Consider the following 229,591-nt stretch of genomic DNA (forward strand, 5'->3'; position numbering starts at 1 on the left):
CTGGACGCATCACTGGGTGTGGGTGGCGCCGCTGGTCGTCCTGCTGGTCTCGCGGCTGCCGAAGACCACGCCCGCCACCGCGTGGAAACGCTGGCTCGGCACCTTCGCGGTGTTCTTCGTCTTCATCAGCTGTGTCCTGCTGATCCTGCCGAACGGCCGGAATGTGGAGCTGCACTGGAAGGTGTGGCAGAACATCCTGGGCAGCGCGTACATCTTCATGCCGCTCGTGCTGGCGCTCGCGCTCGCCGGGCGCTGGTGGTATCTGCGGCGGAAGCGAAGCGACGACGAAAAGCATGCCGAAGTCACGGCCCGCGTCTGACCCCCGCGTCCTCGGGGCCACGCTGGCGGGTGCGCTCGCACTGGCGATGCTCGCGCTGGGCGTCGTCGCCTGGCTGGGGGAATGGCACCTCGGCGCGGACAGCGCCGTCTACCGCGCCGGTGCCCTCACCCTGCTGAAGGGTGAACCGCTCTACACCCGCGAGGCGCTGACGACGCTGCCGCCGTGGGTGCTGCTGCCGTTCACCTACACCCCGGCCGCCGCACCGCTGTTCCTGCCACTCGCGATCGTGCCCGCCGGCCTGACCTGGGGCGTCGTCGGCGCGCTCTCCCTGGTCTGCCTGAGCGTCGTGCTCTCCGTGGTCGCCCGCGCCTGCTGTGCCCCTTTCACCCGGTGGTGGGTACTGCCGCTGGCCACGGCGGGCGCGCTGGCCTTGGAGCCGGTCTGGAAGACGCTGTTCCTCGGGCAGATCAACCTCATCCTGATGGCGTTGATCGTCTTCGACGTCCTGGTGCTCTCGGCCCGCGGTTCGCGCTGGGCCGGGGTGCTGATCGGCGTCTCGGCCGCGATCAAGCTGACGCCGCTGATCTTCGTGCCGCATCTGCTGTTCACCGGCCGCTGGAAGGACGCGCTGCGGGCGCTCGGCACGTTCGTCGGGCTCGAAGCCGTGATGTTCGCGGTGATCCCCGGGGACGCCGTCCGGTTCTGGACGGAGTCGGCGACCGACCCCAGCCGGGTCGGCTCCGTGCACTGGATCTTCAACCAATCACTCAACGGACTGGTGAACCGCGCCTCGGAACTCGCGCCCTGGTCGCTGACGGCGGCCATCGCGATCGCCGCCGTCCTCGCCGTACCCGCCGTCTGGCTGGTCGTGCGCCTGCACCGCCGTGGCGATCCCGTCGGCGCGGTGCTGGTGACCGCGTTCTACGGGCTGTTGCTCTCGCCGGTGTCCTGGTCACATCACTGGGTGTGGACGGTGCCGCTGCTGGTCCTGCTCGTCGTCCGCCGATCGTGGATCCCGGCGGCGGGGATCGCGGTGCTGTTCGCCAGTGGCGTGATCATGTTCGTGCCCAACGGCGGGGACACCGAGTTCGGCTGGGGGATGGGCTGGTCGCTGCTCGGCAACGCCTACGTCCTCACGGCTGCGATCGTCATCACAGGCCTGGCCGTACGGGAGCTGCGACGCGGGTCCGCCCAGGTCGTGGCCGTGGCCGCCCAGTAATCTGCACACTGTTATGGACAAACGAACCGGTCTTCCGATCGTGGGCATGGTGGGCGGCGGACAGCTGGCCAGGATGACCCACCAGGCGGCGATCTCCCTCGGCCAGTCCCTGCGCGTGCTGGCCGCCGGGGAGAACGAATCCGCCGGCCTCGTCGCGGGCGAGGTCGTGCACGGGCACCACACCGACCTCGAAGCGTTGCGCTCGTTCGCCGCCGAGGTCGACGTGCTGACCTTCGACCACGAGCACGTTCCCGGCGAGCACCTGCTCACCCTCGCGATGGAAGGCGTCACCATCCGGCCCGATCCGGCCGCGTTGTCGATGGCGCAGAACAAGCTCGTCATGCGCGAGATGATGGCCGGACTCGGGATCCCCGGCCCCGCCTTCGCCGAAGTGTCCGGTGTGGACGACGTGCTCACCTTCGGCGACAAGCACTCCTGGCCGGTGGTCCTCAAGGCGGCGCAGGGCGGGTACGACGGCCGCGGTGTCTGGATGCTCGACACCGCGCAGCACGCCCGCGAGACCGTCCCCGAACTGCTCGACGCCGGAACCCCGCTGCTGGTCGAGGAAAGGGTCGTCATGCGGCGCGAACTCTCCGCGCTCGTGGCCCGGTCCCCGTTCGGGCAGGGCGCGGCGTGGCCGGTGGTGGAAACCGTGCAGTCCGGCGGGATCAACACCGAAGTGCTCGCGCCGGCGCCGGGGCTGAGCCTCCAGCGCACGCAGGAGGCGCAGGACCTGGCGTTGCGGATCGCCGCGACGCTGAACGTGACCGGTCTGCTCGCCGTCGAGCTGTTCGAGACCGACGAAGGCCTGCTGGTCAACGAACTCGCCATGCGCCCGCACAACTCCGGGCACTGGACCCAGGACGGCTCGAAGACGTCGCAGTTCGAGCAGCACCTGCGTGCCGTGCTCGACTACCCGCTCGGCGTGACCGACCTGATCGCCCCGGCCTGCGTGATGGCGAACGTCCTGGGCGCTCCCGAGTCGCCCGAGATGGGCCCGGACGAACGGCTGCACCACCTGTTCGCGCGGTACCCGGACATCCGTGTCCACCTGTACGGCAAGGGTGAGCGTCCCGGCCGCAAACTCGGCCACGTCAACCTCGTCGGCGAACGCATGGAGGAGCTGCGCGACCGCGCGCTGCTCGCCGCGCACTGGCTTTCCCACGCCGTCTGGCTCGACGGCCACGAAATTCACTAGCCGCCTGTCGGCGGAGCCGAGTTGTGTCCGGAGAACTGACCGAAACGTGAACCGCCCCCGCCCGCACGGTGGCAGGAGATCCTTGTCGCCGCCCGTGACGCGGAGGACGAGGTCGCGGGTTCACTGGTGAAGACAAGGAGTATGAAGATGGCGCCGCAGGTGGGCCTGATCATGGGCAGCGACTCGGACTGGCCGACGATGGAAGCGGCCGGGCAGGCGCTGGCCGAGTTCGGCGTCGAATACGAGGTCGGCGTCTACTCGGCGCACCGCACCCCGCAGCGGATGCTCGACTACGCGACGTCGGCCGCTTCGCGCGGTGTGCGCGTGATCATCGCGGGCGCCGGCGGGGCCGCGCACCTGCCGGGCATGGTCGCGTCGGCCACGGTGCTGCCGGTGATCGGCGTGCCGGTGCCGCTGAAGTACCTCGACGGCATGGATTCGCTGCTCTCGATCGTCCAGATGCCCGCCGGTGTCCCGGTCGCGACGGTCTCCGTCGGCGGCGCACGCAACGCGGGGCTGCTCGCGGTGCGCATCCTCGCCGCGTCCGACGAGGGCTTGCAGGCGAAGATGGCCCGCTTCCAGGCGGATCTGGAACAGCTGGTGCTCGACAAGGACGCCGCACTGCGCTCGAAGATCGGGCAACCCGGCACCTGATCGCGGTGGTTCGACGCCGAACCACCGCAAGTAGGTGACTAATTGCGGTGGGTCAGTCGGCGAGTTGCTTCCGCAGCTCGCGTTTGAGCACCTTCCCGGCCGCCGAAACCGGGATCCGATCGACGAAGTGGATCGCGCGCAGCCGCTGGTACGGCAGCACGCGGGCGCCGACAGCGTCCAGGAGCTGCTCGGCGGTGACGTTCTCGTCGCTGCGCACCACGAAAGCGACCGGCAGCTCGCCGACCTCGGTGTCCGGTTTGCCGACGACGGCGGCCGCGGAGACGCCGGGCAGGGTGACCAGCAGCTCTTCGAGTTCACGCGGGAAGACGTTGTATCCTTTGTACAGCAGCATGTCCTTCTTGCGATCCACAATGGACAGATAGCCGTCCTCGTCGAGGACGCCGATGTCGCCGGTGTGCAGCCAGCCGTCGACGAGCGCGGCCGCGGTCTCCTCGGCGCGGTGGTGATAGCCGGTCATCACCTGCGGACCGCGCAGGCACACCTCGCCGTTTTCCCCGGCGGGCAAGGGATCTTCGCCGCCCTCGGCCGGGACGATCTTGAGCTCGGTGTCGGGGAGCGGAAGGCCGACCGAGCCGGCCTTCCGGGTGGCGGAGCGATACGACGGCGCGATGACGGCACCCATGCTGACTTCGGTGAGGCCGTAGCCCTCGGTGATGATCACGCCGGGGAAGCGCTTCCGCAGCGCCCGGATCATCTCGTGGTGCATCGGCGCCGCACCGGAACCGATGGTCAGTACCGAAGACAGGTCGGCCGTGTGAAAATCGGGGCAGGCGAGCAAGGCGGCGAACAGCGCGGGCGCCCCGCCGATGGTGGTGACCCGCAGCAGTTCGGCGTCGGCCACGTACGCGGCCGGGTCGAAGCGGTCGTGCAGGACGACGGTGCCACCGTCGAGCAACGGGACGTTGAGTGCGGCGATGGTGCCCATGGCGTGGAACCACGGCGTCAGGTTGAGGGCGATCCCGGTGCCGATCCGGGACGGCCATTCCTCCGGGCCGCCGAGCTGGTCGATGATCACTTCCCCCGAGTCGTCGAGGGTGGGAATCGCGCCCAGCCGCCAGCAGGAGCTCTGGAGGCTGTTGACCACGACGTTCCGATGCGGCAGACGGACTCCCTTCGACCGGCCGGTGGTGCCGCCGGTGTACGCCAGATGGGCGAGGTCGCAATAGAGGTCGATCTCGACGTCCGGCCGCTCGTCGGAGTGACCGGCGTAGAACCGCGTGAACTCGACTTCGTTCTCGCTCACTTCCTCGGGCGGGTGAACGACGACGCTCAGCCGGACCGCTGTCCGGGCACGGACCGCGGCGAGCACGCGCGCGACCGGGCCGACGGTCACGGCGGCGACCGCTCCGGCGTCGGCCAGCTGGAAGGCGAGGTCCTCGGGTGGCAGCAGGGGGTTCGCCGGGCTGAAAGCGGCACCCGCGAGCAGCGTGCCGTAGTACGCGATCGGGTACGCCAGGCAGTTCGGCAGGTGGAGGGCCACGACGTCACCCCGTCCGATGCCCTCCGCGCGCAGGGCGTTCGCAAACCGGCAGGCCGCGCTGTACGTCTCGGTGAAGGTGAGGCTCTGGTCGCCATGCGCGAAGGCGGTTCGCGAGCCCCAGCGAGCAGCCGCGCCGGCCAGCACCGACCCGACCGGGACCTCGGGATAATCGAGCGACCGGGGGAACGGCGTGAGCTGCATCACTCGAACGTACGGACTGTGCGGTCAAAGACACAAGCGCTCGCGATGTCGCAGAATGTGAACGAGCGCTAACATCGGTCGAACCCCCATACTCGTTAGAAGAGGTGACGAAGGTGTCTGACGGCCCGGGTCTTTACCAGCTTGCCGAGGAGCACGAAGAGCTGCGGGCCGCGGTCCGTGCCTTGGCGGAGAAGGAAATCGAGCCGTTCGCGGCCGAGGTCGACGAGGACGAGCGTTACCCGATCGAGGCGTACAAAGCCCTGGTCAAGGCGGGTTTCAACGCCGTCCACATCGACGAGGCCTACGACGGGCAGGGTGCGGACGCCATCGCCGCCTGCATCGTGATCGAAGAGGTCGCGCGTGTCGACGCGTCGGCGTCGCTGATCCCGGCGGTGAACAAGCTGGGCACCGTGCCGATCATCCTTTCGGCGTCGGAGGATCTCAAGAAGCTCGTGCTGCCCTCGATCGCCTCCGGTGAGGCGTCGGCGTCGTACGCGCTCTCGGAGCGCGAAGCCGGCTCGGACACCGCGTCGATGCGCACCCGCGCGAAGCTCGACGGCGACCACTGGGTGCTCAACGGAACCAAGTGCTGGATCACCAACGCGGGTGAATCGTCCTGGTACACCGTGATGGCGGTGACCGACCCCAACGCCGAAAAGAAGGCCAACGGCATCTCCGCGTTCGTCGTGCACAAGGACGACCCCGGCTTCATCGTCGGCTCGAAGGAGCGGAAACTCGGCATCAAGGGCTCGCCGACCCGCGAGATCCATTTCGAGAACTGCACCATCCCGGCCGACCGCATCATCGGCGAGCCCGGCACCGGCCTGAAGACCGCGCTGCGCACCCTCGACCACACCCGCCCCACCATCGGCGCGCAGGCGCTGGGCATCGCGCAGGGCGCGCTCGACGCGGCCATCGCGTACGTCAAGGAGCGCAAGCAGTTCGGCAAGTCGATCTCGGAGTTCCAGGGCGTCCAGTTCATGCTGGCCGACATGGGCATCAAGATCGAAGCCGCCCGGAACCTCGTCTACGCCTCCGCCGCGGCGACCGAACGCGGCGACAAGCGCGGCGGTTACCTGGCCGCGGCCGCGAAGGCGTACGCGTCGGACATCGCGATGTCGGTGACGACGGACGCCGTGCAGCTCTTCGGCGGCGCGGGTTACACGCGCGACTTCCCGGTGGAACGCATGATGCGCGACGCGAAGATCACCCAGATCTACGAAGGCACCAACCAGATCCAGCGCATGGTCATGGCACGCGCCCTGCTCAAGGGCTGATTTGATCTTGATCCGGTAGTTCGGGCGGCCCTGACTGCTCATGATCAGGCCGCCTCCAGGCCGTCATGGGAGCCAGGCCGCCCGAACACCGCGTCGATGGCCTGCCGAGCCCGCTCGTGGCTCGACGGGACGAGGTGCGTGTACGTCCGCAGGGTGAATCCCGCATCGGAGTGGCCGAGGTACTCGGCGAGTTCCTTGATCGACACGGCGCGAGACAGCAGCGTCGAGGCGAAGAAGTGCCGCAGCGCGTGCATGCCGTCCGCTCGGCCACGGTAGGCGATCTCAGCCGCCCTGAACGCGCCCTGCCACACAACCTTGGTGAACAGGTCTCCGGTGTAGAGCCGCCCCTCTTCTCCCGTCATCAGGAGCCGGACCGTCACAGGTTCGCCGTCTGGCTTCCGCCACGGAAGCGTGACCGCGACGGGCGGGAACCGGTCCTCGTGGTCGTCGATCTCGGCGAGCATGGCGGGGGAGAGCGGCACAGTCCGCGACTTCCCGCCCTTGGGTGGCGCGAACATCATCACACCCTTGACGGTCTTGATCTGCCGTTGAATGTGGACGACCATCGCGTCTCGGTCGATATCGTCCGGGGAGTACCCGAGGATTTCCCCTTGCCGCAGGCCCAGCCCAGAGCCCAACGGGACGGCGATTCGGAACCGTTCGGCGAGCCCCTTCCGCACCTTGTGCACCCGTTCTTCCGGCCACACGACCACCGGCGGGCTTTCACCGACAGGTCGTCGAACCGTCTTGGCATGACAGGGGTTCTCCCGAATCAGCCTGTCGTCCACCGCTGAGTCCAGTACACCGGCCACGATGGTGAACAAGACAACCTGATAGTCCGTGGACAGTCCCCGTTCGTCCATGTCGCCCACCCAGTCACGGATGGTGGACGGCTTGATCTGGCCGAACTTCAGATGCCCGAAGGTCGGGTAGATCTGGCTTTCCAAGCGGCTACGCAGGATCTCGCGGGTGGCCGGGTCGGGTGAGGTGGCCTTGAGCCAGTTCTCGCCCTGCTTACGGAAGACCTTCGATGACGCCCGCGGATCGATGTACTTGTCTTCGCGCTTGTCTGCCTCCACGCCGATGAGAAAGTTCTCGGCGCGCTTCTTTTGCTTGTCCGGGAACGACTTCGAGCGTTCTTCGTTGTCGGGGTCGAGGTATCGGACCTTGTACCGCATGCCGATGCCGTACAGCTCGGTCTTTTCGAGCACGGGCTTGCCCCGCCCGTTGAGGATGACCTTTCCGGTCTCCTCGTCACGGGCGGGGCGGTACCAGCGATCTTGAATGTGTCCCATCAGGCTGCCGCCTCGTCTGTGCTCCAGGCACGGACCTTGGTCGGGTCATATCGGAGGTGACGGCCGATCTTGCGGACTGGCGGGCCTTCACCGAGCCACTTCCACTGGTAAAGCGTCTTGACCGGTACGCCGAGGTAGGCCGAGACGTCTTCGACCGACCAGAGCCGGTCCACCTTGCTCACGTTGTCCATGTCGTCCCCCTCAGGCTGCTAGTGGAGTTGCCGAAAGATCCTGTGCGGCTAGTAGCGCTCTGTCGTACTCGGCCTTCCATGTGATGCGTTCGGAGATCGCGTGCATCACCAGGTGGTCCCGAGGTGGCACGGACGGATCGCCGGAGTCGACCTTGCGCCAGACCAGCCGTGCCGGATCGGGTGCTGGCTTCTCGATCCCGACCGCCGCCAGAGCCTCCAGGACGAAGGCTTTGCGGTCCGCCTTGTGGTCGACGAGCGTCTTCCCGGACCATTTGCGTGACACCAGCACCCGCCGCCCCGGCAAGCCGAGCGTGGTCCGCCGATGAGCCCTTCCCTTGCAGTGCCCTGGGGTGACCTTTCCGTTGGCGCCCTTGGGGTTGATGCCGTAGATCAGCCACACGGCGCACCGAGGCGAGCAGGGTGTCACGGACAGTTCCGCGTGCAAGCGGTCGTGGTGATCCTTCTGCCGCGCGGTGTCGGCTTCGACGACCTCGCCCGTGGATTTGGTGAGGTACTTGGTCAGGTAGCCGATGTGCCGCCCGGCCTCTTCGGAGCCGCCGAGAACGCCCTTGGAATGCACCTGACGGCCGAAGGTGACCACGTGCGCCGGGTCTTCCACGGCTTCTATCGCGTCGTCCCAGTCGGTCAGAGGTGCGCGGGTGTCCGGGTCGACGAACACCCGGCGGTCGCCGTCCCACAGCGGCATCCGGTCGACGTAGACGACCTGGTCATGCTTGGGCCACCAGACCTGGTGATAGGTCGCTTCGGTGACTTGGCGGATGACGTCATGCGGCACCGATCCCCGAATCGCCGCGTGCAGGTGCGGTGCCGCCCGCCGTTGAGGTTCCACGGTCGCGAAGTACTGCGCGTCCCAGCCGACCACCCGCCGCAGGTTCTGCCACCACCTGTCCACCAGAGCGGAGAAGTGCACCGCGTCCCGAGCCGCCCGCCGATAGTCATAGGACGCCGGATCAACCGGAGCGCCATCCGACCGAACCGGCCCGTAGGTGTCGCAGGTGAGCGTGACGAACATCGACGGCCGGAACCGCCCCGCGTACTCCCGGCCCACGGTGGTCTTGGCGACCTTCCGTCGAGGGAGGTTCGGCGCGTCCTGCCGCCTCTTGGTCGAGCGCTTCACCGCCTTCTTCGTGGGCAGGTCGATCGAGGGGAGGCGGCCGCGCATCCCGAGTTGCCGAAGTTCGTCGTCGACGCTCTGGATCTCCTCCCGCAGCTCCTCGGCCTCCGCCTGATCTGGCTCTTGCCGGTAGGCGGCGACGAGGTCAGCCCGAAACGCCAGCAGCTCCGTTTGGGTCTCGGAGGGTGGCTCCGGAGTGAAGTCCGGTTCGATCTCCATGTGCCAGCCCTCGCGGCACTGGACCTGTCGTAGCGCCTTCGCTTTCCGGGCACAGGGCAGGCAGACCGATTCGACCGTTGAGCCACACGGGACGGGGACGTACCGAAGTTCTCCCGTGGCGGTATCCCCGACCTCCATCGTGAACGGCCGAACACAAACACCGTGCTTCTCAGCGGTCGCCTTCACCACGTCCGACGCCAGGGGTTCCCGCATCCGAGCGGCCCGAGTTTCGGCCGGCATAGTCACCGCGGATTCCTGGGTGCTCATCAGGCGGCCACCTCCCCAGGCGTGTTCCACTGCCGCAGCACGAACACCGGCATGTCCTGCCGCATCCCCGCAGGCAGATCGGGGAACGTTGCTTCGTCGAACCAGACGCCGCCGTAGACGACCACTGGGATGCCGCAGGGAGTCCGGCCGCTCAGTTCCAGGTGCACCGACCCGCCGCCCGCAGGACGCCACAGGGACGCCGTCACGTCGTCGAGCGAGGCAGCCCAGGTGAGGAGGCCACGGGCGACGTCCTCCAGGCGGTCGGAGTCGAGTTGCACCGTGATCGGATCAGGACCCACCCCGACCCGAACCGACGCGGTCGGAGGCAACGCGAATGAGTCGAGGTGATCGCGGATCGCGTCGAGGAAGACCATCAGCCGGTTCATGCCGCCCTCCCCTCGGAGAGTCCAACCACGTGAGAGCCACAGTTGGTCACGTAGTTCTCCAGCGCCTTGATCTCCTCGTCGGCGACCCAACCGGCCCGGACGCGCAGGGGTTCACGGACGCCTTCGCCCCAGACGTAGCCGACACCGGCTTCGGAATCGCCGATCCGGTTCGCCCAGGCGCCACGTTCGTAAGCGCCGTCACCGAGGACCATCCCGACGTGGGTCTTCGAGGTCACCCGCAGACAGACACGGCGCGGGAACAACTCCCGAACAGGAACGGTGTCCTTCGTGGGTTCCTGCACATAGCCGCGCACCGTGATCCCCAAGGCCCGGCCCTGCGTGGTGAGGAGCGCGACCTTTTCCACGATCGCGTCACGGGTCTTGCGGTCGGTGTACTTGGTCAGCGCGCCGATCTCGTCGAACTCCAGAACCTCTAGCGGATGATCGACGCTGATCGGGATCATCCGCACGCGTCCGGCGAACTCGTGCTTGCGGGCTTCCATCTCCTCAAGCAGGCCGTCGAGAAGTTCGAGCGCCTGCTTACCGGTCACCGCGTACCGGGCGAAGATCCTGCGTCCGTAGGCGAGTTCCATCCCCTTGGGATCGATGCCGGACACCCGGACCACACCGGACCGGATCGCGGGTGCGGCCGACACCAGCGGGCACCACATGACCGAGTTCTTGCCCGATCCGGTCGCGCCAGCGGTCAGGCAGTGCGCACCCGAGCCGACCAGCGGGACCCGCCAGTCCGAGCCGTACTCCGTGGTCCCGGACCACACATGCCGCAGATCCACGCCGAGCCCATCGGGTGACACCAGGTCAGGAATCGGCAGGGAGGTCACCGCGGATTTGAGTAGGTCACGGCGCTGGAAGTCGATGGAGACCACGTTGGGCTCCAGTTCCCGCACCTGGCACCGCTTGACCTTGCGCGCCACCGCCAGCGCCCGCGCGGCCTCGTCGAAGTCCTCGGGCTTCTGCCCCGGAACGAGCTGCACTCGCACCTCATCCCACGACGGCCCGGACCGGACCTTGAGCACCTTCGGCACCTGTACGGCCCGTGATGCCGAGGCGGCCTTGCGGGACAGCAAACGTCGACGGCCGACCAGGTTTACCGTTACTTCTACCGGTAGCGTCTCGTCCCGGATGCTCAGCCCGCAGGCGTGCAGCCAGGCCGGGAGCTTGCGCGCGTAGACCGCCCAGCGCATCCACCACGAGCGCAGGAGCCGGCCGCAGTGCTGGTCATAGGACACCACGTCGATCAGCCGCCATGACGCCAGCACGGTGACGACCGAGGCTGTCACGATCGCCAGGGACAGCCACCCGAGGTACTGCCACCACGCCATGAACGCCACCACGGTAAGACTGGTTCGCCAGCGCGTGATGACCTGCTTTGCCAGCCACAGCAACGATTTGAACAGCCACGAGGGTGATGAACACCAGTGCGGCCGCCGCCAGGACTTCCAGGATCGTGGCGAGCGCGCGACCGAGCTTGTGCAGCAGCCACACCACCACACCCAGCACCCCGCCGCAGACGAGAAGAACACCGATCCCGTTCATCGGCGACCACCGCCGGTCAGATCCAGCGGCAGCATTCCCCGGCAGGGAGCACACTCGGTCTCGCCGGGCAGGAGCTTCGCGAACCGCTTGCAGACCGTGCAGCGCGTTCGGGTGACCCCGTCTAGCGGACGGTTGTTGCCATCGTTTAGCGTTGTCATTGTTCACTTCTAGAGGTTGTGGACAGCGCAGGAGCGGCAAGGTTGGTAGCCGGATTCCGCTTCTGCGCCTTACGGGACAAGAAAAGCGTTTGAGGACGTGTTTGTACGCCGCACGTCCTCACGTGCGTTTTTCGCTCTGTCATTCAGTTTTCAGCTGGCTTGCGACTTCTCCTTCTGGATCTGCGCGGCCACCTCCCTGGCCTTCCGCTCCTCGTAGCCCACCCAGTACTTGAGTTCGTGGTGGTGCCAGCGGTCCACATCGGACGCCGCCTGATACGCGCGGGCGTTGGCCTGATGGAACTTCAGCCAGGTCTCCAGATTCGCCTCCCGCTTCGGCCTGCGAGCCGAGACGAGCGCGTGCGCCTCCTGGAGGGTCTGCGGCTCATTCCGGCCGGGCGTCGTCATTGCGCACCGCCTTGTGTTTGTCGAGGAATACGGCCAGTTCGTCCGCGCTGTCGCGGATTTGGCGAAGGAGCCGGATGAATTCCGGCCACGCGGCCGGGTCGGACGGCGGCAGGATCGCCAGGCTGTCCGGGTCGAGGTAGATCACCAGAGCCGGGTTCGCCGAACCATTGCCCTGCATTCCCGCGACCGCCTGCGGCCCCGGCTTCCACATCGCGTTGAACGCCACGGCCTTGCCCTTCCTCGCTGTAAGCGCGCATCTCCCACGACCGCGCGTTCTCCTCGAAACCTTCCGCCGCAGCCGTCACGGCCGCAAGAACCCACCACGGCAACTGGACGTGAGCGGCCAGGTCCCGCCAGGACGACGCCACCGCGACCGAGGCGACGGCCAGGTCATGAGCCGCCAAAGCATCAGCGCCGGATGCCGCTCTGGCCGTCAGCGCGCTGTAGTGGCGATAGGCCATCTCCCACGCCTGGACCAGGTACGGAGGAACCACGGCCACACGGTGACTCCCCGGCACCCCGCCCGGCATCACGCAGCCTTGGGCGTTGACTCGGCAGCGCCCGAGGTCCGCGACGACTTCGACGCCCCGCCCGAAGCCGCAGCCTTGAAGCCGGTCGCGCGGAACATGTAGGACTGGTACTTGAACTCGCCTTGACCAGCCACCTTGGGCTCAGCCGTCAGGCCTTCCAGTTCGATCGGCCGCATGCCCGGCAGCACTTCCGACGTGGTCGGCACCGGCTGAACATCGGCCAGCAACGTGATCTCGAACGACGCCCGCTTCGCCTTGACCTCGTCCGGGTCGGTCACCGTCACCTTCCACTGGCGCTTGCCCGTCACCTCGTCGACCCGCTGCCGAGCCGGACGACCCGACGACCGGTCCTCACGCGACTGGTACTCATTGTCCGGCGACACCTCACCGACCATCACCAAGCCCTGACCGAAAGCCTCGTCGAAATCGATGGGGAACCGGAAACCCTTGTAGATAGCCATTTGCTGCTCCTAGATACGTGTGATCAGTCGTTCTTGCGCGTGACGGCGTCGTCGGCAGCGTCGGACCACTGGTCATGGAAGGAAGAGGAATGCGAGCGCGTGCGGTGCTGGGTTTCGCACCACTCGCTGAACTCGCTGGCAGCGGCCGCGAGACTCTGCGCGAACCGTGCGGTGTCCATCAGGCCGCCGATACGGGCGGGCACCTGGACGATGAAGGAGGTCTCTTCACTTCCGGCGACGAGCTGACGAACGCCAGGAGAGGGTGAAACCACCGCCGCGCCGTAGCCGACGAGGGGCTGAATCACCACGTGAATGCCCATGTGTGCTCTCCCGATGTCTCGGTCTCGGCGAGCCCGGTCGGGCGCGCTGGACACAGGAGACACCCAGTGAGCAGCCTCACCCCGGACAAACTGTCCGGGTAGGGACTAGCGAGGGAGAGGAACGGCCTCGTTCACCACGGAAAGCACCGCCGACCAGGGCAACTCTCGGCCCGGAGCGCTCCGCGGTTCATGCAGCGGCCACACGTCGTCCCCGTACACGAGACGCACACCAGCACGCCGCAACGCGTCGATATGGGTTCCCCAGGACGGGTGACGAGCGTGCGCGGCGTTCACGCGCGGGAAAACGACGACCGGCAGGTTGAGCGTGCCGATGGCCTCGTTGACCTGCGTGAGGGCTTGGTTGTCGGCGATGCCCATCGCGAGCTTAGCGACCATGTTCGCCGAGGCGGGCGCGACCAGGTAGCAGTCCGGGGCCGGATGGGGGCTGGTTTCGGCCGGCGTGCGGGGCTCGACCCGGACCGGGAATCCGGTGGCCTCCTCGATCTCGGCGCGGCCGCCGTTCTCGTCCAGCCAGCGTCCCGCCGTCGGGGTCAAGGTCACCGCGACCGTCCAGCCGTCCTCTTGGAGAGGACGGATCACGCGCGGAAGAAGGTCCTCAACACCACCAGCACCCGAGCCCACCAGGCCCAGAACACGCGACGCCACCCGACCTACCTCACCGCGCCGCAGCGCTCAGCCAACGCCAACAAAGGCGAGAACTTCTTACCAGCCGTCGCCGGGGCACGGCGATACATCGACCGCACGACCTCCCGCACCGCCGTACTGTGCCAGACGATCCCCGGCGCCTTCTGCTCAGCCGTCAGCAGCGCAGACAATGCCTCGTCATCCTTCGCGACCAGGCTCAAGGCCCGTGCGAAGTCGATCAGATGGGTGACCTGCCGCTCTACCGGCAGGTGGTCGACGCTGATTCGCGGAGCCGACTCGATCACCTGCGAAATGTCGCCCAGATCCAGCGCCGCCGACAGGCGGTGCAGCTCGACGTTGGCCGGGCCGAAGCCCGTTTGCCAGTGATTCGCATCCACGCCGAGCTGATCAGCCGCGCGCCCCGCGTGAGACAGCAGCTCGTTCGCCGTCGACCGGTCCTGTTGCCGAGCAGCGGCGACAGCCGTCCGCAGGTAGAGCATCCCGTAGAGGCTCAGCGCTGACGGGTCACCAGCGCGCATCCTCGGGACCAGCCACTTCGCGGCGACGTCGCCCAGCTCAAGCGCGTCGTCGAACCGGCCGACGGCCAGGAGCGCGTGTGTACCGGAGCGGGCAGCGGAGGCCAGGACCAGGGGATCATCGGCTTCGTCGGCTGCCTGCATGGCGCGTTCCGCCGCGATCCACGCGAGGTCGGCTTCACCGATCTTGCTCAGCGTCGTTGCGGCCAGGTGGTGGACGCGCGCGGACACCGCTGCACAGGCCCGTCGGTAGGCAGCGTCATCGGCTGAGGCGGACTCCATGCCCTGGCTGGTCTTGATCAGGCCCGGCAGCGCGGCGACGACGCGGCCGAGGTCGCCCTTCTGATAGCTGGACCAGGCACCTTCCACCAGTTGAGCTACCGGGGCCGGGTCGATGTATTCGGGCGACATGGCAGAGGAGAACAGGGTGCGGGACAGCCGCCGGGGAGCCATGAGCGCATCTCGGATGGCCGGGACGTCGTCGTTCTTGTCCTCGTCCTCCATCAGCACCGGTTCGCCGAGGAGGTCTCCCAGCGTCACCCGCAGGCCCCGCGCGACGTCGGCCAGCACGTCCAAGCGCCGGATCTCGCGTTCACCGCGCTCGATCTTGCTCAGCCAGTCCTCGGTACGGCCCACCAGGTCAGCAAGAACCGCCTGCGACAGACCACGCCGCCGCCGGTAGAAGGCAATACGCTCCCCGATGCTGAGCTGATCACCCGCACCACGCATACCCCCAGGTTAACAGGGATATCTGCTGCCACACTTTGGTTAGCTGGGTCTGGGCTCGACCTACGGGTGCGTGGCGCTTGGCCACAGCGAACTCGTGTGGGGCCCATCCTGACATGGACACGACCGGCTGTTTTCGCATGACGGACCACAAGATGCGCCCCGGCTCCGATTCACCCAACAGCTTTACGGACAGTCTTGAGGCAACTAGGGGATTTTGGTCTAAACTCTTACTGGTCCACTCTGTCCAGCTGTCGGAGAGTTACTGGTGACCACTCAACCTACAATAGTTCGCGGTACGAATGATAAACCAGCGGCTAGTGACAGCTTGGCGGGCATCTTCGAGAGCTCGCAGAGTCTCGACGGCCAACTCTTTATAGGTTATCCAATTATCGGTACCGCTGACGGTAAGTTGCCCATCGATGCCGTTTATGTGTCACCTACGCGCGGTGTGGTGGTTTTTGACCTTGTTGAGGGGAACAATCTATCCGGCTTTGAGAGTCGGCAAGATGATGCTGCGACAAAGTTGGAGTCGCGCTTGATGCAGCATCGTGATCTCGTGAATCGGAGAAAACTCAAGGTTATCGTCACGCCGGTGACCTTTGCGCCTGCGGTCTCTTCAAGAGGTATCGAGGAAAGCAATTCCGAAGAGTATCGGATAGCTAATGTGGACAGCTTGGAAGCCCTTCTCGCTGAAATTCCAGGCGGGCATCTTGACTCAATCACTTACGCTCAAACTCTCTCCGCGTTGCAAAGTATTTCCACTATCCGGAAGTCGCGCGCAAGTCGAGTTGTGTCTGACGAGAAGTCGCGAGGTGCGCGACTGAAGCGACTTGAGGAATCAATTGCAACGCTTGACAATCAGCAGAGTAAAGCTGTAATTGAAACAGTTAAAGGCGTTCAGCGGATCCGCGGTCTCGCGGGCTCAGGAAAAACAATCGTACTTGCGCTCAAGGCCGCCTATCTGCATGCACAGCATCCTGATTGGAAAATCGCGGTCACGTTCCAAACTCGCTCGTTAAGGTCTCAATTTAGTAGATTGATTAACAATTTTTCAATTGAGCAGGCTGGCGAAGAGCCTGATTGGGACAGACTAAAAATTATCCACGCGTGGGGGGCGCCGGGAGGCGGTCGTCGCGAGGGTATCTACCATGAGTTCTGCGTCAGTAATGAGACGACATACTATGACTTTATGAGCGCTAACTCAAAGTATGGACGCGATCAAGCTTTCCAGGGCGCTTGCCGAGAGGCGCTCGCGGAGGCTACTGAACCAAATGTAACCTACGATGCAATTCTTGTAGATGAAGCGCAAGACTTCCCTCCTGAATTCCTGAATCTGTGCTACAAAATCCTCACTGCTCAAAAGCGGCTTGTCTATGCGTATGATGAGTTGCAGAACCTTTCTAGTGCGGGGCTCCCGTCGGCCGCTGACATATTTGGCGTGGATTCCACTGGGACGCCTCGAGTGTCGTTCGATAACTCTTCTCAGGATGTCATACTTGAGAAGTGCTACAGGAACTCGCGCCCTGTGCTGACTAGCGCGCATTCTCTTGGATTTGGGATTTATCGGCAACCGCCCAACTCTGATTCGACGGGACTCGTCCAGATCTTTGATCAACCTGAGTTGTGGAATGACATCGGGTATCGGGTTAAGTCAGGGCAGACGGAGCCGGGAGAGCATGTCGTGTTGACGCGGCCAGCGGATACCAGTCCCGGCTTCCTCGAAGATCACTCGCCGGTAGACGACCTAATTCACTTCCAATCGTTCACCAATCAGGGAGAGCAGGCGCAGTGGGTCGCTGGCGAGATCGAGAAAAACCTCGAATCTGATGAGCTGCGGGCGGACGACATTGTCATTATCAATCCAAACCCCCGCACGGCACGTTCTAACCTCGGTCATGTGCGAAAGGCGCTGTTTCAGCGGGGAATCGCAACTCATCTCGCTGGGGTGGACGTAGGTGCAGATACCTTCTTTCGATCAGATGCTGAGAGCATTACCTGCACTGGAATCTTCCGTGCGAAGGGTAATGAAGCTGGAATGGTTTATATTATTGACGCCGATGAGTGTTATGAAAGCCCTGGCACTATGGCTCGCACGAGAAATATGCTTTTCACCGCGATAACGCGTAGCAAAGCGTGGGTCCGCGTTTTGGGTATTGGATCGCCTATGGATGCATTGAGGGCCGAGTACGACGAGGTAAAAGCCGCGAATTTTGAGCTTCGATTTAGGTACCCGACTGATCGGGAGCGGGCGCAGCTACAGGTTGTCCACAGGGATATGTCTGAGGAAGAACTTAATGCCGTTCGTCGACAGCGTACCGCATTGCCTCAGCTGGTAGAGGATCTCGAAACTGGACGCGTTTACCTCGAAGACCTTGACGACCGTGTTGTCAACAGGCTTCAGAGCATTTTGGATAGACATGGCAAGCAGTAGTCCATCGGCCAAATCTCTCATTAAAGATATTAAAGCAATTTCGGCATTCTTGATCGAAAAGAGCCTTGCGGATGATGCTAATTTTCCGACGGTTTTAGATGGGCCGGAAAAGAGGGAATATGTCGAGTATGTGCGAGGGGCCGACTATGCTGGCATGCTAAGGGACGTGCCATATCGCAAGGTCTACGAGGCTCAGGCGCTCGGTCGTCAGTATAATCTTCGGATGCTTGATGGGGCTTTGCTGCAGATGTCTTATGAGCTTAAGGGGGGCGAACTTGAGAAATCTCGGCACGCGTACCTTCCATCTCCTAGTCTGCTTCATTTTCATGAAGCAGCTGATTTGTACTACGAAGATGACCTATACTTGGACGTTGTTGCACATAGAGAGGTTCTAGTTCCTATTCGCTTTGACTACGACTCGCGGGAAGGTGTTTCAAGCAGCCTTCGGCACCCTGTTTCTCATCTTACGTTGGGCCAGTTTAAGGAATGCAGAATTGCGGCAACGGGTCCGATGACGCCATACTTCTTTACCGAGTTTATTCTTCGTTCTTTCTATGATCGCCCTGGTCAAGTTGTCTCAGACTTGCTCCCGGTTAGTGATGCTAAATGGTCGGGCTGTTCAACGCGAGAAGAAGTTGACCGAGTTCATATCGGTATACCGGTAACGTAGAAAGCGTTGACGAACTTGGCTCTAGGGGATCAAGGCGCCGCCGTCGGCGGCGCGCACGTCACCACTCGTACGGCGGGCTCCGCCCAAGCGACACGGACGGCCTGCCGCTCCGCTCCGGCCGCCGGTCGCGGCGAGCCCGCCGACGAGCAGCACCGCGCAGCGCGCCGCCGACGACGGAGATCCAAGGAGTCACTTCGCCTCAAACTCCCGGCTCACCCAGCCGACGCGCAGTGGTCACCAGGGGGTCCCTCGCTTCTCAGCGTCTAACACCGGCCCGATCGCGTCAAGGCGGGAAAGCGTGCCTTGACGCGATCGACCCGGCGCTAGAGATGGCGGGGGCGAGGGAAGCGGGGAGAATAGGCACGGGCAGGTCGGGTACCGGTTAACCAGTCGAAGGCTAGCCAGCGGTGCGCCATACTTCGGGCGGTCCCCTTCAACAGGCGCACGGGGCGCCCGGGGCGAAAGCCGAACCGGCGAGGGTAAAGCAGCGACATGGGGGATCTCGCATGCGTGGTGCGCGATCGGCACCTGTGAGTCCCTGCCGGACCTGTGATCGGCGGCAGTCATGCCGAAGCCCCGACGTGAGCCAGGCCGTCTACAGGCCGTCAGACGTCAGGTAGGGCCAAGATCCACCGAGAACTGTCGAGAGACGTTTGAGCAGCTCAGAGGCCATTTTCAGGCAAGATCGCCAGGAAGCCAGAAACAGGCCGAGAGATCACCCAGATCTACGAAGGCACCAACCAGATCCAGCGCATGGTCATGGCGCGCGCCCTGCTCAAGGGCTGACGTCTCAAGTACATGAAGGCCCCCTTCCTTGCGCCTAACGCAAGGAAGGGGGCCTTCACACGTTTTCATAAGTGGGGGACGAGACGTGGATCAGTTGGCCAGACTGTCGTCGGCGCCGTGGTTGCTTTAATTTGGCGGTAAGTGTCCAGGAGCTTCAGGAAGGGGCAAGTGCTTGGCGCGGCGCCAATAGTAGTACCGCTCTCTTACGAGATCCTCGGCTTCGTCCCAAGAATCGGCTCGGAGAAGTGGTGCCGGAGCCATTCTTCTGTTTGTCGAATTCGTGTAAGCGATGACGGGTTTGCCGGTCTCTTGAAGGTTTCGAATATTGGTCTCGTTGTCTTCGATGTAAATATCCGCATCGACCAGAGCCTTATCTCGCATGAAGCAGAGGTCCCAGTAAGGGATCGCATGTGCGTCTAGCCACTTGACCGTTTGAACCACGGCGTTCTTGTGAAAACTCCGGATGAACAACCTGTGCGTGATGATACGAATACGTACGCCTTCGGTTCCCAGTCGGCGTATTGCCTGAGCTGCGCCACTGATCGGCTGCATGGTAAGAAACAGATCGCGTTGAGTAACGGCGAATCGATGAATTCGTTCGTATTCGCCCGGCAGGAGGTGCCATTCTGGCAGGCCGTAGCTCACGTCCTCGGTCAGGTCGTGCTTGCAAGTCCCGCGCCAGTCCGCGACGATCTCGCGAAACTTCCCATAAAAATCAGCACAGACGCCGTCGAGGTCGACACCGAAGACGAACTCGTCAGTTATATCCGTCATTCTGCTTCCCTTTTTTCTGTAGTAGAGATCCTGGTTGCCTCCCGGTTTCGGATCTCCGTTGAATGCTTCGTAGTCGACCGATGGGTGTCGATGGTTACTGGAATGACCAATCTGATACCGAGGTGTCACCGTCCTTTCGTTTCAAACTGGCGTGTGGACTCGGTTACGCGGGAGTCTTACTTGTGCTCCCGGTCAGGTTTGGGTGTCGAATCGTGGAGCCGGATAGTGGTGCGTCCCTCGGTGAGATGCTTCACGGAAGTACGGCGATCATGGCCGCACGGTGTCACTCTCGGAGGATGTTCTGGTTCGCTCCGGTGTCGTGGACACCGCACGACGAGGCCGAGCTGATCGCCGGCTGGCGGTTGTGGCTCGAACTCGGGGACCGCAGGTGGCCGTCGGCCGCGTGGGACGGGACGGCGGCCGACGTCGTCAGGCCGCTGAGAGAGCTGGTCGCGGCGTGCGACGACATCGAGACGGGATACCGCGAGGCCGTCGACGAGCCGTCGGAGGAATTCATCCGGATCATTCAGTTCCTCGTATGGACCGTGAGCACGGTGATCGAGCTGTGGGCCGACGACGAGGTCCCGCTCGATGCCGAGCGCATAGCGTTGCTGCACGCCGATCTGGCCGGATTCGCCGAGCAGGCCGATCGGGTGCTCGAGGTGCTGGCCGTCAGCGGGGGCTGGCCGGGCCTGGCCGCGGAGCACCGGCAAACGGATCGCTGAGCGCTTCCGGTTCCTCGATCCGCGAGCCCGTCAGGTGTTCGGTCAGCCGGTGGGAGCCGGATCGGCGGGCTCGATCTCGATCACCTTTCGTCGTACTCGACGTCGTGCCGCGGGACACCGCGAACTCGGTGCTCCAGCTCGCCCGGTAGAGCCATCGAAACCAGGTCGACGGGCTCGACGCTGCCCGGATGCAGGAGCTCGTCCCACCAGCCGTTCGTCCGTCACGGAGGAGACCTGCCGTACGGGGGGATACCGTCCGCGACTTCCACAGAGGACATGCCGCCGACCGGGTCTGCTTCCTGTCGGGTACCTGTCGATCACGCTCCGGAGGTGCCATCGGAGCCGCCCGGTGCCCTACCGTGACCTGGGTAAGTTGAATATTCACCGACCAGAAAGCTGATGCCCGATGTTCGCTCGTTTCAAGGATGTCGCCCTCCTGCTCGGCCGGATCGGTGTCGGTGTGGTCTTCCTCGCACACGGCCTGCAGAAATGGGAAAAGGGGATCGACGGCACCGCGAAGTTCTTCGAGCAGACCGGAATTCCGCTGCCGACGCTCGCGGCGATCTTCGCGATCGCGGTGGAGATCGTGGGTGGGATCTTGTTCATCGTCGGTTTCCTGACGCCGCTGGTGGGCCTCGGCTTCGTCGTGGTTTCCGTCGGTGCCCTGCTCTCGGTGCACCTCGACAACGGTCTCACTGGTCAGGGTGGTTATGAATTCGTCCTCGTCCTGGCGGTCACCGGGCTCGCGCTCGGCTTCAACGCCGGCAAGCTGTCGCTCGACCATGTGCTCTTCGGGCGCAAGCGTGAGGTGAAGCAGCTCCAGGACGCCTGACCCCGGTCGCTATGAAGGGACCTTTCCTTGCAAATTTTGCAAGGAAAGGTCCCTTCATGGCACTTCAGGAGAGAAGATCCGCGGTAGTCCGCTCTGCTTCGCGCCGGGAAGCGAGTTTGGCCGGATCCGCGTCGGTGACCTGGACCAGATGCGCGCCGGCGGCCAGCGGCGTCAGAAAGCCCGCGAGGATGCCGTCGGAGCCGCTCCATTCCACAGTGGACAGAACGCGGTCATCCGCGGACAGGCCCGCCGAAGAAGCGCGGGAGCGGGCTTCGGCGATAACTTCGTCCACAGTGGACGAACCCAGCGCGGGAGTGCCGCCCGGCACGGGGAACAGCGGGCTGAACTGGTCACCCGAAAGCCTGGCTTCGGTCAGGTAGTCCATCGCCCCGTCGGGTACGGAACCGGCGGGCAGTCCGAGACCCATCGGGTGCAGCGAGACGACGGCCGTCCCGGCCGCGTCGGAAACGCCGCCGGGCGCGACGAACGCCACCCGCGCGCCCGCGGTCTCCGTCACCACCCTGGCGCCGCACCACCAAGCGCCCAGCAGGACACCGGCGGTCTGCCAATGCGACGGCAGCACGACGGCGACCTCGTCTCCCGGTTCGACGTCGAACTCGTCGACCAGCCAGTTCGCCGTCTTGGCGGCCCAGTTCACCGTGGTCGCCACGGACAGCTCGACCCGGCTGCCCTGCTTGTCGTCGTAGTGCGTGATCAGCGGTTTCGCGGGCGACCCGAGCAGGGGTCGCAGCAGCAGTTCGGTGAGGCTCACACCCTCAACGCTAGTTCACGCAGGGAACACTCGACGCGGCGAGCAGCGGAGCAGCACCGGGGGCGCCGCCGCCACCGCCCCGGCCCACCAGCCCGGACACGAAGGTCCGCACGGCGGCGGGGTCGATCTCGACGATGCTCTGGCCGTCCGCGCTGCGGCCGTTGATGTTCACCACCGGGATGGTCGTGAACGTCAGGTCACCGGAGGCGATCCCCTTCGCCTGCTGCGCGAACTCCAGCAGGTCCAGTCCCTCGTCCAGGACGATCGACCGGCGCACCACGTCCATCAGGCCCGCCATCGTCGACGGGCTGGTCAGCGTGCCCGCCGAGAGCACCTGGTTGAGCGCCGAGGACAGGAACGTCTGCTGCCGCACGATGCGATCGAGGTCGCCGCGGGGCAGGTTCTTCCGCTGCCGCACGAACGAAAGCGCCTCGCCGCCCGACACGGTCTGCTCGCCGCGCCGGAAGTTCGCGCCGGAGTCCTTGTCCTCGGTGGAGTGGTTCAGGCAGACCTTGACCCCGCCCAGCGCCTCGGTCAGCAGGTAGAACCCGAGCAGGTTGACCTCGGCGTAGTGGTCGATGCGGATCTGCGTCAGGTCCTGAACCGTCTGGACCAGCGCCTTGCGGCCTTCCTGATCGGAATCGCGTTCGAGTTTGGCCTGATCGCCTTCACCGCGGTGCGCGTTCGCGTAGTCGGCCTTCGCGATGCCGTACGCCGAGTTGATCTTGCCGGGACCGCGGCCGGGGATGCCGGTCCAGGTGTCGCGCGGGATCGAGACCCCGGACGGCTTCCCGCCGTTCTTCGGGATGCGCAGGATGATGACGGTGTCGGTGTTGACGCCCGGCTTCTCCTCGGTGCGCAGTTCCCTGAGCACCTTGCGCGGCAGCGGATTGCCCTGCGCGTCGGTCCGCGCGTCGCTGCCGACGAGGAGGATGTCGTTCGCGCCGTCGTCGGCGGGTGGTGCGGCGGGATCGTCGGCCCTGCTCAGGGCATTGGTCGTGGGGACGTTTTCCTGTAACTGGTCCTTGGTGACGTACGCGTAGCCCGTCGTGCCCAGAGCGAGCAGCGACACGAGGCCGAGCGCGATCCGGCGGGTGATCCGGCCGGCGCGGCGCAGCGGGCGTTCGGGTACGGCGAGCACACCCGAGACCGATTCGTCTTCGTCCTCGGCCGGGGCGGGCGACTGGGGAAGCAGCGGATCTCGCGGGTACGGCGTCGGGACGAACTGGGGCTCTTCGTCACTCTCGGTGTCCGATTTGCTGCCCTCTTCGGATCTGGGCTCTTCGTCGTCCAACTGCTCAGAACGTTCATTGACGCCCTTGTCTTCGTCGCCCATCCCTGTTCACCTCCCCTGGCGCTGCCGGTTGTCCGATCGTAGGAGAAGGCTAGGCCACCGTGAGGGTGGCCACGCTCAGTACCCGGCCATTAATTGACGCAGGGCACATTGCCCGCGACGATCGGCCTCGTGCTGGGTGCCGGCGGAGCGCTGGAGGGCGGCTGGGCCGGCTTCGCGGGGGTCGACGTCTTCGCCGGGGCAGAAGGCGGGGTCGCTCCCTTGAAGTCCTTGCCGAGCAGCACCCGCACCTTGCCGGGGGCGACGGCGCGGTCCGCCTCGGCCTGCACCGCGGTGCCGAAGGCCTGCTTGATCAGGGCCAGCGCGGCTTCGTCGCCCGGCGCGTGCCGGACGACCGTCGAGTTGCGGGTGCTGAGCTTGGTGTCGGGCGCGAGTTTGAAACCTTTGCTCTGCAGGAAATTCCGGGTCTCGGTAGCCAGCGTGGGGGAGCCGGATCCGTCGAAGATCTCGACGGTCACCGCTTCCGCGCCCGGCACGGTGGGCGAAGTCGAGGTGGGTGCCGCCTCGCCGTCGGCGGTGAGACGGCTGACTTCGGCCTGCACCTGCGCCGGGTCCACCCGGAGCACGGCGGCGCCGCCGATGATCGCGTCGCCCTGGGTCGGAATCGTGTGGAACTGGACGTTTCCACTGGTCAGCCCGCGCATCTGCGCGGCGAACTCCGGCAGATCCCAGCCCGCCGACAGTACGACGGACTTCTTCACCGCCTCGATCAGGTCCGCGATCTTCGCCGGGTTGACCAGGACGTCGGACGAGAGCACCTTGTTCGCCAGCCCCGACAGGAAGGCCTGCTGCCGCGCGATCCGGTCGAGGTCGCCGTTCTGCAGTTCGTAGCGCTGGCGGACGAAAGCGAGCGCCTGGACGCCCTCGACGGTCGACTTCCCGGCGGGCAGGTCCACGCCGGACTTCTTCTCCTTGACCGCGTTGTTGAGGCAGACCTCGACGCCGCCGATCGCCTTGGTGATCTCGTAGAAGCTCGACAGGTTGACCTCGGCGTACCGGTCGATCATCTTCGGCTTGCCGATGAACTTCTCCAGCGTCGCGATCAGGTTCTTGCGGCCCGCGTCCTTGGCCTTGGCGTCGACGTCCTTGAGATCGGAGTTGCCCTGCTGCTGCAGCGTCTTCGACGTGTCGTTGTAGGCGTACACGTACGCGCTGTTGAGCTTGTGCTTGCCGAAGCCGCCGGTGATCTCGACCCACGAGTCGCGGGGGAAGGAGATCGCGACCGCCTTCTTGCCGTCCTGGGGGATGTGCACCAGGATCATCGTGTCGGTCTGGCGCTCGCCGTCGGAGACACCGGCGTGCAGCATGTCGAGGACCTCGCGCGGCAGCGGATTTCCCTGCGCGTCGGTGCGGCTGTCCTGGCCGACGAGCAGGATGTCGATCGCGCCGTCCAGCGGTTTCGCGGGCGGGTGACCGTTGTCCTCGAAGATGTTCGTGGTCGCGAACCCCTTCGAGGGGTCACCGATGAACTGCCAGCCCCACCAGGTCAGCGCCAGGATCGTGATCGAGACCAGGCTGAACACGACCTTCACCCCACGGCGGGCGAAGACCACGACGCCACCGCCACGGCGCGCCGAAATGGGTGGCCCGGGACACTCGGTCACGTGCGGTCCTCCACGAATCTCCCCAGGGCACCCGCGTGCCTCGCCGACAACTCTACTGACCCCCGTGTTAGACGTCCGTAGGCTGGTGAAAGGTTGCCCCGGTCGTGACACACTCGGGCGGTCAGGGAAGTCGTAAAGGGAGGGTCGCGGCATGCGAGTGCTGGTCACCGGGGGTGCCGGGTTCATCGGTTCGCATTACGTCCGGCAGGCGCTGACCGGGGCGTACCCGAGCCTGGCCGACGCCGAGCTGATCGTGCTCGACAAGCTGACCTACGCGGGCAACGAAGCGAACCTGGAGCCGGTGCGCGAGAGCCCGCGGTACCGGTTCGAAAAGGGTGACATCTGCGACGCCGCCCTGGTCAACGAGCTGATGCGGGGCATCGACCTGGTCGTCCACTTCGCCGCCGAGTCCCATGTGGACCGTTCGATCGCCGGCGCGGCCGACTTCGTGCTGACCAACGTGCTCGGCACGCAGACCCTGTTGCAGGCCGCCCTCGAGGCCGAGGTCGGGAAGTTCGTCCACGTCTCCACCGACGAGGTGTACGGCTCGATCGACGAGGGTTCCTGGACCGAAGACCACGCGCTGGAGCCGAATTCGCCGTACTCGGCGTCGAAGGCGTCGTCCGATCTGCTGGCGCGTTCCTTCTTCCGCACGCACGGCTTGCCTGTCTGTGTCACGAGGTGCTCGAACAACTACGGTCCGTACCAATTCCCGGAGAAGGTCATCCCGCTCTTCGTGACGAACCTGCTCGACGGCAAGAGGGTCCCGCTCTACGGCGATGGGCTCAACGTGCGTGACTGGCTGCACGTGGACGATCACTGCCGCGGTATCCAGTTCGTCGCCGACGGCGGCAGGCCGGGCGAGGTCTACAACATCGGCGGGGGCACGGAACTGACGAACCGCGAGCTGACCGAGCGGCTGCTGACCGCGGTCGGCGCCGGTTGGGAGAGCGTCGAGCCGGTCGAGGACCGCAAGGGACACGACCGGCGGTACTCGGTCGACATCACCAAGATCTCGCGGGAGCTCGGTTACGCCCCGCGAAAGTCCTTTGAGGACGGTCTGGCTGACACGGTCGCGTGGTACAGCGGAAACCGGACGTGGTGGGAGCCGCTGAAGAACCGTGGGGGAGAGTGACCCGGTGCTGAGCATTCTCGTACCGGGTGGATCCGGCCAGCTGGGGCAGGACCTCAAGGCGCTGGCGGAGGACGCCACGACGCCGTCGTCGTCGGAGCTGAACGTGCGCGACACCGGCCAGGTCGTCGCCGCGGTGACCGAACTGGCGGACCGGGCGCGGGCGGCGGGAAGGTCGCCGGTGGTGATCAACGCGGCGGCCTATACCGCGGTGGACGCGGCGGAAACCGATGAGGCGTCGGCGTTCGCGGTGAACGCCGACGGCCCCCGGGTGCTCGCCGCGGCGTGTTCGTCGCGCGGGGTGCCGCTCATCCACGTGTCCACGGACTACGTGTTCGCCGGTGACGCGACTTCGCCGTACGAGCCCGATGAGCTGCTGGGACCGCTCAACGCCTACGGCCGGACGAAGGCGGCGGGCGAGGACGCGCTTCTCGGGTCGGGAGCCCGATCCTGGATCGTGCGGACGTCCTGGGTCTATGGCAAGACCGGATCGAATTTCGTCAAGACCATGGCACGCCTGGAAAAGGAACGCGACGAACTGTCCGTAGTGGACGATCAGACCGGTTCGCCGACCTGGTCCCGCGATCTCGCCGCCGGACTGCTGGAACTGGCCGGTCGCGTGGCCAGCGGCGACGGGCCTGCGCAGCGGGTGCTGCACTGCACGGGTGGCGGGTCGACGACGTGGTGCGGATTCGCGCGCGCGATCTTCGCGGAAGTCGGCGCGGACCCGGCGCGGGTGAAGCCCTGTACGACGGCGGAATTTCCGCGTCCCGCGGCGCGTCCGGCGTACGGAGTGCTGTCGAACGCTTCGTGGCGCGAAGCGGGCCTCACGCCACTTCGGGACTGGCCGGACGCGCTCAAGGCTTACTTCGCCTCCTGACGCTGCTTGGGTTCTGCTCCCGCGCTTCGCCTCTGGCCCGCGAGTTCGCCGTCTGAGCACGCGAGTTACGTCTCCAAGCACGCGAGTTACGTCTTCGAGCACGCGAGTCGCGCGGCCAATCACGTGAGTTCGCTCTGTTTGCACGAGCGTTCGCCTTTCGGCATGGAGGGCGCGGAGGTGGAGATGGGGGACACGCGTGCTTGGACGACGGTCTCGCGTGATTGGGGGGCCGTCTCGCGTGATCGAGGGAGAACTCGCGTAATCGAAAGGCAATCTCACGTGACTGAGGGGCCGTCTCGCGTGCGTGGGGAGGGGCGCTCGACCAGGGAGCGAACTCGCGTGATTGCGGAGCGTTTTCACGTGCTTGGAAAGCGTTCGCGCGTGTCTGAGGACGCAACTCACGTGCTTGGAGGGCGATCTCGCGTGATTGAAGGCGTAATTCACGTGATTGGGAGGCGAACTCGCGTGACAGGGGGCGGCAACGTGGGCTAGCAGCGCTAGGAAAGCTAGCGATACTAAAGGTCCCTTGCTTCGCTCTGGAGTGACGTGTGGGGCTGCTGTGCTCAGTGTTGCGTGCTCGCCTGGCGGTACGCGGCGACGGTGAGTTCGGCGCAGGCGCGCCAGGTGAAGTTCGCGACGTGGGCGCGGCGCGCGGCGGAAGTGGCGACGGCGTGCGGGTCGCTGACGGCCATCCGCAGCGCTTCCACCAGGCCGTCGACGTCCTCGTAGGGGACCAGGCTCGCGCAGTTCCCCGCGACCTCGCGCAGTGCCGGGATGTCCGTGCACACCACGGGGACGTCCGATGCCAGCGCTTCCAGCACGGGGAGCCCGAAGCCCTCGTCGCGTGACGGCAGCACGAGCGCGCTGGCCCCGGCGACGACCCGGCGGAGGTTCACGTCCGACAGGTAGCCCACGTGTCGCGAACGGGGGCCCACCGCGAACGAACCGGGGCCGACGAACACCAGTTCCGGCAGATCCGGCGCCGCCTCGTGCGCCTGCCGGAGCCAGTGCAGGCCCTTGCGGGGCCCGGGCGCGCCGGCGAAGAGCAGGTATCGGTCCGGAAGGCCGAGTTCCTTGCGGCGGTCCTTGTCGGGCGGGCGCGCGGTGAACCAGGCCGGGTTCACGCCGAGCGGGGTGACGACGATCTTGCCGCGGTCCACGTCGAGCCGTTCGGCGACCTGGTCGGCGACGGCGTTGGTGGGCGTGCAGATCGCGTCGGCGAGCCGGGCACCGCGCCGGACCAGGCGCGGCAGTTCGTGATCGCTCGGCGCGAGTTCCTCGGGAGCGTCCAGGAAGGCCAGATCGTGGATGGTCACCACGCCCGCCGCACGGAACCGGCCGGGCAGGACGAAGTTGGTGCCGTGCACGACATCCGTCGGCCCGGCGAAGAGTTCCACCGGCGGCAGTTGCGAACGCAGCCACGCCTTCCGCAGCAAGCGTGCCGCCACCGGCATGCCACGGGCCCGGACGCCGTGCGGGAGCACGTGCCGCAGCCGCCGCCAGCCGCGCAACGTGAACGCGACCGCGCGAGTGTCCACTTCGGACATCGACGCGAGCTCTTCGGACAGCGCGACCGTGTACCGGCCGATACCCGTCCTGGCACCGAGCAGCGGGGTCCCGTCGAGCAGGACGCGCAAGGGGCGGTCAGCCACGGCCGAGCCTCTGCTTGGCGACCTTGACCACGCGACCGCCGACGCGCCGCACGAGTTCCTTCGGGCCGCCGTCGGCGAGGTATTCGCGGATCAGGTCGACGTCGCGGCGCAGCATTTCCTTGCCCCGCACCGGTGCCGTGACCACGAGGTCCGCCGAACCGGGCAGCCGGTCCGCGGCGGGCCGCGGGTTCCGGCAGAACTCCACCAGCGGCTTCAGCGCCTCCGGCCAGGCGTACCGCTGGGCGACCGCGGCCATCCGCTCCACGCAGCCCGCGGCGAACTCCTCGTCGTACAACGCCTTTTCCAGCGCGTCGGCCAGCGCGTCCACGTCCTCGGCGGGGACGACGACACCGAGCCGTTCCTCGCGGACCAGATCGGCGAACGAATCGCCGTCGGTGGTGACGATCGGCAACCCGGCCCACAGATAGTCGAGCACCCGGGTGCGGAAGGCGAACGTCGTCTCGACGTGCTCGTAATGCGTGGTGACACCGCAGTTCGCGTCGAGCAGCCAGTTCTGGCGCTCCTCGTACGGCACCCACTGCTGGTTGAAGAACACGTGCTTGCCGGTGAGCCCGAGCGTGTCGGAGAGCAGCATCGTGCGCGCGCCGATGTCCATCTCGGTGACCTCGGGGTTGGGATGCTTCATCCCGAGGAACACCAGGCGGACGTCGCCGCGGCGCTGCCGCAGCCGTTCGATCGCCTGGACCAGCGTGAGCGGGTCGAACCAGCTGTAGACCCCGCCCGCCCACAACACGACGTGATCGGTTTCGCCGATTCCGTCCAAAGTGGACCGGAGGCCGGGGCCGGTGCGGACCGGCGCCTGCGGGGGCAGGCCGAACGGGACGATGGAGAGCAGCGACTGGGTGGTCGGGTCCGCGTCGTACAGCCGCGGGGAGAGCCTGCCCATCGCCGCGAGATGGCCCAGCCAGAAGTGCCGCTGACGCTCCGACGCGCACAGGAAGAAGTCCCCGCGTTCCAGTTGCGCGTCGAGCACCTTGGTGACCCCGATGAGGTCGAGCGCACGCTTGTCGTCGGGAACGCCTTTGCCCTGTTCGAGCAGTTCCAGGTGCATCGGGTCGTACAGATCCGCGACGACGATCTTGTGCGCGTACTGCATCTTGAGCGACGGCGCGAGTTCCAGCACGTGCCCCTGCAGGACGACGATGTCCGCCCAGGCGATCGGCGCCTCCAGCTCGCGCCGGTTCGCCGCGCTGACCCGGAACGGCGCGGGCGGCGGATCGGCGAGGGGATTGACCGTCACCAGGTGGACGTCGTGTTCGGCGGCCAGGGTCGCGGAGATGTTCCACGCGCGGATCGCCGGGCCCGCCATCCGTTCGGTGATCGCGTCGCCGGTGATCACCACGATCTTGCGGCGCTGCCCGAAAAGCGCGTCGATGCCGAACGTCTCGACCAGGACGTCGTGCGCGGCGAGATAACGCGGCAGCGGATACGCGGGCTCCAAAGCCTTGCGCAGCAGGGGAAGCAGGTCAGCGTCGGTGCGGACGCGGGCGGCCTGTTCGGTGGCACGTGACTCGGCCAGCGACGGCAGCAGGTCGACGAACTGGTCAATCGCCAGGACACCGGCCAACGTCGTCCTCGGTACTTCGACCGGACCGGTTTCGGCCGGGCCGACGCCCTGGGCGAGGTCGAGCTGGGTGGCGTCGAGGTCGCCACGAGCGGTCGCCCGGCGGACGGCCAGCGCCAGCGCGGCGGGCAGCGCCCGCGAGAGTGTTTCGTCGGAGAGGTTCTTGTACAGCGCGGCCAAGGCGTTGCGTTCCAGCAGGAAAGTCTCACGCCCGGAGTCCGGGGCGTCCACTGTGGACATCGTGGCGTGGTGCTTGTGGTAGGTCAGCGACTCCGGAACGTAGCGCACGCGCCAGCCGCGCAGGTTCAGCCGCCAGCCGAGGTCGACGTCCTCGTAGAACATGAAGAACCGCTCGTCGAACCCGCCGAGTTCGGCGAACACCCCGGCGCGGACGAACATCGCCGAACCGGTCGCGAACAGGACGTCCTTGGCGATCTCGTGCTCGGCCGCGGGGACGTCGGACAGGGGGCTGCCCGCGTGACGTTTGTAGCCCATGCCGAACCAGGTCAGGCCCGCGTCGACGAAGTCGGCGCCCGTGCCGTCCCAGTCGAGGACCTTGCTGGCCACCGCGGCGACCGTCGGCCGCGCGCGCAGTTCGGCGACGGCCGCCCCCACCCAGCCGGGCGCAGGACGGGCGTCGTTGTTGAGGAAGGCGAGCACGGTACCTGCCGCATGCTTCGCGCCTAGGTTGCAGCCACCCGCGAAGCCGGAGTTCACCGGCGATTCGACGAGCTTGACGCCCGGGGCGGCGGCTTTGATCTCGGCGACGTCAGAGCCGCCGGAAGCGTTGTCGACGCAGATGACCTCGAGATCCGGGTAATCGTGTTCGGCGAGTGCGCGCAGGCAGGTGACGGTGTCGGCGGCTCCCCGGTAGTTCACCACGATGACCGAGACGACCGGTTGCGTTTCCCCCTGCGCCAAAGCCGTACTCCCTGCTCTCGATTGGGGCAAGCTTAATTGCCCGCCCACGCGTCCCAGACCGCGCCTCGACCGAGTGTCGCGCGCCGGCCGATGGCTCGCCGCTCGAGGAGCGTGCGCGGCAGGCGGGCGGCGACGGCGCCCAGCACCCGGTACCGCAGGCTCGGACGGAAGTTCGGCGCCTCCGGTTTCCCCCGAAGGGGGAGGACGAGCGTGAGCGCGGCGAACTTCAGCAACTGGCGGAGCGCGACCTCGCGCGGGGCGCACCGCAGGAGGGTCAGCAGGCGGTTGCGTTCGTTCCACCGGTGGAACTGGACCGAACCCGGCCGGGTGCTCGCGCCATGCCGATGAGTGACCTCGGCTTCGGCGCCGACGACGTCCCAGCCCGCCAGCCGGAGCCGCCACGCGGTGTCGGTGTCCTCGTAGTAGCAGAAGTAGGACGCCGGGACGCCGCCGACGGAACGGAGTGCCTCGACGTTCAGCACGGCCGCGCCCCCGCAGAAGCCGAAGACCTCCTTGGCGGGTTCCGCCACGTCGGCGCCGTGGCCGTCGGCGGTCAGGCGGACGCCGGTGGACTGGACGGTCCCGTCGGCGAGCGTCAGCCGGGCGCTCACGGCGGCGGCGAGCGGAGCTCGGGCGAGGGTGTCTTCGCAGGTGGCGAGCCAATCCGGAGCCGGCGCGGCGTCGTCGTTCAGCCACGCCATCAGCGGGGTGCCCACTCTGTCCAGTGCGGCGGCCATGGCGCCCGCGTAACCGGTGTTGCGCCGCAGCCGGAGCACCTCGGGCTTCGACGGATGGGCGGCGAGCAGGGCGGCCGTTCCGTCGTCGGAGGCGTTGTCGACGACCAAGGCGCGATGCGGGCGGGACTGCGCGGCGAGTGCGTCGAGGCAGGCGGTGACGTGCGCGGCGCCGCGCCAGGTGACCACGACGACGGTGGTGCCGGGTTCGGCGTCGGACATGCCAGAGAGAATAGAGACCATGCCCGAACTGGTCGTGCTCGCCGAGCAACTGCTGGCGCCGGTCCCCGGCGGGACGGGCCGCTACACCGGCGAGTTACTGCGGGCGCTCGCCGAGACCGCGCCGCCGGGCTGGACGGTGTCGAGCGTGGTCGCACGGCATGCCGACATCGAGGCCGCGGTCGTCGAGGGTGTCGAAGGGCCGCGCGTGCTGCCGATCCCGCCCCGTGCGCTGATCGCCGCCTGGCAGTGGGGCCTGCCGTGGTGGCCGGGTGGCGACGCGGTGCACGCGCCGACGCCGCTCGCGCCCGCCCGCGTGCCGAAGGGGCGGACGCTGTCGGTCGCGGTGCACGACACCGTGCCGTGGACGCATCCCGAGACACTGACCCCGCGTGGCGTCGCGTGGCACAAGGCGATGATCGCGCGGGCCGCGGCGCGGGCGACCGCGCTGACCGTACCCACGCAAGCGATTGCGAACGAGCTGGCCGGGCTGGTGCCGGTTTCGGCTCCACCGCACGTGATCCCGCACGGGGTGCGGCCGCCCGCGGCGTTCACCGAGGTCGCGCTGCCCGAGCGGTACGTGCTGGCGGTCGGGACGATCGAGCCGCGCAAGGGCGTCGACGTGCTGATCGACGCCATCGGCCGGATCGGGGTACCGCTGGTGCTGGCCGGTCAGCCCGGCTGGGGCGGGGTCGACCCGGCGGCGCTGGCGCGCGAGCACGGCGCAGACGTCCGGCTGCTGGGGAAGGTGAGCGACGCGGAACTGGCCTTCGCGTTGCGGGGCGCGTCGGTGCTGGCGATGCCGAGCCGGGCGGAGGGCTTCGGGCTTCCGGTGATCGAGGCGATGGCGGCCGGGGTGCCGGTGGTGCACTCGGACGTCCCCGCCCTGGTCGAGGTGGCCGGGGGAGCGGGCGTCACCGTCCCCGTCGGCGAGGTGCAAGCGCTTGCGGACGCCCTGCGGGACGTACTCGAGCAGCCGGAGCGCGCGGCAGCGCTGCGTGACAGTGGTCTCAGCCGTTCGAGTGAGTTCACCTGGCAGCGCGCCGCTTCGGTCGTTTGGGGCCTTCACCAGCGGGATCAGTTTTTCGGTTCGCCACCGCGGAGCCGGTGAGCCGCCGTACCCTCCTAGGGGTGACCGAAGAGCCTCGCGTGCTGATCGACGCGACCGCCGTCCCCGCGGACCGGGGTGGCGTCGGACGTTACGTGGATTCGCTGGTCGCGGCGCTGGACGAGGACGGCGCGCGGATCACCGTCGTCTGCCAGCCGCGGGACGCCGTGCTGTACGACCGGCTGGCGCCCGGCGCGCGGATCGTGCCCACCTCGCCGTCGACTTCGACCAGGACGGCCCGGCTGACCTGGGAGCAGGCGACCCTGCCCCGGCTGGTCCGGCGGCTCGCCGCCGACGTCGTCCACTCGCCGCACTACACGATGCCGCTGGCCAGTCCGGCCGCTTCGGTGGTGACGCTGCACGACGCGACTTTCTTCACCGACGCCCTCCTGCACTCTTCGGTGAAGGCGCGCTTCTTCCGCGCCTGGACCGCGACGGCGCTTCGCCGCGCGACGCTGTGCGTCGTGCCGAGCGTCGCGACGGCGGCCGAGCTGGAGCGCGTCGGCCAAGTGCGCAACGCGGAGCTGGAGATCATCCACCACGGCGTCGAACCGGATCGGTTCCATCCGCCCTCGCCCGCCGAGATCGAGGCCGCGCGTCAGGCCATCGGGCTCGGGAAGACGCCGTACGTCGCCTTCCTCGGCGCGCTGGAACCGCGCAAGAACGTGCCCGCGCTGATCCGCGGCTTCGCGCACGCCGTGACCGGCAGGCCGCATCCGCCCGCGCTGGTGCTGGCCGGACAGCCGGGCTGGGACTCGCAGGTCGAACGCGCTCTCGACGCCGTACCCCACCGCCTGCGGGTGATCCGCGCCGGATATCTGCCGTTCGACACGCTCGCCGGCTTCCTCGGCGGTTCCGAACTCGTCGCCTACCCGAGCCTCGGCGAGGGCTTCGGGCTGCCGGTGCTGGAAGCAATGGCGTGCGGCGCGGCCGTGCTCACGACCCGGCGGCTTTCGCTGCCGGAGGTCGGCGGGGACGCGGTCGCCTACTGCGGGGTCGGCGCCGGAGACGTCGCGGCGGCCATCTCGGAGCTGCTCGACGCGCCCGCGAGGCGTGCCGAGCTGGCCGAAGCCGCACTGAGGCGGGCGAAGGAGTTCTCGTGGGCCACGACCGCGGAGCGACACCGGGAGGCTTACGGGAAGGCTTGGCACCGGCATGCGCGGCGGCGGGCAGGCTGAGCCTCACGAGGTGGGTGCGGCGTGGTCGCGTTCGGTGACGGGTGGACAATGGCCCCGTGACTGAGCACCCCAGCTACGGCGACGGGCTCGCCGTCGTGACCGTGACGTACTTCCCCGGCGAAACCCTCGAAAAGTTCCTCGACACCCTGGAGAAGGCGACCGAGCGGGACGTCCAGGTCGTCGTCGCCGACAACGCCTCCACGGACGGCGCCCCGGAGCAGGCCGCCCGCCGGGAGAACGTCAAGCTGCTCAGCATCGGCGAGAACGTCGGCTACGGTACGGCCGCCAACCGGGGGGTCGCGGAACTCGACGACAGCTACGGCTGGGTCGTCGTGGTGAACCCGGACCTCGAATGGGAACCCGGTTCGCTCGACGCGCTGCTCGAGGTGGCCGAGCGCTGGCCGCGCGGGGGCGCGTTCGGACCGCTCATCCACGACCTCGACGGCACGGTCTACCCGTCGGCCCGGCTGCTGCCGTCGTTCGGCCGCGGGATCGGGCACGCGGCGTTCGGCAAGCTCTGGCCGGGGAACCCGTGGACGCGGCAGTACCGGCAGGAGACCGGCACCCCGGTCGAGCGCACGGCGGGCTGGCTTTCCGGCTCCTGCCAGCTGTTCCGCCGCGAGGCCTTCGACTCGGTCGACGGATTCGACACCCGCTACTTCATGTACTTCGAGGACGTCGACCTCGGCGAACGGCTGACCCGCGCGGGCTGGCTGAACGTGTACGCCCCTTCGTCGAGCGTCATGCACATCGGCGGGCATTCGACTTCGCAGGCTTCGGAGAAGATGCTGCGTGTGCACCACGAGAGTGCGTATCGCTATCTCGCGGACCGTCACCGCGGTCTCCTGTGGAAGCCGGTCCTGCTCGCGGTGAAGGCCGGTCTCGCGGCGCGGCTCAAGCTCGAAACACGGCGGAAGTAGCCGTTCCGGCTGCCGGAATTCACGCGACTCCGTTCCCCGCCGTCGTTACCGTCGGTGCATGGACTTCGCCGGGCTGGACACCTGGCTGACGGAACGCGCCCAGGGGGAACGCTTCTCCGGGGTCGTGCTGATCCGGCGCGGCACTACTGCAAAGACGGGGGGTATCCGCGCGCTATGAAAGGTCCTTTACTTGCAAAATTTGCAAGTAAAGGACCTTTCATAGCGCGTTTCGGGAGCTAAATGCCGTCCAGACGGCGCGAGAGGTTCGACCGTCCCGAAGGGTTCTGCTTCACCGTCGGCACCAGGCCGCCGACCTCGTTCTCGACGGTCTCCGGCTCCGGCTGCTCGATCAGCGGGCTCCGCACCGGCGCGGCGGGCGGCCGCCGGGTGAGCGGCGTCGTCGCCTGCGGCAGCGGCCTGGTCGGCTGGTGAGCACCGGGACGGCGGGGATAGGGCTGCGGCTGAGTCGAACCTTCGCCCCTGGCCGGCGACAGGTCCAGCCGCGTCGTCGGCTCGTGTCCCGCGAGCGGGTGATCGTTCTCGGCGATCAACGAAGCCGGGAGCTGAGTGGTCGTGTCCGGGTCCGAGGAACGATCGATCTCGGCGACCACCGAGCGGGGGATCTGCTGAGTGTTCGCGGAGTCCATCGGAGACGTCGCGTTGTCCGGTGTCACGACGAAGGCTCCACGCGCGCTTGCGCGTGCGAGCAAGGCGTCCGCCCGAGCACGGGGGTCCATTCCCCTAGGCCTCCCGACTGACCTGGGGCCCTCTGGGTTCAGGGCCGACTGTGTGTTGTCTAGGGTAGGCCCTAGGTGCGGCTGCCGTCAGCAGACCCGCAAACGTCTTCCGACAAATTCGGCGGGCCGCGGGGGACTTCAGGCTTCCATGTCCGAAACGATCCGGGTGCTGGAGTCGGCCTTGTCCGTACCGCCGATGCCGTAGATCATCGAGATGTTGTTGCGGGCCCCCGCCTCGACCTCGTCGGCTGGGAGCTCGTCGACGTTGCGCCGATCCCCGCCGTTGCAGAACTCGAGTTCCGTGTCGGGGTACTGCGCGCGGATCAGGTCGAACGATTCGTTGATGCCCGGCCCCTGCTCGACGGCGACGTACACGTCGTCGACGATGCGCAGCGCGCGGACGATCCGGGCCCGGATGTCCTCGGTCTGGATCACCCTGCCCTTCTTGAGGACTTGCTGGTGATCGTTGTTGACGACGACGATCAGGTAACCGGACCGTGCCTGTGCGGCCTCGAACAGGTCGAGATGGCCCTGGTGGAGCGGGTTGAAGTACCCGCTGACGATCGAGGCCTTCGCCGGTCGCTCGGTCATCGTCGATGTCCTCCATAGGCTTACGGTTTCAGGTGGCGCGCTAACCCTAGCCGAGTGCCAGGTAGCTTCATCGTGTGCTGTTCCGACCTGGATTCCCGCTGGAGCTGGGCACGGTGCTGGGTCCGTTGAGCCGTGGGTCACGGTCGCCCAACGTCGTCCGCACCGAGGCCGGGGTGACCTGGCTGGCCGCCAACACCGCGGACGGCGCGGGCACGCTCGCGCTGCTGCGGCGCCCCGACGGCGAGATCGAGGCGGAGGCATGGGGACCCGGAGCGGACAGGCTGCTCGACGGCGTCCCGGCGATGCTGGGCGCGCATGACGACGACTCCGAATTCGTCGCGCATCACGATGTCATCGCCTCGGCGCGGCGCCGGAACCCGGGTCTGCGCCTCGGCTCGACCGGCCGGGTGTGGGACGCGCTGGTGCTCGCCGTGCTGGAGCAGAAGGTGACCAGCATCGAAGCGCTGCGGTCCTGGGGTGAACTGTGCCGCTGGTTCGGCGAGCGGGCGCCGGGGCCGGGGCCGGCGCGGCTGCGTGTGCCGCCGACGCCCGTCGCCATCCGATCCATTGTGGACTGGGACTGGCATCGCGCCGGGGTGGACCTGAAACGGCGGACGACGCTGATCGCCGCGGCGCGCGTCGCTCCCCGGCTGGAAAAGGCTGTCGAACTGAAGGGTGTCGAAGGCCGGGCCTGGCTGCGGAAGGTACCCGGCATCGGCGTCTGGACCGCCGCGGAGATCGCGCAGCGTGCCTGGGGAGACCCGGACGCGGTGAGCTTCGGCGACTACAACATCCCGTCGATGGTCGGGCACGCGCTCGTCGGCACGAAACTCGACGACGTCGGGATGTCCGAGGTGCTGGCGCCGTATGCGCCGCAGCGGCAGCGCGCGGTGCGTTACCTGTCGACGGCCGGGTTCCGCCGCCCGAGGTTCGGGGCGAAGATCGAACTTCGCGACTACCGCACCATGTGAGCGCCTGCCGGGGGCGCCGCTCTCAGTTGCCCCAGCCCTGCGGCGGATGGGGCTGCTGCCGGCTCGGGTACTGCGGCGGCTGCTGCGGGTACTGCTGGTGCGGGAGGTGGGGCGGGTACTGCTGCGGCGGGTACACCGGGGGTTTCGGCTTGGTGAGGGTTCTCACCAGGAAGAAGATCCCGACGCCGACACCGGCGAGGACCAGGAAGATGATCAGTAGCATCAACACGGAGACTCCCATGCGGTGAGGTCAGCCGGTGGACGATCCGCGTGAGCGGTCACGAGGGAGGGATCAGCCGAGCGCCGCGTCGACGATCGCCTTGGCCTCGTCCCGGCCGAGACCCAGCTTCCTGGTCAGCGCGGCGTAGTCGGCGGCCGCCTGCCTCGCGCGCTCGCGGGTTTCGTCACCGACGGCGCTGACGAACGTCCCCGCCCGGCCGCGGGTCTCGATCAGACCCGCTTCTTCCAGTTCGCGATAGGCCTTGGCGACCGTGTTCGGGGCGATGCCGAGGTCTTCGGCGAGTTTCCGCACGGTCGGGAGTTTCGTCCCGACGGCCAAGGTGCCGTCGTTGATCCGCTCGGCGTAGGCGGTGCGGACCTGCTCGAAGGGCGGGACCGAGGAGTTCGGGTCGACCCTGACCATGCGGTTCTCCGTGTGGGGAATGCCGTGAAGGCCTCCTTACAGGGCAGGGAAGGAGGCCTTCACGGACAGCCGGACTACTGGCGAGGCGGGACGACCTGGGTGGCGTCACCGGCGCCGCCGGGCACGACCTGCGTGCGGTCGCCGCCGCCCGCCGGGGACACGACCTGGGTGCGGTCCGCACCGGCCGGGGACACGACCTGCGTCCGGTCCGCACCCGCTGGCGACACCACCTGGGTGCGGTCGGCACCGGCGTCCGCGCGCTGCTGCGGGGACACGACCTGCGTCCGGTCCGCACCCGCTGGCGACACCACCTGGGTGCGGTCGGCACCGGCGTCCGCCCGCTGCTGCGGGGACACGACCTGCGTGCGGTCCGCGCTGCCGTCGACCGGCGGTCCGGCCTGCGGAGGCGGCGGGAACCCGGGAACGGGTAGCGGGGGCTGCGACAGGGCGAACGGGTTGGGCGCCGGGGCCCCGGGTGGCGGCGCGAAACCCGCGGGTGGCGGCGCGAACCCGGCCGGAGCGGGGGCCGGGGACGGCGGGAAACCGGGCGCCTGGCCGTAACCGGGCTGAGGCGGCGGGAAACCGGGCTGCTGCTGCCAGGTGCCCTGCGGGGCGTGGCCACCGGGGGGCGGGGGCGGGGGGAAGCCCGGAGCCGGGCCGCCACCGCCGAAGTTCGGGTTCTGCGGGAAGGTCATCGGCGGCTTCTTCGCCTGGTTGACCTTCACGATGATCACCACGATCACGATGATGATGACGATGATCGCCAGGACCAGCAGAAACCAGCCGAAGCCGTCACCGTCACCGCTGCTGTGGACCCGGACCCGGTCGAGGTATGGCGTCAGCGCCGTCAGCATCATTCCCCCTTTTCAGAACGTCAGCCGACACCCTAACGGCCGGACGCCACGGGCACGGCGGCTTCCATCAGTTCGGCGAGATCTTCCGACCCTTTCGGCAGGGAATCCACCGGCCACCACCGAAGATCGTCCGATTCGTCGCTTTGGACCGGGTGCGCTCCCCGAGGCGCGCGCACCACGAAACGCACGTCGAAATGCCGGGTCGGCACGCCGAGCGAGCAGGTGATCGGGTGGACGTCGAGGTGCACCGGAGCCGGGTCGATCACCAGGTCGTCGATGCCGGATTCCTCGCGCGCCTCCCGAAGGGCGGCGTCCGCGAGGGTCGCGTCGCCGGGTTCGCAATGCCCGCCGAGCTGCAGCCAGCGCCCGACTCGCGGATGCAGGGTGAGCAGCACGTTTTCCGCGTCGGCGTCGAGAAGGACGGCCGACGCGGTGATGTGCCCGGCCGCGCATTCGCGGCGGCAGACGTCCTCGCGGGCGGCGAGAAAGCCGAGATAGGCCTGGCGCAAGGATTCCTGAGCGGTGTCCACCGGTCGCCAGCCGGACAAAGTGGACACGACGTCTTCATGCAGGGTCACCGTTCGAGGAGTCCTTCACCGGGTTCGGGCGCACCACGTGCGGGCGGGAGAGCGGCGGGATGCCCGATCGCGACCGCGCCGAGCGGTTCCCAGCGCTCGTCCAAGCCGAGGACGTCGCGCACGATGGCGGGCGCGAAGATGGTCGAACCGATCCAGCACGAGCCGAGGTCTTCGGCGGCCAGCGCGACCAGCAGGCCTTGCACGGCGGCGCCCCCGGCGACGGTGAACATCGTGTGCTCGCAAGCGTTCCGCCGGTCGTCGCGGTAAGTGTGCGCGCCCTCGGCGACCAGAAACGGCACCACGACCTCGGGTGCGTCGTAGAGGATGTCGCCTCGGCTGAGGCGCTTCGTGACCTGCTCGGCGGTGAAGCCGTCCCCTTCGAGGTCGGCCTGCCACGACGCCTTCATCGCGTCGAGAAGCTTGCGGCGCAAGCCTTCCTCGCGCAGCCAGACGAACCGGACCGGTTTCGTGTGATGCGGCGCGGGCGCCGTCAGCGCCGTTCCGACCGCGCGGCGCAGCACCTCGGGATCGACCGGTTCACCGGTGAACGACCGGATCGAACGCCGCGCGAGCACGGCTTCCCGGCGGCCCCGCGCGATGGCTTCGTTGGTGCCGAGGCGGAACAGGTCCTCTTCGATCGGCCGGAGCAGCTTGCGGGCGGTGGATCCGTCGTCGGTCGGCCGCAGGCCGCGGACGACGGCGACCGGGGTGCCGCCGAGTTTGCCCTTGACCAGATCCGCCGCGGCGGCCAGTTCGTCGGCGATCGCCACCTCGGTGACGGCGAGTTCGTTGCCCTGGCCGTCGATCTCGCCCGCGTACGAATGCAGCACGCGCAGGCCGGACGCGCCGATCGCGGCGTCGATCTGCCCGACCCGCCACGCGCGCCCCATGGTGTCGGTGACCACCACCGCGACCTCGACGCCCAGCCGTTCACGCAGCCCGTTCCGCAACGCGAGCGCGGAAGCGTCCGGATCGGACGGCAGCAGCGCGACCTCGCCGGAGGCCACGTTCGAGGCGTCCACCCCGGAGGCGGCCTGCACGATGCCGAGTTTGTTCTCGGTGATCACCGTCCGGTTGATCCGCGCGATCACGCGGACGGACTCCTCCTCGACCAGCTTGCGCCGGGCGGCGTCGCGCTCCTCCGGATCTTCCGGGACGCGGATCAGCATGCCCTCGGCCTTGGAGACGATCTTGCTCGTCACGACCAGGACGTCACCCGACCGCAGCCAGGGGGCCGCCTGGACGATCGCGCCGGTCAGGTCGTCGCCGGGGCGGAACTCCGGCAGGCCTTCGACCGGCAGGATCTCGATCTTCGCGGAAGCGTGGTCAGGCGGTCCCTTGTCAGTCAACGTACACTCCCGCCAGCTCGAAAGCGGCCCGCACCATCGCCGCGGTGGCGTCCACATCGGACATCAGCAGGGGCACGTCGCGGACCGCGACGCCCGGTATGTCGACGGTCTCGCCCTCGGCGACCAGCCAGCCGTCGAGCACGCCGTCGGAGTCCGTGCGGGAACCGTAATGCCGTCCGACGGCCTCGGCGGAAGTCTCCACGCCGATCGCGCTCAGGCACGCGTCGGCCATTCCGCGCAACGCCTTCCCGCCGATGATCGGCGAGACACCGACGACCTTGGCGCGTGTCTTCCGCAGCGCGTCGCGGATTCCCGGGACGCCGAGCGTCGTGCCCACCGAGACCACCGGATTGGACGGCGCGAACAGCACGAGGTCGGCGCCCGCGAGCGCGTCGAGCACGCCCGGCGCCGGCTTGGCCTCCTCGGCGCCGACGGCGATGATCGAATGCGCCTTCGGCTCGGCGCGGTAGCGCACCCACCACTCCTGGAAGTGGATGGCCTTGCGCTGATCCGGATTTTCGGGATCGTCGATCACGACATGCGTTTCGACGCGGTCGTCCGACATCGGCAGCAGGCGCACGCCCGGCTGCCAGCGGTCGCACAGCGCCTCGGTGACCTGCGAGAGCGGATAACCCGCCCGCAGCATCCGTGAACGGATCAGATGCGTCGCGATGTCCTTGTCGCCCAGGCCGAACCAGGTCGGCTCGGCGCCATAGGCGGCGAGCTCCTCCTTGACCGTCCAGGTCTCCCCGGAGTGGCCCCAGCCGCGCTCTTCGTCGATCCCCCCGCCGAGGGTGTACATGCAGGTGTCCAGATCCGGGCAGATGCGCAGACCGTGCATCCACACGTCGTCCCCGGTGTTCACCAGCGCGGTCACTTCATGCGGCGATTCCGGCGCGGAGCCGGTCGCGGGCAGACCGAGTGCTTGTTTGACCCCCAGCAGGAAGCGGGCCCCGCCCACTCCGCCGACCAAAATGACGACCTTCACGACGGGCGATCCTCGCACGCCCCCGGAGCCGGGGCCCAGTAGCGGTACCTGTGGTGCTCCGTACAGCCCAGGCTTTCGTACAGTTTCAGCGCGCCGTGGTTCGCCATCGCGACCTGCAGCACGACGCCGGTGGCGCCCTGCGCGGCCGCCCAGTCGCCCACCGCGTTCATCAGCCCGCGTGCCAGCCCTCGCCGCCGGAACTCCGGCCGTACCGCCAACCGGGCGACGTGCAGCCATTCGCCGACGATGGCCCCGCGCACCGCGCCGGCGGTGACGCCGTCCGTTTCCACCAGCCCGAAGCCGACCTTGCCGGTGCCGAGGACATGCCGCGGCGCCTCCGCCGGATCCGCGCTGCCCGCCGTCAGCTCCCACCATCCGGACGTCGGCTCGTCGAGAACTACCACTCCGACCGAGGTCCCGCGCGAAAGCGGCCCGGTCAGCACGCGCACCTCGTACGCGGGCCGGTGTTCCACATAGTGGACCCAACCGCAGGCGGCGAGGGCGTCTTCGAGTGACGTGTTCTGGATCACCTGAACAACCGGCGGGATGGCCTGCTCGTGGGCGAAGTCACAGACCGTCCGTAGGGCTTCTGGCAGCGGTTTTCCCGGGTCACCGATCGCCAGGGCGCTGTTGGCGCGGGCGGTGAATCCGTCCGCCCAGCGGAGCCTCCAATCGCCCATCCGGGTCTCCAGCAGGGGAGTCCAAGCCTGACTACAGGTGAGCTCGAGCATTTCCGCACTGTTCACGGTTAGATTGTGCCAAGGAAGGCAGTGGAGGGACCCCGATGAGCATCGCGCGCAAGGACGACAGGCACAACGAAGACCTGGTTCGCGAGATCTCCGACGGCTTCAACCGGGCATTGGGCGCGGAAAAGGCCGTCGAGAAGGACGAGACGGACACAGAAGCGGCGAAGCCCGCCGCGCCGAAGTTCGTCATCACCGGGGACAGCAGGGCCACTCCGCCGCCGCGCCGGAAAGACCGCTGAAGGCCCATACCTTGGGTACGGATAAGGGTGGCCTAAGCGGGCCGGTCGCGCCCGTGGGCGCGTAATGTCCGTTGCAGACTGGTGAAGCAGAGACAAAGCAGGAGTGCGCAGTGACCTACGTGATCGCCGAGCCCTGCGTCGACGTGCTCGACAAGGCGTGTATCGACGAGTGCCCCGTGGATTGCATCTACGAGGGTGACCGCATGCTGTACATCCACCCGGACGAATGCGTCGACTGCGGTGCCTGCGAGCCGGTCTGCCCCGTCGAGGCGATCTACTACGAGGACGACGTCCCCGACGAGTGGAACGACTACACCAAGGCCAACGTCGACTTCTTCGACGAACTCGGCTCGCCCGGTGGCGCCTCCAAGGTCGGCAAGACCAGCCACGACCCCGCCTTCATCAAGGCTCTTCCCCCGCAGGGCGAATGAGCCGGATCGCTCTTCCTGATTTCCCCTGGGATTCCCTCGCCGCAGCCAAGGTGAAGGCCCAGGCGCATCCCGGCGGCATCGTCGACCTGTCGATCGGCACGCCGGTGGACCCGGTCCCCGAGCACATCCGCGCGGCGCTCGCGTCCGTGTCGGAGATCCCGGGGTATCCGACCACGCACGGGATCCCCGAGCTCAGGGCCGCCGCGATCGACGCGCTTTCGCGGCGGCACGGCATCGAAGGCGTGCCCGAGCCGGCCGTGCTGCCGACGATCGGTTCGAAGGAACTGGTCGCGTCACTGCCGCGGCAATTGGGATTCGGCCCCGGTGACCTCGTCGTCATCCCCGAGGTGGCGTACCCGACCTACGAGGTCGGGGTGCTGCTGGCGGGTGCTTCGCTGCTGCGCGCGGACAGCACGTTCGCGCTCGGCCCGCAGCGGCCTTCGATGCTGTGGATCAACTCGCCGTCCAACCCGACCGGGCGCGTGCTCGGTGCCGACCACCTGCGCAAGGTCGTCGAATGGGCGCGGGAGCGCGATGTCGTCGTGGTCTCCGACGAGTGTTATCTGGCGCTGGGCTGGGAAAGCGAGCCCGTGTCGATCCTGCACCCGTCCGTGCACGGCGGCACCCTGGACGGCCTGCTGGCCGTCCACTCGCTGTCGAAGTCCGCGAACCTCGCCGGTTACCGCGCCGGGTTCGTCACCGGTGACCCGAAGCTCGTCGCCGGGCTGCTGGAGATCCGCAAGCACTCCGGGCTGATCGTGCCGCGGCCGGTGCAGGAGGCCATGGTCGCCGCTCTGAAGGACGACGAAGCGCTTGCCGTGCAACGGGAACGCTACGCACGCCGCCGGCTGGTGCTGCGGAAGGCGCTGCTGGACAGCGGTTTCGACATCTCGCACTCCGAGGCAGGACTGTATCTCTGGTCCACGCGCGGGGAATCCGCGCTCGACACGGTCGACTGGCTCGCCGATCGCGGCATCCTCGCCGCGCCGGGCACGTTCTACGGGCCCACCGGTGGACGGCACGTCCGGATCGCCCTGACGGCGACGGACGAGCGGATCGACGCGGCCGCGGAGCGGCTCGCCGCCGCCTGATCGGCTTCAGGACACGTCGCGGCCCGTGAAGCCCCGGTAGACGAATCGCGTCAGCGCCTCGACGGCTTCTTCTTCGGAGATCGCCGACGGGTCGAGCAGCCACGTGTGCGCGAAACCGTTGACCAGTTCGGCCATCATCGCGAGCGTGACCCGCTCCGACGCCGGGAGTTCCAGGCCCGCCGCGGTGATGTACCCGAGGTGGTCGAGGAGGTCCGCCGCCTGAGCGGCGCCGAAGCGCGCATAGGTGCGTGCGAACTCGTCGCTGACCATCGCGGCCTGGCGCAGCGCGAGCATCGTCGCGGCGTTGTCGCGGTGGAAGTTCCAGTACTCGCGGACGTGCCAGCGCACGGCTTGCGGGTCGGTGAAGTCGGGGATGTGCTCGGGTGAGGCCGCGTTGACGTCGCTGGCCGCCGCGAGGTCGTCGAGGAGCGCTTCGAGCAGTTCTTCCTTGCTCGCGAAGTGGTTGTAGAACGAACCCGCCGCGCGTCCGGCCTCTGCCGTGATGTCGGTGATCTTGGTGTTCAGGTACCCCTTCGCCGCGAAAACGCGCTTCGCCGCCTCCTTGAGCGCGGCCTCGGTCTCCGCCGCCTTCTCCTTGCGGCTCATCGCCGTCATCGGCACCTCCTTGACACGGAAGGCTAGCAACGGGCAAACTGAATCAAGATTCACTGAATTCGAATTCACCGGAGGCGAGGATGGCTGAAGTGAAAAGGGCCGAAGTGCTGATCGCGGGAGCCGGACCGACCGGGCTCACGCTGGCCGTCGACCTCGCACGCCGAGGCGTCGGCGTGCGGATCGTGGAGCAGGCCGAGACGTTCTTCGAAGGCTCGCGCGGCGATGGCCTGCAACCGCGCACGCTGGAGGTCTTCGAGGATCTCGGCGTACTGGACGCGGTGCTGGCCGCCGGGCAGCCTCCGGTGCCGATGAAGATCCATCTGGGCGGCGAGGTCGTCGGTGAGCGGAGGATGGCCGAGCTCGCCGAGCCGACCCCGGCCGTGCCGTATCCGAACGGCCACTTCCTCGGCCAGTCGCGGACCGAGGGAATCCTCCGTGAGCGGCTCGCCGAGTTCGGCGTCCGGGTCGAGCTCGGCACGCCACTGCTCGGTTTCGAGCAGGACGCCGACGGAGTGACCGCCGACCTGCCGGGCGAACGCGTTCGCGTCGACTACCTCGTCGGCGCGGACGGCGGGAAGAGTTCCGTGCGCAAGGCGCTCGGGATCGCGTTCGAGGGCACCACCGACGAATCGATCCGCATGCTGCTGGGTGACGTCCAGGCGGAGGGGCTCGATCGCGCGTACGGGCACTGGTTCGCGAAGCCCGAGAACCCGATGTCGGGGATCGTGCTCACGCCGCTGCCCGGCGTGCCGCACTTCCAGTTCGGCGCGCCCCTGGGTGAGGAGGAGGCCGAGGCGTCGCTGGAGACGTTGCAGTCCCACCTCGACGAGCTGTCCGGCGGCGGGGTCCGATTGCACGATCTCACCTGGTCCACGGTGTGGCGGCCCAACATCCGGCTCGCCGCGCGGTTCCGGGACGGTCGCGTGTTCCTCGCCGGCGACGCGGCGCACGTCCATCCGCCGACCGGTGGCCAGGGCCTCAACACCGGCGTGCAGGACGCGTACAACCTGGGTTGGAAGCTCGCCGACGGTTCACCGGAACTGCTCGACAGTTACGAGCCCGAGCGGCGCGGGGTCGCCGCGCGGGTGCTCAAGATCAGCACCGAAATCCTCGAAAAGTACAAGGAAGGCTCGGAAGACGCGCACGAGCGCGGCGAGAACACGCGTCAGCTCGACATCGGGTATCGCGGCGGTCCGCTCGCGCCCGCGGCGACCGGCCGGATCCGGCCCGGCGACCGCGCGCCGGACGCGCCGCTGAAGGACGCGAACGGCAAGTCCGTCCGGCTGTTCGAGCTGCTTCGTGGGCCGCAGGCGACCGTGCTGGTGTTCGGTGACGGTCCGGCTCCCGAAGGCGCACGACGGATCCTGCCTACGGGCAGCACACTGTCCACTTTGGACTTCGAGGATGTCGGCGGGCATGCTTTCGCGGCGTACGAAGCCGAAAGGGGGCGGCAAGTGCTGATCCGGCCGGACGGCTACGTCCGCGAAATCACCGCCTGAGCGGCTTTGTCGACCTCCGCCCAGACGGCGCGCCACCCGGCACGGACCTCGGCGCGGCGCAGCAGTTCCTTCTCCGCGACCCGGCCCGCGACGAACGCGAGCTCCATGTCGCCGGAGTCCAAAGCTCCCCGCATGCGATCGGCGGCGACGCAGGCGTCCTGATGGTCCCCGAGGACGGCCTGAAAAACCTTCGTGGCTTTGAGCAGCCGCTGGATCCGCTCCGCTTGCTTCTTCTTCGCGGCAGGCTTGGCCATCTCGGCGGCGTAGCGGAGTTTCTTGCCGTAGATGCGAAGCGCGTGAAGGGCGTCGTCCGAGGGATCGGCGGGAAGCGCCTTGACGGCCTTTGCGAGCTTTCGATGTGGCTTCGCGAGGCCGGCGACGAGATCCGCGGCGGTGGGCTCGGCCCCGGAGGTGAGTTCTTCGGCGTCGGGCTGCCGGGCGAGACGGCCGATGTCCCGCAGCATCGAGGCGTAGCGAGGGCTGGCGAGCGCGCGGGTGAGCCGCCGCTTCGCGCCACCGCGTTCGGTGACGAACTTCGAGACCAGACGACGCGCGGCGGGCTGGTCACGCACTTCGAATTCAGCGACGACCTCGCGGAGATGGCCGATCAGGACGTCGTAGTCGCGGACTTCGCCGAGGGACTGGCCGAGCCGGCCGAGTTCGGCGCGCACGGACTCGGCGTCCGGCCCGAGAAGGCGGCCCGAGAGTTTGAGGACACTCCGCATGCGGCGCAGCGCCACCCGCATCTGGTGCAGGTCTTCAGGGTCGGCGCCGGATTTGGTGCCCGGTTCGTGCGCGAGGAGCGCGCGGATCTCGACGTCGAGTTTGACCCGGACGTGGGTGACCGCCGGATCGGCCGGCCCGGCTTGCGCGGGGCGGTCACCGAGCCCGAGCGCCGCCGGAGTGGTCGAAGGGGCGTTCTTGCGCGGCAGGGCCTCGGCTGTCACAAGATGAATTCTAGGTGAACCGGCAAGGTGGTCCAGGCCGGAGAGAAGCAAGGGACCTTTGCTGTCACTCGCCGGGGGTGAGTGACAGCAAAGGTCCCTTGCTCTCTTTCCGCAGGTCAGTTGGCGTGCAGGGCCGCGTTCAGCTCGATGCCGACGCCGGTGCGCGCGACGACCTCGACGGCGCCGGTCCCGGAGTTCCGCCGGAACACCGCGCCCGAGATGCCGGACAGCTCCAGCGCCTTCACGACCTTGCCCTCGAAGGTGACCTTCGTACCGGCCGTGACGTAGAGGCCCGCTTCGACCACCGAGTCGTCGCCGAGCGAGATGCCGACGCCACCGTTCGCGCCGATCAGGCAACGCTCGCCGATCGAGATGGTCTCCTTGCCACCGCCGGACAACGTGCCCATGATCGACGCGCCGCCGCCGACGTCGGAGCCGTCACCGACCACGACGCCCGCCGAGATCCGGCCCTCCACCATGGAGGCGCCGAGCGTGCCGGCGTTGAAGTTGACGAAGCCCTCGTGCATGACGGTGGTGCCGTTGGCCAGGTGCGCGCCGAGGCGGGCGCGGTCGGCGTCGGCGATGCGGACACCAGTCGGCACGACGTAGTCCACCATCCGCGGGAACTTGTCCACGCTGTAGACGGTGACGTTGCCGCGCGCCCGCAGCCGCAGCCGGGTGGCCTCGAAGCCCTCGACGGGGCACGGCCCGTGGTTCGTCCACACGACGTTCGCCAGCAGGCCGAAGATGCCGTCGAGGCTCGCGCCGTGCGGCCGGACCAGACGGTGCGACAGCAGGTGAAGGCGCAGGTAGACGTCGTGCGTGTCGCCGGGTGCGTCGGCGAGGCGGGCGATGGTCGCGCGGACCGCGACGACCTCGACACCGCGGTCGGTGTCCGGGCCGAGCTGGGCGGCGGCGGCCTCGCCGAGCGCCTCGGTGGCCTCTTCGGCGGTCAGCCGCACCGTGCCGGCCTTGCTGTCGGTGCCGTCGATCAGCTTCGGCAGCGGGAACCAGGTGTCCAGCACCGTGCCGTCGGTCGTGACGGTGGCCAGGCCGACGCCGGTGGCGCCGGTCGTTTCGGGGTCAGGGGTCTGCTCGCTCACGTCCTGAACGGTACCCAGTGACCCGCGTCAGCCGCCGACGAGGCTCTTCACACTGGTCAGCGCCGTCGCCATGTCGGCGAGTGCCTGGCCACAGGGCCCGCCGGGGGCGGCCTGGTCCTGGCAGTTCGCGGTGCGGAAGGTGGCGATCGGGCGATCGAGGACGTCGGCGTGCGACGACAGATCGGGCCTGCGTTTGCGGACCGTGCCCGCGGCGCTGGAAAGCTCGGTCACGTACTTCTGGCAGCCCTTGGGCGATTCGGTTCCCGGCGCCAGGTAGCACTGATCGGTGGTCAGCGCCTTGAGTTTGATCGGCAGCACGTCCGGCCCGGTGCTCTGGGCCGGCTGGACCTTCACCGGGACTTCTTCCGATCCGCAGCCGCCGAGGACCAGGAGGAGGGCGACCAAGACCGTTCGCGTGCGCACTCCTTCACGGTAGCCCCCGGGCATCCGGCGGTACGGTGCTGGCATGCCTTCGCTCGATCTGCACGCCGATCCCGTCGACCTCACCGCCGCGCTGGTGGACATCTTCAGCGTCTCGGAACAGGAGAAGGTCATCGCGGACACCGTGCAGGCCGCGCTCCAGGCGCAGGCCCCGCATCTCGAGGTGATCCGCAACGGTGACGCGGTCCTCGCCCGCACGAACCTCGGGCGTCCTTCGCGGGTGCTGCTGGCCGGGCATCTCGACACCGTTCCGGTCAACGAGAACATGCCCGTGCGTCGCGAGGGGACCGGTGACGAGGAGATCCTGCACGGGTTGGGCACTGTCGACATGAAGAGCGGCGACGCCGTCTTCCTCCACCTCGCCGCCGCCCTCCGCGAGCCGAGGTATGACATCACCTTCGTGTTCTACGACCGCGAAGAGATCGAAGCGACGAAGAACGGCCTCGGCCGCATCGAGCGCGAGCTGCCCGAGTGGTTGCGGGCCGACCTCGCCGTCCTCGGCGAGCCGTCGAACGGCGGAATCGAGGGCGGCTGCCAGGGCACGATGCGGATCGAGATCCGCGTCGACGGCGTCCGCGCGCACACCGCGCGCGGCTGGATGGGCGTCAACGCCATCCACGGCCTCGCCGAACCGCTGCGCAGGCTCGCCGAGTACCCGTCGCGGGTGGTCGACATCGACGGCCTGACCTATCGCGAAGGCTTGCAGGCCACGAAGATCGGCGGCGGTGTCGCGGGCAACGTCGTACCGGACGAGGCCGTGCTCACGATCAACCACCGGTTCGCGCCCGACCGCTCGGCCGAGGAGGCCGAGGCGCACCTTCGCGAGGTCTTCGAGGGCTACGACGTCGAAGTTGTCGACTTGTCGCCAGGGGCGTTGCCCGGGCTGAGCGCCCCGGCGGCGGCCGAACTGGTCGCCGCGGCCGGGGGCAAGGCGGTCGCGAAGCTGGGCTGGACCGACGTCGCGCGCTTCGCGGCTCTCGGGATTCCGGCGGTGAACTTCGGTCCCGGCGACCCGACGCTGGCACACACCCGGCAGGAGCACGTCCGCGCGGGCGAGATCCGGCAGGTCACTTCGGTGCTGCGCGAATTCCTCAGCTAGTCAGGGCGAGCAACTCGTCGAGTGCCTGCTCCGGGCCGCCCTGGGTCAGGTACGCGATGGCGAACATGGGGGCGACCACCCGGCTCCAGGCGGACAACCGGTCGCCGTCGAGCCCGCAGGCGTTCGCCACCGTGTGGCAGCGGGCCTCGACGCCCTCGTGCTCGGCGCCGCTCACCACGTAGTCGACGGCGTCGAAGCACGGATCACCCACGCAAGCCTTCGGATCGATCGCGATCAGGCCGCGCTCCCCGCCGTCCAAGGCGTTGCCGAGGTGCAGATCGCCGTGGAGCAACACGACGTCGGCCTGGGTGTCCAGCAACCTCTCGCAGCGCTCGATCGCCCGCTGCCAGGTGTCCGGGCCGATCCGGGCGGCGATGGCCGGTTCGGTGATCCGCTTGCCGATCCGGGCGAAGGACTCCGCGAACCGGCCGCGCAGGCTCCACGGCCAGTCCGCGGGCGGAGCGACGGAGTGCAGCGCGGTCAGCAGGTCTCCCCAACGTCCCGGCAGGGTCGGCAGCGGCAGGTCCTCGGCCATGGTGCCCGGCCGGATCTCTTCCAGCATCATCGCGCCGGCGTCCGCGTCGGCGGCGAGCACGGCGGGCACCCGGCCCGTGGGGGCGAACACCCGCAGCATTTCGAGCTGCTTGGTGAGCAACGCGTCATCCGGGCTGAGTTTGAGCACCGCCGGTGTCCCGTCGGTCCAGCGGCAGCGCAGGACGACGGACGAGGCGCCGCTGTCGAACATCTCGCCGGGCGTGAAACCCCATCGGGACGCCAGCCGCCCGGCGAGGGCCGGGACACCGGCGAGCCACCCCTCCGCGGCAGAGCCGAACCGGCTCACCAAACGGGTGTCCAGGTCTTTCAAATCCACTTCGGTCACTTCACGATGTCCTCTTCGGCGCCTAGCAGTAGCAGTCCACGCCGCAGCAGGTCTGCGGCCTCTTCGATGCGCCCTTGAAGGAGAAGCAGCTCTCCCGCTTTGTCGATCGAAGCGGCCAAGACGCCACGAGTATCGCGGAGCGCGGCCACGTCGATCGCGTGTGCGAAGCCTGCTTCGGCTGCTTCGAAGTCTCCGCGGGCCAGGGCCAGTGAGCCTTGCTGGAACGTGAGTGACGCGGAGAGCGGCGAGCCCGCGGGGATGGCGTCGGTCGCTTCGGAGAGTAGCGTGGCGACGTCATCGAGACGACCGAGTTCGCGGCAGACGTCGGCGAGTTCCAGGGTGACGGCGTGATCGGGCGCGGCCGCCCTTGACGCGCGAAGGTCCGCGAGAGCGCCTTCGAGGTCTTCGGCACGACGGACCAGAGCCCGTGCGAACAGGCACCGGGCCAGCACGGGCCGCAGGGCACGCTCGTGGAGCAGATCGTGCAGCACCGACACAGCGGCGACGGCGTCGGCCACCCGCCCTTCGCCGAGGTAGGCCTCGGTCAGCCGGCGCTGGTGATCGGTGAGTTCGGCCAGGATCTCCTCGCCGCCGCGAGCCAGCCGCAGCGCCTCACTCGCGTGCTGCGCGGCTTGAGCGGTCTCGCCGAGGCGGAGGTGTCCTTCGGCGAGATACGCCCGCAAGGTCAGCAGGAGCAGCGGATGCGGATAGCCGTCGAGGCTCGCGTCGAGTGCCGTCCGGAGCAGGTGCATCGCGTGATGCGGCTCGCCGCGGCGGATCAAAACGTTCGCCCGCAGCGCGGCGGCCAGTGCGCGATACGGCGGGATGTCGTCGCCGAGCGCGACTTCGGCGGCGGCGACCAAGCGCGGCTGGAAGTCACCCTCGGTGAACCGCGCGAGCCACAGCCAGGCGAGCCCGGCCTGGCGAGCACGGCCGATCTTTTCGGCCCGCCGGGCCAGCCGTCGCATCTTCGGAGCCGAACCCGTCCCCGCGAGGAAGTCCGAGGCCGCCGCCGCGATGTCCAGATCGAGCCGGACGTCGTCGCGGGGCGAGGTCACGCCGAGCACTTCGCCGGTGTCCACCCCGAGCCGCGCGGCGAAATGGCGCAACGCGTCACCGGACGGCGTCCGCGCCCCCGTCTCGACGGACGAAACATAGGCGGCGGTGTAGTGCGGCTCGGCGAGTTCACGCTGGGTGAGGCCACGTTCGGCGCGCAACCGCCGCAGTCGTCCGCCGACCTCCTCGTCCATGACCGAGAACGATACGGGCGAACGCCCCGGAAGGCCGCGCGCCGGGCAGACCGGGAGTTCGCCCCCTGAGCACGCGAGTTACGCCTCTGCTCACGCGAGTTCGCCCCCTGAGCACGCGAGTTACGCCTCTGCTCACGCGAGTTCGCCGCCTGATCACGCGAGTTCGCCGGTTCCGCACAGCGAGCTCGCGGGACTGATCCGGACGATCCACGTGATCGGGCACGTGACTCGCGTGATCAGAAGCGTAACTCGCGTGATCGGGGGCGTAACTCGCGTGATCAGACGGACGACTGGAGGGGTCAGCGGCCCTGCAGCGACTTCACGTTCTGGCCGAAGGTCCAGTTTCGTGAGCCGTCCCAGTTGAGCGACCAGGTCATCAGGCCCTTGAGCCCGGGAATGCTGCGGTACGCCTGGGCGACCAGGCTCGGCGACATGTAGCCGCCACCGGCGCCCGGCTGCGCGGGCAGGCCCGGGGCCTGCTTGTCGTAGGGAACGCGGATCGTCTGGCCTTGGATCACCAGGCCCTTGTCGAGGCAGTTGGTCTGCGCGACGAAGCCCTGAACCGTACCGGCTTGGTACGAATCGCCGGAGCAGCCGTACATGCTTCCGTTGTAGTACTGCATGTTCAGCCACCACAGCCTGCCGTTGTCCGCGTACTTCTTGATGACCGGCAGGTACGCGCCCCAGATCGAGCCGTAGACGACGCTGCCGCCGGTGACGTACGCGGTCTCGGGCGCCATGGTGAGCCCGAAGTTCGACGGCATCGCGGCGAGCACGCCGTCGATGATGCGGATGAGGTTCTTCTGTGACGCGGAAAGCGTGGTGATGTTCCCGCTGCTGGTGAGGCCGGTCTCGATGTCGATGTCGATCCCGTCGAAGTTGTACTTCTTCAGGATCGGCACGATGGTCGCGACGAATTTGTCCGCCACGGCGGCCGAGTTCAGGTCGATTCCGGCGGTGGCGCCGCCGATCGACATCAGGATCGTCGCGCCCGCGTCCTTGGCGGCGCACATTTCGGCCGGGGTCGCGACCTTCACAGTCGCGTCCATCCCGTCCTCCCATTTGACCGTTCCGTCGGACAGGATGACCGGAAAGGCGGCGTTGAGCACGTTGTACCCGTTCGCCTTGATGCGGGCGTCGGTGATCGGGATCCAGCCGAGCGGCGGGTGGACGCCGTTCGCGGCACCGTCCCAGTTCTCCCAATAACCTTGCAGGACCTTGCCCGCCGGCTTCGATTTGACCGCGCAGACCTCGGCGTCCACCGAGGCCTGTGCCGGACTCAGGAGGACGAGCGTGCTGACGGCGAGTGCCGCCGCGCCGGTGATTGCGAGCAGCCGTGAGACGCGACCGAACATACCCAGCTCCCATCTCGAAAGCGGTTTGAACGAACAGGAAGCGGCCGTTCGGCTCAACATAGGTCGCCGTGCATGAGTGGCGCTACCGACGATCGGGTGGTCTAGACCAGATATCGAAGAGTTGCCCGAAAATCGCTGCTCGCGCACGAAGGCCATCTCACGAAGCCGGGTGACTTCGTGAGATGGCCTTCACCTTTCAGGTGGTCAGACGGTGATCGACCAGCTGTCGAGCGTGCCGGTGTCTTGTGCGTAGGCGTCGTAGAGCACGAGGGTCCAAGTGCCGGAAGCGGCTTCGTTGGTCACGGGGATCGAGTAGGTTTTGGTGCCGAGATCGGTGCAGGGGAGGGAGCCGGTGGCCTTGACCGAATATGTGCTGCCGTCGGGGGCTTTCAGGCTGATGCGGAGGTCTTCGGAGCAGGTGTGGGTGCCGGTGATCGTCACCTTGACCGGTGACACCGCGTTGCCGGTCGCGGTCGAGGTGATCGGGCTGTTGACCGTGGCGTAGTCGTTCAACGTGTAGTCGGTGCCGTTGGTGAACGTGCGCACGCTGACGTCGCCGACGGTGAGCGTGTACTGCGCCGTGCGGTCCACCGAGGTCCCGTCACCGGTCACCGTGATCGTGCTCGTACCGGTGGGAGTGTTCGCCGACGTCGCGATGGTGAGCGTCGAGGAACCGCCGGACTGCACCGAAGCCGGGTTGAACGTCGCGGTCGCCCCGGCGGGAAGACCGCTGGCACTCAGCGATACCGCTTGCGCCACACCGGAAGTCGTCGTGGTGTTGACCGTGACGGTCGTCGACTGTCCTGGTTGGACGGTACCGGAAGCCGGGGAAAGGCCGATCGAGAAGTCGGGGCCCGTCGACGCGCCGACGGCGAGCTTCCAGAGCGCGTACGCGATCGCGTCGCTGTTCTTCTCCAGCGGGGTGTCCGGGATGTTGGACAGCGTGTCGCAGGCGCGGTGGTAGCAGCTGTCGAACGCCCGGCCGGCGGTGCCGCCCCATTTCTGTTGCTGCGCGGCACTCTTCGTGTACCCGGCGCCGGTCGCGAGACCGCCGACCGGGATGCCCGCGCTCTTGAACGACGCGTGGTCCGACCGGCCGTCGCCCTCGGTGTCACCCTCGGTCTGGATGCCGATCGTCCTGAAGTACTCGTCGAACACCGCCTTGACCGAGGCGACGTCGTCATAGACGAAGTAGCCCCAGTTGTCGGAGCCGATCATGTCGAAGTTCAGGTAGGTCTTGATCTTCGTGCGCTCGGTCTGCGGCAGGTTGTTGACGTAGAACTTGGAACCACGCAGGCCGGACTCCTCGTCGGCCCACCAGCCGAAGCGGACGCGCTTCGCCATCGCCGGGTTCTCGCGGGCCAGCGTCAGCGCGACTTCGAGGATCGAGGCCGAACCCGAGCCGTTGTCGTTGATGCCGGGACCGGCGCTGACGCTGTCGAGATGCGCGCCGAGCATGATGACCTGGCTCGCGTCACCCTGCGGCCATTCCGCGATCACGTTCTGGCTCGAACCCGCACAGCTCGAACAGGTCTGCAACGTGACGTTGTAACCGGCGTCGCGCAGCTTCTGTGCCACATAGGACACCGACGCCGGGTAGCCCGGTCGCCCGGAGGCGCGATTGCCGCCGTTCTGGTTGGCGATCGTCTGCAACGCGCTCAGATGCGCCTTGATGTTGGTGAGTGAGATGTCCGGTGCGGCGGCGGCCGTGACCGCCTGCGCGGGCGCCGTGACGACACCCAGTACGGCGGCCATGCCGACGACGGCCGCTCCTATTCGCTTTCCCCACTTCATGCCGGGGTAGTCCTTCCTTGGAGGGGTTCGCGTGAAGGACTCCTTCCCCGGTCGAGCCGAGGGAAGGAGCCCTTCACGCGGGAGGGAGCTAGACGGTGATCGACCAGCTGCTGAGCGTGCCGGTGTCTTGTGCGTAGGCGTCGTAGAGCACGAGGGTCCAAGTGCCGGAAGCGACCTCGTTGGTCACGGGGATCGAGTAGGTCTTGGTGCCGAGATCGGTGCAGGGGAGGGAGCCGGTGGCCTTGACCGAATATGTGCTGCCGTCGGGGGCTTTCAGGCTGATGCGGAGGTCTTCGGAGCAGGTGTGGGTGCCGGTGATCGTCACCTTGACCGGTGACACCGCGTTGCCGGTCGCGGTCGAGGTGATCGGGCTGTTGACCGTGGCGTAGTCGTTCAACGCGTAGTCGGTGTCGTTGCTGTAGGACCGCACGTCACCGCCGGTGCCGACGGTCAGCTTGTACTGCGCGGTGCGCGCGCCGCTGGCCCCGGTACCGGTCACCGTGATGGTGCTGGTGCCGTCCGGGGTGCTCGCCGACGTCGCGATGGTGAGCGTCGAGGAACCACCCGACTGCACCGAAGCCGGGTTGAACGTCGCGGTCGCCCCGGCGGGAAGGCCACTGGCGCTGAGCGCCACCGACTGCGCCGTACCGTTGGTGGTCGCGGTGTTCACCGTGACGGAGGCCGACTCGCCCGGTTTCACGGAGCCCGACGCCGGGGTGACGCCGACCGAGAAGTCGTTGCCCTGCGGGGTGCACGACGTCGGTTCGCCGGTCGCCGCGGTCACGCTGATCGCGTTCCACGCCGCCTTGGTGGTGTCGAATTCGGTGCAGGAACCGGGATACAGCGCGAGCGCCGCTTCCAGGGTGGCCTTGCGGGCCGCCTTGTGGTTCCAGCTGGAGGTCTTCTTCAGCAGGCCGTTGTAGAAGATCTTGCCAGCCTTCTGGATGCCGATCCCGGTGATCGAGGAGTTGTTACAGGTCGGGCTGGCGGGCTTGCCCACCGGCGCGGTGCCCTCGGCCAGCAGGTAGAACCAGTGGTTCTGCGGGCCGGCGGCGGCGTGCACCTCGGTGTTCGGAATGGACGACGAGTAGCAGTCGGGGTTGCCGGAGACCCTGCTCGGCTGGTTCATGTAGCGGATCGGGCCGCGGCCGACCAGGTTCACGCCCTCGCCGACGTCGTAGTCCGGGACGTCCTTGGCGTTGTTGGCGTAGTGCTCGGTGAGGGCGCCGAAGATGTCACCGGTGGACTCGTTGAGGCCGCCGTTCTCGTTGCCGCTGCCCGCGCCGCCCGGGGTGGTCTGGAAGATGGCGTGGCCGTACTCGTGCGCGACGACGTCTATCGGGGTGGCCTGGCGCTGGCTGTCCTGCGAGCGGCCGTAAGTGGTCGAGGAACCGTTCCAGTAGGCGTTGGCCTGGTTGAGGCCGACGTAGGCGGGGAAGCCGCTGCCGTTGCCGTTGATGCCGTTGCGGCCGAGCCATTCGCCCAGCATCTTCCACTCGGTCTGGACGCCGAAGAGCGCGTCGACACAGGCGGTTTCCAGATCGGTGCCCGAGCCGTTGCCCCAGTTGTCGTCCGGTCCGCTGAAGGGCGAGCCGTTCTGGCGGGCACAGCTGATGTTGGTGCGCTGCGGGTCACGCATCGTGTACGTGCCGCCGGAGTTCGTCGTGTCGATGGTGACGTTGCCGACGTAGTAGCTGTTCCCGGCGCCCAGCGTGCCGACCTCGTTCGACGTGGTCTGAGCGGCGGCCGGGATGTTGGACATCTTGACGTCGTCACGGGTTTCGAGGACCGCGCCGGTGGCGCCGTCCACGAAGACGTGCAGGTTGCTCGGGGACGTCGCCTTGGTCCCGGCGACGACGACCTCGTAGGCGAGCTTGGGGGAGTTGCCCGCCAGGACGACGAGTTTCGGCGCGTTCACACTGTCTACTTTGGACAATTGCCCGCGCGCGACCTCGGTCGCCTTCGCCGCGGTGATCTTGGCTTTGGTGTCGACCGAGATCGCCGCCGTCTCGGCGGCGCTGGTGCCGCGGACGCGTCCGGCGCCGTCGGCGACCACCACCGCGTCCCCGCCGACCACCGGCAGGCCACGGTAGGTTCGTTCGTAAGCGGCGTAGAAGAGTCCGCCACCGCCCGGGGTCAGCCCGACGCGACGGAAGCCCTCCTGTGCCCCCTTCCGCAAGTGGTCCACACCGGCCGCGGCGGCCTGGTCGGCCGCGCTCGCGGCCACCGCGTCGGGGCTCGCGGGTTGGAGGGTGGCGGTGGTCGCGTTCGCCGGGGTCGCCGGGAACGTCATGCTCAGGGCAAGGCCGGCGACGGCCGCCAACCCTGTTCTGAGCCCTCGCTGAACGGTCATGGGAACCTTCCATGGGCAGGACCGTGTACCCGTCAGGCCATCGGCGCGGCGGGGAAGGGGACCGGAGCGGGTGCACGGCGGGGGACGGGGAGCGTGCCCATTCGGATAACTGGAGTTATCCCGATGGACACGTCCGAGTAAAGGAGGCCGGTCACGAGGGCGTCAATGGACCGGATGGCCTAGCGAAGCGAACGAAGATCGACATGCGGGGAATGAAATGCCTGTGTAGTAAGAGTTTTTCCCGCCAGGTTCGATATATGGCGACTTTCGTATGGTTTTCAGTACGTGGGCCCGGAATCGGACATAGCGGCCGCGCGCACACCACGCCGATAGGCCTTCGCCGCTTCTTCGATCAATCCGCGAGCGTGCAACGTGTCGCCCAAATGCAGTGAGGTGGCGACGAGCGCGCCGCGCAGTCCCGACCTTTCCTGTGCGCCGGCGGCTTCTTCGAGCAACGCGGTCGCCTTCGGCAGCTCACCGCGGGCGCGCGCGACGAGACCCAGTAATCGGAGAACCTCGGTCCTGGCTTCGATGTCGGGGGATCGATCCAGAAGCGGCCGGATCCCCTCGGCGAGTTCGGTGGCCTCGTCGAGTTCACCTTGGCGGCGGCGGACGTCGGCCAGTTCGATGGTCGCGCCGAGTACGCCTTCCTGTGAGCCCGCTTTGGCCAACAGCTCTCGGGCAAGGTGCAGTTCGGCGTGTGCCTCGTCGAGTTTGCCCAGCCGTCGCCACAGGAAGCCGCGTGCCCAGCGGCTGCGGGCGGCGTCACGGTCGTAACCGAGCGAAGTGAACAGTCGCAGAGCCCGCGAAAGGTCCTTCTCCGCGCGGTCGACCAGGCCGATCTCCTGCCACAGTTGCGCTGCCTGCCGGTGGTAGCGCGCGGAGATGTCCTTGCGCCGGGCGGAAGCGAGAGCGCGATGCCCTTCTTCGGCGGCCCGCCGGGCGCGGCGGAGCGCGCCCATTTCGATGAGGGGGTGGATCAGCGCGGTCACCAGTGCCAGTTCGGCGTCGGGATCGACGGGTTGTTCGGCACGGAGTCCGGCGAGCGCGGTTTCGACGAGCGCGACCGACGCGCCGAGATCGCCCGACAGCGCGCGGCAGGCGGCGACCCGGTTGACGATCATCGCGCGCAGCCGAGGCGAGGCGGTGCCGGCGAGTTCCATCGCGTGAGCGAAACGCTTGGCCGCCAAGGGAATGTCGTAGCGCTGCCACTGGACCTCGCCGAGATAGAGCCGCGCGTGGCACTGGACGTCCGGCAGCCGGTACTCCGCCGCTCGCCGTTCCACACGGGTGAATTCGCGTTCGGCGGTTTCGAGACCGCCTTTCTGCAACTCGCGATACGCGGCTTCGAGCGCGTCGGTGAGTTCCTCGGCGGCGCCCGGCGGCCTGCCGAAACGGAGCTCGTCGGCGGTGAGGCCGAGCCGTCGCGCGAGATGGGCCAGTACGTCGTCCGAAGGCAAGCGCTCGCCCGACTCGACCTTGGCGAGGAAGCCGCGGTCGTAGCGGGGCTCGGCGAGCTCACGCTGAGTCAGCCCGCGTGCCCGGCGCAACCGCCGGATCCGCGCGCCGAGTGGTTCTGCCCTGGACGGCACCGATCCACGGTAGACGATTTCCCGGCGGGTATCCGGGCGAGCCGGACACCTACCCGCCGGCAACGCCGGCACCCGGTGATTTCCTGCCGGCGAAACGGACATATTGACTGGTGGCGCTCCGCGAGCTAGCGTCTTGTGCAATAAAAAGGAAACTTTCTTAACTAACTGTGAGCGGGGCGCCGATGATGGTGAGTTCCTGGTCCCGGGCGGTGGCCGCGGTTTCGGCACTGGTCCTCGGGGGGTTGACGGTTCCGGCGATTTCGGCCACGGCGGCGGTGCCGGGTGAGGTCCGCGTCGACCAGGTCGGCTACGGCATCACCGAGACCAAGCACGCCTATCTCCTCTCCAGCGCGCCGGGTTCGTTCTCGGTGATCGACGAACGCGGCCGGACCGTCCATCGTGGACGGACCGGTGCCTCGCTCGGCGCGTGGAACGCGAAGTACCCGGCGGTGTACCAGCTCGACCTGTCGAGGGTCTGGCTGCCGGGCAAGTACCGGATCGAGGTCGGCGGCGAGACCAAGGCGACCTCACCGACGTTCCGGGTGGACACCAAGGACCGGCTCTTCAGCCCGCTGGTCCGCGCCACCAACGAGTTCTTCCAGGCGCAGCGCGACGGCGACGACATCCTTCCGGGAAGGCTCGACCGCAAACCCTCGCATCTGGCGGACAAGCAGGCCACGGTCTACGAATGGCCCGCGTTCGGTGGCGAATTCGGCGACGAGATCACCGAACCGCTGAAGCCCGCGGGCGGGCCGATCGACGTCGAGGGCGGCTGGGTCGACGCGGGTGACTTCGTCAAGTTCACGTCCAACACGGCGTACTCACTGGCGGAGATGGGCTACGTGCTCCGCGAGGGCTACGACCCGGCGCTGGCCAGGGAGGTCAAGCTCGGCCTCGACTGGCTCGACAAGATGTGGGACCAGCACGGCAAGACGCTCTACGCCCAGGTCGGCATCGGCACGGGCAGCGACAAGTTCGGCTTCCTCGGCGACCACGACGTCTGGCGGAACCCGCACGACGACGACCCGCTCGACGTGAAACCCGGTGACCCCAAGTACTTCGTGAAGCATCGGCCCGTCTTCCCGGCGAACCCGGGCGGTTCCGCGTTGAGCCCGAACCTCGCCGGCCGGGTGGCCGCCGCGTTCGCGCTCGGCGCGCAGGTCGAGTCGAGGCGGAACCCGGCACTGGCGCGCAAGTACTTCGCCGAGGCCGCGTCGGTCTTCGCGCAGGCCAAGACCGAGAACGTCGGCGAACTGGTCACCGCGTTCCCGCACGCGTACTACCCGGAATCGTCCTGGCGGGACGACATGGAACTCGGCGCGACGCAGCTGGCCTTGGCGGCCAAGGCCCTGCGGGATCCGCGGTCCGCCGAATGGACCCGGCAGGCGGCGCACTGGGCGAAGGCCTACCTCGACCTCGAAGAGAAGAGCACGCTCAACCTGTACGACACCAGCGCGCTGGCGCACGCCGAACTGGTGAAGCTCCTGCGGCACGGTGTCCCGGGGGCGGCGCTCGGCCCGAAGGAACTGATCGGCGACCTTCGCCGTCAGCTCGACGAAGGTGTCGCGAGCGCGGCGCGGAGTCCTTTCCGGACCGCCGTGTCGGTCAAGGAGTTCGACGCCGCCAGCAAGAGCTTCGGTTTCGCCGCGACCGAACGGCTGTACGCCGACCTGACCGGTGACCGCCGGTACGCGGCGTTCGGTTCGCAGCAGCGGAACTTCACCCTCGGCGCGAACGCCTGGGGGATCTCGCTGGTCGTCGGCGTCGGCACCACCTACCCGCGGTGCCCGCACCACCAGGCGGCGAACCTCGCGGGCGAGGAGAAACTGCTCTACGGCGCCGTCGTGAACGGCCCCAACGGAGCGGAGAACTTCGAGCACATGGAGCTCCCGCCCGGGTCGAAGGACTGCAAGAAGCCTTACGAAGCCTTCGACACCCCCGAGGCCCGCTACGCCGACGACCTGTCCTCCTGGCCGAGCAACGAGCCCGCCATCGACTTCACCTCGACGGCCATGCTCGCGTTCGCGCTGACCGGCCGTTCCTGAGGTGTACTCGCGGGGCCCGCTCGACGGCGGGCCCCGCGTTCGCGTGTCCGACAACTCCTGTTCGCGGCGATGCCGCCGCTCCGGACGGTGACGACGTCGTAGGCTTGGCGGGGTGAGTGAGACAAGCGAGTTCCCCGACGGCCAGTACCCGGAACGTCCGATCGAGCGCCACAAGGGCCCGGTCGTGCTGCGGCGGGATCGCCGTGACCAGGGCAGCACCACCGACCAGCGCCTGCTGGACTCGCGGGGGCCGAGCGACTGGGTGCACACCGACCCGTGGCGCGTGCTGCGGATCCAGGCGGAGTTCGTCGAGGGCTTCGGCGCGCTGGCCGAGGTGCCGCGCGCGGTGACGGTGTTCGGCTCGGCGCGGACCAAACGGGACCACCCGGAGTACGAACTCGGCCGCAAGATCGGCGGCGCGCTCGCCGAAGCGGGTTTCGCGGTGATGACCGGCGGTGGCCCCGGCGCGATGGAAGCGGTGAACCGCGGCGCCAACGAGGCGGGCGGGTTCTCGGTCGGCCTCGGCATCGAGCTGCCGTTCGAGCAGGGCCTGAACCCGTGGGTCGACCTCGGCGTCAACTTCCGGTACTTCTTCGCCCGCAAGACCATGTTCATCAAGTACTCGCAGGCGTTCATCTGCCTGCCCGGCGGCTTCGGCACCCTCGACGAGCTGTTCGAGGCGCTCACCCTGGTGCAGACGAAGAAGGTCACGAAGTTCCCGGTCGTGCTGTTCGGCAGCGACTACTGGGGCGGCCTGTACGACTGGATCGCCAAGACGCTGCTCGCCGAGGGCAAAATCGGTGAGAAGGACCTCGACCTGCTGCACGTCACCGACGACATCGACGACGCCGTGCGCGTCGTCCAGGAGTCGTACCAGGCATGGGAGGACACCCACTGATGGCGGCGCCGCGCCGGGTGTGCGTCTTCTGCGGCTCTTCGATGGGCTTCGATCCGCGCTATGCCGACGAGGCGCGTGCGCTGGGCACGTTGCTGGCCTCTCGGAGGATCGGGCTGGTCTACGGCGGCGCGTCGGTGGGGACCATGGGCGTCGTCGCGGACGCGGCACTGGCCGCGGGCGGCGAGGTGATCGGCGTGATCCCGGAGGCGCTGGGCAGCGTCGAGATCGCACACGCCGGCCTGACCGAACTGCACGTCGTCGCCGACATGCACCAGAGGAAGGCGAAGATGGCCGCGCTGTCCGACGGCTTCCTCGCGCTGCCCGGCGGGGCCGGGACACTGGAGGAGCTGTTCGAGGTGTGGACGTGGGCGCAACTGGGGCTGCACGAGAAGCCGATCGGGCTGGTCGACGTCGGCGGGTACTACGCGCCGCTGCTGAAGTTCGCCGACCACATGGTGTCGGAGGGCTTCCTGGCGGCGGGGTACCGGGACATGCTCTCGATCGACTCGGACGCTTCGGTGCTTCTGGACGGCTTCGCGGACTACGTGCCTCCGCCGCGGCCTAAGTGGGCTAAGTAGGTCTTGGGCAGCGCGTGACTTGTGGGTACTGAAGGTGACCGGTGCTCTATCCAGACCAATCGCGGCCCGGGTGCGTCAAAAGTCCCTTTGGTCCCACTCGCGCGTGCTATGAAAGGTCCCTTCCTGGCAAAATTGGCAAGGAAGGGACCTTTCATAGCATCGGCGAGGCACGGCACGCCAGCACCGGAGGAGCAAGGGACCTTTGCTACCACTTCGGCCCGCCGCGACCGTCAGGCAGCGCTCTGACCAGGCCGTTTGTGATACGAGTCGACGTACTCCTGCCCCGAAAGCTCCAGGATCGCGTACATGATCTCGTCGGTCACCGAGCGCCGGATCGCCGGCGAAGAGTCCTGCCCCTCGTAGCGCGAAAAGTCCAGAGGTGAGCCGTAGGTGACGGTGATCTTCGCCCGACGCGGGACGCGCTTTCCGGCGGGTTGGAGGTGTTCGGTGCCGGAAAGGGCGACGGGCACGACCTTCGCGCCGGTCGCCAGCGCCAGGGCGGCGACACCGGTGTGGCCGCGGTGCAGCCGTCCGTCGAGCGACCGGGTGCCCTCGGGGTAGATCGCGAACGCGCCGCCCGCGTCGAGCACCTTCCGCGCCGCTTCCAGCGCGGCGAGGCCGGCCTGCGCGTTGCCGCGTTCGACCGGGACGTAGCCGAGGCCGCCGAGGAAACCGGCCATCAGTTTGCCCTTGAGCCCGCGGCCGGTGAAGTACTCCGCCTTGCCGAGGAACTTGACCTGCCGCATCGCCGTGAACGTGATCACGCCGGTGTCCAGGGCCGCCCGGTGGTTGGGTGCCAGCAGCACCGGACCGGTGGCGGGGATGTTCTCCACGCCGCGGATCTCGGGGCGGTACCACGCCCTGACCAGCGGGCCCAGTACGAATCGGACGAGTAGCGGCAGCAAGGTTCCTCCATCGACTCCGGTGTCCGACTCCAGCATGGCACGATCACTACTCATGAGTTGGTTCGAGCGGCGTACGTGGCAGAACCCCGGCTGGACGGTCGAAGACATCGTCGCCGCGAAGGGTGACCGGACGGTTTCGGTCGTGCTACCGGCGCTCGACGAAGAGGACACCGTCGCCGAAGTCGTCGGCACGGTCCGGCCGTTGCTGGGCACTGTCGTCGACGAGCTCGTGGTCATGGACTCCGGCTCCACCGACGCCACCGCCGAGCTCGCCGCCCGCGCCGGCGCGCGGGTGGTGCACCGCGAGGACGTGCTCCCCGAGCTGCCGCCGGTGCCGGGCAAGGGCGAGGTGCTGTGGCGGTCGCTGGCCGCGACGACCGGTGACGTCGTCGTGTTCCTCGACTCCGACCTCGTGGACCCGGATCCAGCGTTCGTGCCCACGTTGCTCGGGCCGCTGCTCCGCGAGGACGGCGTCCACCTGGTCAAGGGCTTCTACCGGCGGCCGCTGCGGCTGGAGAGCAGCGGCGGCGGCCGGGTCACCGAACTGCTGGCGCGACCGGTCCTCTCGGCGCTGCGCCCGTCGCTCTCGGGGCTCATCCAGCCTTTGGGCGGCGAGTACGCCGCGACGCGCGAGTTCCTCGAGTCGGTGCCCTTCGCGGCCGGGTACGGCGTCGAGATCGGGCTCATCCTCGACGCCGAAGCGCGCTACGGCCTCGAAGGGCTCGCGCAGGTCAACCTCGGCGTACGCAAGCATCGCAACCGTTCGCTGCTCCAGCTCGGTGTGATGGCACGCCAGATCCTCGGGACGGCGCTCGCGCGCTGCGGTGTCAAGTCCGACGACCCGGCCCAGCTCACCCAGTTCACGCAAGTAGGTGACGAATGGCTGCCGGAGGTCGCCGAGGTGTCGGTGAGTGACCGGCCGCCGATGCGGGACGTGGGCGGACTATCCGGACCCCGCCCCGCCACCGTCCTCAAGGGACATCCTGCGCCTGACTGATGACCTTCATATGCAGCACCTCGTCGAATCCGGCCACCTGCGACTCACGATGGGTCACCAGGACGACGGTGCCGCGTGCGGCCGCGAGCACGTCCGCCAGGACGGTGTCGCCGTGCTCCGGATCCAGCCCCTCGACAGGTTCGTCCAGCACGAGCACCGGCGGCGCGGCCAGTACCGCCCGCGCGAGCACGAGCCGCTGACGTTGCCCACCGGACAGCGCGTCGCCGTCGGAGCCGACTTCGCGGTCCAGCGGCAGGTCGAAACCGGCCGTCGCGCAGGCCGAGAGCAGCTCCGAGTCGGGGGCACCGGGCTTCGCGAGCAGCAGGTTCTCCCGCACCGTCGTGTGGAAGACGTGCGCGTCCGCGAGCGCGCCGGAGATCACCGCGGGCAGCAGCGCCGGGTCATACTCCGCCAGCGGCTTTCCGTTCAGCACCGCACGGCCGGACGTCGGTGCCACGAAACCCAGCAGCACGTTCAGCAGCGTCGTCTTCCCGGCCCCGCTCGGTCCCACGATCCCGACCCGTTTGCCCGGCGGCAGGTCGAGGTCGACGCCGTTGAGCACCGGGGGCCTGCCCGCGAACCGAACGCCGACCCCTTCGAGCCGCAGATGCCCCGGCTCGGGCACCGCGCTCCCGCGCGCGGGCGGCGATTCGGTCAGCAGGGCGCGCACCCGCCCGGCCGCCGCGCGGACCTCGACCCAGCGCTGGGCGGCCGCGGTCAGCGGGAGGACCAGCTCGAACACGGCCAGTGCGCCCAAGGCCAGTGCCGCCGTCAGCGGTGGCGAAACCCCGGCGGTCAGCGCGATCGTGAGGCAGGCCGGCAGTTGGACGAGGAGGCCGGCCGCGGTCAGCAGGCTCGTGCGGCCGGCCGTCGCCCGATCCCTCGCAGCGAGATCGCCGACAGCGGTGTGTGCGGCGTCCACAGTGGACGCGTGCACGCCGTAGGCGATCAGTTCCCGTCGCCCGGTGATCAGCTCGACCGACCGTTCGGCGAGGTCGGCGCGGGCCGGAGCGCTCATCTCCGCCGCCGCGCGGGTGATCCGCACGCACAGCCACGGCAACCCGATCCCCGCCACGGCGAGCCCGGCCGCCAGGACGAGCCCGGCCGCCGGGCTGAGGGCCAGCGCGACCGCGGTCGACACCGAGCCCACGAACGCGGCGATCCCGGCGGGCAGCAGGCAGCGCAGGAGCGCGTCCTGCACGGCGTCCACATCGGACACCAGCCGCGTGACGAGGTCACCGCCGGAATGCCGGGAGACCCGATGCGGCAGCAACGACGTGTACACGCGGGTCCGCAGGGCGCCGAGACAACGCAGGACGACTTCGTGCCCGGCGAGCCGTTCCGCGTACCGCAATCCGCCACGCGCCAGTGCCAGCGTCCGGACGGCCACGATCGCCACCGTGAGCGACGCCAGCGGCGGCTGTTCGGCCGCCTTCAGCAGCAGCCACGCGGCGGTCGCCATCAGTGCCAGTCCGGCCAGTTCCGCCCCGGCTCCGATCAATCCGGCCCGGACCAGCCGGACGGCGTCCTTGGTGGAGACACCCCAGACGTTCACGCCAGTTCCCGCTCTCTTACGGCGCCATCGTGGACTTCGAGCACTCGGGTGGCCAGTGCGGTCATCGCGGGCCGATGGGCCACCAGCACCGCGGTCCGGCCGGTGAGCAGTTCCTTGGTGGCGGCGAGTACGGCCGCCTCGGTTTCCGTGTCGAGCCTGGCGGTCGGTTCGTCGAGCAGCGCGAGCCCCGCCTCCGTGCGGGCCAACGCCCTGGCGAGGCCGAGCCGTTGCCGCTGCCCGGCCGAAAGCGGTGCGCCGAGCTCGCCGATCCGGGTCCGATAACCGTGGGGCAGGCCCCGCGCGACCGCGTCGAACGCCGCCGCGCGAGCCGCGGCCTGGACGTCCGGCACCCGGCCCATGGCGATGTTCTCCTCCACGGTCCCGGTGAACAACGTCGGCCGCTGTGGCACCCAAGCCGTCCTGGCCCGCCACCGGGCCGGGTCCAGTTCGCGCAGGTCGACGCCGTCGACGAGGACCCTGCCGGACGACGGCGTGACGAAACCCAGCAAGACCGCCAGCAGCGTGCTCTTCCCGGAACCACTGGGGCCGACGAGCGCGACGTGCTCACCCGGCTCGATCGCCATGTCCACTTCGGACAGCACGGTCTCGTCGCCGTACGCGACGCTCACCTTCTCCAGCACGATTCGCGGCGCACCACGAAGAGCCACTTGCGAACCACCGGTGACGAGTTCGGCGGGGACGGCGAGAGCTTCCCGCAACGTGGCGAGCCCTTCCGCGCCGGCGTGGAACTTCGCCCCGGCCGCGCGCAACGGCAGGTAGGCCTCCGGGGCGAGCAGCAGCACCAGCACGGCGGTGTGCACGACCATGCCGCCTTCCAGCAGCCGGAAACCGACCGGCACCGCGACCAGCGCCACCGAAAGCGTCGCCACCAGTTCCAGTACGAGCGCGGACAGGAACGCGACGCGCAGCGTGCGCATCGTCGCGTCCGTATGCGCGTCCGCCATCGCCCGCACCGTCTTCGCCTGCGCTTCGGCACGGCCGAACACCTTGAGCGTGCCGAGTCCGCGCACCACGTCGAGGAAGTGCCCGCCCAGCCGGGAAAGCAGTGACCACTGCTTGGCGGTCTTCGCCTTCGTGTGCTGCCCGACCAGGATCGCGAACACCGGGATCAGCGGCAAGGTCGCGAGGATGATCAGCGCCGACGGCAGATCCGCGGCGAACAGCCGGACGAGCACCGCGACCGGTACGATCGCCGACAACACCAGCGTCGGCAGATAGCCGGTCAGGTAGGCGTCGCCCGCGTCGATGCCCTTGGTCACCAGGGTCGCGACCTCGCCGGGGTTCTCCGCCTCCGCCCCGAGGAGCCGTTTGCGCAGCGCGGCCTTGACCGTGGCCGCGAACCGGCCGCCCAAGGAGCCCTGGACGCCCGCGAGCAGCGCCCGTGCCGCGATGGCGGCCACGAGCGGCCAGGTCACACCGCCGCCGGTGAGCAGCGTCGCGAGGCCGTCCGCCTGGCCGAGGATCGCCGCGGCGGTCAGTGTGCCGAGGACGGCCAGTACGCCGAAATGACGGCGCAATCCGGGAAGGGGAGGCATTTCGGCTCCTAGAAGTGCAGCAGCGAACGCCGGTCGACGCGGTCGTCGTTCCGGCACCAGGTCATCCCTTGCACGACGGCGATCACCACGAGCGCGGGCGGCAGCACGAAGGTGAGCAGGGTGAGCATTTCGGTGCTGCCGGCCGCTTCCGTCAGGCTCAGTGAGAATCCTTTGTCCACAGAGGACACAAGGACGTCCGGCAGGCGCAGGGTTCCGACGGCGAGCACCGGCGACGCGGACAGGGTCATCGTGGCGACCAGTGCCGTCTTGTGCCGCCCCGCACGCAAAGCCGCGCACGCGATGCCCAGGGCCCCGAAGGCCAGCACGATCGCGGGCAGCACGGTCCACGACGCGGTGACCTCGAAGGCACCCCAACCGACCGCCACGACCAGGAACGCGAGCGACGGCGCGAGCAGCGCCTTGGCGATCCGGTTCGTGCGGGCGGTGAACTCGGCGGGTGCCCGCACGGCGAGGAAAGCCGCGCCCTGCAAGGCGAACAACGCGACGAACCCGGCGCCCCAGAGCAGCGCGTACGGGCTGAACACCGCGAGGACGCCGCCGGTCGGTTTCCCGGCGGCGTCGAGCGGGAGCCCGAGGACGAGATTGCCGAGGAACACACCCCACGACACCGCCGTCACCCACGCGCCGACGGTGATCGCCAGCGTCCAGGCACCGCGGCCGGCGTCCGGCCGCCTGCTGCGCAACTGCACCGCCGCGGTGAACGTGACCAGCCCGAGCAGCAGGGTGACGACCGGGAGATACGCCCCGGAGAACACTTTTCCCTCCAGTTTCGGGAAAGCGCCGAACAGAACGCCGACGGCGGCCACCAGCCAGACCTCGTTGGCCAGGAAGAACGGGCCGAAGGCGCCGAGCACGCGCCGCCGCCCGGCCTCGTCACGGGCGATCCTGCCGAGCAGCATCCCGACGCCGTAGTCGTAGCCCGCCAGCGCGAAATAGCCCGCGGTCAGGAAACCGAGCACACACCACCAGAGGATCACCATCGGTCAGACTCCGCTCAGGACGGGAAGTCCGGCGCGAGGCGCGGGCGCCTCTTCGACGGGTTCCGGGCCGCGTTTCGCGACCCGCGACATCAGTACCCAGTCGGCGATCGCCAGCACCAGGAACACCAGCGTGAAAGCGACGAAGGAGAACAGGATCTGCCCCGCGGGGATCCCCGCGACGGCGTCGGCGGTGGTCAACTGCCCGCGGATCAGCCACGGCTGGCGGCCGATCTCGCGCACCAGCCAGCCGAAGATCGCCGCGGCGAACGGCAGCGGAATGGCCGACACCATCAAATACAGCAGCGGCCGCATCTTGGTGATCCAGTTCCGGAACAGCAGCAGCGTGCCGAGGATGGAGGCCAGGAAGGCGATGAACCCGAGCTGGATCATGAAGCCCAGCGGGGCACCGACCAGCGCTCCCGGCGACTCGAGCTTGCCGGGATGGTACTCACCGAGCGGGCCGAACTGGGCGAAGCCGAAACCGATCACCAGCGTGCTGCCCGCCAGCGAGGTGAGCACACCGATCCGCATCGAGCGCCGGAAGAACTCGATCTCCGTGGTGCGCTTGAGGAAGTGGTACGCGCTGACGCCGACCACGAAGAAGCCGCCGGTCATGAGTGCCGCGCTCAGCACATGTGGCAGTGACATCGTCAGCGCCGGGTTGGTGAACAGCGCGCCGAAGTCGTCGAGTTTCAGCACGCCGTTCTCGGCGTGCGTGCCGACCGGGTTCTGCAGGAACGAGTTGGCCACCATGATGAACAGCGCCGAGGCGTACGCGGTCAGCGTGACCAGCCAGATCAGTGTCAGGTGGACCCACTTGTCCAGCCGCCCCCAGCCGAAGATCCACAGCCCCAGGAAGGTCGATTCGGCGAAGAACGCCACCAGTGTCTCGATGGCCAGCGGTGCGCCGAAGATGTCGCCCGCGACCGCGGACAGGCCGGTCCAGGTGAGCCCGAACTGGAATTCCATCACGATTCCGGTGACGATTCCCAGCGCGTAATTGATCACGTAGAGCCTGCCCCAGAAACGCGTCATCCGCGTGAGTTCCGGCTTGCCGCCGAACGCGGAGCGTGTCTGCATCACCGCGACGAGTGTCACGAGCCCCAGGGTGAGCAGCACGAACAGAAAGTGGAACGAGGTCGTCGTCGCGAACTGGAGTCTCGCGATCGGGAGTGCGTCCATGTCGAAGCACTGTATACATAGGCTGCCTACATGTAGCCACTAAATGCACGAAATCGGGGTCATCTCCGGGAAATTCCCTGAGGCCGCTCCTGGAAAGTCCCGGCTACCCTGGTGGGCGGCGATGTGTAGACTGGCTATCCATGAAGGCCGACAGCCTGCGCGGGCACCTCGACGCGTTGCTCCTCGCCGTCCTCGACGGCCGGAAGCTGCACGGGTACGCCATCATCGAGGCGCTCCAGCTCCGCAGTGACGGTGCGCTCGACTTGCCGACGGGCACCGTCTACCCGGCGCTTCGCCGGTTGGAGCGCGCCGGATACCTCGCCAGCGAATGGGACGTCGTGTCCGGCCGCAAACGTCGTACGTACAAGCTCACCCGCTCCGGGCAGAAGGCCTTGGCGGCGGAGCGGGTGGAGTGGCAGGAGTTCACCACCGTGATAGGTGGTGTCCTCGGGGGGAGCACGGCATGAGCGCGATCGACGGCTACCTCGGCGACCTGGACAGCCGAATGATCGGGCCGGCGAGGGCCAAGGCCGATCTGCTCGCCGAGGCGAGGGACGGCCTGGTCGACGCGGCCGACGCCTACCGCGCGGGCGGTCTCGGCGAGGCGGAAGCCGAACGCCGTGCCGTCGCCGACTTCGGCCCGGCCGAACTGATCGCGCGCGACTACCAAGCGGAACTGGGGCTGCGACGCGACATTCGTGTGCTGTGGGAGCTGATCGCCGGTGTCCCGCTGCTGATCCTCGCCTGGGATCTGGCGCGTGCCTTCGCCGACTGGTCGAGGCTCGGCGCTCCGCCGTCCTGGTATCACCGCGCGATCGGCGTGGCGGACACGCTGGCGGTCCTGTCCCCGGCCGTCGCGGTCGCCGGGTTGCTCACGGCACGGCTGCTCTCGCGGCGGACGGCCGGTCCGCCGGTCGCCCGCGCGGTCTCGTGGTCGCTGGCCGCGGCCGTGGGATCGAACCTCGTGGCGGTCGCGACGTACGGCGGCGCGACCGGGCTGCTGGAACCCGCCCGCCTGCTCGTCAGTTCGCCGTGCGCGGCCTTGTCCGGAATCTGGATCCTGTTCAGCATGCGGCTCACGGTCGCCGCGCGGAGTTTCGGGAGAACCACGGCATGACGGTGATCGAGGCCTACCTCGGTGAGCTGCGCACCCGGCTGGACGGTCCGGCGTCGGCGAAGCGGGATCTGCTGCGCGAAGCACGGGACGGGCTCACCGACGCGGCGGACGCGTACCGCGACGGCGGCTGGAGCGACCACGAGGCGCAACGGCGCGCCGTCGCCGATTTCGGGCCGGTGCACCTCATCGCCCGGGACTATCAGGCCGAACTGGGGATGCACAGCGGCACCAGGACCCTCTGGAACCTGGTCCTCGGTGTGCCGCTGATGCAGCTGGCCTGGGAATTCGCCCGGAAATGGACCTTCGGCGACTGGTCACAGCTCGCGCCGGCGCCGGCTTGGTACAAGTACATCGCCCAGTTCACCCACGGCTCGGTGTTCATCGTGCCGGTGCTGGGGGTGTTCGCCCTCCTCTGCATGCGCCGGCTCTCCCGGCGGATGGACGGTGCCCGGCTGGTCAAGACCGTCGGCGTGCTGATCGGTGAGGCCGTCGGGCTGAACCTGCTTTCGGTGGCGCTGCTGGTGATCGCCACCGGGTTCCTCGACGCGTCGAGGCTGTTCCTGTCCGTGCCGTGCGGGATCCTGATGGTGTTCTGGGTGGTGATCAGCACTCGACTCGCGTTGCTGGCGCGACGATCGTGGCGTTCGTGTGCCACGATCGTGGCGTGACGACCGCCCTGATCTATCTCGTAGTCATGCTGCTGGTGGCCGCCGTGGTGTTTCTGCTGGCCGCCGTGGTGTTCGGCCGGGGTGAGGAGCTGGCCCCCCTGCCGCCCGGCAGTTCGCCGACCAGGCTGCCCGCCGAGGACATCACCGCCGAAGACGTCCACGCCGTCCGCTTCCAGATGGTGCTGCGCGGGTACAAGATGTCCGAAGTGGACTGGGTGATGCGGCGGCTCGGCGTCGAGATCGACGAGCTGCGGGCCAAGGTGGCCGAACTGGAGGCCGAGCGCGAGGGTGTCAGGTGACGGATGTCGTCGTCTCCGTCGACGTCGCGGTACCGGCCGGGACGGCGTGGCTCGCGCTGACCGATTGGGAACGCCAGGGCGAATGGATGCTCGGCACCGAGGTCAAGGTCGTCGAGGGCAACGGGCGCAGTGTGGGGTCGAAGCTGTCGGCCTTCACCGGCGTGGCCGGGATCGGGTTCACCGACACCATGGAGATCACCGGCTGGGAGCCGCCGTTGCGCTGCGTCGTGCGCCACCTCGGCAAGATCGTGCAGGGCACCGGCGTCTTCCAGGTGATCGAGAAGGGGCCGCATTCGTCGACGTTCGTCTGGGCGGAGCAGCTGCGGCCGCCGTTCGGCGTCGTCGGACGGCTCGGCTGGCCGGTCGCGAAACCGGGTTTCGAACTGGGACTGCGGCTGTGCCTGCAGAGATTCGTGAAGTACGCGGAGGGGTACCGGGTTGACTGAGGCGGGTCTGCTGGGCGCGGACGGGATCAAGCGGTGCTCGTGGGGCAACTCGGCCCCGGACTACGTCGAGTACCACGACACCGAATGGGGTGTCCCGCTCCACGGCGACGAGGAACTCTACGAGCGCCTGTGCCTGGAGTCGTTCCAGTCGGGGCTTTCCTGGATCACGATCCTGCGCAAGCGGGAGTCGTTCCGGAAGGCGTTCAAGAAGTTCGAGCCGAAGAAGGTCGCCGCCTTCACCGACGACGACGTTTCCCGTCTCATGGAAGACGCGTCGATCGTGCGGAACCGGGCGAAGATCCTGGCGGCGATCAACAACGCCCGGGCGATCGAGGAACTCGACGGTTCGCTGGACGACCTGCTGTGGTCGTTCGCGCCCGCTTCGCAGACCCGGCCTCGGCGGATGGCGGACGTCCCGGCGATCACCGACGAGTCGAAGGCGATGGCGAAAGAACTCAAGAAGCGCGGCTTCGTGTTTCTGGGGCCGACGACCTGTTACGCGCTGATGCAGGCGACCGGGATGGTCGACGACCATGTGCAGGGCTGCTTCCGAGCCGCTCAGCCCGCGCGGGCGTGCAGGTCTTCGGCCAATCTTCCCAGGGTGCGGTAGCTGCTGTTGAGCTCGATCTTGTGGAAGTCGCGCAGTTCGATCACGCACTGCGTAGCGTACAGGACGGGAATCATGCCCGCCCAGAGGGAGTAGGTCCGGTACTTGACCGAGCGGACTTCGGGCCAGGTGATCGCGAACAGGACCTTGCGCCCGTGGACGTCGGCGAACCCGCCGTCGAAGACGTAGAGACCGCCGTCAAGGCGCCTTCGGGTGGAGACACACCACCAGAGGAAGAGCGGCGGCCACACGAACAGCACGACGGCGAGTGCTCCGGTCAGGTCGCCTTCCCGGAGTCCGAGCGCGAGAGCACCCGCCAGCGGCGCGAAGGCGAAGAAGGTCCCGATGGCGCCCGGCCTGCGACGGTAGCGGCGGAGGCAGTTACCGAGGTCATGCTCCGCGGCTGTCGCCTGGAGGTGGGGCGGGGTCGGGATCACTCCCGGACGCTAGTCGCGGCGGTCCGGTACCGGTCCCGGGCGCGCCATGAAGGACGCTTTCATTGCAGATTTTGCTATGAAAGCGTCCTTCATCGCACGTCGCGAGGGCTTACTTGCCCTGGAATTCCGGCTTGCGCTTGCCCACGAACGCCTCCACCGCTTCGGTGTGGTCGGCCGTCGCGCCGAGCGCGGTCTGGGCCTCGTCCTCGGCCGCCAGCGCGGTTTCGAGCGAGGACTCCGCGGCGACGGACAGCACGTTCTTGATCTTCGCGTACGCGACCGTCGGGCCGGCCGCGAGCTTCGCGGCGACCTTCTGCGCGCGGGCGGCCAGTTCCTCGTCCGGGACGACTTCGCCGACCAGGCCCAGCGTCAGCGCCTCGGCGGCGTCGACGGTGCGTGCCAGCAGCATCAACTCGGCCGCGCGGCCGAGGCCGATCAGCCGCTGCAGTGTCCAGGACGCGCCCGAGTCCGGGCCGAGGCCGACGTTCGCGAACGCCATCAGGAAGTTCGCCGACGTCGCGGCGATCCGGAGGTCGCTCGCGTAGGCGAAGGCCGCGCCCGCGCCGGCCGCCGGGCCGTTCACCGCGGCGATGACCGGCTTCGGCATCCCGATGATGGTCTTGACGATCGGGTTGTAGTGCTCCTTGACCGTGTGTAGCGGCGCCGGATCACCCGCCTGCAGCAGTCCGACGTGCTCCTTCAGATCCTGCCCGGCGCAGAACGCCTTGCCCGAACCGGTCAGCACGACCGCGCGGACACGGTCGTCGGCCGCGGCCTCGGTCAGGCCCGCCAGCAGCCGTTCCTTGAGTTCGACGGTCAGCGAGTTGTACGCCTGCGGCCGATTCAGCGTGAAGGTGCGCACGCCATCGGCGTCGGCGGTCAGCAGAACGTCGGATGTGGTCACGGGATCTCCTAGTCGGCGAAACTGGGGTCTGAGAGGAGTCTTTCAGCCTCACGAGGCGCATACCAGCACCGATACGGCGGCAAAAGATCGGTCCGCGTTCGCGCTCGGCCGCTGATGAGGGACAATGGACAGTAGACCCGGCTGGCTTTGACGAGCGCGACCCGGGCGCGCCGGTTGAGACGGAGGGAGCACGCTATGGCGGCCATGAAGCCCCGGACCGGAGATGGTCCCCTCGAAGTGACTAAGGAGGGGCGGGGCCTCGTGATGCGCGTACCACTCGAAGGTGGTGGGCGCCTCGTCGTCGAACTCTCCGCGGAAGAAGCGAAGGATCTCGGCGCGGCCCTGCAGGAGGTCACCGGCTGAGCCGGACCGCACCAACGGTCAACCACCCGCACCCCGGTCTCCCTTCGGAGGCCGGGGTCGCGGTTCATCTGCGCCCGGAGGTCGCTCACTGTGCGTAACCCGCTACCCCCCGTTCCGGGGAAGCTGCTCGAACTCGAGGTCTCGGACGATCTCCGGCGCGGTACGCCGCTGGCCACGTTGATCGCCGCGCCGTCCGAAGAGGACGGTGACGCCGGACTCGCGGAGATCGGCGGCGTGCGGCCCACCGGCAAGGCCGGTGACGTGCAGACCCTGCCGACCGGCGGCGTCCGCTGGCTGGCCGGCGTCGGTGATGGTGAGCCGCGTCGGTACCGCAAGGCCGGTGCCGCGCTGGTCCGCGCCGTCACGTCGGCGCTGGAGGACGATGTCGAGGCGGGCCGGAAGGCGTTCCGTGCCTTCGCCGTCGAACTACCCGAGGACGCGGGCGCCGAGCACGTCGAGGAGCTCGCGTTCGGGCTGCTGCTCGGCGGCTACCGGTTCACCGTGACGGCCGACGAGCCGAAGCCGAGCCTGCGGACCGTGCGCTTGATCACCCGGCATGAGCGCGCCGTGCCCGCGTACGCGAAGGCGCTGGAGCGGGTGAGCGAACTCGCGGCCGCGGCCGCGTTCGCGCGCGACCTGGCGAACACGCCCTCGAACATCAAGACCCCCGCCTGGCTCGCCGACACGGCGGCACGCGTTTCCGGCGGCGTCCCGAACCTGACCGTGACGACCAGGGACGAGAAGTGGCTGGCGGAGCAGGGCTTCGGCGGCGTTCTCGCCGTCGGTGGCGGCTCGGCCGCGCCGCCGCGGCTGATCGAGCTGGAGTACCGGCCGCGCGGGGCGACGACGCATCTGCTGCTGGTCGGCAAGGGCATCACCTTCGACACCGGCGGTCTTTCGATCAAACCGGCCGACGGCATGCATCTCATGCGCACCGACATGGCGGGCGGCGCGGCGATCATCGCCGCGGTCCGCGCGATCGCCGCGTTGCGCCTGCCGGTCAAGGTGACCGGGCTGGTGCCCGCCGCCGAGAACCACGTTTCCGGTTGGTCGTACCGGCCCGGCGACATCGTCCGGCACTACGGCGGCAAGACGACCGAGGTGGGCAACACCGACGCCGAGGGCCGCATGGTCCTGGCCGACGCGCTCGTCTACGGCATCAAGAAGCACAAGCCGGACGCGGTGATCGACGCGGCGACGCTGACCGGCGCCATGAAGGTGTCGCTCGGCGTCCGCACCGGCGGCGTCTTCGCCACCGACGACGCGCTCGCGGAGCGGGTCACGAAGGCGGGCGAACGGGTCGGCGAGGCGTGGTGGCGGATGCCGCTGCTGGAGGACCTCGCCGAGACCGTGCAGGGTTCCCTCGGTGACGTCCGGCAGGCGCCGGGTGGCCCCGGCAGCATCGTCGCGGCGCTGTTCCTGCGCGAGTTCGTCGGCGACGTGCCGTGGGCGCACCTCGACATCGCCGGACCCGCACGAGCCGACAAGACCTACGCCGACGTCGTCCCCGGGGCCACCGGGTTCGCGGCGCGGACGCTGGTCGAGCTGGTCGCTTCCTATACCTGACCCGCGGTCACCTGCGGGGCGGGAGCAAGGGACCTTTGCTGTCGCCCCGCGGGTGCACCCTGGGCATGGGCTGGGTCGGCGCGTCTCCGGCATGAGCGGTGAGCCGGCGCGCGATCCCGGTCGCCGGGCCCTTCAGGTACCGGAACACGAGCCACGCGGTGACGCTGCCGAGGACGAGGCCGGCGAGCACGTCGTGCGGGTAGTGCGCGCCGACGAAGACCCGTGAGAAGCCCATCAGCAGCGCGCCCGGCAGTACCCAGGGCGCGAGTCGGCGCCAGGCGAGGGCCAGTCCGACGGCGGCCGCCGCGCCGATCGTGGAGTGGTTGCTCGGGAAGGACCAGTCACCGGACGGCGGGCACTCGACGAGCGTGACGAGCCGCCGGCACGGCCGGTCTTCCTGGAGCACGCTCTTCACCGCTTCGCTGAGCACATACGCGAGCGCGGTCGCGGCGGGTGGGAGCACTGCCACGGCCATCCGGACGGGCGAAGTGCGCGCCCGCCACGACATCCAGGCGAAGAGCGCCGCGAAGGCGAGCAGTCCTGCTTCGGTGAACAGGATTCCTGCCACCTGAAGCCAGTTCGGGCTCTCATCCGCCAGCTCCACGATGTCGTCGTACATTCACCCGAAGTTAGCGAAAAAGCTTCCCCGCCGGAGTGGACGAACGGCAGCGACCGACCCTGACGATCGTCACCAATGTTGCCCCCGGATCCGCTCCCGGAACCGCAGCACGGCGGGCGGCAGCACCACGTCACGACGCCAAGCCAGGCCGATCGTCCGCCCGACCGGCGGCACCAGCGGGACTTCGGCGACGCCCGCCGGGCTGCCGGGTTCGAAGCGGGGGAGCAGAGCCACCCCCAGCCCGGCCGCGACGAGCCCTCGGACGGTGTCGGACTCCTGTCCCTCGAAGGCGATCTTCGGCGCGAAGCCGGCCGCGGCGCACAGGTCGTCGGTGATGGTGCGGAGGCCATAGCCGGTTTCGAGGAGGACGAACTCTTCGTCCTCGAGGTCTTCGATGGCGGCGTTGGGCCGGTCGGCGAGGCGGTGCGACGTCGGCACGGAAAGGAAGATCTCCTGCTCGGCGAGCACGGCGGTATCGAGCAGCGGGTCGTCGAGAGGGGCGGGCGCGAGCAGCGCGAGGTCGAGCTCACCGCTGGTCAGCCTGTCGACCATGTCCTGCCGTGAACCCTGGACCAGGGTGAACCGGACTCCCGGATGGTCCGCGCGGTAACCGCGGAGCAACGTGGGGACGAGGGACCGGCCGAGCAGGTGCAGGAAGCCGAGGACGACGTGCCCGGATTCGGGATCGACCTCTTCGCGGGCTTGGCGGACTCCGGCGTCGACGGTGGCGAGCGCTCGTTCGGCGGCGTCGGCCAGCAGCTCGGCGGCACGGGTGAGCCGGATGCCGCGGCCGTCGGGGACCGTCAGCGGCGCGCCGAGAGCCGCGCCGAGCGCCGAGATCCGGCGGCTCACCGTGGGCTGCGGGACACCGAGCAGTTCGGCCGCGCGTGTGACGTTCGTCGTGCGGCGCAGTGCGGTGAGCAAGGCGAGCTGGGGAGCTAGCTGGGCGGTCATCCTTTCATTCAGCACGGTATCGATTGTGGCAGAGGATCGTATTGGACGTATCGTTTAGCCAGGCTTAGTTTCGGTGTCGTGTCTGCCACCGGAACCACCCACCGGGTGACGATCGCCGTCGCCGCGGCCGGGATCTCCTCGTTCGCGCTGCTCTACGCGCCCCAGCCGGTGCTGCCGCAGCTGGCCGAGCAGTACCACCTCGATCCCGGTGGCGCTTCGCTCGCGGTGAGCGTCGCGACCGGCGCGCTCGCGATCGCCGTACTGCCGATCGCGGTCCTCTCCGAGGTCGTGGGACGGCGTCCGGTGATCATCGCTTCGGTGGTCGCGTCGGTGGTGTTCGGATTCCTGCTGCCGCTGGCGCCCGGCTATCCGGCGCTACTCGTGCTGCGGGCGCTGCAAGGGGTCGCCATCGCGGGGTTCCCCGGAGTGGCCGCCGCCTATCTCGCGGAACGGCTCGGCAAGGCCGGGCTCGCGGCCGCGGTGGGCGCGATGATCGCCGGGAACACCGTCGGCGGCATGATCGGCAGGCTCGCGGCCGGGTTCACCGCCGGGCCGTTCGGCTACCACGGCGCGCTGCTCGTCGTCGCGGGCGTCGGCCTGGTCTGCACGGTGGTCACGGTGCTGGCCCTGCCACCGCGGGAGCAAGGGACCTTTGCTGTCACTTCGACGGATCGCCGCAGGTCAGAGCACCTGCGTGCGCAAGGACGGGCGGTGCTGGCCGGACTCGGCGCCGCGGTCCGGAAACCGGTCCTGCTGGTCCAGTACGCCGTCGCGCTGCTGGCGATGGGCTCGTTCGTCGCGCTGTACAACGCCGCCGGTTTCCGTTTGACCGGTGAGCCGCTGAACCTCTCGCCCGCGATCGCCTCGCTCGTCTTCCTCTCGTACGCGATGGGCTCGGTCTCGTCGGCGACCGCGGGCAAACTCGTCGGCCGGTTCGGCCGCCGCGGGGCGCTCGCCGGCGCCCTGCTGCTCACGATCGCGGGCACCGCGCTGACGCTGTCCGACGCACTGGCGCTGGTCGTCGCCGGTTTCGTGGTGCTGACCGGCGCGTTCTTCGCCGCACACGCCGTCGCCAACGGCTGGGCCGCGGCGGAGGCGCCCGAGAACGCACGGGGCCAGGTCGGTGGGCTCTACACGCTTTCGTACTACCTCGGCAGCAGCGTCGGCGGCGCCGTCGGCGCGACCGTCTACGGCCATGCGGGCTGGAACTGGCTGATCGTGCTGACCGCCGCCTGGCTCGCGCTCGCCGCGGCAGCCGTGGTCATGGTGATCCCCAAGTCCGTCAAGGCCTCCTTGAGGGACTTGAAGCCATGCAGTGGCGCGCAGTCCCTCCGTTGAGGGGTGGCGACGGGGGCGCATGGACGGACTCTCGAGAATTCACGGACCGAGCGCTGAGGTGATAGCAAAGGTCCCTTGCTACGCGATCGCGGCGACCAGCAGCCCGCCGCCCACCGGCAACAGCGCCGGGACCAGCCGCTCGTCCTCCCGGAAGGCCCGCGCGACCTCGCGCAGCGCCAGGGTGTCCGGATCGCGCCGTGCGGGATCGGTCACCCTCGAACCCGAGACGTTGTGGAACGCCAGTATCCCGCCGGGCCGCAGCAGCGCGACGGCCCGCTCGTAGCAACTCGGGTACTCGATCGGCGCCGAATCGACGAACACCAGGTCGTAGCCGCCGGGGGTGAGCCGGGGGAGCACCTCGAGCGCGCGCCCCAGGATCAGCCGGGTCCGTCCCGGCGGGTAGCCGGCCTCGCGGAACGCCGCCCTCGCCGCCCGGTGGTATTCGGGCTCGATGTCGATCGAGGTGAGTATTCCGTCGTCGACCATGCCGCGAAGCAGGCACAACCCGCTCACCCCGGCCCCGGTCCCGACTTCCACGACGGCCTTCGCCCGCAGCGTCGTGGCGAGAAAACGCAGAGTCGCACCCGCGCCGGCGCTCAGCGGACCGCATCCCAGCTCGGCCGACCGCGCCCGCACGGTGGCCAGAACCTCGTCGTCGGGGACGTACCCGTCGACGAGGTCGGCGTCGGCGGTCTCGGCAGACGAGCCCGCATGCGTCCCGGAATTCACACGCGGAGGTTAGCGCTGCCTATCGCCAAAAGAGCGAAGACTCCCTGCTACCGAACTTCTCAGCCTTCTCTCAGTCCAGTCTCACTAGAAACATAAGCAGGCCGGACAGACTGGTCCTCGACAACGGGAACACCGTGCACATCGCCCGCGTTGGGTGGAGTAGTTGGGAGAAGACGCTGATGGAGGTGCCTACTTCCCCGATGCAGGAGACGATGCAGGACCAGCACGCGGACCAGGTCGCGCCGGTGACGGTGGACGAGGCCGCATGGACGCCGCCCTCGTGGGACGAGGTCGTGCGTGAGCACGCCGACCGCGTGTACCGGCTGGCGTACCGCCTGACCGGTAACGCCCACGACGCCGAAGACCTGACGCAGGAGACCTTCATCCGGGTCTTCCGCTCGCTCGCGTCCTACAAGCCCGGCACGTTCGAGGGCTGGCTGCACCGGATCACCACGAACCTCTTCCTCGACATGGCCCGCCGCCGCTCGCGCGTGCGGATGGAAGGCCTCCCCGAGGACACCGACCGCATCGTCGGTGACGACCCGAGCCCGGAGCAGGTCTACTCGGACACCCATCTCGACCCGGACCTGCAGGCCGCGCTCGACGAGTTGCCGCCCGAGTTCCGCGCCGCGGTCGTGCTGTGCGACGTCGAAGGCCTCTCGTACGAGGAGATCGGCGCCACCCTCGGGGTCAAGCTCGGCACCGTGCGCAGCCGGATCCACCGCGGCCGCCAGGCGCTTCGCGCTTCTTTGGAGCGCCGTCGCGCCGCGGCGCAGGAGTCTGCGAAGGTGGGGGTATGACCGCACCGCGAGGTTGGGGGCTCCCCGAGTCGCATCTGCTTCCGGACGCCATCGTCGCCTTCGTCGACGGCGAGCTGTCCCTCGGCGCCCAGGACCGGGCTTCGGCGCACCTCGCCCGCTGCCAGACGTGCGCGGCCGAGGTCGCCGCGCAGCGCCAGGCCGTCCACGCCGTGAAGCAGGCGGGAGCGCCGTCGATGTCGGCGGGTTTCCTGGCCAGCCTGTGCTCCATCCCGCAGAACACCGAACTTCCCGGCACGCCGGACAACCTGGCGATGACGGCCGACGGCCAGCTGGTGGCCATCCAGCGGCCCGACCGGGTCGCCGGCCTTCGCGACACCGGAGTGCTGGGCGGGGCGCCGCCCTTGGGATCTTCGACGCCGCTGGGCCAGTCGCCGAACGTCCTCGGCGGCGGACGGTTCGGCGTCGCTCGCCGGAAGTACGCGCAGGGTGCCGGAGTCGTCGTTTCAGGCCTGGTGCTGAGCGCCCTCGCCCTCGTCGCGACCTCGGGTGACGGCAGCGAGGAACAGCCGAACACCGGCTTCACCCCGCCGCAGGGGGTCAACGCCGGTCTGCTGCCCGCGCAGCTGGGCGGCGGCCCCCGGCCGGAACCGCCGCGCAGCCCCGCGCCGAGCCCGAGCACGTCGATCGCGCCCGTGCCCGTCTCGGCCCGCTGATCTGCTTCGTCAGGGTTTGACGAAGCAGATCGTCGCGCTCTTGAACTTCTGTGCCGCGCCGTACGCCGTGTAGGAGATCACCTCTTCCGTGCCTTCTTTGCACGGGCTGGTCACGTAGCTCGCCTGGTCGAACACCTCGCTGATCTTCAGCCGTGCTCCCGAGCAGTTCACCAGCGGCGGCGGGGTCTTGGTTTCGATGACGTCGAAACACAGCCCGATCTGGGCGTTGAGCCCCAGGCACAGGCCGACGCCCTCACCGCGCAACGGGGTCGGTACCGAGTAGCTGTAGAAGCCCTTGGGGCAGTCGCCCTTGACCGAGCCCTTCACGCTCACGACGTACGGCGTCTGCGGGTTGTCGCACGCGGTCTTCGTCGCGTCGGCCTCTTTTCCGGCGCCGGTGAGCTGGACACAGTCGCCGACCTCCAGTTTGGTGGCCTGTTTCTCCGGCCCGGCGGCCGCCTTCATCACCAGGATCAGGCCGATCCCGCCGCCGACCACGACGAGCGCGGCGACGAGCAACAGCACTTTCACCTTGGTGGACAAGCCTTTTTTCTTGGGCGGCTGCTGTGGCCAGCCCTGGTGCTGCGGCCACTGCGGCTGCGGCCATTGCTGCTGAGGGACGTTCTGGGGCGGAAAAGGAGCCCCCGGGTTCTCCGACATGCCCATTAGACTGCCAGATGTGAGACATGGTTTCCTCAAGTGTCACATTTGTTGGCCGATCCGGGGAATCAACGCGCACTTCACCGTGGTCACGGCAGAATCCAGGGCGAGGCTTGGCGTACTCTCGCGTCCGGCCAACCTGATCTCAGTCCCGGGGAATGATGACCGAGCAGCCGAACGCGAATCCGCAGCAGCCTGGTGAGCCAGCGGGCGATCGGCTGGCGCCGCGCCCGCTGGCCAGGCCCGCCGTCGATCCGGCGCAGGCGGCCACGTTCGGCAGGCCGCGCGGCGTCGACGGCGCCTTCGACAAGCTGTACCAGCCCGGCGCGAACGGGCAGGCCGCGCCGGGACTGAACCTGGCGCCCCCGACACCGGAATCGCTCGCCGAGGCCTTTCGCCGTCCGCCGGGCGCCGAAGGTGTCGTGCTCGAGCGGCCGCACGGGTCCAACGGCTCCGAACCGTCCTCGAACGGTGCGGAAGGTCCGCTCTGGACCACGACTTCGGACCCGTGGCGCGACCCCGGCTCCGGTGCGGTGCTCGCCGGGCCCGCCGTCCAGCAGGACTCGGAAGAGGAGAAGGACGCGAAGCGCCCGCAGGGTGCGCTGCTGAGCCTGCCGGAGGTTCTCTTCGGACGGCGTGTGCAGGCGAAGGCGCTCGCGATGCTCGCCGCCGTCGCGCTGGTCGTCGGCGCCGCCGGGGGGCTGATCGGCTGGTGGTTCGCCGACACCGGCAGCGAACTGACCGGCCAGGCCAGCATCTCCGAAGCCGACGCGGCCAAGGAACGTCCGGCGGGCTCGATCGCGGACATCGCCCACCGGGTGGCGCCCGCCGTGGTCTCGCTCGAGGTGTTCAAGCCCGGCGCCGAAGCCGGTCAGCAGGGCTCCGGCGTCGTCATCGACACCCAGGGCTACGTGCTCACGAACGAACACGTGATCTCCACCGCGACGACCGATTCGGCCACCAAGGTCACCGCCGTGTTCTTCGACGGCAGGCGCGTCGAGGCGAAGGTCGTCGGCGCCGACCCCAAAACCGACCTGGCCGTGGTCAAGGTCGACGTCGGCAACCTGACCGCGTTGCAGGTCGGGAAGTCGTCCGACCTCGCCGTCGGGGACTCGGTGATCGCCGTCGGTTCACCGCTGGCGCTGCAGAACTCGGTCACCGCCGGCATCGTGAGCGCGCTCAACCGGCCGGTCACCGCGGGCGGCGACGGTGGCAGCGCGCCGGTGATCTACGAGGCCATCCAGACCGACGCCGCGATCAACCACGGCAACTCGGGCGGCGCGCTCGTGGACGCGACCGGCGCGCTGGTCGGGATCAACTCGGCGATCCGCTCGTCCAGCGCCGAAGGCGGCAGCATCGGCATCGGTTTCGCCATTCCGAGCGACTACGCGGTGAAGATCGCGAAAACACTGATCAAGGACGGCAAGGTCGTCCATCCCGACATCGGCATCAACGCTTCGTCCACCGTCGCGGGCTCCAGCACCATGGGCGCGCAGGTCCGCAACGTGGCCCCCGGCGGCCCGGCCGCCTCGGCCGGGATCAAGGAAGGCGACGTCGTCACCGAAGTCGGCGGACGGGCCGTGCGCGACTCGGCGGAGCTGCTCGTCGCGGTCCGCGCGCGCGAAGTCGGCGAAGTGGTCCCTGTCCGCCTTGTCCGGGATGGGTCTTCGCTTGTGGTGGACGTGAAACTGGCCTCGGACTAGCGAGTTCGGCCGGGGTACCCTGAACGGGGAAGACGCCGAGGCGGAGGTTCACACGGGTGTTCGAGAGTGTCGGCTGGGGCGAGATCCTCATCATCGTCGTCGCGGGTCTTTTCATCCTCGGTCCGGAACGGCTGCCCGAAGCGGCGGCCTGGATGGCGAAGAGTGTCCGCAAGGTCCGGGATTTCGCGACCGGGGCCAAGACGCAACTGCGCGAAGAGATGGGCCCGGAGTTCGATCAGCTGCGCAAGCCGCTGGAAGACCTGCGGGGCCTGCGGAACTTCGACCCGAAGCGGGTCGTCACCCAGCACCTGTTCGACGGTGACACGGATCCGCTGGGGCTCAAGGACGTCAACGGCACCAAGGGCGCGAACGGGTCCAACGGCGCCGCGAAGCCCAACGGCTACCCGGCGACGGCCTCGCAGCCGGAGCCGCTGAAGCCCGGGGAACGCCCGCCGGTCGACCCCGACGCCACCTGACCTTCCCGCAATCGGTCACCTACTTGCGATGGTCATCCCTCGCAAGTAGGGGACCAATTGCGAAGAGGGGGTCAGCGGCCCGCGGGGGTGACGTTCAGCATCATCCCGGCCAGCCCGCGCGCCCGGACGGTCAGCTTCTTCGCCGCCTCCTTGAGCACGAGCGACGCCGGCGCGTCCGGTTCGGCCAGCACGATCGGCGTGCCCGCGTCGCCGTGGGAGACCACGCGCGGGTCCATCGGGACCTGGCCGAGCAGCGGCACGGTCGACCCGACCGACTTCGACAGCGAATCGGCGACGGACTGCCCACCGCCGGAGCCGAAGATCTCCATCCGTCCGCCGTCGGGCGTTTCCAGCCACGACATGTTCTCGATGACCCCGGCCACCCGCTGCCGCGTCTGCAACGCGATCGCGCCCGCGCGCTCGGCCACCTCGGCGGCCGCCTGCTGCGGGGTGGTGACGACCAGGATCTCCGCGTTCGGGATGAGCTGCGCCACCGAGATCGCGATGTCGCCGGTGCCCGGCGGCAGGTCCAGCAGCAGGATGTCGAGGTCGCCCCAGAACACGTCGGCGAGGAACTGCTGCAGCGCGCGGTGCAGCATCGGCCCGCGCCACACCACGGGGGTGTTGCCCGGGGTGAACATGCCGATGGAGATGACCTTCACGCCGTGCGCCTGCGGCGGCATGATCATGGTGTCGACCTTGGTCGGCTTCTCCCGCGCGCCGAGCATCCGCGGCACCGAGTGCCCGTAGATGTCCGCGTCCACCACGCCGACGGAAAGCCCGCGTTCGGCCATCGCGGCCGCGAGGTTCACCGTCACCGAGGACTTGCCGACGCCGCCCTTGCCGGACGCGACGCAGTAGACCCGCGTCAGCGAACCCGGCTGCGCGAACGGGATCACCGGTTCCGCGGCGTCACCGCGCAGGGATTTTCGCAGCTCCGTGCGTTGTTCGTCACTCATCACGTCGAGCTCGACCCGGACGTCGCTGACGCCGGGGAGCTTCTTGACGGCTTCGGTGGTGTCGTTGGTCAGTGTCGCCTTCAGCGGGCAGCCGGCGACCGTCAGGTAGATCCCGACGGTGACCACACCGTCCGAGCCCACCTCCACGCCCTTGACCATGCCGAGTTCGGTGATCGGTTTCTTGATCTCCGGGTCGTACACGGCCTTCAGCGCGGTGCGGACATCGTCGACGCTGGGGAGTTGCTGCGTACTGGTCACCCCACCATGTTACGTACCGGTAGCGGCGCGGTCGGGTCTGGCCTTGCGCGGCTTGGCATCGAGATCTTCGCGGAGCCGGTCGAGTTCGCCCCGCAGGAAGTCCCGGGTGGCGACCTCGCCGAGCGCGATCCGCAGCGACGCCAGCTCCCGGGCGAGGTATTCGGTGTCCGCCTTGGTCTGTTCGGCGCGGTTCCGGTCTTCCTCCAGCGAGACGCGGTCGCGGTCGTCCTGGCGGTTCTGCGCCAGCAGGATGAGCGGCGCGGCGTAGGCGGCCTGGGTGGAGAACGCCAGGTTCAGCAGGATGAACGGGTACGGGTCCCAGCGCAGGGAGACCGCCACCAGGTTCAGCACGATCCAGACGATGACCGTGAGTGTCTGCCAGAACAGGTACTTGCCGGTGCCGAGGAACCGCGCGACCCGTTCGGTGAGCCTGCCGAAGGTGTCCGGATCCAGGTTCAGCCGGAACCGGCCTTGGCCGCGGGGCTGGTCGAGCCGTCGACCGGACGTCAGTTCAGGCACGTTCGGCCTCCTCGCTCTCTTCGGTGGTCTCGCCGGTGCTGTCGTGCAGCCCGGTCTCGCGCCAGTCCTCCGGCAGCAGGTGGTCGAGCACGTCGTCGACGGTGACCGCGCCGAGCAGGTGGTGCTCGGCGTCCACCACCGGCCCGCAGGTGAGGTTGTAGGCGGCGAAGTAGCGGGTGACCTCGGACAAGGTCGCGTTCGGCCGCAGCGCGGGCAACTGGGTGTCCACGGTGCTCGCCACCATCTCCGCGGGTGGTTCGCGCAACAGCCGCTGGAAGTGCACGACACCGACGAAGCGGCCCGTCGGCGTCTCCGTCGGCGGACGGCTGACGAACACCATGCTCGCCAGCGCCGCCGGGAGGTCGGCGTTGCGGATGTGCGCGAGCGCCTCCGCGACCGTGGCGTCCGGCGTCAGCACCACCGGTTCGGGGGTCATCAGCCCGCCCGCGGTGTCGGAGGAGTACTCCAGCAGCCGTTTCACCGGCGCCGATTCCTCGGGTTCCATCAGTTCCAGGAACCGGTTCTGGTCGGCGGGCGCCAGTTCGGCCAGCAGGTCGGCGGCGTCGTCGGGGTTCATCGCTTCGAGGATGTCGGCAGCCCGTTCCTCGGCGAGGTAGGACATCAGTTCCTTCTGGTCGTCCTCGGGAAGCTCCTCGATCACGTCGGCGAGGTGCTCGTCGTCCATCGCGTCGGCCACCTCATGCCGCCGTTTCAGCGGCAGATCACGGACCGTGGCGGCGATGTCGGCCGCGCGCATGGTGTCGAACAGCATCAGCAGCTGCGCCGCGCCCTGGGTCTGGCCGGTCAGGTCGGTGAGCCCCAGTCCGGACACCTCCGACCACGGCAGCACCTGCATCGGCGTGCGCCGCTTGCCCAGGCCGAGTCTGCTCGACCGTTCGCGGATCGCGAGTTTCGCGAGCACCCAGTCCCGCGTTCGCGTCGGCTCCATGCCGGCGTCGACGACGGTGACGCGGGTGTCCGAGCCCGTGAGCGTCGCGTACGCGTCGAAAAGCTGCCCGACCACCAGTACCTCGTTGGGCCGCTGATGGAAGCGCCGCATGTTCACCGATCCGGTGGCGAGGGTGACCGCGCTGGGCTCGATCGAGGTCACCCGCAACATCGGCACGAACACCCGGCGCCTGGTCGTCAGTTCGACCACGATGCCCAGGATCCGCGGTGGCTGCTGATCCAAACGCAGGCCGGCCACCACGTCCCGCACCTTCCCGATCGATTCGCCATCGGGTCCGAAAACCGGCAAACCGGCCAGTTGAGCTGCGAATACCCTGTTCACGGCTGCCATGCCCGAAGGTTATCGGCTCACGGGGCGGGAGACGATTCGTGTGATCAGGGCAATGCCCAGGCGGCGATTGCGGGAACGGCGGCGTAGGCCGGGTCTTCGGCGATGGTCTCGGGCGACGCGCCTTCGGCGAGGTCCTCGTGGAGCCAGATCCAATTCCGCACCGCGCGGACGAGCGTCCACGCGCGTGTGCGTTCGGCGTCCACTTCGGCCGCCTCGGCGAACCACGCGATCTTCTCGTCCATTGTGGACTCGTTCGCCCGGTTCCAGAGGATCGAGATCGCGCCGAACTCGAGATCCCCCGAAAGTGGCTTCGGGTCGATCACCAGCCACGGTTCGCGGTCCCCGGCGAGGACGTTCTCGAAGTGCAGGTCCTCGTTCACCATCAGCTCACCGGCTTCCGGGCCGAGGTGCACGCAGACTTCCACGGCCGCGTCGACGTACTCGCGGTCGAACGGTTCACCCAGTTCGCTCCAGGACGCCGGGAGTTCGGTGACCAGCTCCGCGGCTTCCTCGCGAAGGGAGCGCCGCAGCGTTTCGGGAGCGGGGACGGCCAACCGTCGCGCGATCGCGCCGACCGTCTCGACGGCCTGCCGGATCGGCTCCGTTTCCAGCGACCGGGTGGCGTCGAGCCGCTCCAGGAGCAGCACGCCGTCCTCGGGCACGTTGTCGTACATCAGAACCGCGCCCTGACCGGCCCAAGTGGACAGTGCCAGCGGTTCGTCGCCGGATTCCTCGTGCGGCCAGCCGAGTTTGAGGATGGCGGGGGAGCCGTCCGCGCGGCGCACGGGCTGCGCGACGCCGACGAAACCGTGCATGGCCTCGCCGTCGTAGTCGAGCTGCCACTTGGCGGTGTACTTCTCGGCGAGGAACGGCAGCGAGTCGAGCCATTCGGCGGCTCCGGGGCCGAGTCCGGCGGCGCGATCGAGGAATCTGGGCGGGATCTTGAAACCGGTCACGGACCCACCTTGGCAGGCCTGTCCACCGTGTTTTCCCCGTGACCCGCCCGGCGTACCGTGAACAGCGAGAACAACCCCGGGAGCAGCCATGGTGGTGGAGATTCTCAGTGCGGTCGCCGTCGCGGGCGGTGCTTGGTTCGCGGCCGGCCTTCGCGTGGTGAAACAGTACGAACGCGGCCTCGTGTTCCGGTTCGGGCGGGTGCGCCCGAACATCCGGCAGCCGGGACTCGCGCTGCTGGTGCCGTTCGCGGACCGGCTGCAGAAGGTCAACATGCAGATCGTCACGATGCCGATCCCCGCACAGGACGGCATCACCCGCGACAACGTCACCGTGCGGGTGGACGCGGTGGTGTACTTCAAGGTGATCGACCCGGTGCTGGCCGCGGTCAACGTGCAGGACTACCGCTCGGCCGTCGGCCAGGTCGCGCAGACCTCGCTGCGGTCCATCATCGGCAAGAGCGACCTGGACGACCTGCTGTCCAACCGCGAACGGCTCAACGAGGGGCTGGAGCTGATGATCGACAGCCCGGCGCTGGACTGGGGTATCCACATCGACCGGGTCGAGATCAAGGACGTCGCGCTGCCGGAGTCGATGAAACGCTCGATGTCCCGCCAGGCCGAAGCCGAACGCGAACGACGCGCGCGGGTCATCTCGGCGGACGGGGAACTCCAGGCGTCGTACAAGCTCTCGCAGGCGGCCGCGACCATGGCCGACACCCCGGCGGCGCTGCAGTTGCGGCTGTTGGAGACCGTCGTGCAGGTCTCGGCGGAGAAGAACTCGACGCTCGTCCTGCCGTTCCCGGTGGAACTGCTGCGTTTCCTCGACGCGAACACGCCGAAGCGCGAGGCTCCTCCTGCGCAGGGCGACGGTGAGGTGGCGCCGGCGCCGCGCGAACCGGACGACGCGGAACAACACCCGGGTGTCGGCTGAGCGACCTCAGGTCGGGCTCGATCAGCGAAAACCCCAGCTCAGCGAGTCAGGCGAGAGCAAAGGTCCCTTGCTCTCGCCGCGCGTGAGACCGCGCTAATCCAGCTCGCCCCGCACGCCGAGGATGATGAAGGTCCCGCCGAAACCGACGTACAGCGCGATGACGACGTAAGCGATGATCACCGCCGCGAGCGCGATGCCGCGTCCGCCCGCCTCGCCGCGATTCGCCTTCGCCAGCCCGATGTGTCCCAGGATCAGGCCGACGATCACGGTGACGCACGAGCAGAGGCCGACGATCGAGCACACCAGTCCGGCGATCGCCATCCCGTTTTCCTGTGATCGCGGAGGCGCCACCACCGCGTACGGGTTGTACGGCCGCGGCGACGGATACGCGACCGGCAGCGGCGCGGGCGCATACACCGGAGGAACCGGCGGAGCCGCGAACGGCGGCGGAACGGGCTCGGCGGTCAGCGGGTCGATGGCCTGCCCGTACGTCTCGTCCGGGACCGGCACGGAAGCCGGATCGGGAGCAGGAGCGGGGTCCGGGGCAGAAGCCGAAGGTGCCCCGAACGGAGCGGGCGGCTCGAACGGCGCGGGCGGCGTGAAGGGCGCCGGCGGCTGGAACTGCCGTGGTTCCGTCGAACTCGCCACGGTCTCGGCCGCCGAAGACTCAGAAGCCGCTGTTGACTCAGAAGCCGCTGTTGACTCAGAAGCCGCTGTTGGCTCAGAAGACGCCGACGGAGCCGATGTCGGGTCCGCGAAGGTGTCCGAGTCGGTGTAGGACGACGTCGGCGGTGTGTCCTGAGAGTCGGAACTGCTCATCCGGTTGGCCCCCTGGTTCGTGCGGGACACCACCGTATCCGGGGACGGCTCACGAGACGCCCGCGGCTCCGTGCCCTGGCCGCCCGCTTCACCGATTGCAAGGGGAACCCACCGAAGGGCTGCTGAACCAGGTCCGTCCCCTCGGACTGGGATCGCCTTGTCGCTGTGGTGACATGGCCACGGATGGCGTACGCGTGACTGCGCTCATAGCGAGGTCCCCGCTCAGGCGTCATACTCACCGGTAACCCAGCGCCGGGAGCCCGGTGCGCGCGAATTTAGGAGCAGCCATGGCTCGCCTCGCCCAGACCGCCGGTTTGACCGACGTGCAGTCCGAGATCCTGGCCACGGTCCGCCAGTTCGTGGACAAGGAGATCATCCCGCGCGCGCAGGAGCTCGAGCATTCCGACACCTATCCCGCCGACATCGTCGAGGGAATGAAGGAAATGGGGCTGTTCGGGCTCACCATCCCGGAGGAGTACGGCGGCCTCGGCGAATCGCTGCTGACCTACGCGCTCGTGGTCGAGGAGATCGCACGCGGCTGGATGAGCGTGTCGGGCGTGATCAACACGCACTTCATCGTGGCGCACATGATCTCCCGTCATGGGACGCCCGAGCAGAAGCAGCACTTCCTGCCGCGGATGGCGACCGGTGAGGTCCGCGGCTCGTTCTCGATGTCCGAGCCGGACCTCGGCTCCGACGTCGCCGCGATCAAGACCCGTGCCCGCAGGACCGACGACGGTTACGTCATCGACGGTGCGAAGATGTGGCTGACCAACGGCGGCAGCTCCACCCTGGTCGCGCTGCTCGTCAAGACCGACGAAGGCGCCGAGAAGGCGCACCAGAACCTCACCACGTTCCTGGTCGAGAAGCCCGAGGGCTTCGGCGAGGTCGCTCCCGGCCTCACCATCCCCGGCAAGATCGACAAAATGGGTTACAAGGGCGTCGACACCACCGAAGCCGTGTTCGACGGCTACGAGATCGGCGCGGACAAGGTCCTCGGCGAAGCGCCGGGCAAGGGTTTCGCGTACATGATGGACGGTGTCGAGGTCGGCCGGGTGAACGTCGCCGCGCGCGCCTGCGGCATCGCGATCCGCGCGTTCGAACTGGCCGTCGAGTACGCCCAGCAGCGCAAGACTTTCGGCAAGGCCATCGCCGAGCACCAGGCGATCGCGTTCAAACTCGCCGAGATGGCCACCAAGGTCGAGGCCGCGCACCTGATGATGGTCAACGCCGCCCGCCTCAAGGACTCCGGCGAACGCAACGACGTCGAAGCGGGCATGGCCAAGCTCATCGCCAGCGAGTACTGCGCCGAGGTCACCCAGGACTCGTTCCGCATCCACGGCGGCTACGGCTACTCCAAGGAATACGAGATCGAGCGGCTCATGCGCGAAGCGCCGTTCCTGCTCATCGGCGAAGGCACCAGTGAGATCCAGAAGACCATCATCAGCCGCGGTCTGCTCCGTGAGTACAAGTCCCGCTCCTGAACGTTCGCGCCGTTCGCCCGTCCTTGAGAAGATGGACCGGGACGGGCGAGAGGTGATTACGTGAGTGCTCCCTTTGGCGGAAGCGGCCGGGCCGCGGATGGGCTGCCCAGGCTGCCGACCCCGCCTTCCGGCTGGCCGATCGGCTCCTACGCGACGTATGGCGAAGCGCAGCACGCCGTCGACTATCTCGCGGAGAAGGAGTTCGGGGTCACCGACGTGACCATCGTCGGTGTCGACCTGATGCTCGTCGAGCGTGTCCTCGGCAAGCTGAGCTGGGGCCGGGCGCTGGGCACCGGCGCGGTCTCGGGCGCGTGGTTCGGGCTGATCATCGGGCTGCTGCTGGGCATGTTCGACAACCGGGGGTTCGCGTGGCAGCCCATGATCGGCGGGCTCGTGCTCGGCGTCCTGGCTTGGACGGTCTTCGCGGCGATCAGCTACGGCATGTCCCGTCGCGACTTCTCCTCCGCGAGCCAGCTGGTCGCCGGCCGCTACGACGTGCTCTGCCGGCCGCGTTCGGCCGAACGCGGCCGCGAACTGCTCGCCCAGCTCGCGTTGGGCGGCCCTCCCACCAGGTGACCAGGGGCCGGGCCACTGACATTCGGCGGTACTGGTTCACCTGTTCGTCGTGCGGTCCGCTGAATCGTTACCGATACTGCTTGCGGGCGGTGATCGCCCGGAATAGGTTGCACAACACCAGTCGGGCGGTCGCGTACTCCAGCGTGTCCGCCTGAGCACTAGCACGTCGGGGTGCTGGCGCGCGGCGTCTTCAACGCGTCCTAGCGCCGCCGCTCCCCGGGCGTGCGCGGGTGAGGAGGCCTCATGGGGAAGAGGATGAGCGCGAGCCGGAGGGGCCGCTCACCAGGCCGCGCCGGCTCGCTACTCGGCGCGACCGCGCTGACGGTCGGTCTGCTGGCGGGCTGTGGTTCGGACACCGGACTCAAGATCAACGTCTACTACGCGCCGGAAGACAACTTCCAGTCCGTTGTGGACGATTGCACCAAGGCGTCGGGCGGCCGGTACGAGGTCGTTTACCACAAACTGCCGCGAGGAGCCGACGGTCAGCGCGAGCAGATGGTGCGCCGCCTGGCCGCCGGCGATGATTCGCTCGACGTACTGGGGCTGGACGTCACCTGGGTCTCCGAGTTCGCCGAGGCGGGCTGGGTCGACGAATGGACGGGTGAGGCCAAGGCCGAGGCGACCGCCGGCGTGCTGCCGGGGCCGCTCGAAACCGCCATGTGGAACGGAAAGCTCTACGCGGCGACCAAGAACACGAACGTCCAATTGCTCTGGTACGACGACAGGCTGACCCCGGCGCCGCCGAAGACCTGGGACGAGCTGATCCGGCAGGCCCAGGCGCTCAAGGCGCAGGGCAAACCGGCGAACGTCGTGTTCACCGGCGCGCAATACGAAGGCCTCGTCGTCATCTACAACACGCTCGTCGAATCGGCGGGCGGCAGGATCCTCTCCGACGACGGCAAGTCCGTCGTGATGGACGAGGGCGCGGTCAAGGCGCTGGAGATGCTCAAGAAGATCACCACGGCCGGGATCACGGACCCGTCGCTGACGAACATGAAGGAGGACGACGTCCGCCAGGCGTTCCAGCGTGGCAACGCCGCCTTCGAGCTGAACTGGCCGTTCGTGTACGCCTCCTACGCCAAGGAGAAGCCCGGCGACCTGAGCCACTTCAAGTGGACCACTTATCCGCAGTTCGAGGCGGGCAAACCCGCCAAGACCACGATCGGTGGCTACGACCTGGCGGTCAGCTCGACTTCGAAGCACAAGGCCGAGGCCTACGAGGTCGCGCTGTGCCTGCGCAACGAGAAGAACCAGAAGTTCTCCGCGCTCAAGGACGGTGTCCCGCCGACGATCGAGTCGCTCTACACCGACACGGTCCCGCTCGACGCCACTGCCGGCGTGAGCGACGACAACCCGAGCATGGACACGAAGTACCCGATGCGGGAAACGATCCTGGACGCGCTCAAGGACGCGGCGGTGCGCCCGCTGACTCCGGCGTACCAGAACGCCTCGACCGTGTTGTCGAAGGTGCTTTCCCCGCCTTCCGGCATCGATCCGCAGAAGACGGCGGAGAAGCTGAAGGAACAGCTCGCCGACGCGCTCCAGTCGAAGGGGGTGATCCCGTGACCGTGCAGGAAGCCGCCGGTTCGGCGACCGCGAGCGAACCGGGCAAGAAGAAGCCCGCGCTCAGTGAAGGCAAGCGGGCCGAGCGCAGACTCGGGCTCTGGCTGTGTGCCCCGGCGGCGTTCGTGATGATCGCCGTCACCGGATATCCGATCATCTACTCGATCTGGCTTTCGCTGCAGCGTTATGACCTCAGGTTTCCCGCGCAGCGGGAGTTCGTCGGCCTCGACAACTACATTTCGGTGCTGTCCAACGGTTACTGGTGGACGGCGTTCGGGACGACGATGGGCTTGACCATCGTTTCGGTGGTGATCGAGTTCGTCCTCGGCATGGGCCTGGCGCTGATCATGCACCGGACCCTGGTCGGACGGGGCCTCGTGCGGACGGTCGCCCTGATCCCGTACGGCATCGTGACGGTGGTCGCGGCGTTCTCCTGGTACTACGCCTGGACGCCGGACACGGGCTACCTGGCCAACCTGTTCTTCCCGGACAGCGCCCCGCTGACCCAATACTGGCCGTCGCTGGCGATCATCGTGCTGGCCGAGGTGTGGAAGACGACGCCGTTCATGGCACTGCTGCTGATGGCGGGGCTGGCGCTGGTGCCGGACGACCTGCTGAAGGCCGCGGCGATGGACGGCGCGACCGCGTGGCAGCGGTTCACCAAGGTGATGCTGCCGGTGATGAAACCGGCGATCCTGGTGGCGTTGCTGTTCCGCACCCTGGACGCGTTCCGCATCTTCGACAACATCTTCGTGCTCACCAACGGCGCGCAGGATACGTCGTCGGTGTCGATGCAGACCTACAACAACTTGGTCAAGGGCCTGAACCTCGGCATCGGGTCGACGATGGCGGTACTGATCTTCATCACGGTGGCGATCATCGCGTTCCTCTTCATCAAGGTGTTCGGCACGGCCGCGCCTGGCGGCGCTGATGGCGCCTCGGCGAAAAAGCGTGCTTCGGCGGCAGACAACGGGGGTAAGCGCTGATGGCCATCGGTGGAGCGGTCACTCCCGGCCGCAAAGTCAAGTGGGGCCTCGTCGACGTCCTGGTCCTGGTGTTCGCGCTGTTCCCGGTGCTCTGGGTGGTCTCGCTGTCGTTCAAGACCAAGGAGACCCTGGACGACGGGAACTTCATCCCGTCGGAATGGACGTGGCAGAACTACGCGGACATCTTCGAGACCACGGAGTTCATCCGGGCACTGGTGAACTCGATCGGGATCGCGATCATCGCGACGGTGATCGCGGTCGTCCTCGGCACGATGGCGGCGTACGCGATCGCGCGGCTGGAGTTCCCCGGCAAGCAGGTGCTGGTCGGGATGTCACTGCTGATCGCGATGTTCCCGCAGGTGTCGCTGGTGACGCCGCTGTTCAACATCGAACGTGAGCTGGGGCTGTTCGACACCTGGCCGGGGTTGATCCTGCCGTACATCACGTTCGCACTGCCGCTGTCGATCTACACGCTTTCCGCGTTCTTCCGGGAAATCCCGTGGGAGCTGGAGAAGGCGGCGAAGATGGACGGTGCGACCCCGGCGCAGGCGTTCCGGAAGGTGATCGCGCCACTGGCGGCACCGGGGGTGTTCACCACCGCGATCCTGGTGTTCATCTTCTGCTGGAACGACTTCCTGTTCGCGATCTCGCTGACTTCGACCGAGGCCTCGCGTACGGTCCCGGCGGCGCTGTCGTTCTTCACCGGTTCCTCGCAGTTCGAAGACCCGACCGGGACGATCTCCGCGGCCGCCGTGGTGATCACCGTCCCGATCATCCTGTTCGTGTTGTTCTTCCAGCGTCGCATCGTGGCGGGGCTGACGTCCGGTGCGGTGAAGGGCTGATTCATGGCTGAAATCGTTCTCGAAAAAGTGTCCAAGTCCTACCCTGACGGCGCCCTCGCGGTGTCCGAAGTGGACATCACGATCGCCGACGGCGAGTTCATCATCCTGGTGGGTCCGTCGGGCTGCGGTAAGTCCACGACCCTGAACATGGTCGCGGGCCTGGAGGACATCTCGTCCGGTGAACTGCGTATCGACGGCCAGCGGGTCAACGAGAAGGCACCGAAAGACCGCGACATCGCGATGGTGTTCCAGTCCTACGCCCTGTACCCGCACATGAGCGTGCGGGAGAACATGGCGTTCCCGTTGCGGCTGGCCAAGGTCGACGACCGCACCGTGCGGACCAAGGTCGAGCAGGCGGCGCAGATCCTCGATCTGACCGGGCACCTGGACCGCAAACCGGCGAACCTGTCCGGCGGGCAGCGGCAGCGCGTCGCGATGGGGCGCGCGATCGTCCGTAATCCCAAAGCGTTCCTGATGGACGAGCCCCTGTCCAACCTGGACGCGAAACTCCGCGGCCAGATGCGGACCTCGGTGTCGAAGATCCAGAAACAGCTGGGCACGACGACGCTCTACGTCACCCACGACCAGACCGAGGCCATGACCCTCGGTGACCGGGTCGTCGTGCTGCGGGCGGGTCACGTGCAGCAGATCGGGGCACCGCAGTTCCTCTACGACAACCCGGCGAACCTGTTCGTGGCCGGGTTCATCGGCAGTCCGTCGATGAACTTCGTGTCGGCGACGCTGGAGAACGGCACCGCCCGCAGCGCACTGGGCGACATCCCGCTCACCGACCGCGTGCGGCGGCTGGTCGAAGCCGCCGACGCGCCGCGTCAGGTCATCGTCGGCATCCGTCCGGAGCACTTCGAGGACGCCGCGCTGGTGGATTCCGCCGGCCGTCAGGGGGCGACGTTCACCGCCCACGTCGACGTCCTCGAGTCGATGGGCTCGGAGAAGTTCGCGCACTTCTCGGTCGAAGGCGAGGCCGCGTCTTCGTCCGACCTCGCGGACCTCGCCGCCGACAGCGGCTCTTCGGACGTCCCGGGCGCCGAGTCGCAGATCGTGGCCCGCCTCTCGGCGGCGTCCTCGGCGGCGGAGAACCAGAACGTGGAACTGTGGTTCGACGCGGACAAGATCAAGTTGTTCGACGGGGGCAACGGCAAGAACCTGACCTACACCGCTTAGGTCACGCGTGAAGGCCCCTTCCCTCAGCCCAGCCGAGAGGAGGGGGCCTTCACCCGCAACACGTATGCCTTGGCGGCGCCGGCCTCGATCGTGTTCGCTCCCCGATCACGCGAGTGTCGCCTTCAGTCACGCGAATGTCGCCTTCAATCACGCGAATGTCGCGTTCAAGCCCGCGTGTGCGGTGCCGAAGCCCGGCCGCGGTGTCCACTTCGGACACCGGGCTGCACCACTTCGGCGGTTTACCCCTCACCGGGCCATCGTGGATCCTCGGCTCCGCAACCGGTACCGAGAGAAGGGCGCCCGTCTTGCCGAAGAAGCCGCAACGCCGTCTCCTGCAGGGCCTCGTCGGCGCGGTCCTCATCACCACGCTCGCCCCGGCCGTCGCTTGGGCCGAACCACCACCGGCCCTGCCATCGAACGCGACCGACGCCGACCGCACCTGGCAGCCTGCGTTCGACTACGACACCGACGGCTGCTATCCCACACCCGCCATCTCGCCGACCGGCGCGGTGGCCACCGGGCTCAAGAACTCCGGGGCCCTCAATGGTCAGTGCCGGGACCGGTCAGACCTCGACAACACCAACTCCTACGCGCGGTCGAAGTGCGACAACGGCTGGTGCGCCCACCTGTACGACCTGTACTTCGAAAAGGACCAGGCCGTCCCGGGCATCGACTGCTGCGGGCACCGACACGACATCGAGCACGTCGTCGTGTGGGTCCACGAAGGCCGAGCCCGCTACGTCTCGACGTCCGCGCACGGCGACTACTCCACTTACGACCGCTCCCAGGTCTCTTGGGAGGGGACCCATCCGAAGATCGTCTATCACAAGGACGGTGTGAGCACCCACTGTTTCCGCGTCGCGAGCGCCACCGAACCGCCGGAGAACCACTACCGGGTCTGGCAGTACCCGGACCTCGTCAGCTGGGACAGGTTCCCGCCCGGTATCCGGGACACCCTCGTCCGCGCCGATTTCGGCAGTGCGAGCCTCGCGATCGAGGACGGCTCCTTCGAACGCAACCTGGGCAAGGCCAAACCGGCGGGCATCCCGTTCGATCCCTACGCGTGAGGCAGGCTCAGTACTCGCTCTCGGGCAGGGCCAGCCACAGCACGAGGTAGACGATGAACTGCGGGCCGGGCAGCAGGCAGGACAGCACGGCGAGCAGGCGGACCTTGCCCGGCGTGGTGCCGAAGCGTTTGGCGAGACCGGCGCAGACGCCGCCGATCATGCGGCCCTGGCGCGGGCGGGTCAGGCGGGCGGCTACGGGGTTCGTCACGGTTCTTCCCTTTCGGTCGTCACGTTGTGTGAAACCCATTCTCGTCCCATGACGGCCGCACCGCATCCCACCGCGGAACGAAACGAACCCCTAAGGGCGTGAAATCCCGGTAAGGCATTCACCTGGGAAAACGCGCCTGCCCCTGTGTTCTTCGCCCGTAGGGGCTGGTGTTCCGCGATCTTTTGACGATACTGCTCCGGTGCCTCCGAAGAGACTCAGCGCAGTATTCTGCGGCCTGTTCCTCGCCGCGGCCTGTTCCACCCCGGGGCCGGCGGTGACGCCGTCGACCACGGCGGGTGAGGAGGCCCTGACCGCTTCCGCGGCGCTCGGAGAATACTCGTCGCTCGATTACTGCAGCCTCGTCGACCAGCGAAAAGTGCTCGGCGGCGGAAACGCGGTCAAGCCGCCGCTGACCTCTTTCGAGTTCTGCCGCCTCGAATTCGTCGAGGGCGCCAATCGCTACACCGTGACCACCGGCCCGATCACTTCCGGGCAGGATCCGAACAATCAGCCCTACGAATACGACGGACCGTTGCCGGAGGGCGTCAGCGTCCAGCAGTCGACGTTCAACGAGGCCACCGCCTGCACCCGGCTGCTGACCTTCGCCGACGGGATCCGGCTGTCGATCGCCGTCACCTCCGACGACACGGCCCCGGCCGACCAGACCGCCCGCTGCCGGATCGCCGACGCGACCGTCGGCAGTGCGGCGGGGGTGATCAGCGCGGGCCAGGTCGGACGGCTGAACCTCGACCAGCGCTCGTGGGGCCGGGTCGCCCCGTGCGCGCCACTCGACCAGCACGAACTCGACGCCGCCGCCGGCGCGGAGACCAAACCGGCCCCGGCGCTGTCCGGACACAGCTGCATTCGTGGCAAGGTCAGCTTCTCGCTGTCGGTCGGGGCGGACACCACGCCGGGCGCGACGGAGGCGCTGGGCGGACGACAGGTCCAGGTCACCACGTCGGGAGCGTTCTGCCAGGTGACCACGCACCGCCCGATCCCGGGCACCCCGGACCGGGTCGAACAGGCGACGCTTTCGGTGGTCGGCGTCGACGGGGCACCGGAGAACGCCACCTGCGCGGCGGCACGGGAGGTCGCGGTGGCGGTGTTCCCGAAGCTCCCCTGACGCCCCCCGCAATTAGTCACCTACTTGCGGCCGCCGAGTGCCACGTGACGTCCGCCGACGCCGCAAGTAGGTGACTAATTGCGGAGGGGGCTAGCGCAGCCTGGGTAGCCGGAAGGAGCACATCGCCTCGTCCAGTGCCTCGAAGTCCAGCGGCGGATGCGGCAGCGGCGTGGTGCGGCCGGGTTCGGCGCGCAGGCCGTCCAGCAGCATCGCGAGGCACCGGCGCCACAGGTCCGGCTGGATCCCGTGCGTGAACTCGATGACCGAGCCGATCATCTGATGCAGGAGCGGTATGTCCGTCGGCACGAAATCGGCGCGGAGGACACCGGCGGCCTGAGCGCGTTCGACGAGCTGTGTGATCAACGGCACCATGCGCGTTTTCGCCTCGGCGACGCGCTCTTGGCCGAAGACGTTCGACAGCATGACTTCACGTAACCCGCGGTCACCGGCGTGCAGCTCGGCCGCGCGCCAGGTGAAGGTGGTGAAGCCTGCCCAGGGATCGTCGGCGCGCAGGGCCTCTTCGGCGAACTGCCGGATGGTCTCGAACTGGTCGACGAACATGGCCTCGACCAGGTGTTCCTTACTCGGGAAGCGTCGGTAGACGGTGCCGACACCGACCCCGGCGTGATGCGCGACGTCATCGAGCGTCGCTTCGAGCCCGCGTTCGCCGAAGACATCGCGTGCCGCCGCGATGATGCGCTGCCGATTGAGTTCAGCGTCGCGCCGCAGCGGCCGCGCCGATGCGGCGGGAGCGAGGTCCCGAGCCATCCGTCCAGCTTAACAAACGAAGTAGAGGACACTTCTCCACTTCTTGTGTACCTTGGCCACGAAAGGGGAGATACCTACTCCACATAGCTTCTTCGTCACTATTCGTGAGGAAACCGCCCGTATGCCTGAGTCATCCGCCGCTGTCGTCACGCCGCCAGGGGACGCGGCCGCCCAGCGCACCGACCCGCACCACGCCAGGAGATGGCTGATCCTGGTGATGATCGGCCTCGCCCAGCTGATGGTGGTGCTCGACGCCACCGTCGTGAACATCGCGCTCCCGTCGGCGCAGCAAGATCTCGGCTTCTCGAACGACGCCCGGCAGTGGGTCGTCACCGCCTACGCGCTCGCGTTCGGCAGCCTGCTCCTGCTGGGCGGGCGGCTCGCGGACCTCTTCGGCCGCAAACGTGCCTTCCTCGTCGGGCTCGCCGGTTTCGCCATCGTGTCGGCGATCGGCGGAGCCGCCACCAGCATCGAAATGCTGCTCGTCGCCCGTGCCGCACAGGGTGTCTTCGGCGCGCTGCTCGCCCCGGCGGCCCTCTCGTTGCTGACCACGACCTTCACCGACCCGAAGGAACGCGGTAAGGCCTTCGGTGTCTTCGGCGCGATCGGCGGTGGCGGCGCGGCGATCGGCCTGCTGCTCGGCGGAGTGCTGACCGAGTACCTCGACTGGCGCTGGTCGATGTACGTCAACATCGTCTTCGCGGTGATCGCGTTCGCCGGTTCGGCCGTGCTGCTGAAGAACTCCGAGACCGACGGCCCACGCCCGAAGCTCGACATCCCTGGCACGATCACCGCGTCGGCCGGCCTTTTCGCCCTGGTCTACGGCTTCTCGAACGCCGAGCGCGACTCGTGGTCCTCGATCTCGGTCTGGGGCTTCCTCGCCGCCGGTGTCGTGCTGCTCATCTCGTTCGTGGTACTCCAGCAGCGTGCCGCACACCCGCTCCTGCCGCTGCGCGTGCTGCTCGACCGTGACCGCGGTGGCTCGTATCTCGCGATGTTCCTGCTCGCCATCGGGATGTTCTCGATCTTCCTGTTCCTCACCTTCTACATCCAGCTGAACCTCGGGTTCACGCCGGTGCAGAGCGGGGTCGCCTTCCTGCCGATGGTGGCCACCCTGATGGGCAGCGCGACGTCGGCGACGGCCGTGCTGCTGCCGAAGTTCGGCGCGAAACCGTTGGTGTCACTGGGCATGCTGATCGCCGGAGCGGGACTGTTCTGGCTCTCGGCCATCGACACCACCAGCACCTACGCCGGTGGGGTGCTGTTCCCGCTGATGATCATGGGCGTCGGCATCGGCCTCGCCATGGCGCCCGCGATGAGCGTCGCGACCTTCGGCGTCGACACGCGCGACGCCGGTGTCGCGTCGGCGGCGGTCAACACCGCGCAGCAGGTCGGCGGCTCGATCGGCACCGCACTGCTGAGCACGCTCGCCGGAAACGCGGCGACGTCGTTCCTGGCCGGGAAAGCCCCTTCGCCGCAACTCGCGGCCGAAGCGGCTGTGCACAGTTACACGACCGCTTTCGTGTGGGGCGGGTGGATCTTCGTCATCGGTGCGGTGATCTGCGGGCTGCTGCTGCGGCCGGGTGCGCCGGCGAAGGCTCCGGAGGGGGCTGAGGCTCCGGTCGCGGTTCACATGTAGGGGGACGACATGAAAGGCCCCTTCATGTCTAATTTTGCCATGAAGGGGCCTTTCATCTCACGTCGTGAGTCAAAGCGCGCTCTCACCCAGGGCGGTCACCGGGACCGTGAGCGCACGGCCTCGAAGACCTCGTCGTCCCATCGATGCGTCCGGATCAGCCGGTACCGTTCGCAAGCCACCCACAGATACGCCTCGGCGTCGGTCCGGTCGCCGATCAGGTCCGCCTGCCGCAGCATCGCCACCACCGGCACGAACTCCTCGTCGAACCACCGTTGCGCGAGTGTCGCGCGGTCCGAGTACGCGCCTTCGTCCTGCATCAGCCGGAAACCCCACGCCTCCACATGCTCTCCGAGCCGCGCGTAGTCCCACGGATCGGTGAACACGGTCGAAGCCCGCGCGTGCCCGGACAGCGGGACACGGTCCAAGAACAGCCGCCGGTAGTCCTTCACGATCAGGTCGCCGCGGTACCGGATCCCGCTCGGGTCCACTTTGGTGCGTACCTCGGTGACCATCGCCTCTATCGTGGACAGTCGCATCGCGTGCGCCACCGAAACGCGGTGGTGCCCGTCGACGATGAAATGCAGTTCGCCGACGCGGTACACCTCGATCGGCGGAATCGACTCGCCGCGCCTGGTCGCGAGGGCCAGCCGTTCCCAGCGTTCGCGGACGCGGCCCGAGGTCGGGCGGAAGCGGCGGTCGAAGTCACGGCCGCGGTCGACGCTGCCGACGATCGAATCGAGCCGGATCACCCGCGCCCCGATCTTCCGCTCGCCGAGGTAGCCGAGCGCGTCCACCACCTCGTGGAACGGCAGCATGATGTTGACGTCGTCAGGCTCGCGGCGCAGCCAGGTCGCCAGCCGGGAGAGGACCTGTCGCCGTCGCGCGCGGAGGAAGTCGTGCTCCGCGTCCGCCCGGGGAAAACCGGTGTCTTTCACAGTAACTCCATGATCCGGTGCCCGACCACGTTGCGTACCGTGGTTCCGCCGACCACCCGGTCCGGCACGGGTTCGCCGTGCGGGTGGATATGCCCGTGCAGCAACCATTTCGGCCGCAACGACTCGATCGTGCGGTGAAGACAGTCGAAGCCGCGGTGCGGCGGATCCTCCCGGTCGCCGCAGTGCCGCGGTGGAGCGTGGGTGAGCAGGACGTCGACGTCCCGCCCGTCCCGCCAGCGGCGGAACCGGGCCCGGCGCACCAGTCGCCGCGCTCGCCGGGCCTGCTGGCGTTGCGTCCACTGGTTCGGGCCGTCGTTGTACCGGACCGAACCGCCGAGCCCGGCGAAGCGGAGTCCGCCGACGTCGACGATCCGGCCGTCCGCGTTCACCGCGCCCGCCGGGCCCGGCCACGCCGCCGGGAAACCGTCCTTCAGGGACAGTCCGCCGTAGCGGGTGTAGCCGGACAGGTCGGGATCGTGGTTGCCGGGAACGAACACACACGGCACGTCGAGCGCGCCCGCCAGGAACTCGAGGTAGTCGTACGGCAGGTCGCCGGCACCGACGACGAGGCCGAGGTCGGCCGGCAGGTGGTGGACGGCGGACGTCCACAACCGCTCTTCGACCTCGTCCGCGACGACCAGCGCTTTCATACGCTCCAGCGTAATGCCGGACGCGCTACTTCGGGCCGTGCGCGAACGCGGGGTCCTTGGCGATGATCGCGATCACGATGCCCAGCCAGACGACGCAGAAGGCCAGCGCCCAGAACTTGAGGTTGGTCAGGATCCTTGGCATGGGGGAACTCCAGAACTGCCGAACGCGGAAGAAGGGTCAGAGCCAGCGGTTCTTCCTGAATATTCGGTAGAGCAGGATGCAGACGCCGAAGATGACCGTCATCGCCACCGGATAACCGAAGCGCCAATGCAGTTCGGGCATGTAGTCGAAGTTCATCCCGTAGATGCCGGCGAGCGCCGTCGGGACCGCGATGATCGCCGCCCACGCGGTGATCTTGCGCATGTCGGTGTTCTGCTGGAGCGTGATCTTCGCCAGCGTGGCGTCCACCAGGGTGGTCAGCAGTTCGTCGAAGTTCGCGACCCGCTCCGCCACGGTCGTCAGGTGGTCGGAGACGTCGCGGAAGTACGAGCGGACCTCGTCCGGGATCAGTCGCGTGTAGCCCTCGGCGAGGCGCTGCAGCGGCGTGCCCAGCGGCATGACGGCGCGGCGCAGCTCCAGCACTTCGCGCTTCATGAAGTAGATCTGCTCGGCGCTCACCTTGGAGCGCGGCGCGAAGACGTGCGTCTCCATCTCGTCGATGTCCGACTCGATCGCCGTGGTGACGTCGAGGTAGTGGTCGACGACGTGGTCCGCGATCGCGTGCAGCACCGCGGACGGCCCGAGGTCGAGCCGCTCGGGGTCCTGGTCGAGCTCGCGGCGCAGCCTGGCGAGCCCCGAGTGGTTCCCGTGCCGCACGGTGATCACGAAGTCGCGGCCGAGGAAGGCCATCAGCTCGCCGGTCTCGACGATCTCGTTGGCCGTCGCGGGGGACTCGTGCTCGACGTAGCGGACCGTCTTCAGCACCATGAACAGCGTGTCGTCGTAGCGCTCCAGCTTGGGCCGCTGGTGTGCTTCGAGCGCGTCCTCGACGGCCAGTTCGTGCAGGCCGAAGGTGTCCGCGATGCCCTGGATCTGGACGGCGTCGGGCTCGTGCAGGCCGATCCAGACGAATCCCGTGTGCCGTTTGCGTACCTCTTTGATCGCCTCGGCGTGCGTCCAACGGCCGGGCAGGCGCTTGCCCTCCACGTACACCGCGCAGTCGACGACGTACGCCGAAAGGGGGACGGGCAGCGGGCGTTCGGGAACGCTTTTGGCGCGGCCGTTGCTCCGGCCGCGAAGGCCGCCGAGCGAGGGAATGGCAGGCATGGGATCTCCTGGGCAGGCGTCGTGCGTTGGTGCGCGAAGACGACGGGCCGCGCGGCGGGGGCCGCTCGGCTAGGCCAGCGTTCCCGGTTTCGTCAGCCCTGCCAGGTGGGGATCCGGCGAGAGATGAAGGCGGAAACGCTGCGACTACTGGGAAGCGGACTATCGCCACTGGACATCGGGTTCCTCACCTCCTCGACTCGGCGGACGGTTACGCAGTGGTGTGGGTCGCGTTGACGACCCGACACCAATGGTCGAGGGTACTCCTCGACACGAAAGCCTGTCGTCCCAGGCTCACGCCGCGTTACTCGCGCAAGGAGGAATGGGTGCAGTTCGGACGCTATTACGAAGAGTTCGAGGTCGGCGCGGTCTACAAGCACTGGCCGGGCAAGACGGTCACCGAGTACGACGACCACCTGTTCTGCCTCATCACCATGAACCACCACCCGCTGCACCTCGACGCGCACTACGCCGGGGAGACCACCGACTTCGGCAAGAACGTCGTGGTCGGCAACTACGTCTACTCGCTGCTGCTGGGGATGTCGGTGCCGGACGTGTCCGGCAAGGCGATCGCGAACCTCGAGGTCGAATCGCTGAAGCACGTGAAGCCGACCTTCCACGGCGACACCATCTACGGCGAGACCGAGGTGCTGGACAAGACGCCGTCGAAGTCGAAGGACGACCGCGGGGTAGTCCACGTCGAGACCCGGGGCTACAAGCAGGACGGCACGATCGTGTGTGTCTTCCGTCGCAAGGTGATGGTGCCGAAGCGGTCCTACGGTGACAGCAGGGGCGGTGAGCAGCCCGGCCGCCCCGTCCCGCACGAATAATGGGTGTCACGAACGGGAAGAGGGAGCGCGTCGATGCCCATCGGGCTGGATGAGATCAAGATCCGTCTGCGGAGGTTCGCGACGGTCGAAGCGGCCGGTGTTTCGCCGCTGTACGAGCACTTGGCGACGAAGGCGTCCGAGGACGACGACGTGGCCGGCCTGCTGACCGACGCCCGTGGCGGTGAAGCGCGCGGAACACTCCTTTTGGCGACCGCGCACCGGCTCGTCCAGGCCGACCCGATCCACCCGCTCTCGCGGTACTACCCGTCCGTCGGCGGTTTCGACGGCGTGGACTCGGAGACGTGGCCGTTGTTCCGCTCGTTCCTGCTGGAGCGGGCGGACAAGGCGCGGGCGATCATCTCCTCGCGGTACACGCAGACCAACGAGGTCCGCCGTGCCGCGCTGCTCTACCCCGCGATGACGACGGCGGCGAAGGAGGCGGGCGGCAAGATCGCGCTGCTCGAGGTCGGATGCAGCGCGGGGCTGCTGCTCGGCTTGGACAAGTACGCCTACCGCTACCAGTGCGACGGCGGCGAGCAGCTCACCGCCGGGCCCGCGAAGACCGCGGTGGGCCTGCACTGCGCGCTGGACCTCGCGCCCGGCGCAGTCACGCCGAAGGTGCCGAAGAAGCTGACGATCACCGCCCGCGCCGGCCTCGACCGCGCCCCGGTGGATCTCGCCGACGAAGACGAACTGGCCTGGCTCGAAGCCTGCGTCTGGGCCGACCAGCCGGACCGGATCCGGCTCCTGCGCACGGCCGCCGCGGCTCAGGGCAAGCAGCGGCCGGACCTGATCGCCGGTGACGCCGTCGACGACCTCGCCTCGGCGGCCGCCACCCTTCCCGCCGACGCGCCCCTCGTCGTGCTGACCAGCCATGTGCTCGCGTACCTGGGAGAGCGGCGGGCGGATTTCATCGAGGCGGTGCGGGAACTCGCCGCGGACCGGCCGCTGTGGTGGGTCAGCGAGGAGTTCTACGCCGCCGCGCTGGAGCACCTGGTGCCCGGCCGGGCCGACCTGGCCGAACCGGCGGATCAGGCTGTGCTCGGCCTCGTGCGCTGGGACGCCGGTGTCCCGGACGTGCGGGCACTGGCCAGGACGGCGCCGCACGGGCAGCGGATGACCTGGCTCCCCGCTTAGCCCCCGCACCGCCGGTGGGCAGGCGTGCCGTTGGCGCATGGCCGAGAGGGTCGTGAGTGGCGTTTCGGGTTCTGACCCGAAACGCCACTCACGACCACCGTGCGCGACGGCGTCCCGCACGGACAGCGGCCGGCCCGGCGTCCAGGTTTACCCATTCGGCTCTGCGAAGATGTCGGCAAAGCATCGGGGAGGATAATTTTCCCTCTCGCGCCACTTCGTCTCCGCGTGCTTTTCGCCGAATCGGACACAGCAGGTCGTCAAGACGGCGCGCTGTCCCCGGTCGGCAGCACTCCCCAGTCGCGGAGAGTGACGAACAGGAGTTCGGCCAGTCGGCCCTCTTTGTCGAGTTCGCTCAAGGTTCCGGCGTCGATCCACCGGGCGTCGTCGGCGTCGTCCCCGGCACGGAGAGTGCCGCCGGTGACCGCGCAGGCGTAATCGTGGATGTCGTACCGGCCGCGGCGGACGTTGCCGACGTATGTGCCCGGCATCACGTCGAGTCCGGTTTCTTCGCGCATCTCCCGGACCACGGCCACTTCGTCCGTTTCGCCCGGTTCCACGCGTCCGCCGGGGACCGACCACAGTCCACGTCCGGGTTCGTTGGCGCGCCGGATCAGCAGAATCCGTCCGAGGTCGTCATGGACGATGCCGCCGACACAGCGGACGGTGCCGTGCGAAACGGTGTTCATTCCCGAATGGTAGACGCGGGCGTCCTGACAACGGCTGTCCTGTACACGGAGAGTAGCCGTACGGTACACTTCCCCTCGCCGGCTGACCCAAGCGCGGGACTTCCCTCCCGCGTGGGTGGAAGGTGCGGTACAAAATGAATAGCCAGTATCCGCAGTCAGTCACCGTAAGAGACAGGATTGATCGCTGTGAACGCGAAAAAGCTCCTCACTTTCGCAGGAATCGCGTTGGTGCTGTTCTTCGTGATCGCGCAGCCAGGTCAGGCCGCGGGCCTCGTGGGAAACATCATCGGCTTCCTGCGTGACTCGGCCGAATCGGTGATCACCTTCGTCAGCAGCGTCTTCAGCTAGCGGGGGAGCGGATACTCTATCGGTATGTTCGCCCCACGCGATCCAGACGAGTATCTTCTCGACACCGAACGGCGGGTCATCAGGATCCGTCGGCACTGGGCTGTGCTGTTGTGGGAAACCTTCGAGACGGCCGCGCTGCTGGCCGTCTGCGTCCTGGTCTCCTACCTGTTGCCGCCCGCCGCGTGGATCATCCAGAACATCCTCTGGTACGCCGCGTTGCTCATCATCCTGCGCTTCGCGTACGTGGTGATGGAGTGGTGGGTCGAACGCCTGGTGGTCACGGACAAGCGGTTCGTGATGACCACCGGTGTCTTCACCACGAAAGTGCTGATGATGCCGATCACCAAGGTCACCGACCTCACCTACGAACGTTCGGCGTGGGGCCGGATGATGGGGTACGGGACCATGGTGGTCGAGTCCGCCGGTCAGATCCAGGCGCTGAACCGCATCGACTACCTGCCGAAGCCGGAAGAGTTCTACGACACGATTTCCGAGCTCGTCTTCGGCGACAAGCAAAAGCAGGCCGAGCGCTTCTCGATGATCAAGGCGCAGCGTGCGGCACGCGGTAAGAAGAAGGTCGGTTAGCCCAGGTCCCGGCGTCGCTGTGACCTGGAGCATCGTCGATACTGGGCGGCGATGCGCATCGACCTGCACGCCCATTCCACCGCCTCCGACGGTACCGACAGCCCTGCCGGGCTGATCGCCGCCGCCGCGAAGGCGGGCCTCGACGTCGTCGCGATCACCGATCACGACACCACGGCCGGCTGGGCCCCGGCCGCCGAGGCACTTCCGCCGGGGCTCACCCTGGTGCCCGGCGCGGAGCTGTCCACGATCTCCGTCGATCCGGTGACCGGACGGCACATCAGCGTCCATCTCCTGGCGTACCTCTTCGACCCGGCGTCGCCGGCGGTCGTCGCCGAGCAGACCCGGCTGCGGTCGGAACGGCGCTGGCGGCTGCGCGTGATGGCCGAGCGGATGGCCGCCGACGGCTTGCCGGTCGATCCCGACGAGGTCATGTCGCTGCTGCCCGAGGACGGTTCGGCCGGACGGCCCCACCTCGCGCAGGCCCTGGTGCGGGCCGGTGTCGTCTCGTCGGTGAACGAGGCCTTCGGGAGTTACCTCGGCAACGGCGGCGGATACTTCGTGGCAAGGCAGGACACGCTCGTGGAAGACGCGATCGACATGATCGCGGCGGCGGGCGGGGTCACCGTCATCGCGCATCCCTTCGCCTACACGCGCGGCGCGACGATCACCGTCGACGTGCTCGCCGGGCTGGCCGGGCACGGCCTCACCGGTGTCGAGGTCGACCACCCGAACCACGACGAGGAGACGCGCGTCCGGCTGCACGGGCTGGCGGGGGAGCTGGGACTCGTGCGCACCGGGTCGAGCGATTATCACGGCACGAACAAGACCATCGATCTCGGCGACGAGACCACCGACCCGGCCGCGTACGAAGAACTCGTCGCGCGGGCGACCGGCTACGAGGTCGTGACCCGGTGACGATCACGGACTTCTTCGACGCGCGCCTGTTCATGAGCGCGACGATCACGCTGATCGTCATCATGGACCCGCCCGGCACGGTGCCGGTGTTCCTGAGCCTGACCGGCCGGAAGTCGGTGGCGTTCCGTGCCAAGGCCGCGCGGCAGGCGGTGCTGGTCTCGTTGCTGGTGATCTCGCTGTTCGCCGTCGCGGGACAAGCGATCCTGTCCTACCTCGGCATCGGGATCCCGGCGCTGCAAGGCGCGGGCGGGCTGTTGCTGCTGCTCATCGCGCTGCAACTGCTCACCGGCAAGACCGGCGGCGAGGCCGAGGCGGCGGGCGACGACGTCAACGTCGCGCTCGTGCCGCTCGGGACGCCGCTGCTCGCCGGCCCGGGCGCGATCGCCGCGACCATCGTCTTCGTACGGCAGGCCGATGGGCACGTCGGCGCGTACGTGGCTCTCGCGCTTTCGATCGTGACAGTGCACTTCGTGCTGTACCTGTGCATGCGGTATTCGGGCGTGGTCATCCGGCTGATCAAGGAAAGCGGGATCACGCTGCTGGCGAAGATCGCCGGTCTGCTGCTGGCCTCGATCGCGGTCGAGCTGGTGGCGAACTCGGTGAAGGGCTTCATCTCGGGCGCGTGACGGTCGTTCGCGAGTACATGAAGGCCCCCTTCCTTGCGCCTGGGTACAGGAAGGGGGCCTTCATGTACTTGAGACCGGGCGCCGGTGATAGCAAAGGTCCCTTGCTCCCTTCCTGGGGATCCCCTCGAAAAGTGTCGGTGGGGGTGCGTAGCGTTGCGGGCGGGGTGATCCGATGGAGCAGATTGGTTTCGACTTCGGTGTCGAGGCGCCGCGCAAGCTGACGAAGGTTTCGCCCGCGCGCCTCGCGACGTTCGAAGATTGCCCGCGCCGCTACCGCATGTCGTATCTGGACCGCCCGTCCCCGGCACGCACCGGCGCGTGGGCGCACAGCACACTCGGTGCGGTGGTGCACAACGCTTTGCGCGCGTTGTTCGACCTGCCGGTGAGCAAGCGCGTGCCGCACCGGGCGATGGCGCTCGTCGCCGAACACTGGAAGGACGCCGGGTTCGAAGACACCGACCAGGCCGCCCGGTACCGAGCCAGGGCGAAGGCCTGGGTCGCGGAGTACGTCGAGCACAACGACGTCAGCGTCGATCCGGTCGGCCTGGAGCGCTGGGTTTCGGCGCCCGTCACGCTCGAGCCGGGCAGTGGGCCCAGCCTCATCATCGAGGGCCGCGCGGACCGCATCGACCAGCGCGGCCGGGAATTGGTGATCATCGACTACAAGACCGGCCGTCGTGAGCCGGACGAGTACGAGGCGCGCTCCTCGCAGGCACTGGCGCTGTACGCGGTCGCCGCGGCCCGGACGCTGCGGACGCCGTGCTACCAGGTCGAGCTCCATCACGTGCCCACCGGGACCATCGCGGCCGCCGAGCACACCGAGAAGAGCCTCAAGCGGCACCTTCAGCGCGCCGACGAGACCGCCGGGGACCTGCGCCTGGCAACGGATACCCTGAAGGCCGGCGGCGACGGGGACGTGGTGTTCCCGGCGCGCCCGGGTCGCCGTTGCTCATGGTGCGACTTCCGGCCCAGTTGCGCGGCAGGCCAGGAGGCCGGGCCCGCGGCTCAGCCGTGGGAGTTGCTGGCGCCCTAGCTCTCCAGATTCGACGATGGGACAGACAGGACGTGTCGTCACCGGACACCGAACAGCTCACGACCACACCCCCGCCCACGGAGCGCAATGAGCCCGCGGCGCCCCAAGGCGGCCGATTCTGGCGCGGGCTGACCGGATCGCTCGCGGCCGGCATGGCCGTGCTGACGGTCTGCGTCGTTTCGATCGCCGCGGTCTGTCTGTTCATCGGCGCGCCGGGGCCGGGTCTGCTGATGCTGATCGGCCACCCGGCCGCCGCGGTGCTCGCCTTGCTGGCGCAGCGGACGGTAGATAGGCGCACTGGCCGCGTCGCGGGCTTCGCGGGTCTCGGCGTCGTGGTGAGCGTGACGGCCGCGCTGAGCCTGTTCTGGTGGAGCTGACCGCGGCAGGAAAGTGCCATCGACCGGAAAAGCCTTTCACGCTGCGAAACTGTGGCTCAGTGGGCACGTCGTGGATGAACACACTGCCCCGCAGCGAGGACGAAGGACACCGTCGATGACCTATCCGCCCCAGCCCGACCAGGGCCACGGCGGACAGCAGCACTACCCAGAACACCAGTACCCAGGGCAGCAGTACCCGCAGGCCGGTCACGACCAGAGTGGGGCGTACGCGCAGCAGCAGTACCCCGGTTACGGCCGGCCGCAGTACGGACCGGGTTTCGGCGGGCCACCCGCGCCACCGAAGAACGGCAAGACCGGACTGCTGGTCGGCATCGCCGCCGCGGCCGTGGTGGTGACCACGCTGGGTATCACCGGGTTCGTCGCTCCCGGGTTCTTCCTCGGCGACGACAAGGCCGGCAAACCTTCCGGTCCGGAAGGCACGGCGCAGGCGATCGTCGACGGCATCAACGCCCACGACAGGACCGCGTCGACGGCACTCAAGTGCATGAACGCGGAAAGGGACCTCGACCAGGTCATCGACCGGGTCGGCGAAGCGTCGGACGCCACGCTCGGCGCGATCACGAAGGTCTCCGAAACCAAGTACACGGTGGCCGTCACGCTGAGCATCGCAGGGCGACTCGGCACCGCCACCGGCACGCTCGCGAGCGAAGATGGCAAGTGGTGCTGGAAGGAAGTCAACCGGCTGCGTTCGAAGCCCTCGACGACGCGCTGACGGCGGGCGGTAGCAAGGGACCTTTGCTATCGCCCGCCGGTCACTTGAGCGCGACCAGGGTCGGACCGCGTTGCTCCAGCAGCACCGGACCGACCGACGAGAGCACCACCGGGCCGGTGTAGCCACGCCTGTCGAGACCGACGGTGCGGATCGTGGTGCCGGTCAGCTCGTTCAGCACGGCGAGCCCGCCCTGGATGGGCACGACCAACTGCTCCCCGAAGGTCATGCCGGGGCCGGCGGAGTCGTTCAACGTCCAGCGCGGCGTGAGGTCTTCGCGCGAGAACGCCATGGTCTTCGAACCGGTGAACCAGTAGAAGCCCTGCGCGGTCCACGCGGTCGTCATGACGCCGCCCACCGGGTCCGGCGTGATGTCCGCGTCGGGCACGTCGAGCGGGTACGCCGACTTCTGCAGGCCGTCGCCGCCGTAGATCACCAGCAGTTTCTGTTCGGGCAGCACGATCAGCGCGAGATCGCCGGACATCGCGAGGAGCTTCGCGTTCTTGCCGGCGAGCACGGTGCTGTAGTCGACCTTCGGGTCGTCGGCTTCGTCGTTGGTCGCGCGGTAGACGGTGAAGCGGTCGGCCGGGTCGCCCGGGCAGCGTTCGATCACGCCGATCTTGCCCGCCGCGGCGGCCACCGTGCCGTAGGTGCAGCCGGTCCTCGGCTGCTTGTTCGGGTTCACGATGGCGGGGACCTGGCCGTATTCCATGCTCTTGACCAGGTCGTCGCGCCAGGTGTTCAGGAGTTTCTTGCCGGTCGTGGTGACGTGCGATCCGTCGACGATCAGCCGGGTGCCGAGTTCGGCGTCGCCGTTGCGCTGCGCCGTGCGGCGCCCGGTGCCGGCGTCGAGCTGGGTGACTTCGCTGCAGCCGGTGTCCTTGCGGTACACCGCGTCCACCTTGATCCCGGCGAGCGCGACGGTGCACAGTTCGAGATCGCGGGAATAACGCCACCGGACGTCCCCGGTGTACGGATCCCGGCCGAGTACCTCGCCCTTGTCCGCGGTGACGACGCTGTTGGCCTCGCCGATGGGGACGGGGGTGGAGGAACTCGGTGCCTGCCACAGCTCGGTCAGCGAGCCGGGCACTTCCGCCGGTGCGGGCGGAAGCCCGGGCGGCATGGTGTTGGCGACCTGCGCGACGGTCGCCGCGTTGTCGCTGTTCACCCCGATGACGACGCCGGTGACGGCGACGATCAGCACGATCGCCGCGGCGATCACCCGATCCCGCGGGCGGTTCCACGGCGAGCGCCGGGCGCGTTTCCCGCCCAGCGGCGGCTCGGTGGCCACCGCCGTGGCGGGTTCGGCGTCCAGCACGTCTTCGGTGCCGATCGCGTTTTCGGCCGTCCGCGGTTCGGCACCGCTCGACGGCTGTTCGAGATCGGCGGGCACGGGCCGCGCCGGTTCGTCGTCCGGCGCGGCGTCCCAGCGTTCGCTCACGTGCCCCTGGCTCCCCACGTGTCGGTCTGAAGCTCTCAGTCTGCCGACGCAGGTGTATCAGAAGTCGCCGAGGGACGGCGACGGCGGCGTCGTCGAGCCGGACGCTCGGCGCTGTCGCCCGCCTCCTTTTCGACCGCCGGCCCGCTGACCTCCGGGCTCGGCTTGGCGGCGCCGCGGCTACGGCGACGGGTCCGCGTGCGGCCCTCCGACGGCGCCTCGGCTGCCTCGGAGGTCTCGCCGTCCGTGCCCTCCGCCGAAGCGTCCGCGGCGTCCGCGGCCTCGATCTTCGCGGCCGCGTTCGCACCGCCGCGGGTCCGCTTGCGCGGCGTGCGGTTGCGCTTGCGGGGCGCTTCTTCTTCGTCCTTCGGGCCTTGCTGGCCCTGCTGGCCACGGCCGCGGCGCTTGCCGCCCAGGTCTTCTTCGACCTCGGCCGAAAGGCCGGCGCGGGTCCGCTTCGAGAGGGGAAGGCGCCCGGTGGTGCCCGCGGGGATGCCCAGGTCGCTGAACAGGTGCTTCGACGACGAGTACGTCTCGGCGGGCTCGGCCATGTCGAGCCCGAGAAGGTCCGAGATCATCTTCCAGCGCGGCTCCTCGTCCCAGTCGACGAGGGTGATCGCGACACCGGTGCGCCCGGCCCGGCCGGTGCGGCCGATCCGGTGGACGTAGGTCTTCTCGTCCTCCGGCGTCTGGTAGTTGATCACGTGCGTGACGTCGTCGATGTCGATGCCGCGGGCGGCGACGTCGGTGGCGACCAGCACGTCGACCTTGCCGGAGCGGAACGCGCGCAACGCCTGCTCGCGGGCGCCCTGGCCGAGGTCACCGTGCACGGCGGCGGCCGCGAAGCCGCGCTCGACGAGCTCGTCGGCGACCTTCTGCGCGGTGCGCTTGGTGCGGGTGAAGATCATCGTCAGGCCACGGCCTTCGGCCTGCAGCGCGCGGGCGATCAACTCGGGCTTGTCCATCGAGTGCGCCCGGTAGACGAACTGGGTGGTGCGCTCGTGGATGGCGCCGGCGTCGTTCTCCTCGGCGCGGATGTGCGTCGGCTGGGTGAGGAACGTGCGGGCCAGCGTGATGATCGGACCCGGCATGGTCGCCGAGAACAGCATCGTCTGGCGCTTGTCCGGGACCATCCGCAGGATGCGCTCGATGTCGGGCAGGAAGCCCAGGTCGAGCATCTCGTCGGCCTCGTCCAGCACCAGCCCGCGGACTTTGCCCAGCACCAGGTGCTTCTGCTCGGCCAGGTCCAGCAGGCGGCCCGGGGTGCCGATGACGACGTCGACGCCGCTGCGGAGCGCCGCGATCTGCGATTCGTAGGGGCGGCCACCGTAGATGGCCAGGGTGCGGATGCCGAGGTGTTTGCCGGCGCCCTTGAGGTCGTTCGCGACCTGGATGCACAGCTCACGGGTCGGCACGACGACCAGCACCTGCGGGGTGCCGTCGCCGGGGACCTCGACGCGGTGCAGCAGCGGGACGCCGAAGCCCAGCGTCTTGCCCATCCCCGTGCGGGCCTGGCCGATCAGGTCGTCGCCTGCCATGGCCAGCGGCAGCGTCAATGCCTGGATGGCGAAGGTTCGCTCGATCCCGGCCTCACTCAGCGCCTTCACGATCTCCGGCTTGACGCCGAAGGAAGCGAAGGAAGGGGCTTCGGGTTCCACCGGCGCGCCCGCCTGCAGCGGGTGCGACACGTCGAGTGCCGCCGGGCCTGACTCGCTGTGCTCCAGCGCGACGGCCTCCGGAACGCCGGTGGTGGTCTCTTCGGTCGTGGTTTCGTTCGTGGTCAGGGTGCTCGCCTCTCTCGTGACCAGCGCGCACTGCCCTGGTCACCGATCGACACTCGACCACGAAAATTCGCTCGGGCTCCGCGCTACTGGCGCTGAAGCGGCCCTTCGTGGGAATGCCGCAGGATGGCGTGCACGCACATCATTCTTGCGCTGATCAGGGCCGCACCGGCTGTCCTTCAGCCGCAGCAGCGTCCCGATCCGGGACGGATGATCCGTCGTATCCGATGGCCAGTCTACCTGATCTGCGGTTTTCGGATAGTCTTCGCCGCGCAGGGAGGTGGGAAGGGTCTCTTTCCGGCCGAAGTCCTCGCCGCGCAGGGAGGTGGGGAGGGTCTCTTTCCGGCCGAGTTCGCCCTCGTGTCGAGGAGGGTGGGATCGGTCTCTTCACCACCCCGAAGGTGTGTTCGGCGCTACCCTTTCCGCCGTGACGGAGGCAAAGCAGATCAGTGAGGGCGTAGTCGATTTGCTCGGCGTACTCGCCTATGGGGAATTGTCCGCATTCGATCGCATGGCCGAGGACGCGCGCACCGCGCCGACGCTGTCCGGCCGGGCCGCGCTGGCGTCCATGGCGGCCGCCGAGATCGGGCACTACGACCTGCTCACCAAGCACCTCGCGGGGCACGGCGTCGCGATCGAGGACGCCATGAGGCCCTTCGTCGGGCACATCGACGCCTGGCACGCCTCCACGGCGCCGCGCTCCTGGCTCGAGTCGCTGGTGAAGGCCTACGTCGGCGATGGGCTCGCGGCGGACCTCTACCGCGAGATGGCCAGCTGGCTCGACCCCGAAACCAAGGATCTGGTGCTCACCGTGCTCGCCGACACGGGGCACTCCGCGTTCGCCGAACGCGAAGTCGCGGCCGGGATCGAGGCCGACCCGAAGGCGCGGGACAAACTCGCGCTGTGGGGTCGTCGCCTGCTGGGCGAGGCGTTGACGCAGGCCCAGTACGTCGTCGCCGAGCGGGACGGGCTCGCCGAACTGATCGTCGAAGGCTCGGGAGACCTTTCGGGAATCGCCGCGCTGTTCCGCCGGTTGCAGCAGGGGCACACCAAACGCATGCAGGTGCTGGGGCTCGGCTGACGTCTCTTCGGCTAGCCTTGGCGGGCCAGTAATTTCGAACTTTCAAGCGGAGGTCCCACGTGGAGGTCAAGATCGGCATCAAGGACACGCCGCGGGAGCTCGTGGTGTCCAGCAGCCAGTCGCCCGACGAGGTCGAGGAACTGGTCGCGAACGCCTTGAGGGCCGGCGACGGGATCTTCCGCCTCGACGACGAAAAGGGCCGTAAGTACATCGTGCCCACCGACCGGATCGCCTACGTCGAAATCGCGCCGTCGGACGTTCGCAAGGTCGGCTTCGCTGTGGGTGGTTGACCCGATCGGGTTGTAGTCGGATGTCACAGTGGCGTCACCGCCGCATCTCAGCCAGCTCTCAGATTTGATCGTCACGCTATGGCGGGGACGGCAGGGGGCTAGCCGAGGAATGAGGTGGACGGCGTCACTGTGATGGACCGCGCGCTGGTGGACGGCGTGCGTACAGTTCCCGAACCAGGCAAACGGGTCGCCGGGCGGTTGACCGGCATCGACGTCGCCCGTGGCTTGGCCGTCCTCGGCATGTATGCGGTGCATGTCGGTCCCGACCCCGTCAAAGGCGGCGTCGGGGTGCTGTTCAAACCGTTCGAAGGCCACTCCGCGGCGTTGTTCGCGGTTCTGGCCGGGGTCTCGATCGCGCTGATGTCCGGCGGACGCCGCCCGAAACTGGGCCGCGACCGGACGCGCGTCGCGCTCAAGCTGGCGACCCGGGCCCCGCTGCTGGTGGCGCTGGGGCTGTGGCTGACCAGCCTCGAAACCGGCTACATGGTGATTCTGGCCTACTACGGGGCCTGCTTCCTCTTCGCGATCCCGTGGCTCCGCGCGGGCGCGAAAGCCTTGGCGATCGCCGCGGTCGTCGTCGCCGTGGCGGGCCCGCTGCTCTCGCATCTGATCAGAGCGCAGCTGCTTCCCCGCGACCTGTTCTTCTTCGCGCCGGACCTGACCGCGGCCGATGTCACGTCGACCGGGCTGGCGAAGGCCGCGACCGTACTCGTGCTGACCGGAACCTTCCCCGCGTTGACGCTGATGGCGTACGTGTTCGCCGGGATGTCGCTCGGGCGGATGGACCTGAGCTCGCTCAGTGTGTGCCGTCGGCTGTTCTTCGGCGGATCGGCGCTCGCGGTGGGGGGTTACGTCGTGTCGTGGATCGCGACCGGGCCGCTCGGCGGCATGCGGGCCGTCTACCGCTCACTGGAACCGGCCGCCGCGCAGGCGGGGATGACGCCGCCGGAATTCCTCCGGCTCCACCAGACCTGGATCCACGGCACGCCGCCGACCACCAGCTGGGCCTGGGAACTGCTGCCGACGGGGACTTCGTACACGCCGTTCGACCTGCTGATCTCGATCGGGATCGCGGCGGCGGTGATCGGTGGCTGCCAGCTGCTGATGCCGAAGTTCGACCGCGTGCTGCGGCCGCTCGCGGATCTGGGCGGGCGGGTGCTGAGCGCGTACGTGCTGCATTTCGTGGCGATCGCGCTGCTGTGGGACGAGAGCGACGGTGATTCGATCTTCAGCGTGCTGCACTTCGTCGAGTTCTCGGTGGTCGCGCTGACCGCCGCGGTGCTGTGGCGGAGGTTCGTCGGGCGCGGGCCGCTGGAATGGGCGATGAACAAGCTGTCGAGCTGGCCGAAGTACGTGGGGGCGGTGGCTCGGGTGCCCGCCCAGCGGCGGGGTTGACAGTCTCAAGCCTCTTGCTCGCCCGCAGGCCGATCCTCAGTACCTGAAGGCCCCCTTCCTTGCGCTGGACGCAAGGAAGGGGGCCTTCAGGTACTTCCGCCGGGGTTCAGGCGTTGAGTTCGTTCAGTTCTTCCAGCGAGGTCGGCACGTGGAAGGGCGGCGTGCTGGTGCCCATGATGCGGTAGCGGTCCCACGGGTCCGGGTCGGAGAGTTCGCCCTTCGCGCTGTACTCGCCCGCGCGGATCTCGACGGCGGTTTTCTTGCCGCCGGCGGCCGCGGACACCTGCTCGTGCGTGGCCACGCGGCCGTACCAGCGGTAATACCCGTCGATGGGCTGGAAGTAGCCCCGCAGTTCCACCGTCGTGGCGATCTCGGTCCCGTCGATCACGAGAACCGCTTCGCCGGAGTAGCCGTCTTCGTCGTGCTCGCTCATTGCCCCTCCGCCTGCTTTTCCTGGGTCTTCCGCATTTGGACGACCTTGTTCTCTTCGAGCGGCAGCTGGGGATCGATGACGATGCCCTGCTGCCGGGAGAGGCCGTCGATCGCGGCCCAGATGATCTGGGTCAGGTATTCGACGACGCTGTCGCGGCCCATCGAGCGCCGGTCCAGCCACCATTCACCGGTGCTCTGCACCATGCCGACGATGCCGTGCGCCCACGGTTCGGCGGCGCCGGAGTCCATGTTGAACATCCGCATGTAGTCGCCGAGCAGCGCGGTGAGCGCGGTGGCGATCAGTTCCTTGTCCTCGGCGACGACGTCGGACTTGACGACCACCTTTTCCTGGAGGCCGCCGCGGGCGAGCAGGCGGTACAGGTTGGGGTGCTCCTCGATGACGCTGAAGAACGCGTCGAGCGCCATCCGGATCCGGGGGACCGGGGCCAGCTCGGAGTTGATCGCCGGAATCAGCCGCTGGAAGAGGATCTCCGTGCCACGCTGCCCGAGCGCGACGTACAGATCGGCCTTGTCGTCGAAGTGCCTGTACAAAACCGGTTTCGTGACGCCCGCTTCGGCGGCGACGTCTTCCATGCCGAGGTCCGGCCCGTGGGTGTCGAGCGCACGGAGAGCCGCTTCGACGAACTCCGCGCGGCGCGCGATCCGGTGTTTGCGCCAGCGGTCGCGACGGGCGTCGCCCGTGTCGGCCTCACCCGCCGTGGGGTGCTTGCTCGACTGCTTGCTGTTGCGCTTGACACGTTCGATCACCCCAGTCATGCTACCAGAGGTAACTGTTACCGCGAGTTACAGATAGGGGCGTGTCGGCAATGACGCGGGCGCTGAAGGAAACAGACCGGGAGAAGACAGCCGAGCGGCTGCTCAAGTCCTCCGCCAACAAGTTCTACGACCCCGACGTCGACATCGACTGGAACGCTCCGCTCGTGGACGGGAAGCACTACATCCCGGCACATCGTTCTTCGCTCTACGGCACCGAGCTGTGGGACTCGCTGTCCGAAGAGCAGCGCATCGAACTCGGCAAGCACGAGGTCGCGAGCGTCGCCACGACCGGGCTGTGGTTCGAGATCCTCCTGATGCAGATGCTGCTCAAGGAGGTCTACGACGAAGACCCCACCAGCTCGCACGCCCAGTACGCGCTGACCGAGATCGCGGACGAATGCCGCCACTCGACGATGTTCGCGCGGATGGCCTCGCGGATCGGCTGCCCGTCCTACGGGCCGGTGCCGTGGCTGCGGCGGCTGGCGAAACTGATGCCCTCGATCAGCTACGGCCCCGCGCGGTACGGCGCGATCCTCGTCGCCGAAGAGGTCCTCGACCGGCTTCAGCGCGAGCAGATGAACGACCCGGACATCCAGCCGCTGGTGCGCATGGTGAACCGGATCCACGTGCTCGAGGAAGCCCGCCACGTCACCTTCGCCCGCGAAGAGGTCACTCGCGGGATGGCGAAACTGTCGAAGAAGGAGATCGTCTATCAGCAGTTCATCATCGCGCTGATTTCGTATTTCGTGACGCGGGCCTTCATCAACCCGAACGTCTACAAGGCCGTCGGCATCCGGCCGCGGGACGGCGTCGAAGCCGCGCTGAACAACCCCCACTGGCGCGAAAGCATCCAATGGGCGGGCGAGAAGATCATGCCGTTCCTGCAGGAGTCCGGTCTGGTCGGCAAGCCCGGCATGTACTTCTGGCGCAAGTCCTTCCTGCTGCCGGCGAAGCGATGAAGAGTGTGAAGCAACGCGACACCGTCTCGTGGGACCCGTCGCGGGAACACCGTTTCGTGACCGGCGACGGCACCGCGCTGCACGTCGAGACGAGCGGTCCGGCCGACTCCGAACTCACGCTGGTGCTCGTGCACGGCTGGACCCAGGACCACCGGACCTGGGACGGCGTCGTCTCGCGGCTCGGCGACTCCGTCCGGATCCTGCGCTACGACCTGCGTGGCCACGGCGGCTCCGCACCGGCGAAACCGGGGAAGGCCACGATCCCGACCCTCGCCGACGACCTCGCCGAACTCATCCAGGACCGCGTCCCGAACGGACCGCTCGTGCTCGCCGGGCACTCCATGGGCGGTATGACGATCATGGAACTTTCCCGCAGGCATCCCGATCTGGTGGACCGGCGCGTCGCAGGGGTCGCGTTCGTCGCCACGTCGTCCGGTGAGATGGACCGGATAACCCTCGGCCTGCCGGGGATCGCGGGCAGCGGCGCGGCGAGGTTCGAACGGAGGCTCGCGAAACTGCTCGCGAAGAACCGCCGGGACGCCTTGCCGCTGCCGCTGTCGGTGGTGCGCCCCGGTGCGCGGCTGCTCGTCTTCGGGCGGCGGCCTCAGCGGGCCGACGTCGACTCGGTCGCCGAACAGCTGCTGTGCGCGCATCCGGCGAGTGTCGCCGGATTCCAGGAAGCGATCTCCCGGCACGACTGCCGGGTCACGCTGGCGGCGTTGCAGGGCAAACCGGTGATCGTGCTGGCCGGGGAGCAGGACAGGCTCTGCCCGCCCCCACACGCCAAGGTCATCGCCGACGCGCTGCCGGAGGCCGAGTTCGTGCGCTACCCGGGCGCCGGGCACATGCTGCCGCAGGAACGGGCGCAGGAGGTCTCGGGCCGGATCGCGGCACTCGTCCGCCGCGCCGTGAGGGTCTGAAAGCGGGAGCAAGGGACCTTTGCTCTCGTTTCTCTCGGCATCGAGAGGGAGCGAGAGGGGCGAGAGCAAAGGTCCCTTGCTCCCCTCACAGGTGCGTGTAGCCGTTCTCCAGGAGGCGGACGCCCGTCTCCCGATAGGCGTCCTGGTCGTCGGTGGCGATCGTCGCCAGCCCGTCGACGTAGCGGTTGAACATGCAGAAAGCGGCCGCGATCAGCACGGTGTCGTGGAGTTCGACGTCCGTCGCGCCCTCCGCGCGGGCGGTCTCGATCAGGTCTTCGCTCACGGACTTCCCGCTTTCGCGGACAGCCAGCGCGACGTGCAGAAGCGACCGCACCTTCGCCGAGACGGGGGCGCCGTCGACGTCCTTCCAAGCCGCTTCGACGACCGGCATGCCCCCTTCGAGCGCTTCGGCGGCGACGGCGCCGTGACTGCGTGAGCAGAACGTGCAGTCGTTGCCGCGCGAGACGACCGCGGCGATCAGTTCGCGCTCGCCGACGCTGAGGCTGCTCGGGCCGCGAAGCAGGACCTCGGCGAGTTGCCCGAGGGGCGCCGCTGTCTCCGGTCGGTAGGCGAACAGCGCGGTGATGCCTGGCAAGTTCTCGTCGAGCGCGATGTGGGGCATGGGAACTCCTCGCGGATCGGGACGCGGTCGCTTGATTCATAGCCGAAACGCGGGCCCGTCCGGTGCCGCTGGATGGATCAAAAGTGACAGCGAAGTGTTCCGACGCAATTCGTCATCTGCTTGCGATCGGGGTGATCGCAAGCAGATGACGAATTGCGGGTCAGTGCTGCAACGGGAAGCCGCCGCCGATCCCTCGCCAGGCGAGGTTGGCAGTGAGGGCGACGGCCTCTTCGCGGCTCATCGACTTGTGGTGTGCCAGCCAGAACCGGGCGCTGACCTGCGAGAGGCCCACGAGGCCGACCGCGAGCAGCCGTGCCTTGTCCTCGTCGAGGCCCGCGTCGGCGGTGATGGTGTCGGTGATCGCGTCGACGCTGGCCGACGTCGCCCGGTCCACCGCCTCCTGCACGGCGGGCTCGCCGCGCAGGTCGGATTCGAAGACCATCCGGAACGCGCCCGCGTCGTTGTTGACGAAGTCGAAGAACGCGCCGACGGTGGCCGGCACGCGCTGCTTGTTGTCCGTCGTGGAGTCGAGCGCGTCCTTGACCCGCCGCACCAGTTCGTCGACGTGGCTCTCCAGCAGCGCGATGTAGAGGTCGAGCTTGCCGGGGAAGTGCTGGTAGAGGACCGGCTTGCTGACTCCGGCCTCTTCGGCGATCTCGTCCATCGCGGCGGCGTGGTAACCGTTCGCGGCGAACACCCGCTGAGCGGCGGCCAGCAGCTGGGCGCGGCGTTCCGTTCTGGGCAGGCGGACGCCTCGTGCCTGCAGTCGCGCCATTTCTGTCATCGTTCCTCCAGTTCGAGGCACTCGTCTCCGCCGAGAACGCGTCAGCCTTGTCCGAGGCGGTCCTTACCGCCGAGAACTCGTCAGCGCAGTCGAGCGGGCTTCTTCGGGCAGGGTCACCGCCGCGTGAAGTGACCTCGAGATTACTCGCCGGTACAGCCGGACCGCCAAGGGTCGGGCATCCTTGGTGCTGTGTCTTCTCCAGTTTCCCGTGCCGTCGGGGGCCGCCCGCCGTTGACCCACGTACCGCTGTCGCGCAGGTCGTTGCCGTCGCTCGACCCCGCGCCGCCGCCGTGGCCCGGGGAAACAATAAGTGTCGGCGGGGTGAAATTGCACATCCGCCGGACGCCGGGCGGTCCCGAGACGGCCGTCTACGTCCACGGCCTCGGCGGCTCGGCCACGAATTGGACCGATCTCGCCGCTCTTTTGGCGCCCCAGGCGGCAGGTACTTCGGTCGATCTGCCCGGGTTCGGCTATTCGGAGCCGCCCGACGCTTTCGATTTCAGTCTCGACGCGCACGCCGAAATCGTGGCGAGCCACATCGAAAGCCTGGACCGCGGGCCGGTGCACCTGTTCGGCAACTCGATGGGCGGCGCGGTCGCGCTGCTCGTCGCGGCCCGGCGCCCGGAACTGGTGAAGACGCTGACGCTGATCTCGCCGGCGATGCCGGATCTCCGTCCCAGCATGAAGCGCCTGTCCGATCCGCGGATGGCGTTCGCGTACCTGCCGCTGATCGGCCCGCGAGTGCGCCGTCAGCTGGCCGCGCTCGACCCGCGCGAACGCGCCATGCAGGTCATCAAGCTGTGCTTCGCCGACCCGGGCCGTTTCGCCGAAAGCAGGCTGGACGAGCTCGAGGAGGAGCACAGCGCTCGCGCCGCCTTCGCCTGGGCCACCCCCGCGCTCGCTCGCAGCACGTTCGGCATCTTCCGGACGTGGTCCGCGCGCGGACCCGCGTCGCTGTGGGCCGTCGCGCCGAACGTCGCCGCGCCCACACTGGTCGTCTGGGGGCAGCACGACCGGGTGATCTCCGTCCGGCGCGCGGAGCGCACCGCTCGGCTACTTCCGCACGCCCGGCTGCTCGTTCTCCCCCGAACCGGCCACGTGGCGCAGATGGAACGCCCGAATGTCGTAGCGAAGGCCGTTTTGGGCATGTGGGAAGCGGTGGAATCCGGCACCTGGTAGTCCATTCGGGTGGGCAGGACACGCTGCGTGAAGGGCCGGTCGCTCACAACATCACAGTTCGGTTATGGCACCCTGGTTGCCGTGGACCGGGTGAAGCAAGGCGCGCAGGGCGAAGGACGGCGGTCTCAGTACTCCGCCTCCGGTCGCCGTTCGTCACGTACCCAGCCTCGGATCTCCGACGCGCCGCGCACCGGGCAGTACCGGCCGACGCCGCCGCCGTCGCAGCGGCTCGACGAGGACCGCTATCGCCCCGGCGGCCGCCGGACCAGTGCGCAGCCGCTCAGCGCGTCCTGGAAGCCGCACGAGCCGGGCGCCGCCGAGCCCCGGGAAGGCAAGAGCAAGGGCGGCATCGGCCACTTCGCCAAGATCTACGGCTGGCGGGTGTACGCGCTGCCGATCCTGGTGGTGATCACCGCGCTGGTCGTGTTCAACACCGCGACCGGCCCGCCCGAGCCGATCCCCGCGGACGGCGCGAGCCTCGCTTCGGCCGACGGTTCCGCGGGCAACGGCGGCGAGCCGGGCGCGGGGGTGGACGGGGGCGGCGACGTCCTTCCCGAGAACCCGGCCAAACCGGTCGATCTCAAGATCCCGACCGCGGATCTGCCCAAGGGCGGTGCCTTCACGCCGTCCGGTCAGGGCACCTATCACGTGGTGCCGGGCAAAGGCGACAAGGTCGGGACAGGGCAGTTGTACACCTACACCGTCGAGGTCGAGGACGGCATCGATCCGGCCAGCTACGGCGGTGACGACAGCTTCGCCACCATGGTGCAGGGCACGCTGTCCGATCCCAGAAGCTGGACGTGGGATGGGAAGAAGGCGCTCCAGCGTGTCGACGCGAGCTTCCCGAACCCGAGTTTCCGGGTGAGTCTCACCACACCGAACACCACGCATCGCCCGGATGTCTGCATGTTCCAGATCACCTACGAGACCTCGTGCTACCGGTCCAGTTTCGACAAGCGCGTGGTGATCAACCTCGCCCGCTGGGTGCGCGGAGCGATGGCGTTCGAGAGCGACATGGTCGCGTACCGTCAGTACGCCATCAACCACGAAGTCGGGCACGCCCTGGGCGGAAAACACGTGGGCTGCAAGGAGAACGGCGGGATCGCGCCGGTGATGATGCAGCAGACCTTCGGCGTTTCCAACAATTTCGTGGCGCAGCTGAACGATCTCCCCGGCGGTGACCGCGGCAAGGTGCCCGCCGACGGCCTGGTCTGCAAGCCGGGCTCCTGGCCGAACCAGACACCCTAGTCCCACCCTCCCCTCCACCGGAATTTCCCAGAATGTGAAACACGGGAAGTCGTTTCCGCCGCCTGGTGTTGTAGATACTGGGATGCGACCGCGATCCACGCGAGATGGAGGACCCGATGTCAGGCACGCTGCCGCCGCTCGTCGAGCCGGCCGCCGAGCTCACCAAGGAAGAGGTGGCCCGGTACAGCCGTCACCTGATCATCCCGGACGTCGGGATGACCGGGCAGAAGCGGCTGAAGAACGCCAAGGTGCTGGTCATCGGGGCCGGCGGCCTCGGCAGCCCGGCGCTGCTGTACCTGGCCGCGGCCGGGGTCGGCACGCTCGGCATCGTCGACTTCGACGAGGTCGACGAATCGAACCTGCACCGCCAGGTCATCCACGGCCAGTCCGACATCGGCAAGCTCAAGGCCGCGTCGGCGCAGGAGACCATCGCCGAGATCAACCCCTTCGTGAAGGTGCACCTGCACACCGACCGGCTCGAGTCGTCGAACGCGCTGGAGCTGTTCGAGCAGTACGACCTGATCCTCGACGGAACCGACAACTTCGCGACGCGCTACCTGGTCAACGACGCCGCCGTGCTCACCGGCAAGCCCTACGTGTGGGGCTCGATCTACCGGTTCGAGGGGCAGGCGAGCGTGTTCTGGGAGGACGCGCCGAACGGCAAGGGCCTCAACTACCGCGACCTCTACCCCGAGCCGCCGCCGCCCGGCATGGTGCCGTCGTGCGCCGAGGGCGGGGTGCTGGGCGTGCTGTGCGCGTCGATCGGCTCGATCATGGTGAACGAGGCGATCAAGCTGATCACCGGCATCGGTGAGCCACTGCTGGGCAGGCTCGTCAGCTACGACGCGCTCGAGATGAAGTACCGCGAGGTCAAGATCCGCAAGGATCCGGAGACCCCGAAGATCACCGAGCTCATCGACTACGACGCCTTCTGCGGTGTTGTGTCCGACGAAGCCGCTTCGGCCGCTTCGGGGCACACGATCACTCCGGCGGAACTCAAGGCCAAGTTCGACAACGGCGACGACTTCGCCCTCATCGACGTCCGTGAGCCGCACGAGTACGAGATCGTGAACATCAAGGGCGCGACGCTGATCCCGAAGGACAAGATCCTCTCGGGCGAGGCGCTGTCGGAACTGCCGCAGGACAAGCCGATCGTGCTGCACTGCAAGTCGGGCGCGCGTTCGGCGGAGGCGCTCGCGGCGCTGCACCAGGCGGGGTTCAAGGACGCGACCCACCTCGGTGGCGGGGTGCTGGCCTGGGCGCGGCAGATCGACCAGAGTTTGCCGACCTACTGAGGTTCGTCGTTCGGCCCGCGCGCCGCGCTGGATCGGCCCCGGCAACCATCACCGAAGTACATGAAGGCCCCCTTCCTTGCGCCTGGGTACAGGAAGGGGGCCTTCATGTACCCAGGCACCAAGGCGAGGTGTCCGTCGGTGAGACGGCGCTGGGCCACGCGAGACCAGCGCGTCTTTTCGTCCGGGACGTGGAAGACGGGGTAACGTGCCGAGCCGTGCGTGCCACCCTCGAAAGCCCTCCGGAACACGTCTGTTCGGCGTTCGGCGGACGGACCGGTGACGCGGAACCGCTGCCCGGCACCACCGCCTGGCGCTACAACGATCTCGTGCTCAAGCCCGTCGTGGACAAGTCGCGGACGTTGTGGACGGCGCGGGCGCTGGAAGCCGTCGACGAGCCGGGGTTGCGGATCGCGAAGCCCGTTCGGTCCAGTGACGGCCGGTGGGTGGTCGGCGGCTGGTCGGCGAACCTGTTCGTGTCCGGGACGGCCGAGCACCGTTATGACGAGGTCGTGCACGCGGCGGTCAAGCTGCATCGGGCGACGGCCGGGTTGCCGCGGCCGGATTTTCCGGGGCGGCGCACCGAACTCGAGGCGCTGGCCGACAAACTCGCCTGGGGCGAGGCGGACCTGCCGCTCGACGAGAACAAGGGCGGCCGCTGGTTCGAGGTGCTGGCGGGTTCCCGAAGACCGGTCAACCTGCCGGATCAGGTCGTGCACGGGGACCTGCTGGCCGGCGTGCTGTTCGACGGTGACGCGGCCCCCGGCATCGTCGATTTCGTGCCGTACTACCGGCCCGGTGAATGGGGGGCCGCGATCGTCGCGGTCGACGCGCTGGCCTGGGGTGGCGCCACCATCGCTCTTCTCGAACGCTGGGCGCATCTGCCCGAATGGCCCCAGCTTCTCCTGCGGGCGATCCTCTTCCGCCTCGCCGCCAACGCCCTCGACCCGCGGTCGACGCGAGCGGCGCACGACGGGCTCCGCGCCGCCGCCCGCGACGTCAGCGCCGTGCTTTAGGTCCGTGAAGGCCCCCGGGTCAAGGGGCCTTCACGGACGGATCACTCGGTGCGCAGGTTCTCCGACCTCGCCGCCGAGCGCACGGACGGCACCGTCGACGCCGTCACCAGCGCCACCATCGCGACCGTCGCCGCGATGAGCAGCCCGACCGAGGACCAGTCGACGTACAGCCCTTCCCGGAACAGCCGCCTGCTCAGCGCGGTGACGGCGATCCCGGTCACCGTGGCGACCACGATGCCCAGCAGCAGCGGAATTCCGTTCTGCCACAACAAGGATCGGACGATCACCCGCACCGGGACACCGGTGGCGGACAGCGCCCCGAGCGACCGACGCCGTTCCCGGACCTGTTCCTGGGCGAGCACCGGCAGGCTGATCCCGGCCAGCGGCAGGACGACGATCTCGCCGGCTTGGAGCGTCAGCCCGGCCCCGGCCAGCGCCTGATCAGGGCCGAAGGTCTTGTGCAGGCCGAGCCCGTGTAACAACGGTGTTTCCACTGTGCGGTCCCCAGATCAGCGCGTCAGCTGGCGCGCGAGGTCGTCGAGGCGGGCGGCGGTGAGTTCCAGCCACCGCAGATCCGCTTCCAGGTGGAACAGCGCGTGGTCGCAGATCAGCTGGTCGGCGAGATCGCCGTCGGTCTTGCGGGCGGTGAGCTCGCGCATGGCGCGCAGGTGGGAGCTCCGCTGGGCGTCGAGCAGGTCCTGGGCGCCCCGGCCGGACAGGAGCGCGAGCACGACCTTGGTGTAGAGCGTGTTCTGCAGGTAGACCGAGGGACTTTCCGGGCTCTTCAGCCATTCCTCGACGTTGGCGACGCCTGCTTCGGTGATCGCGTACCGCTTCCGGGCCGGACCACTGCCCGCTTCGACGCCGTTCTCCTCGACCAGGCCGTTCTTCAGGAGCCGGTTCAGCGTCGAGTAGACCTGCCCGTAGTGCAGTGGACGGTCTTGCCGGAACTGCTTGTCGTAAAGCTGTTTGAGGTCGTAACCGTGCTTGGGACCGGCTTCGAGCAGGCCGAGCAGCGTGTTCCCGATGGACATGCGAGTGACTATAAACAGTATGTATACGCGGGATCTATACATCTTGTGTATAGCCGCAATTCGGTAACTGCTCGCGGTAGTTGCACGCGCAACGATCGCAAGCAGGTACCGAATTGCGGGGTGTGGCGACCTCACGGTGTGACGTCCATCGGGAGCGGTCAATGTCAACCGCCTGAAACATTCGGGAGTTTCCAGGTAACACGGCCTCCCTACCTTCAAGCGCTATCGACGCCTGGAGGAGGTGCCCGTGCCGCTCGCCGCCCCCACCGAGACCGCGGTGGACACGCACTGCCCGTACTGCGCCCTGCAGTGCGGGATGAGCCTCGACGGCGCCCGGGTCGCGCCGCGCGACTTCCCGGTCAACGCCGGCGGCCTGTGCCAGAAGGGCTGGACGTCGGGGGAGCTCCTCACCTCGCCTTCCCGTCTGACGACACCGCTGATCAGGGTCGACGGCGAACTGCGGCCCGCGTCCTGGCCGCGGGCGCTCGACCTCGTCGCGCGGCGGCTCACCGAGATCCGCGCGGCCAGGGGAGCCGACTCGGTCGCCGTCTTCGGCGGGGGCGGGCTGACCAACGAGAAGGCGTACCTGCTGGGGAAGTTCGCCCGGGTCGCGTTGGGTACCTCGCAGATCGACTACAACGGCCGGTTCTGCATGTCGTCGGCGGCGGCCGCCGGGATCAAGGCGTTCGGCGCCGATCGCGGGATGCCGTTCCCCGTCACGGATCTCGCCGACGCCGACGCGGTCCTGCTCGTCGGGGCGAACCCGGCCGAGACCATGCCGCCGTTCACTCAGCACCTGCGAGGCGCGGACCTGATCGTCGTCGATCCGCGCCGCACTCCGACCGCCGAACTCGCCGGAGTGCACCTCGCTCCCGCGCCGGGCACCGATCTCGCGCTCGCGCAGGGCATTCTGCATGCCGTCGTCGCCGACGGGCTACTGAATCGGTCCTATGTGGACAAGCGAACGAACGGCTTCGAAGAGCTGTGGCGTTCGGTCGCGGCCTGGTGGCCGGAGCGGGTCGAGCAGGTCACCGGGGTCTCCGCCGCCGACCAGCGCCGCGTCGCCGGCAAACTCGCGGCGGCCCGCAACGCCTACGTCCTCACCGCGCGCGGCACCGAGCAGCACGCCAACGGCACCGCGATGGTCAACGCCTGGATCAACCTCGCGCTCGCCCTCGGCCTTCCGGGCCGCCAGGGGTCCGGTTTCGGCTGCCTGACCGGGCAGGGCAACGGCCAAGGCGGGCGCGAGCACGGGCAGAAGGCCGACCAGCTGCCCGGTTACCGCAAGATCGACGACCCCGCGGCCCGCGAGTACGTCGCCGGAGTCTGGGGTGTTCCGCCGGACTCCCTGCCGGGGCCGGGCCGGTCGGCCGTCGAGCTGCTGGAGGCACTCGGCACCGAAAACGGCCCGAGCGCGTTGCTGGTGTTCGGCAGCAACCTCGTCGTTTCGGCGCCCGGCGCCGGGAACATCCAGGACAAGGTGTCCTCTTTGGACTTCCTGGTGGTCTCGGACCTCGTCCTGTCGGAGACCGCGGCGATGGCCGACGTCGTCCTCCCGGTCACGCAGTGGGCCGAGGAGGACGGCACGATGACCAATCTCGAAGGCCGGATCCTCCTGCGGCGCAAGGCGATCGACCCGCCGTCCGGAGTGAAGACCGATCTCTTCGTGCTTTCCGAACTCGCCCGCCGGTTCGGTCAGCCGGACGGACGGTTCCCGGCGGACGCCGAAGCGGTCTTCACCGAGCTCCGGCGGGCGTCCAAGGGCGGTGTCGCCGATTACTCGGGCATCACCTACGACCGGCTCCGGGCAGGCGAAGCTCTCTACTGGCCCGTCCCGGCGGAATCGCATCCCGGCACACCGCGGATGTTCCTCGACGCCTTCGCCCATCCGGACGGCCGCGCGCGGTTCGTCCCGGTGGACCACGTCGGCCCGGCCGAGCCGCCCGACGCCGAATTCCCCTTGCAGGCCACCACGGGCCGGGTCCTGCAGCACTACCAGTCCGGGGCGCAGACCCGGCTGGTCAAGGAGCTGAACGACGTCGTGGCGGAGGTCTTCGTGGAAGTCCATCCGGATACCGCCGCGAGGGCGGGACTGGCCGAGGGTGACCTCGCCGTCGTGCGCTCCCGGCGCGGCGAGACCGTCGCCCGGGTCCGCTGCGTGGCGTCGTCACGCCCCGACCTGGTGTTCCTGCCGTTCCACTTTCCAGGGCGGGGCAGGGCGAATCTGCTGACCAACCCGGCGCTCGACCCGACGAGCCGGATGCCCGAGTTCAAGGTGTGCGCGGTCGCGCTCGCCCCGGCCGAGGTCGTCGCGTGAGCCCCCGGTCGGTGGTCATCGCCGGATACGGGATGGCGGGCGCGCGGCTCGCGGACGAGATCCGGCGCCGCGACCCCGAAGGCGAACGCGTGCGGCTCACCGTCGTCGGCGCGGAGGAGCACACCGCCTACAACCGGGTGCTGCTCTCCTCGGTGGTCGCCGGGAGCATGCGACCCGAAGCCGTCCGGCTGCACGACGACGACTGGGCGTCCAGTGCCCGTGCCGACCTGCGACGAGGCGTCACCGCGACGTCGATCGACAGGGGTATCCGGCGGGTGCACCTCGACGACGGGTCCACCGTGGACTACGACGCGCTCGTGCTCGCCACCGGCGCGAACCCGTGGATGCCGCCGGTCGAAGGGCTCGAACCCGGTCCGGACGTCGTCGCGTTCCGCACCCTCGACGACTGCGCCCGCATCCTCGACGCCGCCGAACTGGGCGCTCCCGTCGCGGTGCTCGGCGGCGGGCTGCTCGGCCTGGAAGCCGCACGAGGTCTCGCCGGTCGCGGAAACCTCGTCACCGTCGTGCATCCGATGCCGCACATCATGGAACGCCAGCTCGACGCGGAATCCGCGCGGGTGCTGACCAGGAAGCTCGAAGAGCTCGGCGTCGGCTTCCGGCTCGGTGCCGGGGCCGCGCGCTATGTCAGTGGCGACGGCCTCAAACTCGACGACGGCACGCACGTGCCCGCCGATCTCCTCGTCGTCTCCACCGGTGTCCGGCCCGAGACGAAACTGGCCGTGGACGCCGGGCTGACCGTCGAGGGCGGCGTCGTCGTCGACGATCTGCTGCGCACCAGCGACGGCCGAATCCACGCGATCGGTGACTGCGCGAAGCATCCGGGCGCGTTCGGCGGTCTCGTGCAACCCGCGTGGGAACAGGCCGCCGTCGTCGCGGATCTGGTCACCGGCACGAACTCCGCGTCCCGTTATCGCGGCACGCAGGCGGTGACGCGGCTCAAGGCCCGCGGCATCGACCTCACCGCGCTCGGCGAGACGATGACCGGCGCGGACGACCGGACCGCCGAAGTGCTCACCTTCAGCGACCCGGCGGGCTGCCGTTACGGCAAGCTCGTCGTGCGCGAGAACCGGGTGGCCGGGGCGATCCTGCTCGGCCTGCCCGACGCGGCCGCGACGATCGCGCAGCTCTACGACCGGCGCACGCCGATACCCGAAGACCGGCTGGCTGTCCTCTTAGGACGCTCTCTGCCGCCCGGGGCGCCCTCGGCGGTGAGCCCGGCCGATCTGCCCGCGGCGGCGGTCATCTGCCGCTGCAACGCGGTGACCAAGGGGCGGCTCGTCGAGGCCTGGCGCGCCGGTGCCACCGACGTCCCGGCCCTCGCCGGAGCGACCAGGGCGACGACCGGTTGCGGCGGCTGCCAGGACGCCGTCGGCGGGGTCGCGAAATGGCTGGCCGCCCAGTGAACCCGAACGTATCCACCAAGGAGGACCGCATGGCAGCTCGGGGCAAACGCTGGATCGAGCACTGGGATCCGGAGAACGAGCGGTTCTGGGAGGAGACCGGGAAGAAGGTGGCCCGGCGGAACCTCTGGTTCTCCGTGCTGGCCGAGCACATCGGCTTCTCCGTCTGGACACTGTGGTCGGTCATGGTCTTGTTCATGGGCCCGCAGTACGGATTCTCGGCCGCCGACAAGTTCCTGCTGGTCTCGACACCGACGCTGATCGGCGCGCTGATGCGGCCGCTGTACACCTTCGCGGTGGCGCGGTTCGGTGGCCGGAACTGGACGATCGTCAGCGCGCTGCTGCTGCTGGCGCCGACGATCCTGGCGGCGATCGCGATGGAGCCGGGCACCTCGCTCGGCACGTTCCTGCTGATCGCCGCGCTCGGCGGGGTCGGCGGCGGGAACTTCGCGTCGTCGATGACCAACATCAACGCGTTCTACCCCGAGAAGCACAAGGGCTGGGCACTCGGACTCAACGCGGGCGGCGGGAATCTCGGCGTGGCGGCGATCCAGCTCATCGGCCTGTTGGTCATCGGCACCGTCGGCGCGACCGCACCCCGGGTGGTGCTGATGATCTACATTCCGCTGATCGTGGTCGCGGCGGTCTGCGCGTACTTCCGCATGGACAACCTCGCCTCGCTGAAGGGTGACACCAAGGCGATGCGCGCGGTCGTCAAGGATCCGCACACCTGGGTGATGTCGTTCCTCTACGTCGGCACGTTCGGTTCTTTCATCGGCTACAGTTTCGCCTTCGGTCTGGTACTGCAGAACCAGTTCGGCCGTACGCCGCTTCAGGCCGCCGCGGTGACGTTTCTCGGCCCGCTGCTCGGCTCGTTCTCACGGCCGACCGGCGGCTGGCTGGCCGACCGGATCGGCGGCGGCAAGATCACCTTCGTGACGTTCGTCGGCATGGCCGCGGCGACCGTGGTGCTGATTCTCGCGTCGACGGCGAACTCGCTGGCGTTGTTCACCGTCGCGTTCATCGTGTTGTTCGTGCTCACCGGGATCGGCAACGGCTCGACGTACAAGATGATCCCGGCGATCTTCCGCGCCAAGGCGAAGGTCGCGATCAGCGAGGGCGCGAACGAGACGCTGGAATTGCTCAAGGCGCGCAAGCTTTCCGGCGCGTTGATCGGGCTGGCCGGGGCGATCGGCGCACTCGGCGGGCTGTTCATCAACCTGGCGTTCCGGCAGTCGTTCGCGGACACGAAAAGCGGGGTGCCGGCGTTCGCCGCCTTCCTGGTGTTCTACGGGTTGTGCTTCGCCGTCACGTGGGCGGTGTACCTGCGCAAGCAGCAGTCGGAGGTGACGAGCGTCCGCGGTCTGGCGCTCGCCGGAGCGGAGGTCTGATGCGGAAGCTCGTCGTCGCGGGACATGGCATGGTCGCACACCGGCTCGTCGAAGCGGTGCGCGCGGAGGACGAGACCGGCGAATGGCGGATCGTGGTCCTCGCCGAGGAGGGACGGCCCGCTTACGACCGTGTCGCGCTGACGTCCTATGTGGACGCCTGGGATCCCGCGTCCCTCGCTTTGGCAGGCGCGGACTACGCGGGCGACTCGCTGGTCGAGCTGCGGCTCGGCGACGCGGTCGCCTCGGTGGACCGGGAGCGCAAGACCGTCGTCACCGAGTCCGGATACGAGCAGCCGTACGACGTGCTCGTCCTCGCGACCGGTTCACGGCCGTTCGTCCCGCCGGTGCCGGGACACGACCTTCCTGGCTGCTTCGTCTACCGGACGATCGAAGACCTCGACGCCATCCGGGAAGCCGCCCAGCGGCCCGGGCGCGGACGTCGTTCGGCGGTCGTCATCGGTGGCGGGCTGCTGGGGTTGGAAGCGGCGAAGGCGTTGCGGGACATGGGTCTCTCGCCGCATGTGGTGGAGATGGCGCCGCGGCTGATGCCGCTGCAGGTCGACGAGGGCGGGGGCGGTCTGCTCCGGCGGCTGATCACCGACCTCGGCGTGACCGTCCACACGGGAACCTCGACCGACGCCATCGAGCCGGACGGCGAACGCTACCTCGCGCGGCTCGGCAACGGCACCGAACTCGACGTCGACCTGGTCGTGTTCTCCGCCGGTATCCGGCCGCGGGACGATCTGGCGCGCTCGTCCGGGCTCGAAGTCGGCGCGCGGGGCGGGGTCCTGGTCGACGACGCCTGCCGGACGTCCGATCCGGCGGTGTACGCGATCGGGGAATGCGCGGCCGTGCACGGCAAGGTGTACGGCATCGTGGCGCCCGGGTACGCGATGGCGGAGATCGTCGCGGCGCGGCTGACCGGTGGCGAGGGCACGTTCCCCGAGCCGGACATGTCGACGAAGCTCAAGCTCATGGGTGTCGACGTCGCCAGCTTCGGTGACGCGCACGCGGCGACCGAGGGCGCGCTCGAGGTCGCGTTCAACGACGCGGTCGCCGGGACGTACAAGAAGCTCGTCGTCTCCGACGACTCGAAGACGTTGCTCGGCGGGGTGCTGGTCGGTGACGCGAGCGAATTCGACACGCTCCGGGCGATGGTCGGCAGGCCGCTGCCCGCCGAACCCGGCGCGATCCTCGCCCCGGCGGGCGGTGGGGCGGCGGTCGGGGTCGACGCGTTGCCCGACGCCGCGCAGATCTGTTCGTGCAACGCGGTTTCCAAGGGCGCGATCACGCACGCGATCACCGAGCAGGGGTGCGATTCGGTCGCCAAGGTCAAGGGCTGCACCCGCGCGGGGACGGCATGCGGATCGTGTGTCCCGCTGCTGGGCAAGCTGCTGACGGCTTGCGGCGTCGAGCAGTCGAAGGCGCTGTGCGAGCACTTCGGCCAGTCGCGCGCGGAGCTGTTCCAGATCCTCCAGGCCACACGGATCACCACGTTCAGCGAGACGATCGACCGCTACGGCACCGGAACCGGCTGCGCCGTCTGCAAACCGGTGATCGCGTCCATCCTGGCCACCCTGGGCAACGGGCACATCCTCGCCGGCGAGCAGGCGACCTTGCAGGACACGAACGACAAGTTCCTCGCGAACCTGCAGCGCAACGGGACCTACTCGGTCGTCCCGCGGATCCCCGGCGGTGAGGTCACGCCGGAGAAGCTCCTGGTGATCGCGCAGGTGGCGATGGATTTCGGGCTGTACACCAAGATCACCGGTGGACAGCGGATCGACCTGTTCGGCGCCACCCTCGACCAGCTCCCGCTGATCTGGCGGCGGCTCGTGGACGCCGGTTTCGAATCGGGACACGCGTACGGGAAGTCGTTGCGCACGGTGAAGTCCTGTGTCGGTTCGACGTGGTGCCGCTACGGCGTGCAGGACAGCGTCGGGCTCGCGATCGAGCTGGAGCTGCGCTACCGCGGCCTTCGGTCGCCGCACAAGCTGAAGTCCGCCGTTTCGGGTTGCGCGCGGGAATGCGCCGAGGCGCGGAGCAAGGACTTCGGTGTCATCGCCACCGACAAGGGCTGGAACCTTTACGTGGGCGGGAACGGCGGCGCGACCCCGCGGCACGCGAACCTGCTTCTGTCCGAAGTGGACACCGAGACGCTGATCCGCACGATCGACCGGTTCCTGATGTTCTACGTCCGCACGGCCGACCGCCTGCAGCGCACCGCGCCGTGGGTCGAGGAGATGGAGGGCGGGCTCGACCACCTGCGCGCGGTGATCGTCGACGACAAGCTCGGCATCTGTGAGGACCTCGACGCGGCGATGGCCAAGCACGTCGGCGACTACGCCGACGAGTGGCGCGGTGTGCTGGAAGACCCGGAGAAGCTGGCGAAGTTCAGCTCGTTCGTCAACGCGCCGGGCACGCCGGATCCGACGATCTCGTTCCGTACCGAACGCGACCAGAAGGTGCCCGTGCTGCTGGGCATCCCGGAGGTGAACCAGTGACGACCTCGATCGAGCGCACCTGGACCGCCGTCTGCGCGGCGGGGGCCGTCCCCGAATGGTCCGGTGTCGCCGCCCTGCTCGACGGCGACGTGCAGGTGGCGATCTTCCGGCTGCCCGGTGACCGGTGGTACGCGCTGTCCAATCTGGACCCGGTCAGCGGTGCCGCGGTGCTTTCGCGGGGGATCGTCGGCGACGCGGGCGGGGTTCCCGTGGTGGCGTCACCGGTGTACAAGGAACGCTTCGACCTGCGGACCGGATCATGTCTTGACGCCGAGGGCGTCTCGGTCGAGGTGTATCGGGTGCGGGTCTCCGGCGGTGTGGTGGAGGTGGAAGCTCGTGGTGTCTGTCGGTGAACCCGCGGCCGCACTCGACGTCGGCAGGGCGCGACCTGGTCATACCGGTCACCGTGGGGAAATGAGGCGCCCTGCCACCGCGGTCGCGGGGCCTGCGGCCGGGGCGGGTTCACGCTTCTCGTCGCCATCAGTGGTACGACTCAGCTCCGCCAAAAGGCATTCACCGTGACAGAAGTCCTTCCCCTGGCGGGATTCGTCATCGGGATCACGGCGGCGCGGCGGGCTGACGAGCTCGGCGCGCTGTTCGTGCGTAGGGGTGCGACCGTGCGCTACGGCCCGGCCATCCGGATCGTGCCGCTCGCCGACGACACCGAACTGCGGTCGGCCACCATGCGACTGCTGGAGGGCCGCGTCGACGTCGTCGTCGCGACGACCGGGATCGGCTTCCGCGGCTGGGTCGAGGCGGCCGAAGGCTGGGGACTGGGGGAGGAGCTGCTGGCCCGGCTGGAGAAGTCTTCGTTGCTGGCGCGTGGTCCGAAGGCCAAGGGCGCGATCCGCGCGGCCGGGCTTTCGGAGAACTACTCGCCGGCGTCGGAGAGCAACGCCGAGGTGCTGCGGCATCTGCTCGATTCCGGTGTGGACGGTCAGCGGATCGCGGTGCAGCTGCACGGCGAGCCGCTTCCGTACTTCGTGGACAGTCTGCGTGCCGCGGGTGCCGAGGTGATCGAGGTCCCGGTGTACCGCTGGGTGGGTCCGGCCGATCCCGGGCCGCTGGACCGGTTGCTGGACGCCGTCCTCGACGGCTCGGTGGACGCGTTGCCGTTCACGAGCGCCCCCGCCGCCGCGTCACTGCTGGCGGTGGCGAGGCGGACCGGGCGGTTGCCGGGAATCGTGCGGGCACTGGAGAAGCGGGTCGTGGCGGCCTGCGTCGGGCCGATCACCGCGGCACCGCTGGCCGCGCTCGGGATCCCGACGGTCCAGCCCGCGCGGTCGCGGATCGGGGCGTTGGCGCGGACGGTGTCCGACGTGCTCGAAGCCCGTTCACCACGGTTGCGGGCGGGCGGCCGCGGTATTGAACTGCGGGGTCAGGCGGCGCTGGTCGACGGACAGTGGTGCGACCTCGCGCCCGCGCCGATGGCGATGCTGCGGGCGCTGGCGGAGTCGCCGGGGCGGGTGTTCTCCCGGCGGGAACTGGTCGCCGCGTTGCCTGACGGCGGCGAGGAACACGCCGTCGAGACCGCCATCGGTCGCCTGCGGAGCTCCCTGGGGTCGCCGAAGCTCGTCCAGACGGTGGTGAAACGCGGCTACCGCCTGGCCGTCGACTCGTGACCACCCCCGCCGCAATTCGTCACCTACTTGCGGAGGTCACGCGGGCGGTGGCGCAAGTAGGTGACGATTTGCGGGCCGAGGCACGTCAACTTTCTGAGACGGACACCGGATGATGGTGACACGATCGGACACGGAGAGTCAACGAAACTTACCCGAAATGGCAACTTGTCCCAGTGGGGCAAGTTGGCCCTGTAGGCAAGTTTGTGCACAAGTCCGGCTTGTCCGTAGCGGGCAAGCTGCCTTCCGGACAACTTTCCGCTGCGAGTGTAGACGTGTGTCCTCTCGGAGTCCGCCGGTCGCAAGTAGGTGACGAATTGCGGCGGGGGGCGGCGCAAGTGGGTGACGAATTGCGGGGAGGGGGGAGGGGGGTGGGGGTCAGGAGAAGGTGACGCGGTGGTCGGGGAACTCGCGGGCGGCGGCGACGCGGGCCGCCTCCTCTTCGGCCGCTTTCCGCACGGCAGGGCGGAGCGCGTCGAACGGGGTGACGGTGAAGTCGAGCCGCTTCTTCCCACTCGCCTTGGCCCGCCACACACCGGCGATCTCGCCGCCGGCCAGCAGCGCGCCGGGACTGCCGAGGATCTTCCAGACCGCTTTCTGCCGGGCCTTGTCCGGCACCAGCACGGCACGGTCACGGGCCTGGACGAACGGGTCCAGCGGCGGGAGCAGGCGCACCACGTCCGGTTCCGGCGGCTTCTCCAGCAGCGGCACCCGGTCTTCCGGAAGGAACGCCTTCTTGCCCTCGACCCGGACCTCGGCCAGGCCGGACGGCCACATCGCGTCGACCACGGTGCGGGTCGTTCCGACGTAGGCGGCGGCGTCCCCGGGGGCGGCCGGACCGTTGATCCGCAGGTAGCCCTCGACGACGCGTCTGGCCGCCTCGACGTCCGGCGACGTGTTGAGCCGGCCACGCTTCTCCAGCGGTGCCAACGTCGCCGGGGTCGCGCCCGCCTCCAGCCGGACCCCGGCGTGGATCGACGCGACCCGCATCAGCTGCTCGTGGACGTGCACGACACCGCAGCCGCGGCAGGCGTACGACAGGCCTTCGGGGATCAGTTTCGTGACCGCGCCGCTCACCGTGCCCTTGGCCAGCGGACCGGTGACGACCTCTCGGATCGCCTTCGCGGCGGTGAACAGCGCGTCCGTCGCGGACCTGCCCGCGTCCTCGACCTGCTTGCGCTGCCAGAGGATCCGCGCCATCGCGTCCTTCTCGTCGAGCGGCACGAGTGCGGCCCGGATCGTGTCCAGCTCCGCGCGACGGTGGAAATGCGGCGCGCCGCGATGCGTCCACGCGAGCACGAAACGCTCGTCGTCCCACACCTCGGGCGTGATGTCACCGTCGACCCGGGCGGCGAGACCCAGCAGGGCGGTGTCCCGCACGGAATCCTGCAGCCCGAGGTCGAACACGGCCGCCGCGGCCGGATCCGTCTCCTCGCGGTGCAGTCCGTGCGCCGCGATCCGGTACGCCAGCACCTGCTCGCGATCGACCTCGAGCACTGGTCCTCCCTACAGCGAGAAGGCGAACGTGTAGGACATCGTCGGCTCGCCGGGCGCGCCGGTCGTGGTACCGGTGCCGGTGATCCCGGCGAGTTCACCCGTTCCGGAGCCCTCGACGACCGTGAACGTCGACAAGATGCCCTTCGCGTCGAACCCGGTCTCGTGCTTGATCACGAAGCTTCCCTTGCGTCCGTCCACACTGCCTTCGATGCGTTCGAGGCCGGGGGACGTCGTTCCGTCGCCGTCGAAGCCTTCACCCGCGTAGTACAGCAGGTAATCGATGACCGCTTCGCCTTCGATCAGCCCGCTGTAGGTGAACGTGGCGTGCGCGTGAGCCACGCGCGGAGCGCCCTCCGCGCCGCTGACGAGGGCTTCTTCCCAATTTTTCGTGGCGAACGTGTTCATGGGGTTCATCCTGCCGGCCATACCTGTCAGGTCATGTCAGGTTTTCGGGGGATACTGGACCGCATGCGTGCGAGCAGACTCCTGTCGGTCCTCCTCCTGCTGCAGAACCGCGGCCGGATGACGGCTGAGGAGCTGGCGACCGAGCTGGAGGTCTCGGTCCGCACGGTTTACCGCGACGTCGAGGCGCTGTCCGCGGCGGGCGTGCCGGTGTACGCCGACCGCGGGCGCACGGGCGGATATCAGCTGATCGAGGGCTACCGCACGCGGCTGACCGGGCTGACCGAAGAGGAGGCGCAATCGCTTTCGCTGGCGGGTCTGCCGGGCGCGGCCGCCGAACTCGGGCTGGGCACGGTCCTCGCCGCCGCGCAGCTCAAACTGCACGCGGCCATGCCCGCGGAGTTGCGTGCCGGCGCGAGCAAGGTCGCCGACCGGTTCTATCTGGACGTCCCCGGCTGGCATCGCGGGATCGAGAGCCTGCCGCGACTGTCCGAACTGGCCGACGCGGTCTGGCACGCGCGGCGGATCAAGGTCCGGTACGAACGCTGGGGGCAGCGGAAGGTCGATCGCGTCCTCGATCCGCTGGGCCTGATCCTCAAGGCGGGGAACTGGTATCTCGCGGCGCGGTGCGACGGGTCCGACCGGACCTACCGGGTCTCCCGCATCGAGGAGCTGGACGATCTCGGCGAGACCTTCGAGCGGCCGTCCGGCTTCGACCTCGCGCGCTACTGGCAGGAGTGGTCGGAGCAGTTCGAACAGCGGATGTACTCGCGAGTGGCGGTGGTCCGGCTGAACGAGTTCGCCCGCATACTGATGCCGATCCATCTCGGAGCAGTCGGCGCACGGGCGGTGCGGGAAGCGGACGCCGAGCCGGACGAAAACGGCTGGCTGACGATGGAACTGCCGGTGGAACCGGGAGAGCCGGCCGTCGGCGAACTGCTGCGGTTCGGCGGGAACCTCGAAGTGCTCGAACCGCCGGAGCTGCGCGAGCGGCTGGCGGAGGAGATCAGGAAGATGGGCGCGCGTTATGGCTGACCTGACCGGCATCACGATCGGGATCACCGCGGAGCGGCGGGCGGAAGACTTCATCGGCGCGCTGACGCGGCACGGCGCGACAGTGCTGCACGCGCCCACCATCCGCATCGTCCCGTTGCCCGACGACACCGAACTGCGGGCGGCGACGGACGCCGTACTGGGCGGACCGGTCGGGTTCACCGCGGTCACCACCGGCGCCGGGTTCCGTGGCTGGCTTTCGGCGGCCGAAGGCTGGGGACTGCGCGAACCGTTGCTGGAGCGGCTGGCGGCGTCACGGATCTTCGTGCGCGGACCGAAAGCGGCCGGCGCGGTGCGCGGCGAGGGGTTGCGTGAGGAGTTCTCCGCGCCCGAGGAAAGCAACGCGGAACTGTTCGAAGGCTTGCGCGCCGCCGGGATTCGCGGGGCACGGGTCGCCGTCCAGCTGCACGGAACCCTGCTGCCCGAACTCACCGGTTCGCTGCGGGACGCGGGCGCGGAGGTCGTCCAGGCTCAGCCGTACCGCTGGCTTTCGCCCGCCGACGTCGGACCTGTGCACGCTCTCGTCGAAAGTGTGCTTTCCGGACGCGTGCAGGCGTTGGCCTTCACCTCCGCTCCGGCGGCCGCGAACCTGCTCACGCTGGCGGGTTCGCGGCGTGAGGAACTCCTTGCCGCACTGCGAGGTCCGGTGCTGTGCGCGTGCGTCGGACCGGTGACCGCGGCGCCGTTGGAAGCCGCCGGGATAGCGACCGTCCAGCCCGAACGTCAGCGGCTCGGCGCGCTGGTCAAACTTCTCGTCGCGGAACTGCGCATTCGGCCGTCTTGACGCGGCTAGTCCGCTTTGCCAGGCTCGACACATCGGACGCGGGGAGGGCGGCGGATGTCCGAGTCTCCATCGGTCACGTTCGTGCGCGCGATCTTGCGAAAGGGCTCCTCGGTCTTGGGCGCGAGCCCCGCCGACGAAGCACCCGACCCCGATTCCGTTCCCGACTGGCGCTATCGGGAAGACTCCGCGGACTCGCTGCTGATGCGCGCCATGCGCTACTCCGCCCTCGGCCCGATCTTCTACCGCGTGGCCGCGTTTCCCAAGGTATATCTCGGTTTCCTGGTCGCGAACGGTTCGGCGGGGATCGTCCCGGTGCTGAGCACGACGGTATTGGCGGTGCTGCTCAACGTCTTCGCGGTCTGGTGGGTCGTGAAGGGCCGTGGGGTCCGGGCGAAGACGTCCGGGCGGCTGATGTACGCGGATCTCGCCGTGGGCGTGGTGCTCACGACGATCGTGGCCGTGGCCGCGCCCACCGAGATCCAGCCGTTCGCCATCGACGTCGCGTGGACGTGGCTGGTCGGGACGGTGGCGTTGTGGACGCTGTCGTTCGGGCTGCCCGCCGCTTGCCTGCTGCTCATCGCGGCCTTGCCGTTCCGCGCGTTCCTGACCTGGATCGGCGGGCTCCCGATCGACCATCCGCTCGCGGTGAGCCGGTCGGTCGGCTGCATGGTCGCGCTCGTCGTCGCGATGGTGACCACGGCCGGGATCCTGATCCTGCTCGGCGTGGGGACCCGGTTCGCGCTGGGCATCGGGATGCGCCGAGGGCAGCGCGCCGAACGCCTGCGGATCCAGCGGATCATGCACGACTCCGTGCTCCAGACGCTGGAAGCGATGGGCATGGAGGCACCCGACGACGACTCCGCCGCCACGCAACGGCTCGCCGAGATGCGTGCCACCGCCCGGGCGCAGGCCGCCGAACTGCGGCGCGAACTGACCGGTCCGGACGCGCCGTCGGCACGCGGACTCGCCGCGGACCTCGCCGAGGTCGCCACCGAAATGGCGCGCGACGGCCTCCGCACCCAACTCGTCGCCGCCGAGACCGAAGAGGACTACCGCCTCTCGCACGCGCGCCGGACCGCCATCCGTGACGCCGTCCGCGAAGCGCTCCGAAACACCGTGAAGCACGCCGGGACGAACCAGGTCGTGCTTCGCGTCGAGGAGTGCGAAGGTGGCGTCGCAGTCATCGCGCGGGACCAGGGGGCCGGCTTCAGCATGCTGGACCGGCCGCCGGGGTTCGGGATCAGCCAGTCGATCATGGCGCGGCTGGCCGAGGTCGGCGGGCGGGGGACGATCGACTCGCATCCGGGGCGGGGGACCAGGGTGACGCTGTGGGTGCCGCACTGAGGTCTTCAGTACACGGTCTCTCTCTTGCGCCAGGCGCGGCGCCCGAGTACATGAAGGCCCCCTTCCTGTACCTAGGCGCAAGGAAGGGGGCCTTCACGTACTTGGGGCTGGTGGTGGGCGGGTTTCTGTGGCGCCTGGGGCGACCGGCCGGTCCGTGAAGGCATCCTTCGCTACCTACGCCATCGCTTGCTCAGCAGGCCCACGTAAGTGACAGCAAAGGTCCCTTGCTCTCTTTTCGCAGGTCAGCAGGCCTCAGTCCGCTTCGGGAGCCGCAGCTTCCCCGGCCTCCGCCTGCCGCATCGCTTCCCGCCCGGCGGCCTCTTCGCTCACTCCCTGCCGCCAGTACCCCGTGAAGCAGATCGCCCGTTTGTCCACCCCGCGCTCCCGCACGAGATGCCGCCGCGCCAGCTTCACCATGTTCGCTTCGCCCGAGATCCACGCGTAAGGCGCTCCGCCCGGCAGTTCCGCCTTCCGCACGGCTTCGAGCACCGCGTCGCCGACCGGACCGGAGCCCCGCACCACCCAGTGCAGCTCCACCACCCCTTGCGTGTCGAAGACCTGCCGATCCTCGCGATCACCGATCTCGACGTAGACCACCGCTCGGGTTCCGGCGGGCAGTGCTTCGACGATCGCGCCGATCGCCGGGATCGCGGTCTCGTCGCCGATCAGCAGTTGCCAGGTCGTCCCCTCGGGCACGTCGTACAGCCCGTGCGGGCCCAGGAAGGCGACCCGGTCACCCGCCGAAGCGCGCGAAGCCCAAGCCGAGGCGGGGCCTTCGTCGCCGTGCAGCACGAAGTCGATGTCGACCTCCTGCGCCGACGGCCGCAGCGCGCGCACGGTGTAGGTGCGCATCGGCGGCCGGACGTCGTCGGGCATCGCGAGATAGGTCTGGTACCAGGACAGCACTTCGTCACCGCTCGGCGGGGCGGGCAGCACGGGCTCCGCCTGGCCGGGCCGCGGGAAGAACACCTTCACGTACTGGTCGGGCGCCTGGTCCACCAGCGACGCCCCCGAGAAGGTCACCCTGCTCATGTGCGGGGTCAATCTCCGGACGCCGGTCACCTTCGCCTCGAGGTAGCTCATTAGGCGAGGCTAACCTAAAAGAGAGCGCCGGGACCAGCGTCGTCGCCGGGATCACGCTGCCACCGGTATCTTCGCAGATCGACGCGCTGGCCATCGGCCAGGACGCCCTCCGCGCGCAGCTTTTCGAGCTGCTCGTGGAGCAGATGCGGAGCCGGGGTCCCGTCGGCCCGCAGAATGCGGTGCCAAGGCAGGTCCTGGCCGTCCTCGCCGAGGATCCGCCCGATCAGCCTGGGGGACGGGGCTCCCGAAACCGACGCTATATCCCCATAAGTCGCGACCGAGCCGGCGGGCACGCTCGCGATGACCTCGCGCACCCGCTCGTGCAGTTCGTCATCCATGGGACCACTTTGCCGTGCCGCTGCGAAGTTGTGTCGGCGGGGCGTGGTTCCATCGTGGGCGTGAACGGGCGGCGAACAGCGGCAGGAACCGACGCGCGGCTGGTCCGCACGCCGGTCACCGGCACGCCCACGTTCCAGTGGGATTCCGGCGCCCGGCGCCTGCTGGCCGCCCCGGACGGCTTCCGCCGGGTCCTCGGCGGCCCTGGTACGGGCAAGACGGCGTTGCTGGCGTCGGCGGCTTCGCGGCGTATCGCGGAGGGCGTGGATCCGGAGAGTGTGCTGATCCTGACCACCTCGCGCAAGGCGGCCGAGGTCCTGCGCGCCGACATCACCCATCGGCTCACCACTGATCCGGAAGAGGATCCGCTGCCGCGCACGATCCGCGAGCCGCTCGTGCGCACGGTGCACTCGTACGCGTACGCGCTGTTGCGGATGGAGGCGCAGGCCGACGAACTCCCGCCGCCCCGCCTGCTGGCCGGAGCGGAGCAGGACGTCGTCGTCCGCGACCTGCTCGCCGGCGACATCGAAGCGGGGGCCCTCGACTGGCCCGAACAGCTGCGGCCCGCGCTGAACGTGCCCGGTTTCGCCGAGGAACTGCGAGACCTTCTGCTCCGTGCCGCCGAACGCGGGCTCGGCCCGGAGGACCTGGTCGAACTCGGCAGGCGGCGCGGCCGCGACGAATGGATCGCGGCCGGGCGCTTCTGGAGCCAGTACGAAGAGGTCACGCTGCTCCAGGGCGCGGGTGGCAACGCGCTCGGCGTCGCGAGCGCGCCCGCGCTGGACGCGGCGGAACTCGTCACGTCCGCGCTGCTCGCGCTGGAGGACGATCCCGAACTGCGCGAACGCGAGCAGCGCCGCGTCCGGCACCTGTTCGTCGACGACGCCCAGCATCTCGACCCGGTGCAGACCCAGCTCATCCGGCTCATCGGGTACGCCGCCGACGAATTCGTCGTCGCGGGCGACCCCGATCAGTCCGTGTTCTCCTTCCGTGGCGCGGATCCCCGGCTGTTCGCCGACGCGGACGAGGACGGTGAACGCACGGTCCTGCTGACCACCGCACACCGGCTCGCCCCCGTGATCCGCACCGCCGTCACGAAACTCGGCTCCGTGCTGCCCGGCTCGTCGCCGCAGCGCAAACTCGTCGACGCGCCGGACGCCGAGGGCGGCGCGGTCCGCGTCCGCCTGATGCCGACTCCGGCCGCAGAGGCGAGCTGGATCGCCGATCAGCTCCGCCGCGCACATCTCGTCGACGGCGTGCCGTGGTCGGAGATGGCGGTGCTCGTCCGGTCGCCCGCCCGTACTTTTCTCGTCCTGCAACGCGCTTTGCGGGCAGCCGGGGTGCCGATCGGTTCGGCCACCGAGGAACTGCCGCTCGCGAAGCAGCCCGCCGTCCGTCCTCTGCTGGCGATGTTGCGGCTCGCCGCGGAGCCGGACCTGCTCGACGTCGACCTCGCGGAGATGCTGTTGTCCTCGCCGCTGGGCGGCGCGGATCCGCTCGCCCTGCGGCGGCTGCGGCGCGGCTTGCGCAGGCTGGAGCTCGCCGGAGGCGGACAGCGGTCCAGCGACGAACTGCTGGTGGAAGCCTTACGTGTCAACGATGTCCTCACCGGTCTCGCCGAGGTGGAGTCGCTGCCGATGCGCCGGATCGGCGGCCTGCTGCACGCCGCGCACCAGGCGGTGGTGCGTGGCGACGGCGTCGAGCAGGTGCTGTGGGATCTGTGGCAGGCCAGTGGTCTGGAGCAGCGCCTCCTTCGGTTGGTCGATCGCGGCGGTTCGCTCGGCTCGCAGGCGGACCGGGATCTCGACGCGATCGTCGCCCTCTTCGACGCGGCCGGTCGCTATGTCGACAGATTGCCGAAGGCGAGTGTCGCCTCGTTCGCGGATTACCTGTCCTCGCAGAACATCGCGGGTGACACGCTGGCGCCCGCGGCCATGAAGAGCGAAGGCGTCTCGCTGCTGACAGCGCACGCGGCGGCCGGTCGCGAATGGACGGTCGTGTCCGTCGCCGGTGTCCAGGAGGGCAGCTGGCCGGATCTGCGGCTGCGCGGTTCCGTGCTCGGGGTGGAGCGGCTGGTCGACCTCATGTCCGGCGTCGACGACGAGAAGGTGTCCGCCACCGCGCCGATCCTCGCCGAAGAGCGGCGGCTGTTCTATCTCGCCGCGAGCCGCGCGCGGAAGACGCTGCTGGTCAGCGCGGTCGCGGGGGAGGACGAGCAGCCCTCGCGGTTCATCGACGACCTCGAAGAGAACGGCGCGGACGACGGCGGCCTCGATTCACGGATGAAGCCGGCCGGACGTTCGCTGGTGCTCGCCGAACTCGTCGGGGAACTGCGCGAGGTGGTCTGCGACGAATCGAGCGAGCCGGAGAGGCGGCAGCGGGCGGCGCGTCAGCTCGCCAAACTGGCCGCGGCCGGGGTGCCGGGTGCCCATCCGGGGACCTGGTACGGCCTGCTGGAACCCTCCACCGGCGAACCCGTGCACGGGCCGGGCGACCTCATCCGCATCTCCCCGTCCACGGTGGAGGTTCTGGTCAAATGCCCGTTGCGGTGGCTGATCGAGCGCCACGGCGGCAGCGACCCGGCGCAACTCGCCGCCGTCACGGGCACCCTGGTGCACGGCCTCGCGCAGGCGGTCGCCGGCGGCAGCAGCGACGAGCAGATCCGCGCCGCCCTCGACGAAGCGTGGGTGCGGGTGGACGCGGGAGCCCCGTGGTTTTCGCGCCGCGAGCGCTCGCGGGTCGAGCAGATGCTGCGCAATTTCATCTCCTGGCTGGAATCCAGCCGCAGGGAGCTGATCGAAGCCGGGGTCGAGCAGGACATCGAGGTCGAATTGCCGGTCGGCGACACCGACACCGACGGCGTTCGTGTGCTCCTGCGGGGCCGCGTCGACCGCGTGGAGATGGACAAGGACGGCCGCCCGGTCGTCATCGACATCAAAACCGGCAAGATCCCGATCTCCGCCGCCGACGCCGAACAGCATCCGCAGCTCGCCGCGTACCAGCTCGCCGTGCTGCTCGGCGCGATCGAGGGCGGTTCGAAACCCGGTGGCGCGCGGCTGGTCTACGTCGCGAAGTCCAACAACAAGACCGGATCCACCCAGCGTGAGCAGGCGCCGCTGGACTCCGACGGCGGGAAACAGTGGCTCGAACTGGTGCGTTCGGCGGCCGGATCCGCCGCGGGCCCGGAGTACGGGGTCACCGAGAACCCGGACTGTGATCGGTGTCCGGCGAGGGGTTGCTGTCCGCTGCGGCCCGAGGGCAGGCAGGTGACCGGGCCTTGATTCCCGCACTCCAGCGCCGTCAGGTCGAACCCGGTGAGATCGCCCGCGCGCTCGGCCTGCACAGCCCGACCGACGAGCAGGCCGAGGTCATCGCCGCGCCCATCGAGCCGTCGCTGGTGGTCGCCGGGGCGGGCGCGGGCAAGACCGAGACGATGGCCGCGCGCGTGGTGTGGCTGGTGGCCAACAGCATCGTGCCGCCGGAACGCGTCCTCGGCCTGACCTTCACCCGCAAGGCCGCCCGCCAGCTCGGCGAACGCGTCCGCACCCGGCTGCGCCGCCTCGTCGGATCGGGGCTGCTCGACAGGATCGACCCGACCGGTGACCTGCGCATGACGGTGACGGCGGGGGAGCCGACGGTGCTCACCTATCACGCGTACGCCGGGCGGCTGCTGTCCGAACACGGCCTGCGGCTGCCCGTCCAGCCCGGGGTCCGGCTGCTTTCGGAGACGTCTTCGTGGCAGTTCTCGCATCGTGTGGTGTCCACGTGGGACAACGACCTCGACACCGACCGCGTGCCCTCCACGGTGACGGCGCAGTTGCTGGCGCTGGCCGGGGAACTCGGTGAGCATCTGGTGGAAACCGAACGGCTCGCGGAGTACACGTCGTGGCTGTGCGAGGTCATCGAGAACGCGCCGCGGGCGAAGGGACAGCGTGCGGCGCTGCCGCAGAAACTGGCCGAAGTCATGACGGCACAACGGTTCCGGCTCGCACTCCTGCCGTTGGTCGAGGCGTATCACGCGCGCAAGCGCGCCGAGGGCGCGCTCGACTTCGCCGACCAGATGTCCTTGGCCGCGCAGCTCGCCAGCAGTCATCCGGCGGTGGTCGCGGGTGAGCGGGAGCGCTACGGTGCCGTCCTGCTCGACGAGTACCAGGACACCGGACACGCCCAGCGGATCCTGCTGCGGTCGCTGTTCGGCGGTGTCGAGCATCCGCCGATGCCGGTGACGGCGGTGGGTGACCCGGCGCAGGCCATCTACGGCTGGCGCGGGGCGAGCGCGGCGAACCTGCCCCGGTTCACCACGGACTTCCCTCGCGACAACGGAGAACGGCTCGTCCCGGCCTTGGATTTCGGGCTGCTGACCAGTTTCCGCAATCCGCCCGAGGTGCTCGAACTCGCGAACGCGATCTCGGAACCGTTGCGGGAACGCGGCCTGGGTGTCGCGCGGTTGCGTGCGCTGGAGGGTGCGGGACCGGCCGACATCGCCGCCGCGTTGCTGCCGGACGTCCGCGCCGAACGCGAGTGGGTGGCCGACGCGGTGGCGAAACGCTGGTTCGAAACCGTGGAGGAGACCGGAAAGCCACCGACGGCGGCGGTTCTGGTGCGCCGCCGCGCCGACATGGCGCCGATCGCGGCGGAGATGCGGGCACGCGGGCTTCCGGTGGAGGTCGTCGGCCTCGGCGGTCTCCTCGACGAACCCGAGGTCGCGGACCTGGTCAGCACGTTGCGGGTGCTCGCCGACCCGCTCGCGGGCAGTGCGGCCGCCCGGTTGCTGACCGGGGCGCGCTGGCGGATCGCGGCGGCCGACCTCGCCGCGTTGTGGCGGCGCGCCGGCGAACTGTCCTCGCCGGTGCCGCCTTCGGGCAAGTCCGAGGCGGACGAACCGGTGCTGGTGACCGAACGGGTCGAACAGGCGGGGCTCGCCGACGCGATCGACGATCCCGGGACACCGGACCGGTATTCGCCCGAGGGGTACCGGCGGATCCGGAAGATCGGTGCCGAGCTTTCGGCGTTGCGGCGGCGGCTCGACCAGTCGCTGCCCGAACTGGTCGCCGACGTGGAACGCACCATGCTGCTCGACGTCGAATCGCTGGCCCGCCCGGGACCCGCCGGGCGGGCGCATCTGGACGCTTTCGCCGACGTCGTCACGGATTTCGCCGAGACGTCGCCGACGGCCACTCTTTTGTCCTTTGTGGACTATCTCAACACCGCCGCGCACGCGGAGGACGGGCTCACCCCCGGTGAGGTGGAAGTCCTCCCGGATCGGGTCCAGGTGCTGACCGTGCATTCGGCCAAGGGGCTGGAATGGCGCATCGTCGCGATCCCGCATCTGGTGAAGGAGGTCTTCCCTGGTCGGCGGCGCTCGTCGTCGTGGCTGCGGACGTCGACCTCGTTGCCCGCCGCGCTGCGCGGGGACTCGGAAGACCTGCCGGAACTGCGGATCCCCGAAGGCTCGGATCGCAAAGAAGTGCGGGAAGCACTGGAGCTGCACGAAAAAGGCTTCGTCGCGCGGGAGGCGGACGAGGAGCGGCGGCTCTGCTACGTCGCGCTGACCCGCTCCGAGCACACGATGCTGATTTCCGGCCATTGGTGGAACGAGACCAGCGCGCGGCCGAAGGGACCATCGGAGTTCCTGCTCGAAATAGGCGAGGTGCTGCGGGCGAACCCGGTCGGCCGGATCGAGCACTGGGCCGACGAGCCCGAGGCCGACGGGGACAACCCGCTGGTCGCCGACTCTCGCCGGTCGCGATGGCCGGTCGATCCGCTGTGGCCGCGGCGCGAAGGCGTCACCAACGGCGTCGATCTGGTGCTCGGGGCGATGGAAGACACGGAAAACGCCGAAACCGCCGAAGAGGAGGAAGAGGACGACCCGGACGGCTGGATCTCCGACACCAAGGTGCTGCTGGAGGAGCGCGCGCGAGCGCGGGACCGGGTGCAGCAGGTCGTCCTGCCGCCGCATCTTTCGGTGAGCCAGCTGGTCGAGCTGTCGGCCGACCCCGCCAAGCTGGCCACCCGGCTGCGGCGGCCGCTTCCCGTGCGCCCCAACACCTACGCGCGCCGGGGGACGGCGTTTCACGGCTGGCTGGAGCAGCGGTTCGGCGGCGAGCAACTGCTGGAGATCGACGACCTGCCCGGCGCGGCGGACGTCGACGAGGCCCCCGATTCCGAGCTGGAGACGTTGCAGACGGCGTTCGAGAAGAGCGAATGGGCGCATCGAGTGCCGCACGCCGTCGAGGTCCCGTTCTCGGCGGACGTCGTGGGCGTGACGGTGCGCGGGCGGATGGACGCCGTGTTCGCCGACGCCGACGGCGGGTGGACCGTCGTCGACTGGAAGACCGGCGCGGTGCCGGAGAAGGACCGGCTCGCGCCGCTGGCCGTGCAGCTGGCGGCGTACCGGCTGGCGTGGGCGGCACTCAAGAAGGTGCCGGTCGAGAAGGTGCGGGCGGCGTTCCACTACGTGAAACACGACAAGACCGTCCGCCCGGCCGACCTCCTGGACGCCGAAGGCCTGCGACAGCTACTGCGGAGCGTCCCGACGATCTAGCGATCACCGCAAGTAGGTGACCAATTGCGGGGGGTCAGGCGCGGTCGCGCACCTTCAGCGCCCAGGTCACCAGCGGAATCTGGAGCGGGACGCGGGCCCAGAAAGCCGCCCGCCAGTGCTTCGCCGCCTTTCGGCGGTCGGCGTCGACGGCCATCTTCACGTTCCCCGGCAGGACCACGACGAACAGCAGCGCGGCCGCGAGCCCGCCGAGCCGTCGTGTCTTCGGCGCGGCGATCGCGGCGGCGACGCCCAGCTCGGCCACGCCGGAGCCGTAGGTCCACGCACGGGGGGAGCCCGGGAGCTGCTTCGGGATGATGGCGTCGAAGGGCTTCGGCTGGACGAAGTGCAGCACACCGGCCGCGCCGAGCACGCCGGCGAGGAAATACGCGGGCCGCTGGGACGGCCTGGAATCCGAAGACATGCCCTGAGCTTCGCATACCGCGCTCGACGCGCGGATCTTCGGCTATCCTCCCGACCGTGAGTGTCGCGGACCAGGCCGGAGCCTGTGCATGAAGGTCCTCAAGCGTTTCCCGGTCCGGCTGAGCGACCGCCCGGATCACGAGCTCGTCGGCGTGATCCGGATGCCGGAGCTGACGGTCAGCCCGCTGCGGGCCATCTCCAAGCGGATCATCGGCGCGATGCTGGCCCTGCTCGCGACCGTCCTGATCGTCTACCTCGACCGGGACGGCTACCGCGACGCCAACGGCGACGGGCTGACCTTCCTCGACAGCCTCTATTACGCGACCGTGTCGCTGTCGACGACGGGGTACGGTGACATCGCACCCGCGACGCCGTCCGCGCGGCTGGTGAACGTCCTGGTGATCACCCCGCTGCGGGTGCTTTTCCTCATCGTCCTGGTCGGTACCACCCTCGAAGTGCTCACCGAGCGCTCCCGTCAGGCTTTCAAGATCCAAAAGTGGAGGACGAAGGTGCGTGACCACACGGTCGTCGTCGGATTCGGCACGAAGGGCCGGTCGGCGGTCAACGCGCTGCTCGGGGACGAGAACGTCGAACCCGATCACATCGTCGTCGTCGACACCGACCAGCAGGCCCTCGAAGCGGCCACGTCACTCGGCCTGGTGACCGTGCACGGTTCGGCCACCCGCGCCGACGTGCTGCGGGTGGCCGGCGTGCAGCGGGCCAAGGCCGTCGTCGTCGCCCCGAACCGGGACGACACCGCCGTGCTGGTCACCCTGACCGCGCGTGAGCTGGCACCGAAGTCGCACATCGTGGCGTCGGTGCGGGAGGCGGAGAACGTCCACCTGCTCAAGCAGTCGGGCGCGAACCAGGTCGTGGTGTCGAGCGAGACCGCCGGCCGCCTGCTCGGCATGGCGACGTCGACGCCGCTGGTGGTCGACATGGTCGAGGACCTGCTGACCCCCGAGTCCGGGCTCGCGATCGCCGAGCGCCCGGTGGAGCCGTCCGAAGAGGGCGGCTCGCCGCGGCATCTCCCGGACATCGTGCTGGGCGTCGTCCGCGACGGCGTCCTGTACCGCGTGGACGCCCCGCAGGCCGACGCGATCGAGCCGGGCGACAAGCTGCTGTACATCCGGAAGGTCACCTCGGCGGAGACGATCGAGCGGTAGCGGGGGACCTTTGCTCTCGCCCTGCCGGGCAAGAGGGCACCGCTGTTCTGCCGCTGGTGTCGCCTCCCGGGGCTCCTGGGCTTTGCCATCGGGTTCTGGGAGCATGGCGTTCGTGCGCAAGCGATCGGACCCCGCCAGCGGGCTCACCCCGGGGTGGAATTCCCTGGCCGTGGCGGCCGGTGCCGGCCTGCTGGTGATGTTCCTGGCCTGGTTCGCCGGGCCGGGGCTGTTCGGCATCACGAACGAGCCCCGCGGGACCACTGTGCAGGCGGAGGTCGTCGAGCCCGCGCCCTGCACGGGCGGCGGCGCGACCGAGAAGGTCAAGTTCGACTTCGGCGGCAACCCGATGGAGGGTTCGCTCAACGGCTGCGGGCACGGCAAGGGCGAACGCCTCGAGGTCGTCGTCCCGAACGGGGCTTCGGGAGACGGCGTCTCGGTGCATGCGGCCGACGCGACAGCGGGAGCCAGCAACGCGCGGCGGCCGGTCGGGATGGCGCTGCTGGTGTTCAGCTGCTTCGCCGGCGGGATGTACGTCTACCTGGTGGTGCGGGGGCCGCGGCGGCTCGCGACGGCCTGACCCGCGGCCTCGCACCGAAGCTCGCTTGGCCCGGCAGGAAGGCGGAACTCGCGCCCCGCGTGTCATCCGCCCTCAATCACGCGTGATACGGCTCCAATCACGCGTGATACGGCTTCAGACACGCGTGATACGGCTTCAGGCGGGTGGTGAACCCTGCGCGGAGGCCTTAGCGACCTCGCGAGTGGGCTGACCGGCCGGACCGGGCAAGCGGGAATCGCCGACGGCACCATGTCCGACGGCACCACGTCCGTCGGCGGGCGGTACCCCCGCCACCCGCGCAAGTCAGGAAACGGCGCTCGCCGGGGCCGAGAAGGTGTTGCAATCGGCGATCCGGTTGTTGCTGGCACCCGCCCGCCACCAGGACGCGTAATGCGCGTTCGTCCCGTGGTCTTGGCTGCGCGAGGTGTTGTCGCCCCGGGTCTCCTGGTCGTTCCAGGCCTTGTTGTACATGTCGCGGCTGACCGTGCCGCCCTGGTCGACGTGCGCGCCGAGGAACATCCCGGAGAAACACTGCGCCTGAAGTTCCTTGCGCCGAGACATCTCCAGCCCGGCGGAGCTGTTCTGGCCCGCTTCGTAGATCTTCTGCCAGGCCGCGTCCATCAGCCCGGCGACCTCCTGCACGTGATGGCCGTACTCGTGCGCGAAAAGGGCGAGGTAGACGCCGGGGTTGTTGCCGTACTGGTCGGTCTGCAACCCGCGGAACGGCACGTAGAGGTTGTTCTCGCAGTAGTACGCCGCCGTCGCGATGCCCACCTGGATCGTGCCGCATTCGGTCTCGAAGCTGGCGCCGGTCGGGAAGTGCAGTGCGGGCGGGGTGAACGGCAGGTCGTAGGCGTCGAGGAACGGGCCCCACGCGTGGTCGAGGCATTTGCCCGCGGCGGTGAAGAACGCCTCGGCGGCCTGCTGGCTGCTCTGCCACTGCGGCAGCGTGCAGACCCGGTTCTGCAAGCCCGCGTTGGGGTCTTGCAGGATCGGGTGGTCGCCGAGCTTGAGGACCTTCTGCGGCCCCCTCGACGACGGCGGCGCCTTGGACGGGGACGACGGGAACGGGTCGGTCGAGGACGACGGCGACGAAGACCCGCTCGGCGGCAACGTGGCAGGCGAAGTCGGGCTCGGCAGGGTCGAATAGCCCGCGTTCGCCACGGGATCGGCGCCGTCACGATTGAGTGAAATGATCGCGACCAGGCCGAGGACCAGTACGGCGACCGCGCCGAGGCAGATGCCGACGATCGCGCCCACGGACCGCCGGCGCGGTGGCGGCGGCGGGAATTGGTGCGGCGCGCCGTGCCACTGGGCAGGGGGCTGGCCGTGCACCGGCGGTGGCTGGACGGCGCCGCGTGGCGGCCACTGGCCGTGGGGCGGTTGCGTCATCAAGTCGGTCCCGGTGGTTCTAGGGGCGAACCGGGGGTACCCGGCCCGATGTTCAGCATAACGAGCTAACGGCGTCCCTTCCCACAGTTCGACTGCAGAGGGTATCCGGCGTGAGCCGAGTGGTCACCCGTCAGTGTCGTCACCCCAGCTCTGGCCGGGTGTCGGGGCCTCTGGAAGAGTGGGCGTACGCAACGTGAACGGGTAAGGGGCTGTCGCATGACGGAGACCGGCGGACCGTCCGGGCCGGAAGGTACCGAGACGCCGAAGCCGCAGGCGGGGAAACCAGCACAGTCGCAGGCGGGGGAGCCGGCACAGTCGCAGGCGGGGGAGCCGGCACAGTCGCAGGCGGGGGAGCCGGCACAGTCGCAGGCGGGGGAGCCGGCACAGTCGCAGGCGGGGGAGCCGGCACAGTCGCAGGCGCGGGCGGACACGCCGCCCCCGACGCAGGCGGAAGCGTCGCCGCCGTCACCGGCGCCGGAGCAGCAGTGGCAGTCCCCGTCAGGGGGCACGCCGCCGCCTCCGCTGCCGTCGTATCAGCCGCCGCAGCAGCAGTACCCGAATTGGAAGGTCGGCCTCGGCAGGCCCGGTGTCATCCCGCTGCGCCCGCTGAACCTGACCGACATCCTCGACGGCGCGGTCACGACCATGCGCCGGTACTGGCGGATGGTCTTCGGGGCCGCCGCCGTGACCGCCGTCCTGACCGCGGCCATCGACCTGATCGGGCTCCTGCTGGTCGACACGACCGAGGATCTCGAGCGGCTCCGCGATCTCGGTCCGGCGGCCACCGATCAGGAGCTGCTGAACCAGACGCTGGACATGCTCGGCGGGACGTTGGCCGCGAGTTTCGTCAGCCTTGTCGCCACGATGGTCGGGACCACGCTGCTCACCGGGTTCCTGACCGTCTTGATGGGCAAGGCCGCGCTGGGCAAGCCGATCGTCTTCAAGGACGCGGTGAAGGAGGCGGCGGGACGGCTGCTGCCGCTGCTCGGGCTGACCGTGCTCTACACGCTGGCGATCATGGTCGCGGCGATCTTCTGTTTGGTGCCCGCGATCATCCCCTTCACCTTCTGGGCGCTGGCCAGTCCGGCGCTGCTGCTGGAACGCGGCACCGTACGCGAGGCGTTCCGCCGGTCGGCGAAGCTGGTCTCGGGGATGTTCTGGCGGATCTTCGGGATCCTGCTGCTGGCCGCCGTGATCTCGGCGTTCCTGGCGATGATCATCACCATGCCGTTCAGCTTCGGCGCGTTCATGGCCGTGTTCACCGACCCCGAGCAGGTGTACATCCCGTCGACCGGTGACCTGATCCTGCAGTCGGTGGGCACGGTGATCGCGCAGACGATCGTCGGCCCGTTCTCCGCGCTGGTGACCGTGATCCTCTACATCGATCAGCGGATGCGCCGCGAGGGCATGGACATCGAGCTGGCCCGCGCGGCCGGGATCGCGACGCCGCCCCCGCCGCAGGCATGGTGACGCGTTTCCTTTCGGAGGTCCCGGTCGACATCGACCGGGACACCGCCCGGCTACGTGCCGCCGAGGAGCTCGCGGGTCAGCCTTATCAGGCCGCGAAGCCGAGCTGGTTGTCCCAGGCGTTCGACTGGGTGCTCGAAAAGCTGTTCGGTGTGCTCGAAACCATCGACAGCGCCGTGCCCGGCGGGATCTTCGCCGTGGTGCTGCTGGTCGTCGTGCTGATCGTGGTGATCGTGGTGATTCGGCTGAAGTCGGGCCCCCTGGCGACGTCGGTCAAGAGCGGCCGCGCCGTGTTCGCCGGGCAGCGCAAGGCCTCCGGCGAACATCGCAAGGCGGCCGAAGAGGCCGCGTCGCGGGGCGACTTCGACGACGCCGTCCGTGAGCGCTTCCGTGCCTTGGTGCGGTCTTTGGAGGAGCGGGCGTTGCTGGACGAGAAGTCCGGCCGGACCGCCGACGAGGCCGCCATCGAAGCCGGACGGCTGCTCCCCGACGTCGCCGCGCCCCTGCGCGCCGGTGCCCGGTCGTTCGACGACGTCCACTACGGCGGGATCCCGGCCACCCCGGCCGGTTACCGGTCACTGTCCGAATTGGACGAACGCTGCCGTCGCGCCAGGCCGGTCGCCTTGGCGGCCGGATGACCTCGGTTTCGCCCGACGCCCGCCGGATCTGGCGCGGAGTGCGGCTCCCGCTCGCGGTCGTCCTCCTGCTCGTGCTCACCGGGACGCTGCTCGTGCTCGTCCAGGGCGAGCAGACCACCGGCGCGCTCGAACCGGGGTCCTACGAGCCCGGTGGCGGCCGTGCGCTGGCGACCTTGCTGGAGCGGGAAGGCGTCGAGATCCCGGTCGTGCGCACCGCCGCCGAGGCCAAGGGGGTCGCGAGGGACGCGACCGTCTTGATCACCCGGCCCGCCTACGTGCCCGAGAACGCCTTCGCCGAAATCCGGCGGACTGCCGAGCACGTCGTGCTGGTGCAGCCGAGTTCCGCCACGGTCGAGGAGATCCTCCCGGGCGTGCGATCGACCGATCAACTCGAAACCGAGACCCGTGCCCCGGACTGCCAGGCCGTGGATCCCGTCGCGGCGGGCAGCGCGACGATGGGCGGCTTGAGGTACACGGCGACGCAGCCGCGAGCGCAGGAATGCTACGGCGGCTCGTATCTCGAGGTGCCCGGTCCACAAGGGACGGTCACCGTCCTCGGTGCCCCCGAGCCGCTGACCAACGAGTGGCTCGCGAACGAGGGCAACGCGGCGCTCGCGATGCGGTTGCTCGGGAAGCACGAACGGCTGGTCTGGTACCTGCCGACGCCGGCGGATCCGTCGCTCGAAGCGGAGAAGAAGCCGCTGTCGGAACTGATTCCGGCGGGCTGGTCGTACGCGGCACTGCAAGCCGGGGTCGCGGTCGTGCTGCTGGCGTCGTGGCGCTCGCGCCGGCTGGGGCAGGTAGTGACCGAACCCATCCCGGTCGTGGTCCGCGCGGCCGAGGCCACCGAGGGACGGGCGAGGTTGTATCGCAAGGCGAAGGCCGCCGCGCACGCCGGGGAGACCTTGCGTGAGGCGGCCCGCGCGCGGCTCCGGCCGTTGCTGGGGCTCACCCGTGACGCCGAACCCGCGGCGCTGGTGGACTCCGTCGCCGTGCGAACCGGCCGGGCACCGGCCGAAATCGGCGCGCTGTTGTACGGGAACCCGCCCGCCGACGTGTCGGACGATGCCGCCCTGGTGCGGCTGGCGGACGGACTCGATGTCGTGGAACGAGAGGTGGAGCGGTCTTGAGTACCGAGCAGTCCGAGCAGGACACCGTGGACGGTGCCGCCGAGGCGCGGGCGGCGCTGATCGCCCTGCGGACCGAGGTCGGGAAGGCCGTGGTGGGCAACGACGCGGCCGTCACCGGGCTCATCATCGCGTTGCTGTGCCGGGGACATGTGCTGCTCGAAGGCGTTCCCGGCGTGGCGAAGACGTTGCTGGTGCGGGCGTTGGCCGCGGCGCTGGATCTGGAGACCACCCGGGTGCAGTTCACGCCGGACCTCATGCCGGGTGACATCACCGGCTCGATCGTCTACGACGCGCACAGCGGCGAGTTCTCCTTCCGCGAGGGCCCGGTGTTCACGAACCTGTTGCTGGCAGACGAAATCAACCGCACCCCGCCGAAAACGCAGTCTTCGCTGCTGGAGGCGATGGAGGAACGTCAGGTCTCCAGCGACGGCAAGACACGGCCGCTGCCCGATCCGTTCATCGTCATCGCGACGCAGAACCCGGTGGAATACGAAGGCACGTACCCGTTGCCCGAGGCGCAGCTCGACCGCTTCCTGATGAAGCTGACCATGCCGATGCCGTCCCGCGAGGACGAATTCGGCATCCTCTCCCGCCACGCTCAGGGTTTCGACCCGCGAGACCTGGGCGCGGCGGGAATCACCCCGGTCGCCGGGGCCGTCCAGCTCGGCGCCGCACGGCGCGCGGTCGCCGGGGTCACCGTGCGCCCCGAGGTGCTCGCCTACATCGTGGACGTCTGCCGGGCGACACGGTCGCTGCCGTCCGTGCGGATCGGCGTTTCGCCGCGTGGCGCGACCGCGCTGCTGGCCGCGACCCGGGCGTGGGCGTGGCTCGCGGGCCGTGACTACGCCACCCCGGACGACGTCAAAGCGCTGGCGCGGCCGTCTTTGCGGCACCGGCTCGATCTGCGGCCCGAGGCCGAACTCGAAGGCGCGACCGCCGACGGGGTGCTGGACCGCGTCCTCGCGTCCGTGCCCGTTCCTCGCTGATGGCCGTCACCGGGCGGCTGGGGCTGCTGGCGCTCCTCGCGGCGCCGGTGGTCGGTCTCCTGTTGCCCTCGTGGGCCGGGATCGGGCTGGCCGCGGCGGTGCTGTTGCTGATGGTGGCGCTGGATCTCCTGCTCGCCGGAAGTGTGCGACGGCTGAACTTCTCGCGGTCCGGCGCGACGTCCGTGCGGCTGGGGGAGGCGTGCGAGGTCACGCTGACCGTGGCCAATTCCGGCGGCCGTCCGGTGCGTGCGTGGCTCCGGGACGCCTGGCCGCCCAGCGCCGGCGCGGACGACAGGCACCGGCTGACCCTGCCCGCGGGTGAACGCCGCATCGTGACCACCCGGCTTTCGCCGACCCGGCGCGGCGATCGCACGGCGGCCAGGGTCACCGTCCGGTCGACCGGGCCGCTGGGGCTCGCCGCACGACAGGGTGCGCACGACGTGCCGTGGACCGTGCGGGTGCTGCCGCCGTTTCACAGCCGCAAGCATCTGCCTTCGCGCCTGGCGCGGCTGCACCGGCTCGACGGCCGCAACGCCGTGCTGATCCGGGGGCAGGGCACGGAATTCGACTCCCTGCGCGAGTACGTGATCGGCGACGACGTCCGGTCGATCGACTGGCGGGCTTCGGCGCGCGCGTCCGACGTCGTGGTGCGGACCTGGCGTCCCGAACGCGACCGGCACGTGGTGCTGGTGCTCGACACCGGCCGCGTTTCGGCGGGCCGGGCCGGGGACGCGCCGCGGCTCGACGCGGCGATGGACGCGGCCCTGTTGCTGGCCGTGCTCGCCGCGCGGGCGGGTGACCGCGTCGACCTCCTCGCCTACGACCGGCAGGTCCACGCCGCGGTCCGGGGGTCGAGCGACTTGTTGCCCGCCTTGGTGAACGCGATGGCGCCGCTCGAACCGTCACTCGTGGAGACCGACGCGCGCGGGATGATCGCGGAGGTGCTGCGGCGGACCCGGCGGCGCGCACTGATCGTCCTGCTGACCGGGCTCGACGCGGCGCCGCTGGAAGAAGGCCTCTTCCCGGTGCTGGCCAAGCTGACCTCGCGGCACCAGCTGATGATCGCTTCGGTGGCGGATCCGCGGGTCGCCGAGATGGCGACGGGCCGCGGTGACGCGGAAGCCGTCTACGACGCGGCCGCGGCCGAGCGGGTGCTGGCCGAACGGCGCCAGGTCACCGCGCGGCTGGCGCGGCACGGTGTGGAGGTCGTCGACGCCGTCCCCGAGGACCTGCCGCCGCGGCTGGCCGACCGGTATCTCGCGCTGAAGGCGGCCGGACGGCTGTGATGTGCTTCGGGTCGTGAGTGGCGATTCGTGTTCCCGCCCTGTTCGCCCCTCTCGACCTGTCAGGCACGAGGTGGCCGCGGCGGGGGTGGTCGCGGTCGGCGTCGGTGCGGAACCCGCCGACGAGAACCGGCTCAGCCCGCTTCAGGCCGAGCATCACCAGCGTATCGCCAGTCGACGTCACCCACTTCGCCCGCTTTCGCGGCCCGGCGGCCGACCACGAACACGTAGAGCAGGAACGCCACCTCGGCGATCACCCCGATGCCGATGCGAGCCCACGTCGGCAGGCCCGACGGCGTCACGAAGCCTTCGATCACGCCGGAGATCAGCAGGACCACGGTCAGCCCCAGCGCCATCACCACGACCGACCGCCCCTGCTCGCCGAGCGCCGCCGTCCGGGACCGGCGCCCCGGATCGACGACCGTCCAGCCGAGCTTCAGCCCCGTCCCGGCCGCGACGAACACCGCGGTCAGCTCCAGCAGACCGTGCGGCAGGATCAGCCCGAAGAACACGTCGAGCCGACCGGCCGAGGACATCAGCGCCGCGCCGATCGCGAGGTTCAGCGAGTTCGCCCAGAGCGCGTAGACCACCGGGAGCCCCAGCACCACGCCGAGGAACAGGCAGGTCGCGGCCACCCAGGCGTTGTTCGTCCAGACGCGCGCGGCGAAGGAACCCGCGGGATCGGAGGAGTAGTACGTCTCGTACTTCCCGCCCGGCGCCGTCAGGTCCTTGAACTCCTCGGGCGAGGCCAGCGACGCGAGCACCTGCGGGTCGCCCGCGATCCACACCGCCGCGATCGCCATCACCGCGATCGACGCCGCCGCCGAAGCCAGCCACCAGCGCCTGCTCAGGTACAGCGCCGCCGGGAATCGGCGGGTGAAGAACAGCCCGACCTCTCGCCAGGCAGGACTGTGCGAACCGGTGACGGCGGAGCGGGCCTTCGCGACCAGACCGGACAGGTGCGCGACGAGCGCCGGGTCGGGCGCGACCGAGCGGATGATCGAAAGATGCGTCGCGACGCGCTGGTACAGCGTCACCAGCTCGTCGGCGTCCGGGCCGCTGAGTTTCCCGGCGCGGCCGACGAGGTCACGCAGCCGGTTCCAATCGGCCTGATGCGCGGCGACGAACACGTCCACGTCCAACTCGGAGCCCTCCCGGCGATCGTCCTTGGTCGCCCAGCTTATTCGTCACTACGCTTGCCAGGTGGAACAAGAGTCCGAACTCGTCACCGGCGAGGCCGTCGTCCTGGACGTGCGCGCGGCGAAACTGGCCAGCCGTGGCCTCGCCATGATGCTCGACGTCGCCCTCCAGCTGATCGCGCTGGTCGTCGCGATGCTGGTGCTGAGCCAGGTCACCGCGTTCGGCGACGAGGCGCTGGCGCTGACCCTGTTCCTGGTGACCCTCGTGCTGGTCATGGTCGGCTACCCGGTGATCTCCGAAACACTGACCCGCGGCCGCACCCTCGGGAAGATGGCGCTCGGCCTGCGGGTGGTCCGCGCCGACGGCGGTCCGGTCCGGTTCCGACACGCGCTGGTCCGCGGGCTCGCCGGGTTCTTCGTCGACTTCTGGGCGCTGGGCATGCTCGGCGCCGTGGCCGTGGTCACGTCGCTGCTTTCGCCCAACGGCCGCCGCGTCGGCGACTACCTCGCCGGCACCCTGGTGATCCGGGAACGCGTGCCCGCCTCCCGCACGCCGTACGTCGGGATGCCGCCGCGGCTGGCGTACTGGGCTTCGCAGCTCGACCTGACCAGGCTGCCGAACGACCTCGCGCTGGCCGTCCGGCAGTACTTGAGCCGCACGAGCGAGCTTCGCCCCGAAGCGGTCGAAGCCCTCGGGTACGGGCTGGCGCAGCAGGTCGCTTCGGTGATCGGGGCGCCGGTGCCGCCGGGGGTGCCGTCGTGGGAGTACCTGTCGGCGGTGCTCGCGGAGCGACGGCGGCGGGATCAGGAGAAGCTGCAACCGGCGGTTCAGCACGGGCCGCCGGGGGCGCAGCCTTTCGCGGCGGGGCAGTCCTTTGCGCCAGCGGCGCCGGGACAGCCCGTGGCGTATGGGCAGCCGGGACAGCCTGTGGCGTACGGGCAGCCGTATCCGCAGCCGCTTGCGCAGCCGCAGCCGGTTGCGCAGCCGTACCCGCAGCCGGTTGCGCCGGTCGCGCAGCCGCAGCCTCCCTCGGAGCCGGTACCGGAGAACCCCTTCACCCCACCCAGCTGACCACGGACTTTCGCCGACGTGCCTGCCGACTCCCGCATCGGTAGTACATGAAGGCCCCCTTCCTTGCGCTAGACGCAAGGAAGGGGGCCTTCATGTACTACCGAGCCTTCACGGACTTTCGCCGACGGGCGTACATGAAGCCTTTACACGCTGCCAATGGTCGCGTCGCGTTGCAAGAAGTCCGTGAAGGCCTGGCGGATTCACATGGTGGTTGCAACACGCATTGTTTGTTGGTTGGAGAGTAGTGCTTCGAGGGCTTCGGCGGGTGTGTGCCAGTCGAGGGTTTCGCGGGGGCGGCCGTTGAGTTCGGCGGCGACTCGTGCGAGGTCTGCGGCGGTGTGCTGGGACAGGTCGGTGCTTGTGGGGAAGTATTGGCGGAGTAGTCCGTTGGTGTTCTCGTTGGTTCCGCGTTGCCAGGGTGCGTGTGGGTCGCAGAAGTAGATGTCGATCCCGGTGGCCAGGGTGATCTTTTTGTGGTGGGCCATTTCCTTGCCCTGGTCCCAGGTCAAGGATTTCAGCAGCAGCGGCGGCAGCGTCTGGATGGTCTCGGTCATGGCGGCGGCGACGGTGGCGGCGTCGCGTCCGTGGGGCAGGTGCAGCAGCATCACGAACCGGGTCGATCGTTCGACCAGGGTCCCGATCGCGGATTTGTTGTTCTTGCCCAGGATCAGGTCGCCTTCCCAATGCCCGGGGACGGCGCGGTCGGTGACCTCGGCGGGCCGTTCGGAGATGTTGACCATGTCGGGGATCCTGCCCGCGGGCCGGGCCCGGCGGGCCTGGGCCTGCCGGCGGGGCATCCGCAGTGCCCGCCCGGTCCGCAACGCCTGGGTGAGTTCGCGGCGCAGCGCGCCTTTTCCCTGGACATACAGTGCTTGGTAGATCGTTTCGTGGGACACCCGCATCTCCGGCTGGTCGGGGAACTCCAGCACCAGTCTCCGCGCGATCTGACGCGGGGACCATTTACGGTTCAGCCTGTCCTGCACCACCTCCCGCAACACGGTGTCCGCGGCCAGTTTCGCGGCCTTCGGGCGTTTCGCACGGTTCTCGGCCGTGTGCTGCGCGCTGACAGCCCGATAGCGGCCGGAGGAACCGGTGTTGCGGGCCAGCTCGCGGGACACGGTCGAGGCCGGACGGCCGATCGCCCGCCCGATCGCCCGGGGCCCCTGGCCCGCGGCTTTCAGGCAGGCGATCTCCTCCCGCTCGGCCAGGCTCAACCGGAGGGGACCAGGCCGAGCAGGTGCGTTACCGATCACCCCGCCAGCCTGCCGGAACAACCGCACCCCCGTCGTCGGGGACAGCCCCACCGCCCGGGCCGCCGGCTTCGCCGCCACCCCGGCCCGGACCTGATCCCAAAACCCCACCCGCACCGACCGCGGCAGCCACCGATGAACCCGCACCACAACCCCACCCCCATCAGACGGTGTTGCAACAACCCCATGACTCCGAGCCTCCTTGAGGGACCCAGGGTCCCTCAAGGAGTCCTTCACGGACCGCGCTCGGGCGAAACCCGTAGTCCGTCAGGAAACGTCGGCCGACTTGGCCGCCCACGTGTTGCACTGGGAGATCCGGTTCTTCTGCGCGCCGTGCTGCCACCACGAGACGGCGTGGGCGTCGGAGCCGTGGTCGCGCGGCCCGCCGTTGTGGTCGCCGCGGTCCTGGGTCTGCCAGGCGTCGCGGTACATCGCCTGATCGACCGAGCCGCCGCGGCCCACCGTCGAGCCCAGGAACGTCCCGGACAGACACTGCGCCGAAAGTTCGTTGCGCCGCGACATCTCCAGGCCCGCCGCCGAGTCGGTGCCCGCTTCGTATCGCGCGTCCCAATAGGCCTCCGAGACACCGGAAAGCGCCTGGATGTGGTGCGCGTACTCATGGGCGTAGACGGCCAGATAGACCCCGGGCCGGTTGCCGTATTGGGGGACCTGAAGGCCTTCGTACGGCATGTAAAGCGTCTCGTTCTGCGAGCAGTAGAACGCCGCCACCGAACCGTTGCCGGCGTCGCCGCAGGGGCTCGACCAGTTCTTGCCGGACGGGTATTTCACGGTCGGGACCCGGAACGGCAGCTTCGTGTAGTTCATGACCTGCTGCCAGACGCTGTCCAGGCAGGGCCGCGCGCTTTCGAAGAACGCCGCCGCCGCGTCCGGGTTGTTCGCCCAGCGCGAGAGGTTGCACGGCTGGTTCGGCAGGCCGACCTGGGCGTCGAGCCACAGCGGGTTGTCCGCCAGCTTGTGGTGCGGTTGCGGGCCGGACGGGGCACGGCTGGCCGAGGTCGCGCGGGTCGAGCCCGCCGACGTTTCGCGCGAGGTGGTCGAATCGCGCGAACGGGTGCTCGTCGTCGACGTGTCGCTGGACGTGGTCGTCGTCGTGTAGTCCGAAGAGGACGTCGTCGGATGGCTCGAGTATCCGGCATCCGCGGTGTGCCTCGAGTCGCCGTTCGCGATGGTGATGACCATCAGCAGCCCACCCATCACCGCCATCACGGCCACGATCGCGACCGCCGCGATCACCCCGCCGTTGGACTTCTTGGCGTGATATCCGCCGTACGGCGTGAAGGCGGGCTGAGTGAAACGCGGGCCGTACGGAAGCTGCGGTGGGCCGGCCGCGCCGGGGCGGAGCGGTACCGGCGCGCCGATCCGCGGCGGGGGCAGCGGGGCCGCGCCCGGCGGGGGCAGCGGCATCCCGCCGCTCGGCGGACCCGGCCGGAACGGCGGCGGGATCGGCGTCGGCCGGGAGACCGGCGGCCGCCCTGGGCGGCCGGGCGGGACGGGGCCCTGCCGCATGGGCGGAGCACCGCGCTGTGGCAGCGGACGCGCGGCCGGTGGTGGGACCGGACGGCCACCTTGCGGCGGTAGCGGACGCCCAGCCGGTGGCGGCAGCGGACCCGCTCCGGGTGGCGGAAGCGGACGGCCACCTCGCGGCGGCGTCGGTGGTGGAGTCGGCCGGCGCCGCGGATCAGGCGCGCCGGGCGGCTGCTGGTTCATCGAGTGGATCCCCCATGCGATTCGGCAACGCAGTTCGCCCAGGTGGGGCGATTCGGCGTTTCGGCGGTCAGCATAGATCGGCTGCCCTAAGGTGTGTGGCTGTGTTGACGAAATGGGGGACGGCGGTCGTGGCCGTCGCGGCGAGTTCGGCCTTGATGGCCCCGCCGTCGGATACGAACGTGCCGGAGGCGCCCGAAGCGGGCCCCTCGCTGACGAACGCGCCACAACTGCCGAAGCCGCCGCCGATCGGGGCGCGCGGCGAACTCGGGCTGCTCCAACCGCCGAGCGGCGCGGCCGCGAACGTCTCGGTGAAGGTGGAACGCGACGGTTCGGTGTCGATCACCGAGCAGGTGACCGTCCCGGGTGGACAGCGGCTGGTACGCCGGATCCCGTTGAAGGTTCCCGCCGGTGAAGAGCAGGATCGCGTCTACGGCGTACGTGACGTGGTGGTCGAGGGCGCGGGGAAGACCGAGTCGAACGGCGAGCAGCTGATCGCCACCTTCGACGGCGGCGCGGCCACCCTCGAGTACAAAGTGGATGGCGCGGTCGCGGACGTCGGCGGCGCGCAGCAGGTGCGCTGGCAGGTGGCGAGCGGCTGGGACGGCGAACTGTCCAGGGTGTCCGCTTCGTTCAGCGCGCCGACGCGCGAAACGCCCACTGTGGACTGTTTCGCCGGGCCACTCGGTTCGGACCGGCAGTGTTCGCTCGCGGAAATCGACCACAGCGGCGTCGTCCGCGTCGAGCAGGACAAACTCGCGGCGGGCGAACGGGTCGACCTCGTCGTCCAGCTTCCGGCGGGCACGGTGCCCGCGAACGCGCGGTTCGAGCAGATCGCCTCGGTCGGCGGAGCGTTCGCCCTCACCACCGTGGCCGGCCTCGGGTTCGGGGCACTGGCGTTGTTCTCGATCCTCGGCGCGCTCGCCGTCTGGTTGCTGCGCCGTCGCGACAAGGGCGCGCTCACCGCGGGCACCGGTCCGGTCGACGTCCTCCTGCGAGACGGTGATCGGGTCTCCTTCGCCTCGCCCGACGGTGTCCTGCCCGGCCAGGTCGGCACGGTCGTCGACGAGACGGTCGACGTCGTGGACGTCAGCGGCACGGTGGTCGACCTCGCGGTCCGCAACTATCTGTGGATCGCCGAGGTGCGCGGCGCGGGCGCCGTCGACTGGCAGCTCACCCGTCGTAACGCCCCCGACGAGCATCTCGTGGCCTTCGAACGCGAGATCTACACCGCGCTCCTTCCCGAGGGCACCGATTCCGTGCTGCTGTCGGAGCTCCGTGGCCGCGGCACCGTCGACCTCCGCGTCGCCGGTGAGGCGATGTACGCCGACGTCGCGGGCAAGGGCTGGTTCTCCCGCCGTCCGGACAAGGGCAGGAGCAAGCTCACGTGGGCGGGTGTCGGCCTGGTCGCGCTCGGGCTCGCGGGCACCGTCGTCCTGACGTTCACGGCGGGGCACGCGCTGCTCGGTGTCGCGGTCGTGCTCGCCGGGGTCGCCGCGTTGCTGGGCTCCTCTTGGGTGCCGCCGCGGACCTCACGCGGCAGGCGGCTGGTCGGCCAGGTACGCGGCCTGCTCGAGTACCTGCACACCGTCGAGGTCGCCGACATCCCCGTGGCGGACAGGGAATTGGTGTTCTCCCGGTCGCTGCCGTACGCCATCGTGCTCGGCGCCGCCGAGCATTGGCTCCGCACGTTCGAGGGGCTCGACCCGTCGGCGGACGGTTCGGCCGGGCTGTACTGGTTCGGCGGGCTCGAGGGCGATCGGGATCTGCGCCGCTTCGCCGCGCACCTGCCGTCGTTCCTGTCCGCTTTGGACGGTCTGCTCGCCGAATCCGGGCACCTGCGCTCGCTCCGCCCCGAACCGGTCCCCGCCTGACGTGAAGACTCGCAATTCGGCACCGGTTTGCGATCCTTGCACGCGCAATTATCGCAAACCGGTGCCGAATTGCGTGGTCTTGCCGCTCACCCTGCTGGTGCTTCCTCTCCTGCTGGTGCTGAGCGCGGCACCGGCGGGAGCGCAAGGCGAACCGCAACTGCCTTCGCTGCCCAACAGCGCGGAGATCTCGCTCAAGGTGGAACGCGACGGCGCCCTTTCGGTCGTCGAGGCGGTGTCCGTGCCGAGTGAGGCGACGATGACCCGCCGGATCCCGCTCCGCACGGCGGCCCCGCACGACCGCGACCGGATCATCGGCATCCGTGACGTCGTCATCGAGGGGGCGGGCAACTCCGAGCTGACCGAAGACGAGTTCACCGTCAAGCTCAGGGGCGGCACCTCGATCGTCCGGTACACAGTGGACGGTGCGGTCACCGGGGCGGACGGCCTGGTGCGCGTCGGCTGGCAGGTCGCGGGCGGCTGGGACGCCCGGCTCGAACTCGTGCGCGCCAGCTTCGCCGCGCCGTCCGTCCCGAACGCGGTCACCTGCTACGCCGGGCCCGAGGCGTCGCGCGCGCACTGTGGGGCCGCCCAGATCGCGCATTCCGGGCTGACCCGGTTCAGCCAGCAGAATCTCGCGGCCGGGCAGCGGATGGAGATTTCGGTCGAGTTGCCCGCCGGCACCGTCCCGGCGAACGCGCGGCTGGAGCCGTCGAAGACCTTCGCCGGGGCGTTCGTGCTCACCGCTCCGGTCGGCTGGGCTTGGGGCGGTTTCGCGCTCGCGCTGGTCGTGGGTGCCGTGGCGCTGGCTTTGCTGCGAAGGCGTGACAAGCATCCGGGCGCCGCGCTCCCGGTCCGGCTGCTCACCGGAAAGGACGACCAAGCCGCGTTCTCGTCACCCGATGGCGTACTGCCCGGACAGGTCGGGACCGTTCTCACGGGTCGCGCCGACGCCGTCGACCTGGCCGCGACGGTCGTCGACCTCGCGGTCCGGAACTACCTCTGGGTGACCGAGGAGCCCGGCGAGCTGACCGGCTGGCTGCTCGTCCGCCGCAATCCGCCGGACGAGCAGCTGACCGCTTTCGAACGCGCGGTGTTCGACGTCCTGCTGCCGGACGGACGGGAGTCGGTGCCGCTGTCCGAACTGCGGTCCGCGCGGGTCGGGATCGAAACGGTGCGGGACGCGCTGGACGACAGCGTTGTCGAACGCCGCTGGTATTCGCGGTTGCCCGGCAGGCTCACCGGCATCGGCCTGCGCGTCTGCTGCTACGGGCTGTTCCTCACCGTCCTGCTGGCCTTGACCGTCGGCTACGCCCAGCTCGGGTCGATCGTCGTCGCCGCGGGCGCGGTACTCGCCGTCGCCGCCCGATGGCTCCCGGCGCGCACCGGAGCCGGTGTCAGGCTGCACCGGCGGCTGCTCGGCGTTCGTGACGCGTTGCTGGAGACCACGGCGGCGGCCGTCCCGAAGCTCGAACGCGAGGTGCTCCTTTCGCGGGCGTTGCCGTACGCGCTCGCTCTCGGCGAACAAGAAAACTGGGTCGCCGGCTTCGCCGGACTCAAGGGTCCGCCCAAGATCTACTGGTGTGGCAGGGAAGGCGCCGCCGAGGCGGACGTCGCACGGGCGAGCGACTTCACAGCCGCGCTCGTGGGAACCTTCGCCACGACCCGCCAGGGTCGTCGCCTGGAGGCCTGAGTAGCCCGTAGGGTGGTGCGCATGGCCGATCCCGAGCTTGTCCGATTCACCCTCGACAACGGTCTGCGCGTGGTGCTCGCGCCCGACGCGACCGCTCCGGTGGTGGGTGTCAGCGTCCACTACGACGTGGGCTTCCGATCCGAGCCCGAAGGGCGCACCGGTTTCGCGCACCTCTTCGAGCATTTGATGTTCCAGGGGAGCGAGAGCCTGGAGAAGCTCGCGCACTTCCGGTACGTCCAGTCGAGTGGTGGCAGCTTCAACGGCTCCACCCATCCGGACTACACGGACTACTTCGAGGTCCTTCCCGCCGCGGCTCTCGAGCGCGCCCTGTTCCTCGAAGCGGACAGGATGCGGGCGCCGAAGCTGACGCAGGAGAACCTGGCCAACCAGATCGACGTGGTCAAGGAGGAGATCCGCCTCAACGTGCTGAACCGGCCGTACGGCGGGTTCCCGTGGATCACCCTCCCGCCGGTGCTGTATTCCACCTTCCCCAACGCGCACAACGGTTACGGCGGTTTCGAGGATCTCGAACAGGCCACCCTGGACGACTGCGCGGCCTTCTTCGACACCTACTACTCGCCCGCGAACGCGGTGCTGACCGTCGCCGGTGACTTCACCGTCGAGCAGGCCCGTGAGCTGATCGAGAAGCACTTCGGCGACGTGCCGCACCGGCCCGCGCCCGAGCGTCCCTCCTTCGCCGAGCCCGCCCCCGAGGGTGAGCTGCGCGGCGAGCAGGTGGACCCGCACGCCCCGCTGCCCGCGGTCGGCGTGGGCTACCGCATGCCGGATCCGATCAACGACCTCGACGGCTACCTGGCGAATCTCGTGCTCGCCGGCGTGCTGACCGACGGCGACGGCTCCCGGCTCCAGCAGCGCCTGGTGCACCGCGAGCCGCTGGTCGTCGACATCGGCGCCGGTGCCGGGCTGTTCGGCCCGTTCGAAGCCCGCGACCCGGACACGTTCACCGTCACCGCGATCCACCCGCACGAGGTGAGCACCGACCAGGTCCTCACCGCGCTGGACGAGGAACTGGAGAAGCTGGCGGCCACGCCGCCGGGAGACCAGGAGATCAAGAAGGTCACCGCGCGCTGGGCCGCGAGCCTGCATGCCGAGCACGACAAGCTGGTGTCCCGGACGCTCGCGCTCGGCTCTTTCGAGCTGCTGTACGGCGACGCGTCGCTGGTGTACCGGCTCGCCGAGAAGATCTCGGCGGTCACCGGGGAGGCCGTTTCGGCGGCGGCGAAGGCGCTGCGGCCCGATTCGCGCGCCGTACTCGTCGTCCGGCCGGGTAGTGGATCTTCAGACCAGGAAGGTACCGAGCAGTGAGCGCACCGCACCGCACCGCCGAGGAGATCGGCCGCACGGCCGCCGGGCCGCGCCCGGTCCCGCCGCTGGGGACGCAGCGCGCCGCCGCCGATCTGTCCCATGTGGACACCACGCTGAGCAACGGGCTGCGGGTGCTCGCCGTCCGCAAGCCCACCGTGCCGCTGGTCGAACTGCGGGTGTGGATCCCGTTCGCCGGTGAGGACAAACTCCACCCGGCCACCGCCGAAGTGCTCGCCGAGACCCTGCTGACCGGCACCGCCCGCCGCGACCGCATCGAGATCGACGCCGAACTGGCGCTGATCGGTGGCGACCTCGCCTCCGGCGTCGACCCGGAGCGGCTGATCATCACCGGCACTTCGCTGGCCGACGGCCTGCCGACGATGCTCGACGTCCTCGCCGACGCGCTCACCGGAGCCTCTTACGTGGACGCGGAGGTCGAGCGGGAGCGCGAGCGGCTCATCGAGCGGATCGCCGTCTCCCGCACCCAGCCGAGGACGATCGCCCGCGAGGCACTGCAGAAGCACCGCTACGGCGACCACCCCGCGGTGCGAGAGGTTCCGCAGGCCGAAGACGTGGCCGTCGTGGCGCCCGAGCAGGTTCGCGCACTGCACCGGGCTTCGGTGCTGCCGCGCGGATCCGTGCTGGTGATCGTCGGCGACATCGACCCCGAGACCGTCATCGGCGACTTGGAGAAGGCGTTCGGCGGCTGGGCTTCGGACCGCTCCGCCGTCCGCCTGCCCGCGCTGCCCGAGCTCACCGGGGGCAACGTCCTGCTGGTGCCGCGGGCCGGTGCCGTGCAGTCGCAGATCCGGCTGTCCGCGCAGTCGGTGTCACGCACGGACCCGCGATATCCGGCACTGCAGCTGGCGAACCTCGTCTACGGCGGGTACTTCTCGTCGCGGCTGGTCGAGAACATCCGTGAGGACAAGGGGTACACCTACAGCGCCCACTCCGGATTCGAGTTCACCGACCAGACCGCCGTGGTGAACGTCGACGCGGACACCGCGACCGACGCCACCGCGGCCGCGCTCCTGGAGACCAGGTACGAGCTGGCCAGGCTCGGTCTCGTGCCGCCGACCGCCGACGAGGTCGAGTCGGTGCGGCAGTACGCGATCGGCTCGCTGGTCACGTCCGCGTCCTCGCAGGGCGGCCTCGCCGCCCAGCTGGCCGCGCTCGCCGCGACCGGGCTGGGCGTCGAATGGCTCGCCGAGCACCCGGCACGGCTCGCCGCGGTCACCGCCGAAGACGTCGCGAACGCCGCGCTGGAGTTCTTCGCACCCAAGCGGTTCACCGGGGTCGTCGTCGGTGACGCCGACGTCCTCGCGCCGAAACTGACGGCGCTGGGCGACGTGACGGTCGGGGAGCCCGCCTGATGGAGACGCCGTTCGGGTTGGGGGCGCTCCCGACGCTTTCGCGCTCCACGGCGGACCGTCAGGAATCCTTGCGCGCCAACCCGGACAGGCTCGCCGAGCGCTGGCCGAACGCGCACGTCGTCCTGCTCGACGAGCACGCGCGCACCCCGGTGGTGGAGGGCTCCGGCGCTCTCGCGACCCGCAAGGCGCAGGACTTCGGCACCGAGCCGCCCACTGACGCGGTCTTCTTGGGGGAGTGGCAGGGCATCGACTACTGGTCGTTGCCCGGCCGCCCCGCCGGGAAGACCGAGACCGTCGAAATGGCGGGCAGCTGGGGTGCGGTCGAAGAGGTCCCGCGGCATGACGGCGAGATCTGGGTCGACCTGCGCGGTTATGGCGATCTGCTCGACGACGCGTCGGCCGGGCTGTTCACCACCGCGCAGGCGTTGCAGGCCTGGCGTCGGCAGGCGAAGTTCTGCACGCGCTGCGGGAGCCCGACCGAGGTGGTCCAGCTGGGCTGGGCGAGCAAGTGCACCGGCTGCGGCCGTGAAGAGTATCCGCGCACCGACCCGGCGGTGATCTGCCTCGTGCACGACGACGCCGGTGTCGACGGTGAGCACGTCCTGCTGGCGCGGCAGCCGATCTGGCCGCCGGACCGGTATTCGATCCTCGCCGGTTTCGTCGAGGCGGGGGAGTCGCTCGAAGGCTGCGTCGAGCGGGAGATCCGCGAAGAGGTCGGTGTCGAGGTGCGTGACATCCGATATCTCGGCAGCCAGCCGTGGCCGTTCCCGCGGTCGATCATGCTCGGCTTCACCGCGCGGGCCGACATCTCGTCGACGATCGTGCCCGCGGAGGGCGAGATCGAAGAGGCCTTCTGGGTTTCGCGCGAAGAGGTGCGGGCCGCGTTCGCGAACAGTCAGCTGCGGAACGCCGGTGCCGTGCCGACCCCGATCGCCGGTGGTACGAGGCAACTGGTGCTGCCGGGGAACTCGTCGATCGCGCGCGTGATGCTGGCGGCCTGGGCCGGCGTCTAGACCCTGGAGCGGCCTGCGCTGGCTTGAGAGCTGAGCAAGGCTCAGGATCGGCGTGCTTTCACGACGATGGAGGAATCGGGACACTGAACGTCCCGATTCCTCCATCGTCGGCCCTTCGAGACGTCATGAGCGGCGCCTTCACGTGTCTGGAGGGACGACTCCCGCGTGCCGTCCATCTGGTCACGCGTGTCGTCCGTCGGATCACGCGCGTCGTCCACTTGATCACGCGAAACCGCCCGTCGAGGCGCCGTGAGCGGCGATCCGGGCGGCATTACCACTTACGAAGCAGGTCCACCCGCCTGTCGTGAATCGGACACCCTCCGCGCCGACACCTATACCCACTGTGCGGAACATGCCAAGCGTTACCTCCCCGTTTCATCACCCCGTTGACGACTGTGGTTCGGCTCACTACAGTCCCCGGAAACCGTCTGTAAAGTTTCCTAACGAAGTGGGGCGAACCCAGTGCGAGCCGGCAGTCCGCGAATGCTGCGCGAGATCAACGATCGCGCGGCCATCGAGGTCCTCCTCAGGGACGGCCCGCTGACGCGCTCGGAACTCGAAGTCGCGATCGGCCTGTCGAAGCCCGCGACGGCGCAGCTGCTCACCCGGCTCGAACAGGACGACGTCGTCGCGAAGGCGGGCGTGCGTGGCGGCGGACGCGGCCCGCGGGCGCAGTTGTGGCAGGTCAACGGCGGTGTCGCCTACGTCGCGGCCGTGGATCTCACGCCCCGGAAAGCCGACTTCGTCGTCTCCGACGTCACGGGCGCGGTGCTCGCCGAGTACCAGGTCCCGCTGCCGGTCCACGAGGGCGCGGACGTCGTCGGCACGTTCGGCGCGGCGCTCAGCCACGTCGCCGGCGCGGCCGGGCTCGCCGCCACCGATCTTCGCCACGTCGTCATCGGCGCGCAGGGCGCGTTCGACCCGCGCACCGGCCTGCTCTCTTCGGCGCCGCACATCCCCGGCTGGCTCGGGTTCGACGTGCCGCGCACGCTCAGCCGCGAACTCGGCGTCGAGGTCACCATCGAGAACGACGTCAACCTCGTCGCCATCGTCGAGATGACCGTCGGCCAGGCCGTCGGTCTCGACGACTTCGTGATGATCTGGCTCAGCGACGGCGTCGGTGGCGCGGTGGTGGTCGGCCGCAGGCTGTTGCGCGGGGCGACCGGCGGTGGCGGCGAGATCGACTGGATGCGGGTGCCCGATCCGGCCTCCGTCGCCACGTCCCGCGACAAGCCCCGCGCCGGAGATCGCTTCGGTGATCTCGTCGCGTCCCCGGCCGTCGCCGAGCTCGCGGCCGCACACGGGTTCGAAGCGGAGACCGGCGCGGACGCCGTCACCAAGGCCCGAGCGCACCACAACGACGCCTTCCTCGACGACCTGGCCCGCCGTGTCGCGGGTGGCGCGGCCGGTCTCATCGCGGTCGTCGACCCCGAACTAGTCCTTCTTGCCGGCGACACCAGCCGTGCCGGTGGCGACGACTTCGCCGCACTGGTCGCGAAAAGGCTGCACGAACTGGTTTTGCCCCGCACCCCGGTCGGGGTCGCTTCGGTACAGGGCAACGCGGTCCGCGCGGGCGCGCTCCAATCCGCGCTCGCCACCGTCCGCAGGGACGTCTTCGGCGTCAACACCCCTTCGCTCCTCGGACCCGGGCGGTCCGGGGCGGGAGAGCCGAACCCGATCGTGGCTGTCCCGGATGCACGAACAGAACCATCGTCTCCCGCCCCCAACCAACTAGGAGGAGGGTCATGAGTTCCACGACCCAGGTTCGGAGAAGTGGCCGCCGTTGGCGCGGCTCGATAGTGCTCGGCGCGGTCACCGTCGCCGCGCTGGTGTCCGCCTGTTCGGGCGCCGCAAGCGGCCCGGGCGGCGGGTCGGGCGACGCGGCGGCCGCCCCGGCCGCGGACGCGAAGCTCACGCTGACCGTCTACAGCAAGTTCACCGACCGCGAGTACAACGTGGTCACCGCCGGGCTCAACAAGCTCAAGGCGAAGTTCCCGAACATCGAGATCAAGCACGAAGGCCAGCAGGACGACGACAAGATCACCCAGTCCATCCGCGGTGGCAACCCGCCGGACGTGGCGATCTCGTTCTTCACCGACAACCTCGGCGCGTGGTGCTCCACGGGCAGCTTCCAGGATCTCAAGCCCTACATCGACCGCGACAAGATCGACCTGACGCAGATCCCCGACGCGGTCCGCAGCTACACCGAGTTCCAGGGCAAGCGGTGTGCCATGCCGCTGCTCGCCGACGTCTACGGCTTCTACTACAACAAGGACATGTTCGCGGCGAAGGGCATCACGTCGCCGCCGAAGACGACCTCGGAACTGTTCGAGGCCACCAAGAAGCTGACCGAGTTCAACCCCGACGGCTCGATCAAGGTCGCCGGCTTCATGCCGTCGATGCCCTTCTACGCCAACATGGCGCAGTACTGGGCGCCGAACTTCGGTGCCGGCTACCTCGGCCCGGACGGGCAGTCGCATCTCGCCGACAGCCCCGAGTGGAAGGCGATGTTCGACTTCCAGAAGCAGCTCGTCGACTTCTACGGCGGCCACGCCAAGGTCGAGCAGTTCAAGGCGGGTCTCGGCGAGGAGTACTCGGCGGACCACGGTTTCCAGCGCGGCAAGCTGGCGATGATGATCGACGGCGAGTACCGCACGGCTTTCATCAAGGACCAGGCGCCGGAGCTCAAGTTCGGCACGGCGGCCCCGCCGGTGCTCGACAGCAAGCCGGACCGCTACGGCGGCGCGTTCACCACGGGCACGATCATCGCGATCCCCAAGGGCGCCAAGAACCCCGGCGCGGCCTGGGAACTGATCAAGCAGGTCACCCTCGACACCTCGACGCTGGTCGAGCTGTCCAACGGCCTCAAGAACGTGCCGAGCACCAAGGCCGCGCTGACCGACCCGAAGCTCGAGGTCACGCCGGAGTTCAAGACGTTCCTCGATCTGTACAACGGCGGCAAGCTGATGCCGAACCCGTCGACCCCGATCGGCGACGCGCACCTCAAGGCGGTCAACGACTTCGCCGAGAAGTGGCAGGCGGGCAACATCCCGGACATGGTCGCGGGGCTCAAGCAGGTCGACGCTCAGATCAACGACGAGCTGGCCCAGAAACGCGCCGGCGGCTGATCGCATGACCACGACCCTGGAGCCCAGGGCGGTCGGTTCCTCTTCCGCGTCCACCCGGACGCGGAAGAGGAACGCAGCGCGCCGCCGCCGCACAGTCTTCTACTTCATCGCCCCGGCGATGCTCGGGTTCCTGATCTTCTTCGGTTACCCGCTGATCGCCACGGTGTACTACTCGTTCACCCGCTACGACCTGATCAACGCGCCCGAATTCATCGGCTTCGACAACTACATCCGCATGTTCACCAGCGAGCCACTGGTGAGCACGGCGGCGTACAACACGCTGTGGCTGGTGATCGTGCTGACGTTCTGCCGGGTCGTGTTCGCGCTCGGCGTGGCGTCGGTCATCTCCCGGCTCAAGTCGGGCGTCGGCCTGGTGCGGACGCTCTGCTACCTGCCGTCGCTGGCCCCGCCCGCCGCGGCGACCCTGGCGTTCGTGTTCCTGTTCAATCCGGAGTACGGGCCGGTCAACGCGTTCCTGCGCGTGGTGGGCGTCGACGGCGGCCTGTGGTTCAACGATCCGGCGATGTCGAAGCCCGCGCTGACCCTGCTGGTGATGTGGGGTTCGGGCGAGCTGATGATCATCATCCTGGCGGCGCTGCTCGACGTGCCGCAGGAACAGTACGAAGCCGCTCAACTCGACGGCGCCGGACCGGTCCGCCGGTTCTGGCACGTCACGCTTCCGTCGATCTCGCCGGTGCTGCTGTTCGGCGTCGTCAACTCGATGATCTTCGCGCTGCAGTTCTTCACGCAGGCGATCGTCGCGGGATCCGCGGCCGCGGGCGCGGCCGACGTCGCCGGCAACACGAAGTTCATCGGCGCGCCACAGAACTCGACGCTGACCTATCCGGTTTGGCTGTACGTCCAGGGATTCCGGTACTTCAACATGGGTTACGCGGCGGCGATGGCGGTGCTGCTGTTCATCGTCTCGGCGGGGTTCACCTGGATTCTCGTGCGGCAGTTGCGCAAGTCCCAGCATCAGGAGGAGGGGGCATGACCATATCCTCGCGACAGCCTGTTCATGGCCCCGACGGGGTGCGGGTGTCCCGCCTGAGCGGAGTGGGCGGATGACCACACTGGCCGAACGCCCGCACACCGCCCCCGCGTCGGAACCGCCGAAGGTGCGGATGCGGCGCCAATGGGACAAGAAGCTGTACTGGATCGCGACCCACAGCGTGGGCATCGCGATGGGCGTGATCTTCATGCTGCCCATCCTGTTCGTGTTCCTGACCGCGGTGATGTCCAGCGACCAGGCGCTTTCGTCGAACTTCTGGCCGAAGGAATGGCACTTCGAGAACTTCATCGAGGTGTTCGAAAAGGCGCCGCTGCTGCAGTACTTCGGCAACAGCATGCTGTATTCGACGCTGGCCACCCTCGGGGCGCTCGTCTCGGCGATCCCGGCGGCGTACGCGCTTTCGAAGCTGAAGTTCCGCGGGCAGAACCTGTTCTTCATGCTCACCGTGGCCGCGATGATGCTGCCGCCGCAGGTCACCGTCGTGCCGCTGTACGACCTGTGGGTGCGGCTCGGGTTCACCGGGACGCTGATCCCGCTGATCGTGCCGTACTTCTTTTTCGACGCGTTCTCGATCTTCCTGCTGCGGCAGTTCTTCCTCACCATTCCGAAGGACTATCTCGAAGCGGCGAAGATCGACGGCTGCAACGAGTTCCAGGCGATGCTCAAGGTGCTGATCCCGATGGCGAAGCCGGGGATCGCGGCCACCGCGATGTTCTGCTTCCTGTTCACCTGGAACGACTACTTCGGTCCGCTGCTCTACACCGGTGAGACCCGCGACAGCTGGCCGCTTTCGCTGGCGATCGCGTCGTTCCGCGGGATGCACCACGTGGAATGGAACCTCACCATGGCGGCCACCGCGCTGATCATGCTGCCGGTGATCGTGCTGTTCGTGTTCGCGCAGAAGTCCTTCGTCAAGGGCATCACATTCACAGGGGTCAAGGGATGAAACTGGCAGTCGTCGGTGGTGGGTCCACGTACACGCCCGAGCTGATCGACGGGATCGCCGGACGGCGGTCCACTTTGGACGTCGACGAGATCGTGCTGATCGATCCGGACGCGTACCGGGTGGAGGCGGTCGGTGACTTCAGCAACCGGTTGCTGAGCCATGCCGGGCATCCGGCGCGGGTCCGCACCACCGCCAGCCTCGAAGAGGGTGTCGACGGCGCGTCGGCCGTGCTGATCCAGCTGCGGGTCGGCGGACAGCGCGCGCGGCGCGGGGACGAGACGTTCCCGCACGCCTGCGGCTGTGTCGGGCAGGAGACCACGGGTGCGGGCGGCCTCGCGAAGGCGTTGCGCACCGTGCCGGTGGTGCTCGACATCGCCGACCGGGTCAGGAAGATCGCCGGTGACGACACCTGGATCGTGAACTTCACGAACCCGGTCGGCATCGTCACCCGCGCGCTGCTGAACGAGGGCCACCGTGCCGTCGGGTTGTGCAACGTCGCGATCCACCTCCAGCGTACGTTCGCGCGTCTGCTCGGTGCGGGCGTCGACCAGGTCAAGCTCGTCCACACCGGACTGAACCACCTGAGCTGGGAACGGAAGGTGCTCGTCGACGGCGAGGACCGGTTGCCGGAACTGCTGGCGGAGCACGCGGAATTCCTCGGCGAGCACGTCACCGCGCCGGTCGAGTGGATGCGGCGGATGAACGTCGTGCCGTCGTACTACCTGAAGTACTACTACGGGCACGACGAGCAGGTCGCGAAGCAGCGCACCGAGCGGCCGCGCGCGGACGTCGTCAGCGACGTCGAAGAAGAACTGCTCAAGGTGTACCTCGACCCGGAGGTGGTGACCAAACCGGAGCAACTGGAAAAGCGGGGCGGTGCCTACTATTCCGAGGCCGCGGTGCAGCTCGTGCACGCGCTCACCTCGGGCGGGCCCGCGGAGGAGCACGTCGTCAACGTCCGCAACGAAGGCACTTTCGGCTTCCTGCCGGACGACGCCGTCATCGAGGTTCCGTCCCTGGTGGACGGAAACGGTCCTCGTCCGATCGCGCAGCCGCCGGTGGAGCAGCGGTTCGCGGGCCTCATCGCCGGGGTCACCGCCTACGAGCACCTCGCGCTGGAGGCGGCGATCAAGGGCGGCCGGGACCGGGTGGCCGACGCGTTGCTCGCGCATCCGCTCGTCGGCCAGTACGCCAAGGCCGATCAGCTCGCCGACACGCTGGTGCGGGTCAACCGCGAGTTCCTGCCGTGGGCGGGGGCATGACGGCCGGCTCACAGGACGTCGTCGTCGCGATCGACGGCGGCAACAGCAAGACAGACGTCCTGATCGTCTCACGGGACGGACGGGTGCTCGGGCAGTCACGAGGTCCGGGCGCGTCCCCGCAGAACATCGGGGTCGACGGCAGCGTCCGCGCACTGGAAAAGCTGGTCCTGGAGGCACTTCACCAGGCGGGGCTCCCCGGCGAACGTCCTTTCGCGACACATACGTCGGCTTACCTCGCGGGGCTGGATTTCCCGCGCGAGGAGACGATCCTGCACGCCGCGCTGGCCGCACGCGGCTGGAGCGACACGCTGGTCGTCGGCAACGACACGCTCGCGCTGCTGCGCGCGGGCAGTTCCGACGGGACGGGGGTGGCGGTGGTGTGCGGTGCCGGGATCAACGGCGCCGGCGTCAGCGCCGACGGTCGTGAACACCGGTTTCCCGCGCTGGGCAAGATCTCCGGCGACTGGGGCGGTGGCTACCGGCTGGGCGAGGAAGCACTGTGGTGGGCCGTCCGCGCCGAAGACGGACGAGGTCCCGGCACGGCCCTGCAAGCCGCCGTCACCGCGCATTTCGGGACGTCTTCGGTGCTGGAAGCGGTGCAGCGACTGCACTTCGAGGAGGTGCACTCCGATTCGATCCACGGCCTGTGCCCGCTGCTGTTCACCGTCGCGGCGGACGGCGACGAAGTGGCGCAGGACGTGGTCGACCGGTTCGTCGAAGAGGTCGCCCTGCTGGTCGGGGTCACCCTCCGGCGGCTCGAACTGACCGGGGAAGCACCCGAAGTCGTCCTCGGCGGGGGAGTGCTGACCGGGGTCGGCCCGCAGGTGATCGCGGAGATCGAGCGGCGGTGCCTGAAGGTGGCGCCGCAGGCCGCGATCCGGGTCGTCGACGTGGCTCCCGTGGTCGGCGCGGCGTTGTTCGCACTCGACACCATCGGTGCTTCCGACACCGCCAAGGTCGCGCTGAAGGCCGCCACCAAACGGGTCTGAACGCGCCTGAAGGCTCCTTCCCTCGGCTCAGTCGAGGGAAGGAGCCTTCACGCGCTTTGCCGGAAGTCTCAGGAAGCGGCGGGGACGAGCGGCTCGTCCGTCTCCAGCAACGTCTTGAGGTCCGACAGGATCCATGCCCAGCCGCCACCGGCGTTCTCGCCCGGACCGGCGTCGACGTCCTCCTGCGAGCCGTTGACCAGCGAGGCCGTCGTGGGCGCGTCGGTGACGTCGTGGGTGACGGTCAGCCGGGTGCCCGCGGTCTTCGTCTCTTCGATCTCGTAGGTGAGCTTGGTGTACGGCTCCTTGTCGAAGGACGGGTCCATCAGCAGCTTCCAGGTGATGACCAGCTTGCGCGGTGGGTCGACCTCCAGTACCTCGCCGTCGACGAGATCGTTGGTGAACCCCGCGTCGACGTAATCCTTCGTCGGGTGGGTGGCGTGCTTGCCACCCGGCTTCAGGTCGTAGTCGACGAGCCCGGTGTAGCCGTACCTCTGCGACCACTCGGGCTTCGTGATGGCGTCCCAGATCTTCTCGGGAGTGGCCTTGATGTAGACGCGGTAAACCTGGGTGTCGGTCATGACGGCTCCTCGGTTTCGGGGGCTTCGAGTTCGGCTTTGAGGTCGAGCAACGCGGTCACGGCGCGCTCGGTGAACTTGTCGATCCACCGGTCGTGGATCTGCCGGATCGGTACCGGGTTGAGGAAGTGCTTCTTCTCCCGGCCCTCTTTGCGCGTGACGACGAGTCCGGCTTCTTCCAGCAGTTTCAAATGCTTCATCACGCCGAACCGGCTCATGTCCACTTCGGACTCGAGATCGGTCAGCGTGCGGCCGTCACGCGCGAACAACCGGTCGAGCAGGAACCGGCGGGTCGGATCCGCCAGGGCCTTGAAAACCAGGTCGTCGTCGGGCACGCCGAAAGAATAGGTGACCAAAAGGTCACATGTCAACCGGAACTTTCCCGAAGTACCTGAAGGCCCTCGTCCTTGCGTCCGGCGCAAGGACGGGGGCCTTCAGGTACTCGCGCTACAGGAGGGCGCCCAGTGGCAGGATCAGCGCGATCGCGACCACGGAGATGACCGTCTCCATGATCGACCAGCTCTTGAGCGTCTGCCCGACCGAGAGCCCGAAGTATTCCTTGACCAGCCAGAACCCGGCGTCGTTGACGTGGGAGAAGAACAGGGAGCCTGCCCCGATCGCCAGCACCAGCAGCGCGCTGTGCGACGGGTCCATCGTCGCGGCGAGCGGGGCCACGATACCGGCGGCGGACACCGTCGCGACCGTCGCGGAGCCGGTGGCGAGCCGGATCGCGACCGCGACCAGCCAGCCGAGCAGCAACGGGGACAGGTTCGCGCCGGTCGCCAGGCTGGTGATGACCTCGCCGACCCCGGCGTCGACGAGGGTCTGCTTGAACCCGCCGCCGGCACCGACGATGAGCAGGATGCCGGCGATCGGCGGGAGCGAATCGGCCACCGTGGACGACAGCTTGTCCAGGGTGAAGCCCGCGGACTTGCCGAGGGTGAGCATGCCGAGCAGGACCGCGGCGAGCAGGGCCACCAGCGGGTCGCCGATGAAGTCCAGCACGCGGCGGACGTGGTTCTCCTTCTCCAGGAGGATGTCCGCGAGTGCCTTGCCCATCATCAGCACGACCGGCAGCAACACCGTGGACAGCGTCGCGAGGAAGCCCGGCCGCCGTCCGTCCGAAGAGGACGATTCGGGGACCAGCCGTTCCGGCGCGACCGCGTCCGGGACCATCTTCGCGGCCAGCCTGCCGAACAGCGGTCCGGCGATGACCACCGTCGGGATCGCGACGAGCACGCCGAAGGCCAAGGTGAGGCCGACGTTCGCGTTCAGCGCACCCGCGGCGGCGAGGGGACCGGGGTGCGGCGGAACGAGGCCGTGCAGCACCGAAAGCCCGGCGAGGGCGGGAATCCCCAGCAGCAGCAACGGTTTCCCGGTGCGCTTGGCGACCAGCAGGATCACCGGGATCAGCATGACCAGGCCGATCTCGAAGAACATCGGCAGGCCGATCAGCACGGCGACCAGCGCCATCGCCCACGGCAGGGTGCGGTCACCCGCGCGGCGCAGGATGGTGTCGACGATCTGGTCGGCGCCGCCGGAATCGGCGAGCAGTTTGCCGAGCATCGCACCGAGCGCGATCAGCACGCCGACCGAGGCGACGGTGGAGCCGACGCCGGAGCTGAAGCTCTTGATCAGCTTGTCCACCGGCATGCCCCCGACGAGCCCGAGCACGCCGGAGCCGAGGATGAGGGCCAGGAACGGATGTTGCTTCGCCTTGGTGATCAGGACGACGATCACGGCGATGGCGAGCACCGTCGCCCCGATGAGCCGGGTGTCCTGGCCGGTCCAGGCGGCGGCGAGGGTGGTGGTCATGAGCGGTCCTCGAAAGCGGCCAGGGCGGTTTCGACGATTTGTTCCGGCGTCTTCGCGATGTCGGCGACGAGGCCGCGCTCTTCCGGGCGCAACGGCTCGAGGTCGGCGAGCTGGGAGTCCAAGAGGGACACCGGCATGAAATGGCCGGAGCGGGTCTTCATCCGGGCGGCGAGCAGGTCGCGGCCGCCGTGCAGGTGCAGGAACCAGACGTCGCCGCCGCCGCGCAGGATGTCGCGGTACCGGTACTTGAGCGCGGAAGACGTCACGACGCCGCCGGTGGACTGGTGGCCGGAGATCCAGGCGGCGATGGCGTCGAGCCAGGGTTGCCGGTCTTCGTCGTTCAGCGGGTGGCCGGAACTCATCTTGTCGATGTTCGCCTTCGGATGGAACGTGTCCGCTTCGGCGTAGTCGACGCCGAGGCGTTCGGCGAGTGCCGTGCCCACGGTCGTCTTGCCCGAGCCGGAAACGCCCATCACCACGATGACGGTCATCCGTACCTCCCACGTCGTTGTAGCCGGGACGAGTACAACTCAAAAGTACTACTTAAGCAACATGAAGTACTACTTAATCGAGTCAGAGCGTTAAGGTCGCCCGGTGGGCAACGACAGGCATGCCGAAGTGCTCGACGCGCTCGGCTCCGCGATCGCGAACGGGCGGCTTCCGCCGGGCTCCGTGCTGCGTTCGGAGGAGCTCCAAGAACGGTTCGGCGCGTCTCGCACGGTGGCACGCGAGGTGGTGCGTGTCCTCGAAACGATGTGCCTGACCAGCAGCAAGCGCCGAGTCGGGATGATCGTGCGCGAGCCGCGTGACTGGAACCATTACGACCCGAGACTGCTCCGCTGGCAACTCGACGGATCCGAGCGGAAGACCGCGCTGCGCACGCTGACCGAGCTGCGCTCCGGCGTCGAACCGTGCGCGGCCCGATACGCCGCACTGCGGGCGACACCGGAAGAGAGCGGCCGCCTCCGGGCCTTGGCGAAGCGACTGGAGGAGACGGCGCACCAGCGGGACCTCGAGACCTTTCTGGGGCACGACGTCGCTTTCCACGCTCTGCTGCTGTCCTCGTCGCGGAACCCGATGTTCGCGCAGCTTTCGGCGGTCGTCGCCGAAGTGCTCGCCGGGCGCACCGGGCACGGGCTGATGCCGGAGGAGCCGCAGCCCGAGGCCGTCGCCCTGCACGTCGAGGTCGCGGCGGCCATCGACGCCGGTGACCCCGACCGGGCCGAACGCGCGATGCGGGACATCGTCATCCAGGCGCGTGACGAGATGGCCGTCCTTCTGGACGAATGATCTTCGAGTAATCTCTGCAGGTCTTCGAGGGATACTGCAGGCAGGGGGCGACGGTGAGCGCGGCGCGCGCGATCGGCTTGGTGTTGGGGGTGGCCGCCGACGGGGCGATCGGGGACCCCCGGTCACGGCGTCCGGTGACGGCGTTCGCCAGAGCGGCTTCGACGGTGGACGCGAAGGTCCGGTCGAAGCATCCGGCGACCGGAGTGCTGTGGACCGGTGGCCTCGCGGGTTCCGCCGTGCTGGCGGGCGTGCTCGCCGAACGCGCCGGGCGACGCAGCCCCGTCCTGCAGGCGACCACGACCGCGGTGACCACCTGGGCCGTACTCGGCGCCGCCGGCCTGGCCGCGCACGGCACGTCGCTGGCGCGGGACCTCGAAGAAGGCGAACTCGAAACCGCGCGCGGCACACTGTCCACACTGGACCCCCGGGTCACCGACGACCTCGGTGTCATCGGCCTCTCGCGCGCTTCGGTGGAGACTCTCGCCGAGAATACCGCGGACGTCGTCATCGCGCCGCTGGTGTGGGGAGCGCTGGCCGGCATCCCCGGCCTGCTCGGCTCGCGCGCGATCAGCCTGCTGCGCGGCCTCGGCCGGGGGCGCCCCGAGCGCTACCGCTGGTTCGTCGCCCGGTTGGACGAAATCGTCCACCTCGTGCCCACCCGCGTCGCGGCCGGGCTGACCGTCCTCGCGGCCCCGGTCGTCGGCGGCTCGGCGGGTGGCGCGTGGCGTGCTTGGCGCCGGGACACCACCGCTCACCCGAGCCCGAACGCGGGCCGCGTCGAGGCCGCGTTCGCCGGGGCGCTCGAGATCCGCGTCGGCGGACGGACCGTCTACCGGCACGGCGTCGAGGAACTGCCGGTGCTCGGCATCGGCCGCAACCCGGACGCCGGACACGTGACGCGGGCCGTGGAACTCTCGCGGGTGGTCGGCTGGCTGGGGGCGATCAGCTCGGTGGTGCTGGCCGGTCTCGTCGGGCTGCGGCGACGGCGGCGTTGAGCTGCGGTCCGGCGGCCGGGGGAGCAGGGGACCTTTGCTATCGCCTGGCGCGCCGACCTGCGGAAAGTGCCCCCGGCTCACCACCTGTCGCCCAGAAGTCCGTGAAGGACTCCTTGAGGGACCCAGGGTCCCTCAAGGAGTCCTTCACGGACACCGCGGCCTGAACCGAGCGGTAAGCCAGGCCTGCCATTCGGCGTCGTCGTGGACAGCGCCCCCACGGGTGGATCAGCGTGATCGAGTACGCACCCGCGGAATGGACCGGTAAAAGGGCCATTTCCGCGTCAGATCAGGTGGTCACTTCGGAGCGTTCGTCCTCAGCGAGCATCTCCGCGACACTCTTGCGCCGCTGCGGCCGTTCCGTGGTCAGCGCGCCACCCGGCTTCAGCTCGCGGACGGTGAAGTACAGCCAGCCCAGCAACGCCATCGTCCCGAAAGCGATCCACTGGAGCGCGTAGGAGAAGAACGGTCCGGCGTCGGTCTGCGGCAGCGGCAGCGCACCCAGCACACCGGGCTGGTTCACGTCGAGCTGGAAGTAGCCCGGCCGGATGTCCAGCTTCGCGGCCCGCGCGACGACCTGGGAATCGACGACATAACTCTGCAGTTGCCCGCCTGTCGACTCGTCGGCGAAGGCGTCGCGGTTCCTGCCGTCCTTCTCGTCGTGACGTGCCCGCGTGACGATGTCGACCGTTCCGGCGGGGGGCGGGGCGAAGGGGAGCGCGCGTGATTTGTCGTCGAGCCGGACGTATCCGCGGTCCACCAGCACGATCGTGCCCTCGACGGTGCGGAAGGGCGTCAGGACCTCGTAGGCCGCTTCGCCCTGTACGGAGCGCAGACGGGCCACGACCTCGCCCTCGGGCAGGTACGTGCCCTTCATCGCGACCAGGTGCCATTCGGTGCGCTGATCAGGTACGGCCCCGTGGGGGAGCAGCTCCTCCAGCGAGCGTGGCTGTCCGGAGAACGACGCCCGCAGCGCCGCGTTCTGGTGTTCGCGTTCGGTGTCGCGGGAGAACTGCCACGGCGCGAGCAGGGTGAAGCAGGTGACGGCGAAGGTGAACACCACCAACGTCAACGCCAGCCACCCGGGCTTCAGCAGGAACTTCAACCGCACCCCACCACGGTAAGCGGTCGGCCTCAGGCGTGTGCGCGCACCCAGTCGAGCAGGCCGGGAACGGATCGCTCGATCATGGCGAGGACGTCCTCGAAACCGTCGTCCTCGCCGTAGTACGGGTCCGGGACCTCGGCGCCTTCGGGCGCGGACGGATCGAATTCGCGCAGCAGGCGGACCTTCTCCGGGTCCGAGACCTTCCGGCGGAGGAACGAGAGGTGACTCTCGTCCGCGGCGAGCAGCAGATCGGCGGCGAGATGCCCGCGGTCGACCTCGGCCGCGACATGACCGGCCGGATAACCGTGCTCGGCCAGCTTCGCGCGCGCCCGCTGGTCCGCGGCCTCGCCCACGTGCCAGCCGCCGGTGCCCGCGCTGGACACCCGCACGAGGTGACCGAGACCGGCCTCTTCGGCTTTCGCGCGGAAGACGAGCTCGGCCATCGGAGAGCGGCAGATGTTGCCGGAACAGACGAAGACGATGTGCAGCACCCGATCAGTGTGAAGGCCGGCGGAAATCGACCGCTCACCGGCTCCGGACGGCTACCCGGCGCGCGAAGCTGGAAAGCCGGGACGAAGCGGGAGTAAACCTCCTGGAGAGAAACACGCAGGAAGGTCGCGTATGAGCGCACCAACACCCATCGTCGAGTCCGCGGCAACCGGGCTCCGCTGGTATCGCATCACCGTCACGCATCCGCACCCGTACGAGGTCGGGCGGATCCTGTCGGAGCACCATTTCGTCCAGGCGAGATCGCCGAAAGAGGCGATGACCAGGATGCCGTTGCACCTCCGGTCGAGCGCGTCCGTCGCGCCGTACCAGGTCGGCCACATCGAGGTCCCCCATCACTCGACGAAGGCCTACCGGGCGATGCGGTGGACGGGCCGCGTCGTGCGCGCGGCCGGGCGCTGGGCGATCAACAAGGACGCGAAGGCGCTGGACTGAGCCGGAGGCGACAGCAAAGGTCCCTTGCTCTCTTTCCGCAGGTCAGCCGCTCAAGTGAGAGCAAAGGTCCCTTGCTCCCGTCGCGATGAAGGGCGCGAGCAGACCGGCCGCGCAGCGTCCGAAAGCGTCCCGGAGTGCAGCCGGTCCAGGCCCGCCACCGAGTCGAGGCTCCGCCGTTCGCGCGCCGGATCGTCGATCGGCGACGGCGTGCCGAACTTCGCGGCCGCGACCTCGACGGTGATCTGCCCGCGCTGAGCGGCCAGGTCGGTCAGTCGCCGAAGTCCCGGAGACGCCGACGCCGGCTCGGGTAGCACCACGAGAAGCAGCGAGGACCGGCACCCGAAGTCGCCTGCCCGGAAACGCCACATGCGAAAATCGCCGGGTGCCCGCGCTAGCCGATGTCATCGCCGCCCTCGAGCAGGCGTACCCGCCCGAACTCGCCGAATCGTGGGACGCCGTCGGTCTCGTCTGCGGCGACCCGACCGAGAACGTGGCCAAGGTGCTGTTCTGTGTCGATCCGGTCGAGGAGACCGTCGAGGAGGCCATCGAGGGCGGCGCGCAGTTGATCGTCGCGCACCATCCGCTGCTGCTGCGCGGAGTCCACGGCGTCCCGGCCGACAGCGCCAAAGGGCGTCTCGTGCACCGCCTCGTCCGCGCGGGCGTCGCGCTGTACTGCGCGCACACCAACGCCGATTCCGCGTCGCCCGGCGTCTCCGACGCGCTCGCCGACGCCATCGGCCTGACCGTCCTCGGCCCGCTCGACCCTCGTGAGGACGGCGTCACCGGCATCGGCCGCATCGGTGAACTGTCCGTGCCCGAACCGTTTTCCGTCTTCGTCGAACGCGTCGCCAACGCCTTGCCGCGTACGGAACCCGGCGTCTACGGCGCGGGCGACCCGGCCCGCCCGATCCGCCGCGTCGCCGTCTCGGGCGGTTCCGGCGACAGCTATCTCGGCCGGGCCACCGCCGCCGGTGTCGACGCGTACGTCACCGCCGATCTCCGGCATCATCCCGCCGGCGAGCACCTCGCCGAGATCGCCGAAGTCCCCGCCCTGGTCGGCGTCACGCACTGGGCGAGCGAATGGCCGTGGTGCGAGCAAGCCTCGGCCGTCGTCCGCGCCGCGTTTGCGGGTAACGTCGGCCTCCACGTCTCCACGCGGTGCACCGACCCGTGGACGCTACGGGCCACCCGAACCGCGCACTAAGAAGCCAAGGAGCACCGTGAAGGCCGACCCCGCCGTCCAGCGCAAGCTGCTCGAACTCGCGAAGGTGGACGCCGAACTTTCGCGTACCGCCCACCGTCGCCGCACCCTGCCGGAGATCGCCGAGATCGACGCGGGCGAGAAGACGGTGCGCGAACGACGTGACGCGCTGGTCTCGGTCCAGACCGCGGCGTCCGACCTCGACCGCGAGATCGCCCGGCAGGAAAAGGAGATCGAGTCGGTCCGCGCTCGCGGCGACCGCGACCGCAAGCTCCTCGAATCCGGTTCCGTCGCGGCGAAACAGATGACCGACATCGAGCACGAGCTGAACAGCCTCAACCGGCGCCAGGCCGCGCTCGAGGACGATCTGCTCGAACTGATGGAGCGCCGCGAGGCGCTCGAGCTCGACGCCCAGCGCACCAGCGCGGAGGTCGCGAAGGCCGAGAACGAGGTCGCCGAAGCCGTCCGCCGGCGCGACGAGCACTTCACCGACCTCGACATCACGAAGGCACGCCGCGACGAAGACCGCGCCAAGCTGCTGCCGCGGTTCCCCGAAGACCTGATGAAGCTCTACGAGCGGGTCCGGGCGCAGAAGGGCATCGGCGCGGCGCTGCTGCGGGCCCGCCGCTGCGGTGCCTGCCAGCTCGACATCGACCGCCGCGAGATCGCCGAGATCAAGGCCGCCCCCGAGGACAACGTCATCCAGTGCGAGAACTGCGGCGCCATCCTGGTGCGCACGCTGGAGTCCGGCCTGTGACCGACCGCGTGCTCGTCGAGGCCGACGGCGGCTCACGGGGCAACCCCGGCCCCGCCGGATACGGCGCGGTCGTCAAGGACGCGGCCACCGGTGAGGTGCTCGCCGAGCGCAAGGCGTACGTCGGCATCGCGACCAACAACGTCGCCGAGTACTCCGGCCTGATCGCCGGGCTCGCCGCGGCCGCCGAGCTCGGAGCGTCCACAGTGGACGTCCGGATGGACTCGAAGCTCGTGGTGGAGCAGATGTCCGGGCGCTGGAAGGTCAAGCACCCGGCGATGCGGCCGCTGAACGCCGAGGCCGCGGAGCTGGCCGCGCGCTTCTCGCGGGTGCGCTACGAGTGGATCCCGCGCGCGGAGAACTCCCACGCGGACGGGCTCGCGAACGAGGCGATGGACGCCGGGCGCGAGGCCACGCAGAAGCCAGAACCGCCGAAGAAGAACGTGAAGCAGGACAGGGTCAGCCCGGTCGGCTGGACCGGTGCGACCGGCACGCCGACCAAGCTGCTCCTCGTGCGGCACGGCCAGACGGCGATGTCGGTCGAGAAGCGGTACTCCGGCCGCGGTGACGTGCCCCTCACCGAGCACGGCGAACAGCAGGCGGCCGCCGCCGCGAAACGCCTCGGCGCGATGGAGGGCCTGGTCGTCGACGGCGAGGCCGCGCCCGTCATCGCCTCGCCGCTGATCCGCGCCCAGCAGACCGCGCAGGCGATCGCGGACGCGCTCGGCGGCCGGGTCGAGACCCATCCGGGGCTGATCGAGACCGATTTCGGCGACTGGGAAGGTCTTACCTTCACAGAGGCGATGGAGCGCGACCCCGAGTTCCAGACCGGCTGGCTTTCCGACACCTCGATCGCGGCGCCGGGCGGCGAAAGCTTCGACGGCGTCCACCGGCGGGTCCGCAAGGCCCGCGACGAACTGATCGCGAAGTACGGCGGGCGGACGCTCGTACTGGTCAGCCATGTCACGCCGATCAAGGCGCTGCTGCGGATGGGCCTGGACGCCGGGCCCTCGCTGCTGTTCCGCCTGCACCTGGACCTGGCGTCGCTTTCGATCGTCGAGTTCTACCCGGACGGCAACGCGTCGGTGCGGCTGGTGAACGACATCTCACATCTCGCCTAGGCGGGGAAGTGTGGCGCGGATCACGCCTGGATATGACGTGTCGCAGGCGGTCGATGGGGTAGTGGCTACAGTCTCGGCGACGGCACGGTGAGCGAAAAGGCGAAGACGGGGACATGACGGCGAGCGCACTCAGCGAAGCTTCCGAACAAGACGTGCCCGGCCCGGCGGAGACGCCGGCCCGTCGTGGCCTGGCCGCCCGCGTCGCGCCGTATCTGGCGGTACTCGCCGGTGTCGCGGCCCTGGCCTGGCACGCCACCCTCTACGGCCATTGGATCGTCGACGACGCGGCCATCACGTTCTCCTACGCGCGCAGCTTCGCCGACGGGCTCGGCCCGGTGCTGCAGCCGGGGCAGCCGTCGGTCGAGGGCTGGTCGAACTCGACGTGGCTGGTGGTGCTGGCGCTCGGCAAGCTCGTCGGCCTCTTCGACAGCGGAACGCTGTTCGGTTTCCCGGACTACGTCCTGTTCCCCAAGCTGCTGGGGCTGCTGTTCACGGCCGGGACGCTGGCCGCCTGCCACATCGTGGCGAAGCAGATCTTCGCGCGCTTCGCTTGGCTGGCGACGCTGGTCGTCGGGCTCACGCTGGCCGCGATCCCGTCGTTCGTCATCTGGACGATCTCCGGTCTGGAGAACTCCCTGTTCGGGATGGCCGTCGCCTGGCTCGCCGCACTGCTGTTCGTGGCCGTGCGCAAGGACACCGTGCTCACCGCGAAGGTCGCCATCTGGTCCGGGGTGCTGGTCGCGTTCGCCGCGCTGACCCGTCCCGAAGGCCTGATCTACGGCGGCGCGTACCCGCTCGTCGTCCTTTTCCAGCTGCGGAAGCCGCTGCTGGGGCAGAGCGTGAAGCTGGTCGTGGTGTCGGTGGTCGCGTTCGCGATCCCGTTCGGGGCGTACCTGGCCTGGCGGATCACGGAGTTCGGCAGGCTGCTGGCGAACCCGTCCATCGCGAAGGGGCAGGGCCTGCCCGGGCTATCGGCGCTGAAGCAGCCTTTCGAACTGGTCGGCTACGCGGGCGTCGCCGGGACGATCCTGTTGGCGCTGACCATCGGATACGCGCTGGTCCGCGCGGAGTGGCGGCGCAGCCTGATCGCGCTGCTGGTGCCGTTGGCACTGGGCATCGTCGCGTACGGCGTGATGGTTCCGGACTGGATGGGCCAGCACCGGTTCGCGACCCCGATCTGGATCCTCGCCGTGCTGGCGGGAACGCTGGCCGCCGGCGAACTGCTGCGCCGGTCGCGTGCGGTGCTCCGGACCGTCGTGGTGCTCGTGCTGGTCGCCGCCGCCATCCCGTCCGGGATGGGTTTCGCGTCGGCGTCGAAGAAGTTCCAAGAGGTCCCGACGGTGCCCGCCTGCCTCATCGCCGACCGCTTCGGCCGCGGCTTCAACACCATGGCCGACATCCTCGGCCTCCAGCAGGCGTCGCTGCTGCTGCCCGACCTCGGCGGCTCGTCGATGACCAGCCGCCTGCACCTGGTCGACATGGCCGGACTGGTCGAGGCGGACGTCGCGGACTTCCTCAAGAACGGCGACTTGCCGGGGCTGCGTGACTACGTGTTCGAGCAGGTCAAGCCGACCTTCATCCACTCGTGGGGGCCGTGGGCCGCGGGCAACGGCATCACCGTCGACCCGCGGATCGACCGTGACTACGAGCCGATCTTCGTGTACCCGGGCAGCGGGCCGCGCAACGGGGACTTCGTGCGCAAGGACGCCGTCTCCAGCCCGGAGAAACTGAAGGCCGTCCGGGAGTACGCGGCGAAGACCTTGCCGGACGTCGAGAAGGCGCGCTTCGGTGGCCCCCTCAAGGACTGCGGCCCGACCATGCACCCCGGCCAGACCGTCTACCTCCCTTAAGCGCTCGCAATTCGGCACCTGGTTGCGATCCTTGCCCGCGCAACGATCGCAACCAGAGGGCCGAATGAGGAAAAGGCGAGCGTGGCGTGCCACGAACCCGGTGCCCCGAGGCGCCTCGCTGTCGTGCTGGGCGGGGAGGGTTCCTGGCGAGACCGGAACGCTCGTCGACGATGGAGGAATCGGGACGCTCGACGTCCCGATTCCTCCATCGTCGAGCACCCGGCACGCGCTGAGCAGTCAACCCTCGTACCGGTAAAGGTGGCGTTTCGGGGTCTAGCCCGAAACCGCACTCACGGCCCCGGTGACCCGGGCAAGTCAGGCGTCACCGTCCGACAGAGCGTCCCTCACGGAGAGTCGAGAAGGACCACGTTTCCCGGGGCGACAGCAAAGGTCCCTTGCTCTCTTTCCGCAGGTCAGGGGGCGGAAGTGACCAGGGGTTCGGGAGTGGCGGCGCCTCGTTCCAGGTCCGCTTCCTTCGCCCGGATCACCGGAAGCACGTGCTTCCCGAAGTGCTCGACGTCCTCCAGGTAGTGCAGAAAGCCGAGCAGCAGCAGGTTCGCCCCGCGCTTCTTGTACTCGATGGCCCGGTCCGCGATCTGCTCCGGCGTGCCGATCAGCCCGGTGCGGAAGCCGTCGTTGTACTGCACCAGATCCTTGAACTCCGAGTCGGCCCACATCCCCTTTTTGTCCGAAGTGGAGCTTCCCGCCTGCTTGACGGCGTTGCGGAAGCCCTCGACGGCGTCCGAATTCGCCTTCTCGACGATCTCGCGCAGCACGGCCTTCGCCTCGCTCTCGGTCTCCCGCGCGATCACGAAGCCGTTGAGCCCGAAGCGGACGGCGTGGTCGTTCTGGGCCGCGTAGCCGCGGACCTCCGCGACCTGCTCGCTGAAGCCGTCGAAGTCCTTGCCGTTGCTGAAGTACCAGTCGGACACCCGGCCCGCGAGCTTGCGCGCCGCGGTGGAGTTGCCGCCCTGGAAGATCTCCGGATGCGGACGGCCGACCGGTTTGGGTTTGATGTCGAAATCGTGGATCCGGTAGAAATCGCCGGTGAATTCGGCGTGGTCGCTCGTCCAGAGTTCCTTCAGCACGCGAATGAACTCTTCCGAACGGCGGTATCGTTCATCGTGTTCCAGCCACGGTTCGCCGAGGTTGGTGAATTCGTCCTTGAACCAGCCGCTGACCACGTTGACCGCCGCGCGTCCGCCGGAGATCACGTCCGCGCTGGCGATGAACTTCGCGAGCACGCCGGGATGCCACAGTCCGGGGTGGATCGCCGCGATCACCTTCAGCCGCTGCGTCGCGAGCAGCAGCGCGAGGCTGAACCCGGTCGATTCGTGCTGGTAGGCGGCACCGTAGCTGGCCGTGTAGCGGACCTGGCTCAGCGCGTATTCGAACCCGCTGTTCTCCGCGAGGACGGCGAGCGCCCGGTTGTACTCGTAGCCCCAGTCGGTGCGCTGCTCGATGTCGCTCGTGACCAGACCGCCGCTCACATTGGGGACCCAATAGGCGAATTTGAGTGGTTCGGATTCGATTCCCGGCATGTCGCGGAGTGAACCCGCCGCCCCCGGAAACCGTCAATCACCGTCCACGCGGTGAGACCGGCCGAGCGCGGAACCGATTCGGGTCGTCCGGTGCGCTCAGTTTGCGGTATGCCCGGGCAAATGACCTCGACAGTCCGTCCGTCGTCCTCCATCGGACCACGAGTCGCGGAGCGGAACCTTGTCGAGCCACAGGAAGAAACGGAGCCGCCCGAGGCGCGATCGCGGTCGACCACGCTCGTCGTCGGCGCCGCGATGTGACGGCGGGCGGCAGAACCGGTGTCGCTGACGGCACAGGCCCCGGTCACCGAAGCCTCCCCGGACCGTGAGTGCCACCGCCGGCGTACGACTCATCGCCGTCTTCGTGACACGGATGAGGCGGCCCACTGGCACGCCGCTGGTGACCGGCATCGATCCGGCCCTCGCCGGCACCATCAACCGTCCCGAAGGCGCCGAACAGGCGACCCTGGCGAACCGCCCCCTCTACGAGTCCGCCGACGCGCACCCCGGCGAATGGATGTTCAGGGCACCGACCACCCCTGGGTTCGTCGTCAAACCCCACGGGCAACGCAACCTGAACTGCCAGTAGGATTCGCCGACGGACGAGTCGGCGGGGCGGCCGCGAGCCGGGAGACCGGTTCGAGGAAAGTCCGGACTCCACAGGGCAGGGTGGTTGTTAACGGCAACCCGGGGCGACCCGCGGGACAGTGCCACAGAAAACAGACCGCCTCCGTTCGCTTCGCGGGCGGAGGTAAGGGTGAAACGGTGGTGTAAGAGACCACCAGCGTCCTGGGTGACCAGGGCGGCTAGGTAAACCCCACCCGGAGCAAGGTCAAGAGGGAGCCGCGAGGCTCCTGCGCAGGCGATCGAGGGCTGCCCGCCCGAGCCTGCGGGTAGGCCGCTCGAGCCCGTCGGCGACGGCGGGCCTAGATGGATGGCCGCCACTCGCTCAGCCGCGAGGCGAGGCGAGGACAGGATCCGGCTTACACGCCGGCTCGTCCGTACCACCTTCGAGCGCCGAGGCGTGGCGTGAGGTTCGACGCTGGATCGAGCCTGCGCTCCGCCCAGCGGATGGAGGGCCCTTTCCTCGCATCGCAGGCGGGGAACGGGCCCTTCAGCCCCACCACCTTCTCCTTACTCTCCCGGCCGTCCGGTCCAGTGGATGGTGTCCGGGAACTCGAAATGGTCGCGCAGATGCCGGTCCTCGGCGCGGCCGTGCAGGGTGAACACGAAAGTCGAACCGTCCGGCCAGGTGAGGACGCGTTTGCGGAAGTCGATCTCGGGCGCTTGCGGTTTCCTGGCCTGCCAGAGGATCTCCGGCGGCGGTGCGTCGGCCGGGTCCCGGTAGGTCGAACCGGTGTCCACCACCGCGAGCGCGGACGGCGAGCACACCAGCCAGGGGCCGCTCGTCTTGCGAAGCCGGTCGGTCAGGCCGAGCACCAGCGCGTTCGCCGGGCCCTGCACGCGGATCTCCCGCTGGAACGGGTGACCTCCCTTGCCACCGCCGCTGCCCGCACCGTTCAGCAGCGCGAAGACGTAGACCGCCGCGCCGCCGATGCCACGGAACACGTTCCAGAAGAAGCGCCGGACGAGCCGCTTTCCCTTGACCGTGCCGTCCAGGCGCCTGCCGGGCACGTCGAAACCCGGATCGGTGTCGCCCAGCCGCAGCACGAGGACCGGCTCGCGCCACTGGCCGGCCATCAGTTCCTCGACCCGTTCCCGGAATCCGGGACGGACCAGGGCTTTCTCCGCCTTGTCCGCCATGCGCTCCTGGTGCGTGAACATCTTCCGCGCCGCCCGCTGCCGGGCATCGGTGGGAGCCTGGCCGGCGAACCCGCTCAGATGTCGAGGTTCCCCCGGGTCTCCTCCGGACTCTTGTCCCCGCCGATCTCGCTCTTGTCGAACCACGGCTCGTTCTCCCCCTCCGGCGTGACGGCTTCCTTGCCCTCGGTGTACGCGCCCTTCGCGGCCCCGATGCCTCCCTTGACGGCCGCGCCGGAGACCAGCGGGCGCGCGCCGACCGCGGTGCCGAACATCGTGGTGAGCGCCCGATTGCCCGGGGTCAGCGCCACCCCGGCGGTGTTCTCCAGGACGTCCAGCGAGAACTTCGACTCACCGGCGAAGGTCCCGATCCGGAACTTCCTCGTCGCTTCCACGACCTTGGTCGAGTATTTCGCAAGGTACTCGATGAAGGTGTCGAGCAGCTTGCCGAACTTGCCGAGATACTTGGTCACCTTCTGCAGCACGCCGGCGGCCTTGGCGATGGACGCGGTCATCGCGGCGGCGACCGAACTGCCGAAGCTGATCACCGACGCGGCCAGCGCGGGCAGCCAGATGGTGATCAGCCAGGAGATCAGCTCGGTGATGATGCCCTTGATCAACTCCTCGATGACCACCATGACCATCGACCACATCTGCAGCACTTCGGCCACCGATCCGGCGGCCGAGCCGATGCCGCGGATACCGGCGGAGAAGTCGCCCAGCGCCTCTTTCGCCGCCTTGCCGGCGTCGTCCACCCACTCGGCGAGCGCCGCGTCACCGGTCTTCTCGAAGTCCTCGGCGAGAGCAACGAAGCCGTTCGCGAGGGTCACGAAGTTCTCCGACGCGTGTCCGATGGCGGGGCCGTCGCCGGTGACCTGGTGCAAGGCGTCCTGCAGTGGCTGGACCAGTTCGAGCAGCATGTTCAGCCCGTGGCTGACCAGCCAGCCGATCGGGTCCATGGCGAAGGTGACCATGTCCGCGGCGGCCGCGCCGACGAACGCCGCCCCGTCTCCGACCAGCGCGGCACCCGCGGACGCCAGTTCGGCCGGGTCGTCCGCCTGGGCGGCCTGCTGGGCGTGCCCGGCGATCGACTTGCCCGACTTGTAGATCGTGCCCGCCACGGGCACGTGTCCCATCGCGCGATCGAGGTTCGCGCCCATGCTCTCGTCGTACGCCTGGACGTCGAGTCCGTCGGCGATGCTCGACCTTTCCTCGGTCATGTCCCCTACTTCCCGAGCGTTTCGTCGATGGTCGCCTCGTGCTTGCCGAACTCGACCTTTCCGGCTTCCTCGATGCCCCGGTACATCTCGGAGGCCTTGTTCAGCTTGGCGATGAACCCGTCGACGCCGTCCTTCATGTCGTTCATCAGCGAACGGAGTTCGCCGAGGCGGTCGGTGTAGCCCTGTTTGGCCCAGATCCCGACGATTCCCCACGCCTCGTCGGTCACGTCGGCGGCGTCGATCTTGGCGCCGAATTTCTCCGCTTCCTGCTCGTAATAGGGGAGTTGCTGGGCGTAGGCGGCGATCGCCGCGATGTTCGTCTCGATTCCCTTTGACATCGTGGGAGTCCCTCGGTCGGTTCGGTCAGCTGCGGCGGAGGAAGGAGCCGTCGTCGAAATAGTCGTCGTCGTCGCGCGGGGCGGGGCGGCGCGCCGGCCGGGATGGCTGCTGTTGCTGCTGTGACGCCGGTTCTTCCTCGGCGGTTCCGAACGCCTCGGCCTGTGCCTCGCGAACCCGCTCCGAGGTGTCGAGGCCGAACGCCTCCCCGAACGTGTCGTCCACGATCCCGGCCTGCTGCTGGGCGGCGCCGGCGACGGCCTGGCGCAGGGTGCTCATGATCACGGAGGACAGGTGGCCCGCTTCGAGGCGCATGGCACCCGCGCTGAGCCGGAGGTCGGTGACGGTGCCGCCCGCCCCGGCGACCACCGTGACCTCACCGGACGGGGAGGTCACGGTGGTTTCGAGCCGCGCGATCCGCTCCTGCATGTCGCCGACCTCGGCGAAGCGCGCCTCGGCGTGGCGCACCTTGGCCTGGAAATGCTCGAACTGGGCGATCAGTTGTTCCATCTGGGCGGACATCGTCGCTCCCCGTGCGCTGTGGTGATTCGTCGTCCGGACTATGACGCAGCCGAGCGGGTTCGGTTCCGCCTCGCCTCCGGGTGGTAGCAAAGGTCCCTTGCTCCCGCCGCGGGGTCCCACAGCTCCTTCGGACGCTGCACCACCTGCCTACTTGTCGGTAGGGTGCCCTCATGGGCGAAGCGAGTCGGGCCACGGGACGGTTCCGCGGGACGTTCGATGTACTGCATTCCCTCATCTACTTCGCACCCGAGACGGAAGCCGCGCTCACCGGTGCGGGCCTCCGGCCGGGACGGATGACCTACTTCGCGGGCCGCGCGGCGCCCATGGGCGCGGTGAGTTCCGCCGTGGTCGCGGCCACCTTCTGCAACTTCAACCCGGAGCTCGTCGCTCGTTACGTCCCGCGCGCGTGGACCCTGGCCGGGCCGGACAAAATCATCGAAGCCCGCTTCGAGGCCGTCGACGCGGCGCTGACCCGGCTGCTCGGCAAGGAGACTCTCGGCTCCGAAGAGATCGCTGAGGCGGCCGAGCTGGCCCGCGAGGCGACCGGGGGCTGCCAGGCCGACGGCCGGCCGCTCTACGCCGGGCACGCCGGTCTCGACTGGCCGAGCGAGCCGCATCTCGTGCTCTGGCACGCCATCACCCTCTTGCGCGAGCATCGCGGCGACGGGCACATCGCCGCGCTGGTCGTCGACGGTCTCGACGGGCTCGCCGCCCTCGTCACGCACACCGCCACCGGCAAGGGTTTCCTGCCCGCCGCGGCCAAGGCCTCCCGTGGCTGGAGCGACGAGCAGTGGGACGCCGCGGCCGCCAAGCTCCGCGAACGGGGCGTGCTGGACGCCGAGGGCGGTCTGACGGACGCCGGGAACGATCTTCGTGAGCGGCTCGAAGTCGCCACCAACGCGGCGTCGGCGGGGCCCTGGGAGCATCTCGGCGAGGAGAAGACCAAGCGGCTTCACGAGCTGTGCGGGCCGTTGAGTCGTAAGGCCGTCGAAGCCGGGGCTTTTCCCGCGAATGTGTTCTCTACGGGCAGATAATTACGCTATGTAGCGAAAATACCCTCCCTATTTTCGCTTTGGGTAACGGAAGTGTGACTTTCGCTTGATCGGCCCTCAGAATTTTTGTCGAATGCGTGTTCACCCGGCGGACTCGGGAGAAGCCGCCGAACGAGTCATGTCACACTGGTCGAGGCCCGATTCTCCGCGACCGATCCGTACTCACAGTGAGCAAGATGCCTCGCAACCGAGTGAGGCCGTCGGCACACTGCGAAATACGGGTGGCCGGGGTTAAACCAGACGACCCTTGCAACGATGATGGAGACCGAGGATGGTCGTGGTGCTGTGCCTCGCTCTGGCGAACTGTGGACGAATTGCCATCCACAGAGCGCGCTTTGACCACTACGCCTCGTGACGCCATGATGTTCGAAGCACCACCGAGCCAGAACCGCGCGAACCCCCTCTCCGCGCACCGGGAGTAATGCGATGATGACCATGACCACCCTCGACACGCTGGCCGCCGGCGAGCTCGGCACCGGCAACGTCCGCACCTGGCTGATCGACAACATCATCCCCCTGGTGCTGCTGGCCGTCGCGCTCCTCCTGCTGTGGCTGGGCGGCGGCAAGGGGGACAACGCCGGTGTCATGCGCCGGCTCGCCGGTGTCGTGATCGCGCTCGCGATCATCGGCCTCGCGGTGAGCGGCGCCGGAGTCAACGTGGGCCAGTGGATCGCCGGCCTCTTCACGGGCTGAGGCAGGGCCCGCGTTGCGTATCCGCACCGATGACGAGGTCTACCGGGTCGATGCCGTGTGGCTCGGCCCGCCGAAAGCGACTTTTCCCTGGAGAGCCCGCTACGTCGCGTGGCTCGTCGGTATCCCGGTCTTCCTGCTCGTGCTCACCGTCGAACGGTGGGCGGGCTGGAGCTTCGGGTTCTTCTCGACCGCATGGGCCTTCGTCGCCACAATCGTGATCACCAGGTTGATCACGTCCAAGATCAGTCACGAACGCCCTCTCGGCGCCGTGGCCGGGATGGCGGCGAAAGAGCTCAACACCCCCAGAGAACGGACCACGGGAACGGGCGGCGCGGCCAGCGCCTCCCGGGTCCGGGTACGGGCGAGCCGCCCGCTACCGAAGCATCGCAGGAGACGGCAGTACCAGCACCACGGCTACGGCGGCGGCGCCGGAGCTCAGGGAACACCACGAGCGCGTCGGAGCCGCCCTGCGGCTCGGGCCGGGAGGTAGTCGTTGTTCGGTCGCGGCGGAAGCCGAGGAAAACGTGATCGAGATCTGCGGCAAGGGGCCTGGAACCCGCCCCAGCAGGTCCGCTCCGCGCAACCCCAGAAGGCCGGCAAGGGGAGGCGGCTGCCCGGCGAGGCGGCGATACCGTCCTATACCCCGTCCATCGCGGCGCGAAGCATCGACGGGCACCTGTTACGCACCGGTTATGAGGTCTACGCCTGGTATCGGCTCGCGCCGCAGCGCTGGTCGTTCCGGTCGGATTCGCAGCGCCGCGACCTGATCGCGGCCATCGCCGGACAGTACGCGGAGTTCCAGGGCCGCTGGCTGCACCTGCGGGTGACCAACCGGCCGTACCCGATCCGCATGTGGGCCGAGGCCCACGTCCACAACGCCGTCGGCCGTCCCCAGGACGTCCAGGGCGCGCTGTCCTTCGACGACTACCTCATCGGCGAGCAGCAGCAGCTGATGGGCCGCTCGATGGCCGAAAAAGAGGTCTACCTGGGCATCCAGGTGCAGACGAGGCGGATGATCGACCGCGCGGTCGAGAGCGCCGCCCCGGTGCTGCGCAAGATCCTGCCCGAGGCCGTCGACGCCGAGCTGGCCGCGCTCGACTCCGAGGTCGAGCATCTCGACCAGGTGATCGGCTCGGCCGGCCTCGAAGGCCGTCCGGTGCACGCCGAGGAGATGTCCTGGCTGATGCACCGCTCGTGCTCGCTGGGCCTGCCCGCGCCGCGCAACATGCCCGCGGTCCCCGGCGCAGCCTGGGAGCCCGAGGATCTCGCCAGTTTCACCGACGCGGCGGATTTCCACGCCGAGCCGTACGCGCCGACGGTCACCGTCCGCGGGCGTACCGGGTCGAACGCCGGGGTTTCGCGGCATCTGGCCGTCCTCACCGTCGGCCAGATGCACGGTCTTCAGATCCCCGAGGTCGACGACCCGTGGATCCAGCACGCCGACCGGCTGCCCGCCGCGGTCGAGGTGTCCGCGCGGATCTACGTCCGGCGGCCCGAAGAGGTCGCCGGTGAGCTGCAACGCCAGATGAACAAGGTGCGTTCGCAGGTCAAGCACTACACCGACGAGCACGAACTGGAACCGCCGCAATCGCTGGCGCGCCAGGCGGGCCGGGTGCTGGAGATCGACGACGAGATGACGTCGGGCTTCACCGCGCTGGCGACCAGGGTGCGTTCCTGGTGGCGGCTGGCGGTGTCCGGGCCGACGGAGCGGGACGCGTTGCGCCTGGCCCAGCAGCTCCTCGACCTCTACAAGCCGAAGATCGCCGTCGAGCATCCCGAAGCCCAGTACGCGCTGGCCAGGGAGTTCATCCCCGGTGAGCCGCTGGCTTCGGCGGCGTACATGCGCCGCGGTTCGGTCGTGTGGGCGGCGTCGTCGGTGCCGACGGCGACGGCCGAGGTGGGCGACCGCCGCGGCATCCTGCTCGGCGAGACCGTGACCGCGACGCGGCGCCCGGTGGCCTGGGATCCGTGGATGGCGCAGGAGATCCGCGACGGCTCCGGCCTGACCGCGATGGTCGCCGGTCTCGGTGGCGGCAAGTCGTTCCTCGGCGGCGGCATCGTCTACAAGACGCTCCGCGCGGGCGCGCACTGGACGATCCTCGACCCGTCGGGCCCGCTGTCGCGTCTGTGCGATCTGCCCGAACTGCGGCCCTACGCGCGGAACATCAACCTGCTCAACGCGCAGCCCGGCATCCTCAACCCGTATCGCGTGGTCGCCGAGCCGCAGATCGAGCACTTCATGGACGAGGACGACCCCGAGCGGTCGTGGCGGCGGGAGAAGGCCCTCGCGGGCGCGACGCGCCGCCGTCTCGTGCTCGACGTCCTCACCGGCGTCCTGCCGTACGAGGTCTCGCGGATGGCGCAGACCCGGATCGTGCTGCTGCGTGCCGTCCGAGCGGTCGGCGGCCGGTTCGAAGCCGATCCGGGCCAGGTCATCGACGCGTTGCGCCGGGACTCCAGCGAGCACCACGAGCACGCCGTCGTCGTCGCGGACTTCCTCGACGAGATGCGCGAGCGGATGGCCCTGCTCATCCCGGAGACCGACGCGGACCCGTACGCCGAGACCCGCGACGACCGGATGACCGTGCTGACCATGGCGGGGCTGACCCTGCCCAAGGACGGCGTCCCGCGCGAGTACTGGACGGACGCGGAATCCCTCGGCGTCGAGATGCTGAACCTCGCCGCGTGGCTGACGCAGCGGTCGGTGTACGAAAAGCCCAAGGAACTGCGCAAGGGCGTCTGGATCGACGAGGCGTTCTTCCTCTCCGAAGTCCCGACCGGGCGCGTGCTGATGAACCGCTTCGCGCGTGACTCGCGTAAGTGGAACGTCCGGGTGCTGCTGTCCTCGCAGATCCCCGCGGACTTCCTGAAGATCCAGGGTTTCGTGGCCCTGCTCGACTCGGTGTTCGTCGGCCGTCTCGACGACGACGACGCCCAGGCCGACGCGCTGCGCCTGTTGAAGGTCCCGGTCGGCGTCGGCTACGAACAGGTCGTCGCCGCGCTGGGCCGCCGTCCCGGCTCGTCGCGCGATCTCCAGCGGGACGTCGAGCCCCGGCAGTTCATCTTCGGTGACGGCGCCGGCGGCGTGGAGCGGATCCGTGTCGACTTCTCCGGCCCGCATCTGGAGCACCTGCGCCGGGTCATGGACACCACGCCGGGTTCGCCCGACGCCAAACCGTCCAGGCGGGGCAGCGAACTCGCCGTCCCGGAGGAGAAGCAGTTCGTGGCCTCGCCGCCGGAGGAAGACGACTTCGAGGTCGAAGAGGACCTCGAGTTCGCGGCCGAACTCGAAGTCGGGCTGACCGAGGAGCAACTGCTCGGCGCCCCGGACCCGCTGGCGGCCGAGACCGGGGAAGTGCACGGCACCGTCCAAAATGGACACCTCACGAACGGGGAAAAGGGCGAGCAGCACGCGCGCGCCGGCAAGGGCGGCACCGGCAGGGACGCCGCATGAACACGGTGATCACGCTGGCGTGCGTGCTCGCGTTCGCCGCCGGCTGGCACGTGCTGCGCCGACGCCTCGAAGCGGGGCCGCGGCCCGGCAAGGCAAGACCCAGCCGCCGCGCCACGATGTTCGTCGTCATGCTGATCCTGGGCCTCCAGGCCGTGGCGACCGCTCCGGCGGCTTCGGCCGCCGCCTGTGGTGAGGCGCCGAACCCGGAACGGCCCGGCGCGGGCATGGTCGGCGCCCTCGACCCACCCGCGACGGCGCGCGGTGAAGGCGGCAGCCCGTACAACGTCTACGGGTACGCGGGCCACGTCTGGGACACGTTCGAAACCGACTGCGGCCCGCTGGCCGGTATCACCTCGCCGAACTCGACGATCGACACCTGGGCGGGCAACCAGCTGTTCAACATCGGCAAGAACATCGTCGGTGCCACGAACTCGCTGCACTACACCGTGCTGCAGGGCAGTCTGCTCAGCCCGCTGTACAACGCCGTCAAGGCCGGGGCCGAGAAGGTCTACAACAACATCTACGCCCAGTTGTTCGGCCTCGCCGCGCTGATCATGTCCATCATGCTGTTCCGCAACATCTGGCGCGGCGACCTCGCGGCGGTCAGCAAACGGGCGCTGTACGGGCTCGCCGCGGTCTGGCTGGCGGCCTCTTCCCTGGCGCTGCTGCGTTTCCTCGATCCGATCGACAACGCGATCGTGCAGACCACCACCAACATCCAGGCCGGCTTCATCGACGAGCCCAAGACGCCGCCGCCGAGCCAGCCGCCGCCGCCCTCGGCGCAGCCTTGTCAGGCGACCCCGGAGGCCGTCGCGGCTCGCCAGCCGTGGGACCGGGTCCCGACCGAACTGCACTGCCGGGTCGTCTACGACAACTGGCTTCGCGGGGAGTTCGGCAGCCCGGATTCGCCGCAGGCCGTCCAGTACGGCCCGGCCCTCCTGGACGCGCGCGCCTTCACCTGGGGCCAGATCCAGCAGGGCGGGGACGCGGACGCCGCGCTGGTCGACGCCAAGAAGGCGGCGTTCAAGGACATCTCCACCAAACTCGGCCCGGCGACGGGCTATTTCACGGGTGAGGACGGCAGCCGCGTCGGCGCCGGTTTCCTTTCCCTCGGCCAGGGAATCTTCTACTCGCTGTTCCAGTTGCTGGCCAAGGCCACGGTGCTGCTCGCGCAGGTGCTGATCAGGATCTTCGTCCTGACGGCCCCGCTGATCGGGCTGATCGCGCTGCTCCAGCCGCAGATCATGCAGCGCATTCTCAAGGTCGTCGGCGCGGTCGCCTTCAACCTCCTGGTGCTTTCCGTGCTGGCCGGCGTGCACACGCTCTTGCTCGAGGCGATCTTCACCGCGGGGAACTCGCTTTCCCTGCTGACGAAGATGGCGCTCGCGGGCATCATCACCGTGCTGCTGTTCATGATCGGCCGCCCCGTGCGGCGGCTGTGGCAGATGGTCGAGATGTCCGTCGGCATGGTCGGCGGCGCGGTGCCTTCGCCACGGGGCGGCCTCTTCTCCCGCTTCCGCAAGAAGAACGACGAACAGACTCCGCAGGACGCGTTCTGGCAGAACGTCCGCGACACCGACGACGTCGTCGACGGCGAACTCCGCGGTCCCGTGGGCGCGACGGTCGGCGGTGGGCGGTTCCGGCCCGAGGCGACGATCTTCGCCAGCTCCCAGCGGCTCGACAACGGTTCCGGCGCGATCCGGCCCGCGGCGGCCTGGTCGGGAGCGCCGTGGCCCGGTGCCGTCGGCGGTGGTGGCGGTATGCCCGCCCTTCCCGCCGGTGGCGGCGGAAGCGTCCCGGTGTTCGGCCAGTACAACCCGGCCGCGGGCAATCCGGGCGACTCCATGTTCACCTCCGGCGGGCGGAGCCCGATCCAGGTACCGAGCCGCCGGGTCGACACCTCACCGGTCGCCGACCGGCGCTGGAGCGACGAACCGGAGCCGGTCGTGGTGCCGTCGCGGATGAACTCCGCGGGCGGCGGCTACACCATCCCCGATCACTCGGGAGCCGTGCCGGTGCAGCCGGGGCCCGCCGAGGCACAGACACCGCGTCCGCGCCGCGTCGACCCGGAAGTGGTCGCGGGCAAGCCGGTCTACGTGCTGTACCGGCCTTCGCGCGGGCTCGAAGTCCGCGAGGAGGTCCGCGACACGGACCACGCAGTGGGCCGGTGACCCATGCCGATCCGGACCAACCGCGGGCGCACCGCGGTCTACCGCAGACTCTGGGGCTGGCCGCTGCGCTCGCCCCGCCACCTCGTCGGCACGCTGGTGATCCTCGCGGTGCTGCTCACCGCGCTGGGCATCCTGTTGCCGAAGACCGTCGGAAAACCGGGACAGACGGCCGGCGGGCCGGGGGCTTCGGCGACAGCCGGTTCGCGTACCGGCGTCGCGGCGCCGGTGACCGTGACGTCGACGCTGCCGCCGAGGATCACCACCCGGCCGCCGCCGTCTTCCGCGCCGATCGACCAGGACGGGGTCCGGGTCGCCAAGGAGTGGGTGACGGCATGGGCGAACCATCCCGACGGCACGACGACCGAGCGGTGGCTGGCCGGACTGAAGCCGTACACCACCGAGGAGTACCTCGCCGGGGAACTGACGACGGTGGATCCCGCCAACATCACCGCGACGAGGGTGTCCGGGGAGCCGCAGGTCGCGTCCTCGGTCACCGGATCGATGGAGGTCGACGTGCCCACGGACGGGCCCAAGGTCCGGGTCACCGTCGTCAAGACGAACCCGGGATGGCGGGTCACCAAGTACACCCAAGCGGGCTGATCCGATGAAGATCGGGATCATCGTCGGGGTGCTGATCACCGCGGTCTTCGCCGCGGTGATGACCACGAGCAAGGTCACCGAAGTGGTGACCGACCACATGGAGGCCCAGGCGGGCGGCGTCGTCAAGACCTCCTGCGACGCGTCGATCGGGCCGACCCTGCCCGGGCAGGTCGATCGCGGTTCTTCGGACGTGAACAAACTCGACGAAGAGCAGAAGGGGATCGTCGCGCTGATCATCTCGATCGGCAAGCAGCGGACGCTGTCCCCGCGGGCGTGGCAGGTGGCGATCCAGGCCGGGATGACCGAGTCCAAGCTGCGCAACCTGACCTACGGCGACCGCGACTCGCTCGGCATCTTCCAGATGCGGCCGTCGATGGGCTGGGGCACCGTCGCGCAGGTCACCGATCCGCCGTATCAGGTCAACAAGTTCTACGACGTGCTGCTCGCGGTGCCGGACTGGGAGAACATGCGGCCCGGTGACGCCGCGCAGCGGGTGGAGCGGTCCGGCTTCCCCGACCGGTACCACAACTGGGAGCCGATGGCGGCCCTTCTCGTGCAGGACGAGGGCCAGATCGTCGACGTCGTCGGCTGCGGTTCGAGCGTCGGCAGCGTGGTGCCGCCGAGCCAGGCCGCCGCGCAGGCCATCAAGTTCGCGCTCGCCGAGCAGGGCAAGCCGTACGTCTGGGGCGCCACCGGGCCGAACAGCTACGACTGTTCCGGGCTGATGCTGCGGGCCTACGAATCCGCCGGGATCATCCTGCCGCGGGTCTCACGGGATCAGTACAAGGCGGGCGCGATGCTGCCGGTCCGTGAGGCGCAGCCGGGGGACCTGCTGTTCCTCGCCACCGTGCCGTCGAATCCGGCGACCATCCACCACGTGATGATGTACCTGGGCGAGGGCAAGATCGTCGAGGCGCAGCAGACCGGGGTGCCGGTGCACATCCGGGACTTCTCCTTCGACGAGGCCGAAGTGGTCGCGCAGGCGGTCCGTCCTGGCGTTTAGCATGGTGGACGCGTGGTATCGCGATCGCGGGACCATCGGATCCACCCGAAGTGGCGGCCTGTCCACCGGCAAGCGGCCGCACACTGGCAGAGGATGAAGCACGTGGCACGGAAATTCGGAAGGCGAGGCAAGCCCGCGGCGGCCAACGGCCCGGAGGTCGATCCCCGCGATCTTTTCGGTACCGCACAACCCGCCAGGCACGCGGCCCGGCCGGCGTCGAGCACGCCGCTGGCCGACCAGCTGAACCAGGGCTGGCCGGGTGTCGACTCCGGTTACGTCGTGTTGCCGCGTTCGCTGGCCGAGGGGATGTCACTGCCCTGGCAGCAGCAGATGGCCGCCCTGCTGGCCCAGTTCCATCACGAGAACGCGCGCCTGTCCTGGCCGATCTACCGCGTCGTCCCGTCGCGCTACGAAAAGCTCGTCGACCTCGACGAGGAACAGTTGGCGGAGGCCGGCTACCTGGTCGAGATGGACACCGAAGGCGAGATGATCTACCGCGAGCGCAGCGGCCGGAAGGTCGAAGACCCGGCGAACACCACGGTGCTCGTCTCGTGCCTCGACCCGATCCCGAAGCCCGCGCAACGTCAGGCGCCCCCGCCGCCTTCGCAGGCCGCGCCGCCCGCGACCGGGCAGCCACCGCGCGCCCCGGCGCCGATGAACATCGGACCCGCACCGGTGTGGCGCACGGTCGCCCCGTCCGTGCCGCCCGCCCCTCCTGCTCCTCCGGCCGGTGGGCCGGTGCCGCCCGCTCCGCCCGTTTCGTCCGGTGGGGCGCCGTTGGCGGGTGGCCAGGCGGCCCCTCCGGCCCAGCCCTCGCCTGCCGGGCCTCCCGCTTTGCCTCAGCCCACCCGGACGCAGCCCCCGGCGACGAACCAGACGTCCGCGCCCTCGCCTCCGCCGACGACCGCGCCTCCGGCCACACCGGAAGCGCAGCCCGCCGCGCCTTCCCCAGCCGAACCGGAGCCGCCGGTCACGACCCCGCCGTCGTCCGCGATCGCTCCTCCTCTGCCGCAACCGGCGTCACCCGCTTCGCCGCCGCAGGGCGTCCCTGTCGCGCCGGACCCCGCGACCCCGCCGCGTGGCATCCCGATGAACCGCGGCTGGTTCGACGAGCTCGCCGAGAACGTGCCGGAAAGCTCGAAGGTGGACCAGCTCGAGAACACCGAGTTCGGTCCGACCGGTGACCCGACGGAGATCCCGTACCGCTATCGCAAGTGATGACAGGACGTCCGGGTGCTGTCAGGCTGGACGTATGTCGAGCGACCCGAACCCGGATCAAGGCTGGTACTTCAACACCAAGACGAATCAGGTCGAGCACCTGGAACGAGGCCGGAGCGTCGATCTCCTGGGCCCGTACCCGGACGAGGCGACGGCCCGGCGCGCCCTGGACATCGCCAGGGAACGCACGCGGCAGGCCGACGCCGAAGACGCCGAATGGAACGCTGACTGATCCACGTGAGTGGGCCCGTGAAGGCCCCCTTCCTTGCGCCAGGCGCAAGGAAGGGGGCCTTCAGGTACCTCGGGCGGCAAGAAACCGGCGGCATGATCACGATCAACGGAGGGTCGGGAACACTCAAGCGACAGCAAGGTCCCTTGCTCCCTTTCCGGCTGAATCGGCAGGTCAGGCGTCTTGCCGCGCCAAAGCCGGGCCCAGCACGAACTCCGGGTCCACCTGGGCCGTGAGGTCCTCGCCGGCCCGACCGCTGCCCCACGCCCGCGCGTTGCGAAGGTGGAACTCGACGCCTTGCCGCTGGTAGCGCGCCCAGTCGCGCTGCTCGCCGTCGACGGTCGCGAGCATCGAGTCCAGCGTCGCGAGGTTGTGCGGCTCGAGTTCGCCGATGGGGCGCGCGCGGCCGCGTTCGGCGGCGCGGACATGCCGCGAGTTCTCCATCCAGCCCAGCAGGGCGTCGCCGACCTCTTCGCGCAGGAATTCGATGTCCTCGTCCTCGGTGACCTTGTTGCCCACGACGACCAGCCGTACGCCGAAGTCGCGCGCGTAGTCGGCGTACTGCCGGTACACGCCGACGCTGCGGACGGTCGGTTCGCACACCAGGAACGTCACGTCGAATCGCGTGAACAGGCCGGACGCGAACGCGTCGGCGCCGGCGGTCATGTCCATGACCACGTATTCGCCCGCGTCGTCGATCAGGTGGTTCAGCAGCAGTTCCGCCGCGCCGACCTTCGAGTGGTAGCAAGCGACACCGAGGTCGTCTTCGTCGAACTGCCCGGTGACGCCGAGCCGCACGCCGCCGAACTCGCGGAAGCACGCCTGGAAGATCGGGTTGTCCTCGAACGGCCGGACCAGCCGCGACCCGCGCCCCGGCGGGGTCGTCTTGATCATCGAGGCCGCGTCGGCGATCCGCGGATTGTCGCCGCGCAGGTATTCCTTGATCAGGCCCATGTTGTCGCCCAGCGTCGGCCACGCGATGGCCTCTTCCTCGCTCGCGCCGAGCGCGACGGCGAGGTGCTGGTTGATGTCCGCGTCGATCGCCATCACGGGTTTCCCGCCGCCGGCCAGGTACGCGGTGAACAGCGACGCCAGCGTGGTCTTCCCGCTGCCGCCCTTCCCGACGAACGCGATCTTCACGCCACAGCCCTTCCTGTCGTCTTGAAAAAGGTATCGGTTTTCATTTCGGCTCGTAACGTACACCCGACCGGCTCGCACCCGAACGGGCGATCGACCGCGCCGGATCGGGATAGGGTTGGGTGGTGCCTCCACTCGTGATCAGGACACACGCGGCAGGAGGGGACTTCGGTCACCTTCGAGCCGAGTTCGCGCTGCCGGAGTCGTTCGGGCCCGACGTGCTCGCCGAGGCGGAGGCGGCGGTCGTCGATCCGCTCGAGTCGGCGGGGGAACGCGAGGACGCCACCGGTCTGCCCTTCGTCACCATCGATCCACCCGGTGCCAAGGACCTCGACCAGGCGGTGCTGATCGAGCGCGTCGAGGGCGGCGGGTTCCGCGTCCACTACGCGATCGCCGATCTGGCCGCGTTCATCCCGCCGGGTGGCGCGCTCGACAAGGAGGCGCGCCGCCGGGGGCAGACGCTCTACCTGCCCGACGGGAACGTCCCGCTGCACCCGCCGGTGCTGTCCGAGGGCGCGGCGAGCCTGCTGCCGTGGGAGACCCGGCCCGCGGTGTTGTGGACCATCGACGTCGACGCGGGCGGCGAGCCGACGGCGACCAACGTCCGCCGCGCGCTGGTCCGCTCAGGCGAACAGTTCGACTACGAGACCGTTCAGGCCTCGATCGACGCGGGTGATCCGCATCCGTCGGTCGCCGCCCTGCCGGAGTTGGGCCGCCTTCGCCGCGAGCTCGCGATCCGGCGCGGCGCGGTCGAACTGCAGTTGCCGGAGCAGGAGATCAGCGGCGACCCCGACGGCGGCTGGGCGCTGATCCAGCGGCCCCGCAACGACGTCGACGCGTGGAACGCCGAGATCTCCCTCCTCACCGGCATGGCCGCGGCCAAGATCATGATCGGCGCCGGGATCGGCGTCCTGCGCACGTTGCCCCAGCCCGACGCCGAAGCGGTCGAATGGCTGCGCCGGTCCGCGCAGGCGCTGAACATCGACTGGCCCGAGGACAAGAGCGTGTCGGAGTTCCTGGCCGCGCTCGACCCCGGCCAACCCGCCTCCATGGCGCTCTTCGCCGACACCACCAGGCTGTTGCGCGGCGCCGGGTACACCGCGTTCGACGGCGAACTGCCCGCTTTGACCACGCACGCCGGGATCGGTGGCGCGTACGCCCACGTCACCGCGCCGATCCGGCGGCTGGTCGACCGGTTCGCCACGGAGATCTGCCTCGCCGTGAGCGCCGGCCGCGAAGTTCCCGAGTGGGTCCGCGCGGCGCTTTCCGAGGTACCGGAGCAGATGACCGCGTCCGACACGCTGGCGGCGAAGGTCGAACGCGCCTGCATCGATCAGGTCGAGTCGTGGGTCATGGCCGAGCACATCGGCGAGGAGTTCGACGCGATCGTGCTGCGGGCCGAAGAGACCAAATCGGAGATCCTAATCGAGAATCCGCCGGTGATGGGCAAATGCGCGGGCGCGAAACCGCCAGAAGGCGAGCGGATCCGGGTCCGGCTCACGGCGGTGGACGTCGACAAGCGGAAACTGTCCTTCGAGCGCGCATGATCGACGATCTCGGCGAAGTGGTCCCCCTGCGTGAACCGGCATCGCGGGTGGTGTCGCTCGTGCCGTCGCTGACCGAGGCCGTCGAGGTGAGCGCGCCGGGGAGGCTCGCGGGCGCCACGGACTACTGCACCCACCCGGTCGAGCTGGACGTCCCGAGGGTGGGCGGCTCGAAGTACCCGAACGTGGACAAGGTGCTCGAACTCGAGCCGGATCTGGTGCTGGCCAACTCCGAGGAGAATCGGCCGGAGGACGTGGAACGCTTGCGTGCCGACGGGATTCCGGTCTGGGTGATGGAGGCGTCGGCGACGGTGCCCGGCGCGCTCGCCTCGATCAGGCGGCTCCTGACGCAGGCCTACGACCTCGCCGAGCCGGAATGGCTGGTCGAGGCCGAAGAGATCTGGCGGGAAACGCTGCCGGAGCGGTTCCGGGCGGTCGTGCCGGTCTGGCGGAAGCCGTGGATCGTGCTCGGGAGGGACACCTTCGGCGGCGACGTCCTGCATCGCGTCGGGGTCGGCAACGTCTACGCGGACCACGAAGAGCGCTACCCGCGTCCGAAGCTCGACGAGCTCCAAGCACGCTTCGCGGCCGGAGACGCGGACCTGCTCGTACTGCCCGACGAGCCCTACGAGTTCACCGACGACGACGGTCCCGAAGCGTTCCCCGGCACGAAGTACGCCCTGGTCTCCGGGCGCTATTTGACCTGGTACGGCCCTTCGCTCGTCGAAGCCCACGCCCACCTCACGCAACTCGGCACCGGGTTGCGATAGTTCGCGCACCGAACCATCGCAACCAGGCGCCGAATTGCGAGGGGGATCAGAGAGTCAGGCCGGTCAGGACGGTGACGCGTTCTTCGGTGAAGTCCGCCATCGCCGACGCGGGGCCCTCGCGGCCGACGCCGGAGTCCTTCACGCCGCCGTAGGGCATCTGGTCCGCCCGGAAGCTCGGCACGTCGCCGACGAGGACACCGCCGACACGCAGCTTCGCGGACACGTCGAACGCCGTCGGCAGGTCACGCGTGAACACGCCCGCTTGCAGGCCGAAGCGCGAGTCGTTGATCCGGCGCACCCCGTCGTCCACCGAGTCCACGCGCGTGATCGACACGACCGGTCCGAACACCTCGTCGGCCATCACCGACGCGTTCTCCGGCACGTTCGCGAGCACGGTCGGCTCGACGGTCGCGCCTTCGCGCTTCCCGCCGGTCAGCAGCTCGCCACCCGCGTCGACTGCCGCCGCGACCCAGGCCTCGACACGCTCGGCGGCGGCGGTGTTGATCAGCGGCCCGACGTCCACGCCGTCCGTCCGCGGGTTGCCGGTCCCGAGTGCCCGCACCTGCTCCAGCACCTTCGCCTGAAGCTCGTCGTAGACGTCGGCGTGCGCGTACACGCGCTGCACCGAGATGCACGACTGGCCGGCCTGGTACATCGCGAACGTCGCGATGCGCTGCGCCGCGAAGTCCAAATCCGTCCAATCAGGACAGACGAGCACCGCCGCGTTGCCACCGAGTTCGAGCGCGACGTGCTTGCGCGGCACGCTGTCCCGGATGCCCCAGCCCACCGGAACGGAACCGGTGAACGACACGACCGGCAGCCGCGGATCCGAAACCAGCTTGGCCGATTCCTCGTTGCTCACCGGGAGGATCGACCAGCTCCTGGCGGGCAGCTCGGTCCCGGCGAGGATCTCGCCGAGCAGCAACGCGGTCAGCGGCGTCGCGGGCGCGGGCTTGAGCACGATCGGCGCGCCGACCGCGATCGCCGGAGCCACCTTGTGCGCCACCAGGTTCAGCGGGAAGTTGAACGGCGTGATGCCCAGTACCGGTCCCTTCGGCACGCGGCGGACCAGCGCGAGCCGCCCGGTGCCACCCGGGTCGGTGTCGAGCCGCTGCAGGTCACCGGAGAACCGGCGGGCCTCCTCGGCGGCCCAGCGGAACGTCGACGCCGCGCGCCCGACCTCGCCGCGCGCCCACTTCAGCGGCTTGCCCGATTCGGCGGTGATCAGCTGCGCCAACTCTTCGGACCGTTCACCCAGAACTCGGGACACATGGTCCAACGCGCCCGCCCGGACATGCGCGGGCAGCGTCGCGAACTCGTCGGAGACGTCGTGCGCCGCCTGCACGGCGGTCTCGATGTCCGAAGCGGACGGAACATGGTGCGACCCGGCCTCGCTTCCGTCGAAGGAGTGACGGACGACGACGGTCTCACCGCTGGTGACCGGTTTCCCGGCCACAAAGAAAGGAAAGGTGGTCACTTGGCTGCCTCCGTGCGGACGGCGTGCTCGAGAACGGTCAGGCCCTCGTCGAGCAGTTGGGTGGACAGGGACAGCGGCGGCAGCAGGCGGACGACGTTGCCGTAGGTGCCGCAGGTGAGGACGACGACGCCTGCCTGGTGGCAGGCCCGCGCGATCCGTTTGGTCAGGTCGGCGTCGGGTTCGGTGGTGCCCGGCTTCACGAACTCGGCGGCCAGCATGGCGCCGCGGCCGCGGACGTCGCCGATCACGCCGGTCTCCCCGGCCAACGCGCGCAGCCGCGGCAGCACCGTGTCTTCGATGCGCTTCGCCGACGCCGCGAGGTTTTCCTGGCGCATGACCTCGATCGAACCGAGTGCCGCGGCACACGCGATCGGGTTGCCGCCGTAGGTGCCGCCGAGCCCGCCCGGCGGGACGGCGTCGAGCAGTTCCGCGCGGCCGGTGACGGCGGCGAGCGGCAGGCCGCCCGCGATGCCCTTGGCGGTGGCGATCAGGTCGGGCACGACGTCTTCGTGCGTGGACGCGAACCATTCGCCGGTGCGGCAGAAGCCGGTCTGCACCTCGTCGGCGACGAACACGACACCGTTTTCGGTGCACCAGCGGGAAAGCGCGGGCAGGAAACCGGGAGCGGGCTCGATGAAGCCGCCTTCACCCTGCACCGGTTCCAGCACGACGGCCGCGACCTGGTCGCCGCCGATCTGCTTTTCGATGCGGTCGATGGCGATCCGTGCCGCTTCGGGACCGGACAGCCCGTCGCGGTACGGGTACGAGCCGGGCACGCGGTAGATCTCGGGCGCGAACGGGCCGAAACCGTGTTTGTAGGGGATGGATTTCGCGGTCAGCGCCATCGTCAGGTTGGTGCGGCCGTGGTAGGCGTGGTCGAACACGACGACGGCCTGACGCCCGGTCGCGGCGCGGGCGATCTTCACGGCGTTCTCGACGGCTTCGGCGCCGGAGTTGAACAGCACCGAACGCTTCTCGTGGGTGCCCGGCGTCAGCTTGTCGAGTGCTTCGCACACCTCGACGTATCCCTCGTACGGCGTGACCATGAAACACGTGTGCGTGAACCGGCCGGCCTGCTCGCGGACGCGGTCCACGACGGCGGGCGCGGCGTGGCCGACATTGGTCACCGCGATGCCGGAACCGAAGTCGATCAGGACGTTGCCGTCGGCGTCGGTGAGCAGGCCGCCCTCGGCGGAGGTGACGAAGACGGGCAGTACCGAACTCACCCCCGCGGCGACGACGGCGGCGCGTCGCTCCTGCAGGGCCCGCGAGGCGGGGCCGGGGATCTCGGTGCGCAGCCTGCGCTGGGTTTCGGTGGTGACGGTCACGGCCGGGCTCCTGCGGACACGAGGGACGGGGTCGCCCTCCAGAATGGGAGCCCGTCCGGTCCGCGTCAGCTCGACATCTTGTCGATATCAAGGCGTAAAGTTGGACAACATGGCACTGACCCTCGCCGCACTGGCGGCCGAACGCCCGCTCGGCTTGCGGGTGCGGGCCGCCGAGGCCGGGCTCGAACGGCCGATCGGCTGGGTCCACCCCACCGAACTGACCGATCCGCAGGCCTTCCTCGAAGGCGGTGAACTGCTGCTGACCACCGGCCTCGCCCTCGACGAGACGACCTCGCCCGGATACGTCCGGCGGCTCGTCGACGCCGGCGTGGCGGGGCTCGGCTTCGGTGTCGGCCTCAGCCACGAAAGCATCCCGCGGTCCCTTGTGGACACCGCGGAGAAAGTCGGGCTCCCGGTGCTCGAAGTGCCGAGGAAGACGCCGTTCATCGCGATCACCCGCGCGGTCTCCCGCGCGGTCGCCGCCGACGAATACGCCTCGCTCGTCCGTACCGGCAAAGGGCAGCAGGAACTGACCAGGACGGCCGTCGGCAAGGGCGGACCCGGTGGCGTGGTGCGCAAACTGGCGAAGCTGGTGGACGGCTGGGTGCTCCTGCTCGACGCCGCGGGCACGGTCACCGAGGCTTCGTCGACGTCCGTGCGGCCGTACGCCGACGAAGTCCGGAAAGACCTCGCGCGACTGCGCGCGGGCACATTGGTGACGGTGGCGGGGGAGTACGAGGTCGTCTTGCAGACGCTCGACACCCGCGCCCGAGGTGTGCTCGCGGTCGGCACCCGTGAGCCGCTCGACGCCGCGGGACAGCACATCGTCAATACCGCGGTGTCGCTGCTCTCCCTTGCCCTGGAACAGAACCGTGAGCATGTCGGCGTTTTGCGACGGCTGCGGTCGGGAATGATCGACCTGCTCGCCGCCGGGCACACCGAACTCGCCACGCGCACGATGAAGTCGCTCTGGGGTGGTGTTCCGGAGGCGCCGTGGTCCGTGCTGGCCGTCGCCGGTCCCGCGGGCGCGCGCCGGTCGCTCGCCGACACGCTCGACGCCGAAGTGCCGGGGGAGACGATGTTCTTCGGCGAGTCCGGGGCGTTCGTGGTCGCGCTCGGCGACGTGGAAACCGTCACCAGGTCGGCGTCACGGACCGGCGGACTGCACGCCGGACTTTCCGAACCGGTGTCCATTGTGGACTTCCCCACCGCGCTTCGGCAGGCGAAGCAGGCGGCGGAAGCGGCGAAGGCCGAGCGCTCCCCGCTGGTCCGGTTCGCCGAACACGCCGGGCGCGGTTTCCTGGAAATGGTCGATGCGCAAGCGGCACAAGCCTTCGCGGACAGACTGCTGGCGCCGTTGCGGCAACACGACGAAACCGGCAGAGGTGCATTGGTCGCCTCTTTGACCTGCTGGCTCGAACACCACGGTCACTGGGATCTGGCGTCCGCGCGGCTCGGCGTGCACCGGCACACCTTGCGCAACCGCATGCGCAAGGTCGCCGAACTGACCGGCCGCGATCTCGATTCCCCCGGCGTGCGCGCCGAATTCTGGCTGGCGCTGCAGGTCAGCGCCCGGACCTGACCAAGGCGATCGGCGAGTCCCCGCAACGCCGCAGGCGCGTGCCGTTCTCCGTCATGACCGGCTCCGCGCCGGCGGACCACCAGGCCGGGACGTCGACCTCGCGCACCAGGGAACCGGTCGCCTGACGCGCGTTGTTCGACACGATCACCCGGCCTTGGGCGTTGACCAGTGCGGCGCGGCCGCCGAGTGCGCGCAGTTCCGGTTGCAGCAGACGCTCGACCTCCCGCACGTAGACGTCCGCGCCGACGACCCCCGCGAATTCTCCGTCGCGCTGTACGGGAACCGTGAAGGTCAACGTGTACTCGTCGGTGCAGAGGTAATCGACGTACGGGCCGTTGAGGTGGCGGCGGCCGGTGTCACGCGGGACGGTGAACCACGACTGCCGGGTGTAGTCCAGGAAGTTCTCACTGTCCGGATCGAGGCTGATGACCAGTTGCGCCGGTTCGGCGTCGCCGGTCTCGGTCCACCATGCGAAGCCGAATTCCTGATCCGCCAGCGCGTGCGGCGCGCTGACGAACCCGGCACCGACGACCAGGCCGCCGAGGACGTCGAAGACCCGCGGCCGGAGGCGGGGCAGATCTCCGGCGGTGGCATCGGCGGAGGCGGCCAGGAGCGCTTCGACGCCGGCCAGTACCGGCTTCAGCCGGCCGAAGACGTCCTCGACCAGGGCGGATACCTGTTCGACGACTTCGGAACCGGCGGACGGTGTGTCGTTCACGATGCTCACCTCGGATGCGCGGATGCCGCAGCTTAAGGGGCCGGAAGGGCTAGATGCACGCCCGCCAGCCGGTCTATCGCTTCGAGGATGTGCTCTTCGGTGAGCTTCCTGGCCAGCTCGCCCTCGCCCTGAGCGATGGCGGCGGCGATCGCGCGGTGTTCGGCGTAGGCGTTCTCGCGGGTGCCGTGCGGCTCGAGCGGTAACCACAGCAATCCGCCTCGTTCGCTCTGCAACTGCACTTCTTCCCTGGTCAGCCGCGGCGATTGGGCGGCCGCGGCGACTTCGAGATGGAACTGGCGCTCGGCACGCGATACCTCCGCGCCGGTGGCGGTGCGGAGGTCCTCGGTCGCGAGTTCGAGCCGCTCGATGTCCTCGGGCGAACTCCGCTCGGCGGCGAGCTTGGCCGCGGTGCCCGCGATGGCGAGGTAGTGATCGCCGACGTCACGAAGCTCGGACAGCGAAACCGTGCGAAGGCGCTCTCGCCACGAAGCGGCCGAAGGGTTGGCAGGCGTCTTCACGAAGCTTCCGCCGCCACGGCCGCGTCGCGTCTCTACGAGCCCCTGTTGCCGCAAGGCCACGAGTGCTTCGCGAACTGTCACCGTGGAGACGCCGAACTGGGCGGCCAGCTCGGCTTCGCTCGGCAACTGCTCCGAGTCGGCCAGCAGTCCGAGAGTGATGGCGTCGACCAGCCGCGTGGTGACCGCTTCCGCCCGGCCGATCTGGCCGAGCGGCGCGAACATCGCCGATCGCGCGCTGTGCGACATCCCCTTGCGCATGGTGGCCCTTCGCCCGTACCGCTACCCGATGGAACCAATCTTGCCCCATCGTTTTGTCATTCGATATCTGGACTTGAAGGTCTTGGCTCCCGCACCACCCCACAAGGGAGCAAGGGACCTTTGCTATCGCCTCACGCCCTCAAGCCCCTGGAGGTCTTATGCGGCAGTTGAAGCATTTCGTCGGCGGCGAGTGCACCGGGTCCACGTCGGGCCGAGTCGTCGATACCGTCACCAGCCGCCCGTAGGGCGCCGCCGCCTTCGAATCCTGACGCGACACCACGCCGGCTCGCACTACTGAAGATCGCCGACTCTGTTGAAGCACGCGGACGGCCTCGTCTTCGTCGAATCGGCGAACACCGGCAAGCCGATCGCGCTCACCGCGGCCGAGGAACCGCCGATGATCGTCGAGCGGTTGCGGTTCTTCGCGGGGGCCGCGCCTGTCCTCCAAGGACGGTCGGCGGGCGAGTACAGGGAAGGGCATACCTCTTTCGTCCGCCGCGAGCCGATCGGCGTGTGCGCGCGGGTTACGCCGTGGAACCATCCGCTCCGCATGGCGGTCTGGAAGATCGCCCCCGCGCTCGCCGCGGGGGCACACCGTGGCGCTCGAACCGGCCGACCCGACGCCCGCGAGGTATCCATCACCGGTTCCCTGCGTGCCGGGATCGACCTCGACATCCCAGCCGGCTCCGGCAGAACGACCGTGCTCCGCATGAATCATCGTCACGACGTTCACCCTCGGCACCGGCCTGGAAACCCTGCCGGTCTGGATCCTGAACAACCTGGCTCCGGTGACACGGCCTCCGGCGGGCAGCTGTGGACACGAAACGCCGGTGCGGCCTTCGCGGGCCGCACCGGCGTTCTCGAGTTCACTCAGTACCGACGGTCCACCACCGCGCCGGTCGCGGCCGTGAAGACGATGTAGCCGTTCTGGAAGTCACTGCGCTTGCCGCCGGGAACGTCGTACTCGCCACTGGTCGGGAAACCGAGATACGAGGTCTCCCAGCCGAGCTGCCGCCAACGATGGCGGATCGCGCCTCGGACATCGAAAGCACTGCTGGTGCCGAATCGCCAGTAGATCGAGTGTTCCTCATTCCCCTTGCGGAAGTGGTTGTATTTCCCGGTGCCGTTCGGCGTCCAGGTCTCGTCGGTGGTCGGATAGCCGAGCCCGTTCTCCCAGCCGACGGCGGCCCAGCGTTCACGGATCCAGCCGTGGACCTCGTAAGCACCCGTCGACGGCGTCCAGTAGATCGAACCGACCCGGCTGAAATGGTTGTACCTGCCCACACCGTCCGGGGTGCCGGTCTCGTCCGTCGTCGGGTAGCCGAAGTACTTCTCCCACCCGAGCGCTTTCCACTTGTCCCGGATCGCGCCCAGCACGAAATGCGCTCCGGTCTCCGCCGTCCAGTAGATCGACGAATCGACGAAGTGGCTGTACCGGCCGACGCCGTCCGGAGTCGTCGCCTGGTCGGTGGTCGGGTGGCCGAGCACACCGGCTTCCGCGCCGGTCTCGATCCACTTGTCACGGAGGGGGCCGTAGATCACGACCGCGCCGGGATCGGGTGTCCAGTAGATCGTCGCGGCACCGGTCGCCGGCCCGCCTGCGAAGTGGCTGAACCGTCCATTGCCCGCTTTGCCAGGGAATTCGTCCGCGCTCGGAGCGCCGAGGAAGGCATGCGCGCCCAAGGCGGTGTACTTGTCGTGGATCCGGCCGTAGACGGCTGTCACGCCGGTTTGCCCGGTCCAGTAGAGCCGGCCGTTGGCATAGGCCTGCCAGCGTCCTGGAGTTTCGATGACTTCGCGCCCGACAGCGGCACCCAGCGTCGCGCGCAGGGCGGCCTCCTCCGAGTAACGCTTCTCGCTGGGAGACAGGTAGTCCGCGCGAAGGGTGAGTTCCCCACGGGGCATCCGGATCTCTCTTTGGGTATCGGTGTTGAAGCTGTCCGCCCACCGGTGGAATCCCGCTCCGTCGAGCGCGGTGTACGGCGCCGAAATCTTCAGCGGGGAGCCGACGGTCACCAGCCGGTTCGCGCTCCGACCCGGTTCGACGGTGAGCTGGGCCGGATGCGAGCCGACGACCGTGAGCCGGGAGAGGCGCGGCTGGGCCACATATCGCGCCTTGGCCACGACGTTGCGGCTGTTCGTCACTGTTCCGGTGATCACGAGGCTGCTGTCGGTCTCCTCCGGGAATTCGACCTTGAGTGTCGACCCGGTGCCGTGACGGACCACACTGGTCGTGCAGCCGCTGTCCGCGGGGCAGCGTCGTTGCTCCGCCTTCCAGCTGACGGTGATCGGACCGTCGATGGGGTCGTCCGATTCCGCCGGCAGAACGACGGTTTCCCGCGAGGAGAACACCGTGCCCTGGATCGGGGGAATCAGGGTGACCGTCGGACCTGCCATACCGGGGGTGATCGTCTGGGTCGAACTGGCCACGACACCGTGGATGTCCTTCACGGTCAGGGTGGCGGTCGTCGTGTCTTCGGAGTCGTAGGTGTGCTGGGCGGTGCGGCCATCTCCTCTTCCGCCATCACCGAAGTCCCACTGATAGGTGAGATCGTCGAGGTCCGGGTCCGTGGACAGACTCGCGTCGAACGAGACCGTGCGCGTGGTGGGATCAGTCGTGGCGGTGAAGTCCGCCACCGGGGCCTTGTTGGCTGGACGGTAACTCAGCCGCCGCAGCGCCGAGCTGTCCGCGTCGGCCACCACGATGTCCCCGTTGGGCGCTGTCACGATCGAGACAGGGTTGCCGAGCGCGGAGGCGAAGAGGGTAGGTGACTCCACCGTTTCCGCCGCGTCGTTGAATCTCAAGGTCGACACGGTCCCCGCGCCTTTGTCGGCCACGAAGTGGCTTTCGCGGTACGCCTCGGGATACGACTCTCCGCTGTAGCGGACGCCACCGCTGACCGCGCCGCCGCCACTCTGGCCGATCTCGAACTTCGGCGCTGTGTTCGTCACACCGGTGCACTCGGGAAGGTCCTGATAACCAGACGTCCTGGAATTCCCTTCCCAGCAGGGCCATTTCGCGCTCTGCCCGGGAAACGCGATGTTCAGCTCGTGAGGCGTGCCCCGGCCGGTGTCCGTGACGAGCACTCCGCCCCGCGGGTCGAGTGCGACACGGGGATCCCGCAGGCCGCTGAGATAGTTGCGGCTTCGCCACGAGGCGCGGTGCGAGGGGTCGTAAAACGGATTGTCCGCGACACCGAGTCCGCTCGGATCCACCCGCAGGATCTTGCCGGTCGGGTGGTCCGGGTCCAGTGCGCGCAAGGCGAACCTGTCGACGGCGTCGTCAGTGGCGTTGTCCCCGACCGCGATCCAGAGGGACCTGCCGGTCGGGTCCACGGCGAGGTCCTGGATACCCCGGCCCGCGGAGTTCGCCTCGAATTCGAGCACCACCGATTCGGCGGCGAGCCCCGTCGGCGCGTCCGTTCCCTGTGCCTGCCACTTGCTGACCCGGAGAATTCGCCCGGTGGAACCGCCGGAGACCGCTTGCGCGGTGTAGATCGTCCGGCTGGTGGCGTAGTCCGGGGCCACCGCGACGCTCGTCAAGCCGAGTGATCCCCCGGAATGGACGGGGATCGAAGCGACTTCGTTCGACTGGCCGTTCTTCGACGTCCAGCGTACGGAGCCCTGCTTGCCGGTGGTGAGGATGCCGCCGTCCGGCAGAGCGGCCGCGTCGGTGAGCTCTCCGGATGGCTGTCCGGTCGGTGTGCCGGTCACCACGAATCCGGACGGAAGTATCGGTGTGGCTAGGGCGACAGGTGCCGTGACGGCGGTGACGCCGAGCGCGGTCAAGACGGCCGCCGCAGCGGCGATGGATCTTCGGTTACGCATCGGACCTGCTTTCTTCGGACGAAGAGAGCGTCCGGTTGGCGTGATCGCGCAGGCCGAAGTAAGAGTGTGTCGTGGCCACGGCGTGTTGCTACGCGACGATCAAGACACCCGGATCCCCCCAAGGACGATGATCAAGGGGAACGCTATTGGGCTCGACCCGGCTTGTCATCGGCCATTCGCACGCCGAGTCAGCGCCGTCGGAACGAATCCGTCGCTTCTCGAAGCGCTGCCAGCATCCCCGGATCCGTCACCGCGTGCCCCGCCGCCTCCACCAGCTCCAGCCTCGAATCCGGCCAAGCCCGGTGCAGCTCGAAAGCCGTCACCGGCGGGCACACCGCGTCGTACCGCCCCTGCACGATCACGCCAGGAATCCCGGTGAGCTTCCCGGCTTCCCGAATCAGCTGCCCTTCCTCGAGCCACGCGACATGGCAGAAGTAGTGCAGCGCCAGCCGGGCGAAGGTGACAGCGAAGTCCGGCGACGCGTACTGGTTGTGGAAAGCCGGATCCGGGCGCAGGCAGACGATCGCGCCTTCCCAGATGCTCCAAGCGATCGCGGCACGCTCCCGGATCGCCCGATCGGGGTGATAGACGAGTTCGCGGTACGCCGATAGGGGGTCGTCGCGGCGGTCCTCGGGTATCGGCGCGAGGAAGGCTTCCCACTCCCGAGGGAAGAGGTTCGCGGCGCCGCCGTTGTAGATCCAGTCGAGTTCGCCGCGGCGGACGGTGAAGACGCCGCGCAGGATGATCTCGCTGACGCGGCTCGGGTGGGTTTCGGCGTAGGCCAGGGCGAGGGTCGCGCCCCACGAGCCGCCGAAGAGCTGCCACTGGTCGAGATTCAGCCGTTCGCGCAGCTTTTCCATGTCCGACACGAGGTGCCAGAGGGTGTTGGCCGACAGGTCGACGTCCGGCGCGCCGATGTGCGGAGTGCTGCGGCCGGCGCCGCGCTGGTCGAACAGGATGATCCGATAGGCCTCGGGGTCGAAGTGCCGCCGGGACATGGGGGAGACGCCGCTGCCAGGGCCTCCGTGCAGGACGACCACGGGTTTGCCGTTCGGATTCCCGGCTTCCTGGCAGTAGATCCGGTGCCCGTCGCCGACCTCGAGCATGCCCTCGGCGCGCACGTGGATCGGCGGGTACAGGTCATCCATGAGGACACTCTGCCCGAATCGGCGAGTGTCCGAAGGGTGGGGGCCCGCCCCCGCCGCCGGGCTGAGCGGGCCCCCGGTCTTCGGTCGCGTCAGCAGCCCGCCGTGGCGGCCACGTTCGCGAATCCCTTCCCGGCACCGGTCACCTTGTTGCTCGCGCAGACCTTGTTTCCCGTCGCGGCCTTCACGAGATAGAAGCCGTAAGCGTAGGGGGACCGCACGTCCGCGGTGTTGCCGGAGAAGGTGTTGCCGCGGCCCCAGCCGTCCAGCTGCACATGGACCTCGAAGCCGCCGTAGGTCGCGTCGTGCACGAAGACCTTGCTGCCCCGGTTGTCCGCGACCAGGTAGTTGTTGCCCTTCATGTCCACCCAGCTGTCGGCGAAATGCTCGCCGCTCTGCCCGGTCCCGTCGAAGACGTTGCCGCGCAGTTCGCCGCCAGTGGTGCCTTCCTTGATGTCGATCGACTCGGCCCGCACGTTCGGGCCGATCTTGTTGTTCAGTGCCTTGTTGCGGTCGCTCCGGTCCGGCGTGCCCCCGGGCCAGTTGCCCTTCGCGGAACCGAAATAGATGCCTTCGCCGTAGCCCGCGTACTCGCGGCCGGTGTCGGTCACCTCGGAGTTCTTCACGACGTTGTCGGTGCTCGTGTACTGGAAATGGATGCCTTCGTGGCCGACGCCGGTGACCTTGAGGCCGTCGACGACGGTGTTCTTGACGCCCGTCGCCATCAGGCCCTTCTGTCCACCGGTGAGGGTGAAGCCGGTCAGATTCCAGTAACTGCCGGTGAGCTCGAGCGTGCGTCCCGCCGACGCCTTGATGACCGCGCTTCGCGGACCCTTCAGGGTGATACGGCTGCCGGAAGTCCCGCTCTTCGCTGCCTTGAAGTTACCCGCGAAGGTCGTGTCGGCCGCGAGTTCGATGACGGTGCCCGGAGTGACCGAAGCAAGCGCCGCCGTCAGCTGCTCCGAAGTCCTTACGCGGATCGTCGCGGCCTGTGCGGGGTACGCCGCCAGCGTCAACAGCAGTGCGGCACCGGTCGCCAGGGCCAGAACACGCATCCGTGGTCCTCCTCGTCGAGGGATCGAAGCTCGGTCGTGGCGGCGACGGCTAGACGTTAAGCCTCTTTACGAACCTCCGTCAAGAACATGACTGAAGTTCACATACATGAACATTAAAGGAGGGTCCTCCCGCGGGGCTTACCCGAAAAGCGAGCAAGGGACCTTTGCTATCGCCCTCCTCAGCGGGAGTGATAGCAAAGATCCCTTGCTCTCTTTTCGCAGGTCAGAGTCGGTCAGTCGTGGAACGAGTGCTCCGGAGCCGGGAACTCGCCTCGCCGGACATCCTCCGCGAACGCCGACGCGGCCCCGGTCAGCACGCCGGCGAGGTCGGCGTATTTCTTCACGAAGCGAGGGGTTTTGCCGCGTCGAAGCCCGGCCATGTCCTGCCAGACGAGCACCTGCGCGTCGCAGTCCGGCCCCGCGCCGATGCCGACGGTCGGGATCTTCAGCTCGTGCGTGATCCGCTTCGCCGCTTCGGCGGGCACCATCTCCATGACGACCGCGAAGGCGCCGGCCTCCTCCAGGGCAAGCGCGTCGGCGAGCAGCGCTTCGGCCGCTTCGCCGCGTCCCTGCACCCGGTAGCCGCCGAGATTGTGTTCACTCTGCGGCGTGAATCCGATATGCCCCATCACGGGGACACCGGCCGACGTCAGCGCCTCGACGTGCGGAGCGAATTTCCGTCCGCCTTCGAGTTTCACCGCGTGCGCACGGCCTTCCTTCATGAACCGCACCGACGTCTCCAGCGCCTGCTGCGGCGAAAGCTGGTACGAGCCGAACGGCAGATCGGCCACGACCAGTGCCCGCTTCACCGACCGGGTCACCGCGCGGACCAGCGGAAGCAGTTCCTCCACGGTCACCGGAAGCGAAGTGTCATAACCGAAGACGTTGTTCGACGCGGAGTCCCCGACGAGCAGCACGGGAATGCCCACTTCGTCGAACAGTGCGGCGGTGTACATGTCGTAGGCGGTGAGCATCGGCCAGGCTTCGCCGCGCTCCTTCATGTCGCGAAGGTGATGTACGCGGACTTTCTTCCCAGATGTGGCCTGGGGCGCCGCGCCGGTTCCGTACGGGGCGGCGAGTTCGCCGGAATCCTTTTCGGTGGCAGACATCCTTGTCGACCGTCCTTCCCTCGAGGCCTCGAAGAGGTCCCCGGGTCGTGGAGCTGAACAAGACAAAGCGTGACAGGTGGAGATACCCCTCCCAAGGTCCTGCGACCAGCTTCACACCGCGTCCTCACGCCTGCGGATGAGGAATTTCGAACCAGAGGATGATGATCGTTGACAACCACACGGGGTTGTGTGACGTCAAGTAAGAACAGCTGTCGATCACCTGTGTGTACCGCGAAGGACCAGAATGGGAAACCCAGTGAGCCGAGTATCGCCGTGGAAGGCGAGGGCCGGCGGAATCGTCGCCACCCTCGTGCAGCTCGCGGCCGTGTTCTCGGTGATCCTCCTGCTCGTCGGCGGCGTGAAGGGGCCGGTGCTCAGGACGGGCGACGTCGCCTTCTCGGCACTGAGCATCCCGACGAACGCGAGTCTCGTGATCGTTCTGCTGCTCGTCGTCCTCGGCGCCGCGCTTCGCCGCCGCAAACGGGCGGCGCTCTACACGCTGCTGCTGTTCCAGGTCGGTGGCCTGGCGGTGACGCTGGCCTTCCAAGCGGCCCTGCTGTGGTGGCCTGAGCTGCTGAAACTGGGGCCGTGGCAGGTGCGGCACATCCCGCACCAGGTGTGGGTGCTGGCCATCGCCGACCTGATCTCGATCGGCATGATCGTTCTACTCTGGATTCTGCGTCCCGCGTTCCCCGCCCGGCTCGCGCCGGGCGCCTGGCGCGACGGCTTCACCGTCCTTTTCGGCGGTTTGGCCGCGGTCATTCTCGTCGGCTGGGGCTTGAGCGAGGCCTTCCCCGGCCGTCTCGCCGACACCTGGGCGCGGTTCGCCTGGGTCGTCAACCACACGACCGGTGAGAACATCCAGTTGCGCCGGGTCGGCATCGGCGAAGGACCGGCCTGGCTCGATCTCGTGCTCGACCTCAGCGCGACGGCCGTCGCGACGGCGGCGTTGTACACGCTGTTCCGCGGCGTGCGCAGCCGTCGCTTGAGGACAGACGAAGAGGAACTGCGCGTACGTCGCCTTCTGGCCGAACACGGCGAAGACGACTCTCTGGGCTATTTCGCCACCAGGCGCGAGAAGAGTGTCGTCTTCTCGCCCAACGGCCGCGCCGCCGTGGCCTATCGCGTGCTCGCGGGCACCAGTGTCGCGAGCGCGGATCCCCTCGGTGATCCCGACGCCTGGCCCGACGCGGTCCGCGCCTGGCTGAACGAGGCACGCACCTACGGCTGGACCCCCGGCGTGCTCGGTGCGAGCGAACGCGGCGCGAAGGTCTACGCCGACGCGGGTCTGCGCGCGCTGGAAATCGGTGACGAAGCGGTCCTCGACGTCCGTGACTTCACTCTCGCCGGGCCGGAACGGCGTTCGGTCCGCCAAGCGGTCAAACGGATCGAACGGGCCGGATACACCACGAAAGTCCGGCGGCACAGTGAAATCCCGCCCGATGAAATGGCGAAGCTGTTGCTGCACGCGCAGCAGTGGCGTGGCGCGGAGACCGAACGCGGGTTCTCGATGGCGCTCGGCAGGCTCGGTGATCCGAGCGACGGCCGCAGCGTGATGGTGGAGGCGTACGACGCCAAGGGCGAGCTTCGCGGCATGCTGTCGTTCGTGCCCTGGGGCCGTCGCGGGTTGTCTCTCGATCTGATGCGGCGCGACCGTGACGCCGAGAACGGGCTCAACGAATACATGGTGGCCGAGGTCGTGGCGGCCAGCTCCCGGCTTGGCGCACAACGGATTTCACTGAACTTCGCGATGTTCCGCGCGGTCTTCTCCGAAGGGGAGCGAATCGGCGCGGGTCCGGTGCTGCGCGCGTGGCGCGGCGTGCTCAGCATGGCGTCGCGGTTCTTCCAGCTGGAATCGCTCTACCGGTCCAACGCCAAGTACGGCCCGGACTGGGAGCCGCGGTTCCTGTGCTACTCCTCGGCTCGACGGCTGCCGCGGGTCGGCATCGTCGCCGGCGCACTCGAAGGATTCGTCCCCACCGGACGCTCCGCACGGGCGCTGAAACTGGAGACGGTCACCGACGAATTCGTGGCCGAGGTCCGCCGCATCGAAGCGAACGCGGCCACACCCGCGCCGAAACAGGTGCGGCGGCCTGATCAGGTCCGGGTGCGGATGGCGAAGCTGGATCGCTTGCGGGAAGCCGGGATCGACCCCTATCCGGTCGGTTTCGCCCGGGAGGATCTGCTCGGTGATGTCGTCTTGAAGTTCGGCGACCTGAGCCCGGACACCCACACCGGTCATCGGGTCCGCGTCGCGGGCCGGGTGCTCGCGATGCGCAACCTCGGCGGACTCTGCTTCGCGCGGGTCAAGGATTTCAGCGGCGAGATCCAGCTGATGCTCGACGCCTCCGTGCTCGACCTCGGCGGCTGGCGCCGGGGCGTCGATCTCGGCGACCACGTCGGCGTGAGCGGCCAGGTGATGACGTCGCGACGCGGTGAGCTGTCGGTGCTCGTCGATGAATGGACCGTCACGGCGAAGAGCCTGCATCCGCTGCCGGACAAGCGAAAAGGCCTCACCGATCCGGAGACACGGGTTCGGCAGCGCTACCTCGACCTCGCGGTGAACCCGGATTCGACGGCGATGCTGCGCATGCGCTCGACCGTGGTGCGCGCCGTGCGGGAACGGCTGCACCAGGGTGACTACCTCGAAGTCGAGACCCCCATGCTGCAGACCGTGCACGGCGGCGCCAACGCCCGCCCGTTCATCACGCACATCAATGCCTACGACATGCGAATGTATCTGCGGATCGCCCCGGAGCTCTATCTGAAGCGGCTGTGCGTGGCCGGGGTCGAGCGCGTTTTCGAACTGAACCGGAACTTCCGCAATGAAGGCGTCGACGCGACGCACAATCCAGAATTCACCATGCTGGAGGCGTACCAGGCGTACGCCGACTACAACACGATGCGGACGCTGACGCGGGAACTCGTGCAGTGCGCCGCCGAAGCCGCGTACGGCGCGCAGGTCGTTCGCCGTCCGGGACCGGACGGGACGGTCGTCGAATACGACATCTCCGGTGACTGGCCGGTGATCCCGGTTCACGAAGCCGTCTCGGCGGTGCTCGGGGAGAAGATCGACGCGGGCACCTCGGTCGCCGAACTCCAGCGGTTCTGCCGTGCGGCGGGAGTGCCGGTGAACGAGGAGGCCGGGCACGGCGATCTCGTGCTGAAGGCGCACGAGCATCTGGTCGAAGGCGCGACCGTACTGCCGACGTTCTACACCGATTATCCGACCGACGTCTCGCCGCTGACCCGGCAGCATCGCGTCGACCCACGGCTGGCCGAGCGCTGGGACCTCATCGCGTTCGGCTCCGAGGTCGGCACGGCCTACACCGAGCTGACCGATCCGCTCGAACAGCGGCGGCGGCTGGAGGCCCAGTCGCTGCGCGCGGCGAGCGGAGACGTCGAGGCGATGGAACTGGACGAGGACTTCCTGCTCGCGCTCGAACACGGCATGCCGCCGACCGGCGGGCTCGGCATCGGCGTCGACCGGCTGCTGATGATGCTGACCGGGGCGTCGATCCGGCAGACGGTGCTGTTCCCGTTCGTGCGGCCGCAGGGCTAGCGGGGGAGCAAGGGACCTTTGCTATCACTTCTCCCGACGTCGGGAGAAGTGATAGCAAAGGTCCCTTGCTCTCTTCCTGGCCGAATCACCGCAAAAGGCCGGTGCCGGATGCCATGATCCCCTTCCCGACGGAAGGAGCCACCATGGCTGGAAACGTTCCCCCGGTCGCCGACGAGCGCGAAGGTCTCCTCGCGTACCTCGAGCAGCAGCGCCACGTCCTGCGGATCGCGGCGCACGGCCTCACCGAAGAACAGGCCAGAGCCGTCCCGACCAAAAGCTCGCTGAGCGTCGGTGGCCTGGTCAAGCACACCGCGACCGTCGAAGACGGCTGGATCGACATCCTTCTCCAGAAGCCCTCGAAGCCGATGGACGAGACGATGAAGGAATACGAAGCCGGGTACGTGATGACGCCGGACGAGACGGTCGAAAGCGTCCTCGCGCGCTACGACGAGGTCGCCCGCCGCACCGCGGACGTCATCGCCGGTGTCGCCGATCTCGGCCAGCCGGTCCCGGTGCCGAAGGGCGTGCCCTGGTACCCGCAGGACGTCGACGCTTGGTCGGTCCGCTGGGTGCTGCTCCACCTCATCGAAGAGACCGCGCGGCACGCCGGGCACGCCGACATCATCCGCGAGCACATCGACGGCGCGACGGCGATCCCGCTGATGGCTGCCGCGGAAGGCTGGCCGGAGACGCCTTGGCTCAAGCCCTGGTCGCCGGCCCAAGACGACTAGCACACCAAACGCCTAGAACAACGTCGGTTCGTCCGCCAATGCGCCTTCGATGACCAGCATCCGGCGCTTGGTGGCGACCCCTCCGCGCGCGGAGAACCCACCGTCCTTGCCGCCCGCGGCAAGGACGCGGTGGCACGGCACGATGATCGGAAACGGGTTCCGGCCCATCGCCTGCCCCACGGCCTGCGCGCCGCCTGGCACGCCGAGGATGTTCGCGACGTCGCCGTACGTCAGCGTCTTTCCTGCGGGGATCGTCCGGATGAACTCGTAGACCCGGTGCTGGAACTCCGGCACGCCCCCGTAGTCGAGCGCGATGCCGGTGAGGTCGGTGCGCTTGCCGCCCATCAACGAGACGATGTCGTCGATCGCTTTCTGGATCACCTCCGGTGGTGGGGATTCGGTGGCTTCGGGAAGGCGCGCGGTCAGTCGCGCCCTCGCCTCTTCTTCACTGCCCTCGGGGAGCTGGACCGCGACGACCCCGCGTTCGCTCCACGCGATGCCGCAGTCGCCGATCGCGGTGCCGAACACGGCGTAGCCCGGTGCCGTCATGTACCCAGGATACGAGAGCGGTCCGACAGTTTCGGGTTCACCGCCATGCCGCGGTGCCGCCGGAGCGTCCGCTGCGGTAGGAGTATGGGCATGAGCGACCTCGTGCTTGATCACCTCGTGTACGCCGGGCCGGACCTCGAAGAGGCCGTCGCGCGCGTCGCCGAGCTGACCGGCGTCACGCCTGTACGCGGCGGAAGGCATATCGGTTTCGGTACGGCCAATCATCTGGCCGATCTGGGTGCCGGTGCCTATCTCGAGGTGGTCGGCCCCGACCCGGATCAGCCCGAGCACGTCGGACCACGTCCCTTCGGCGTCGACGAGCTGACCGCGCCCGCCCTGGTCAACTGGGCTGCGCGTGTCGAAGGCATCGACGAGGCGATCGCCGAAGCCCGCCGACGCGGCTACGACCCGGGCGACGCGTCCGAGATGTCGCGCACCACAGAGGACGGCGAACTGCTGACCTGGCGGCTCACCGACGCGGGCGGTCTCGGCGGGCTCGCGCCGTTTCTCATCGACTGGGGGAGCACCCCGCATCCGACGACACGGGACCTGCCGTCCATTCCGCTGCTCATGGTCACCGGCGTCCACCCCGAGCCGGCCGCGGTCGAATCCGCGGTCCGCGCGCTCGGGATGGACATGCTCGTCCGGCGTGACGAGAAGCCCGGCCTGGTGGCCGTGCTGACGAACTCAGCCGGGAAGCAGATCGCGTTGAGCTGAGCGGGTCACGACAGTGCCCTCTCGCCAGCCGTTCGTCATCGGCAGCCGCCGGTCCCGCCCGAACGCCTTGAACGTGATCTTGGTGCCCGGCGGGTACTGGCGGCGCTTGTACTCGGCCCTGTCGACCATTCGCACCACGCGGTCGATGGTCTCCGGCTCGAAGCCCGCGTCGACCAGGTCGACGTAACCCCGGTCCCCCTCGATGTAATCGTCGAGAATGTCGTCGAGCATCAGGTAGTCGGGCAGCGAGTCGCTGTCCAGCTGCCCCGGCCGCAGCTCGGCGGACGGCGGTTTGGTGATCGAGTTCTCCGGGATCGGCGGGGTTTCGCCGTTCTTCTCGGCTTCCGCGTTGCGCCACTTGGCCAGATGCCAGACGTGTGTCTTGAACAGGTCCTTGATCGGTGCGAAGGCCCCGACGGCGTCGCCGTAGATCGTCGAGTAGCCGACGGCGAGTTCGGTCTTGTTACCGGTGGCGAGCACCAGGTGACCGTCCTGGTTGGACAGTGCCATCAGCAGCATGCCGCGGACACGGGCCTGGATGTTCTCCTCGGCGAGGCCGGTCAGCTGGAGCTGCTCGACATAGACCTTGACCATGTCCGCGATCGGCTCGACGCGGTAGTGCGCGCCGATCCGGCGGGCGAGGTCCTCGGCGTCACCCTTCGAGTGCTCCGAGGAGTACTCCGAAGGCATCGAAACGCCGTAAACGTTGTCGCCCCCCAGCGCGTCGGCGGCCAGCGCCGCCACGACGGCCGAGTCGATGCCGCCGGAGAAGCCGAACGTC

At 68.9% G+C, this 229,591-nt stretch carries 217 protein-coding genes, 1 other RNA gene and 2 pseudogenes (2 of these 220 only partly in view); 120 read left to right on the top strand and 100 right to left on the bottom strand.

Annotation, left to right across the window (positions count from 1 at the left end):
• From P3102_RS04535 to purE, 4 genes are all read left to right on the top strand, one after another.
• Positions 1-319, top strand: the final stretch of a protein-coding gene (locus P3102_RS04535) for a glycosyltransferase 87 family protein (RefSeq protein ID WP_276366769.1). 1,028 nt of this gene lie to the left of the window's left edge; only the last 319 of its 1,347 coding nucleotides appear in the window; the start codon falls outside the window, past its left edge; its stop codon occupies positions 317-319.
• On the top strand, positions 294-1,499 hold the full coding sequence (locus P3102_RS04540; RefSeq protein WP_276366770.1) for a glycosyltransferase 87 family protein: 1,206 nt from the start codon (positions 294-296) through the stop codon (positions 1,497-1,499). The genes P3102_RS04535 and P3102_RS04540 overlap by 26 nt, the downstream gene beginning before the upstream one ends.
• Before the next feature lie 13 nt (positions 1,500-1,512).
• Positions 1,513-2,697 (top strand): 5-(carboxyamino)imidazole ribonucleotide synthase, encoded by a 1,185-nt coding sequence (locus P3102_RS04545; protein WP_276366772.1) that lies wholly within the window; start codon positions 1,513-1,515, stop codon positions 2,695-2,697.
• Positions 2,698-2,844: 147 nt separating this feature from the next.
• Positions 2,845-3,351: a 5-(carboxyamino)imidazole ribonucleotide mutase gene (gene purE, locus P3102_RS04550; protein WP_276366774.1), complete on the top strand. Its 507-nt coding sequence runs from the start codon at positions 2,845-2,847 to the stop codon at positions 3,349-3,351.
• Between the two features lie 52 nt (positions 3,352-3,403).
• Here the strand turns inward: purE and P3102_RS04555 are convergent, their stop codons facing one another.
• Positions 3,404-5,053: an AMP-binding protein gene (locus P3102_RS04555; protein ID WP_276366775.1), complete on the bottom strand. Its 1,650-nt coding sequence runs from the start codon at positions 5,051-5,053 to the stop codon at positions 3,404-3,406.
• 104 nt (positions 5,054-5,157) lie between these two features.
• On the opposite strand from P3102_RS04555, the gene P3102_RS04560 reads away from it, so the two are divergent.
• A complete protein-coding gene (locus tag P3102_RS04560) occupies positions 5,158-6,330 on the top strand; it encodes an acyl-CoA dehydrogenase family protein (protein WP_276366777.1) in 1,173 nt (390 codons plus the stop codon).
• A 44-nt stretch (positions 6,331-6,374) separates the two neighbouring features.
• On the opposite strand, the gene P3102_RS04565 is transcribed toward P3102_RS04560, so the two are convergent.
• The 11 genes and pseudogenes from P3102_RS04565 to P3102_RS04615 all read right to left on the bottom strand — a co-directional run bounded on the left by P3102_RS04565 (position 6,375) and on the right by P3102_RS04615 (position 15,164).
• Positions 6,375-7,625, bottom strand: a complete 1,251-nt coding sequence (locus P3102_RS04565; RefSeq protein ID WP_276366778.1) for a site-specific integrase — start codon at positions 7,623-7,625, stop codon at positions 6,375-6,377.
• A complete protein-coding gene (locus P3102_RS04570; protein ID WP_044854561.1) occupies positions 7,625-7,816 on the bottom strand; it encodes a helix-turn-helix domain-containing protein in 192 nt (63 codons plus the stop codon). Before P3102_RS04570 ends, P3102_RS04565 begins: the two co-directional genes overlap by 1 nt.
• Before the next feature lie 10 nt (positions 7,817-7,826).
• Positions 7,827-9,437 carry a replication initiator gene (locus P3102_RS04575; RefSeq protein ID WP_276366781.1) on the bottom strand — a complete coding sequence of 537 codons (1,611 nt, stop codon included), beginning with the start codon at positions 9,435-9,437 and terminating at the stop codon, positions 7,827-7,829.
• Entirely contained in the window at positions 9,437-9,823 is a 387-nt protein-coding gene (locus tag P3102_RS04580) for a hypothetical protein (RefSeq protein WP_276366783.1), read from the bottom strand. Before P3102_RS04580 ends, P3102_RS04575 begins: the two co-directional genes overlap by 1 nt.
• Positions 9,820-11,380, bottom strand: a pseudogene (locus tag P3102_RS04585) (FtsK/SpoIIIE domain-containing protein). The gene P3102_RS04580 and the pseudogene P3102_RS04585 overlap by 4 nt, the downstream one beginning before the upstream one ends.
• 308 nt (positions 11,381-11,688) lie before the next feature.
• On the bottom strand, positions 11,689-11,943 hold the full coding sequence (locus P3102_RS04590; RefSeq protein WP_276366784.1) for an AMED_5909 family protein: 255 nt from the start codon (positions 11,941-11,943) through the stop codon (positions 11,689-11,691).
• The gene (locus tag P3102_RS04595; protein ID WP_276366786.1) at positions 11,921-12,169 is read right to left on the bottom strand and encodes a hypothetical protein; all 249 of its coding nucleotides are present in this window, start codon (positions 12,167-12,169) and stop codon (positions 11,921-11,923) included. Before P3102_RS04595 ends, P3102_RS04590 begins: the two co-directional genes overlap by 23 nt.
• Before the next feature lie 303 nt (positions 12,170-12,472).
• Entirely contained in the window at positions 12,473-12,934 is a 462-nt protein-coding gene (locus P3102_RS04600) for a hypothetical protein (protein WP_276366787.1), read from the bottom strand.
• Positions 12,935-12,957: 23 nt separating this feature from the next.
• On the bottom strand, positions 12,958-13,254 hold the full coding sequence (locus P3102_RS04605; RefSeq protein WP_016331156.1) for a hypothetical protein: 297 nt from the start codon (positions 13,252-13,254) through the stop codon (positions 12,958-12,960).
• A gap of 105 nt (positions 13,255-13,359) precedes the next feature.
• On the bottom strand, positions 13,360-13,920 hold the full coding sequence (locus P3102_RS04610) for a flavoprotein (protein WP_276366789.1): 561 nt from the start codon (positions 13,918-13,920) through the stop codon (positions 13,360-13,362).
• Positions 13,921-13,925: 5 nt separating this feature from the next.
• Entirely contained in the window at positions 13,926-15,164 is a 1,239-nt protein-coding gene (locus P3102_RS04615; RefSeq protein WP_276366791.1) for a helix-turn-helix domain-containing protein, read from the bottom strand.
• Positions 15,165-15,429: 265 nt separating this feature from the next.
• On the opposite strand from P3102_RS04615, the gene P3102_RS04620 reads away from it, so the two are divergent.
• Both P3102_RS04620 and P3102_RS04625 read left to right on the top strand, forming a co-directional pair.
• On the top strand, positions 15,430-17,595 hold the full coding sequence (locus tag P3102_RS04620) for an ATP-binding domain-containing protein (RefSeq protein WP_276366792.1): 2,166 nt from the start codon (positions 15,430-15,432) through the stop codon (positions 17,593-17,595).
• Positions 17,582-18,265: a DUF2290 domain-containing protein gene (locus tag P3102_RS04625; RefSeq protein WP_276366794.1), complete on the top strand. Its 684-nt coding sequence runs from the start codon at positions 17,582-17,584 to the stop codon at positions 18,263-18,265. Before P3102_RS04620 ends, P3102_RS04625 begins: the two co-directional genes overlap by 14 nt.
• A 912-nt stretch (positions 18,266-19,177) precedes the next feature.
• On the opposite strand, the gene P3102_RS04630 is transcribed toward P3102_RS04625, so the two are convergent.
• A complete protein-coding gene (locus P3102_RS04630) occupies positions 19,178-19,954 on the bottom strand; it encodes a hypothetical protein (protein ID WP_276366795.1) in 777 nt (258 codons plus the stop codon).
• A gap of 167 nt (positions 19,955-20,121) precedes the next feature.
• On the opposite strand from P3102_RS04630, the gene P3102_RS04635 reads away from it, so the two are divergent.
• Both P3102_RS04635 and P3102_RS04640 read left to right on the top strand, forming a co-directional pair.
• A complete protein-coding gene (locus P3102_RS04635) occupies positions 20,122-20,550 on the top strand; it encodes a hypothetical protein (protein ID WP_276366796.1) in 429 nt (142 codons plus the stop codon).
• 406 nt (positions 20,551-20,956) lie between these two features.
• Positions 20,957-21,382 carry a DoxX family protein gene (locus P3102_RS04640; protein WP_276366798.1) on the top strand — a complete coding sequence of 142 codons (426 nt, stop codon included), beginning with the start codon at positions 20,957-20,959 and terminating at the stop codon, positions 21,380-21,382.
• 64 nt (positions 21,383-21,446) lie between these two features.
• Here the strand turns inward: P3102_RS04640 and P3102_RS04645 are convergent, their stop codons facing one another.
• The 3 genes from P3102_RS04645 to P3102_RS04655 form a co-directional block, all read right to left on the bottom strand.
• Entirely contained in the window at positions 21,447-22,154 is a 708-nt protein-coding gene (locus P3102_RS04645; protein ID WP_276366799.1) for a TIGR03089 family protein, read from the bottom strand.
• 10 nt (positions 22,155-22,164) lie between these two features.
• The gene (locus P3102_RS04650) at positions 22,165-23,490 is read right to left on the bottom strand and encodes an LCP family protein (protein ID WP_276366801.1); all 1,326 of its coding nucleotides are present in this window, start codon (positions 23,488-23,490) and stop codon (positions 22,165-22,167) included.
• 89 nt (positions 23,491-23,579) lie between these two features.
• The gene (locus P3102_RS04655) at positions 23,580-25,112 is read right to left on the bottom strand and encodes an LCP family protein (protein ID WP_276366803.1); all 1,533 of its coding nucleotides are present in this window, start codon (positions 25,110-25,112) and stop codon (positions 23,580-23,582) included.
• 151 nt (positions 25,113-25,263) lie between these two features.
• Here P3102_RS04655 and rfbB point away from each other — a divergent pair, with 151 nt between their 5' ends.
• Positions 25,264-26,247: a dTDP-glucose 4,6-dehydratase gene (gene rfbB / locus P3102_RS04660; RefSeq protein ID WP_276366804.1), complete on the top strand. Its 984-nt coding sequence runs from the start codon at positions 25,264-25,266 to the stop codon at positions 26,245-26,247.
• Between the two features lie 4 nt (positions 26,248-26,251).
• Positions 26,252-27,124 carry a dTDP-4-dehydrorhamnose reductase gene (rfbD, locus tag P3102_RS04665; protein ID WP_276366806.1) on the top strand — a complete coding sequence of 291 codons (873 nt, stop codon included), beginning with the start codon at positions 26,252-26,254 and terminating at the stop codon, positions 27,122-27,124.
• Between the two features lie 563 nt (positions 27,125-27,687).
• On the opposite strand, the gene P3102_RS04670 is transcribed toward rfbD, so the two are convergent.
• From P3102_RS04670 to P3102_RS04680, 3 genes are read right to left on the bottom strand one after another with little or no spacing between them, the layout of a single operon-like run.
• Positions 27,688-28,776, bottom strand: coding sequence for a glycosyltransferase family 1 protein (locus P3102_RS04670; protein WP_276366808.1), 1,089 nt, complete (start codon positions 28,774-28,776; stop codon positions 27,688-27,690).
• Positions 28,769-31,282 carry a glycosyltransferase gene (locus tag P3102_RS04675; RefSeq protein ID WP_276366810.1) on the bottom strand — a complete coding sequence of 838 codons (2,514 nt, stop codon included), beginning with the start codon at positions 31,280-31,282 and terminating at the stop codon, positions 28,769-28,771. The genes P3102_RS04670 and P3102_RS04675 overlap by 8 nt, the downstream gene beginning before the upstream one ends.
• Before the next feature lie 32 nt (positions 31,283-31,314).
• Positions 31,315-32,238 (bottom strand): glycosyltransferase family 2 protein, encoded by a 924-nt coding sequence (locus tag P3102_RS04680; RefSeq protein ID WP_276366812.1) that lies wholly within the window; start codon positions 32,236-32,238, stop codon positions 31,315-31,317.
• Between the two features lie 19 nt (positions 32,239-32,257).
• Between P3102_RS04680 and P3102_RS04685 the strand changes: the two genes are divergently transcribed.
• Genes P3102_RS04685 through P3102_RS04695 form a run of 3 tightly spaced genes read left to right on the top strand, consistent with a single transcriptional unit; the run spans position 32,258 to position 35,441 of the window.
• On the top strand, positions 32,258-33,346 hold the full coding sequence (locus P3102_RS04685) for a glycosyltransferase family 1 protein (RefSeq protein WP_276366813.1): 1,089 nt from the start codon (positions 32,258-32,260) through the stop codon (positions 33,344-33,346).
• Positions 33,347-33,384: 38 nt separating this feature from the next.
• Complete coding sequence (locus P3102_RS04690) at positions 33,385-34,521, top strand: glycosyltransferase family 1 protein (protein ID WP_276371623.1); 1,137 nt, start codon at positions 33,385-33,387, stop codon at positions 34,519-34,521.
• A 56-nt stretch (positions 34,522-34,577) separates the two neighbouring features.
• A complete protein-coding gene (locus tag P3102_RS04695) occupies positions 34,578-35,441 on the top strand; it encodes a glycosyltransferase family 2 protein (RefSeq protein WP_276366815.1) in 864 nt (287 codons plus the stop codon).
• Positions 35,442-35,677: 236 nt separating this feature from the next.
• Here the strand turns inward: P3102_RS04695 and P3102_RS04700 are convergent, their stop codons facing one another.
• Positions 35,678-36,115, bottom strand: coding sequence for a hypothetical protein (locus P3102_RS04700; protein WP_276366816.1), 438 nt, complete (start codon positions 36,113-36,115; stop codon positions 35,678-35,680).
• Between the two features lie 201 nt (positions 36,116-36,316).
• On the bottom strand, positions 36,317-36,769 hold the full coding sequence (locus tag P3102_RS04705; protein WP_276366818.1) for an adenylyltransferase/cytidyltransferase family protein: 453 nt from the start codon (positions 36,767-36,769) through the stop codon (positions 36,317-36,319).
• Positions 36,770-36,843: 74 nt separating this feature from the next.
• Between P3102_RS04705 and P3102_RS04710 the strand changes: the two genes are divergently transcribed.
• Positions 36,844-37,740: a DNA-3-methyladenine glycosylase 2 family protein gene (locus P3102_RS04710; protein ID WP_276366820.1), complete on the top strand. Its 897-nt coding sequence runs from the start codon at positions 36,844-36,846 to the stop codon at positions 37,738-37,740.
• 22 nt (positions 37,741-37,762) lie between these two features.
• Here P3102_RS04710 and P3102_RS04715 read toward each other — a convergent pair whose 3' ends face one another.
• The 7 genes from P3102_RS04715 to P3102_RS04745 form a co-directional block, all read right to left on the bottom strand.
• Positions 37,763-37,963, bottom strand: a complete 201-nt coding sequence (locus tag P3102_RS04715) for a hypothetical protein (protein ID WP_276371625.1) — start codon at positions 37,961-37,963, stop codon at positions 37,763-37,765.
• 69 nt (positions 37,964-38,032) lie between these two features.
• Positions 38,033-38,383 (bottom strand): GntR family transcriptional regulator, encoded by a 351-nt coding sequence (locus tag P3102_RS04720; RefSeq protein ID WP_276366821.1) that lies wholly within the window; start codon positions 38,381-38,383, stop codon positions 38,033-38,035.
• A 74-nt stretch (positions 38,384-38,457) separates the two neighbouring features.
• Positions 38,458-39,237: a hypothetical protein gene (locus tag P3102_RS04725; protein ID WP_276366822.1), complete on the bottom strand. Its 780-nt coding sequence runs from the start codon at positions 39,235-39,237 to the stop codon at positions 38,458-38,460.
• A gap of 32 nt (positions 39,238-39,269) precedes the next feature.
• Positions 39,270-39,815, bottom strand: a complete 546-nt coding sequence (locus P3102_RS04730) for an NUDIX hydrolase (RefSeq protein WP_276366824.1) — start codon at positions 39,813-39,815, stop codon at positions 39,270-39,272.
• The gene (locus P3102_RS04735; protein WP_276366825.1) at positions 39,812-41,164 is read right to left on the bottom strand and encodes a coenzyme F420-0:L-glutamate ligase; all 1,353 of its coding nucleotides are present in this window, start codon (positions 41,162-41,164) and stop codon (positions 39,812-39,814) included. Before P3102_RS04735 ends, P3102_RS04730 begins: the two co-directional genes overlap by 4 nt.
• Positions 41,157-42,152, bottom strand: coding sequence for a 2-phospho-L-lactate transferase (cofD, locus tag P3102_RS04740; protein WP_276366827.1), 996 nt, complete (start codon positions 42,150-42,152; stop codon positions 41,157-41,159). The genes P3102_RS04735 and cofD overlap by 8 nt, the downstream gene beginning before the upstream one ends.
• A complete protein-coding gene (locus P3102_RS04745; protein WP_276371627.1) occupies positions 42,149-42,883 on the bottom strand; it encodes a GNAT family N-acetyltransferase in 735 nt (244 codons plus the stop codon). The genes cofD and P3102_RS04745 overlap by 4 nt, the downstream gene beginning before the upstream one ends.
• Before the next feature lie 53 nt (positions 42,884-42,936).
• Here P3102_RS04745 and P3102_RS04750 point away from each other — a divergent pair, with 53 nt between their 5' ends.
• The 3 genes from P3102_RS04750 (at position 42,937) to dapC (ending at position 44,659) form a co-directional block, all read left to right on the top strand.
• Entirely contained in the window at positions 42,937-43,137 is a 201-nt protein-coding gene (locus P3102_RS04750; RefSeq protein WP_276366828.1) for a hypothetical protein, read from the top strand.
• Positions 43,138-43,247: 110 nt separating this feature from the next.
• Positions 43,248-43,568 (top strand): ferredoxin, encoded by a 321-nt coding sequence (gene fdxA / locus P3102_RS04755; RefSeq protein ID WP_016331413.1) that lies wholly within the window; start codon positions 43,248-43,250, stop codon positions 43,566-43,568.
• On the top strand, positions 43,565-44,659 hold the full coding sequence (gene dapC / locus P3102_RS04760) for a succinyldiaminopimelate transaminase (protein WP_276366831.1): 1,095 nt from the start codon (positions 43,565-43,567) through the stop codon (positions 44,657-44,659). Before fdxA ends, dapC begins: the two co-directional genes overlap by 4 nt.
• 6 nt (positions 44,660-44,665) lie before the next feature.
• Here dapC and P3102_RS04765 read toward each other — a convergent pair whose 3' ends face one another.
• Entirely contained in the window at positions 44,666-45,274 is a 609-nt protein-coding gene (locus P3102_RS04765) for a TetR/AcrR family transcriptional regulator (RefSeq protein WP_276366833.1), read from the bottom strand.
• Positions 45,275-45,354: 80 nt separating this feature from the next.
• Between P3102_RS04765 and P3102_RS04770 the strand changes: the two genes are divergently transcribed.
• Positions 45,355-46,773, top strand: a complete 1,419-nt coding sequence (locus tag P3102_RS04770) for an FAD-dependent monooxygenase (RefSeq protein ID WP_276366835.1) — start codon at positions 45,355-45,357, stop codon at positions 46,771-46,773.
• Here the strand turns inward: P3102_RS04770 and P3102_RS04775 are convergent.
• The 3 genes from P3102_RS04775 to P3102_RS04785 all read right to left on the bottom strand — a co-directional run bounded on the left by P3102_RS04775 (position 46,749) and on the right by P3102_RS04785 (position 49,246).
• Positions 46,749-47,720 carry a CHAD domain-containing protein gene (locus P3102_RS04775; RefSeq protein WP_276366837.1) on the bottom strand — a complete coding sequence of 324 codons (972 nt, stop codon included), beginning with the start codon at positions 47,718-47,720 and terminating at the stop codon, positions 46,749-46,751. The genes P3102_RS04770 and P3102_RS04775 overlap by 25 nt on opposite strands.
• 116 nt (positions 47,721-47,836) lie before the next feature.
• A complete protein-coding gene (gene dapD / locus P3102_RS04780; protein ID WP_276366838.1) occupies positions 47,837-48,823 on the bottom strand; it encodes a 2,3,4,5-tetrahydropyridine-2,6-dicarboxylate N-succinyltransferase in 987 nt (328 codons plus the stop codon).
• A gap of 27 nt (positions 48,824-48,850) precedes the next feature.
• Positions 48,851-49,246 (bottom strand): hypothetical protein, encoded by a 396-nt coding sequence (locus tag P3102_RS04785; RefSeq protein WP_276366840.1) that lies wholly within the window; start codon positions 49,244-49,246, stop codon positions 48,851-48,853.
• 43 nt (positions 49,247-49,289) lie between these two features.
• Here P3102_RS04785 and dapE point away from each other — a divergent pair, with 43 nt between their 5' ends.
• The gene (dapE, locus tag P3102_RS04790) at positions 49,290-50,363 is read left to right on the top strand and encodes a succinyl-diaminopimelate desuccinylase (protein WP_276366841.1); all 1,074 of its coding nucleotides are present in this window, start codon (positions 49,290-49,292) and stop codon (positions 50,361-50,363) included.
• Here dapE and P3102_RS04795 read toward each other — a convergent pair.
• The 6 genes from P3102_RS04795 to P3102_RS04820 form a co-directional block, all read right to left on the bottom strand.
• The gene (locus P3102_RS04795) at positions 50,356-51,243 is read right to left on the bottom strand and encodes an aminoglycoside phosphotransferase family protein (protein WP_276366843.1); all 888 of its coding nucleotides are present in this window, start codon (positions 51,241-51,243) and stop codon (positions 50,356-50,358) included. The genes dapE and P3102_RS04795 overlap by 8 nt on opposite strands.
• The gene (locus P3102_RS04800) at positions 51,240-52,493 is read right to left on the bottom strand and encodes a helix-turn-helix transcriptional regulator (RefSeq protein ID WP_276366845.1); all 1,254 of its coding nucleotides are present in this window, start codon (positions 52,491-52,493) and stop codon (positions 51,240-51,242) included. Before P3102_RS04800 ends, P3102_RS04795 begins: the two co-directional genes overlap by 4 nt.
• Before the next feature lie 299 nt (positions 52,494-52,792).
• Complete coding sequence (locus P3102_RS04805; RefSeq protein ID WP_276366847.1) at positions 52,793-53,848, bottom strand: chitinase; 1,056 nt, start codon at positions 53,846-53,848, stop codon at positions 52,793-52,795.
• A 204-nt stretch (positions 53,849-54,052) separates the two neighbouring features.
• Positions 54,053-55,642, bottom strand: a complete 1,590-nt coding sequence (locus P3102_RS04810; protein ID WP_276366849.1) for a M28 family peptidase — start codon at positions 55,640-55,642, stop codon at positions 54,053-54,055.
• Between the two features lie 88 nt (positions 55,643-55,730).
• Positions 55,731-57,995, bottom strand: a complete 2,265-nt coding sequence (locus tag P3102_RS04815; RefSeq protein ID WP_276366850.1) for a M4 family metallopeptidase — start codon at positions 57,993-57,995, stop codon at positions 55,731-55,733.
• Between the two features lie 278 nt (positions 57,996-58,273).
• Complete coding sequence (locus P3102_RS04820; RefSeq protein WP_276366852.1) at positions 58,274-59,587, bottom strand: helix-turn-helix domain-containing protein; 1,314 nt, start codon at positions 59,585-59,587, stop codon at positions 58,274-58,276.
• A 182-nt stretch (positions 59,588-59,769) separates the two neighbouring features.
• Between P3102_RS04820 and P3102_RS04825 the strand changes: the two genes are divergently transcribed.
• From P3102_RS04825 to P3102_RS04835, 3 genes are all read left to right on the top strand, one after another.
• A complete protein-coding gene (locus tag P3102_RS04825) occupies positions 59,770-61,632 on the top strand; it encodes a glycoside hydrolase family 9 protein (protein WP_276366854.1) in 1,863 nt (620 codons plus the stop codon).
• Between the two features lie 112 nt (positions 61,633-61,744).
• Positions 61,745-62,530: a TIGR00730 family Rossman fold protein gene (locus tag P3102_RS04830; RefSeq protein WP_276366855.1), complete on the top strand. Its 786-nt coding sequence runs from the start codon at positions 61,745-61,747 to the stop codon at positions 62,528-62,530.
• The gene (locus P3102_RS04835) at positions 62,530-63,108 is read left to right on the top strand and encodes a TIGR00730 family Rossman fold protein (RefSeq protein WP_276371629.1); all 579 of its coding nucleotides are present in this window, start codon (positions 62,530-62,532) and stop codon (positions 63,106-63,108) included. Before P3102_RS04830 ends, P3102_RS04835 begins: the two co-directional genes overlap by 1 nt.
• A 230-nt stretch (positions 63,109-63,338) precedes the next feature.
• On the opposite strand, the gene P3102_RS04840 is transcribed toward P3102_RS04835, so the two are convergent.
• Positions 63,339-64,013, bottom strand: a complete 675-nt coding sequence (locus P3102_RS04840; protein ID WP_276366857.1) for a lysophospholipid acyltransferase family protein — start codon at positions 64,011-64,013, stop codon at positions 63,339-63,341.
• Positions 64,014-64,065: 52 nt separating this feature from the next.
• Here P3102_RS04840 and P3102_RS04845 point away from each other — a divergent pair, with 52 nt between their 5' ends.
• On the top strand, positions 64,066-65,010 hold the full coding sequence (locus tag P3102_RS04845; RefSeq protein ID WP_276366859.1) for a glucosyl-3-phosphoglycerate synthase: 945 nt from the start codon (positions 64,066-64,068) through the stop codon (positions 65,008-65,010).
• Here P3102_RS04845 and cydC read toward each other — a convergent pair.
• The 4 genes from cydC to P3102_RS04865 are packed head-to-tail and all read right to left on the bottom strand — an operon-like array spanning position 64,985 to position 70,304.
• Complete coding sequence (gene cydC / locus P3102_RS04850; protein WP_276366860.1) at positions 64,985-66,565, bottom strand: thiol reductant ABC exporter subunit CydC; 1,581 nt, start codon at positions 66,563-66,565, stop codon at positions 64,985-64,987. The genes P3102_RS04845 and cydC overlap by 26 nt on opposite strands.
• Entirely contained in the window at positions 66,562-68,121 is a 1,560-nt protein-coding gene (gene cydD / locus P3102_RS04855) for a thiol reductant ABC exporter subunit CydD (RefSeq protein WP_276366862.1), read from the bottom strand. The genes cydC and cydD overlap by 4 nt, the downstream gene beginning before the upstream one ends.
• Positions 68,122-68,129: 8 nt before the next feature.
• Positions 68,130-69,122 (bottom strand): cytochrome d ubiquinol oxidase subunit II, encoded by a 993-nt coding sequence (locus P3102_RS04860; protein ID WP_276366864.1) that lies wholly within the window; start codon positions 69,120-69,122, stop codon positions 68,130-68,132.
• Positions 69,123-69,125: 3 nt separating this feature from the next.
• Positions 69,126-70,304 (bottom strand): cytochrome ubiquinol oxidase subunit I, encoded by a 1,179-nt coding sequence (locus tag P3102_RS04865; RefSeq protein WP_276366865.1) that lies wholly within the window; start codon positions 70,302-70,304, stop codon positions 69,126-69,128.
• A 140-nt stretch (positions 70,305-70,444) separates the two neighbouring features.
• On the opposite strand from P3102_RS04865, the gene P3102_RS04870 reads away from it, so the two are divergent.
• From P3102_RS04870 to P3102_RS04895, 6 genes are read left to right on the top strand one after another with little or no spacing between them, the layout of a single operon-like run.
• Positions 70,445-70,771 (top strand): helix-turn-helix transcriptional regulator, encoded by a 327-nt coding sequence (locus P3102_RS04870; RefSeq protein WP_276366867.1) that lies wholly within the window; start codon positions 70,445-70,447, stop codon positions 70,769-70,771.
• Positions 70,768-71,421, top strand: coding sequence for a permease prefix domain 1-containing protein (locus P3102_RS04875; RefSeq protein WP_276366868.1), 654 nt, complete (start codon positions 70,768-70,770; stop codon positions 71,419-71,421). Before P3102_RS04870 ends, P3102_RS04875 begins: the two co-directional genes overlap by 4 nt.
• The gene (locus tag P3102_RS04880; protein ID WP_276366871.1) at positions 71,418-72,089 is read left to right on the top strand and encodes a permease prefix domain 1-containing protein; all 672 of its coding nucleotides are present in this window, start codon (positions 71,418-71,420) and stop codon (positions 72,087-72,089) included. The genes P3102_RS04875 and P3102_RS04880 overlap by 4 nt, the downstream gene beginning before the upstream one ends.
• The gene (locus P3102_RS04885) at positions 72,086-72,388 is read left to right on the top strand and encodes a DivIVA domain-containing protein (protein ID WP_276366872.1); all 303 of its coding nucleotides are present in this window, start codon (positions 72,086-72,088) and stop codon (positions 72,386-72,388) included. The genes P3102_RS04880 and P3102_RS04885 overlap by 4 nt, the downstream gene beginning before the upstream one ends.
• Positions 72,385-72,834 carry an SRPBCC family protein gene (locus P3102_RS04890; RefSeq protein WP_276366874.1) on the top strand — a complete coding sequence of 150 codons (450 nt, stop codon included), beginning with the start codon at positions 72,385-72,387 and terminating at the stop codon, positions 72,832-72,834. The genes P3102_RS04885 and P3102_RS04890 overlap by 4 nt, the downstream gene beginning before the upstream one ends.
• Positions 72,827-73,444: a DNA-3-methyladenine glycosylase I gene (locus P3102_RS04895; protein WP_276366876.1), complete on the top strand. Its 618-nt coding sequence runs from the start codon at positions 72,827-72,829 to the stop codon at positions 73,442-73,444. The genes P3102_RS04890 and P3102_RS04895 overlap by 8 nt, the downstream gene beginning before the upstream one ends.
• On the opposite strand, the gene P3102_RS04900 is transcribed toward P3102_RS04895, so the two are convergent.
• Both P3102_RS04900 and P3102_RS04905 read right to left on the bottom strand, forming a co-directional pair.
• On the bottom strand, positions 73,393-73,878 hold the full coding sequence (locus P3102_RS04900) for a hypothetical protein (RefSeq protein WP_276366878.1): 486 nt from the start codon (positions 73,876-73,878) through the stop codon (positions 73,393-73,395). The two genes, P3102_RS04895 and P3102_RS04900, sit on opposite strands and share 52 nt — an antisense overlap.
• Before the next feature lie 109 nt (positions 73,879-73,987).
• Positions 73,988-74,782 carry an enoyl-CoA hydratase-related protein gene (locus P3102_RS04905; protein ID WP_276366880.1) on the bottom strand — a complete coding sequence of 265 codons (795 nt, stop codon included), beginning with the start codon at positions 74,780-74,782 and terminating at the stop codon, positions 73,988-73,990.
• Positions 74,783-74,977: 195 nt separating this feature from the next.
• Between P3102_RS04905 and P3102_RS04910 the strand changes: the two genes are divergently transcribed.
• Together P3102_RS04910 and P3102_RS04915 are read left to right on the top strand one after the other, a co-directional pair.
• Complete coding sequence (locus P3102_RS04910; RefSeq protein ID WP_005155393.1) at positions 74,978-75,145, top strand: DUF3117 domain-containing protein; 168 nt, start codon at positions 74,978-74,980, stop codon at positions 75,143-75,145.
• Positions 75,146-75,235: 90 nt separating this feature from the next.
• A complete protein-coding gene (locus tag P3102_RS04915) occupies positions 75,236-76,711 on the top strand; it encodes a leucyl aminopeptidase family protein (protein ID WP_276366883.1) in 1,476 nt (491 codons plus the stop codon).
• A 7-nt stretch (positions 76,712-76,718) separates the two neighbouring features.
• Here the strand turns inward: P3102_RS04915 and P3102_RS04920 are convergent, their stop codons facing one another.
• Both P3102_RS04920 and P3102_RS04925 read right to left on the bottom strand, forming a co-directional pair.
• Positions 76,719-77,330, bottom strand: coding sequence for a phosphatase PAP2 family protein (locus P3102_RS04920; protein WP_276366885.1), 612 nt, complete (start codon positions 77,328-77,330; stop codon positions 76,719-76,721).
• A 69-nt stretch (positions 77,331-77,399) separates the two neighbouring features.
• Positions 77,400-78,284, bottom strand: coding sequence for a LysR family transcriptional regulator (locus P3102_RS04925; RefSeq protein WP_276371630.1), 885 nt, complete (start codon positions 78,282-78,284; stop codon positions 77,400-77,402).
• A 105-nt stretch (positions 78,285-78,389) separates the two neighbouring features.
• Here P3102_RS04925 and P3102_RS04930 point away from each other — a divergent pair, with 105 nt between their 5' ends.
• On the top strand, positions 78,390-79,622 hold the full coding sequence (locus P3102_RS04930; protein ID WP_276371632.1) for an MFS transporter: 1,233 nt from the start codon (positions 78,390-78,392) through the stop codon (positions 79,620-79,622).
• 78 nt (positions 79,623-79,700) lie between these two features.
• On the opposite strand, the gene P3102_RS04935 is transcribed toward P3102_RS04930, so the two are convergent.
• Entirely contained in the window at positions 79,701-80,351 is a 651-nt protein-coding gene (locus tag P3102_RS04935) for an O-methyltransferase (protein ID WP_276366887.1), read from the bottom strand.
• 212 nt (positions 80,352-80,563) lie between these two features.
• Here P3102_RS04935 and sigE point away from each other — a divergent pair, with 212 nt between their 5' ends.
• On the top strand, positions 80,564-81,151 hold the full coding sequence (gene sigE / locus P3102_RS04940) for an RNA polymerase sigma factor SigE (RefSeq protein WP_276371634.1): 588 nt from the start codon (positions 80,564-80,566) through the stop codon (positions 81,149-81,151).
• On the top strand, positions 81,148-81,825 hold the full coding sequence (locus tag P3102_RS04945; protein WP_276366889.1) for a zf-HC2 domain-containing protein: 678 nt from the start codon (positions 81,148-81,150) through the stop codon (positions 81,823-81,825). The genes sigE and P3102_RS04945 overlap by 4 nt, the downstream gene beginning before the upstream one ends.
• Before the next feature lie 9 nt (positions 81,826-81,834).
• Here the strand turns inward: P3102_RS04945 and P3102_RS04950 are convergent, their stop codons facing one another.
• Positions 81,835-82,485, bottom strand: coding sequence for a hypothetical protein (locus tag P3102_RS04950; RefSeq protein ID WP_276366891.1), 651 nt, complete (start codon positions 82,483-82,485; stop codon positions 81,835-81,837).
• A 161-nt stretch (positions 82,486-82,646) separates the two neighbouring features.
• Between P3102_RS04950 and P3102_RS04955 the strand changes: the two genes are divergently transcribed.
• The gene (locus tag P3102_RS04955) at positions 82,647-84,188 is read left to right on the top strand and encodes a trypsin-like peptidase domain-containing protein (RefSeq protein WP_276366892.1); all 1,542 of its coding nucleotides are present in this window, start codon (positions 82,647-82,649) and stop codon (positions 84,186-84,188) included.
• Between the two features lie 56 nt (positions 84,189-84,244).
• Positions 84,245-84,664, top strand: a complete 420-nt coding sequence (tatB, locus tag P3102_RS04960; protein ID WP_276366894.1) for a Sec-independent protein translocase protein TatB — start codon at positions 84,245-84,247, stop codon at positions 84,662-84,664.
• A gap of 71 nt (positions 84,665-84,735) precedes the next feature.
• Here tatB and P3102_RS04965 read toward each other — a convergent pair whose 3' ends face one another.
• Genes P3102_RS04965 through P3102_RS04980 form a run of 4 tightly spaced genes read right to left on the bottom strand, consistent with a single transcriptional unit; the run spans position 84,736 to position 88,656 of the window.
• A complete protein-coding gene (locus tag P3102_RS04965; RefSeq protein WP_276366895.1) occupies positions 84,736-85,881 on the bottom strand; it encodes an Mrp/NBP35 family ATP-binding protein in 1,146 nt (381 codons plus the stop codon).
• Between the two features lie 9 nt (positions 85,882-85,890).
• Positions 85,891-86,400, bottom strand: a complete 510-nt coding sequence (locus P3102_RS04970; RefSeq protein ID WP_276366897.1) for a DUF1003 domain-containing protein — start codon at positions 86,398-86,400, stop codon at positions 85,891-85,893.
• On the bottom strand, positions 86,393-87,700 hold the full coding sequence (locus P3102_RS04975; protein ID WP_276366898.1) for a CBS domain-containing protein: 1,308 nt from the start codon (positions 87,698-87,700) through the stop codon (positions 86,393-86,395). The genes P3102_RS04970 and P3102_RS04975 overlap by 8 nt, the downstream gene beginning before the upstream one ends.
• A gap of 44 nt (positions 87,701-87,744) precedes the next feature.
• A complete protein-coding gene (locus P3102_RS04980) occupies positions 87,745-88,656 on the bottom strand; it encodes an aminoglycoside phosphotransferase family protein (protein ID WP_276366900.1) in 912 nt (303 codons plus the stop codon).
• Positions 88,657-88,744: 88 nt separating this feature from the next.
• On the opposite strand from P3102_RS04980, the gene P3102_RS04985 reads away from it, so the two are divergent.
• Positions 88,745-89,587: a slipin family protein gene (locus tag P3102_RS04985; RefSeq protein ID WP_276366902.1), complete on the top strand. Its 843-nt coding sequence runs from the start codon at positions 88,745-88,747 to the stop codon at positions 89,585-89,587.
• 93 nt (positions 89,588-89,680) lie between these two features.
• Here P3102_RS04985 and P3102_RS04990 read toward each other — a convergent pair whose 3' ends face one another.
• Positions 89,681-90,097: a DUF4190 domain-containing protein gene (locus P3102_RS04990; protein WP_276366903.1), complete on the bottom strand. Its 417-nt coding sequence runs from the start codon at positions 90,095-90,097 to the stop codon at positions 89,681-89,683.
• A gap of 596 nt (positions 90,098-90,693) precedes the next feature.
• On the opposite strand from P3102_RS04990, the gene P3102_RS04995 reads away from it, so the two are divergent.
• The 7 genes from P3102_RS04995 to P3102_RS05025 all read left to right on the top strand — a co-directional run bounded on the left by P3102_RS04995 (position 90,694) and on the right by P3102_RS05025 (position 98,106).
• Complete coding sequence (locus tag P3102_RS04995; RefSeq protein ID WP_276366905.1) at positions 90,694-91,890, top strand: acyl-CoA dehydrogenase family protein; 1,197 nt, start codon at positions 90,694-90,696, stop codon at positions 91,888-91,890.
• 60 nt (positions 91,891-91,950) lie between these two features.
• On the top strand, positions 91,951-92,466 hold the full coding sequence (locus tag P3102_RS05000; protein ID WP_276366907.1) for a general stress protein: 516 nt from the start codon (positions 91,951-91,953) through the stop codon (positions 92,464-92,466).
• A gap of 243 nt (positions 92,467-92,709) precedes the next feature.
• On the top strand, positions 92,710-94,032 hold the full coding sequence (locus tag P3102_RS05005) for an ABC transporter substrate-binding protein (RefSeq protein ID WP_276366908.1): 1,323 nt from the start codon (positions 92,710-92,712) through the stop codon (positions 94,030-94,032).
• Entirely contained in the window at positions 94,029-95,015 is a 987-nt protein-coding gene (locus P3102_RS05010; RefSeq protein WP_276366910.1) for a sugar ABC transporter permease, read from the top strand. Before P3102_RS05005 ends, P3102_RS05010 begins: the two co-directional genes overlap by 4 nt.
• On the top strand, positions 95,015-95,857 hold the full coding sequence (locus tag P3102_RS05015) for a carbohydrate ABC transporter permease (RefSeq protein ID WP_276366911.1): 843 nt from the start codon (positions 95,015-95,017) through the stop codon (positions 95,855-95,857). The genes P3102_RS05010 and P3102_RS05015 overlap by 1 nt, the downstream gene beginning before the upstream one ends.
• 3 nt (positions 95,858-95,860) lie before the next feature.
• The gene (ugpC, locus tag P3102_RS05020) at positions 95,861-97,039 is read left to right on the top strand and encodes a sn-glycerol-3-phosphate ABC transporter ATP-binding protein UgpC (protein WP_276366913.1); all 1,179 of its coding nucleotides are present in this window, start codon (positions 95,861-95,863) and stop codon (positions 97,037-97,039) included.
• Between the two features lie 305 nt (positions 97,040-97,344).
• Entirely contained in the window at positions 97,345-98,106 is a 762-nt protein-coding gene (locus tag P3102_RS05025; protein ID WP_276366915.1) for an NPP1 family protein, read from the top strand.
• A gap of 7 nt (positions 98,107-98,113) precedes the next feature.
• Here the strand turns inward: P3102_RS05025 and P3102_RS05030 are convergent, their stop codons facing one another.
• Entirely contained in the window at positions 98,114-98,314 is a 201-nt protein-coding gene (locus P3102_RS05030) for a PspC domain-containing protein (protein WP_034313416.1), read from the bottom strand.
• Between the two features lie 199 nt (positions 98,315-98,513).
• On the opposite strand from P3102_RS05030, the gene P3102_RS05035 reads away from it, so the two are divergent.
• Positions 98,514-99,437, top strand: a complete 924-nt coding sequence (locus tag P3102_RS05035) for a hypothetical protein (RefSeq protein ID WP_276366917.1) — start codon at positions 98,514-98,516, stop codon at positions 99,435-99,437.
• Between the two features lie 90 nt (positions 99,438-99,527).
• Here P3102_RS05035 and P3102_RS05040 read toward each other — a convergent pair whose 3' ends face one another.
• A complete protein-coding gene (locus tag P3102_RS05040; RefSeq protein ID WP_276366919.1) occupies positions 99,528-100,205 on the bottom strand; it encodes a TetR/AcrR family transcriptional regulator in 678 nt (225 codons plus the stop codon).
• A 121-nt stretch (positions 100,206-100,326) separates the two neighbouring features.
• Between P3102_RS05040 and P3102_RS05045 the strand changes: the two genes are divergently transcribed.
• On the top strand, positions 100,327-101,844 hold the full coding sequence (locus P3102_RS05045) for an MFS transporter (RefSeq protein ID WP_276366921.1): 1,518 nt from the start codon (positions 100,327-100,329) through the stop codon (positions 101,842-101,844).
• Positions 101,845-101,939: 95 nt separating this feature from the next.
• Here P3102_RS05045 and P3102_RS05050 read toward each other — a convergent pair whose 3' ends face one another.
• The 3 genes from P3102_RS05050 to corA form a co-directional block, all read right to left on the bottom strand.
• The gene (locus P3102_RS05050; protein WP_276366922.1) at positions 101,940-102,779 is read right to left on the bottom strand and encodes a chromosome partitioning protein ParB; all 840 of its coding nucleotides are present in this window, start codon (positions 102,777-102,779) and stop codon (positions 101,940-101,942) included.
• On the bottom strand, positions 102,776-103,429 hold the full coding sequence (locus tag P3102_RS05055) for a metallophosphoesterase (RefSeq protein WP_276366924.1): 654 nt from the start codon (positions 103,427-103,429) through the stop codon (positions 102,776-102,778). The genes P3102_RS05050 and P3102_RS05055 overlap by 4 nt, the downstream gene beginning before the upstream one ends.
• Positions 103,430-103,607: 178 nt before the next feature.
• Complete coding sequence (gene corA / locus P3102_RS05060) at positions 103,608-104,696, bottom strand: magnesium/cobalt transporter CorA (protein WP_125780955.1); 1,089 nt, start codon at positions 104,694-104,696, stop codon at positions 103,608-103,610.
• Positions 104,697-105,019: 323 nt separating this feature from the next.
• Here corA and P3102_RS05065 point away from each other — a divergent pair, with 323 nt between their 5' ends.
• On the top strand, positions 105,020-105,523 hold the full coding sequence (locus tag P3102_RS05065; protein ID WP_276366925.1) for a MaoC family dehydratase: 504 nt from the start codon (positions 105,020-105,022) through the stop codon (positions 105,521-105,523).
• A 33-nt stretch (positions 105,524-105,556) separates the two neighbouring features.
• The gene (locus tag P3102_RS05070) at positions 105,557-106,660 is read left to right on the top strand and encodes a DUF2332 domain-containing protein (RefSeq protein WP_276366927.1); all 1,104 of its coding nucleotides are present in this window, start codon (positions 105,557-105,559) and stop codon (positions 106,658-106,660) included.
• A gap of 257 nt (positions 106,661-106,917) precedes the next feature.
• Here P3102_RS05070 and P3102_RS05075 read toward each other — a convergent pair whose 3' ends face one another.
• Positions 106,918-107,346 carry an NUDIX domain-containing protein gene (locus P3102_RS05075; RefSeq protein WP_276366929.1) on the bottom strand — a complete coding sequence of 143 codons (429 nt, stop codon included), beginning with the start codon at positions 107,344-107,346 and terminating at the stop codon, positions 106,918-106,920.
• 186 nt (positions 107,347-107,532) lie between these two features.
• Here P3102_RS05075 and P3102_RS05080 point away from each other — a divergent pair, with 186 nt between their 5' ends.
• The 7 genes from P3102_RS05080 to P3102_RS05110 all read left to right on the top strand — a co-directional run bounded on the left by P3102_RS05080 (position 107,533) and on the right by P3102_RS05110 (position 111,963).
• Positions 107,533-107,694, top strand: a complete 162-nt coding sequence (locus P3102_RS05080) for a hypothetical protein (RefSeq protein WP_169812906.1) — start codon at positions 107,533-107,535, stop codon at positions 107,692-107,694.
• A 24-nt stretch (positions 107,695-107,718) separates the two neighbouring features.
• Complete coding sequence (locus P3102_RS05085) at positions 107,719-108,279, top strand: PH domain-containing protein (RefSeq protein WP_276366931.1); 561 nt, start codon at positions 107,719-107,721, stop codon at positions 108,277-108,279.
• Positions 108,280-108,330: 51 nt separating this feature from the next.
• A complete protein-coding gene (locus P3102_RS05090; protein ID WP_276366932.1) occupies positions 108,331-109,194 on the top strand; it encodes a PHP domain-containing protein in 864 nt (287 codons plus the stop codon).
• On the top strand, positions 109,191-109,820 hold the full coding sequence (locus P3102_RS05095; RefSeq protein WP_276366934.1) for a MarC family protein: 630 nt from the start codon (positions 109,191-109,193) through the stop codon (positions 109,818-109,820). The genes P3102_RS05090 and P3102_RS05095 overlap by 4 nt, the downstream gene beginning before the upstream one ends.
• Before the next feature lie 172 nt (positions 109,821-109,992).
• Positions 109,993-110,853: a PD-(D/E)XK nuclease family protein gene (locus tag P3102_RS05100; protein WP_276366935.1), complete on the top strand. Its 861-nt coding sequence runs from the start codon at positions 109,993-109,995 to the stop codon at positions 110,851-110,853.
• Between the two features lie 32 nt (positions 110,854-110,885).
• Entirely contained in the window at positions 110,886-111,230 is a 345-nt protein-coding gene (locus P3102_RS05105; protein WP_276366938.1) for a hypothetical protein, read from the top strand.
• 115 nt (positions 111,231-111,345) lie between these two features.
• Positions 111,346-111,963 carry a hypothetical protein gene (locus P3102_RS05110; protein ID WP_276366940.1) on the top strand — a complete coding sequence of 206 codons (618 nt, stop codon included), beginning with the start codon at positions 111,346-111,348 and terminating at the stop codon, positions 111,961-111,963.
• Positions 111,964-112,003: 40 nt separating this feature from the next.
• On the opposite strand, the gene P3102_RS05115 is transcribed toward P3102_RS05110, so the two are convergent.
• Entirely contained in the window at positions 112,004-113,401 is a 1,398-nt protein-coding gene (locus P3102_RS05115) for a hypothetical protein (RefSeq protein ID WP_276366941.1), read from the bottom strand.
• A 35-nt stretch (positions 113,402-113,436) separates the two neighbouring features.
• The gene (locus tag P3102_RS05120) at positions 113,437-115,056 is read right to left on the bottom strand and encodes a DEAD/DEAH box helicase (protein WP_276371635.1); all 1,620 of its coding nucleotides are present in this window, start codon (positions 115,054-115,056) and stop codon (positions 113,437-113,439) included.
• 550 nt (positions 115,057-115,606) lie between these two features.
• On the opposite strand from P3102_RS05120, the gene P3102_RS05125 reads away from it, so the two are divergent.
• The 3 genes from P3102_RS05125 to P3102_RS05135 all read left to right on the top strand — a co-directional run bounded on the left by P3102_RS05125 (position 115,607) and on the right by P3102_RS05135 (position 117,945).
• The gene (locus P3102_RS05125; protein WP_034313407.1) at positions 115,607-116,260 is read left to right on the top strand and encodes a ferritin-like fold-containing protein; all 654 of its coding nucleotides are present in this window, start codon (positions 115,607-115,609) and stop codon (positions 116,258-116,260) included.
• Between the two features lie 59 nt (positions 116,261-116,319).
• Positions 116,320-116,550, top strand: coding sequence for a DUF3107 domain-containing protein (locus P3102_RS05130; protein WP_005167610.1), 231 nt, complete (start codon positions 116,320-116,322; stop codon positions 116,548-116,550).
• A 114-nt stretch (positions 116,551-116,664) separates the two neighbouring features.
• Entirely contained in the window at positions 116,665-117,945 is a 1,281-nt protein-coding gene (locus tag P3102_RS05135) for a heparan-alpha-glucosaminide N-acetyltransferase domain-containing protein (RefSeq protein WP_276366945.1), read from the top strand.
• A gap of 106 nt (positions 117,946-118,051) precedes the next feature.
• Here P3102_RS05135 and P3102_RS05140 read toward each other — a convergent pair whose 3' ends face one another.
• Positions 118,052-118,378, bottom strand: coding sequence for a DUF4873 domain-containing protein (locus P3102_RS05140; protein WP_276366946.1), 327 nt, complete (start codon positions 118,376-118,378; stop codon positions 118,052-118,054).
• Entirely contained in the window at positions 118,375-119,154 is a 780-nt protein-coding gene (locus P3102_RS05145; RefSeq protein WP_276366948.1) for a TetR/AcrR family transcriptional regulator, read from the bottom strand. The genes P3102_RS05140 and P3102_RS05145 overlap by 4 nt, the downstream gene beginning before the upstream one ends.
• Positions 119,155-119,204: 50 nt before the next feature.
• On the opposite strand from P3102_RS05145, the gene P3102_RS05150 reads away from it, so the two are divergent.
• Both P3102_RS05150 and P3102_RS05155 read left to right on the top strand, forming a co-directional pair.
• Positions 119,205-120,113: a diiron oxygenase gene (locus tag P3102_RS05150; protein ID WP_276371637.1), complete on the top strand. Its 909-nt coding sequence runs from the start codon at positions 119,205-119,207 to the stop codon at positions 120,111-120,113.
• On the top strand, positions 120,110-121,033 hold the full coding sequence (locus P3102_RS05155; protein WP_276366949.1) for an alpha/beta hydrolase: 924 nt from the start codon (positions 120,110-120,112) through the stop codon (positions 121,031-121,033). Before P3102_RS05150 ends, P3102_RS05155 begins: the two co-directional genes overlap by 4 nt.
• Before the next feature lie 85 nt (positions 121,034-121,118).
• Here P3102_RS05155 and P3102_RS05160 read toward each other — a convergent pair whose 3' ends face one another.
• Together P3102_RS05160 and P3102_RS05165 are read right to left on the bottom strand one after the other, a co-directional pair.
• Positions 121,119-121,655, bottom strand: coding sequence for a carboxymuconolactone decarboxylase family protein (locus tag P3102_RS05160; protein WP_276366951.1), 537 nt, complete (start codon positions 121,653-121,655; stop codon positions 121,119-121,121).
• A 160-nt stretch (positions 121,656-121,815) separates the two neighbouring features.
• Complete coding sequence (locus tag P3102_RS05165; RefSeq protein ID WP_276366953.1) at positions 121,816-122,439, bottom strand: TetR/AcrR family transcriptional regulator; 624 nt, start codon at positions 122,437-122,439, stop codon at positions 121,816-121,818.
• 321 nt (positions 122,440-122,760) lie between these two features.
• Between P3102_RS05165 and P3102_RS05170 the strand changes: the two genes are divergently transcribed.
• The 4 genes from P3102_RS05170 to P3102_RS05185 all read left to right on the top strand — a co-directional run bounded on the left by P3102_RS05170 (position 122,761) and on the right by P3102_RS05185 (position 127,174).
• Entirely contained in the window at positions 122,761-123,618 is an 858-nt protein-coding gene (locus P3102_RS05170; protein ID WP_276371639.1) for an alpha/beta hydrolase, read from the top strand.
• 81 nt (positions 123,619-123,699) lie between these two features.
• The gene (locus P3102_RS05175) at positions 123,700-124,866 is read left to right on the top strand and encodes a DUF3152 domain-containing protein (RefSeq protein WP_276366955.1); all 1,167 of its coding nucleotides are present in this window, start codon (positions 123,700-123,702) and stop codon (positions 124,864-124,866) included.
• A gap of 116 nt (positions 124,867-124,982) precedes the next feature.
• The gene (gene moeZ, locus P3102_RS05180; RefSeq protein WP_276366957.1) at positions 124,983-126,161 is read left to right on the top strand and encodes an adenylyltransferase/sulfurtransferase MoeZ; all 1,179 of its coding nucleotides are present in this window, start codon (positions 124,983-124,985) and stop codon (positions 126,159-126,161) included.
• Positions 126,162-126,376: 215 nt separating this feature from the next.
• On the top strand, positions 126,377-127,174 hold the full coding sequence (locus P3102_RS05185) for a TIGR02569 family protein (protein ID WP_276366958.1): 798 nt from the start codon (positions 126,377-126,379) through the stop codon (positions 127,172-127,174).
• A gap of 41 nt (positions 127,175-127,215) precedes the next feature.
• On the opposite strand, the gene P3102_RS05190 is transcribed toward P3102_RS05185, so the two are convergent.
• Complete coding sequence (locus P3102_RS05190; RefSeq protein ID WP_276366969.1) at positions 127,216-127,668, bottom strand: FtsX-like permease family protein; 453 nt, start codon at positions 127,666-127,668, stop codon at positions 127,216-127,218.
• Between the two features lie 15 nt (positions 127,669-127,683).
• Positions 127,684-128,208, bottom strand: a complete 525-nt coding sequence (locus P3102_RS05195) for a PadR family transcriptional regulator (RefSeq protein ID WP_276366971.1) — start codon at positions 128,206-128,208, stop codon at positions 127,684-127,686.
• A gap of 247 nt (positions 128,209-128,455) precedes the next feature.
• Here P3102_RS05195 and P3102_RS05200 point away from each other — a divergent pair, with 247 nt between their 5' ends.
• From P3102_RS05200 to P3102_RS05225, 6 genes are all read left to right on the top strand, one after another.
• On the top strand, positions 128,456-130,525 hold the full coding sequence (locus tag P3102_RS05200; protein WP_276366972.1) for a molybdopterin oxidoreductase family protein: 2,070 nt from the start codon (positions 128,456-128,458) through the stop codon (positions 130,523-130,525).
• Complete coding sequence (locus tag P3102_RS05205) at positions 130,522-131,949, top strand: FAD-dependent oxidoreductase (RefSeq protein ID WP_276366974.1); 1,428 nt, start codon at positions 130,522-130,524, stop codon at positions 131,947-131,949. Before P3102_RS05200 ends, P3102_RS05205 begins: the two co-directional genes overlap by 4 nt.
• Before the next feature lie 29 nt (positions 131,950-131,978).
• A complete protein-coding gene (locus P3102_RS05210) occupies positions 131,979-133,337 on the top strand; it encodes a nitrate/nitrite transporter (RefSeq protein ID WP_276366975.1) in 1,359 nt (452 codons plus the stop codon).
• Positions 133,337-135,841: a nitrite reductase large subunit NirB gene (nirB, locus tag P3102_RS05215; RefSeq protein WP_276366977.1), complete on the top strand. Its 2,505-nt coding sequence runs from the start codon at positions 133,337-133,339 to the stop codon at positions 135,839-135,841. Before P3102_RS05210 ends, nirB begins: the two co-directional genes overlap by 1 nt.
• Complete coding sequence (nirD, locus tag P3102_RS05220) at positions 135,838-136,194, top strand: nitrite reductase small subunit NirD (protein ID WP_276366978.1); 357 nt, start codon at positions 135,838-135,840, stop codon at positions 136,192-136,194. Before nirB ends, nirD begins: the two co-directional genes overlap by 4 nt.
• Positions 136,195-136,359: 165 nt before the next feature.
• The gene (locus P3102_RS05225) at positions 136,360-137,463 is read left to right on the top strand and encodes a uroporphyrinogen-III synthase (RefSeq protein ID WP_276366980.1); all 1,104 of its coding nucleotides are present in this window, start codon (positions 136,360-136,362) and stop codon (positions 137,461-137,463) included.
• A 375-nt stretch (positions 137,464-137,838) separates the two neighbouring features.
• Here P3102_RS05225 and P3102_RS05230 read toward each other — a convergent pair whose 3' ends face one another.
• Positions 137,839-138,957 (bottom strand): crosslink repair DNA glycosylase YcaQ family protein, encoded by a 1,119-nt coding sequence (locus P3102_RS05230; RefSeq protein ID WP_276366981.1) that lies wholly within the window; start codon positions 138,955-138,957, stop codon positions 137,839-137,841.
• Positions 138,958-138,966: 9 nt separating this feature from the next.
• Positions 138,967-139,362, bottom strand: a complete 396-nt coding sequence (locus P3102_RS05235; RefSeq protein WP_276366984.1) for a DUF3224 domain-containing protein — start codon at positions 139,360-139,362, stop codon at positions 138,967-138,969.
• Between the two features lie 63 nt (positions 139,363-139,425).
• Here P3102_RS05235 and P3102_RS05240 point away from each other — a divergent pair, with 63 nt between their 5' ends.
• From P3102_RS05240 to P3102_RS05250, 3 genes are read left to right on the top strand one after another with little or no spacing between them, the layout of a single operon-like run.
• Positions 139,426-140,394, top strand: coding sequence for a YafY family protein (locus tag P3102_RS05240; RefSeq protein ID WP_276366985.1), 969 nt, complete (start codon positions 139,426-139,428; stop codon positions 140,392-140,394).
• Complete coding sequence (locus P3102_RS05245; protein WP_276366987.1) at positions 140,387-141,196, top strand: uroporphyrinogen-III synthase; 810 nt, start codon at positions 140,387-140,389, stop codon at positions 141,194-141,196. The genes P3102_RS05240 and P3102_RS05245 overlap by 8 nt, the downstream gene beginning before the upstream one ends.
• A gap of 54 nt (positions 141,197-141,250) precedes the next feature.
• A complete protein-coding gene (locus tag P3102_RS05250; protein ID WP_276366988.1) occupies positions 141,251-142,540 on the top strand; it encodes an ATP-binding protein in 1,290 nt (429 codons plus the stop codon).
• A gap of 252 nt (positions 142,541-142,792) precedes the next feature.
• Here the strand turns inward: P3102_RS05250 and P3102_RS05255 are convergent, their stop codons facing one another.
• Together P3102_RS05255 and P3102_RS05260 are read right to left on the bottom strand one after the other, a co-directional pair.
• A complete protein-coding gene (locus P3102_RS05255) occupies positions 142,793-143,623 on the bottom strand; it encodes a siderophore-interacting protein (protein ID WP_276366989.1) in 831 nt (276 codons plus the stop codon).
• A 14-nt stretch (positions 143,624-143,637) separates the two neighbouring features.
• Complete coding sequence (locus P3102_RS05260) at positions 143,638-143,961, bottom strand: MGMT family protein (RefSeq protein WP_276366990.1); 324 nt, start codon at positions 143,959-143,961, stop codon at positions 143,638-143,640.
• A gap of 54 nt (positions 143,962-144,015) precedes the next feature.
• Between P3102_RS05260 and P3102_RS05265 the strand changes: the two genes are divergently transcribed.
• Both P3102_RS05265 and P3102_RS05270 read left to right on the top strand, forming a co-directional pair.
• The gene (locus P3102_RS05265) at positions 144,016-147,240 is read left to right on the top strand and encodes an ATP-dependent DNA helicase (RefSeq protein WP_276366992.1); all 3,225 of its coding nucleotides are present in this window, start codon (positions 144,016-144,018) and stop codon (positions 147,238-147,240) included.
• Positions 147,237-150,503, top strand: coding sequence for a UvrD-helicase domain-containing protein (locus P3102_RS05270; RefSeq protein WP_276366994.1), 3,267 nt, complete (start codon positions 147,237-147,239; stop codon positions 150,501-150,503). Before P3102_RS05265 ends, P3102_RS05270 begins: the two co-directional genes overlap by 4 nt.
• 34 nt (positions 150,504-150,537) lie before the next feature.
• Here P3102_RS05270 and P3102_RS05275 read toward each other — a convergent pair whose 3' ends face one another.
• Positions 150,538-150,924 carry a MauE/DoxX family redox-associated membrane protein gene (locus P3102_RS05275; RefSeq protein WP_276366996.1) on the bottom strand — a complete coding sequence of 129 codons (387 nt, stop codon included), beginning with the start codon at positions 150,922-150,924 and terminating at the stop codon, positions 150,538-150,540.
• Between the two features lie 88 nt (positions 150,925-151,012).
• Between P3102_RS05275 and P3102_RS05280 the strand changes: the two genes are divergently transcribed.
• Together P3102_RS05280 and P3102_RS05285 are read left to right on the top strand one after the other, a co-directional pair.
• Entirely contained in the window at positions 151,013-152,089 is a 1,077-nt protein-coding gene (locus tag P3102_RS05280) for a potassium channel family protein (RefSeq protein ID WP_276366998.1), read from the top strand.
• 169 nt (positions 152,090-152,258) lie between these two features.
• A complete protein-coding gene (locus tag P3102_RS05285; RefSeq protein ID WP_276371641.1) occupies positions 152,259-152,666 on the top strand; it encodes a hypothetical protein in 408 nt (135 codons plus the stop codon).
• Positions 152,667-152,948: 282 nt separating this feature from the next.
• On the opposite strand, the gene P3102_RS05290 is transcribed toward P3102_RS05285, so the two are convergent.
• Positions 152,949-153,905, bottom strand: coding sequence for a neutral zinc metallopeptidase (locus tag P3102_RS05290; protein WP_276371643.1), 957 nt, complete (start codon positions 153,903-153,905; stop codon positions 152,949-152,951).
• A 348-nt stretch (positions 153,906-154,253) separates the two neighbouring features.
• Between P3102_RS05290 and P3102_RS05295 the strand changes: the two genes are divergently transcribed.
• The 5 genes from P3102_RS05295 to P3102_RS05315 are packed head-to-tail and all read left to right on the top strand — an operon-like array spanning position 154,254 to position 159,544.
• Complete coding sequence (locus P3102_RS05295) at positions 154,254-155,507, top strand: hypothetical protein (RefSeq protein ID WP_276366999.1); 1,254 nt, start codon at positions 154,254-154,256, stop codon at positions 155,505-155,507.
• A complete protein-coding gene (locus tag P3102_RS05300) occupies positions 155,501-156,142 on the top strand; it encodes a DUF4129 domain-containing protein (protein ID WP_276367001.1) in 642 nt (213 codons plus the stop codon). Before P3102_RS05295 ends, P3102_RS05300 begins: the two co-directional genes overlap by 7 nt.
• Positions 156,139-157,272 (top strand): DUF4350 domain-containing protein, encoded by a 1,134-nt coding sequence (locus tag P3102_RS05305; protein WP_276367003.1) that lies wholly within the window; start codon positions 156,139-156,141, stop codon positions 157,270-157,272. The genes P3102_RS05300 and P3102_RS05305 overlap by 4 nt, the downstream gene beginning before the upstream one ends.
• Entirely contained in the window at positions 157,269-158,258 is a 990-nt protein-coding gene (locus tag P3102_RS05310; protein WP_276367005.1) for a MoxR family ATPase, read from the top strand. Before P3102_RS05305 ends, P3102_RS05310 begins: the two co-directional genes overlap by 4 nt.
• Positions 158,258-159,544 (top strand): DUF58 domain-containing protein, encoded by a 1,287-nt coding sequence (locus P3102_RS05315; RefSeq protein WP_276367007.1) that lies wholly within the window; start codon positions 158,258-158,260, stop codon positions 159,542-159,544. Before P3102_RS05310 ends, P3102_RS05315 begins: the two co-directional genes overlap by 1 nt.
• Positions 159,545-159,675: 131 nt before the next feature.
• Here the strand turns inward: P3102_RS05315 and P3102_RS05320 are convergent, their stop codons facing one another.
• Positions 159,676-160,683 (bottom strand): stage II sporulation protein M, encoded by a 1,008-nt coding sequence (locus P3102_RS05320; RefSeq protein ID WP_276367009.1) that lies wholly within the window; start codon positions 160,681-160,683, stop codon positions 159,676-159,678.
• Between the two features lie 61 nt (positions 160,684-160,744).
• Between P3102_RS05320 and P3102_RS05325 the strand changes: the two genes are divergently transcribed.
• Positions 160,745-161,752, top strand: a complete 1,008-nt coding sequence (locus P3102_RS05325) for an RDD family protein (protein WP_276367010.1) — start codon at positions 160,745-160,747, stop codon at positions 161,750-161,752.
• 200 nt (positions 161,753-161,952) lie between these two features.
• On the opposite strand, the gene P3102_RS05330 is transcribed toward P3102_RS05325, so the two are convergent.
• Complete coding sequence (locus tag P3102_RS05330) at positions 161,953-163,149, bottom strand: IS30 family transposase (protein WP_276367012.1); 1,197 nt, start codon at positions 163,147-163,149, stop codon at positions 161,953-161,955.
• A 120-nt stretch (positions 163,150-163,269) separates the two neighbouring features.
• The gene (locus P3102_RS05335; RefSeq protein ID WP_276367014.1) at positions 163,270-164,529 is read right to left on the bottom strand and encodes a neutral zinc metallopeptidase; all 1,260 of its coding nucleotides are present in this window, start codon (positions 164,527-164,529) and stop codon (positions 163,270-163,272) included.
• Positions 164,530-164,831: 302 nt separating this feature from the next.
• Here P3102_RS05335 and P3102_RS05340 point away from each other — a divergent pair, with 302 nt between their 5' ends.
• The 11 genes from P3102_RS05340 to P3102_RS05390 all read left to right on the top strand — a co-directional run bounded on the left by P3102_RS05340 (position 164,832) and on the right by P3102_RS05390 (position 179,340).
• Entirely contained in the window at positions 164,832-166,601 is a 1,770-nt protein-coding gene (locus tag P3102_RS05340) for a DUF2207 domain-containing protein (RefSeq protein ID WP_276371645.1), read from the top strand.
• Positions 166,602-166,662: 61 nt separating this feature from the next.
• A complete protein-coding gene (locus tag P3102_RS05345) occupies positions 166,663-168,291 on the top strand; it encodes a DUF2207 domain-containing protein (RefSeq protein WP_276367015.1) in 1,629 nt (542 codons plus the stop codon).
• A 21-nt stretch (positions 168,292-168,312) separates the two neighbouring features.
• Positions 168,313-169,617, top strand: a complete 1,305-nt coding sequence (locus P3102_RS05350) for a pitrilysin family protein (RefSeq protein ID WP_276367017.1) — start codon at positions 168,313-168,315, stop codon at positions 169,615-169,617.
• Positions 169,614-170,990, top strand: coding sequence for a pitrilysin family protein (locus tag P3102_RS05355; RefSeq protein ID WP_276367019.1), 1,377 nt, complete (start codon positions 169,614-169,616; stop codon positions 170,988-170,990). The genes P3102_RS05350 and P3102_RS05355 overlap by 4 nt, the downstream gene beginning before the upstream one ends.
• A complete protein-coding gene (gene nudC / locus P3102_RS05360) occupies positions 170,990-172,003 on the top strand; it encodes an NAD(+) diphosphatase (RefSeq protein ID WP_276367021.1) in 1,014 nt (337 codons plus the stop codon). The genes P3102_RS05355 and nudC overlap by 1 nt, the downstream gene beginning before the upstream one ends.
• 483 nt (positions 172,004-172,486) lie before the next feature.
• Entirely contained in the window at positions 172,487-173,752 is a 1,266-nt protein-coding gene (locus tag P3102_RS05365; protein ID WP_276367022.1) for an ROK family transcriptional regulator, read from the top strand.
• Positions 173,749-175,131: an extracellular solute-binding protein gene (locus P3102_RS05370; RefSeq protein WP_276367024.1), complete on the top strand. Its 1,383-nt coding sequence runs from the start codon at positions 173,749-173,751 to the stop codon at positions 175,129-175,131. Before P3102_RS05365 ends, P3102_RS05370 begins: the two co-directional genes overlap by 4 nt.
• A 4-nt stretch (positions 175,132-175,135) precedes the next feature.
• The gene (locus P3102_RS05375) at positions 175,136-176,125 is read left to right on the top strand and encodes a sugar ABC transporter permease (protein WP_276367026.1); all 990 of its coding nucleotides are present in this window, start codon (positions 175,136-175,138) and stop codon (positions 176,123-176,125) included.
• A gap of 70 nt (positions 176,126-176,195) precedes the next feature.
• Entirely contained in the window at positions 176,196-177,089 is an 894-nt protein-coding gene (locus P3102_RS05380; RefSeq protein ID WP_276367027.1) for a carbohydrate ABC transporter permease, read from the top strand.
• Entirely contained in the window at positions 177,086-178,351 is a 1,266-nt protein-coding gene (locus P3102_RS05385) for a 6-phospho-beta-glucosidase (RefSeq protein ID WP_276367028.1), read from the top strand. The genes P3102_RS05380 and P3102_RS05385 overlap by 4 nt, the downstream gene beginning before the upstream one ends.
• Positions 178,336-179,340, top strand: a complete 1,005-nt coding sequence (locus P3102_RS05390; RefSeq protein ID WP_276367029.1) for a BadF/BadG/BcrA/BcrD ATPase family protein — start codon at positions 178,336-178,338, stop codon at positions 179,338-179,340. The genes P3102_RS05385 and P3102_RS05390 overlap by 16 nt, the downstream gene beginning before the upstream one ends.
• A gap of 68 nt (positions 179,341-179,408) precedes the next feature.
• Here P3102_RS05390 and P3102_RS05395 read toward each other — a convergent pair whose 3' ends face one another.
• The 4 genes from P3102_RS05395 to P3102_RS05410 form a co-directional block, all read right to left on the bottom strand.
• A complete protein-coding gene (locus tag P3102_RS05395; protein WP_276367031.1) occupies positions 179,409-179,918 on the bottom strand; it encodes an SRPBCC family protein in 510 nt (169 codons plus the stop codon).
• Positions 179,915-180,250, bottom strand: a complete 336-nt coding sequence (locus P3102_RS05400) for a metalloregulator ArsR/SmtB family transcription factor (protein ID WP_276367033.1) — start codon at positions 180,248-180,250, stop codon at positions 179,915-179,917. The genes P3102_RS05395 and P3102_RS05400 overlap by 4 nt, the downstream gene beginning before the upstream one ends.
• Positions 180,251-180,362: 112 nt before the next feature.
• Positions 180,363-181,730 carry a gluconate:H+ symporter gene (locus P3102_RS05405; RefSeq protein WP_276367034.1) on the bottom strand — a complete coding sequence of 456 codons (1,368 nt, stop codon included), beginning with the start codon at positions 181,728-181,730 and terminating at the stop codon, positions 180,363-180,365.
• Positions 181,727-182,221: a gluconokinase gene (locus P3102_RS05410; protein WP_276367037.1), complete on the bottom strand. Its 495-nt coding sequence runs from the start codon at positions 182,219-182,221 to the stop codon at positions 181,727-181,729. The genes P3102_RS05405 and P3102_RS05410 overlap by 4 nt, the downstream gene beginning before the upstream one ends.
• Before the next feature lie 103 nt (positions 182,222-182,324).
• Between P3102_RS05410 and P3102_RS05415 the strand changes: the two genes are divergently transcribed.
• Together P3102_RS05415 and P3102_RS05420 are read left to right on the top strand one after the other, a co-directional pair.
• Complete coding sequence (locus P3102_RS05415) at positions 182,325-183,020, top strand: FadR/GntR family transcriptional regulator (RefSeq protein ID WP_276367039.1); 696 nt, start codon at positions 182,325-182,327, stop codon at positions 183,018-183,020.
• Between the two features lie 53 nt (positions 183,021-183,073).
• Entirely contained in the window at positions 183,074-184,015 is a 942-nt protein-coding gene (locus P3102_RS05420) for a CobD/CbiB family cobalamin biosynthesis protein (protein ID WP_276367040.1), read from the top strand.
• Positions 184,016-184,301: 286 nt separating this feature from the next.
• Here P3102_RS05420 and P3102_RS05425 read toward each other — a convergent pair whose 3' ends face one another.
• Positions 184,302-185,123, bottom strand: coding sequence for an SURF1 family cytochrome oxidase biogenesis protein (locus P3102_RS05425; RefSeq protein WP_276367042.1), 822 nt, complete (start codon positions 185,121-185,123; stop codon positions 184,302-184,304).
• Between the two features lie 23 nt (positions 185,124-185,146).
• Positions 185,147-185,608 carry a low molecular weight protein-tyrosine-phosphatase gene (locus tag P3102_RS05430; RefSeq protein WP_276367044.1) on the bottom strand — a complete coding sequence of 154 codons (462 nt, stop codon included), beginning with the start codon at positions 185,606-185,608 and terminating at the stop codon, positions 185,147-185,149.
• A 130-nt stretch (positions 185,609-185,738) separates the two neighbouring features.
• On the opposite strand from P3102_RS05430, the gene P3102_RS05435 reads away from it, so the two are divergent.
• Positions 185,739-186,059: a hypothetical protein gene (locus P3102_RS05435; RefSeq protein ID WP_276367046.1), complete on the top strand. Its 321-nt coding sequence runs from the start codon at positions 185,739-185,741 to the stop codon at positions 186,057-186,059.
• Between the two features lie 152 nt (positions 186,060-186,211).
• Here the strand turns inward: P3102_RS05435 and P3102_RS05440 are convergent.
• Positions 186,212-186,427: pseudogene (locus P3102_RS05440) on the bottom strand (hypothetical protein); the annotation flags it as partial.
• Between the two features lie 14 nt (positions 186,428-186,441).
• Here P3102_RS05440 and P3102_RS05445 point away from each other — a divergent pair.
• The 4 genes from P3102_RS05445 (at position 186,442) to P3102_RS05460 (ending at position 190,985) form a co-directional block, all read left to right on the top strand.
• The gene (locus tag P3102_RS05445; RefSeq protein ID WP_276367049.1) at positions 186,442-187,263 is read left to right on the top strand and encodes a Nif3-like dinuclear metal center hexameric protein; all 822 of its coding nucleotides are present in this window, start codon (positions 186,442-186,444) and stop codon (positions 187,261-187,263) included.
• 16 nt (positions 187,264-187,279) lie between these two features.
• Positions 187,280-188,017, top strand: coding sequence for a C4-type zinc ribbon domain-containing protein (locus tag P3102_RS05450; RefSeq protein WP_276367051.1), 738 nt, complete (start codon positions 187,280-187,282; stop codon positions 188,015-188,017).
• The gene (locus P3102_RS05455) at positions 188,014-189,135 is read left to right on the top strand and encodes a bifunctional RNase H/acid phosphatase (RefSeq protein ID WP_276367052.1); all 1,122 of its coding nucleotides are present in this window, start codon (positions 188,014-188,016) and stop codon (positions 189,133-189,135) included. Before P3102_RS05450 ends, P3102_RS05455 begins: the two co-directional genes overlap by 4 nt.
• A gap of 113 nt (positions 189,136-189,248) precedes the next feature.
• A complete protein-coding gene (locus tag P3102_RS05460) occupies positions 189,249-190,985 on the top strand; it encodes a hypothetical protein (protein WP_276367054.1) in 1,737 nt (578 codons plus the stop codon).
• A gap of 413 nt (positions 190,986-191,398) precedes the next feature.
• Here P3102_RS05460 and sfnG read toward each other — a convergent pair whose 3' ends face one another.
• Positions 191,399-192,526 (bottom strand): dimethylsulfone monooxygenase SfnG, encoded by a 1,128-nt coding sequence (sfnG, locus tag P3102_RS05465; protein WP_276367057.1) that lies wholly within the window; start codon positions 192,524-192,526, stop codon positions 191,399-191,401.
• Positions 192,527-192,896: 370 nt separating this feature from the next.
• Between sfnG and P3102_RS05470 the strand changes: the two genes are divergently transcribed.
• On the top strand, positions 192,897-193,112 hold the full coding sequence (locus P3102_RS05470; RefSeq protein ID WP_276367058.1) for a hypothetical protein: 216 nt from the start codon (positions 192,897-192,899) through the stop codon (positions 193,110-193,112).
• Positions 193,113-193,126: 14 nt separating this feature from the next.
• An RNA gene (rnpB, locus tag P3102_RS05475) (RNase P RNA component class A) lies at positions 193,127-193,525 on the top strand.
• 132 nt (positions 193,526-193,657) lie between these two features.
• Here the strand turns inward: rnpB and P3102_RS05480 are convergent.
• From P3102_RS05480 to P3102_RS05495, 4 genes are read right to left on the bottom strand one after another with little or no spacing between them, the layout of a single operon-like run.
• Positions 193,658-194,308 (bottom strand): hypothetical protein, encoded by a 651-nt coding sequence (locus tag P3102_RS05480; protein WP_276367060.1) that lies wholly within the window; start codon positions 194,306-194,308, stop codon positions 193,658-193,660.
• Positions 194,309-194,361: 53 nt separating this feature from the next.
• Positions 194,362-195,504: a hypothetical protein gene (locus tag P3102_RS05485; RefSeq protein ID WP_276367061.1), complete on the bottom strand. Its 1,143-nt coding sequence runs from the start codon at positions 195,502-195,504 to the stop codon at positions 194,362-194,364.
• Positions 195,505-195,509: 5 nt separating this feature from the next.
• Positions 195,510-195,842: a hypothetical protein gene (locus P3102_RS05490; RefSeq protein ID WP_276367063.1), complete on the bottom strand. Its 333-nt coding sequence runs from the start codon at positions 195,840-195,842 to the stop codon at positions 195,510-195,512.
• A 25-nt stretch (positions 195,843-195,867) separates the two neighbouring features.
• Positions 195,868-196,362 (bottom strand): YbaB/EbfC family nucleoid-associated protein, encoded by a 495-nt coding sequence (locus P3102_RS05495; protein WP_276367064.1) that lies wholly within the window; start codon positions 196,360-196,362, stop codon positions 195,868-195,870.
• Between the two features lie 170 nt (positions 196,363-196,532).
• Between P3102_RS05495 and P3102_RS05500 the strand changes: the two genes are divergently transcribed.
• The 9 genes from P3102_RS05500 (at position 196,533) to P3102_RS05540 (ending at position 206,785) form a co-directional block, all read left to right on the top strand.
• Positions 196,533-197,396, top strand: coding sequence for a hypothetical protein (locus P3102_RS05500; RefSeq protein WP_276367066.1), 864 nt, complete (start codon positions 196,533-196,535; stop codon positions 197,394-197,396).
• A gap of 444 nt (positions 197,397-197,840) precedes the next feature.
• Positions 197,841-198,107, top strand: coding sequence for a hypothetical protein (locus P3102_RS05505; protein WP_007035338.1), 267 nt, complete (start codon positions 197,841-197,843; stop codon positions 198,105-198,107).
• A gap of 13 nt (positions 198,108-198,120) precedes the next feature.
• Complete coding sequence (locus P3102_RS05510; protein WP_276367068.1) at positions 198,121-198,597, top strand: hypothetical protein; 477 nt, start codon at positions 198,121-198,123, stop codon at positions 198,595-198,597.
• 3 nt (positions 198,598-198,600) lie between these two features.
• Positions 198,601-201,561 carry an ATP-binding protein gene (locus P3102_RS05515; RefSeq protein WP_276367070.1) on the top strand — a complete coding sequence of 987 codons (2,961 nt, stop codon included), beginning with the start codon at positions 198,601-198,603 and terminating at the stop codon, positions 201,559-201,561.
• Positions 201,558-203,732 (top strand): magnesium transporter, encoded by a 2,175-nt coding sequence (locus P3102_RS05520; RefSeq protein ID WP_276367072.1) that lies wholly within the window; start codon positions 201,558-201,560, stop codon positions 203,730-203,732. The genes P3102_RS05515 and P3102_RS05520 overlap by 4 nt, the downstream gene beginning before the upstream one ends.
• Before the next feature lie 3 nt (positions 203,733-203,735).
• Positions 203,736-204,332, top strand: a complete 597-nt coding sequence (locus P3102_RS05525; RefSeq protein ID WP_276367073.1) for a hypothetical protein — start codon at positions 203,736-203,738, stop codon at positions 204,330-204,332.
• Positions 204,333-204,336: 4 nt separating this feature from the next.
• Positions 204,337-205,335: a C40 family peptidase gene (locus tag P3102_RS05530; protein ID WP_276367075.1), complete on the top strand. Its 999-nt coding sequence runs from the start codon at positions 204,337-204,339 to the stop codon at positions 205,333-205,335.
• 93 nt (positions 205,336-205,428) lie between these two features.
• Positions 205,429-206,553 carry a hypothetical protein gene (locus P3102_RS05535; RefSeq protein WP_276367077.1) on the top strand — a complete coding sequence of 375 codons (1,125 nt, stop codon included), beginning with the start codon at positions 205,429-205,431 and terminating at the stop codon, positions 206,551-206,553.
• Positions 206,554-206,587: 34 nt separating this feature from the next.
• Positions 206,588-206,785 carry a hypothetical protein gene (locus tag P3102_RS05540; RefSeq protein WP_276367078.1) on the top strand — a complete coding sequence of 66 codons (198 nt, stop codon included), beginning with the start codon at positions 206,588-206,590 and terminating at the stop codon, positions 206,783-206,785.
• A 171-nt stretch (positions 206,786-206,956) separates the two neighbouring features.
• Here the strand turns inward: P3102_RS05540 and P3102_RS05545 are convergent, their stop codons facing one another.
• Complete coding sequence (locus P3102_RS05545) at positions 206,957-207,922, bottom strand: ATP-binding protein (protein ID WP_276367080.1); 966 nt, start codon at positions 207,920-207,922, stop codon at positions 206,957-206,959.
• Between the two features lie 134 nt (positions 207,923-208,056).
• Here P3102_RS05545 and P3102_RS05550 point away from each other — a divergent pair, with 134 nt between their 5' ends.
• Positions 208,057-209,466 (top strand): RNB domain-containing ribonuclease, encoded by a 1,410-nt coding sequence (locus tag P3102_RS05550; RefSeq protein WP_276370996.1) that lies wholly within the window; start codon positions 208,057-208,059, stop codon positions 209,464-209,466.
• Positions 209,463-210,233, top strand: coding sequence for a helical backbone metal receptor (locus tag P3102_RS05555; protein ID WP_276367081.1), 771 nt, complete (start codon positions 209,463-209,465; stop codon positions 210,231-210,233). The genes P3102_RS05550 and P3102_RS05555 overlap by 4 nt, the downstream gene beginning before the upstream one ends.
• Positions 210,234-210,279: 46 nt before the next feature.
• Here P3102_RS05555 and P3102_RS05560 read toward each other — a convergent pair whose 3' ends face one another.
• Together P3102_RS05560 and gabT are read right to left on the bottom strand one after the other, a co-directional pair.
• Complete coding sequence (locus P3102_RS05560) at positions 210,280-211,710, bottom strand: aldehyde dehydrogenase family protein (RefSeq protein ID WP_276367083.1); 1,431 nt, start codon at positions 211,708-211,710, stop codon at positions 210,280-210,282.
• Positions 211,707-213,038, bottom strand: a complete 1,332-nt coding sequence (gene gabT / locus P3102_RS05565) for a 4-aminobutyrate--2-oxoglutarate transaminase (RefSeq protein ID WP_276367085.1) — start codon at positions 213,036-213,038, stop codon at positions 211,707-211,709. Before gabT ends, P3102_RS05560 begins: the two co-directional genes overlap by 4 nt.
• 109 nt (positions 213,039-213,147) lie before the next feature.
• Between gabT and P3102_RS05570 the strand changes: the two genes are divergently transcribed.
• Positions 213,148-214,620, top strand: coding sequence for a PucR family transcriptional regulator (locus tag P3102_RS05570; protein WP_276367086.1), 1,473 nt, complete (start codon positions 213,148-213,150; stop codon positions 214,618-214,620).
• Here P3102_RS05570 and P3102_RS05575 read toward each other — a convergent pair.
• Both P3102_RS05575 and P3102_RS05580 read right to left on the bottom strand, forming a co-directional pair.
• Positions 214,604-215,338 (bottom strand): cache domain-containing protein, encoded by a 735-nt coding sequence (locus P3102_RS05575; RefSeq protein WP_276367088.1) that lies wholly within the window; start codon positions 215,336-215,338, stop codon positions 214,604-214,606. The genes P3102_RS05570 and P3102_RS05575 overlap by 17 nt on opposite strands.
• Before the next feature lie 32 nt (positions 215,339-215,370).
• Positions 215,371-216,114 carry an FCD domain-containing protein gene (locus P3102_RS05580; RefSeq protein ID WP_276367089.1) on the bottom strand — a complete coding sequence of 248 codons (744 nt, stop codon included), beginning with the start codon at positions 216,112-216,114 and terminating at the stop codon, positions 215,371-215,373.
• A 313-nt stretch (positions 216,115-216,427) separates the two neighbouring features.
• On the opposite strand from P3102_RS05580, the gene P3102_RS05585 reads away from it, so the two are divergent.
• Positions 216,428-217,036, top strand: coding sequence for an aldehyde dehydrogenase family protein (locus P3102_RS05585; protein ID WP_276367091.1), 609 nt, complete (start codon positions 216,428-216,430; stop codon positions 217,034-217,036).
• Here the strand turns inward: P3102_RS05585 and P3102_RS05590 are convergent.
• From P3102_RS05590 to panB, 4 genes are all read right to left on the bottom strand, one after another.
• Positions 216,985-219,942, bottom strand: a complete 2,958-nt coding sequence (locus P3102_RS05590) for a PQQ-dependent sugar dehydrogenase (RefSeq protein ID WP_276367092.1) — start codon at positions 219,940-219,942, stop codon at positions 216,985-216,987. The genes P3102_RS05585 and P3102_RS05590 overlap by 52 nt on opposite strands.
• A 188-nt stretch (positions 219,943-220,130) precedes the next feature.
• On the bottom strand, positions 220,131-221,090 hold the full coding sequence (gene pip, locus P3102_RS05595) for a prolyl aminopeptidase (RefSeq protein ID WP_276367094.1): 960 nt from the start codon (positions 221,088-221,090) through the stop codon (positions 220,131-220,133).
• Between the two features lie 89 nt (positions 221,091-221,179).
• Positions 221,180-222,142 (bottom strand): right-handed parallel beta-helix repeat-containing protein, encoded by a 963-nt coding sequence (locus P3102_RS05600; RefSeq protein WP_276367097.1) that lies wholly within the window; start codon positions 222,140-222,142, stop codon positions 221,180-221,182.
• 233 nt (positions 222,143-222,375) lie between these two features.
• Complete coding sequence (panB, locus tag P3102_RS05605; protein WP_276367099.1) at positions 222,376-223,251, bottom strand: 3-methyl-2-oxobutanoate hydroxymethyltransferase; 876 nt, start codon at positions 223,249-223,251, stop codon at positions 222,376-222,378.
• 244 nt (positions 223,252-223,495) lie between these two features.
• Between panB and lysX the strand changes: the two genes are divergently transcribed.
• Positions 223,496-226,813, top strand: a complete 3,318-nt coding sequence (gene lysX, locus P3102_RS05610; protein WP_276367100.1) for a bifunctional lysylphosphatidylglycerol synthetase/lysine--tRNA ligase LysX — start codon at positions 223,496-223,498, stop codon at positions 226,811-226,813.
• 143 nt (positions 226,814-226,956) lie between these two features.
• The gene (locus tag P3102_RS05615; protein WP_276367102.1) at positions 226,957-227,544 is read left to right on the top strand and encodes a DinB family protein; all 588 of its coding nucleotides are present in this window, start codon (positions 226,957-226,959) and stop codon (positions 227,542-227,544) included.
• A gap of 12 nt (positions 227,545-227,556) precedes the next feature.
• On the opposite strand, the gene P3102_RS05620 is transcribed toward P3102_RS05615, so the two are convergent.
• Positions 227,557-228,093, bottom strand: a complete 537-nt coding sequence (locus P3102_RS05620; RefSeq protein ID WP_276367105.1) for a methylated-DNA--[protein]-cysteine S-methyltransferase — start codon at positions 228,091-228,093, stop codon at positions 227,557-227,559.
• A gap of 90 nt (positions 228,094-228,183) precedes the next feature.
• Between P3102_RS05620 and P3102_RS05625 the strand changes: the two genes are divergently transcribed.
• A complete protein-coding gene (locus P3102_RS05625) occupies positions 228,184-228,810 on the top strand; it encodes a VOC family protein (protein ID WP_276367107.1) in 627 nt (208 codons plus the stop codon).
• On the opposite strand, the gene P3102_RS05630 is transcribed toward P3102_RS05625, so the two are convergent.
• A protein-coding gene (locus tag P3102_RS05630) for an NAD+ synthase (RefSeq protein ID WP_276367108.1) crosses the window boundary here: on the bottom strand, positions 228,781-229,591 show its final stretch. 947 nt of this gene lie beyond the right edge of the window; only the last 811 of its 1,758 coding nucleotides appear in the window; its start codon lies beyond the right edge, outside the window; its stop codon occupies positions 228,781-228,783. The two genes, P3102_RS05625 and P3102_RS05630, sit on opposite strands and share 30 nt — an antisense overlap.

Origin of the sequence: Amycolatopsis sp. QT-25, assembly GCF_029369745.1 — a bacterium.
In the GTDB taxonomy this organism is placed as follows: domain Bacteria; phylum Actinomycetota; class Actinomycetes; order Mycobacteriales; family Pseudonocardiaceae; genus Amycolatopsis.

Bases quoted from the DNA above. Each gene is read 5' to 3' on its own strand.
- P3102_RS04540 (WP_276366770.1), top strand. From the start codon at position 294: ATGCCGAAGTCACGGCCCGCGTCTGACCCCCGCGTCCTCGGGGCCACG.
- P3102_RS04545 (WP_276366772.1), top strand. From the start codon at position 1,513: ATGGACAAACGAACCGGTCTTCCGATCGTGGGCATGGTGGGCGGCGGA.
- purE (WP_276366774.1), top strand. From the start codon at position 2,845: ATGGCGCCGCAGGTGGGCCTGATCATGGGCAGCGACTCGGACTGGCCG.
- P3102_RS04555 (WP_276366775.1), bottom strand. From the start codon at position 5,053: ATGCAGCTCACGCCGTTCCCCCGGTCGCTCGATTATCCCGAGGTCCCG.
- P3102_RS04565 (WP_276366778.1), bottom strand. From the start codon at position 7,625: ATGGGACACATTCAAGATCGCTGGTACCGCCCCGCCCGTGACGAGGAG.
- P3102_RS04570 (WP_044854561.1), bottom strand. From the start codon at position 7,816: ATGGACAACGTGAGCAAGGTGGACCGGCTCTGGTCGGTCGAAGACGTC.
- P3102_RS04575 (WP_276366781.1), bottom strand. From the start codon at position 9,437: ATGAGCACCCAGGAATCCGCGGTGACTATGCCGGCCGAAACTCGGGCC.
- P3102_RS04580 (WP_276366783.1), bottom strand. From the start codon at position 9,823: ATGAACCGGCTGATGGTCTTCCTCGACGCGATCCGCGATCACCTCGAC.
- P3102_RS04590 (WP_276366784.1), bottom strand. From the start codon at position 11,943: ATGACGACGCCCGGCCGGAATGAGCCGCAGACCCTCCAGGAGGCGCAC.
- P3102_RS04600 (WP_276366787.1), bottom strand. From the start codon at position 12,934: ATGGCTATCTACAAGGGTTTCCGGTTCCCCATCGATTTCGACGAGGCT.
- P3102_RS04605 (WP_016331156.1), bottom strand. From the start codon at position 13,254: ATGGGCATTCACGTGGTGATTCAGCCCCTCGTCGGCTACGGCGCGGCG.
- P3102_RS04615 (WP_276366791.1), bottom strand. From the start codon at position 15,164: ATGCGTGGTGCGGGTGATCAGCTCAGCATCGGGGAGCGTATTGCCTTC.
- P3102_RS04625 (WP_276366794.1), top strand. From the start codon at position 17,582: ATGGCAAGCAGTAGTCCATCGGCCAAATCTCTCATTAAAGATATTAAA.
- P3102_RS04635 (WP_276366796.1), top strand. From the start codon at position 20,122: ATGTTCTGGTTCGCTCCGGTGTCGTGGACACCGCACGACGAGGCCGAG.
- P3102_RS04640 (WP_276366798.1), top strand. From the start codon at position 20,957: ATGTTCGCTCGTTTCAAGGATGTCGCCCTCCTGCTCGGCCGGATCGGT.
- P3102_RS04650 (WP_276366801.1), bottom strand. From the start codon at position 23,490: ATGGGCGACGAAGACAAGGGCGTCAATGAACGTTCTGAGCAGTTGGAC.
- rfbB (WP_276366804.1), top strand. From the start codon at position 25,264: ATGCGAGTGCTGGTCACCGGGGGTGCCGGGTTCATCGGTTCGCATTAC.
- P3102_RS04680 (WP_276366812.1), bottom strand. From the start codon at position 32,238: ATGTCCGACGCCGAACCCGGCACCACCGTCGTCGTGGTCACCTGGCGC.
- P3102_RS04685 (WP_276366813.1), top strand. From the start codon at position 32,258: ATGCCCGAACTGGTCGTGCTCGCCGAGCAACTGCTGGCGCCGGTCCCC.
- P3102_RS04705 (WP_276366818.1), bottom strand. From the start codon at position 36,769: ATGACCGAGCGACCGGCGAAGGCCTCGATCGTCAGCGGGTACTTCAAC.
- P3102_RS04715 (WP_276371625.1), bottom strand. From the start codon at position 37,963: ATGCTACTGATCATCTTCCTGGTCCTCGCCGGTGTCGGCGTCGGGATC.
- P3102_RS04720 (WP_276366821.1), bottom strand. From the start codon at position 38,383: ATGGTCAGGGTCGACCCGAACTCCTCGGTCCCGCCCTTCGAGCAGGTC.
- P3102_RS04725 (WP_276366822.1), bottom strand. From the start codon at position 39,237: ATGCTGACGGCGCTGACGCCATACCTCGACCGGGTCCGGGTCCACAGC.
- P3102_RS04745 (WP_276371627.1), bottom strand. From the start codon at position 42,883: ATGCTCGAGCTCACCTGTAGTCAGGCTTGGACTCCCCTGCTGGAGACC.
- P3102_RS04750 (WP_276366828.1), top strand. From the start codon at position 42,937: ATGAGCATCGCGCGCAAGGACGACAGGCACAACGAAGACCTGGTTCGC.
- dapC (WP_276366831.1), top strand. From the start codon at position 43,565: ATGAGCCGGATCGCTCTTCCTGATTTCCCCTGGGATTCCCTCGCCGCA.
- P3102_RS04765 (WP_276366833.1), bottom strand. From the start codon at position 45,274: ATGACGGCGATGAGCCGCAAGGAGAAGGCGGCGGAGACCGAGGCCGCG.
- P3102_RS04770 (WP_276366835.1), top strand. From the start codon at position 45,355: ATGGCTGAAGTGAAAAGGGCCGAAGTGCTGATCGCGGGAGCCGGACCG.
- dapE (WP_276366841.1), top strand. From the start codon at position 49,290: ATGCCTTCGCTCGATCTGCACGCCGATCCCGTCGACCTCACCGCCGCG.
- P3102_RS04800 (WP_276366845.1), bottom strand. From the start codon at position 52,493: ATGGACGAGGAGGTCGGCGGACGACTGCGGCGGTTGCGCGCCGAACGT.
- P3102_RS04805 (WP_276366847.1), bottom strand. From the start codon at position 53,848: ATGTTCGGTCGCGTCTCACGGCTGCTCGCAATCACCGGCGCGGCGGCA.
- P3102_RS04810 (WP_276366849.1), bottom strand. From the start codon at position 55,642: ATGAAGTGGGGAAAGCGAATAGGAGCGGCCGTCGTCGGCATGGCCGCC.
- P3102_RS04815 (WP_276366850.1), bottom strand. From the start codon at position 57,995: ATGACCGTTCAGCGAGGGCTCAGAACAGGGTTGGCGGCCGTCGCCGGC.
- P3102_RS04825 (WP_276366854.1), top strand. From the start codon at position 59,770: ATGATGGTGAGTTCCTGGTCCCGGGCGGTGGCCGCGGTTTCGGCACTG.
- P3102_RS04835 (WP_276371629.1), top strand. From the start codon at position 62,530: ATGGCGGCGCCGCGCCGGGTGTGCGTCTTCTGCGGCTCTTCGATGGGC.
- P3102_RS04845 (WP_276366859.1), top strand. From the start codon at position 64,066: ATGAGTTGGTTCGAGCGGCGTACGTGGCAGAACCCCGGCTGGACGGTC.
- cydD (WP_276366862.1), bottom strand. From the start codon at position 68,121: ATGCCTCCCCTTCCCGGATTGCGCCGTCATTTCGGCGTACTGGCCGTC.
- P3102_RS04860 (WP_276366864.1), bottom strand. From the start codon at position 69,122: ATGGTGATCCTCTGGTGGTGTGTGCTCGGTTTCCTGACCGCGGGCTAT.
- P3102_RS04865 (WP_276366865.1), bottom strand. From the start codon at position 70,304: ATGGACGCACTCCCGATCGCGAGACTCCAGTTCGCGACGACGACCTCG.
- P3102_RS04870 (WP_276366867.1), top strand. From the start codon at position 70,445: ATGAAGGCCGACAGCCTGCGCGGGCACCTCGACGCGTTGCTCCTCGCC.
- P3102_RS04875 (WP_276366868.1), top strand. From the start codon at position 70,768: ATGAGCGCGATCGACGGCTACCTCGGCGACCTGGACAGCCGAATGATC.
- P3102_RS04880 (WP_276366871.1), top strand. From the start codon at position 71,418: ATGACGGTGATCGAGGCCTACCTCGGTGAGCTGCGCACCCGGCTGGAC.
- P3102_RS04910 (WP_005155393.1), top strand. From the start codon at position 74,978: ATGGCGGCCATGAAGCCCCGGACCGGAGATGGTCCCCTCGAAGTGACT.
- P3102_RS04920 (WP_276366885.1), bottom strand. From the start codon at position 77,330: ATGTACGACGACATCGTGGAGCTGGCGGATGAGAGCCCGAACTGGCTT.
- P3102_RS04925 (WP_276371630.1), bottom strand. From the start codon at position 78,284: ATGACCGCCCAGCTAGCTCCCCAGCTCGCCTTGCTCACCGCACTGCGC.
- sigE (WP_276371634.1), top strand. From the start codon at position 80,564: ATGCAGGACCAGCACGCGGACCAGGTCGCGCCGGTGACGGTGGACGAG.
- P3102_RS04945 (WP_276366889.1), top strand. From the start codon at position 81,148: ATGACCGCACCGCGAGGTTGGGGGCTCCCCGAGTCGCATCTGCTTCCG.
- P3102_RS04950 (WP_276366891.1), bottom strand. From the start codon at position 82,485: ATGTCGGAGAACCCGGGGGCTCCTTTTCCGCCCCAGAACGTCCCTCAG.
- P3102_RS04955 (WP_276366892.1), top strand. From the start codon at position 82,647: ATGACCGAGCAGCCGAACGCGAATCCGCAGCAGCCTGGTGAGCCAGCG.
- P3102_RS04975 (WP_276366898.1), bottom strand. From the start codon at position 87,700: ATGGCAGCCGTGAACAGGGTATTCGCAGCTCAACTGGCCGGTTTGCCG.
- P3102_RS04985 (WP_276366902.1), top strand. From the start codon at position 88,745: ATGGTGGTGGAGATTCTCAGTGCGGTCGCCGTCGCGGGCGGTGCTTGG.
- P3102_RS04995 (WP_276366905.1), top strand. From the start codon at position 90,694: ATGGCTCGCCTCGCCCAGACCGCCGGTTTGACCGACGTGCAGTCCGAG.
- P3102_RS05005 (WP_276366908.1), top strand. From the start codon at position 92,710: ATGGGGAAGAGGATGAGCGCGAGCCGGAGGGGCCGCTCACCAGGCCGC.
- P3102_RS05015 (WP_276366911.1), top strand. From the start codon at position 95,015: ATGGCCATCGGTGGAGCGGTCACTCCCGGCCGCAAAGTCAAGTGGGGC.
- ugpC (WP_276366913.1), top strand. From the start codon at position 95,861: ATGGCTGAAATCGTTCTCGAAAAAGTGTCCAAGTCCTACCCTGACGGC.
- P3102_RS05040 (WP_276366919.1), bottom strand. From the start codon at position 100,205: ATGGCTCGGGACCTCGCTCCCGCCGCATCGGCGCGGCCGCTGCGGCGC.
- P3102_RS05045 (WP_276366921.1), top strand. From the start codon at position 100,327: ATGCCTGAGTCATCCGCCGCTGTCGTCACGCCGCCAGGGGACGCGGCC.
- P3102_RS05055 (WP_276366924.1), bottom strand. From the start codon at position 103,429: ATGAAAGCGCTGGTCGTCGCGGACGAGGTCGAAGAGCGGTTGTGGACG.
- corA (WP_125780955.1), bottom strand. From the start codon at position 104,696: ATGCCTGCCATTCCCTCGCTCGGCGGCCTTCGCGGCCGGAGCAACGGC.
- P3102_RS05070 (WP_276366927.1), top strand. From the start codon at position 105,557: ATGCCCATCGGGCTGGATGAGATCAAGATCCGTCTGCGGAGGTTCGCG.
- P3102_RS05075 (WP_276366929.1), bottom strand. From the start codon at position 107,346: ATGAACACCGTTTCGCACGGCACCGTCCGCTGTGTCGGCGGCATCGTC.
- P3102_RS05085 (WP_276366931.1), top strand. From the start codon at position 107,719: ATGTTCGCCCCACGCGATCCAGACGAGTATCTTCTCGACACCGAACGG.
- P3102_RS05090 (WP_276366932.1), top strand. From the start codon at position 108,331: ATGCGCATCGACCTGCACGCCCATTCCACCGCCTCCGACGGTACCGAC.
- P3102_RS05100 (WP_276366935.1), top strand. From the start codon at position 109,993: ATGGAGCAGATTGGTTTCGACTTCGGTGTCGAGGCGCCGCGCAAGCTG.
- P3102_RS05110 (WP_276366940.1), top strand. From the start codon at position 111,346: ATGACCTATCCGCCCCAGCCCGACCAGGGCCACGGCGGACAGCAGCAC.
- P3102_RS05140 (WP_276366946.1), bottom strand. From the start codon at position 118,378: ATGAGCGAGCACGACGAAGACGGCTACTCCGGCGAAGCGGTTCTCGTG.
- P3102_RS05145 (WP_276366948.1), bottom strand. From the start codon at position 119,154: ATGACTGGGGTGATCGAACGTGTCAAGCGCAACAGCAAGCAGTCGAGC.
- P3102_RS05150 (WP_276371637.1), top strand. From the start codon at position 119,205: ATGACGCGGGCGCTGAAGGAAACAGACCGGGAGAAGACAGCCGAGCGG.
- P3102_RS05155 (WP_276366949.1), top strand. From the start codon at position 120,110: ATGAAGAGTGTGAAGCAACGCGACACCGTCTCGTGGGACCCGTCGCGG.
- P3102_RS05160 (WP_276366951.1), bottom strand. From the start codon at position 121,655: ATGCCCCACATCGCGCTCGACGAGAACTTGCCAGGCATCACCGCGCTG.
- P3102_RS05165 (WP_276366953.1), bottom strand. From the start codon at position 122,439: ATGACAGAAATGGCGCGACTGCAGGCACGAGGCGTCCGCCTGCCCAGA.
- moeZ (WP_276366957.1), top strand. From the start codon at position 124,983: ATGTCAGGCACGCTGCCGCCGCTCGTCGAGCCGGCCGCCGAGCTCACC.
- P3102_RS05195 (WP_276366971.1), bottom strand. From the start codon at position 128,208: ATGTCCATCGGGAACACGCTGCTCGGCCTGCTCGAAGCCGGTCCCAAG.
- P3102_RS05210 (WP_276366975.1), top strand. From the start codon at position 131,979: ATGGCAGCTCGGGGCAAACGCTGGATCGAGCACTGGGATCCGGAGAAC.
- nirB (WP_276366977.1), top strand. From the start codon at position 133,337: ATGCGGAAGCTCGTCGTCGCGGGACATGGCATGGTCGCACACCGGCTC.
- P3102_RS05235 (WP_276366984.1), bottom strand. From the start codon at position 139,362: ATGAACACGTTCGCCACGAAAAATTGGGAAGAAGCCCTCGTCAGCGGC.
- P3102_RS05240 (WP_276366985.1), top strand. From the start codon at position 139,426: ATGCGTGCGAGCAGACTCCTGTCGGTCCTCCTCCTGCTGCAGAACCGC.
- P3102_RS05245 (WP_276366987.1), top strand. From the start codon at position 140,387: ATGGCTGACCTGACCGGCATCACGATCGGGATCACCGCGGAGCGGCGG.
- P3102_RS05250 (WP_276366988.1), top strand. From the start codon at position 141,251: ATGTCCGAGTCTCCATCGGTCACGTTCGTGCGCGCGATCTTGCGAAAG.
- P3102_RS05255 (WP_276366989.1), bottom strand. From the start codon at position 143,623: ATGAGCTACCTCGAGGCGAAGGTGACCGGCGTCCGGAGATTGACCCCG.
- P3102_RS05260 (WP_276366990.1), bottom strand. From the start codon at position 143,961: ATGGATGACGAACTGCACGAGCGGGTGCGCGAGGTCATCGCGAGCGTG.
- P3102_RS05275 (WP_276366996.1), bottom strand. From the start codon at position 150,924: ATGTCTTCGGATTCCAGGCCGTCCCAGCGGCCCGCGTATTTCCTCGCC.
- P3102_RS05280 (WP_276366998.1), top strand. From the start codon at position 151,013: ATGAAGGTCCTCAAGCGTTTCCCGGTCCGGCTGAGCGACCGCCCGGAT.
- P3102_RS05295 (WP_276366999.1), top strand. From the start codon at position 154,254: ATGACGGAGACCGGCGGACCGTCCGGGCCGGAAGGTACCGAGACGCCG.
- P3102_RS05300 (WP_276367001.1), top strand. From the start codon at position 155,501: ATGGTGACGCGTTTCCTTTCGGAGGTCCCGGTCGACATCGACCGGGAC.
- P3102_RS05305 (WP_276367003.1), top strand. From the start codon at position 156,139: ATGACCTCGGTTTCGCCCGACGCCCGCCGGATCTGGCGCGGAGTGCGG.
- P3102_RS05315 (WP_276367007.1), top strand. From the start codon at position 158,258: ATGGCCGTCACCGGGCGGCTGGGGCTGCTGGCGCTCCTCGCGGCGCCG.
- P3102_RS05335 (WP_276367014.1), bottom strand. From the start codon at position 164,529: ATGCGGCAGGGCCCCGTCCCGCCCGGCCGCCCAGGGCGGCCGCCGGTC.
- P3102_RS05350 (WP_276367017.1), top strand. From the start codon at position 168,313: ATGGCCGATCCCGAGCTTGTCCGATTCACCCTCGACAACGGTCTGCGC.
- nudC (WP_276367021.1), top strand. From the start codon at position 170,990: ATGGAGACGCCGTTCGGGTTGGGGGCGCTCCCGACGCTTTCGCGCTCC.
- P3102_RS05365 (WP_276367022.1), top strand. From the start codon at position 172,487: ATGCTGCGCGAGATCAACGATCGCGCGGCCATCGAGGTCCTCCTCAGG.
- P3102_RS05370 (WP_276367024.1), top strand. From the start codon at position 173,749: ATGAGTTCCACGACCCAGGTTCGGAGAAGTGGCCGCCGTTGGCGCGGC.
- P3102_RS05375 (WP_276367026.1), top strand. From the start codon at position 175,136: ATGACCACGACCCTGGAGCCCAGGGCGGTCGGTTCCTCTTCCGCGTCC.
- P3102_RS05380 (WP_276367027.1), top strand. From the start codon at position 176,196: ATGACCACACTGGCCGAACGCCCGCACACCGCCCCCGCGTCGGAACCG.
- P3102_RS05385 (WP_276367028.1), top strand. From the start codon at position 177,086: ATGAAACTGGCAGTCGTCGGTGGTGGGTCCACGTACACGCCCGAGCTG.
- P3102_RS05395 (WP_276367031.1), bottom strand. From the start codon at position 179,918: ATGACCGACACCCAGGTTTACCGCGTCTACATCAAGGCCACTCCCGAG.
- P3102_RS05405 (WP_276367034.1), bottom strand. From the start codon at position 181,730: ATGACCACCACCCTCGCCGCCGCCTGGACCGGCCAGGACACCCGGCTC.
- P3102_RS05410 (WP_276367037.1), bottom strand. From the start codon at position 182,221: ATGACCGTCATCGTGGTGATGGGCGTTTCCGGCTCGGGCAAGACGACC.
- P3102_RS05435 (WP_276367046.1), top strand. From the start codon at position 185,739: ATGAGCGCACCAACACCCATCGTCGAGTCCGCGGCAACCGGGCTCCGC.
- P3102_RS05460 (WP_276367054.1), top strand. From the start codon at position 189,249: ATGACGGCGAGCGCACTCAGCGAAGCTTCCGAACAAGACGTGCCCGGC.
- sfnG (WP_276367057.1), bottom strand. From the start codon at position 192,526: ATGCCGGGAATCGAATCCGAACCACTCAAATTCGCCTATTGGGTCCCC.
- P3102_RS05470 (WP_276367058.1), top strand. From the start codon at position 192,897: ATGAGGCGGCCCACTGGCACGCCGCTGGTGACCGGCATCGATCCGGCC.
- P3102_RS05480 (WP_276367060.1), bottom strand. From the start codon at position 194,308: ATGTTCACGCACCAGGAGCGCATGGCGGACAAGGCGGAGAAAGCCCTG.
- P3102_RS05485 (WP_276367061.1), bottom strand. From the start codon at position 195,504: ATGACCGAGGAAAGGTCGAGCATCGCCGACGGACTCGACGTCCAGGCG.
- P3102_RS05490 (WP_276367063.1), bottom strand. From the start codon at position 195,842: ATGTCAAAGGGAATCGAGACGAACATCGCGGCGATCGCCGCCTACGCC.
- P3102_RS05495 (WP_276367064.1), bottom strand. From the start codon at position 196,362: ATGTCCGCCCAGATGGAACAACTGATCGCCCAGTTCGAGCATTTCCAG.
- P3102_RS05500 (WP_276367066.1), top strand. From the start codon at position 196,533: ATGGGCGAAGCGAGTCGGGCCACGGGACGGTTCCGCGGGACGTTCGAT.
- P3102_RS05505 (WP_007035338.1), top strand. From the start codon at position 197,841: ATGATGACCATGACCACCCTCGACACGCTGGCCGCCGGCGAGCTCGGC.
- P3102_RS05520 (WP_276367072.1), top strand. From the start codon at position 201,558: ATGAACACGGTGATCACGCTGGCGTGCGTGCTCGCGTTCGCCGCCGGC.
- P3102_RS05525 (WP_276367073.1), top strand. From the start codon at position 203,736: ATGCCGATCCGGACCAACCGCGGGCGCACCGCGGTCTACCGCAGACTC.
- P3102_RS05530 (WP_276367075.1), top strand. From the start codon at position 204,337: ATGAAGATCGGGATCATCGTCGGGGTGCTGATCACCGCGGTCTTCGCC.
- P3102_RS05535 (WP_276367077.1), top strand. From the start codon at position 205,429: ATGAAGCACGTGGCACGGAAATTCGGAAGGCGAGGCAAGCCCGCGGCG.
- P3102_RS05540 (WP_276367078.1), top strand. From the start codon at position 206,588: ATGTCGAGCGACCCGAACCCGGATCAAGGCTGGTACTTCAACACCAAG.
- P3102_RS05555 (WP_276367081.1), top strand. From the start codon at position 209,463: ATGATCGACGATCTCGGCGAAGTGGTCCCCCTGCGTGAACCGGCATCG.
- P3102_RS05570 (WP_276367086.1), top strand. From the start codon at position 213,148: ATGGCACTGACCCTCGCCGCACTGGCGGCCGAACGCCCGCTCGGCTTG.
- P3102_RS05580 (WP_276367089.1), bottom strand. From the start codon at position 216,114: ATGCGCAAGGGGATGTCGCACAGCGCGCGATCGGCGATGTTCGCGCCG.
- P3102_RS05590 (WP_276367092.1), bottom strand. From the start codon at position 219,942: ATGCGTAACCGAAGATCCATCGCCGCTGCGGCGGCCGTCTTGACCGCG.
- pip (WP_276367094.1), bottom strand. From the start codon at position 221,090: ATGGATGACCTGTACCCGCCGATCCACGTGCGCGCCGAGGGCATGCTC.
- P3102_RS05600 (WP_276367097.1), bottom strand. From the start codon at position 222,142: ATGCGTGTTCTGGCCCTGGCGACCGGTGCCGCACTGCTGTTGACGCTG.
- panB (WP_276367099.1), bottom strand. From the start codon at position 223,251: ATGTCTGCCACCGAAAAGGATTCCGGCGAACTCGCCGCCCCGTACGGA.
- lysX (WP_276367100.1), top strand. From the start codon at position 223,496: ATGGGAAACCCAGTGAGCCGAGTATCGCCGTGGAAGGCGAGGGCCGGC.
- P3102_RS05615 (WP_276367102.1), top strand. From the start codon at position 226,957: ATGGCTGGAAACGTTCCCCCGGTCGCCGACGAGCGCGAAGGTCTCCTC.
- P3102_RS05620 (WP_276367105.1), bottom strand. From the start codon at position 228,093: ATGACGGCACCGGGCTACGCCGTGTTCGGCACCGCGATCGGCGACTGC.
- P3102_RS05625 (WP_276367107.1), top strand. From the start codon at position 228,184: ATGAGCGACCTCGTGCTTGATCACCTCGTGTACGCCGGGCCGGACCTC.